Genomic DNA, 215,160 nt, shown 5'->3' on the forward strand with positions numbered 1-215,160 from the left:
CAGAAGTTACTCATGTCAGGCTGCAAAAATTAGGGGGCGGGGCAAAAGCCCGTTACAAAGTAAACCGGCGGACCTGATCGTTTAACCGCTCTGTCAGGCTCACCAGATTATTGACGCTTTCCGCCATTTTATGAAAAGAAGACAGCTGCTCAAGCGCGGAGGCAGAAATCTCTTCGCTTCCCGCAGCCGTTTCCTGAACGACAGCGCTGATGCTTTCGGCATGATGCAGCACTTGCTCACCAAGCTGTTTCGATTCGATGATCCGTCCGTCCAATTGAGTAAGCTCCGCTTTAATATGGGCGGCTTTTTGTTCAATATGGACGAATGATTCTGACGTTTTCTCCATCAGCTCCTGCTGTCTGTCCGCTAAAGCGACGCCGGTCGTGACAGCTCCGGTAATAGATGTGATGCCGTCTTCAATTTGCTTTACCATATCGAAAATCTGCGCGGTCGCTTTGGCTGATCCGTCTGCGAGCTTCCGTATCTCCTCGGCAACGACGGCAAATCCTTTTCCGGCCTCGCCTGCTCTGGCCGCCTCGATTGCGGCGTTTAATGACAGCAGATTGGTCTGGCCCGCAATGTCAGAAACGGTCTGCGCCATCATACTGATGCCTGCCGCATGCTCTATGAAGAGATCGGCGGCTTCGGAAATCTCTTTTGATGTCTCATTGCTTTTATCAATGGCTTGCTTGGTCTCGGCTAAAGCACCGCGCCCCGCAGCCACCGCCGCAATCGTCTCTTCGCTGCTTCTCGTCGTTTGTTTTGAACGTTCGGCGTTCGCCTTTGAATGTTCATCCATTTGTTCAATGAATTGCACCGCATGCTGCAGATCTTCTGAAATGGTTTGGGAGCCTTGCGCCATTTCTTCCGTCGACACGGACACCTGCTCGGTCATGTCCTTCAGCGTCTGGTTTTCCTTCGTCAAACCTTCCGCGAAAGTCTCGACTTCACGGCCGACCTCTCCGATCGCCTGAATTAAGGTGCGGAGCTGTTCAGCCATCATTCCGAATGAGTCATTCAGCTCTTTCAGTTCGTCCTTCCCTTTATAATCAAGCATTTCAACAGCAAGGTTCCCTCCTGCAATACGACGGGCATTTTCAGCCATGCGGCGGATCGGCCCTGCAATTCTCTTCGTCAGCCTGATGGAAGATATGACGGTGACGGCAAGTATCACGATGGTCAGCACGGCTGCGCTGTAAACGATAAACTGAATCTGGTCAGCCGTCTGCTTCTGCATGTCTTCATAGTGATCCCGGCTTTTCAGATTCAGCATATAAATATCATTCAGAAGACCGTTGATGCGGGCCGCCGTCCTTGTCGCTTCAGCCGGGCTTTTCGAATCAAGAGCAGCGTCCGCCTCCGCCTGCCATGATTCGTATTTTTTGGCGAGTTTGTCATAAGCGGCTTTGTCTGCACCGTCCGTCATCGTTTTTTTGAGCGCCGCCAGTTTCTCTGAGCTGCTTTTCATATAGCTTCGCACATCTTCTTTCTGGGCGTCTGCGAGCGTATAGGAATAGCCGGTGATGCTTTCTTTTAACGTATTAAGGTCAGCTTTTGCTTCCTGGACGTTTAACAGCGCGTCCACTTCATCTTCATTTGAAGCCTGAATCTTCATCATGTTTACAATGGTAAAGCCGATGACGGCGGCGAAGCAAACCATCGTAACGGCTGCGTTAACGAGCAGCCTTGTCCGTAATGTCACTTCAGATCGCCTCCTTTTTCAATCAGGCTGTTTTTCATATCCGTGATCTTTTTCGCCAGCCCGCCTGCGTTTTTGACAACTCTGATCTTAGCTAAGTCCATGCCGTTTTCCTTCAGTCCGTAAACGATCTCACCGCTTTTAATCTCCTTGTTGTCTTTTAAATCTTTCGCCAATTCATAGATGACATGGTCGACGTTTTTCACTAAAGAAGAGATAACCGCGTGCTCGGCGGTGTAATATTGATCGCTGTCAACACCGATGGCGTATACTTTTTGCGCCTCCGCTTCTTTCAGTGCGCCGACACCCGTGAAGCCGGCCGCCGTAAACAGGACATCGGCTTTTTTTCGGATCATGTTTTGGGCGATGCCCTTCCCGAGCTTATCATCATCAAACGTACCGCTGATGTCCGACAGTACGCGGATATTCGGTTTGACTGATTCCGCGCCTTTCAGATAGCCTTTTTTAAACCGTTTAATGACGTCGGCATCTGAACCGCCGATAAATCCGATTGTGCCGGTTTTGCTCGTCATGGCCGCCAGCGCTCCGGCTAAGAAGCTTCCTTCATCCTCTTTAAACGTGACGGAGGTGACATTACCCAGGTCTGATACGGAATCAATCAGCACAAACCGCTGCTTCGGATATTTTTTGGCGACCTTTTCTAAATCCGCCTGCATGCTGTAACCGAGCCCCACCACAAGATCATTGCCTTCACGGACAAGCTGGGTCAGTCCTTTTTCGTATGTACCGGTGTCTTTTATCTCCCGGTAATCAAATGTGATGCCGAGCTCGTCTCTCGCTTTCATCAAACCTTGAAAGCCTGAATCATTAAATGATTGGTCGCCGAGGCCGTTGTCTGTCAGCATGATGCCGATTGTTTTCGTTTTTTCGGCCGCCGTTTCCTCAGATTTGCCGGCACATCCCGCCGTGCTGAGCGCAATCAGCAGTACAGCCGCAAATATCGCCATTTTTCTCATTGAAACTCTCCTTTTGTTTTTTTCTATAGTTATATATCGGTTCGGATGTCAGAATATTTTATTTCAATAAAATATGTATGTTCGGCAGGATGTTAAACAAATGAGGGTATAGGAGCTTTTGAGAAAATAAAAAACATCGGTTTTGGTTCACCGATGTTTTTGCAGAAAATTTATTGTTTTTCGTATGTCCAGCCGTCTTCCTGATAGACCTTGCCGTTTTTCATCAGATGCCCGAGCGCCCGCTTAAAGGCGGCTTTGCTTAAATGAAACCGTTCGCGGATATCGTCAGGATGGCTTTTGTCTCCGTAAGGCATCGCGCCGTTTCTTGATCTCAGATAGGTCAGAATCTCTTCCGCGTCAACCGAAAGCGCATCCTGCTTTCTCGGCAGCAGTGACATGTTGACGGAGCCGTCTTCCTTCACCTCGATGACACGCCCTGTCACGCGGCTGCCGAGTCTCGGCTCTTCTTTTCTTTCTGAAGGGTGAATAAACGCGCGGATGCCTTCATCGGTAATCAGAAAAGAGCCTGATGCAATCAGTCTGTACACCGTGCCCGTCAGGTCTTTATTCATGACGTCTTCCCCTGCATCCGTAAATAATTCACTGATGATATCTTCAGGCGCCGGCTTGGCAAACATGCGCCCGCGGCTTGTCACCTTCAGCATGCAATACAGTCTGTCTCCTTTTTGCGGCCAGACGGATTTGTACGGAGGCAGGTGCTCCGTTGCGACGAGCGCGTCTTTTGACAGACCGACGTCGACGAATACGCCCATATCTTCCACAGCGTCCGTCACTTCCACCCATCCGTAGTCATAAAAGCTGATGAGCGGCTTTTTCATCGTCGCCGCGAGTCTTTCCTGATGATCGACGTAAATAAATACGTCCACTTCATCTCTGTCTTCGATATCCTCTGTGATTTCACTGTTATGTAAAAGAACCGTATCCTCGCCGTCGGTTAAAAAATAACCGAAATCGGTTTGGTGATCTATACTAAGCGTGAGCTGCTGCCCTGGTCTCATGTTATCGTCCTTCCTGATTCGCCCGTATGAGGCTGATGTTTTTCTCATTTTTTCCAATATGCATAAATTCATGCTTTATGCTGTTGGACATTTCTCTTTATTCTACTATAATCAACTCATAAGTGAAATGTTATAGGAGGTTTTCTCATGGCAAAAGAAAGTTCTTTTGATATTGTATCCAAAGTTGAATTTCCAGAAGTGCAGAATGCGATTCAGATGACGCTGAAAGAAATCGGCACGCGCTATGACTTTAAAGGATCGAAAAGCGATGTAACTTTAGAAAAGGAAGAGCTTGTCCTGATTTCTGATGACGAGTTTAAACTGAATCAGCTCAAAGATGTGCTGAGCGGCAAGCTGATCAAACGGGACGTGCCGACGAAAAACATTGAATACGGCAAAATCGAAAATGCATCGGGGGGCACGGTGCGCCAGCGCGCGAAGCTTGTACAGGGCATTGATAAAGACAACGCCAAAAAAATCAACGCGGTGATTAAAAACTCCGGCTTGAAGGTCAAGTCGCAGATTCAGGACGACCAAGTGCGCGTCACCGGAAAAAATAAAGATGATCTGCAGCAGATTATTGCAGCCGTCCGCGGAGCAGACCTGCCGATTGACGTTCAATTTATTAATTTTAGATAAATTATGTGATTCCTATTGATTATTGTCTCTATTTTCGGTAAATTTGGAGAAAGGGATTTTCACAGTTAAGTTTTGGAAACCCATGACAATTACATGAACGTTCTTATCAAGAGAAGCCGAGGGACTGGCCCGACGACGCTTCAGCAACCGGTGTAGTGGTTTACCCAAACCATGACCAAGGTGCTAAATCCAGCAAGCTAAAAACAGCTTGGAAGATAAGAAGAGAGACAAATGATTACAAAGTCTTCTTCTTAAGAAGACTTTTTTTATTTCTCTTTTTTCCTTGCTGAATGTGACGAAGGAGGCAAACAATGGGACTATTACAAGACTTAAAAGAACGGATTTTAATCGGAGACGGCGCGATGGGCACTCTCCTCTATTCCTACGGCATTGACAGATGTTTTGAGGAACTGAACGTATCAAAGCCCGAAGAAATCAAGCGGATACATAAGGCTTACGTGGAAGCCGGGGCAGACATCATCCAGACAAATACGTACGGCGCGAATTTTATTAAGCTCTCAAGATACGGACTTGAGGATGAAACGAAAAAAATCAATCAGGAGGCGGTCAGAATCGCGCGCGCTTCCTCAGACGGCGCTTATGTATTGGGAACGATGGGCGGCATCCGCACCTTTAACAAAAACGCCTACAGCCTGGAGGAGATTAAACGCAGCTTTCGGGAGCAGCTTTATTTATTGCTGCACGAAGAGCCGGACGGTCTGCTTCTGGAAACATACTATGATTTAGAAGAGGCGCGTGAAGTGCTGAAGATCGCGAGAAAAGAAACGGAACTTCCGATTATGCTGAACGTATCCATGCACGAACAGGGCGTGCTGCAGGACGGAACGCCGCTTCGGGAAGCCCTCAGGTCAATTGCCGATCTCGGCGCTGACATAGCGGGAATCAATTGCCGGCTCGGCCCGTACCACATGATTGAAGCGCTCACCGAAGTGCCGATTTTCCGTGACGCTTATTTATCGGTCTATCCGAACAGCAGCCTTCCGTCTTTAGAAGAAGGCCGGCTTGTTTATGATACGGACGATGCCTATTTCCGGGAGAGCGCCGTACAGTTCCGCACTCAGGGCGCGCGCATTATCGGCGGCTGCTGCGGTACGACGCCAAACCATATCAGAGCCATGGCTGAAGCGGTTCGCGGCCTTTCCCCCGTCACTGAGAAAGAAGTGAAAATCAGACGGGAAGAAGAAGTCATCTCAGTCAGCAACGAACGGACCGAGCCGGGTTTAAACGAAATCGCCGCTCAGAAACGGTCAATTATCGTAGAGCTTGATCCGCCGAAAAAATTGAATTTTGACGAATTTCTGCAAGCGGCGGCTGAATTAAAAGAAACCGGCATAGAAGCGCTGACGCTCGCCGACAATTCATTGGCGACACCGCGGATCAGCAATGCCGCCTGCGGTTCATTGCTGAAAGAGCGCCTTGATATCCGTTCTCTCGTTCACATTACATGCAGAGACCGCAATATAATAGGCCTCCAGTCACATTTAATGGGGCTGGATACGCTCGGGCTCACCGACATTTTAGCCATCACGGGTGATCCTTCAAAAATCGGCGACTTTCCGGGGGCTACCTCCGTCTATGATTTAACGTCCTTTGACTTGATCAGGCTGATTAAACAATTCAACGAGGGCATTTCTTTATCAGGGAAACCGCTCGGCAAGAAAACGAACTTTTCCGTAGCCGGAGCATTTAATCCGAATGTCCGCCACCTTGATAAAGCAGTAAAACGGCTGGAGAAAAAAATCGAGTGCGGAGCTGACTACTTCGTGTCCCAGCCTGTCTACTCGGAGCAGCAGCTCATTGACATTCATCATGAAACAAAGCATCTCAAAACACCGGTGTATATCGGTATCATGCCGTTAACGAGCAGCCGCAACGCAGAGTTCATCCATCATGAAATCCCGGGCATTAAGCTGTCAGACAGCATCCGCGAAAAAATGGCGCTCGCCGGCGAAGACAAGCGAAAGCAGAAAGCTGAAGGCCTCGCCATCGCCAAGTCGCTTCTCGACACGGCGTGCGAACTGTTTAACGGAATTTATTTAATCACCCCGTTTCTCCGTTCTGATTTGACGTCAGAGCTTGCAGCTTATATTAAGCAAAAGGATGAAAAGCGGGCTGATGTATATTTGCATTGACGCGGAAGAGGCCGCCTGATATGACAGGCGGCTTTTTCATGGTACGATACAGAAAAAGAATCAAGCAAAGGAGGATTTTTTCATGGTTGAAGTAAAACCCATCACCGCAGAAGACACGTACGCGATCAGACACAGCGTGCTGCGCCCCCATCAGACGATTGAGGATTGTAAATATGATCAGGACAGCGTCAAAGGAGCCTTTCATCTCGGAGGTTTTTACGACGGGACATTGATCAGCATCGCTTCTTTCTACCCGCAGAACCAGCAGGCGTTACAGGCAGCGCCCGCCTACCAGCTGCGCGGCATGGCGACGCTTGAGGAATACCGGACGCAAAAAGCGGGAAGCACGTTAATCGCCTATGCAGAACGAAAACTGGCAGATATGGGGGCGGCGCTTGTCTGGTGCAACGCCAGATGTCACGTAAAGGGATATTACGAAAAGCTCGGCTGGAAAAGCACGGGCAGCCCCTTTGACATACCCGGCATCGGCCCGCATGTGATCATGTATAAAGAACTCGCCTGAAACAGACAAATGCCCTTGGGGACATGTCTCTAAGGGCATTACCTTGAATGTCACGTCTGCTTTTATATGCGACACTATTGACGCCCTACCTCTTTTTTAATACCCTTTGTACATTATGCAACAGCTAGGATGGCAGGCAGAAAACGATATCTGTCAATTGCCGTTTTCAGCTATTAATTCAGAAAAGGAAGTATGAGATGAATACGATCCAAAAACCGAAAATCCCGAAAGAATTGCCGGTGCTTTCTTTCACAGAAGCGCTTCAGGACGACCTCATAAAAGAAGTCGTCATAGAAAACGCCGTCGTAAACAGCAAACTGGACGGCCTGCGCGCCGAAAAAGTCATTTTCAGAAACACCGTTTTTACGGATGTCTCTTTCAGACATATGGAATGTACGGATGTCCTGTTTGACAAATGTGATGTCTCAAACGCTGATTTCAGCGGAAGCATCATCCATAGAACGGCGTTTCAGCATTCAAAACTTCTCGGCTTGAATCTGGCGGATTCCGCCATGCGTCATGTACGGTTTGAAGACTGCCTCGCAAATTACAGCTCCTTCAGCTATTCCAATATGAAGCATGTCCGGTTTGACACGTGCGCTCTTACAGAAAGTGAGTGGAATGATGCCGTTCTTGAATACACAGATCTTGACGTCTGTGATTTGAACGGCGCAAACTTCATCGGCACGTCTCTTTTTAATATGGATATCAGCACGTGCACATTTGATCATCTGCACGTCTCACTTGAGAAGCTGAAAGGATGCCGCATCTCTCCGTCTCATGCCATTACATTCGCAGAAGCACTCGGAGCCATTGTGACGTGATCTTTTATTAAACGAAACGGCGGGCGATGTCCGCTATCGTTTGAATGCCTTTTTCCAAGTCCGGTAAGGATGCGTATGAATAGGAAAGACGCAGGCTTTGCCGGTCTTCGGGAAGATAGAGAGCTCCCGGATTGATCAGCACGCCGGCCTCCAAGGCACGGGTGAAAAGCGTCTGAACGGCGATTGCTTGATGAAAAGTGACCCAAATATAAAAGCCCCCCTCCGGCACACGCCACTCCGCAATATCTCCCGCGTATCTTTCAAGAGAACGCAATGCCGCATCTCTTCTGATTTTAAGTTCCTTTCTGAGACGCAAAAGGCGCGCTTCATAGCGGCCGCTTGACAGCCATTGACATGCCGCCCATTGAGATAAAGCACTGGAGCCGTAATCCGTCTGCATTTTAATATCGGCGAGCCTGTCTGCAACCGGCTCAGGGGCGACGACCCATCCGATGCGCAGACCCGGGCTTACGGTTTTTGACAGCGTGCCGATATACAGCACATTCCCCTCACCGTCCATGGATTTTAACGGAGGCGGCGGTTCTTTATCGATCCATAAATCACCGTATGCGTCATCTTCAATGACAGGCAACAGGTGATTTCTTGCGAGGACGATGAGTTCCTTCCTCCGCTTGAGTGACATCACCGTTCCCGTCGGATTATGGAATGACGGAATGGTGTACAGCAGCCCTGCTTCGTATTGCCGCCGGTAAGCGGGAAGATGATCCGTTTTGATTCCGCTCCCATCCATCGGCACTCCCTTAAGCCTGACGCCCGCTGATTGAAACACACGCAGGGAATGGAGATACGACGGGTTTTCAGTCAGCATGACGGAGTTTGGTTTTAGCAGCCCGATTGAAATGAGCTGAAGCGCCTGCAGCGCGCCTGAGACGATTACGATGGATGCCGGGGACGCGTGAATCCCCTTTGTTTTCAAATGTTCCGCGACGCTTTGCCGAAGCTGCAGGCTGCCCTTCGGTTCTTCATAGCCGAGCGCAAAAATGTTAGTTCCCGCTTCACGGAACAGTTCGGCCATCTCCTGCTCAGGCAGCAGCTCTTGACTCAGTTCACCCGTCCCCAGCCTGATCAGATCCGGACGCGGCTCGTTTTGATTAATGGCCTGAATCAAGGATGAATTCGGCTGATGACTCCCCGATGTAACGTATGTGCTCCAATCAAGGGGCTTAGCCGCTGCCATGATGCTCCACGTATTGTTGACGACCTTTGTGCCTCCCCCTCTTTTTCCTTCCAGAAGACCTTGGGCGATTAACTCATCAACTGTTGCCGTCACTGTGCTTCGGTTGACCTGAAGCTCCTCGGCGAGCTTTCTTTGTGAGGGAATTTTCGTGCCGATGGTCCATTCGCCATGAAGTATTTTTTCTTTTATATGCTGTTCGATCTGGAGATAAAGCGGTATGTGCGACTCCCGATCCGGACGCCAGCTGTTCATACGTCATCCCTCCTTCTTTATTTATTATACATTTGGCTGGTTCAAGTACCAGCCAAATGGCCGGAGACATCAGCACACAGTGCGGCTACAATGAGATTTAGTTGACGATTGGAGGGTTTTACGAAATGAATGCCATTCTTCACGGAGTGATGCTCGCTTTCGGCCTTATTTTGCCATTGGGCGCGCAAAACGTGTTTATTTTTCAGCAGGGAGCCTGGCAAAAACATGTGTGGCAGGCATTTCCCGCAGTGATTGCCGCCGCGGTATGCGATACGATTCTCATCAGCGCGGCCGTCGCAGGCGTGTCAATGATTATTGCAGAGATTCCCGTTTTTCAGACCGTCATGCTTATAGGCGGCTTTTTGTTTCTCAGTTTTTTAGGCTGGCAGACTTGGAGAAGCAAACCGCAGGCCGAACAGGCGAGAAAAACGGTTTTCACGGCAAAAAAACAGGCGGTCACGGCCGTCATGGTATCCCTTTTGAACCCGCATGCGATTTTGGATACCGTCAGTGTCATCGGCACAAGCTCCGCCGCCTATCCGGGAATTGATAAATGGCTGTTTGCCGGTGCTTGTATCGCGGTTTCCTGGGTATGGTTCGCCGGACTGGCATTCGCGGGACGGCTCGTTCAAACGGCGGATACAGGAGGCCGGCTCCTCGGCATCCTGAATAAATGCTCGGCATTGGTGATGTGGGGTGCTGCTTTTTATTTTGCGGCGCTTTTGTTTCGATAAAAGGAATTCGGCCAGGCCATGTTGAATGTACCGGAAGAAGAGGGGGAATTGGAATGTCAGACATTTTAAAGCTGTATCACTACCACAGATGGGCAAATGAGCAAGTTATTCAGCATCTGAAGACGCTGCCCGCGGTCAGCTTACAGCAGAAACTGAAAAGTGTTTTTCCGACTGTGAACGCCGTGCTTGTGCATATATACCGGGCTGATTACATTTGGCTTCACGTGCTTTACGGAGAAACTTTCGAACAAATCGTCTCGCAGTTTGATCAATTTGAAAAGCTTGACGGAGATTTTGAGGCGATTGAACATAGAATGACTGAACTGGACAAAGAATTCAGCGAATTTTTAAAAGAAATGGAGAACCCGGAAGGTCCGATCTCTATTTCTCATCCGCGCCTGGGGACGCTTCAGACGACATATGCCGATGTGATCCGGCATGTTGTGAATCACGGCACATACCATCGCGGCAATATCACCGCGATGCTTCACCAAATGGGCTATAAAGGCGTGCCGACTGACTACATTTTTTTCTCATACGAATCATAAAAAAGCAAAGGCCTCCCGGGCCTTTGCTTTTTTACTTCGAATCTATCATAATCCGATATAGCCGGAGACGCCCGCTTTTTCGGCCACATCGTAAATTGTCATTTTCATGCTTACCGATCCCTCTTTTGTTCTCTGGTTTTAGGTCAGTCCGTTTTCCGGCTTACGAATTTGCGGTATTCAAGCGGCGAAATGCCTTCAATCTGTTTAAACAGTTTGGAAAAATAGGTTGGGTCCTCCATACCGATGGCGTCCGCTATCACCCCCATTTTGTCATTGGTTGCGGACAAAAGACGTTTCGCCTCCGTCATTCTGACTTTGTTCGTATACTGGCCGGGCGTGACGCCGAGCACCTGCTGCATACAGCGGGTCACGTAGTCTTGGTTGTAATGAAGAGCCGATGAAAGCGCTTTGATGGTTGTTTTCTCCTTGTAGTGCTCCTGCAGGTACCGGGCGGCCTCCCATGCGACTCTTTCCTTTGCGGACGGGATTTGGAACGCTTCCTTCTGAAGATGGAGCAGCAGCTCTTCAAACAGAATCTGCTTTCTGAGCGGCAGGTCGGAATTCTCGGCGCTGTCATCTGTCAGCACACTGAATTGCCCGGCCATAAACTGCGGGCGTCTCACCTTCCCTTTTTGCGGCAGGGACAGGCGGTAGCGGGACGGCTCTTCAAAGCTCCCTTTTTTTCGCCTCAGCTCCGACCAATTGTTCCCGGTTGTTTCCGCCATCTCATAATCCGCTCCCTCAAAATGAAGCCACGAATAGGATGTCGTTTCTTCACTGCCTTTTGTCCCGTAATGTTCAAGCCCGGGAGAAAGCAGAATATATTCTCCGGCTTCAACGGAAAAGGCGTTTTCGTCTTCTGTAATGTAGAGGACGCCTTCTTTCACATACAGCAGATCAAACACCGGGAAGACCCGTCTCACATGGGTTTCGCCTTTTTTGAATACTCCTTCTCCCGCAGCGATAAAGACCGGGAACGGAGGAACTGTGAACTCGAGAAAGGACATATTTTCGGCCCTCCTTTTTAAGTCGGATTTTTGCAAGAAGTTTCGTTTCTCTCCCTTTTTATTATAAGAAAATGGAGGTACACTTTTAAACGTTGATTTTGTCAGGAAAGGGGTTAAAAGAAATGAAACAAGCGATTTTAAAACGGGCTGCGTTCAAACAATCCTCTGATCACAAACTCTCATTATACGCGCTGACTTGGCCGATATTTATTGAGGTTTCATTATATATGTTTATGGGAAACGCCGACACTCTTATGCTTAGCCAATACTCTGACAACAGTGTGGCGGCCGTGGGTGTCAGCAATCAGATTTTAAATTTAATTATCGTGATGTTCAGCTTTATCGCAACGGGTACGACAATTGTGATTTCACAGTTTTTAGGATCTAAACAGAAAAAAGAGGCGCAGGAAGTGGCTTATGTATCAATAGGAGCGAACTTTGTCATCAGTCTCGCCATCAGCGCCGCCATATTTTTTGCGGCCGTTCCGCTGCTTCATGTGATGGGTCTTTCCAATGAATTGATGCCGGATGCCAAAGTCTTTTTGCAGGTGGTCGGCGGGCTGTCCTTCATTCAGGCTTTGATTATGACGTTCAGCGCCATTTTAAAAAGCTACGGTCATACGAAGGATACGATGTTCGTTACGATCGGGATGAATATTTTAAATATTGCCGGAAACTTTCTTGTCATTTTCGGGCCGCTCGGCCTTCCGGTGTTAGGCGTCGCCGGTGTTGCGATGTCAACGTCCTTCGCGCGGATCATCGGGCTGATCGCGATGATTGTGATCGTCAAAAAACGCATCGGACTCGGTCTGACATGGCAAAAGATTTTTCACGTCCATAAAGAGCACTTGCGGAAACTCCTGAAAATCGGGATTCCGTCTGCCGGCGAACAGCTGTCTTACAACATTTCGCAAATGGTTGTCACTTATTTTATCGCCATTATGGGCGCTCAGGCGCTTACAACAAAGGTTTATACACAAAACATCACCATGTTTATCCTGCTGTTCGGAACGGCGATCAGCCAGGGCACACAGATTTTGATCGGCAGATATATCGGCGCCAAACGGTTTGACGACGCTTATGACCGCTGCATGAAAAGTCTGTACTGGGCGCTTGGCATTGCCGCTTTGACATCCGTGATCATGACTTTGTTTTCAAAGCAGCTGATCGGAATTTTCACAAGCAGCCCTGACATTATTGCGACGGCGAGCATGCTGATCGCCATGACGATCATTCTTGAGCCCGGCCGTTCATTCAATGTCATTATCATCAACTCGCTGCGGGCTGCCGGAGATGCAAAATTCCCCGTCTACATGGCGATGATTTCCATGTGGGGTATCGGACTGCCTCTCGCTTATCTGTTCGGCATCCATTTCGGATTAGGGCTTATGGGCATCTGGATTTCATTTATCGCGGATGAATGGGTCAGAGGCATCCTTATGTACAGAAGATGGCGGTCGCGGATTTGGATTCAAAAAGGGATTGCATAAACGCCCGAAGCTTCGTTATGAAGCCGGGCGTTTTTTTATGCTTGTGAAAGCTGTTGTCTCATGTCACCTAGCTCTGACCGGTAATGTGCCAGCAAACCGGTAACGGCGGGCCTTGAGTATAACGGAAACAGCTCCAGCTCTTCAGACGCCTCCTCGAAATACGCCTCGGCCTCGAATGCGATGTACTCCCATACATTCATAAAAGCTTTGTTGACGGTATGGCTCTCCAGCTCTTCTTCCGTATAGCCGAATTGCTTCATCACCTGGCGCGGGAGACGCTTTTTCGCCCGCTCGTCCGTATGGACCTCCAGAAGCACCCGGGTCAGCTGAATGGCAGCTCCTAATGAAACGGCTGCATGGCGGAGTTTCTCTTGGTTCCGGCGCGCACAAACCGGCAGCAGCAGCAGGCCGAGGGCTCCGCCTGTTTGGCCCGCATACATCAGCAGGTCATCAAACTCTTGATACGTTACTTTTTCTCTGTCAGAGATTTGGCCGGCGATAAACTCACGTAACGGCTCTTCTTCAAGCGCAAATTGCTGCCGCACATCGGTGAGCGCCTCCCACAAAAAGCCGTCGGCGCGGGACCCGTTCAGAAAGTCTTGTGCCGCCTGTTCAAATCCTCCAAGTTCCTGCACATCAAGCCGGTCAGCTTCGTGAAACAAAGCAAGCACCGCCCATGCGGCCCGCCTGTTTTTTGGCGGCAGGGATGAGAAAGTCCGTTTATATAAAGGAAAGTGCGCCTCGGCAAGCTGGGCGCATGTTTCGTATTCGGTCATGGTATCACTCCTCTGTTTTTTAGTGTACCATATGTTTCACAATAAAAAGACCGATATCCTTCAGCGGAAACCGGTCGCGGCACTGTTATTCTTCTATATCGATACGGTACGCCTCAAACCATGTATGGATCTGGGCAAGATGGGCGATCAGCTGCGGGCCTTTCATCAGCTGGCCGAACCACGGAACCTGAAAAGATGAACCTTCTGTCTCCAGCAGCATTTCCAGCTTCTTTCTGTCAAGCAGGGTGTGAAGCACGGAATCTTTCTGTTGTAAAATCGTTTTCAGCCATTCTGTGACCCCCTGCGTGTATTTCGGGTGATGCGTTTTCGGATAAGGGCTTTTTTTGCGGTACAAAATATCTTCAGGAAGCAGTCCTTCAAGCGCTTTCCGCAAGATGCCTTTTTCCCGGCTGCCATGCATTTTCATTTCCCAAGGAATATTCCAAACGTATTCCACAAGTCTGTGGTCGGCGAACGGCACCCGTACTTCAAGACTTGCGCCCATGCTCATTCGGTCTTTGCGGTCGAGCAGATTTGTCATAAACCAAAGCATATTTAAGTAAAACAGCTGCCGTCTCGCTTTATCTGTTCCCGTCTCACCGTCTAACAGCGGCGTTTCCGCAATGGTTTCTTCATATCTCGCATTCACGTATTCTCTAAGATTCAGCCGTTTTTGCCACTTTTCATCCAAGAGCGTGATCCTCTCCTCAGTCGACCTCATCCAAGGAAATCCGTCTTCTTCTGCCGCGGTGTGAAACCACGGATATCCGCCGAAAATTTCGTCCGCGCATTCTCCGGAAAGGCTCACGACAAAATCTTTTTTAATTTCCCGGCAGAACCATAATAGCGAGGAATCAACATCAGCCATGCCCGGCAGGTCTCTGACGAGAACGGATTCCTCCAGATGTTCAACCAGCTGATCCTGCGTAATCACGCACTTATGATGCTGTGTGCCGAAAGCATTTGTCATTTTATCGATCCACGGGCCGTCATCATTCGGCTGAAAGGCGCTCGCTTTAAAAAATTTGCTGTTCTCCTCATAATCAATTGAATAAGTATGAAGGGGATCTCTGCCTTGTTTCTCAAAATGAGCGGCGGCTATCGCGGTTATCGCGCTCGAATCAAGCCCCCCTGATAAAAACGTGCAAACCGGCACGTCAGATACGAGCTGGCGTGTCACTGCATCCTGAAATAAGTACCGAATGTGAGCCGCGGTTTCATCCAAGCTGTCTGTATGCTTTTCGCTCTTTACATTCCAATAACGCCATATGGACAAACCGTCCTTTGAGAAAGTGAACGCATGGGCGGGACGCACCTCGTGAATTCCTTTAAACACCCCGCAGCCCGGAGTTCTGGACGGCCCGAGTCCGAATACTTCCGCAAGTCCGCCGCTGTCTGTGCGGGCTTTCACATCAGGATGAGCAAGGATGGCTTTCAATTCCGACCCAAACAGAAAGGAAGAGCCGTGTTCTTTATAAAAAAACGGTTTGACGCCGAGCCGGTCTCTTGCCCCGAACAGCCGCTTGCGCTTTTCATCCCAGATGGCAAAAGCGAAAATACCGTTCAAGCGGTCCACGCACTCCTCCCGCCACTCAATATAGCTGTGCAGCAGCACTTCTGTATCAGAGGTCCTCTCAAAACGGTGGCCCCTCGCCTGAAGCTCCTTCCGCAATTCCTCCGTGTTATACAGCTCGCCATTATAAATGATGGTGTACGTTTCCTCTTGATGCGTGCAGGCCATCGGCTGGCGGCCGCCTTCAATGTCAACGACCGAAAGTCTTTTATGTCCGAATAAAACATGGGGCTCTCCCCAGACGTTTGAATCATCAGGTCCTCGTTTTGAAAGAGTGTCTATCATATTGTTCATAATATGTTTCTCTTGGACGAGCTGCTTTTGAAAATCGACCCAACCCGCAATTCCACACATGTGATATCAGCTCCAATCCCGTTTCTGTCGGTATCAAATTCGTTTCTATCAGCACTTTACCCAGTTTATGCAAAGAAACGCAGATAGTTGATTTGTCCCACTAAGAGTTGTATGAGACAAGCCCGATTTGGAAAGAACGGAAGAGAAGAAACAAACAAAGGAGACCGGCACGGTTATGAAACGAAAACAGCTTTTCTCAGAAAAAAACAAATGGGGTCGCGGCACCCTGATGATAGAGGACGGCATCTGCCTCGTCGAAAACGATGAAGGCGATATCCTGCTGGCAGACAGTCTAGGAAACGCAGACGTATTGATGAAACGCGGCGGCAGATGGCAGCCGGCACGGATTTGCGGCGGTGCGGCCGAAATCGGCGCAGACACCATCCCCCTGCTCGGCGGGGAAGAAATCCGTTATGAAAAGGCGGTCAAACGGCCGCTGTTAACCTTGCTCGATTCGCTGGACGATGAAACGTTTCTGCTGTTTCTCAGCCATCTTCACGGGTTCGGCCTGTCTGTATATGATTGCGTATTTTCCTACGATCAGGCGCTGTTTTCCGGTGAAGGCGTTTCGTTTTATCACTTCTCGGCGGATGAAGCACAATGCGCCCTGCAGCATCACCGCGGCAGCTCGGGCAAACACGACAGATTTGAATGGACGGCATCTGACGGGCGGCGCTCCATTATGTATTCAGCGGCAAGACAAGACGGCACCGCGTAACAAACAGGCGGCACCTTTTAAATAGGTGCCGCCTGATGTATTTAGCTTTGCATTTCACGCTGATTGACGCCCGGCGTTTGCTTTTACCCTTCACAGCCGTAGCTTTTGCGGTAACAAGAGTGATTGACGCTTTTGGCATCCTGCAAATCTCCTTCGCCTCATCAACATCCCCCTGTCACGGCATTTCTCATTCAGCGGCACAGTTGCGCAGAATGTATGCGCAACTAAAAAAACCCGGATACATCCGGGTTTTTCAAGCGATTGATTAAAATACGTGAAAGCCGATCGGCAAGTGAAGGCCGAGCAGCACTGTCAGGACGAGCACGATAATAAAACCGATCCACAGTCCGCCGGTTGATTTGCCTTTTTTCTTGCGGATGACGAGCATTTCCATCAGTCCGATGGTAATGATGCCGAGCAGCATTTTTCCGGCGTACTCTCCGTTCCAATTCGCAAAACGGACAAAAAGCTCAGCTCCGGTCAGAATAATAATAATGTAGAATAAGCGCAGAATCATATGCGTAATTTTTGCGCCCTTCGCTTTTCCGGAACCGTACAGCCCGTAGCTGACAAATACCAGGATAAGCGCAACGACCCATGAAGTAATATGCCAATGTGTCATTATGTTCAATTCCCCCTATCAGATCAATCTGCCTCACTTATGGTACCACAACAAGCCGATCGGAGCATTATCAATCGTGCGAAAGACACACAATTATCCGATTTGGTTCGACAGCGTGCCGATCGGTTCAATTGTAATGTCAATGCGGTCCCCCGGCTTTAAAAATTTCGGCGGCTTAAACCCTTTTCCGACACCGGACGGCGTCCCCGTCGCTATAATGTCACCGGCTTCAAGCGTCATTCCTTTTGACAGCGTTTCGATTAAGTCAGCTATCGGAAAAATCATGTCACCCGTTGATCCTGATTGGCGCAGTTCTCCGTTCACCCGCGTTTCAACTTTCAGGTTTTGCGGATCACTGACGGCCGACTTATGTACAATGACCGGGCCCATCGGGCATGTCGTATCGAGGCTTTTGCCGATAAAAAACTGTTTATGTTTCTTCTGCAGATCGCGCGCTGTTATATCATTTACAATTGTATAGCCGAATATATGATCAAGCGCATGTTCTTTGGAGATGTGCGATCCGCTTTTTGATATGATTACCGCAAGCTCCCCTTCATAATCAAGCTGGTCCGTTACGTCCAAGTGGCTGTCCACTGTTTCTCCGTGTCCTGTAACGGCAGCGGGGGCTTTCGTAAAAACCATGGGATGCTCCGGTATATCCGCCTCACTCCCCATTTCAACAGCATGATCACGATAATTTTTCCCGATGCAGATCACGTTCTTTGAAGGTCTCGGAATAGGCGCGCAAAGCTTTACGTCAGACAGCGCATACATAAATGAACCCGACTCATCATTCGGTTTTTTCGCCCATTCCGCAAGCTGTCCGGCATGCGCGACAAACTTATCTCCTTTTTGAATGCACTCGATCAGCGAACCCGGAATCGTCTCAAGTTCAAACAATTTTTTTTCAGCCTTTTGCAGATCTAAGATTTTGTCATCATCAATGATCAGACCGACAAATGTTCGGCTGTTCAGTTCCCCTGTCGCAAATTTCATGTTAATCCCCCATCATTTTTAAATCTGGCATTCCTTTATGTATTCTTCCTCCGGACGGGAAATTCCTCTTTTAAACAGGCTGAAAATAAGTGTAAAAGAGTATCAAAAATTGTCACTTTTTTAGTCATATTGACGAAATAAAACCTTCTTGGCCAAAATGGGTTATACTATTGTCATCCTATGTTTTCCAAAATAATCGAGAATTGGAGATCACACGATGAACAAAATTGAAGAAAAAAGATTAACTTTATTCGAGACAGCGCAAAAATTCGGAATCAATGCAACGGAGACCATCAGGTGCAGCCAGGAGCTGGACAGCCTTTTAAACGGGTGCCGGGGCGGGCTCATCCAACAAACGAAAGACAGCGGGCTGAACCCGGCCGCACAGATTGAGCACGGCCGCACCGCAGGAAAAAAAGAGGCTTTCTCATAAACGTGATATGTATATAAATCTGTATCATTTATGTATAAGACCCGGCATGCGTAAAGCGCCGGTGTTTTTACGTTTAAAGTTTTTTCCGCTCACAAAAATGTGCATTTGTCATAAGCTATTTTAGGCAGGCAGCCCAGATAAGCTCCTGGAGTGTAGTCATGAAAATCTTCACGAAAAGGATGTGCTCGTATGCCCGCAATTGTCGGAGCGTTTAAAATTAATGCCGTCGGTACGAGCGGAGTCGTTCATATAGGCGACTGCATCACCATTTCTCCAAAAGCAGAGGTTAAGACATTTGCCGGAGCGGGCAGCTTCAATACCGGAGACAATCTCACACTGACGAATTACAGGAATTCAACGAATGTGTACGATAATGATGTAATCGATCAGCCGATGGCAGGAAACGCATAAAGGAGGCGCCGTATGAATTTTTACGTCAATCAGTCGATCCATATCAATTACATGCGTGTAGAATCTGTCAGCAATTCCTCCATACTGCAAATCGGAAGCGCCGGTTCAATTAAATCTCTTTCCAATCTGTACAATACAGGGAGTTATGTTGAGCCGGCGCCGCCTGTCACCGCGGGGCAGCAGACTGTAACAACAGGGGGAGGTCCCGGCACCTCATCATTTGTACCGCTCCAGCCGCCAAGCCGGTAGTTTTAATGAAGGAAACGAGACGCGAGGTGAATGTCATGTATGATCAATCCGTTTCATCCTACCTGCAGAATTTAAATTCTTTCGTCCAGCAGCAGGCGCAGCAGATTCAGGAGCTCGAACGGCAGCTGAAAGAATTCCAAAATGAAATTTCAACGCTGAAGCAGCAGCCTTCTACAAGAATCGATCGGCTCGAGTATAAATTTGATCAGCTGAAAATTGAACGGCTGGAAGGAACGCTGAATATCGGATTGAATCCGACTGATCCGAATGCCGTGCAAAACTTCGAAGTCGGCCAGACATCTCCGCAGGTCGGAATGATGCAGCAGGAACAGGCGGGCCAGCAAATGCAGCAAATCCGCCAAAACGTCGATATGTACCTGAATGAAGAAATCCCCGCGCTTTTAGAACAGCTCGAAACTCAGTATGAGAGCAGGCTGGACGAAACGAACAAATATCATATTATTGAAGATATCAGAAAGCAGATGGACAGCCGGATTCAGTATTATCTGTCCCATGTCCCGAAAGAAGAAAACACGGCGCCCGCGCAATATGCCGAGCAGATTGCCGAACATGTGAAGCGTGATATTGTCAGGGCCGTCGAGCACTTTATTAAGCACATACCTGGTGAAATGAAAGGTGATGATCCGTCATGATTTTTACAGTGATTAACCGGAATATTGAAGTCGGCGACATCCGGTCTACCGGTGTGTCCAGTTCTTCCTTATTATTAATCGGCGACACCGATTCCGTCTATCTGTCCTCCATCTTTGACACGCCTCCGGAATCTCTTATTATCGGGCCTTATGTGCCGCTGGCGCCGGAATAATGTTAAAGCGCATTTCACGCCTCCGGAACGCCAAAATCAATTCAGTCGGGATTGCGAGTGTCTTTCAAGCAGGCGATACGAATGAAATCAATATGCGGATCAAAGTATTGGCCGATCAGCGTACTATTGCCTTATACAGAGATGATGAAGGCTCATTTAACAAAAAAGAATACCAGATCTTTCGGCAGCCGGCCGTCATGCCGTTACCAGAAACGGGAGTCCAAAGCGCATTCTGCCATGAAAACCCTTCAATTCGGGTAAGGAATGTGAAAGTTCAAGGGGTATCGTCAGCGTCCGTGGTTCAAATCGGATCGACGTCGATCGTTCTGGGAGATTCGCGGCTGAAACATATTAGGCAGATTGTCACACCAAGCTCACAATCACAGCAGCCCTGACATATAATGACGGTGAGACTTCTATAAAGGGTGTCGTTTATGCCAGCAATTACCGGACCTATAGCTATCAATTCCATATCGGGCGGAGTCGTAAACTTTGGTGATTCCTTTTACCTTTCTCCAAAAAGCTCTTCTAAATCTGCGCTCGGTTCGGGAGCAGGCAATACCGGAGATTTCCTGTTATTAAACAACGTTGTCAATGCGACAAACTATATAGACCCCGATGTCAGCGATCAAAATGTGGTAGGAAACGCCTAAAAAGCAGCCGCTCTTTCAGAAGAGGGCTGCTTTTGGTTCAGCGTTATTTTCGTTCATTTGCTTTTTTTGTTTTTACAAGCTTTTCCGGCGGCTGTTTTCTGATCCATTTCACAAACCGCGCGAGTTTCGGGTCACGCCGCAGCTCTTCTATTCCCGCGAGCCTTGCCGCAAGCTCCTGATTCGTATAGAGAGCGTGAACCTGTTTATGACAAGGGATGCAGAGCATTGCGGTCGGAAGGAATGTCCCGCCTTCTTCCTTAGGCGTTAAGTGGTGCTCCGTCAGCCGCACATGATGGCGGCCGCATAATTCACATGTGCCCTCGGCAGAATCGGCCATGATTCCTTCTCCTTTCTACATGATCTCCAATGTGACCCGGGTGCCTTTCCCGCCCGGTTCGGACGGATGAACGATTAATTTTTTCGGCAGACGCGCTCTCAGCTCCTGCACATGGCTGATCACTCCGACGGATAAGTTGTCCGATTGCAGCTTTTCGAGCGCTGTGACAACGGTGTCTAAGAGCCCTTGGTCAAGAGTCCCGAATCCTTCATCTAAGAAAAAGAATTGCAGCGGGTATTGCCCCCGCAGCTGAATCTGGGCGGACAAGGCAAGCGCAAGCGACAGCGATGTCAGAAACGTCTCCCCGCCGGAAAGGCTTGATACGGGCCGTTTGACGCCTCCGTTCGCGTCATCACGCATGACGAAACCGCCTTCTGAATCGACTAATATGGCATACCGCTGCCTTGTCAGCGCTCCGAGACGGGCAGAGGCGTCTCGAGCCACACTTTCCAGCTGTTCTTCCGCTAAAAATTCGACGAATGTATTGCCTTTACATACAGACTGGAGCTTATCAAGCCTGTCAATCTGTGTCTGCCAGCTTTTCAGTTCGGCCTCAATCTCTTTAAAGCGCTTATGCTGTTTTTGCATAACCGCGAAAGCTTTTGCCTGTGCTCCTTTTTCCTCCATGGCGGCGCCTGACTCAGCCTCTGCCTGCTTCAGCAGAGAAACGGATGCTGTCCATTCTTCCTCCGATATCCGGCGCTCGGCTAATTTATCAGTAACACGGCTGATATTTGCCGATAGCTGTTTTGAGGTGTCCAGGAACTCATCAATTTCTTTTTTCATTTCCTCTGCACGCCCTTGCGGAAGCAGACTTTTTTTGACTTGGTCCGGCTCGGTAAACCCGGTGTTTTTTGACCTCACGCGCCAGTCGTTTTGCGCTTTCTCAAGGGAGGTCTCAGCATCCCTGAGTGACATGAGACTCCCGGATTCCCGGCCTTTTGCGTCATTCAGTGATTGCTGCGCCTGCTTCAGCGCATCGAATAGGGACTGTTCTTTCGATTTTAACAGCTGTAATTCCTGCCGCACCGCTTCAAGCTTTGCGGAAATTGATGTTTCTTCAGCTGCTGTTCCGAGCTCTTGTTCATATCCGTCAATCACCTGCTGCAGGCGCTCAGACGCATAGTGAAGCTCGAGCCGTTCCCGTTCAAGCCGATGCTTCATCTCCTGCAGGCGTTCTTTCTCCTCTTCATGTTCCTTGAGGAATGCGATGCTTGTTTCAATGCGCTTCTCACATTCTTCTGCCTGCCTGTCCTTCTCATCTATTGAAGCCTGCCAGGCGTCAATCTGGTTTGGCGGAATATCACCGCAGACTTCGTTGTACTGATTCAATCGGCTTTCTGACAGCGATTCAAGCTCTTCTAATGAATGTCTGAGACGGCCGGCTTCTTTTTCCTCGTAGCGGATTCGTTCGGCAAGCTGCTCAGCTTGTTTCACCGTCTGCTGATGCGCGCTGATCAGTCTTGTGACCTTCTCTTTTACCGACAGCATATCCTGTTTCATTTGTTTCCATTCCAAGCGGACGGCGCTGAACGCTTCATCAAGCGGGCGTCCGCTGATGGAGGAAGCGGCTTCCAGCTCCGGAACCCGGACGCTTTGCAGAAACGGACATTCTTCGGTAAAACGCCCCGACTGCTCTTCTAATGCAACCTTGGCTGTCAGCACCTCCTGAGAAAGAGCCGCCGCCTCAGAAAGCAGCGCTTCAACCTGCTGCAACTGTTCCTGTACAGCCGTATCAGGCGAGAATGTTTCATGAGCGGAACGCGGGCGGTCATGCTGCGTCGAGCCGCATACAGGACAAGGCTTTCCTTCGATTAGTTTTTCCGATAATTCTTTTGTTAATGCAGCCGTTCTCGCTTCCTCTGAGCGCCTGCGGAGATCGGCTTGCGTTTTGTCAGCCCGTTCGGCTGCGGCTTTCAGTGAACGTTCCGTTTCACAGACCATATGGTAAACGGTTTGAAGCGTTTGATAAGCGTGCGTAATATCTTCCTCTTCCGTTTTCGCTTTCGCTGTGAGCGACTCGCTTTCTCCGTTCAGCTTCTCCACGTTTTTCAGCTGCGTTGTCAGATTGGCCCGCTCTTTCGTGATTTGTTCCTGTGCCTGCTGAAAGCCCGCCGCCAGCTGTGCTGCGGTCTGGCATTTTTTCCGTTCATCGGCGGTCACTTGAACTGCTTTCAGCTCTTCTTTCAGCTCATTCTGCCTGTTTTGGCCGCGGGTCAGGCGGTCTTTCACTCCGGCCAGCTGTTTCGAGGCGGCTTCGTATTCTTCCTCTTTTTTGCTGTGTTCCGCATTTGTTTTTTCCGCTTCTTTTTTCGCTTCAAGCAGTTTTTGTTCAATGGCTGAAAGTCTTTGATACAGCTCTTCTTCCTTGACAAGCTTCGGCTCCTGTTCGGCCTTATGGGCCCGCCATGCTTCATAGGCTTCATTTTGCCGGGTAAATGAAACGGTTTCCGCCTCTGATTTCCGTTTGGCCAGTTCGTGTTCCCGTTCAGCGTGCTGCTTCCGGCGGACGGCTTCTGTGTAACGGTCTGCGTACGGCTCAAGGGCGAGAGCTGTTTCCGCCTCTTTAAGACGCTCAGTCAAATCCGTGATGTACGGGCGTCTTTCCTCAAGCTTTTTCTCCCGGCGCTCATATTCATCTCTTTCTGTCTGCAGGTTCCAAATTTCCTGGTGATTCTCAAAGCGCTCTTTTGCCCGGACCCGTTTCTTCTCAGCTTCTTCAAGCCGTTCGTTCGCTTCGTGAAACTGCTGTTCAGCCTGCTTCAGCGCATCTTCTCCTGCGTCTCCGAGCCCGGATTGTTCGGCCAGCATTTCATTTTTTTTCGCTGCCGCTTCCTGCGCCCGCCGCCGCAATTTTTTGACAAGCCTGTCCCCGTACTGTTCCAGATTAAACAGGCGCTGGAGCATATGTCTTCTTTCCGCGCCTTTAAGCGACAGAAACTCGGCAAACTTTCCTTGCGGCAGCACGACGGCTCTTGTAAAGTCGTCAATGGTCAGGCCAAGAAGCTCTTCCACCTTTTTGTTCACTTCATTCGCTTTATCGGCCAGCACCGTTTGTTCGTCTTTGATTTCAATCAGGCGGCAGAGGGCGGTTTTTACTTTCGTTTCATCCGTTCTCTTAAAAACGCGCTCGACCTTGTAGGAAACCCGGTGGCCGGATTGAAGCGCGAATGTAAATGAGACGGCGAGCTGATCTTCGGCATGATTCAGGATGCCGTGCGTATTATTTGCGGCGCGCTCCACTTTTCCGTATAAAGCGAGTGTCATGGCATCAAGGATCGACGATTTTCCGCTTCCGGTCGGCCCGAAAATTCCGAACACCCCGGCTCCGGACAGTCCGGCAAAATCAATGGTCTGTTCCTCCCTGAAGCTGTGGAGCCCTTTTATCGTTAACAGAATCGGCTTCATGTCGCATCCTCCTCATCATCTGCTGACGCAAGCTCTAAAAACAGCTTGACCATCTCCTCATCCGGCACGCCGCCGCCCGTTTGTTTTTCATAAAACTTCTTAAATCGATCCTCAATTGATGTGTGTTTCACTTCAATCCGGTCATTGCCGGTCTCTTTTTCTTCAAAAACCGGCCTGATATGGATAAAGCCGGGATGCGCCTTTCTCAGCCGATGAATTTCCTCGAGAGAAAGCTGATCCGTCAAATGGATATCAAGATCGATCCAGGCATTCCGGTCACGTCCTTCATCGAGCCAGCCGTGAACCTCGCTCAGCCCCTGCGCTTTCCATTTGACGAGCGGTTTACCGGAAGACAGGAAAATCTCTTCCCACTTCGCTTCTCCGCCGGGCTTCGCTTCTACCACCGTCACCGATTTGGCATAACCGGCTTCTGAAAAGCTGTATGCCAGCGGAGAGCCTGAATAACGGGCAGCCGTCTTGGCGCGCTTGATCGTTTGCGGTCGGTGGAGATGACCGAGAGCCACGTAAGCCGCATCAGCCGGCAGGCTGTCAGCGGCAACTGTGTAAGCGCCCCCGACTTCAATCGGACGCTCTGAATCGGTCTGATTTCCCCCCGCGACATAAATGTGGCTCGCCGCGATTTTCACGGCATCGTCCCGGCACAGTCCGCACATGTGAGCAAACGCCTCTCTGATTTTGACATCGTAATGATCGCGAAGAAGCTTTTCCTCAAACGTATCAGAAAGCACTTCGTTTAATCTCGCCTCTGACGGATATGCCAGCGCAGCTACGGCTAACAGCTCGTCCGCCGACGGCACTTCAATATGCACGGGTTCTGTCCGCGGATAGCCGATTAAATGAATGCCGCGCTCATTTGTTAACGGAGAAGCCGCCGCCAGCCTGTCGGGATTGTCATGGTTTCCGGCAATGACGACAACCGGGCGCTTTCCGCCGTCAGAAAGCGCGGAAAGACTTTCGTAATACAATTGTTCAGCGAGCGCAGGCGGGTTGACCGTATCAAATACATCCCCCGCCATAATGACCGCATCAATGTTTTCTTCCTTGACAATGGTATTCAGCTCTTCCAGTACTTCGGCCTGCTCGCTCAGCCGGCTTCTGCCTTCCAGCGTTTTGCCGAGGTGCCAGTCAGCTGTATGTAAAATGCGCATACCGCATTCACCTCACTTTTTGATAGAAAAAAAGATCCGCTCCAAAAAGGAGCTTCGGATCTTGTTACAGTGTAAGAACGTGACCTCCATCGAAGAAATAGAGCGCACGCCCTTTCACTTTCGTTTTTGTAATTTGTTCAACCGCTTTTGTATACAATTCAATTTGTGTTTCATACCTTTTTTGCAGAATCGGAGCCGCGCCTTCAAATCCGTTCCGGAATTTCCCCTCTATCCGATCTGTTTTATAGTCCAGCAAATAGAGACCGTCCGCCGTTTCGTAGAGGCAGTCAATAATCCCCTGCACGAGCAGCGGTTCACCGGCCGTTTCGGCATCCTTGTACACCTCGCCGGCCGGAAGCGCCATACTGAACGGCACTTCCCGGTCAATCCGCAGCGCCCTGAGAAGGTCTTTCCCGATTTCAGTTCCGAAAAACTGGACAATTTCTTCTATATCAATAGCTTCCTGCTGTTCTTCTGTCAGCAGCTCTTTTTCGTAAAGCATCCGGACCGTCCGCTCCGCTTCTTCGGCAGTCGGAACGTGCGTCAGCGGTATGTGCTGCATCACCGTATGCATCGCCGTCCCTTTTTCGGCGGCTGTCAGCCCTTTTTTCATCATAAAACCGGGACGCCTGTATAAAAGCGTGTCTCCTGACGGTTTGATGAGAGAGCGGCCGCTGTATTCATCCTCGTATTCTTGCTTTCTCTTCAGCTCAGAAACTGATTGCTTCGTTCTGATAGCCGTCAGCTCTCGGTACGGATATTCCCATTCAAGCAGACGGCGCGCCTGATCATCAAATGAAAACGAATCAGGAATCGGCTCGCCCTGCTGTATTGCTTTTAGACGTTTGCTCTTTTCTTCAGCACGCTCTTTTGGATTCTCTTCCAGCAATTCACTTTGCTGCAGCATCCGGATGTGAAAACGCGACGGGTCGCGCGCGATATCCTCAGATGAGGAAAGTCCCGGCGTCCTGTGCGCCTCCATGTCACGGTGGCGGATGAGCGCCGGCCCGATAAAGTCCAAATAAGATGACGCCTGATAGCGGTCGAATTCAGAAAGAAGCCAATCGGCCCGGTCTGCTTGCGCCTGCCATTTGGCCAGCTGTTTTTCCCGGTTTTTGCAGGAACCGACGAGAAACAGCTTTTCCTTCGCTCTGGTCAGCGCCACATACAATACGCGCAATTCTTCGGATAAGAGCTCTCTGCGCATCTTTTTCTTCATCGCCACAAGCGGAAGAGTCGGATAGCTGATTCTGAGTTCCGGATGAATATACTTCGTGCCGAAACCGAGCTCTTTATCAAGCAGGTATGATTTGTTGAGATCCATCATATTAAAACTTCTGCCGAGTCCGGCGGTGAAAACGACGGGAAATTCAAGTCCTTTGCTGCTGTGGATCGTCATCAGCCGAACGACATCCTCCTGCTCGCTGAGCGCCCGGGCCGTCCCCAGATCATCGCCGCGCTCCTGCATCCGTTCAATGAACCGCAAAAAGCGGAATAACCCGCGGAACGCCGTCGCTTCGTACGAGCGCGCCCGGTCATACAAGACGCGCAGATTGGCCTGGCGCTGCTTTCCGCCGGGCATGCCGCCTGCATAGTCAAAATATCCGGTATCGCGGTATACTTCCCAAATCAGCTCAGACACCGAATGATTCGTCGAAAATGACCGCCACTTTTGCAGACTGTCATAAAAGGTTCTCAGTTTTTGATACAGTTCATCATGCCTGTCAGCGTTCGCTATATATGCTTTCAGCGCTTCATAAAACGGCGCTTTTTTCTTTTCAAGACGTATCAGCGCAAGTTCATTTTCGTCACAGCCGACAATGGGCGAGCGCAGCACGGAAGCAAGCGGAATATCCTGATACGGATTATCAATCACCTTCAAGACTGAAAGCGCCGCAGCCACCTCCACGGCTTCAAAGTAACCCGACGTCAAATTGGCGTACACCGGAATGCCCTGGTTTTTCAGCTCTTCCATTAATTGCGGCGCCCACGGCATGGAGCGCAGCAAAATTACGATATCCCGGTACTGGATATTCCGGTGTGTTTTTGTTTTGCCGTCATATACCTTAAACGGAGATGAGACAAGCTTTCGGATCTCCCCGGCTATCGCTTTCGCTTCCCAGTGCACAGTTTCAAAGTCTTCGGCATCCTCGGAGCTGTCTGCGCCATCAGCGCTGTCAATGAGCAGCAGTTCCGTTTTTGCCGCGTCATTCGGCGGATACGATGCGCCGAGCTTCAATGCCGCCTGTTCATCGTAATCCACTTCGCCGATTTTTCCGCCCATCAGCTGCTTAAACAAGAAATTCGTACTATCCAAAATATCGGAGCGGCTGCGGAAATTTTGGTTCAGGTCAATTTTCTGCCCCGTGCCTGCCCCGCTTTCTGTAAACCTTTTATATTTCCCGAGAAACAGCAGCGGCTCAGCAAGTCTGAAACGGTAGATCGATTGTTTGACGTCGCCTACCATAAACAGATTTCCCGCCTCTTCATTCCCGCTTTTAACAAGCTGCAGGATAGACTCTTGCACAAGATTCGTATCTTGATATTCATCAACCAGAACTTCATGGAACTGGTCTTGATAATAAACGGCCGCTTCGCTCGGCACCCGCCGGCCTTCTTCATCAACCGCAGTTAAAATCGCCAGGCAGTAATGTTCCAAATCTGAGAAATCAATAATTGATTTTTCTTGTTTCGCCGCTTCAAATCGTTTTCCGTACGATATCACGAGCTGAACGAGCGTTTCGATGACAGGCTTCATATCTGCTAAACTCTTTAAGTGATCTTGCGGACTTCTTGTAAAATAATCGGTCTTTACCTTTTCGATCAGTTTCTTCGCGCCGTTTCGCAAATCGGTCGCTTCGTCCAAAAGCGCTTTGTCAAATTCATCACCCTTTACCGCCTTCGCCCGTTTAAAGGAGACTGCGGGAACCCGTTCATACAGCGCATCGAAGTCATGCCGGCAGCTGATCAGCTCTTCTATCTGCTGAAGGTCATCCAGAAAATTATCAGCGCGCGGGGCCGGCCCGCCGGGCGCTTTTGTCAGTTCAAGCGCCTTCTCAAGCTTTTGTTTTGCCCCGAAAAGCGCCATTTCAGCATCTTCTCTCACATATTGGTAAAACGGAAGCTCTTCCATTTTGCTTTCTTCCGTCACATCATACAGGCGGACAAAGCTTTGCAGCCATACTTCCGGGTCAGGATGCGACCGGGAATACTCGTACACCCGTTTGACAAGGTCTTGAAGATCAAGATCATGCCTGTCTGTCGTATATCTGTCCGCAAGCTCAAAAAACGCCTGATTCCCTTTTGCGTATTCATCTTCAAACAGCTCATCAAGAACTTCGTCTCCGAGCAATTCGCCTTCCGTCTGGTCAGCCATCCGAAAACCGGGGTCAAGATCAATCATATAATAATATTTTTTAAGCACTTGCAGACAGAAAGAGTGAAGCGTCGAAATGCTCGCCCGATTCAAGAGAGAGAGCTGCCGTCTGATATGCAGAGATCCCGGATTTTTGGCGAGCTCTTTTTCTAATGCTTCCGCGATCCGATGCTTCATCTCCGCTGCTGAGGCGTTTGTAAAGGTCACCACAAGGAGCCTGTCAACATCAACCGGATCTTCTTCCGCGGTTATCTTTCTGATCATCCGTTCCACGAGCACGGCCGTTTTACCTGATCCGGCTGCGGCAGCGACCAGAATATCGCGGCCGGAAGAAACGATGGCGCTCCATTGGTCATCCGTCCATATGCTGTCTTTCGGTTTAGGAATTTGCATCATCATCCGCCTCCTTCTTCAGCCAATCCAGTATGGTGCCGTCTTTTTCCGCTTTCAGGCTGCGGTATTCATTTTCCTTAAGCGACTCATCAAACTGGCACACCGATTGAAACGCACAGTACGTACAAGGCGTCTTATCTTTCAGCTTATACGGAGTAATGGACACAAGCCCGTCCGTTATCGCTTCGCCCGCCTGTTCAAATGTCCGCCGCACATGGTCTGTCAGCAGATGAAAGTCCCGTTCGCTGACCGCGGCTGAGTCGGATCTTAAAGAACCGTCCTTTTTCAAACCGGCATTGACGATATTTGAACGCCCTTCCTCCAAAGTCGTGTCCATCAGGCTGATCGCCTCCCGGTCACCGAGGAGAAGGCCTTTCATTTTAAATTTCTTAAAAATTTCCTGCTCGATTTCATCAAGCCCCATCGGCAGACTGGCCTGAATCATCGGATCGTGGATATGGAAATACAAAACGCCTGCCGGGGTCGCTTTCATGCCGAGCCAATCTTCGGAATGTGTAATCGATAAGTCAAGATATGTGAGCATTTGCAGAGCGAGCCCGTAATACACCTCAGCCAGATCAAGCCCCCTGTCGCTTGATTTATAATCAACGATTCTCAGCAGCAGGCCTTTTGAACTTTCCGCTTTATCCACGCGGTCGATCCGTCCGACGAGTTCCATCGTACAGCCGTTTTTCAGCGTGAAAGTGAGCGGAGGCAGCGGCCCGCTTCCGCCGAAACCGAGTTCAAGACCGACCGGGACGAAACCGCTCGCCTTCGCATGCTCGCTTAATATGCCAGAAACACGCGTGACGATCTTCTGCAGTTTTTCCTTCACATAAAAGTGTCTGTTTGAGCTGAGCAGAATCTCTTTTTGCAGCTTTGGCGCAAGCCGTTCCACCGCTTCATAGGAGAAATTCCGGCACTGATCTTTCGTCAGATCGCGCCATTCCAGCTTCTGCTCACGAAGCCGGTCTGAAATCAGCTTCAGGCTGGAGTGAAACAGCTGGCCGATATCCGGCGCGTCCAGCTTGAAAAACTGCCGCTCTTTTAATTGAAGCCCGTGAGATGCAAAATGAGAAAACTGGCAGGCATTAAACGCCTCCATCCGGGAGACGCTTCCTTTAATATGCTCGCCGTAAAGCTGGCGCGAAACAGGCCGTTCAAGACGCTTCGCCTCATTGCGGAAAAACAAGCTTGAAAACAGCTTTTTCGCACGCCGGTGATCAGGCTCTTTCATCAGCACATTGTATGCGCTCCACCATACGTCACTGATCTCGTACTCTCTTGTCCACAGCCTGAGCTGACTTGCCGTATATGTCTGAGCCACCTGTTTATTGACGAGATACTGAAGCTGCTCTTCTTCGCTTACCTGCTCGGGATCAGCCGCTGACAGCTTTTCCTGATGATCGGGAAACAGCTCGCCAAGCCGGTTTACAACGATTGACGGCAGGAGCGTTTTTCCTTCCGCATCGGCAATCGGGTATGACACATAAAGACGGTCAGACGGACTCGACAGCGCCATATAGATGAGAAAATGCTCATCAAGCAGCCGCTCACGCCCCGCGGAAGACAGCTCCACTCCGACTGCTTTCAGCCACTCCCGGTCATCATCAGACAGCACGCCGTTTTCATCCGGGCGCGCCGGAAGAACGCCGTCATTGGCCCCGATGACGAATGTGCAGGACGTGCCGTACATTCTTGAGAGATCCATATTCCCTACAAATACTTGGTCAAGCGCAGGCGGAATTAAAGAAAAATGAAGCGATTCCGTTCCCGTTTCAAGCATTTGCTGGAACAGCGCCAAAGATATTTCATCTTCACCCATCATGCCGGCAAACTCCTCGAGAAGCTGGATAACGGCATCCCACGCCTGGCCGTGCTGCTGCGCTTCGATCATGTTTCCGGCCTCTTCGGCCCGCTGCCTTTTCCGGTCCAGCTTCAGGGGAACATCGGTATCTTCCAAAAAGAGATAAAGAGCCTCCGCCATGCTTTGAACCGTTTTCGCTTTTTTCATCCGGTTTTGAAGCCGGACAAGGGGCGCGGCCATCCACTCTTTCGTCTCATTCAGCATGTTCTCCATCTCTATTTCCTGATCCGTCTGCGCGAAATCCTCATCGAGCGATACGAAGCGCCTGTATACAAACCGCTCGCCGCTCGTCCAGCGCTCCCCTTTAATGCCGTAGGCGATACAGTAATTTTCAAGCTGATCAACCTGCTCCCGTATTTTCTGCTCCGGCTGATCAAGCGGGAATAACAGTTCGGTTTTCGCACAGCGGAACACCGCTTCATATCTCCAGTTCCCCTTCACGACATCCAGGCTTGAACGGATGAATTCAATAAGCGGGTGATGCTGCATAGAAGCTTTTCCGTCAATAAAATAAGGAAGCCCGTAATCGGCAAACACTTCCTTCAGCAAATCTTTATAATCTTCCGGCTGACGGATGAGAATCGCCATATCTTTGTACCGGTATCCTCCGTCCCGGACAAGTGATTGAATTTCCCGGGCAATACCTTCAAGCTCAGCTCTTCTGTTTTGCGCCTGCATGACGGTAAAAGCTTCCTGTCCGCCGGTATACGCCGCGGCGGGACGCACATCGTACTGCGACTCTATACAGGCAAGCTCCGGCGCATGCTGATGCCGCTTCGTGCCATGCAGTTCCTTGCAGGAAATATCGGCATTCAATTCCTTTGCCGTCTGATAAAGCTTATAGTATGTGCTTCCCGTCATTCTGAACAGATCGAGCTCATCCGGTGCCTGTTCCGCCGAAGGGCTGTCCGCCGTCAGCGAGAATGTGACATGTTCAGCATGCATGATCAGCTGCTCCAGCACCCTTAATTCCTGCGGCGTAAATTGATAGAATCCGTCGACGTAAACACGGGCGCCTTTTACAACGTCCGCCAAAGGAATCTGCTGAGCGAGCAGCGTCAAATAATCCTCTGAATGCAAATAGTGTCCGGCGAGGCTTCTTTCCATCTGCTGATATAAAATGCCTAAATCATGAAGTTTTTCAGACAGCATCCGCTCTCCGCGATATTCTGACGCCGTTCCGCTTTCCGCCATGCGTCGGACGTCTTCAGGCTCTATACAGTACCGCTTAAACTCTGTCAGCATCCGTTCCACCTGCTCAGTGAACCCGGTTTTGTCACTCGCTTTTTGATACACTTTAAACTCGTGCTTATGTTCTTCAATCAATTTCCTTAAAAGCATCTGCACACCCGTCGTCGTCACAAACGGGCGGTTCATGCCCCCGGTATGCTGAAGCACGCGCCACGCCAAACGCGAAAAACTGAACACTTGAGCGCGTATCATGCCGCCGATATCCGGCGTTTTAGCAAGCTCATATTCCATTAAAAACGTCATTTGATCCGGGACTAGAAAAATGATCGGTTTCCCGAACGGCTCCCGGCGCAGTTCATCTTGAATGCTGTCGATAATCAGCCTCGTTTTCCCACTCCCCGATCTGCCTACTAAAAACTCAACACCCAATTAGAAGACCCCTCTCTTTTTATCTTTCTACATTTTATCGAAAGTTGACGAAAATGACCAATCTCATCTGCTGGTAAAAACGGGATGACTGTTTTAAAAAATATCGTTTTTGACCAAAATAAAGAAAAAAAGGACTAATGATGATGTCAGAATATCCCGAAGTAATTGTACGGACGGCTCTGTCGTTCAGCATTCTGTTTATCGGCGCCCGGATACTCGGTAAACAAACCATTTCACAGATGACGCTTTTTGATTTCATTGCGGCCATCTCGCTCGGCGCTATCACGGCAAATCTGTCGTTTAATACAAAGCTGCCGATTCATTATCATGTCATTGCCTACATTATTTTCGTGGCAATCATTTACCTTGTCGCATATCTTTCTATGAAAAACAGGGCTCTTAGGGGTTTCTTTGCAGGCAAACCGACCATTATCATTCAAAACGGTAAAATACTTGAGCATAATATGAAAACGATGCGTTATACCATCGACTACTTGAACCAGCAGCTGCGTGTAAATGACGTATTTGACATTTCTCAGGTTCAGACTGCCATCATTGAAACAAACGGCAGCATGTCAGTGGAGGTCAAACCGGAATTTGCGCCCGTTACAAGAAAGGATCTCGGCATCTTTGCCGGACATGAAAAGAACTTTGCCGTTGAGCTGGTTATGGACGGCCGGCTGGTGATGAAGAATCTGGAAGAAAACCACGTATCGGAAAAATGGCTGAGAGAAGAATTGGACAAGAGAAACCTCAAACCGGAAGACGTCGTATACGCTGTGCGCGGAAGCAACGGCCGGCTTTTTGTCGACACATACGACGACCATATTACATCGCCGCTAGATCAAGAATAAACATGACATCCGCACATGTCACGGGCTGCCGCCGTATAATACCCTATAAACATCCGGGGGTGAGTCCAATGCACGAGAATTTTTTTCATTATACAGCCATCTGCAGTGACGATTCTGTGCTTATCAAGGATCTGGTAAAATCCATAAACGGTGAATACAGCGCTGTGATTTGCTACTCAATATTAGCCGAAAAAGCGCCGACCGCAGAAATCAGAAGACGAATCGAACATATCAGAGAGGAAGAAGTGCGCCACCTGCACGCTTTCTCTTCACTGTATACGTCAATTACCGGAAAACAGTTGACGCCGAAACAGACGGAGCATTGTCCGCACACATACAGAGAAGGACTGAGGGCGGCGTTTTATGATGAGCAGAAAACGAATGATTTTTATTTGCAGGCATCCGATAGAGCGGTGCATCCGGAAGCGAAGCGGTTATTTGCCCGCACGGCATTTGACGAACAGCGTCATGCCGTCTGGTTTTTATACGATATGGCCCACTCTCCTTCCCACCATACAGGGGGAACGGTATCAAACGCGCCGAACACAAGCTACACCGAGGTGAATACCGGCAAATAACGGTTCAGGCAGATCACGCTCCCCCGCCGGGAGTCTTCAGACCGCTGACAAACCCCGTTCTTTCAACATGAGAGAATGGGGTTTACTTTTGAGCCGTTTTATACTCCCTCTAAACAATGGATACCTTCTTCATTGTATAATCAGCAAAAACCCTTTATAATAAAATAAACCAACTGGTCGGTTTTAAACGAACCGAGCCCCGCTTTGCCGGGACAACGATATGAATGAGGCGGAAAGGATCTGTGTGAAGTGACAAATACAAAAGGCGGTGCCGGAAAGAGCGAAAAGACGAAGAACAGGCTCGTATCCGCTTCGCGTGACTTATTTGCAAAAAAAGGATATTCAGAAACATCGATTCGGGATATTTTAGAGGCGGCCGAAATCAGTAAAGGCAATCTATATCACCATTTTAAAGGAAAAGAGTTTCTGTTTCTTCATATCATGGAAGAGGATCACCGCGTGATGATCGAGACGTGGAGGGAAATGGAAGCTGATCTGAAAGATGCTGCCGAAAAACTGGCGGGCTTTGCGGAGCTGCTCAGCCGGATGAGCATCAATTACCCGCTTATGAGAGCAAGTGAAGAGTTTTATGCGAGTGCGTTTACGTCAGAGGAGGTCGTAAAGCGGCTCAACAAAATTGATATTGAATATGACGATGTGATGAGAGAGATCTTAGAAGAGGGAAATCAAGACGGCAGCTGGTCCATTCATCATGTCGAATCAAAAGTAAAAATCCTGCTATCCGTCTTCTACGGTTTAGATGTGTTATATAAAAACGATACCATTCAGCAAAGAATCGAATTGCAAAAAGAAGCCATCTCCGTGTTTATTCACGGGTCGATCAGCGCTGATAAACAGAATGACAGCTGACAAAGGAGAAACAACATGCAAAAACCGATCAGAGAACAAAAGGCTGTACTCATCATCTTATTAAGCAACATATTTATTGCGTTTTTAGGCATCGGATTGATCATTCCCGTTATGCCGCTGTTTATGAATGTGATGCACTTGACGGGCAGCACAATGGGATACCTTGTCGCTGCCTTCGCCGTTGCGCAGTTAATTGCATCCCCCATTGCGGGGAGATGGGTTGACCGCTTCGGCAGAAAAATCATGATTCTCGCCGGACTGTTTTTGTTCGCATTATCCGAACTGACCTTCGGATTGGGCACACATGTCTCCATTTTATATTTCGCAAGGGTGCTGGGGGGCATCAGTGCCGCTTTTATCATGCCCGCTGTTACAGCGTATGTCGCAGATATTACGACGGTGCAGGAAAGATCGAAGGCGATGGGCTATGTATCTGCCGCCATCAGCACAGGGTTTATCATCGGGCCCGGCATAGGAGGATTTATTGCCGATCACGGCGTTCGTATGCCGTTTTTCTTTGCGGCGGGAATTGCATTTATCGCAGTGATTTCCTCTGTCTTTATGCTGAAAGAGCCGTTAACTAAAGAAGAACGCGCAAAGCAGATGGAAAGCGTCAAAGAATCAACTTTCTTAAAAGATTTGAAAAAGTCGATTCATCCAAACTACTTGATCGCCTTTATCATCGTTTTTGTTTTGGCATTCGGGCTGTCGGCGTACGAAACGGTATTCAGCTTATTTACAAACCATAAATTCGGCTTCACGCCAAAGGATATCGCCATTATTATTACGTTCAGCTCCATTGTGGCGGTCCTCATTCAAGTACTCGCGTTCGGAAGACTTGTCAACTTCCTCGGGGAGAAAAAAGTCATTCAGCTTTGTCTGATCATCGGCGCCGTGCTGGCTTTCGTTTCTACGGTGATGTCAGGATTTTTGCCCGTGCTCGCTGTCACCTGCATCATTTTCCTTGCGTTTGATTTACTGCGCCCGGCACTGACTACTTATTTATCGAAAATCGCAGGAAATCAGCAGGGGTTTGTTGCCGGTATGAACTCAACATACACGAGTTTGGGCACCATTTTCGGCCCGGCTCTGGGCGGTATTTTATTTGATATGAATATTCACTTCCCGTTTCTGTTCGCAGGTGTGGTTTTATTTCTCGGTCTGGGATTGACCTTTGTGTGGAAAGGAAAAGCGGGCGAGGTTTCGGAGTAGGGTGCACTCACCCATCTCCGGAGCTTTTTTTGCGTTTGCGATAAGAAAAATGAATGGATTATGAGAAATAATTCATTATTTATTTATCTCAAAATCTATACTATAGTAATAGTAAGGTTAACGAGCTTAACAATTTAATATGAATGTTTCAGGAAGAAGGGTTTTCATTGAAGAAAGACAAACATCTCCTTACGGATATCTGGTTTATTCTCATCAGTGCGGCAGGGGGGTTTCTTCTTTCGCTTACAGGGATGTCGATCGCCTGGATGCTCGGAACGCTGGCCGCCGGCTGCATCCTCTCCATGACGAGGCCCCGCTGGCTGTTCATGGCGCCTGACAGAAGAGGGATTCACCGCAGATGGCTTGCGGCGGGACAAATGATCCTCGGCATCGAACTCGGCCAGAAACTGAACCTGTCCGTTCTGTCGGTTTTACGGGAGCATTGGCTTCCGGTAGGCTTCATGCTGATTTTCTCTATCGTGATGGCGCTTGTTTCCGGATATGTGCTCTTTCGGTTCAGCCGGACGGACATGATGACAAGCTTTGTAGGCACGGCGCCGGGCGGTTTATCCGCCATGCCGGGTATCGCCCAGGAAGTCGGCGCAAACACCGCGATTGTAAGCCTTATTCAGCTGACGCGTGTCCTTTTGGTCGTCATGACAATACCGTTTCTCGTCATTTTCTTATTTACCAAACAAAACGGTGCGGCTCAGACATCAGCCGGAGCCGTTTCGGCAGGAGCTTCACATCCGGGCCTTACTCCCGTCTTGTTAACGGCCGGATTTATTTTGGCTGCCTGGCTTGCAAGCAAAGGCGCAAAACGGCTGAAATTTCCGGCCCCTTGGCTGCTCGGCAGCATGATCGGCGTTGCTGCTGCGGAAATCGGCGTGTCCGCCTTGGCGGGCAAAGACATGCTGGCCTGGTGGCCGCCGGAAGCGAACCAGCTGTCACAAATTTTTCTCGGCGCCACAATCGGATCAAAAATGTACAAAAGCATGTTCACCGGTGTGGCGAGAGTGCTGACCGTCGGATTTATTTCTTCCGTCGGATTAATCGCCGCCATGATTCTGAGCGCGATTGCGGTTTCTAAATTAACGGGCATCTCCATGATTACATCTGTTCTCGCCTTTTCTCCCGGCGGGATCGCCGAGATGGCGGCGACTTCGATCACCCTGCACGAAGACTCGACTTTCGTCGTCGCGGTTCAGGTCATCCGGATCGTTCTCGTCATCGCCATGCTTCCGCCCTTCTATCGGCTGCTGCACCACCTTTCTCAGCTGAAACGGGCACACGGCGAGAGAGGCCGGGCAGAAAGAGGAACATGATCCGAATAAAAAAACACGCATCCATATGCGTGTTTTTTATTTGAACAGCTCTCCGCCGCCATTTACAGATCGCCAGTTTGCTGAAAGATCACGGAACAGCCGTTCAGCAAATAACAGTTCTTCATCTGTATAGCGGTCTAAAAACGCCAAGAGCCGCTTTTTTATCAATTCATGATATTCATGATGAAGGGAATGCAGCTCTTTCCCGGCAGGAGTCAGCCGGAAATAGACTTCTTTTTTATTGTCGCTCAGCCGGGTCCTGCGCAGAAAGCCGGCTTCCAAAAACTTCGCGCAGCTTCTCGACACGGTCGGCTTTGTCGTCTTCATTTTTTCCGCTATTGACGTGACATTGATCGGTTCATGATCTCCGATACACGACAAAATGTGAATTTCCGTCAAGGTCAACTGTAATTTTTTTCCGTTTTCTTCACGGAGTTCGTCCATCCGTCCGGCCAACGACGCCCTGATGTCCTCCTGACACCTCTCCTGCTCGTGAAAAATATCTGTCAGCCCTTCAAGAATCATGTGTTTTGCATGGTCTGGCTGTCTTCTGTCCAACTGCTGAATCACCCTTCCGTATTGATTGTTTCTTTTACTATAACGTTTTGTTACACAAGAAACAATCACACAGGCGCATAAAAGGGTATCAGATGAATCCCCATCTCTCCAAACCGGCCAGAACAGCTTCTTCCGCTTCACGTCCCAAGCCGCCGGCTGCCCATGCCGCGTGGCCGTCCGGCCGGATTAAAACGGTGTGGACGTCATCCCAATCGGCACGTGTTTCAGCAAGCTCCGCCCTGACAGCTGCCACGCTGTCCGTATCAATACCGGCAGGAATGCTCCCTCTTAATGACAAAAGCACAAAGGCGCCCTTATGAAGAAAATCATACAGCCGGGCCGGCCGCCCGTCATGAAGGGTCAATTCGATATCCGGCAGGCGTTTTCCGTTCAGGATATGCGGCGGCAGCTCCGCATCCGGTTCATAATGCAGATCAAGTGCGGATACTTTTCCCGCCAATAAACGGTTGGACTCCTGAAAATCCAGCAAAGCGGTCATCGTTTCTCTTAATGCCATCCCCGACTCGGTAAAATCCATGAGCTTTATCTGGGTTTTTATATTGTGCAATACTTCTTTTCCTGTGCTGTGCCTTTCCTGATGATAGCTGTCCAGAAGATGAGGCGCCGCTTTCCCCTTCATTTGCGCCGCCAGCTTCCAGCCGAGGTTGAAGGCATCCTGAAGCCCCGTGTTCAGCCCTTGGCCGCCTGCGGGAAAATGAATGTGCGCCGCATCACCGGCCACAAAAACCCGGCCTGATCGGTATTGTTCGGCCTGACGCTCGGCATTGCCGAACCGCGACATCCATACCGGATCACTCAATCCGAAATCAGTGCCGCATATCCGCCGCAGGTCTTCTTTCAGCTCATTTTCGGTGACCGGCTCTTCCTTCCGCTTTTGCGGAGCGTGCGGAGAAACGATGAGGACGCGGAAAAGTCCGTCCGTAAGAGGGACAATCACAACCGATCCCTCCAGGCGGCACGTTGAAAAAAAGGAAGATTCGGGCGGATGTTTCAAAGCGGCATCACAGAGCGTTCCTGTTAAGTCGGCATCAGTGCCCGAAAAAGCGATGCCCGCCTGTTTCCTGACAATGCTCCCCGCTCCGTCTGTACCCGCGGCATATAAGCTGTGAAGAGTGCGGATACCGCTTTCGTCCCGGAACACCGTCTCCACTCCGTCATCCGTCTGGGTGACAGCCACCGCTTCCGCCCCGCGGATGATGTCTGCGCCAAGACTTGATGCATACTCCTCCAAAATCCGCTCCGTTTCTGCCTGAGGCAGCATTAACGAATAATTCTGCTTCGTATCCAGCCGAGAAAAATCCAGCCGTGTATCCAGCATGGAAAAATGGCCGGAAGACACCTTCGTCCCTTTTTCCAAAAAGCGTTCCAATATGCCTCTCATGGCAAAAAGCTCAAGTGTGCGCGGATGCATGATAAGCGCTTTGGAATATGGCACCGTCTTTTTCAATCGTTCAATGACAGTCGTTTTCACTCCGGCCAGCGCCAGTTCTGATGCAAGCATAAGCCCGACCGGACCTCCCCCGATAATGGCAGCCTGTGTTTTCATCTCATCAGCCCTCTTTCATATTTTTTGTTACACGGGTAACAAAATCACCAAAAAATAAAACGCCTCCTTTTTGTTTCGCGCGTAACAATTTTCATTATAGTCTTTCCTCTGCTTTTTTACAATCATTTCCGAAAAAAAAGACGCCGTTTACTTGGCGTCTGATTCACTGATGACTCCGACAATGTCTTTATCCTTAATCGGACCGAAATGACGGCTGTCGAGGCTGTATATGCGGTTGTCGCCAATAACAAAGTATTGTCCCTTCGGTATGCTTTTGCGCCCGGTCGTTTCCTTCAGCGTATAATCACCGGTCACATGGCTCCCGGCGGACAATGATGACTTTAACGGTTTTAAAAACGGTTCTGCCACCCGTTTTCCATTCACATACAGCTGATCCTCTCTGTATGCGATTGACTCGCCGGGGAGCCCGATGACACGTTTGATCAGCACTTTGCGGTGCGGGCCTTTAAACAGGACAATATCGAAACGGCGGATCGTTTTGTAACGATGGGAAAACTTGTTGACCATCAGCTCATTTCCTTGTTTAAAGGTCGGATTCATGCTGATTCCTTCGACTTTATAATCAATAAAAATGGCATTCTTTAGTTGTATGGCCAAAACAACGATAAGCACGCCGGCTATAAACCAAAATCGTTTTTTCAAGATTCCTGTCTCCCTCCGTCTTTCTCATGCTGACTGATTCTCGTCTGTAAACGCCGTTCGATATGCTTTCCGGCATACCACAGCACCGCGATCACCGTAATGGCGCCCGCCATCCTGAAAGGCTGTGTCATGAGCGCGTGTAGATCATATCCGATAAAGCTGATCATAAAAATCATGACCATTTTCCCCATAGCGGCTGCTGAAATAAACTGCAGCGCCCCCACCCGTGACAGACCGGCAACGATATGAACCGCAGCGGACGGCGTAAAGGGGAAGCAAAGCAAAATAAACAGCGGACCGAAACCGTGCCGCTCAACCCAGAGCATCATCCGCCTTATGGTCTGATGCCTGCGGATGAAACCGAAAGCTCTTTTCTGTCCGAAACGGCGGACGGCATAAAACATCAGCATCGATCCTGCCGCAGACCCGAGCCATGACAGAAAAAAACCTTCCCACAAACCAAATGCATTCGTATTCGCCACCACAAATACAACGAGCGGCAAAAACGGAAGAAACGCTTCAATAAAAGGCAGTGCAACCGCAGCCGCCGGGCCGAAAGCTCTATAGCTTTGGAACCATTCCGTCAGCTGTTCCTCAGTCAAATATGATAAAAATTGCTCCAACGTTTATACTCCTTAACGAGTTTGTCTATCCTTATTCTACACATTATCTCCAAAAAACGAAAATGTTTACGAGATTTTCCGACTTGAAATATCGTGTAAGCGAGTATAAAATAAGAACAAACGTTCTCTTTTTTTAAGAAAGAAGGAGTATTTATGCCTGACATCCGGAGCGGCACCCGCGATCTCATCGAAAAAGGGCTGTTTCTGCCCATGGCGGCTGCCATCCTGAACCGGGACCTCGAAGCGCTTGATTCGTGCCCGTTCAAATTAAAACAACCCTATAAACAGCTTATCAGCTGCTCTTTAAAATTAGCACAAAAGGATTTGAGTGATGTTCGAAAAGAGTTAAGAAAGCGTAAAATTAAAATATACGAAGCGGAAAGAGACGAAGCATTTACGCTTTATATATGCACCATTAACGGCTATGAAGAAAAACACCGTTATTTCAACCCGAGAATACGGGAACAGGTAACCGCCTTATTAGAATATTACCTGTCTCTTGCGACCATTTAAAAAGCAGCCGGGACTGCTTTTCCTTTTCAACTGATAAATTTCAGACTATTCACACTATACATTCAACATGATTTTCTTTATAATCGGGACACGCTGTTTTCAATGAAAAGGAGGAATGTTATGAAACTGATTCATGTTCTCGCCGCCCTGCCCTTTTTCGGAATTCTCGCCGGCATTCCATTTGCCAACCGGGTGACGCCTTATGTTTTCGGAATGCCTTTCATTCTCGCGTATGTCGTCATCTGGGCGGTGCTGACTTCCGTTCTGATGGCCGCCGTTTACAAATTGGACAAAGAAAATAAGGCGGGTGAGGCGGAATGAACGCAGCATTTCCCGTAATGGCCGCCGTGCTCCTGTTTTGTGTATATCTCGGAATCCGGGCCCGAAAAGGAAAACATATGGACCTTGAACAATGGACGGTGGGCGGACGCGGCTTCGGCACGATGTTTGTCTTTTTATTAATGGCGGGAGAAATATACACGACCTTTACATTCCTCGGCGGAAGCGGATGGGCTTACGGAAAAGGAGGCCCCGCCTTTTATATTATCGCGTACGGCTGCCTTGCCTACATTTTGTCATATTGGCTTCTGCCAGCCGTGTGGACTTACGCCAAACAACACAAACTGATGTCGCAATCAGATTTTTTCATTTCAAAATACAACAGCCCGCTCCTCGGCATTCTCGTATCGCTCGTCGGCATCGCATCCCTCATCCCCTATCTCGTCCTGCAGCTGAAAGGGCTCGGATTAATTGTTTCAGCAACGTCATACGGACAGATTCCGCCCTCAGCCGCTGTCTGGATCGGCGCTGTCTCCATCACGATTTATGTGATGATATCAGGAATCCACGGTTCAGCGTGGATATCAGTCGTTAAAGATATCATGATTTTAGGCATCGTCCTGTATTTAGGCATTTATCTGCCCATTCATTACTATGGCGGATTTACGGAGATGTTCAAACAAATTGACGCCGCAAAACCCGGTTTTCTCACGCTGCCGGAAACCGGACAGAGCGTTTCCTGGTTCAGCTCAACGGTTTTGCTGACCGCCCTCGGCTTTTATATGTGGCCCCATACATTTGCCGCTTCCTATTCGGCGGAGCATCCGCGGGTGTTTCGGAAAAACGCAATCATCATGCCTCTTTATCAGCTCGTCCTGCTGTTTGTCATCTTTACCGGATTTGCGGCGATTCTGCAGGTGCCCGGTTTAAAAGGGACGGACACGGATCTCGCCTTATTAAAGCTGTCTGTGAAAACCTTTGATCCCTGGTTTGTCGGACTGATCGGATCGGCGGGCATTCTGACGGCGCTTGTACCCGGTTCAATGATATTAATGGCCTCAAGCACGCTGTTCGCCAAAAATGTGTACAAAGCCATTCTGCCCGGCACGACTGACGAAAAAGTCTCACGGCTCGCGAAATACGCCGTACCCGTCATCGCGCTGATATCCGTATATTTTACGCTGAAAGGCGGAAATACCATCGTCACCTTGCTTTTAATGGGCTACAGCCTTGTCACCCAGCTTTTCCCCGCCCTCTTATTCAGCCTGCCGAAGCGGCGTTTCATCACAAGCCACGGCGCTTTTGCCGGCATAACGGCCGGGGTCGGAACGGTGGCCTTCATTACGCTGACCGAATCAACCATCGGAACCCTCTTTCCGTTTCTTCCGCAGATCGTTAAGGATATGAATACAGGCATCATCGCACTGGTTCTGAACATTGCCGTCATGTTTGCAGTCAGCGCCGCAGTCAGAAAAAAACAAATCAGCGCAGCCGAAAAGGCGGCTTAAATGGTAAGATAGCGGTAAGATACACGAAAGGGGAAAAACGCATGATCATGACAACGACCGAAACCGTCGCCGGAAAACAGATTACGGAAGTGAAAGGCTTGGTGACAAGCAGTATCGTCCAGTCCAGACACATCGGCAAAGACTTGCTTGCAGGCTTAAAATCTGTCGTCGGCGGCGAATTGAAAAGCTATACTGAAATGCTGGAAGACTCCAAAAAAGCGGTGAAAGAGCGGCTGATCAGAGAGGCGGAGCAGCTCGGAGCAAACGCCATCGTCGGCCTGCGGTTCGAACTGACCGCAGGACAGAACACATCCGAATTAATCGGATACGGAACCGCCGTCACCGCCGAATCCATTTAAAAAACAAGCCTCTTTAAAGAGGCTTGTTTTTTTATTTCTCACATGCGATATAGTCTTTATCTCGGTCAAGTCTTTTATTTGCATTGTAAAGCGCTTTTGATACATACGGCTTGTACTTTGTTCTGCCGCCCTTGTTTTTCACTTTCGACGATTTGGCCACGCCGCCCTTATACACCTTATTCAGCGCCTTGCAGTTTTGATACGTTTTCACCTTTGTTTTCGCTTCTGCCGTCTGCCCCGCTCCGTATGAACATCCGAACACCAGACCGAAAGACAAAAGCACAACTGCCGTCTTTTTCATCTCTATCCTATCCCCTCTCCTGAGTTATGCGGTATTGCTGAACATATCATAGTTCAAATAATCTCCATTTACAAGAGAAATAGGAAAATAGTTTCAATTTACGTCCGACTGTATATCTTTTATGGAATTTTTCCCAAAACCTTTTATAATATGAATTGATAGCGCTATCTGACTATGATGATAGGAGGAGAAATGATGATGAAAAAAGGGCTTTTTGCGGGTGTGCTCACTACAGCCGTTCTATTCGGCACATGTACGGCGGAAATTCCGGGGTTGATCAGTCCCAATACGGCGGAAGCGGCGTCTCAGCTCAGCAAAGGAATCGGCGGAAGGGCCTACCTGAACAGCACGGGTTCTGTACTCGTCACGAAAATTCAGCTTCCAAGCTCAATTCAGGTGTCAAATGGGACAGCCTATATTTACTCAGGATTTACCGGAGGCACAGAGGCTGATATCGGACTTCAGTACAGTGACACCTATCATGTATGGAAACCGATCATGAAAGTCGGTTCAAAGGGACAAGGCCAGGTCAAGTATCTGGAAGGAGAAAGCCAATTCACCTATACGAAAGGCTTCCGGCCCGGCAGCACCGTACAGCTGACCATCTACAAAAATCTGAACGGCAATACCCGCGCCACATACTGGGGCACGAATAATGACGGATACACCGGCCGCATCATCTCAGAACTCGCCCAAACAAATGTAGGCTCTGTCTCAAAATGGAAAGCGCTCGCCACCGTCGCGGTCACATCAGAGGATCAGCGCCCTTACATCAAATCAAACTTCTCAACAGCCTTTACGAACATCACGATTGACAATAAAGCAGTCACACCTGTGATTGATACACAGGATTTTGCCAAATTGACAGTGTCAGGCAGCAGCGTCAGCATGTCTGTCGTCAAATAAAGAATGTTGAACGCACGATTTCTGTCATCGTGCGTTTCGTGAGGGTCTGCCGGATACGCAAATCCCTTATTTTTCGGATTACGTTTAATAAACAAACTCTGTTACATTCAAAATGTCGATTTCTATATAACAATTAGAGGAACCTCATTTGTTGAGGTTCCCCGTTATTCTCCAACTCACGCACCAGTTAACTTCACATACTGTCAGCCGGCTCAGGGCTGTCCAATTTTAGTTAGAATATAGCTTTAACAGGTCTTGTGCTGGAAAACGATCTGCATCGTTTGCCTCAACAAAATATGCCAACTGCCATTTTTGTGTTTCGATAGCTTGTTTGCTAGTGGGATTTTCCCATTCAGGGTAAACTCTAATTGCCATTTTTCCTTTTGTAGCGGCTGTTTTAAGGATATTTTGCTTTACAAGAACTTCTTTTGGAAAAACGAATTGTCCAAAGTGGTTATTACTGGAAAAAGTATTGATAACCAATAAATCAGCAGCTTTTTCATATGAAAAGGCTTGGTTTTTACCATCTCCATCTTTTTCCCAAAAAGCAACAAACTGTCCTATCTTGTTAGGCGTTATTTTTGCGACTCTGAATCGAACTGATTTTGAATGCAGTTGAAACATACCGGCCCCATACTCTGAGTTTTGAGCTTCTTCTTGAATATCATGTATCGTTAAGTGATTTGGTTCATAAAAAATTTTATTTACATGTGTTAACGCCTTATAAAATTCATTCACTGCTTCGTACTCCTTATTTTTTATAGTACGTCATCCATTGCTTCTTGATTAAAATGGGCTGAGCATGTGTTTCCAATAAAAAAACAGCCCTCCTCAGGGTTGTTTTTTTAACATTTCTTTCATTATTTCCGCCAAAATGCTGAGCAGTCCGCTTTATCCTGAATATTGAATTGAATCATGCGTTCAAGCAGCTCATAATGCACCGGTTCAGTCCATTGAATTCTGAACAAACGGGAAGTAGCGCTGTAGCCGGCACAGGCAATGTCCTCGGCAAAATGCGCAATTCCAGCTTCTTCGGGGGAAACACTTACATGATGCTTTGCCGCCGCAAAGCCGATAATAAAGGTGCCGTGATCGGTAAACATTGGCGTGTTCCACTTGATCTGCGCTTCTAAGTTCGGAAATTGGTCAGCCGTCCACGAGAGGATTTCCTCCATTCGCAGACGATGATCAGGGCTGTCGATACTTGATAAATAGTCTTTGAAAACGTCCATGTCTTCCTCCTTCAACATCACGTCCGCTAGCGCCAAAACCCCGGATTTTCAGCTTTTTCCTTGATGTTAAATTCGATGATCTTCTTAAGCAGATCATAGTGCACCGGATCAGTCCATCGAATTCTGAACAGGCGCGAAGAAGCGCTGTACCCGGCTTGAGCGATGTCATCGGCAAAATGCTCCATCGTCTCTTTTTCAGGTAAAATGCTCAAATGATTTTTTGCCGCGGCAAACATAATGATATAGGTGCCGTGATCGGTAAATGTCGGTTTGTTCCACTTGATCTGCGCTTCTAAGTTCGGAAATTGGCCAGCCGTCCACGACAAAATTTCCTCTGCTTTGAGACGGTGATCCGGGTTGTCGATTCCTGATACATATTTTGCAAACACATCCATGCCCATCTCTCCTAAAATGAAATATCATTACTCTTTACATCATCATAGCCAACAGACGGACACGATACAACTCTGCCCGGGCATGTAAATCAAAAAAAGCCCTCCCCAAAAGGAGAGGACCCGTCCCTTCACATCACAGCTTTCTCTAATATCTCTCCCCCAGCTCCCGCAAAATAAAGTCGTAGATCATTCTTGTCCTCTTCCTTCGGGGCAAGGATTTCCTCAAGAAAATAGCTCCAATCTGTTTAAGAAAGTCTAAAGGAAAATTAAGAAAGGTATGCTACATTCTTGATTGATCGGCTTTCACAAATTCAACATTTCTAATCTCCTTCTTGCATGATCCATTTCGAAAAAAAGGATGCTTTTTCATTTAATGAAATCATCAACAATTCTAGCGAATCAGAGTATTTATGAATGAAGTGTTTCCCAATTCAATTCTCTCTGTTTATTCATTTCAATCAAATCTTTTTCAAAGCACTGTTCTCTCATTAGTTCTTGTTTATAAATTCCTTCTGCCAAATAATATTATAAACAATTATTCTTCTTATACCATTAATAGTTTAATTTTGGTAACATTTTAACAATCCTAATAAACTCCTATCAATCTGATTTTTATCGTTACAGTCTTGCTGCTATTACAATAATTTCAATTTCTTATAGATTCATCATTTTTTAAAATAACCCGTTCTTTAAATAGTGGATTTGAACCAGGAATAAATTTAATTGTTATATTATCACCACAATCCATAAACTTATATTTCTCCTTAATTTTTTCTATTTCGAAAATTCTCAATGATTTATATGTTAATTCAATCTTTTCAATAGGAATAATCGCACCAAACAATTCTATGCGGGGATTAACTCCGCTTCTCTCTAAATAAAAAGGTATGCCGTCCTCATCACATTTATCAAAAAAAGAAATAAGACTCTCAACTGATTCTTTTTGAATTCCACTCAATTCAAGCTTGTCTAGTTTTTTTTCAACAAATGTATTATTCATAATACTTTCTAACAACTCAATTCCTTCAAATTCATCTTTTGAAATAGTATCGGGGAGTTCAAATGTAAGTTTGAAAAAATCCTCCAATCGACTGAGCCTTTTTATAATTTCTAATTCAAAATCAAGCTTATCATCTTTAGGTTTATTTATGTAATTCTCTGCAACCATAAAGTCCTTCCCACTGACCAGCTCTTTAAATGCTAATGGATGTTTATTTTCGGAAATAACATCCAAAAAATTCAATAAAATTTTATGTGCACTAACATTTTTTTCATAATCTTGTCTTGTTTTCATATTGAGTATAATTTCAGCAGAAACAATTGAGAATGAATTTCCATCTGTACTCATCACGAGAGGAATTAACATACTTACCTGTAACTTGGAATCTTCTTGAACATCGTTATTAATAATCATGTAACCTTTCTTTCTGTTAAATTCGTTAATACTCATCTCAAGATAGTCTATAATAATATCAGATGAAGGGTTTTTGATATATAAATTTAATTTTAAGATCGGCGGCTCTCCTATAGGTGCAATAAACCACTCATTTCCCTTAATAAACTCATTTAAGTGTGGTGTGTGCACTGGTTCACTACCAATTATTGCTTGCAGAGATAATAAGTTTATTTTAACTTTTTTTCTTTTAAAAAAAGCATTTTCAATAAGCTCGTTTAGATCAGTAAATCCATTAATTTCGTTATCATCAACTGTAAAATTGGTTTTATATGATAAGGGATAATCATAAGCGGCTTGCTTGTTTATAGGAGAATGCTTAACTAAGGTTCTATCACCAACATCAATAATTTCGTATTTATAAAATGGGGAAAAAGGGTGACTACTCTCTAGTTGTTTTCTATAATACTGTAAAAGTTTTATGGCCTCATCTTGTTTTCCTTGAGACATAAATTCATTAATCTTATCTTTTGTAGAGACTTTCACTATTGTTACTTCAGAATCCGCAATTGATAAGTTTTGATAACCTGATTGAATGACATTTTTATTTCCTTTAATTTTGTTTTTCATAACTTAATCCTTCTTTTCATTGATTATAGAGTTATTTCTTTTGCCAGACTGAATAACGTTATTGTTTCCTTTAATTTTATTAACAGTCGTTTTTTTTGCATTTAATTTAAAACGAAACAGGGCAGCTCCCGCAAATAAACTTATAACAGCAGCAATAATTGTAGCTATAGCTTGCGAATCAATATTCATGCTAACACCTCTTAATTACAAGAATTTTTTCTTTAATATTATCATTAAATGAAAATTTTGTAATCTTAGACGAATCATAAGCCCTCCCCAAAAGGAGAGGACCCGTCCCTTCACATCACAGCTTTCTCTAATATCTCTCCCCCAGCTCCCGCAAAATAAAGTCGTAGATCATTCTTGTCCGCTCTTCTTTCGGATACAGCATGAATTCCTGCCGCTTCGGGACATGACTGCCCATCCTGTCCTGAAAAGTGGTTCTGAGATAGGCGGTTCTGTAAACCTGATTTTCAAAAGAATGATAGGATACTTCCAGTTCCATCGTTTTGCCGTTTGAGAACGTGACCGCTGTGTCATCAAATGCCGTCGGTTGAAAATCTTTAACGTGCACATGAGATATCCAGCCGCATTGAGGCCTTGCAGAAGAAAGTGTAGGGAATAAAAAGATGTGATTTGAAGGGTCCACCATAATCGGCGGCTTGTGAGAAATTTTAATCGCTTCATATGTTCCCGCTTTTCTCCCGGCATAGCTGGAGCCAAAGTAGCGGCAGCTTCTGTCGATGATGTGAATCGGCTTCATGCTGACATACAGAATGCAGTCTTTTTCAATGACCTTCGACCCCATTTTACCGTCTATTTCCTCAGGCAAAACAGCGATGGTTGAACGATTTACTTCGTAGCTTTCTAAGGGTGCGTGTGTTTTCTGGCACATAATGTGCAGCCTCCAATCCTTTTCTTGAAAATTTATACTAATAATCTATCATCTGTCATTGGAAAACGACAGGTTTTTTTTGAATATAGCTAAAAATCACCTTTTAAAGATGTAATTTAGTCTTAAATTACTATTTAAATATTGTTTTTCTTTTTCGTTTCACCTCATTTATACGATGATCATTTTCGTTTTTTCGTCAATTTGCAGGATATGTCGATATATTTCCAAGTATTAGTTGTCTAAAGATTATAAAAATTAATTGATTTTTCCGGCCGTTATCCATATACTATAAAAAAGGCATTGGGGGGATTCTTTATGAAAGAGAAAAAGTCGTACACTGAGCTCATGAAGTCCCGCAACACGCAAAAAGCAAACGAATTCGATGTGACAATGGCCGATATTTACATTCAAATGGTGCTTGATGAATCCTTGTATAAACGCCGGCTCGCCATGCTGACCATGCAGATTAATAAGGCGCTTGATGATAAAAATAAAGAAGCGTTCCTCACGCTTTCAAAAGAATATGCCGCACTCAAACAGAGTGAATAAGCCAATCCATATGGATTGGCTTTTTTAGATTATCCGTTTACGATGGTGCCGCCGTTCACATGAATCGTCTGGCCCGTGACATATGAGGAATCATCGCTTGCTAAGTACAAATAGCTCGGAGCCACTTCAACAGGCTCTCCCGGGCGTTGCATCGGCACGTCTGAGCCGAAGACTTCCACTTCCTTCGCCGAGAAGCTCGCCGGGATCAGCGGCGTCCAGATCGGCCCCGGCGCCACTGCGTTTACCCTGATGCCCTGAGTGACAAGAGATTGGGAAAGAGATCTTGTAAACGTGACGATCGCCCCTTTTGTCGCTGAATAGTCAATCAATGTTTTGTGGCCTTTATAGGCGGTAATAGAGGCCGTATTAATGATTGAACTTCCTTTTTTCAGGTGGGGGAGCGCGGCTTTCGTTAAGTAAAACATTGAAAAAATATTCGTCTGAAACGTTCTGATGAGCTGGTGGCTCGTGATTTTCTCAATCCCCGGCTGCACGTGCTGCTCACCTGCGTTGTTGACCAGGATGTCAATGGAAGGAAAGGCTTGGCCCGCCTGGCGGATGACATCGTTGCAAAAGGCTTCGTCGCCGACATCCCCTGCAATCAGCATACACTTCGCCCCCTCTTTTTCTACATATTGCTTCGTCTCTTCGGCATCCTGATGCTCATCAAAGTAAACGATGACCACATTAGCGCCTTCCTTCGCGAATAAAACGGATACGGCGCGGCCGATCCCGCTGTCTCCGCCCGTGATGATCGCCGTTTTCCCTTCAAGTTTTTTCGCCGCTTTCGGTTTGTCAAAAACGGGGCGCGGGTCCATTACATATTCAAAGCCCGGCTGCCGGTTTTGATGCTGCGGCGGCAAGGTTTTCTTCTTCTGGTTAGCCATTTTGATCACTCCTTTACATTAATTACTATATTATGAGTAATTTGAGCATCTTATACGAATTTCATGTATGAACAGAGTCTTATTGGAAAAATTAAGAATATACAACAGAGGAGGTAAATCTGAATTGACTACTTTTTCAAACGACGAACCGGCTTCCTATTGGAAAGCAACAGCTGACATTCCTTCCTTTCCCGCCCTCACTGAAGATACGGAATGCGATATTGCGGTTATCGGCGGAGGAATTACGGGCCTGACAACGGCATACGAACTGACGAAAAGAGGTTTCCGTGTCGCTGTCATTGAAGCAGACCGGATTTTAAACGGGACGACCGCGGGAACGACCGCAAAAATCACCGCCCAGCATGATTTCATCTATGCCGATCTTATTCAGCAGATCGGCCTGACCAGCGCAAGGCTGTATTTCGAAGCCCATCTCCGCGCCATGGAAGACATGAAGCAGATCATCAGAGACCTTTCGATTGACTGCAGACTGATTGAACAAGACGCATATCTTTACACGAATACAGAATCAGGCGTCAAAAAAATGCGCAGTGAGCAGGAAGCTTATACCAAGCTCGGTATTGAACACGAGCTTGTGAAAGAACTTCCCGTCCCCGTTGATTGCAGGCTCGGCCTCGCCATGAAGAATCAGGCGCAATTCCATCCCCTTTTATATGGCGCGGCGCTCGTGAAAGAGATCGTCAAAAACGGGGCGCGGATTTTTGAACAGACGGCTGCGATCGACATAAAAAAAGAACCGCAGCCGGAAGTGGTCACGAAAAACAGACACGGCATCAAGTGCAGCTATATTGTCTGCTCTTCCCACTTTCCTTTTTATGATGGAGGCGGGCTTTACGCCGCCAGAATGTATGCCAGCAGATCCTACGTACTCGCGGTAAAACCGAAACAAGCGTATCCGGACGGGATGTATCTCAGCATAGACAAGCCGTCCAGATCACTGCGATACACCGATTTGAACGGTGAAAAACTGGTGCTTGTCGGCGGCGAAAGCCACAAAACAGGCCAGGGAAAAGAAATGTCCGAGCATTACGAAGCGCTGAAACAATTTGCGGAAGACACAATCGGAGTTGAAAGCATCCCATATCATTGGTCTGCACAAGACCTTGTCACCATTGACAAAATTCCGTTCATCGGTCCCATCTCAGGAGATGAAGAACATATTTTGGCGGCGACCGGTTTTAAAAAATGGGGCATGACAAGCTCAGCGCTCGCCGCGAAGCTTTTTGCTGATCATATTCAAAACAAAAAGAACCCGTTTTCCGGCCTGTTTATTCCGTCACGCTTCCACGCAGATCCGGGACTGAAAAAACTGATTTCCTATAATGCCGACGTGGCCAAACACCTTATCTCGGGCAAACTTGAGAGGCCGGACGCTTCACCTGAGACTCTTCGGCCCGGGGAGGGAAAAATCGTAACGGTAAACGGCAAACGGGCCGGCGCCTATAAAGATGAAAAAGGCTGTCTGCATCTTGTCGATACGACATGCACCCATTTGGGCTGTGAGGTCGAATGGAATGACGGCGAACGGACGTGGGACTGTCCTTGTCACGGATCCCGGTTCACACCCGACGGCGGGGTTGCCGAAGGTCCCGCCATCAAGCCGCTGAAGCGCCTCAGCCAAGATTAACTAAACCATTCTGTACGAATGGTTTTATTTTTTTTGCATTAAAATATTTTTATCAGATTCCTTCATTCAAGTTCCTTCCATACCGATAAAAAGAAAAAGAGAATATCTGGGGGAACTTATATTGTTATTTAAAAAAGACCGCAAAAAAGAAACAGCTTATTTTTCGGAAGCCGATGGAAAAAAACGCATCGCGCTTTCAAATCAATATGCAGATGTCCAAAAACAGCTGAAAATGGTCAGGCTCGGAAACGAAGAACTTCATGTGCTTGAAGAGCTGCAGCCGTTAATTAAAGAACATATCTCAACAATCGTCGATTCCTTTTACCGAAACCTGGACCACGAAAAATCATTAATGACGATCATTAACGACCACAGCACGGTCGAGCGCCTGAAAAAAACATTACGGCGTCATATCCATGAGATGTTTGCCGGCACGATTGATGATGAATTCATTGAAAAAAGACAGCGCATCGCTTCCATCCACTTGCGGATCGGCCTTGAACCGAAATGGTATATGGGAGCGTTTCAGGATCTGCTTCTGTCGATGATGAACATATATGAAGCAACCATTCCGGATTTGCATGAGCTTTTAAAAGCGATCAAAGCGACGACGAAAATATTGAATCTTGAACAGCAGCTCGTCCTTGAAGCATTCCAGAGCGAATATAACTGCCAGCGTGACGAACAAGAGGAAAAGAAAGCCCGTCTTCATCAAAAAATCCAGGAAACATCCGGATCACTCGCTGATTTGTTTTCAGAAACGAGCAGAGCCGTGCAGGAGCTGGTCGATAAATCCGAGGGCATTTCCGAGGCGTCAAAAGCCGGCACCGTCACTTCCGTACATGTCGAAGAAAAATCAATCGGCGGGAAAAAAGAGCTTGAAAGCCAGCAGCAGCAGATGAATAAAATCGACGCCAGCCTTCTGCAGATTGAAGAAGAAATGGACAAGCTGAATGACATCGCCCAGCAGATCGAAAAAATCTTCGGCATCGTGACGGGGATCGCCGAGCAAACGAATCTCCTGTCACTCAACGCTTCAATAGAATCCGCGAGAGCCGGGGAGCACGGCAAAGGGTTCGCCGTTGTGGCGACGGAGGTAAGAAAGCTTTCAGAGGATACGAAAAAAACCGTTTCCACCGTATCAGAGCTCGTGAACAATACCAATACACAAATCAACATTGTGTCCAAACATATTAAAGATGTAAACGGACTTGTAAGTGAAACGAAAGAAAAAATGGCGCAGATCAACCGTCTGTTTGATGACATCGTCCAAAGCATGAAAACGAGCAAAGACCAGACAGGCAAAATCGACGTTGATTTGCAGGCCTTTCTCGGCGGCCTTCAAGAAGTCAGCCGCGCGGTTTCCCACGTTGCATCATCCGTTGATTCACTTGTTATCCTTACAGAAGAATAAAGATAAACCGACCGGCCTTTTTCATAAAGGGCCGGTCTTTTTAATGTTAACTTAAAATATAATAGAGTTGACATATATAAAGACTCGCTTTATTGTATAAACATATTTTGATAAGCTGGAGGAATACATAATGAAATTGACAGAAATGATGCATATTGCCGTGTTTACCGCCATTATGGGACTTTTGGGGGTGCTCCCGCCGCTTTTCTTATCCTTTACGCCGGTTCCGATTACGCTCCAGACGATCGGTGTGCTCTTATCGGGAAGCATCCTAAAACCGAAAGCGGCGTTTTTAAGCCAATTGCTGTTTTTGCTGATTGTGGCATGCGGAGCGCCTCTCCTTTCAGGCGGCAGAGGCGGGTTCGGGGTTTTTTTCGGGCCGAGCGCCGGATATCTCATCGCATATCCGCTGGCGGCATTACTGCTGAGCCTCAGCATCCAAGGCCTTCGCTCAGCTGCTGTCCCCCATTTGTTTATCAGACAGTTCTTGTTCGGCGTGCTGTTTTTGTATGTCATCGGCATTCCCGTTCAGGCTTTTATGATGCACATTGATATCTTGACTGCCGTAAAGCTCAGCCTCATCTATGTGCCCGGAGATCTGCTTAAAGCGGCCGCAGCCTCATTCGCAGCCGTAAGAATCAGAAAAACTCTTCAAGCAAGCCGGCTTTTGCCGACGAAAGGAAGCTGATTTTAGTCATCATGATTACATCATCATATTCAGATACAGCCGGACAAGCGCCGGAACAGATCGCAATTCAGACAGAAACAGAACAGATCACCTATCAAACTTGGAACAGGCTAGTTAACCAAACCGCAAACTGGCTTGGCAGCCTTTCAGGTAAGCCGGAAAACATTGCAATATTACTGCCGAACGGCATCCCTTTTTTACAACTTTTCGCAGGGGCGGCGCATGCCGGCTGCACGGCGGTTCCGTTAGATCCCCGCTCGGCAGCGGCGGAACTCGCGGACCAGCTGAACATCAGCAAAACCGGCCTCGTCATCTGTGACCGCCGGCTGAGCGGCAGACTGGACGGCGTCAAAACGCCTGTCATCCTGTGGGATGAATGCAGGCCTTTGATCGAGGCGGAAAAAACGGAAGGCGCTTTTATCAAAAACGCCGGCCTGCCCTTTTATACCGGATTCACCTCGGGATCGACCGGTAAGCCGAAAGCCTTCACCCGCTCTCACCGTTCGTGGCTGGAGAGCTTTTCTTGTACGAAACGTGAATTCGGCATTTCCCCTGATGACAAAGTGCTGGTACCGGGCACGCTTCGCTCGTCACACTTTTTATACGGCGCCGTCAGCACTTTGTTTATCGGCGGAACCGTCATCCTTCAAAGAAAATTCAACCCGGCCGGAATGAAAGACCGGCTCAGACAAGCTGACGTTCTATATACCGTTCCGACAATGACGGACGCCCTGCTCTCACTAGAGTCGTTTCCGGATACACCGCTCAAGGTGATTTCTTCCGGTGCAGACTGGCCCGCTTCATCTAAACAAGCGCTGTCAGAGCGCTATCCCCATTTGCGGTTGTACGATTTTTACGGAACGTCTGAGCTGAGTTTCGTGGCGTTCTTATCGCCTGAAGACAGCGCCCGAAAGCCTGACGCGGCGGGCCGCCCGTTTGAAAAAGTTACAATCGAAATCCGCCGGCCCGGCGGAGAACGCTGCATGCCGGGCGAAACGGGGAAGATTTTTGTGAACAGCCCGATGAAATTTTCCGGATACATCAACGGCGCAAAACCTGATGATTCCGGCTGGATGACGGTTGATGACATGGGATATATTGATCGTGAAGGCTATCTTTATATCGAAGGACGTGAAAACGGGATGATCGTATCAGGCGGCCTGAATGTATTCCCGGAAGAGATAGAACGTGTGCTCAACCGCTGTCCGGGCGTCAGAAAAGCGGCCGTCATCGGCATTCCTGATGATTATTGGGGCAGCATCGCCGTTGCGGTGATCGACGGAGATGCAAATGTAAAGGAACTGAAGAAACAGTGCCGCGAGCAGCTGGCGGCATATAAAATCCCGAAGAAATGGCTGTTTTCAGAAATACCGGAAACAGCCGGCGGAAAGATCGCCCGTGCCGCCGTACAAAAGCAGGCAAAGGACATGATGGAATGGAAGCTGTAATTACGGATGCGAAACGGACAATTTTCGCCCGGGAAAACGGCCTGTTAAAAGACTGTCTCCCAGAAGATTTGGCAGCTCCGCTGATCCGCCATTTGAGCCGGAACATGCCCGAAGACATTGATGAAGTCCTGATCGGAAACGCGACGGGCCGCGGCGGGAATCTCGCCCGGCTGTCAGCCTTGGCCGCCGGACTTCCTTTGAGCGTGTCCGGTACGACCATCGACAGGCAGTGCGGCTCCGGACTGGACGCCGTGAGGGTCGCGTGCCACTTTGTTAAAGCCGGTGCGGGGAGCACATACATCGCGGGAGGAGCGGAGAGCAGCAGCCGTTCCCCTTTCTCATCCCGGGCGCGCTTTTCTCCTGAACACATCGGCGATCCTGATATGGGCATAGCAGCAGAGTATACGGCACAGGCTTACGGCGTAACGAGAAAGATGCAGGACGAATATGCCCTTCTCAGCTATGAACGGAGCGTCAAAGCGCACGAAGACGGCTTGTACCGCCCGGAAATTCTTCCCTGTCACGGATTCGCCGCTGACGAAAACATGCTGAAAAAGCGGAACATGGAGCCTCTCATCTCCCGTGCCAAGCCCGTCTTTCAGTCCGGAGGCTCTGTCACCGCCGCCAACAGCTGCGGAATTTCTGACGGGGCGGCGGCAGTTTGTGTGATGGAAGAACAAAAAGCGCGGTCTCTCGGTTTAAAGCCGGGATTGCGTTTTATCGGAAGCGCGGTAAGCGGCGTCCATCCGCATTATCCGTCAGCAGCTCCGGTGTATGCCGTCAAAAAACTTTTGAAGGAACGGGACCTGTCACCGGATGATATTGATATATACGAAATCAACGAGGCGTTTGCCGTCAAAATATGCGTTTTTTCACAGCAGCTTCGAGTGCCGTATTCTAAAATAAATGTCCGGGGCGGCGCTCTGGCCGTCGGGCATCCGTACGGGGCTTCCGGGGCGGCGCTTGTCACCCGGCTTTTTTATGAAGCAAAAAGACGCCCGGATGCCCGCTACGCAGCAGCAGCGATCGGCAGCGGAGGCGGAGTCGGACTGGCGCTTCTCTTTGAAGTGTTAACGTAACGGCAGTATAATAGATGATATCGATAAAAAATGATCGGAGTGGAGACTTTATGACTGCCGTTTGTTTAGTAAGACATGGAGAGACTGATTGGAATGCCCAAAAGAAGCTTCAAGGCAAATCGGATATTCCGTTAAATGCGACGGGAGAGCGTCAGGCGAAAGAAACAGGAGAGTACTTAAAGGGGTCCGAATGGGATGTCATCGTCTCAAGCCCGATGAAACGGGCCAGAAAAACAGCTGACATTATTAACGGATTTTTGAATCTTCCCATTGTCGTCATGGAAGATTTCAGAGAACGGAGCTACGGTGATGCGGAAGGAATGTCTTTACCGGAACGGTCGAAGCGCTACCCGGATAAAAACTACCCGAACATGGAGACAGCAGAAGAGCTGACAGACAGAATGCTTGCCGGTTTAGTGAAAGTTCAGGAGCGGTTTCCTGAGCAAAAAGTTCTGATCGTCGCTCACGGCGCAGCCATTCATGCCCTCTTGTCCGCCATTTCAGACGGTGATACCGGCATCCAAAACGCTAAGCTTGTCAATGCGTGCCTGAGCAATATCGAACGAATTGAAAATAAATGGCGCGTCAAAGATTACAATGTAAGCAGCCACCTATCAGAATCATAACAAAAAGGCCCGAATTCAGTTTTGGGCCTTTTTGGCGAGCATTTTTTTCTGAAGATCATGTAATATGGCGTCCGCACCGTCAATGCTCCGGCGCTCCGTCCATACCGCCCTGTCCGCGCGGTAAACGTGTCCGTTTTTTACAGCTGTCAGCTGTTTCCAGAAGTGATTTTTTTCGAGTTCTTTCTCACCGTCCAACAGCACGATGTAATCAGGATCGATATGCAAAAGCTGCCCGGGCGTCATTTTGATAGAGTCTGATTTCCCACCGGAATCCGTCTGGACCGCATAGGTAAACCCTGCGAGCGTCAAAAGCCGGGACGTAAAAAACTGATCATCCTTTACGGAAATGCTGTCATTTGCAGCGTCAATTAATAAAATCGTGCCGCCTTCTGCATCCAGCTTTCTTTTGATGTCATTCAGCTTTTCTTCCTGAGCCGACAATTGTTTCTCTATGATGCCATCTTTACCGACCGCCTTTTCAATAGTAAGGGCAGCATCAACCGCATCCTGATAATCCGCAGCTTCATTTTTTAAAGCGATTGTCGGAGCGATCTTTGTCAGTTTTCGGTATATCCCCATGTGAAGGCTTGAGTCTGCAATGATGAGATCGGGCTTTAACGAAGTGATCTTTTTCAAATCAGGGTGTGACGGTGGTCCGACAGACGGACTGCCGTCGTTTCGCTCTGTCCGATTATCCGCCGCAGCCACAGGCTTTATGCCGAGATCATGGAGGGTATCAATAAAGCCCTCATTCAATACGGCGATGCGCTGCGGGTGCGCGGCCACATGCGCCGTCCCCAGATCGTGCCTGACGGCGGTTTCATGTCCCTGTTCTGAGCATGCCGTTATGAAGAGAACGGATAAGATCATCAGCATACTGAAAATTTGTTTCATCTGTTCCCCCTCTTTCGTTTTTCCGCAATTATATCATTGACAATATAAGTATCAATGATATTCATTATCATTATTTTTATAAAATGGTTTCACAGCTTTTCTCCGTCAAGAAAGCCGAAGACTGATTCATGCCGGCCGCTTTATTTCATTCCGCTTTCGTTTCCATCAGACTTCTGCATTCAACAAAAGGTGACATTTATCCTGTTTTTGCCGCAGCTTCCAAAAATGGAATCAAACCGTTCGACCCAGCAAACAAGAGAGCGATTGCGGCTGTGTACAAATACTCATGTCCTTCCATCGGTTTTTTCCATTAAAATTTAAATATTTCGGGTTCCTATTAAACGAAAGAGAGATGATATACCTAAATAGAAATAAAACAAATTGAAAAAAATTGGGTCTACTAAAATATTATTCCATGCTATACAATTAATCCACAGAATAATCTGTCTATTGGTTGTTCTGCAAATGAAAAAAAGGAGAGGATAAAGAGTGAGAGGCAAAAAGGTATGGATCAGTTTGCTGTTTGCTTTAGCGTTAATCTTTACGATGGCGTTCGGCAGCACGTCTCCTGCCCAGGCGGCAGGGAAATCAAACGGGGAAAAGAAATACATTGTCGGATTTAAACAGACAATGAGCACGATGAGCGCCGCTAAGAAAAAAGATGTCATTTCTGAAAAAGGCGGGAAAGTGCAAAAGCAATTCAAATATGTAGACGCAGCTTCAGCTACATTAAATGAAAAAGCTGTAAAAGAGCTGAAAAAAGACCCAAGCGTCGCTTACGTTGAAGAAGATCACGTTGCAAAAGCGTACGCGCAGTCCGTGCCTTACGGCGTATCACAAATTAAAGCCCCTGCTCTGCACTCTCAAGGCTTCACCGGATCAAATGTGAAAGTAGCGGTTATCGACAGCGGTATCGATTCTTCTCATCCTGATTTAAAAGTAGCAGGCGGAGCCAGCATGGTTCCTTCTGAAACAAATCCTTTCCAAGACTACAACTCTCACGGAACTCACGTTGCCGGTACAGTTGCGGCTCTTAATAACTCAGTCGGTGTATTAGGCGTTGCGCCAAGCGCATCTCTTTACGCTGTAAAAGTTCTCGGCGCTGACGGTTCCGGCCAGTACAGCTGGATCATTAACGGAATTGAGTGGGCGATCGCAAACAATATGGACGTTATTAACATGAGCCTCGGCGGACCTTCTGGTTCTGCAGCGTTAAAAGCGGCAGTTGACAAAGCCGTTGCTTCCGGCGTCGTAGTCGTTGCGGCAGCCGGTAACGAAGGCACTTCCGGCGGCTCAAGCACAGTGGGCTACCCTGGTAAATACCCTTCTGTCATTGCGGTAGGCGCTGTTAACAGCAGCAACCAAAGAGCATCTTTCTCAAGCGTAGGTTCTGAGCTTGATGTCATGGCACCAGGCGTCTCTATCCAAAGCACGCTTCCTGGAAACAAATACGGCGCGTACAATGGTACGTCAATGGCATCTCCGCACGTTGCCGGAGCGGCTGCTTTGATTCTTTCTAAGCACCCGAACTGGACAAACACTCAAGTCCGCAGCAGTTTAGAAAACACCACTACAAAACTTGGTGATGCTTTCTACTACGGAAAAGGGCTGATCAACGTACAGGCGGCAGCTCAGTAAAACATAAAAAAACCGGCGTCGGCCATGGCCCCGCCGGTTTTTTTATTATTTTTCTTCCTCCGCATGTTCAATCCGCTCCATGATCGACGGGTGGCTCCCTCTGAAAATTTTGACGAGAAACGGCGGGTTGACCCGGCTCAGTCCCGTATCGGCCAAGTCCTGAAACGTCTCAATCGCCGCTTCCCGGTTTCCGGTCAGCTCAATGCCGTAGCGGTCGGCGGCGTTTTCCTGATACCGGGAGACGGCATTCGTAATCGGATCAGAAGCAAAACTGAGAACGGATATGAGCAGCAATAACAGCGGGAGGGCGGCCAGATCTTCAGGCCCCTTTATATGAAGCATTCGGCCGAAGAATTTGGACAGCCGCTTATAAAGCTTGTCAATGATATAGAACCCGGCTAATGACAGCAGGAGATACCCGGCCAGTCCGATGTACACGTGCTTCATCACATAGTGCCCCATCTCATGCCCCATAATGAACAAAATTTCCCGATCCTTCAGTTTGTTAAGCGTCGTATCCCACAAAACGATCCGCTTATTCGAACCGATTCCCGTCACATACGCATTCAGCGCATTCGTTTTCTCCGACATATTTACTTCATAAACATGGCTGGCCGGAATGTCGGCTTTGTCGGCAAGCGACAAGATTTTGCTTTCCAGCTCCTTGTCTTTCAGCGGATAGAAATCATTGTATAAAGGATCAATCACGACCGGCTGCAGAAAAAACAAAAACAGGGTAAACGGCACAGTAAGACACCAAGCGTAAAACCACCATTTTTTTGTATGCTTTGTGATCAGCCAGTAAAACACAAGCACACACACGGCAAACAGCGGAAAACTGATCCAGAAATCAATGACATGGTCTCTTATCCAGCTTGCTGTTGTCTGCGTCGAAATATGATACGCAAGCGAAACCCGATATCCGATCCACTCAAGCGGAAGCGAAGCCGCCGTAACGATGAGTGAAATCACAAATACGAAGCTTCCGATTTGCAGCACCCGAAAGCGCACCGCTGCTTCCAGCCAATGCTTTATTTTTTTGGCAAGCCCCGTAATGAGCAGCAGAAAAAATAAAAACCAATCTAACGGCGCACCGATGAAAAATAAAAAATCCTTTACATTTGAAAAGTTTTCAGCGGCTTCCAGGCGGCCCGGGTCCATAAACGAGGACGGATCGGCTTTCGTTCCCTTTACGGCCTCCGGGACGGCGGAGTCGCCTGTCATAAAGAAATACCAATAGAAAAAAAGGCCGTACAGCACATAGGCAAGTCCCGCTGCCGCTATCCATTTGCGCATGGAAGTCTCCCTCCTTAGCCTTATGACTTACTCCTATTGTAAGCATAAATGCAAATAAATAGAACCAAGCCTCCGAAACGGATGTTAATCTTTTCACAACAGAAAAGAATGGAACAACAGGAAGCGGGAAAGACTAAAAGACGGAGTGATGAATATGAAAAAAATAATCGCGTTTATTGTAGTAATCGCCCTTTTGGTTATTGCTTTCTTCTATGTATACAGCCGGACCGGCGATGTGTTTCCATCAAGCAACGCAGATCTGATTATTCTGTCTGAGCACGGAAAAAAAGAGATCAAAATTAAAGACAGGCAGAATGTAAAAGATATGCTCGATATCTTGAACCAAGGAAAACAAGTCAAACTGACCAAAAGCGTATCTCCCGATTACGACGGAACGGTCAAATACCATGAAGACCGTTTCGATTCATTCAGCATGTGGCTCGAAGGCGGCAATTATATGCTGTACAAGTATAAAAACACGTATTACAAACTGACCCGGCATGATACGAAGCTTGTGCAAAGCATCATTAAGGAAGAATCGCAGAGCTGACCGGATCAGCATGTAAAAGCGAAGCCCCCGGCTTCGCTTTTCGTCCGTCATTTCGGAAGCATGTCCCGGACCGCCCGCCTCAGCAGCTTCCCGGTCGCGTTCTTCGGAATCTCATCAAGAAAAACCACTTCCGCCGGCCGTTTATATTTTGCCAAATGTGTTTCACAGTAATCAAAAACCGCCTGCTCTGTCAGCTCACCGTCCCCCGGCACTATATTAGCATGCACCGCTTCCCCCGTTTTGGCGTCAGGAACGCCGATGACCACGGCTTCTTTAATGCCCTCATGGCTGTAGAGCACTTCTTCTACTTCGCGCGGATAGACGTTGTATCCGCCGACGAGAATCATATCTTTTTTTCTGTCGACGATATAAAAATAACCGTCTTCATCGCGCTTCGCCAAATCACCCGTGTACAGCCAGCCGTCTTTCAGCGCGTGCTCCGTCTCCTCGGGCATCTTGTAATAGCCTTTCATCACATTCGGCCCTTTCACGATCAATTCTCCCACTTGATGGTCGGGCAATTCGCGTCCGAGCGTATCGACGACTTTATTTTCGACATGTAAAATATTCGTCCCGATCGAGCCGGGCTTTCTCCCCCGGTCAAACGGATTAAAACAAGTAACCGGAGACGCTTCAGAAAGTCCGTACCCCTCCAGAATGGTGACGTCAAAGGTTTGTTCAAACGTCTGCAACAGAGCGACCGGCATAGAGGCCCCGCCTGAAATGCACAGTCTGACGGACGCAAAATCCTCCGCCTTGCCGTGCTCGTATTGATACAGATAGTTATACATCGTCGGAACGCCGGCAAAAATGGTTGCCTGACGGCTTTTAATCAGTTTAAACACAGAAGCCGGGCTGAATTGCGGCTCGATTAAGACACACGCTCCGCTCATCAGAGGCGCATTCATACAAACGGTTAAACAAAAAACGTGAAACATCGGCAATGCCGCCACAATTTTGTCTTTCTCATTCATTCCTAAGTATCCGGCGACATCATTTGCATTGGAGAAAAGATTCTGATGGGTGAGCATGGCGCCTTTCGGTTTTCCGGTCGTCCCTGAGGTGTATAAAATGACGGCAGTATCATCTTTGGACAATATCGGATAAGTTCTGCTGCGCTCCGCCGGGCAGAGCATTTTTGCAAACGTTGTCATTTTTAAGCGCAATTGAGGGTCTTCTGTCGATGGAGCGTTCTCTGCTGTCTGGCTGATAATGATATGCTCCAGCAGCGGCAGCGAGCCGTGCAGGCTTTCAAATACGGGAATTAAAAGGTCGATGCCGGCGATCGCTTTGACATCGCCGTTTTTCAGCATGTATGCGATTTCTGAAGGTGTATATGCCGGATTTACAGGTATGACGACAATTCCCGCTTTTAACGCACCGAAAAACGCAATAACAAAATCAGGCGTATTTCCGAGCAGCAGCGCGAGATGATCCCCTTTTTTCAGTCCCCTGTCCTCCAAGCCGTTTGCAAATGCTTTGATTTTACCTGCCAGCTCCTCATACGTCATGTACTGATCTTGAAACAGACAAGCTGGTTTTTCCGGTTTCTGCGATGCCGTTTCTTCCAATTTGGAAACCAGATTCATTTTCCCACCCCTTTAAAAATTGTAATGAATGAATAGTCATTCATTTATCCGGAATAAACGTTCACTTTTATTATAGAAAAATATAGAAAAACACTCAAGGGCAAAAAGCCCCGAGTGCCGTAAAACCGGAAACTATAATTGTTTCAGCGCTTCACTGACCGGCGTGCTGCCCGCTGTCAGATCGAATGCTTTTTCATACGTATTCGGTTCATCAAGGGATGCGATAACGGTCTTGGCGACATCGTCTCTTGAAATGGAGCCTCTTTCTAAATCGGCTGCGGCTTTGATATTTCCCGTGCCGGGATCATTTAATAACCCGCCCGGCCGGATAATCGTATACGTCAGACCGCTCGCTTCAAGAATTTTATCCGCATAATGCTTTGCGGCGTAATACGGCTTCAGCGCTTCATTCCAATTGCCGCGGTTATGAGCCTGAAGGGCGCTTACCATAATGAACCGCTTGATGCCGGCTATCTTTGCCGCTTCTATCGCTTTCGCGGCTCCGTCAAGATCAATCAAAAGCGTCTTATCGTATCCGGTGCTTCCTCCTGATCCGGCGGTAAACACAATCGCGTCACAGCCTTCAGCGGCTTTCGCGATGTCTTCCGGGCTTCCTTCCAAATCTGCAAGAACGGCTTCTGTTCCCGCGGCTTGAAGCGCTTCTTTCTGCTCTTGTTTCCGGACCATCGCCCGCAGCGTATGCGTGCCGTCTTTTTGAAACATCCCGGTCAGACGCTGTCCGATCTGTCCGTTTGCTCCGATGAGAAATACCTTCATCATGATCCCTCCCCATTCATTATGGTTCTATCATTTCACAAAAACGGGCGCTGATTCAAATCATGCGTTCGGCAAATGTTCTAATAAATCAGCTCGAGGAAATCTTCCAGCTCTATTTTGCCGAAATACTGTTTCAGATCGATTCCGGCCAGCGCCTCCCTGATAGCGGTTCGGTCATACTGTTTTCCGATCAGCGCCTGTTCGACTTCACTCACATCTTTCGCACCGAAGAAATCACCGAAAATTTTGCAGTCCTGAATGATTCCTTTTTTCACTTCAAGACGCAGATCAATCGATCCGACCGGATAACGTTTCGAATGCTGAAGGTTAAATGCGGGCGACCTGCCGAAATTCCAGTCCCAGTTTTGATAGCGCTCTTCGGAAATCTTCCGGATCGCTTTCCAGTCTTCATCGGTCAGTTTATATTCCGGCACTTCGGAAAGATCATTTGTATTAAAAATATGGTGAAGCAGGTGCTTTTTGAATTCATCCGCCGTCATTTTGTCATCAAGAAACTCGCTGATGTTGGCGACACGGCTTCTGATCGACTTAATGCCTTTTGATTCGATTTTGTCTTTTTTCACTTTCAAGGCTGACACAACATGATCAATGGCGGAATCCAGCATTAATGTTCCGTGGCTGAAAATACGCCCTTTCGTCGAAAATTGAGCGTTGCCGGAAATTTTTCTGCCGTCCGCGACGATGTCGTTTCGGCCGCTTAATTCAGCTTCCACACCGAGCTGGCGCAGCGCCTGAATAACGGGTTCGGTGAATTTTTTAAAATTGTGAAAGCTGTCGCCGTCATCCTTCGTGATAAAACTGAAATTCAGATTCCCGAGGTCATGGTAAACCGCGCCGCCTCCTGACAGCCTGCGGACGACGATGATTCCGTTATCTTCTACGTATTTCGTATTGATTTCTTCTATTGTGTTTTGGTTCTTCCCAATGATAATCGACGGCTGATTGACATAAAACAGCAGGTATGTCTGTTCAGGGTCGAGATGCTTCACGCAATATTCCTCGATCGCGAGGTTGATCCTCGGGTCGGTTATGTTTTGGTTGTCGATAAATAACATGGTGCTCCTCCTTTATTTCTCCCACTTCAATCCGGAAGCGGCGATTGTCACTTCGCCCCCGAACACGGATACCGCTTCTTCTTTCAGCTTCCGGTGCTCGCCGAAATGAGGCAGATGCGTGAGAATCAGCTCCCCCGCTCCGGCCTCCTTCGCGATACGTCCGGCTTCCAAACTGTTCATATGGCCGGCTGACGTGCCGTCCTGGTCTGCGTAAAAATTGCACTCGCAGATCAGCAGATCGGCATTTTCCGCAAACGGGATAAACGCGTCCTGGTAGCTTGAATCAGCCGTATACACAACAGAAGCTGAACCGTCAGTAATCCGCATCGCATAACAAGTGACCGGATGCACTGTTTTCAGAAAGGTAATGGTGAACGGACCTAGAGAAAGCGGGCGGTCCGGCTGATAGGCCACTCCCTTTGTATGCGTTTTATATGTAAGGCGCTCAAACTGTTCTATATCAGCATCATGCCCGTAAATCGGCAGTGCATGCGTCCCTTTTCCGAGAAAGGAGCCGACCTGTTTGGCAAATTGAAGCGGCCCGATATCAGCGATATGATCATGGTGATAATGGGACAAAATGACGGCATCAAGCTCTTCTGCCGGAACATAGGCAAACAGCTTTGATAATACGGCGCTTCCGCAATCGACGAGCAGAGAATAACCGCCGGACTGAAACAGATAGCCTGAAGTTGCTTCGTTTGCGGCCGGAAACCCGCCGCAGCATCCAATAACTGTAACTTTCATATAATCCTCCGAATGTTTATGATAAAAAGATCCTTTCCTCCAATATACCTATTTTTCGTACAAATTGCATGTTTTAAACATTGTGTCAAAACAGCCGTTGATTTTCCAAAACTGTTATAATACAATGTAGAGACAAAACAATGAAAGAGGGATGGGTATGTTGGAAAAGATGTCGGATTTTTTCAGAAATTTACCCGGTAAGAAATGCGAAGAATGCGGAAATGAGATTGTTGAGCAGTATGAGTGTCACATTAATCTGTGCAATGACTGCTTGAAAATTAAGGATATGTGACAATAGGGCGCCGCACAATTCTAAGTTGTGCGGCGCCCGTTTTTTCGGCCGTCATCATACTTTCTGAATAGGGCGTTATTCACCATTATTAGCAATTATCTGTACGTTTTAAAAGATTCAGTATTTTCAATCTATATTTTTCTATAGACGGATTGTTTTCTTTTCTATTATAATTTGTTCTAATAGCTATCTTTTTAGATACTTATTGCACTTTTTTCTTCGGGAGGTAATCTATGAAAAAATTACGCTTTGGACTAGCGACGCAAATTTTCGTCGGACTCATACTAGGGGTTGTAGTCGGTGTCATCTGGTACGGCAATCCCGCCATTCCAACATATTTACAGCCTATCGGCGATTTGTTTTTACGCTTAATCAAAATGATAGTGATTCCAATTGTCGTCTCCAGCTTAATCATCGGCGTTGCCGGCGCGGGAAGCGGAAAACAAGTCGGAAAATTAGGCTTCAAAACGATTTTGTATTTTGAGATCATTACCACTTTTGCCATTATTCTCGGGCTGGCTTTGGCGAATCTGTTTCATCCGGGAACAGGCGTTAATATACATGAAGCTCAAAAGACAGATATCAGTCAATATGTTGAAACAGAAAAAGAACAAAATAACAAATCTATCGCAGACACATTCCTGCATATCGTACCGACAAACTTCTTCCAATCATTAGCCGAAGGAGATCTGCTTGCCATCATCTGCTTTACCGTGCTGTTTGCACTCGGCATCTCGGCAATCGGTGAAAAAGGAAAGCCTGTCTTGGCCTTCTTTGAAGGTGTTTCTCATGCGATGTTCCATGTTGTAAACCTCGTCATGAAAGTTGCGCCGTTTGGTGTTTTTGCGTTGATTGGTGTTACCGTTTCCAAATTTGGGCTCAGTTCCCTGCTTTCACTCGGTAAACTGGTCGGTTTAGTATATGTAGCTTTGGCTTTCTTTCTCATTGTTGTATTCGGAATCGTCGGAAAGCTTGCCGGAGTAAACATTTTCAAATTCCTCGCCTATATGAAGGATGAAATTTTATTGGCGTTCAGTACGTCAAGCTCCGAAACCGTACTCCCCCGCGTTATGGAAAAAATGGAGAAAATCGGCTGTCCGAAAGGTATTGTTTCCTTTGTTGTGCCGATCGGATATACCTTTAACTTAGACGGATCTGTGCTGTACCAATCAATCGCCGCTTTATTCCTCGCTCAGGTATACCACATTGACTTGTCCATTTGGCAGCAGATTACCCTTGTGCTTGTCTTGATGGTCACTTCCAAAGGAATGGCTGCCGTGCCCGGGACTTCTTTCGTCGTCCTGCTTGCGACATTAGGCGCATTCAACATTCCTGCAGAAGGCCTTGCATTCATCGCCGGTGTTGACCGGATTATGGACATGGCCCGTACGGTCGTCAATCTGACCGGAAACGCGCTGGCATCCGTTGTGATGTCAAAATGGGAAGGCCAGTATGATCCCGTTAAAGGCGCGAAGGTCATGAGCCTCGCCAAAACAGAACAAAACACAACCATCTCAGGTTAAAATGAAAACCCTGCACGGAATGATTTCCGCGCAGGGTTTTTTATGCCATCGGCGATAAAACGTACCGGTGCAAAAGCTTCGCCGTATTAAGAAGCGATAATTCATGCGTGCGTTCAAAAGCGTGTGAAGCGTCAATTCCCGGGCCGATCAGCCCATGGACGATGTCATGGCCCGAACGGATGGCTGCTGAGGCATCAGAACCGTAATACGGATAAATATCAAGCTGATAATCAATGCCATAGCGCTCCGCAAGCCCGGCCAGATGTTTTCTGAGCTGATAATGGTACGGGCCGCTCGCATCCTTCACGCAAATGGAGACGGTATATTCATCCGTAGACTGGCCGTCGCCGATCGCCCCCATATCAACAGCCAAGTATTCGACGGTCTCAGGAGGAATGTTGGAATTGCCTCCGTAGCCGATTTCTTCATTATTAGAAATCAGAAAATGCGTCGTATACGGAAGTTCGATTTTCTCTTCCGTGATGCAGCGGATTAAATTCAAGAGCAGAGCCACGCTCGCTTTGTCATCAAGATGCCGGGACTTAATAAAGCCGCTCGGCGTAATCTGCACGCGCGGGTCAAATGAGATGAAATCGCCGACCCTGATGCCGAGATCGGACGTCTCTTCCTTCGTCCGGACAGGCTCATCAAGACGGACTTCCATATTCTCCTGATTCCGCTCTGCCTTGCCGGCGTCCTTGTAGACGTGCACTGAAGTCTGATGCATTAAGATGGTGCCTGTATAGGTTTTGCCGGAAGAAGTTTGGATCTCGCAATATTCCCCTTCAATCGAGTGATATCGGAAGCCGCCGATCAAGTCAATCTTCAGCCGGCCGTCCGCCTTTATCTCCTTTACCATCGCGCCGAGCGTATCGACATGCGCCGTCAGCAATCTGTGTTTCTTGTCATCACGGCCGGGAATTGTGACAAAAAGACCGCCTTTGCGGTTTCTGTAAGAGGAGACGCCCCATTCTTTTAAAAGACTTTCTGTATAGGCGATAACCTCGTATGTATTGCCCGTCGGACTCGGAATCGACACCAATTCTTTAATCAGTTCCATCGTATGTTTCATATTTGCCACAGGTCATTCCTCCTATCAATTTTATTCTTCTTAAAATATACTCTTTTGATCCACAACCCGTCCAATCTTTTCCTTCTCTTTTTTCATAGAATGAAGGGAGCATGAGCATAGGAGGGAAATGTATGATCAGCCGTAAACCGCACAAGCGGAAAAGATTTCATAATGATTGGTTTGAGGATTGGTTTGAGGATGATTGGTCTGGTGCAGCCTTCTGGGGCTGTAAAAAAGAAGAAGATCACTGTAAAAAGAAAAAAGAAGACCCTTGTAAAAAGAAGAAAGACAAAAAGAAGAAAGAAAAAAAGAAGCATCATCATTCATGCCGCCGCTGCTGCCGTCATTGGTAATCGTTCACACAAGCCCGTTTTACAAATAGATATCTCATGCTCCCCAAACAGCGGATGCTGCTTGGGTTTTTTTATTAAAATTAGTACCAAGTAATAATATCAGGTGTTATAATCTGATATAAAGGAGTGATTTTTTCATGTCAAAATCTAAAATTACAGCAATCGGTACATATGCTCCGGCACGCCGATTAACAAACGCGGATTTGGAGCGCATCGTCGATACATCTGATGAATGGATCGTCCAGCGCACCGGTATGAAGGAAAGACGCATTGCCGGCGAACATGAATTCACATCGGATCTGTGTGTGGAAGCGGTGAAAAACCTTGCAGAACGATACAGCGGAACTCTTGATGATGTCGATATGATCCTTGTCGCCACAACGACGGCGGACTATGCGTTTCCAAGCACCGCGGCACGCGTGCAGGCTTACTTCGGCTGGCCGCACACGGGGGCGCTTGATATTAACGCTACATGCGCCGGACTCACTTACGGCCTTCAGCTCGCAGACGCATTAATTACCGCCGGTTCCCATCAAAAAGTGATTGTCATTGCCGGTGAAACATTATCAAAGGTAACGGATTATACTGACCGGACGACCTGCGTTCTTTTCGGAGACGCTGCAGGCGCCCTATTGGTGGAACGCGATGAATCAGCGCCGGGCTTTTTGGCAGCCGTGCAAGGAACAGCGGGAGGCAGCGCGGACGTGCTGTATCGCACGGGACTGAGCGCAGAATTAAACGGCGAGCCGCTTAAAGGCGGAGGAAACATGGTGCAAAACGGGCGCGAAGTATATAAATGGGCGGCCAGAACCGTGCCTGAGGAATGCAATGCCCTTTTAGAAAAAGCCGGCTTTTCAAAAGACGATCTGGATTGGTTCGTTCCTCACAGCGCCAACATGCGGATGATCGAATCCATCTGCGAAAAACTGCCCTTCCCACTTGAACGGACGTTGACAAGCGTTGAATATTACGGCAACACTTCATCGGTTTCTATTATTCTCGCATTGGATGAAGCTGTGAAAGCAAAAAAACTGTCGGAAGGCCAGACGCTGGTATTATTCGGGTTCGGCGGCGGATTGACGTATACCGGACTGTTGGTAAGATGGGGATTTTAATAATACGACGATCGAAATCTAAAAAAAGAGGCCCTGAGCATCTGCTCAGAGCCTCTTTTTCTTATGCTGTTATTTCTTCTTCCGTTTTGTGTTCTTTTTTGCTTTGCACCGTAAAATACACGATGGTCAGCGCGATCATGACAACGGCGATGCCCAACAGAATGGATGCCTGCTGCCACATGTAGCCGTAGTCGCCATTTGAAATGACGGCACGGAACCCGTTGATGCTGTAAGTCATCGGCAGTGCCCCGTGAATCACTTGATAGAATCCCGGCAGGAGTTCAAGCGGGAAGGTTCCTCCGCTTGCCCCGAGCTGGAGCACCAGAATGATGACAGCGATAAAGCGTCCCGGATTCCCCATCGTTGTCGCCAATAATTGAATCATGGACAGGAACGCGATGCTGGTAATCATCGTAAAGAGATAGAATCTCCACGTGCTTTCCACATCAAGCCCGATTCCTTTTAACAGAACCGTGGCGACAATAACGGATTGAATCAGTCCGACAAGCAGAATAACACTGAATTTGCTGAGGAACCATTCAAAACCGTTTCTCGGACGCCCTGAAGCTTCACTCAGAGGGAATACGACCGTCAGCATCAATCCGCCGACATACAAGCCCATAGAGAGAATATAAGGCGTCAGTCCGGTACCGTAGTTAGGCACGGAATGAATCGCGTTATCGTCCGTTTTTACCGGATCGGCAAACATGCTGTACGTTTTGTCATCTGTCTTAATGTCCCCGGTTTGATCGGCCGCATCTTTCAGCTGGCTGGACAATTGTCCGGTGCCGTCTAAAAGCTTGCTTAAACCGGTGCCGAGAGACGCTTGCCCCTGCTCAATTTTGGACGAACCGTCATGGATTTTGTTTTGCGCGTCCAGCAGTTTCGTTAAGCCGCCTGATACTTGGCCGCTCCCTGACACTAACGCTTCTGATCCTGATTTGAGCTGTCCGAACTTGCTGTTGTATTCGCCGATGCCGGCTGTCAGTTTGTTTTGGCTTTCAAAAACGGTCTGCGCTCCGCTGTATAATTTATCAGTTCCCGCTGTCAGCTGGTTAATCGCGTCTTGTACCGCCGCTGCGCCGTTATACAGTTTCGATGTGGACTGAGGCAGTGCTTTCAGCTGATCAGCCTTCGCTTTTACATCTTTGAGCGCGCTTTTTATGACTGACATATCCGGAAGCTGAATATCTCCGCCGGACGGAAGCTGGCTGACGATATTGTCTAAATCCGGAAGGTCGGCCTTCGGAAGCTTCTCATTCAGAAGCTGAACAAGTTTCGCTTTTTGCTCATCCGTTAAGAAATCACTGTCCTTAATTACCTTTTTGACCGCGTCATCCCGGGCATCCAGGCTGTTTTTCAGATCAGAAAGCTTCTTCTTAAACTGCTGCAGATCCTTTTCAGTCTGTTCGAGCTGCCCAACCGCGTTTTCAATGTCTGACAGGTTGACTGAATTGATCGCATCTTCAAATGCCGCCGCTTTTTGCGACACTTCCTGCGCCTTGCTGTTTAACGCACTTAATCCATTCGTTAAATCCGGAAGCTTTTGCTGGAGCTGCTTTTGTGCGTCAAGGCTTGTTTTCAGCCCGCTGGCCACTTGGCCTCCTCCTGAAGCAATCTGTCCTGATTTATCTTGAATTTCGGCGCTTGCGCTCTGAAGTTTTGCGATAGAGCTGTCAAGCGTTTGAATTCCGCTTGTCACTTTCGCCGCGCCGTCTGCAAGCTGCTGTGTTTTATCGCCGATGGTGGCGGTGCTTTCAGTAAGCTTCGCTAAATTTTCCTTCAGCTTGGCGCTGCCGTCTTTCGCGTTTTTCGTGCCGTCGTCTATTTTCTTGGCTCCGCTGCTGGCTTTGCCGAGCCCTTTGGCAATATCTTTAAAGTTATCAAAAATGACTTTTGCGTATTGCTCTGTCACTTCTTTCGACACGGAGGCTTTCAGTTTGTCGATCGCCTTTTCCCCGATTGTCGCGCCGACATAGTTTGATCCGGCATTCGTATGATATTTCAGATCCAGCTTCTTCGGATTTTTATCCATTACCGTGCTGGCGTTTTTAGAAAAATCTTCAGGAATCTCGACCAATAAATAATATTTAGCATTTAATAAGTCCTTTAACGATTGATCAAGATCGCTTGAAAAATGCCAATCAAAATTATCATTTTTCTTTAACTCTTTCACAAGATCGTCACCGATCTGAAGATGTTTCCCTTCGTAGTCCGCCCCTTTATCCTGGTTGACAACGACAACCGGCAGCTGATCCACCGTGCCGTACGGGTCCCAGTACGCCTTCAAAAACACTCCGCTGTAGATCAGCGGAACGAATAATATGGCAATGATGGGGATTAACAGTTTCTTGTTCGTTACAATGTCTTTCCACTGGCTTTTTATTGTATTCAACCCTGTTGCCTCCTTCCGCAAACTGACTCATTTGACAAAACGGTCACGGCACCTAAAAAGTGAAGGATCATCTATTATTTAGATAATCCTTGACCAACATACATTTCCAGCAATTCAGCGATCGTCTCTTTTTCAAGAGGCGGATGGTTTTTTTCCCAGTCAAATATCAGCGCGATGTAGAGCTTGAGCATCACAAAAGCGGTCAGTTCCGGATCACACGGTTTAATGCTTCCGTTTTCAATGGCTGTTTCTATCTTTTCTTTAATGTATGACAGAATGGCCCGCTCCATTTTCGCAATGACATCCTGAACGGCTATTGTACCAATCTCGGCGTTCTCCTGAAAAATTTTAATAGTCAGCTGGTGTGTTTTTCTGAATTCCAAAATCGCGACAAGCGCCCGGTGGACATTTTCGTGAAATGAAAGCTCCGGTTTCATCGCTTCGTCTGCGTGTTCCTTCATTTCTCTTAAAATAGTGGTGAAAATATCATCAAACAGTTCTTCTTTGTTTTTGAAAAACGTGTAGATGGTTCCCTTCCCCACATTTGCAAGCTTTGCCACCAGATCCATTGTCGTTGCTTTGTAGCCGAATTGTGTAAAAGACTTCGTTGCCGCTTCCAGAATGAGCTTTTTCCGATCGACGGACATGTTTCCCACCTCGTTAAATTGACCGTTTGAACGTTTTAGTCATTTTGTACATAAGATAACTTATCACAGTCGCAAAGAAGATTCAAATGTTTTCTCTCTTTATTGGTGTTCCCTTTACAGAACGGGAACATGCAAAAAAACCTCCGTTTTACGATAACGGAGGCTGGTACGTTTCAAATAAATAAGCCAGTGAATCGTATACGGCGGCTTTTCCCTGGTCGATACAGTCGGGGATGCCCACCCCTTCGAAAGACGCGCCCGTCGCGTATACGCCCGGATAGGAAGCTTTCAGCGCATCTCTGAACTCTTTGATGCGCTCCTTATGGCCGACATGGTATTGCGGCATGCTTTCGTTCCAGCGGGTCACACAGGTCATTTCCGGTTCACCATTTATTTTCATTACTTTTTTCAAATCTTCCATTACGATTTTAATGATCTCGTTATCTGAAAGATCTACGATGGATTCATCTCCGGCCTTTCCGACGTACGCCCTGAGAAGCGTTTTGCCCTCCGGCGCCGCGTGCGGCCATTTTTTATTCGTCCATGTGCAGGCCGTGATGGAGAAGTCGCTGTTTCTTGAGATAACGAATCCCGTACCTTCATGCTCCATCTTGACGGCTCCCTCAGGAAAACCTAAAGCGACGTTGGCAACGGACGTAGAATGCATGTCTTTAAGACATGAAACCGCCGGCAGATCAGAAAGCATTTTCGCCGCGGCTTTATGCGGGGCTGTTACTATGCATCCTTCCGCATAGAGCACTTTGCCGTTATCAAGCGTCACAGAATATCCTTTCTCCTCGCGGCCGATATGGGTGACTTTCGTTCCTTTCATCACCTTTGTCAGCGTAAGCTGCTTTTCCAGCTCCTCCACCAACGTTTGAAGCCCTGTCGTCAGCGTTAAAAACTGGCCCTGCTTTTTGGCTGTCAGCTGCTGTCCCGAAGGCTGCGGACGCGATTTTTTCATGCCGAGAATCAGGCTTCTGTGCTTCTGCTCAGTCTGATAGAATTGCGGAAACGTGGACATGAGGCTCAGCTTATCAATATCTCCGGCATAAATCCCTGATAATAGCGGTTCTATTAAATTCTCAACGACTTCGTCACCGACGCGTCTGCGGAAAAATTCACCCAGAGACTGATCTTCCTTCGGTTTGCTCGCAGGCAGGACAAAGTCAAGCGCCGCCCGCGCCTTTCCGGGAACAGAAAATAAACCGGTGGAGATGAACGGAGCGATTTTGGTCGGAATGCCCATAACCGCGCCCTTCGGCATCGGATGGAGCGTCTCGTTGACGAGCACGTAAGACTGGCCGGTCGCATTGTTGACGAGCAGATGCTCAAGCCCCAAATCCTTGACGAGCTGCGGCGCGCTTTTTTTCCTTTCCAAAAAAGAATCCGGCCCCCGCTCAATGATGTAGCCGTCTTTATGCTGCGTCTGAATTTTGCCGCCCGCTCTCGGGCCCGCTTCAATCAGGGTGACCTCAAGCGGCAGCTGTTTTTCCTTGATTTCTTTTTCCATGTAGAAGGCGGCGGCTAATCCCGTTATGCCGCCGCCGATGATGACCAGATGTTTTTTATCGCCACTCATTTTTATCGCCTTCTTTACCGTTTAATTCTACTTGTCCAGCTCTTTCAGCACGACCGCTGCAAGCGCGTCGATAAATTCAGGCTGTGCGTTCGGCATAGCCGGACGATAGTAGCTTGCGCCGACTTCTTCGGTCACAGCTTTGCATTCATAATCATTATCGTAAAGCACCTCTAAATGATCGGCAACGAAGCCTGCGGGCACGTATACAAATGCTTTATAAGGATGCTTTTGGTACAGCTCGCGCGTGAGATCCTGCACATCCGGCCCGAGCCACGGATCAGGGGTGTTCCCTTCGCTTTGCCAGCCGACTGCGTAATCGGTAATTCCGGCGCCTTCGGCAATCAGTTTTGCGGATTCCTCCAGCTGGTCAGGATACGGATCGCCGTATTCTTTAATTTTTTCAGGAAGGCTGTGCGCTGAGACGATCAGCATCGCGTCATCCCGTTCTTCTTTCGGCATTGATTCATATGTTTTCTTCACCTGGCCGACCCAATAATCAACGAATTTCGGTTCATCATACCAGCTTTCAACAGACTTGATGGTCAAGCCGCCGAGCTTCTCCGCTTCTTCTTTCGCGCGTTTGTTGTATGACTGGACGCTGAATGTTGAAAAATGAGGGGCGAGCACAAGGCTGACAGCTTCTGTAATGCCGTCTTTATGCATGTCCGCCACCGCGTCTTCAATAAACGGTTCAATATGTTTTAATCCGATGTACACTTTGAATGTTACGTCATCCTGGATTTCATTTAAACGCTGTGCGAGCTTCTCCGCCTGCTCCTGCGTAATTTTTGCAAGCGGCGAAATGCCTCCGATCGCTTCATATCTGTCTTTTAAATCTTGAAGCATATGAGGCTCCGGCTTTCTTCCGCGTCTGATATGCGTATAATAACGTTCTATGTCCTCTTCTTTGTAAGGCGTTCCGTAAGCCATGACAAGAAGTCCCATTTTCTTTTTGCTGCTCATTTTGTTACACACCTCTTTTGATGGTCTGTCCACCTTGATTTTGACAGGAAAATCTACTTATAACCAACGATCTGCTCAGGAAGATTGTTCCGTTTTTTTGGCCGCGGAGTATTCATGTACAAACGCCGTCAGCTTTTTCAGCGTTTCCGGATTGACATCTGGGAATACGCCGTGCCCTAAATTGAAAATAAACCCGTCCGTTTTCATGCCTTGATCAAGTATCGCTTTCGCTTTTTTCTCGATGACTTCCCAAGGCGCAAGAAGAAGCGACGGATCAAGATTGCCCTGAACCGTTTTTGTAATGCCTTGTTTTCTGGCGTCATCTATGCCGAGTCTCCAGTCAAGACCGACGACATCAAGAGGAAGGTCATGCCAATCCCCGGCCAGATGGCTTGCGCCTACGCCGAACATGATCAGCGGAACTTGTTCTGCTGAAAGCTCCCGGAAAATTCTGTCCATCACCGGTTTTATAAACTGCCGGTAATCTTCGCGGTTCAGCGCGCCGACCCATGAATCAAAAATCTGAATGGCTTTTGCGCCGGCGTTAATCTGCGCTTTCGCATAAACGATAATCATGTCCGCGAGCTTGTCCATCAGCATTTGCCACGCTTGCGGCATACTGTGCATAAACGCTTTTGTTTTGTTGTAATTTTTAGAAGGCCCGCCTTCAATCATATAACTGGCCAGCGTAAAAGGCGCTCCCGAAAAACCGATGAGCGGAACATTCAGCTGTTCGTTTACGAGTAATCGGATCGTTTCCAGCACGTAAGGAACATCCTGTTCGGGATTCAGTTCGCCGAGCTTTTCAATATCCGCAGCAGAGCGCACCGGCTGATCGATCACCGGGCCGATTCCGTTTTTTATTTCAACATCCACTCCGATATAAGGAAGCGGCGTCATAATGTCTTTATATAAAATGGCAGCGTCCACTCCGTACTGCTCGACCGGGAGCCTCGTCACATACGCGCACAGCTCGGGCTGATGCGTAATTTCGACTAAGCCGTACTTTTCCTTCAGCTTGCGGTATTCCGGCTGAGACCTCCCCGCCTGTCTCATGTACCAGACAGGGACGTGATTTGTCTTTTCTCCCCGTGCCGCTTTTAAAAACGTATCATTAAACGCTTCTCGTTTACTCATCTGAATTTCCACCTTTCCTCCTGCAACCATACGTTCGTGTTCTTCGCCCATTACACTATACCTTGTTTTTTCAAAAGCGTATAGAATTGAGGCTTAATGTTCAAAAAATCGCCGAATTCATGATTAAGAAGAAAAAAGCTTCGGCTGAACGTATTCCGTTCCCTCTCCTTCTTGATCCGTCTGTGAATTATATGGAACGACTTTGTATGAAGCCCCTGAAAACAGATTGGCGTACGGTATGTCAAAGCTGCCTTTTCCTTTCACCGAATCCAGAAGTTTGTCTTTTCCGTCTTTCTTCTCATATATTCGGTAAACAACCCGATCATCCTTTTGAATATCCCATTTTAATTGAACCGTAATCAGTCCCATCGCCTTAAATGTATAACGGGCCGACAGGGACTTTACCGCCTCCAGCTCAATCGGGCTGCCAAGTTCCTTCACATTTTCAGGCTTTTTGAATGTCCGGTCGTTTTCACCCGCTTTTGTAACGATATCTTTAAAGAGTCTGACCGGGTATTGGCTTCCGCCTTTCAGGTAATGGGTTTTATCCGTTTTGTCATAGCCCATCCAGACGGCTCCCGTCAGTCCGGGAGTGTATCCCGCAAACCAGGCGTCCTTTGTCGCGCCGGGGACGCCGGGAAATGTGGTCGTGCCGGTTTTCCCCGCCAGGTCACCTTGATAGCTGCCTTGTGAAGCGGTTCCTTCTTTTACGACCTGCTGAAGCATTCTCGTCATATTCCATGCCGTCTGTCCGCTGAAAACGCGCGTTTTGCCGTTTTTAGGCCCGGATAACGTTTCTCCGTCTTCGTCCGTGATGTTCTCTATAAAAATTGGCTTCGTATACATTCCGTTTGCCGCAAAGGTATGATAAGCTCCGGCAAGCTGAAGCGGGGTGACGCCTTCTGACAGACCGCCAAGCGCAATCGCGAGTCCGTTGTCAGAAATGTTCATGCCGTTTTTCTCAAGATACGATTTTCCCGTATCTACGCCGATCTGCTTCAATGTCCAGACAGCGGGCGCATTTATGCTGTAAGTGATCGCATCCTGCATCGTCACTTCCCCCTTGTACTGTCCGTCATAATTTTTCGGTTCATACCCGTCGTAGGACGTCAGTTTGTCTTGGAGAAGCGAATACGGTTTGAACTTGTCTTCCTGCATGGCGGGCCCGTATACGGCAATCGGCTTAAACGTTGAGCCCGGCTGCCGCTTCGCCGTAACCCTGTTGTATCCTTTTGTCACGTAGTCGCGTCCGCCGACCGCCGCGCGCACGCCTCCGGTTTTATTATCAATAAAGACGGCGCTTCCCTCTGCCGCCTGATCCGTCCCCGGAAAATAGCCGCTTTCCTTCATGAGGGTGTATGCCGTTTTCTGCAGCTTGGAATCAAGTGACGTCCGGATCGTATAACCGCCTTGAAGCAGCTGTTCACCTGACATCGAATAACGGTCTTCCGCCTCCTTGATGACAAGATCAATATAACTGTCAAACCAAGGCGTTTCTGATGTTTTCTTGACATGAAGCCCCAATGTCCGGCCCTGGGCTCTGACGGCTTCCTTGGCGCTGATATAGCCTTGGTCGTTCATCATTGCAAGAATCGTATCGCGGCGTTCTTTATTTTTATCCGGATGCTGAATCGGCGAATAAAGAGATGGCGCCTTCGGAATCGCTGCCAGAACGGCTCCTTCCGCAACGGTTAAATCTTTTACTTCTTTATTAAAGTAGTAGTGGGACGCGGCTTGAATGCCGTAAACGCCATGGCCGAAATAAAGCTGGTTCAGGTACATTTCAAGCAGCTTGTCCTTGCTGTAATCACGCTCAAGATTGATGGCGATAATGACTTCCTTCGTCTTGCGCAAAAATGTTTTATCATGAGTCAGAAAAATGTTTTTCGCCAGCTGCTGGGTGATCGTGCTGCCGCCCTCCACCTTGCCGCCTGCTAAAACATCCCGGAACACCGCCCGGCCGACAGACTTCACATCAATGCCGTGATGTTCGTAAAACCGTTTATCTTCAACGGCGATAAAGGCATCTCTCACATCTTCCGGAACCTGCTGAATGGATACCGGCTCGCGATTTTCCGTATAGAGGCTCGCGATTTCATCACCGTTTTGATCGACGATTTTTGAAGATGCGTGCAGTATTAATTTCTTTTCATCGATGACATAATGGCCGAGAAATATAATGATAATGTATCCGATTAACGCGAGAAAAGCGGTTGCCGCCGCAATTACAGCCGGAATAAAGAATCTTTTTTTCTTTTTCAGCATAAGTCACCTCGCCTTTCTTAACTTGTAGTATGGGAAATATTGTTTCGAATTATGTCAGAATGAGTCGCCAATAGAAACTTATACCACTCTTTTGATATACTAGCAAGCAGGAGGTGGCTGATATGAAGGTTTATATTACATACGGGACAGCCGATTTTTTAAAGACGATTGCAAAGAAACACCCGAGTGAGAATATGGTGCTGATGCAAGGGGGGGATAATGCGGTTTTAATTCATGAAACAAATGGAGAAACCGTTTTTCAGGCGCCCCATTCCTATGAAAGCATCGACAGCGTCGGGGAAATCAAAAATCCGGGCTACGCCGTCCTCAACAACATCGCCGTTACCCAGGAAGGCCGTCCGCTGTTTGAAAACCGGTTTAAAAACCGCGCCGGCAAAGTGGAAAATGAACCCGGTTTTGAAGCCATCCGCGTATTAAGACCGCTCGAAGGCGATACGTATGTCATTTTGACCCTGTGGGAAGAGGAAAAAGCCTTTCAGGGCTGGCAGCAGTCAAACTCTTATCAGGAAGCTCATAAAAAACGCGGAACATCTGCAGGCATCGACACGACGTCTATTTTCTCCCGCCCGTCTTATGTAACCGCTTATTACGCAATAGACTGAAAACCGCCGGAGATTCTCCGGCTTTTTTGATGTCCCGATTTTACGCATCCTTCTTTGCACCTTCCGCCCGCCTATGAATAATCTGTAGCAATCCTATTTATAAACGGAGTGGTTCAATTGGGGATCGGCGTCTACTCGGTACATCTGCTTTATGTTGCTTTTATCGCGGCCATTATCGTTTTTATGCTCCTCAGGAAAGATACAACCTTTATTTCACTCGCCGGCATTTTTGTGATTGCGCTATGGACGACGCATTCATTCTCCGCTTCGGTCAGCAGTCTGTTTCACAGCTTCACGTATGCAGCCGGAGAATTGCTGCCGACGATTTTTATCATTTGTTTTATCGTGGCGATGAGCGGCCTTTTGACCGAAACCGGTATTAATGAAGCGATGATTTCTCCGTTTGCAAAGCTGATGAAAGGGCCGGCTGTCGCGTATTGGGTTATCGGCTGTCTGATGTTTGCCATCTCTCTTTTTTTCTGGCCGTCCCCAGGGGTGGCGCTGATCGGCGCTGTGCTGCTTCCCGCAGCGATCCGGGCGGGCCTTTCTCCGATCGCTGCGGCTATGGCGATGAACCTGTTCGGCCACGGATTCGCTTTATCGGGGGATTACGTCATTCAGGCGGCCCCGAAATTAACGGCCGATGCCGCGGGCATTCCCGTGAGCGATGTCATGCAGGCAAGTATTCCGCTCGTTTTGATCATGGGGTTAACGACGACAATCACCGCTTTCTTCCTCATCATGCGGGATCGAAAAAAAACGAAGGCCCCCCTCTCCTTGGACAGCTCCGGTTCTTTGGACACAAGTATGTATCTGCCGAAAAAACTCAGGGTGGTCCTGGCGGTTTTCATTCCGCTTGTTTTTCTCGCCGATATTATCTGTATGATCGTATACCGTTTGCAAGGAAACGATGCGACGGCACTCGTCGGAGGAACCGCGATCGGCATTCTCCTGATCATTCATTTCATTGTATATAAAGAGCGGCATTTAGAAAAGATCACCGAGTATTTTATCGGCGGTTTTCAATTCGGCTTTAAAGTATTCGGCCCCGTCATTCCGATCGCGGCCTTCTTTTATCTCGGTGACGCGGGGTTTAAAAGTATTTTGAACACCCCGCTGCCGAAAGGATCTGCGGGGATCGTCAATGACCTCGGATTGGCCCTGTCCCATTCTTTTCCGATGTCCGGAGAATTCGCCGGCATCGCCCTGACCGCAGTCGGTGCCATTACCGGGCTCGACGGGTCAGGGTTTTCCGGTATATCTCTTGCAGGCTCGATGGCAAAGCTGTTTTCCGCCGCGCTTCATACGGACCCGGCCGTTTTAACGGCGCTGGGCCAGATTTCAGCGATCTGGGTCGGGGGCGGAACATTGGTCCCTTGGGCACTGATCCCCGCTGCGGCTATTTGTAAAGTTGACCCGTTTGAGCTTGCCAGAAAAAACTTTATCCCGGTTGCGGCCGGGCTAGTCGTCACAACGATCGCCGCCATCATCATTCTCCCGTAGCAAAAGGATTGAAATCTTCTGACATTTTCTATACAATCATGGGAAAAGCAGACGAGGGGGCATCGCTTTTGACGTTAACGACACTTCAAAAAAGCTTAAACGCTCAGCTTGACGGGCTGTATGAGGAAATGGTTGAAATCAGGCGTCACCTTCACATGAATCCCGAGCCATCGTTTAAGGAGAAAAAAACACCGGCGTTCATCGCCTCATTTTATGAAAAGCTCGGCGTTCCCATCCGGACGAATGTCGGGGGCAACGGTGTCACAGCCTATATTGAAGGGAGTGAACCGGGACCGGTCGTGGCACTCAGAGCTGATTTTGACGCTTTGCCGATACAGGATGAAAAAGATGTGCCCTATGCTTCACAAATTCCCGGCGTCATGCACGCCTGCGGGCACGACGGCCATACGGCGGCTTTGCTAGCGGTCGGAAAAGTGCTGTACCGCAACCGGGAAAAACTGAAAGGGTCATTTGTGATGATCCATCAGCACGCCGAGGAATTATCTCCCGGCGGAGCAAAAGCAATGATTGAGGATGGCTGCCTCGAGCATGTCGATGCCATTTTCGGCACTCACCTTTGGGCGACTGAACCCGTCGGGACGGTCTTATGCCGCCCGGGCGCAGTGATGGCCGCCGCTGACGGCTTTACGATTAAAGTCATCGGGAAAGGCGGCCACGGCGCGATTCCTCACGATACGAAGGACGCCGTTTTAATCGGCTCACAAATCGTCACGGCTCTTCAGCATATCGTCAGCCGGCGGGTAAATCCGGTGCAGCCGGCCGTCATCTCAGCCGGCTCGTTCACCGCTGAAAATCCGTTTAATGCGATTGCCGATCAGGCAGTCATATCAGGCACCGTCCGCTCGTTTGACGAAAGTGTGCGCAGCCTGCTCGAAGCAGAAATAGAAGCCGTCGTAAAAGGAATCTGTTCCATGCACTCCGCTTCCTATGAATATCGTTTCAAGCGCGGTTATCCCGCCGTCGTTAATCATCCTGAGGAAGCGGCGCACGCGGCGGCAGCCGCAGCGGAAACAGACGGCGTCACGAAGGTCATTGAAGGAGAGCCGCAGATGGCCGGAGAGGATTTTTCCTATTATCTGCAGCATACAAAAGGCGCATTTTTCTTTACGGGCGCCGCTTTAGAAAATGCGGAAACCATTTATCCCCATCACCACCCGAAATTTGATTTTAATGAAAAAGCGATGCTGACGGCCGCCAAGGTGCTTATCGGCGCCGCGGTAAGCTACCCCCGATAGGGCATAAAAAACAGCCGGTACATTACGTACCGGCTGCTGTGATTCTTAAATGAAAAACGTGCCTTGCCGTCTCACCGAGCTGTGACAGCAGTTTATAATTGGCCGCTCCGCCCACGGCGGCTCCGACGACCGGCAAAAGCTGAAACAATTTCACTACGTCCAGATAATCGCGGTATTCCTGCTGAAAAACTCTCCAATCGACATCATGCTTTTTCGAATCCCATTGTTCAATCATTGAGTATATGCGTTTCCGCTGTTCACCGCTTGAGAAAGCCAGCTGAAAAATAAACAGCAAAAACAATCGCTCATCCCTGTCTTTCACATCATAGCCGTAAATGGAGGCAAGATCGAACAGACATTTCATTTTAATGGATAACAGCAAAGGGAAATCAGCCATCCCTAAAAAAATTCCGCCGGCCCCCGTACCGATACCTTCGGCTGCCGCGACCTTTTGGTACGATGCGACGGTTTGTCTGGCGAGGGCATCTTTTTCAGCAAGCGTCATACCGTTTGTATCCCGCTTGCTTTTCACCAGATTTGAACCCGCCATTGTTGCTTCGGTCATTTTTTTAATGCTTTCTGTGATGACGGCATGAATTTTATCGGGAATCCGCTCATTTATTTTCGCCTGCATTCCTTTAGAAAAACGTTCAAGCATAGAATCTTTGCGCAAAAAACGCGCTTTCCATTGCAGTGCTTCCTGTATCAGCTGCTGATCGTCGGTCATCTGTGTCTCCTTCTTTCATTGAGGTTTCAAAAACCCGATTGATTACAGCTTGCCGTACTTTTTCAATCTTCCGCCCATATACGAAGGCATGATCACAAAAATCAGAACGGCTGAAGCAACGGCCGCATACAGCGCCCCGCTGACTCCCGCGGCATAGGCTGACGCTGCACAGAACAGCAGCGCCTGCACGGTTAATGCCGATTTCATCAGCGAAAAGAAACTTTGCAGCTTCGCTTTCTGATTGACCGGGTAAAGCTCCTGCAGAGAAAGATGATGAAAATGCCCGAACAGCGGGAGAAGCTGTATTCCCGTAATAAAGACGGTAAATACGGTTAACGCCGCCGTTATCCACGGATTGGCGGAAACGAGCATAATAATCAGGATAAAAATAATCGTGAGCCTGACCTGAATGCCGAGATAATCATTTGAACGCAGAAAAGCCCGCGCATACATATAGGAGAACGTTTTCCGCTGTTCGAACGGAATCATTCTGAGCAAAAAGTCGAGATACGCCCGGCGTTTTGCCTGTTTTTTCAGGTGAGGCACATCGGTAAACAGATTGGCGATTCTGTAAAACCGCTGCTTCCTTCTTAATTCATATTCAATATGGGCTTCCCATTTTAATGATTTATGTTTTGCGGCCGATGTGAAATACACATAAAGGCCGGCCATCACAATGTAGACGGCGGCAGCGTACACATAAAACGACTGTAAGACGAAGTATAAAAGCAGCATATTGCAGATAAAGCGTATGACCGCATCCATCATTTTCATGCTTCTGTCATTCATAAACGTCATCCGCCACTCCATGGCCTGATTCCACGCTTTTACTGCCAGCATCTGAATAAATACGGCGGCATACGACGCAAGCGACGCCCCCGGACTTACAGCGAAAAACAGAGGCATGCATACAAGCGACAGAGCAATAAGCGGAAACAGCTGTGACAGATAGCTGTACTTAAATGAATGCTTAAAGTATGTCCCCATTTTCGGTTCAAGCGGCAGCAGAAACACGAGGTCCGCTTCCTTTAGCAGCGTCCGGACGTATGAACCGGTCAGCACAAATGAAAAGAGCACCGCCATCACCCAAAATGACGGAAAATGAACGGGAATGTCTTTGACCCACTTGCTGTACCAGCTCGCCGCGCCGGCAATAAAAAAGATCAGCACAATGACGAGATGATCATTGAGCATATATTTCATATACATTCTGGTTTCCTTTATATGCTCTTCAAGCCGGGACTGCCAAATCGTAGACATATTATTCATGGCCGGCGTCTTCCTTCGTCAGTTCAATATACAAGTCATCAAGAGCTGCGTCTTCCATGCCGAACTGCTCTCTCAGTTCTTCCAGTGTGCCGCTTGCCCGCACTTCGCCGTTATGTAAAATAATGAAAGCGTCACAGTAGCGCTCTGCCGTAGCCAGGATATGCGTTGACATCAGCACGCTTGATCCGGCTTTTTTCGCGGCGTCCATCCGCTCCAGCAATGCATTGATCGCAAGCGGGTCAAGGCCGAGAAACGGCTCGTCAATGATATAAAGCGAAGGCTCCGCGAGAAACGCGCACATGATCATGACTTTCTGCTTCATCCCTTTGGAAAAGTGAGCGGGAAACCATTTCAGCCTTTTTTCCATTCTGAATTCTTTCAGAAGCGGAGGAAGCCTTTTTTCAAGCGTTTCTTTGGAAAGGCCGTACGCCATGGCCGTCAGCTCCAGATGCTCTTTGAGCGTCAGTTCTTCATACAGCACCGGCGTTTCGGGGATGTACGTAAATTGCGAGCGGTAGCTTTCCTTATCCTCCGAAAACGTCTTGCCGTTCAGCTCGATCGAGCCTTTATGCGGATCCATTAATCCGATAATATGCCGGATCGTCGTGCTTTTGCCCGCGCCGTTTAATCCGATGAGTCCGACAATCTGGTTCGGCTCAAGGGTGAATGAAACATTTTTTAAGACCGGGTTTCTCGTATAACCGCCGGTTAAGTCTTTTACCGATAGCAGAGACATAATTTCTCCCCTTCTGATTCGTTTTTCTTCATAGTACCAAAAATAAAGTCTGATTTGAAACGATTCCCTTTTTTTCTCACGTGAAAAGTGTGCATAGTTATCGTTTTGGCGGACATCATAATGTATGTAGAAGGAAACAGCTTTAATCAACTGAAAATGAGGTGTTTATAAAAGACGTCTTAGAACAGTTGGATGAAAATCAACATGTCCTGTGCTTACAATTTCTTCACACACTGCTTTGATGATGTTCTTCATTCATGATGAAATAATCAAATGAGGTGTTTGTCCCAGGAATGATTAAGCAGACCCATAAGTCTTCATTTTAAAAACAAATGAGGTGCTTACAAAAGGCATATTCAATTTTCTATGATAAAGCTCGTACTTCTGCATCAGGGTGAACGCGCAGCCGTTCATCCTGTTTTTTGTTTTGGCCGTTTTTGTGGTACGATGAGAATATACATATATTTCTTTTCAGGGAGGAAACCCATCTATGCACAAAGCGGACGATTGTATTTTCTGCAAAATCATTGCCGGTGACATTCCGTCTTCAAAAGTATACGAAAATGAACACGTCGTGGCGTTTCTTGATATCAGCCAGGTCACAAAAGGCCATACGCTCGTGATTCCGAAAACACATATCGAAAACGTGTACGAGTTTACGCCTGAGCTTTCTAAAGAATATTTTGAAGCGGTGCCGAAAATCGCACGCGCCATCCGCGATGAATTCGAGCCGATCGGGCTGAATATTCTCAATAACAACGGTGAAAAAGCGGGCCAATCGGTGTTCCATTTTCACATGCATATCATTCCGCGTTACGGAAAAGGCGACGGTTTCGGGGCTGTCTGGAAGACCCACGCCGAAGACTATACGTCTGACGATCTTCAGGAGATCGCTTCAACCGTCAGAAAACGGCTTGCCTCATCTTAAAGATGAGGTTTTTTTGCGTCCGGAAACACAAAAAACATAAATTATATTTTTTTATATCAAAAAAATCAAAAAATTGTGATAGGATAATTGTATTATTTCTTACACTAAAGCGGAAAACAGGGAGAGATCGTAAACATGGAACGTACAACGAATTTCAATGCAGGACCCGCAGCCCTTCCACTGGATGTGCTGCAAAAAGCACAAAAAGAATTTGTCAACTTCAATGATACCGGCATGTCCGTCATGGAGCTGTCCCACCGGAGCACGGAATATGATGCGGTGCACCAAAAAGCAAAAAGCCTTCTGAAAGAACTGATGGATATTCCCGACGATTACGATATTTTATTTCTTCAAGGCGGCGCAAGCCTTCAATTCTCCATGCTGCCGATGAACTTTTTAACGCCGGAGCAAACGGCGCACTTCATCGTAACGGGCGCATGGTCTGAAAAAGCACTCGCCGAGGCGAAACTGTTCGGAAACACATCCGTCACGGCAACAAGCGCAGATTCAAACCACAACCACATACCGGAAGCGGACCTCTCAGGAATCAAAGACGGCGCCTATCTGCATATTACGTCAAACAACACGATTTTCGGAACGCAGTGGAAAGAGTTCCCGAATTCACCGATCCCGCTCGTAGCCGACATGTCAAGCGACATCCTGAGCAGAAAAATTGATGTCAAAACGTTTGATGTCATCTATGGCGGAGCCCAGAAAAACCTCGGGCCGTCCGGCGTCACGGTCGTCATCATGAAAAAATCATGGCTTGAAAACGAAAACGCCAACGTCCCTAAAATGTTGAAATACTCCACTCACACAAAAGCCGATTCACTGTATAATACGCCGCCTACATTTGCGATTTATATGCTGAGCCTCGTCCTTGAATGGCTGGCTGAAAACGGCGGTGTCGAAGCGGCTGAACGGCGCAATCAGGAAAAGGCCGACGTCCTGTACGGCACAATCGACACAAGCGGCGGGTTTTACGCGGGGCATGCCGCAAAAGACAGCCGTTCTCACATGAACGTCACGTTCACCCTCCGCGACAACAGTCTCACGAAAAAATTCGTTGAAGAAGCGAAAGCGGCTAAAATGACCGGACTCGGAGGCCACCGCTCAGTCGGAGGCTGCAGGGCGTCTATCTACAACGCCGTCAGCCTGGCTGATTGTGAAAAACTGGCTCAGTTTATGAGAAAGTTCCAGCAGGAAAACGAATAAATTTCTTCTAACATAACGGTTCCTTTGATATACTGTTTGCATATCAATTTTTCCGGCCATCGCAATAAATGACGAGCATATTATTGGATGGCGAAAAAGCTTAGCAGAGGAGAGCTTAGTATGAAAACAAAAGAATTAGTCATTATGGCCCTGTTTGCGGCAATCGGAGCGGTGCTTCATTCCATTATGCCGCCGGTATTATTCGGAATGAAACCCGATATGATGCTTGTGATGATGTTTATGGGTATTCTGTTATTCCCCCGTGTGCAGAACGTGCTGATGATCGGGATTGTAACGGGAATCATTTCCGCACTCACGACATCTTTTCCGGGCGGACAGCTTCCGAATATCATTGAAAAACCGGTAACGGCGTTTCTGTTTCTCGCGCTGGCGCTTTTGGTGAAAAAGAGCGTGAAAACAGCGGCCGCCGCCGTCATTACGATAGCCGGCACCTTCATCTCCGGTTTGCTCTTTTTGGCGCTGGCCCTTCTGATTGTCGGCCTGCCGGGCGGATTCACCGCATTGGTGCTCGCGGTCGTCCTTCCGGCGGCTGCGCTGAATACGATTGCCATTATCATTATGCATCCGATTGTGCAGACGATCTTAAAACGGTCCAATATGATTGAAACGGTGAAATAACCGCATACCGAAACCTCTTCCGGCCGGAAGAGGTTTTTTAATGTGTTTCAGCATGTTTTATACGAGAAGTTTTGTGAAAAAGATAAGGAACAATGCGAGGGCGGTTCCTGCTGAGCAGACAATGGCCTTTTGGCGGACGACCCGCTTCGGCGGATAAGAAGCGGCCTGGCCGAGCAGTTTCAGGTAATAAACGGCGCCCGCCGCAAAGACAAGAGCCATACAAGATAAAACAATCATAAAGACAGACAACCTTCTCCCTCCTTTTCCCTTAAAAAATATGCTAAAATAAAGCAAGCTATGTATAGAAGTTTATTCTTCTGAACAAAAATGATAAAAGTTATGAGAAAAAAAACGGGGTGATTTCAAATGGCTGACGGACGTTCCCTTTTAACAGGCCTTTTCGTAGGCGGATTGATCGGAGGCGCAGCGGTGTTACTCTCGGCTCCTTCATCCGGAAAAGAGCTGCGGGGCAAAATCAAAGCGAATTGCAATTCAATTGAGGACACAATCAAACGGTTAAAAAAAGACGGAATGGCGCTTAAGGACCAGCTTGTCCAAACGGCGAAAGAAAGCGCAGAAGTCATTAAAGACGTAGGCGGAGAGCTTCAGACCAGCATTAAAAGGTGGCAGGAGGAAATCAAACCGCACCAGCAGGATCTCCAAAAGGAAATCGCTGATATTGAAGAGAAAATCAGACAGCTGGAGAAAACCTTACAAAACTAATATCCTATACAACCAAAAAAAAGTGCGGACATATTGCGTTCCGCACTTTTTTTTGCGGTTTAAAGCCTTTCCCAGCAACGGATGAAGAATTTATTATAAAATTCTTAAATTTTCATCTTTATTAATCTTTATTTTATTGGCATAATAGAGGAAAAGAAAATGTGAAGCAGGTGATCTGTATTGAATCGTGTTGAACCGCCTTACGATCTAAAAGAAGCTTTAATCTATACCCAAAAAATGGCGCAGCTGTCCAAAGCGCTGTGGAAATCTATCGAGAAAGACTGGCAGAATTGGCTGAAGCCGTACGACCTTAATATTAATGAGCATCATATATTATGGATTGCCTATCAGCTTAAAGGAGCTTCTATTTCAGAAATCGCCAAATTCGGCGTTATGCACGTATCAACTGCATTTAACTTTTCAAAAAAGCTTGAAGAACGGGGATATCTGAAATTTTCCAAGCGTCTGAATGATAAACGGAACACGTACATTCAGTTAACAGAAGAAGGGGAAAATGTATTTGAAAGCCTGCTTGAGGAGTTTGATCCGTCGAGAAACGCTGTGTTTAAAGGCTCACAGCCGATCTACCACTTATTCGGGAAGTTTCCTGAGGTTGAAGAATTAACCTGTGTCATCCGCCACATTTACGGCGAAGATTTTATGGAGATATTCGAGAAATCATTGACAAACATAAACAATGATTTTGATAGTGAAGACGGAAGGCTGAAGAAAAAAACGGACGAATCGGCTGTCCATGAAACGGCTGAAGAGCTGGAACCGATCAACAGTTAATCAAAGTGCTTCATAATCTCAATAAATTCTTCCATCAGCGCTGTATAAAGCCCCTGCTCATAAAGAGCAAAAATCGTTTCATGAACATCTAATTTTTCGTTCAGCTGTCCCGCAAAAAGCGCAAGGAGCTTGTCAAACGTCACAAAGCCTTGCGCTTTTTGCGACTCCAGCTCGTCCTCCAATTCGCGGCAGATCCGCCCGACCTCTTCTCCTTCTTCTTCGGTCAGCCCTTTTTCAATCATCATCGCATAAAAAGGGTACTTATCCATATCCACCGTTTTCACCAGCAATTGTATGTAATATTCTAAACGCCCGATACGCTGATCCATTGAATCCATCCGTTTCACTTCTTTCTATCTTTAATCTTATTTTAGCTGATAATGAATGGAGAAGAAAGGTTAAACCGTACATTTCCATGTTTCACCGAGCTCTTCTGTTCTTCTCTTTCCAGGTTTATTTTTTTCTTTAAAAAAGGATTGATTTTTTCTCCTGAAGAGAGTAAATTATTTTGAGATTGTATTCCATCTTTGTACGGAAGGATGACTCTGATGAATTGCTGGAAAACCATTAATCTGATCAAAGATTATGGTGCGGTTCGTTTATTATTGACTGCTGTAGGTTTTATGATCCTGTTTTTTATATGCAACTTCTTGGCATTCGGGCTGCTGCGTCCGAATATCAGTTTAAGTGACGGGCACGTGTTTGCTTTTTGTGTTCTGCTCGTTGTTACTTTATTTGTACATAAAGTCATACATGTCCTGCCGATGATCTGTAAAAAAAGAAAAAAGGAAATGAAAATGTACTTCTTACGGATGCCGACATGGAAAGGCATACCGAAAACGACGATGCTGATTTCAACGATCAGCCCGTTTTTATTCATTACGCCGTTATTGTTTTATGCCGGACTGGCATTTCCGAGACACGCTCATTACTTTTATATGATTTCGAGCATTCATGCGGGGTATTGCCTGCCTGATCTTCTGTTTGCCCTGCATCTGGTCAAAGCGCCCAAATCATGTCTGATTGACCAGGAATCCGACGGTTTTGATATTTTAGTAAAAAAAGTGCCGGAGTCTTGATGTCCCGCTGATTTTTCAGGTTACATTCTATCTTTTTTAATAAATATTTGGTAATGTAATATGGGAGCAGTTCAGAGAGAGGGGGAATCTCCCATCATTTTATTCTATTTTATCGTGGCTGCCCTGTTTATTCTTTATTTCATAAACAGGCTCACAAATACATTATGCCTTGTCAGAGAGATTCCTGAAGACCGGCAGGATAAGGTATTCCGTTTTATTAATGTATCTATTTTAATTTTACTGATCTCTTCATTCGTCGAGATCTCCTTTACTGTGTAAACAGGCAAAAAAATATGGCTGACGGAGGTCTGACTCCCGACAGCCATATTTTTTTCTTAATAAAGCCAAGAAGCGCCGATGATGATCAATAAGATGAACAGAACAACCAATAATGCAAAACCGCCTGCAAATACTTCACCCATCTCCAAAAGCACCTCCTACAAAACGTTTTATTTTTCCAATTACATCATATGCAATTTACTTCTGAAACGATTAGGCGCCCGGGTAAGAAAACGGACCGCTTTTGGAAAAAGCGATCCGTTTCGCTTAACAAATGTAAGCTGCACCTACGATGATAAGCAATATGAACAGTACTACGAGCAGTGCGAAACCGTTTGAATATCCTCCGCCCATGGTTCATTACCTCCTTTTCATGATCAATATATTTGTATGTATCAGGAAAAAGTTTGACTAGACGAATGCCCTTTATTTAAAATCTTTTTACAGAAAGCCACAATATGTTATGATACGCATATGCAATTTAATTTGGATGATTAGGAGTGTTTAATGGAATGAAGAAAATCGCGATAGCAGCTATTACGGCAACGAGCGTCCTGGCTCTCAGCGCTTGCAGCAGCGGCGACAACGACGTGATTGCCAAGACGGATGCCGGAAATGTAACAAAAGGCGAGCTCTACACGAACATGAAAAAAACCGCGGGCGCAAGTGTGCTGACACAGCTCGTACAAGAAAAAGTATTAGCAAAAAAATACAAAGTATCGGATAAAGAAATCGATACCAAGCTGAAAGAGTACAAAACGCAGCTCGGCGATCAGTACAGCGCCCTTAAACAGCAGTACGGCGAAGATTACCTGAAAGATCAGGTGAAGTATGAACTGCTTGCGCAAAAAGCGGCGAAAGACAACATCAAAGTGACTGACTCCGACACGAAAGAATATTACGACGGCTTGAAAGGTAAAATCCGCGCGAGCCACATCCTTGTCGCTGACAAAAAGACAGCTGACGAAGTGGAGAAAAAGCTGAAAAAAGGCGAGAAGTTTGAAACGCTTGCGAAAGAATATTCAACTGACAGCTCAAAAGACAACGGCGGCGACCTTGGCTGGTTCGATAAAAAGTCAATGGATGAAACATTCAGCAAAGCTGCATTCGGCCTGAAAGTCGGACAAGTCAGCGATCCGGTCAAAACAAAATTCGGTTATCATATCATCAAAAAGACAGAAGAACGCGGCAAATATGATGACATGAAAAAAGAACTGAAAGAAGAAGTTCTTAAGCAGAAATTAAACGACAACTCAGCTGTACAGGCGGCAATTCAAAAAGTCATGAAAAAAGCTGACGTAAAAGTGGAAGACAAAGACTTAAAAGACACGTTTAACACTTCAACTTCTTCTGAATCTAAATAAAAAAACTGTGCGGGCTCTCGGCGAGCCGCACAGTTTTTTTATGCGATGGAATGATTGGAGTTTTCTTCCGCATCCCCGTTTTCACTTGCGGGCGCCGCCATACGGCGCTCGCGTTCCTGTTCCATCCGTTCAATATACACCCTTCCTTCTTTTTCAATAAACGACTGGTCAAGCTTTTCCTCTTCTTTAGCTGTTGTGAAAAGCTTATAAGCGCTGAAAATAATTCCGATAATGCAAAGGTATACCCACCAAGGAAAAAATAGCACGTCGGTTTCCTCCCTTTTTCGCCCAGAGTCTTTATTCTAAGCTATGCTTGATAAAGACAAGTTATGAGAGCTGAACGTAAAAAAGACCGATCATAGAGAATCGGTCTTTTTTATCTTATTGATGGAACGTCGGTTTGTAGAAAGAACGGTTTTCAAGCGCAAATACACGCTCTGTGTATTCGCCCGGCTTCACCCGTTCCAGCGCTCTGTCCATCATGATCATTTTTGCATCCAGATTGTCAATGTAGTGAAGAATTTCCGCTTCTTTCACCATCGGCGGTTTCGGGCTTCCCCATTCCGCTTTTCCGTGATGGCTTAAAATCAAATGCTTCAGAATCAGCACTTCTTCAGCGTCAATCTGAAGCTCTTCGGCTGCTTTTGAAAGCTCTGTCACCATGATCGAAATGTGTCCGAGCAGATTCCCTTCCACGGTGTACGTCGTGGAGACGGGGCCTGAAAGCTCTTTTACTTTGCCGAGATCATGCAGAATGACTCCGGCATACAGTAAATCCCGGTCAAGAGACGGATACAGATCGGCTATCGCTTTTGCCAGGTTCAGCATGGACACTACATGATACGCAAGCCCTGAAACGAACTCATGGTGGTTTTTAGCCGCCGCCGGATAATCCATAAACTCAGCCGCATATTTTTTGACCAGATGTCTCGTGATCCGCTGGATGTTTGGATTTTTCATTTCAAAAATGTATTGAGTGACGGTTTCCATCATTTCATTTTTCGGAATCGGCGCCGTTTCCAGAAAATCATCAATGCTGACATTTTCGTTCTCGCCGGCCGGCCGGATGTTTCTCAGCTTAAGCTGGTTTCGTCCGCGATAGTGATGGACATCTCCGATCACCTTCACGATCGTCTGCGCCGCGTACGTTACTTCATCAGTCGGCTTGGCATCCCACAGCTTCGCTTCGATATCTCCCGATTGGTCCTGCAGCATTAACGTCAGGAATGGTTTTCCGTTGCTTGCGATTCCCTTAGTCGAAGATTTAATCAGAAAGTATTGATCGACCTGCTCGCCGACCTCGTGCAGCATAATACCTTTTGCCATTCTATTAAAAGCTCCCTCCATATCTTACATAATACCAGTATAGCACATACCTCTTTTTTGAAAATAAACTCTTTTATGACAGGAGGCGCATGACTTGTCCGCTGTGAAAAGACCGGCTGACATGCTCATGGCAGGTGAAATAAAGTATCTGCCGCCCGCCTTCTGAAAGCTGATTCAGCACATCAAACAGCCGCTGCAGCCGCTGCCTGTCAAAATGGACAAAACTGTCATCAAGTAAAAACGGCAGTGATACCGCAGATTCCCTCTCTGACGCAAGGGCAAAACGAATCGCCGCATAAAGCTGCTCGCATGCCGCCTGTGACAGTTCGCCTGCAGAAAACACCGTTCCGTCTTTCCGCATGACCATAATGGAATCATCAGCCTCGGAAAAATACAATTTGTGATAGCGTCCGTCCGTAAGCGGCCCGTATAATGCACCGGCGGTTTCTAACAGACGGGGAAGCGTCACTTTTTTATGCCGCTCCATTTTTCCCCTGATAATGTGTCTGACCGTCTGTAATGCGGCCCACTCTTTAGCGGTTTTTTTCACGCGCTCCTTCTGCATTTCTGTCTGCTGTTTTAAATCGGATACAAGCCCCGAGGACTCCAGCTGCTCTTGCTTCACCGTTAATAAAGCGGTTTGCTCACGGAGCTGGGCGCTTTTTTCCTCAAGCGTTTTTTTCTCTGTTTCCTTCTGAACGACTGTATGTTCAAGTTCGGACACTGTGCGGCTCATGTACGGCTCCAGCTGTTTTCCGCCTATGCCGGACAAGTGCGTTTTGATTTCGCGCAGCTGCCGCTCTGTTTCCCGGCGGCTTTCAGTCAGCCTGGCGAGTTCACAAAAGTGTTCGCGGTTTTTTGCGCCTGCCGCCATGAAAAGCTGTTTGACCTGCTGTTCGTAGTAATGAACTTCTTCGTTTAATTCACGCATTTGCTCTTGTGCATGCAGCAGATCCGTTTCGAGCGCCTGCTTTCGTTTTGCTTCCTCACGGGCCCGTTCCGCCTGCGCCAGCAAAACGTGCAGTCTTTCTTTTACGGACAGCTCCCTTCCGTCTGAAGGACTCAGCTTTTTGACCCGGTCCTCAAATGCTCTTTGCAGCTTTTGCAGCCTGCCCGCTTCAATGGTCAGCTCATGCTTGTTAAGGATTTCTTTTTTGACATCTTTCATCACATGATATGCGTCAAGAAGATGGGAAGGACTTCCTGAAAACCCCAGTTCCTTCATAAAAAGTTCCGCCTGTTTTTCAGACGGCGCCATTTCGGCCTCCCATTCTTCATATTGGCGGATGACTCTTTCATATGCCGCTTCTTTCTGTTCAAGCACGGCTTGATCCGCAATCAGCTGCTGCCGGTGCCGGCCGTCACGCCAAAGCTCTTCCTGCAGAAGATCAGCCGCTTCTTTAGAGATCGCCGGCTTCTTTTTCTTGTGTCCGGCCCCTCCTCTTTCTGACGGCAGCGGTTTTTGCATGCCGGACAGCATATACAGCAGCAGAGCACCGGTAAAAAGGGCGGCGGGCAGCCATTCCTTTAACATAGCGAAAATCGCAATGAACAGAATGCCCGCACCGAGAAAGAGCTTTTTTTGTTTGGCGCGCTGTTTTTCCAGATGCTGAACATGTGCCTGCCATTCGTTTCCTTCTGTATCAGCCGTTTGCTTATATGATTGTAAAGCGGCTTCTTTTTCTTTCTTGACAGCGGGGTCCAAAATGTTTTCCGCCGTCACGGCATGTTTTCGTTCGGCTTCTTCCAGCTCCAGCCGCGCTTGTTCGAAAATCGCATCAAGCTGTGTCTTTCTTTCTCTAGCCTGTCCGGCGCTCTGCACGGCTTCCTGCAGCCGCCATTCATATTCATAATCGGTGTTCAGTGAAAGAATGCCGTCTTCCTCATGTCTTCCGAGCTGCTGCAATCCTGACGAAACGCGGGCAGATGTCTGCCGGATCTGTGATTGGATGGCTGCAAGCTGTTCGCCGCGCGATTCATACATATGCTGCTCGCCGGAAAGCTCCTGCAGCTGCCGCTCTTTTTGCAGCAAGTCCTCATTTGGAGCGAGCAGATCAGCCTGCCGCCTGAGTTCAGCCGCTTTTGCCCGAAGCCCCTCAAGACGGGCCGCTTTCGGATGGAGATGCGATTCGTATTTTTCAAGCTGATGCATTCCGTCCTTCGGGAATTGCTTCAATGCTTCCGGATAAGAAGAAAGTTCGCTTTCCAAGGCTGTTTTTTTGTCTGCGAGCGGCTTTGCTTCTATCGCCGATTTTACTGTTTTGATTTCTTCAGTTATGTCTTTCAATCGTGCTTCGGCATCCTGCAAACGGCCGCCGGCGCTTTTTTTCTCTTCCAGAAGGCTGTGATAGCCCGCTTCCGCAGCTTCCGCCTGTTTCAGCTGGGCGCTGAGCCGCTTTAATGTATCCAACTCCTGATTTAAGCGGGGGTTCCGCCCGTTCGGCTTATACATCCTGTCAAGTTCTTTTGCCAGCCGCCCGTCAAGCTTTGCCGCCGCTTCCGACCCGAATAAGCTCGAATACAGGAGAAACTCGCCGATTTTGTCCCGGTTAAAAGCTTGAATCTCCTGCAGTCCGAATACATCGAACGAATAGATCGCTTCGTACAGCGCCCGGTCTGTATCGGAGAGAAGCTGTTTGAGCCATTCTCCGTCCTTGATTTCGCCTGAAGCCGTATACACTCTGACTTTTTCGGCAGCGCCTTTTGTCCGTTCGATTTTGACAGCGCCGTGATCGCCATGCTTCAATTCCACAGTGCCGCCGTAAACCCCGCCGTTTTTCGGTTCGTATTTTTTTGATTTCGGAAAACCGAACAGCACGCTTTTGATAAAGGACATCAATGTCGTTTTGCCCGCTTCATTTAACCCGTAGATCACTTGCACGGGAGAATCTGACAGCTGAAAACTTCGGTCGGAAAATTTTCCGTATTGGTAAATATGCATCGCCGTTATTTTCATCGCTGAAGCTCCTTCATCTGGCGTCTTAAAACGGCTTGAGCCTGCCGCTTAATATCCAGTATCTCTTCATCTGTAAATGAAGCCATCTGACGCCGGTATACGGGATGACGCTCAAGGGCATCAAATACACCGCTCATATCCGCGCATTGTTCTATGTCCTGAAGGAGCCCTTTAAAAAACGGATCGAGCGGCACGGTTTCTGTTTCATCCGTCCGATCCTCAAGCGCAAGCGGCCAGACGAAACATTCCTCTTCGGCCTCTTCCTCCTGTAAAGCGGAAAGAAGCTCCTCCGCGATGCCTGCGGGCGCCTCCGTCCAAAAGCGGGGCGCTGCGCCGCGAAGCACCAGCCTGACACATGCCGGGCGGCCCGCCGCGCGCAAGCCGGAGAATGTATCTGATGCGGCTTTCAGAAGTGAAGTCATATGTTCAGCTCCGGAGATATCAAGATCAATTTCCTCCCATAACACATCATGCGCTTCTTTGAATTCCCAAGACATCTCACCGTTTGCCGCCCGGACGAGATAATATCCCTTAGGCCCGGTTTCTTTTAAATGCCGGGCTTGAATATTCCCGGGGTAAATGGCGGCGGGATGCTGGGCGGACAGAACCTGCCGTTTATGAATGTGTCCGAGCGCCCAGTAATCCATGCCGCTTTTTTCAAGGTCTTCTTTCGTAAACGGGCAGTACGGGTCATGCCCTTCCGCTCCTGATAACATGCCGTGGAGCATGCCGATATGATAAGGCGCGCCGGTCATTTTCCGGTAACGGGCCGCCTGATTGACCGTTACGCTTCTTTCCTGATAGCTGCATCCGTATATGCTTGCCGCAAGCTCTCCGTTTTTAAAGAAAGATTTTTCCTCCGGTGTATCCGAGGTGAATGTATGTACATTTTCCGGCCATTCAATCGGCGTCCACTTACCGCCCAAATGATCATGGTTGCCGAATATGACGAACACTTGGATATCCGCTTCCTGTAATCTCGTAAACTGTTTTCTCAAAAACAGCTGGGCTTTTAAACTTCTGTTGGCTTCGTCAAACAGATCCCCCGAAAGCAGCACGAAATCTGCCTGCTCCCGGAGTGCCCCGTCCGTCAGTCGGCGGACGCTGTGAAATGTGCTTTCTTTAATACGCGCATATACCGGTTCAGGCAGATTCGAAATGCCGTAAAACGGGCTGTCCAGATGCAGGTCAGCGGCATGAATAAACGTCAGATCAGCCATCTCGCCCTCCCCTTTCTGCAAATTGAATTACCCTTATTTTAGCACCGTTTTTATACGAATGCACGTTCTGTAAAATAAAAAAACAGCCCGGCTGTTCCGGGCTGTTTCACTTATTTTTTGGAGATGCGCAGCGCTTGTTTGATCGCTTTGAATCCGCTGGCGTTTCCGTAAATCAAAACGCCGCCTTTGTAAATTTTCGCGCCGACCGCCGCAAAGATCACGATAGTGAGCAGTGTCAGGGCGATTCCGGCCGCAGCCTGCCAAAACGGGATATCGAGCATCCCGACGCGTAAAAACATAATCATCGGCGTGAAAAACGGAATGTAAGATGTAACGGTAATAAAACCGGCGTCAGGATTGCCGATGCCGAACATGGCGATCATAAAACCTGCCACGACTAAAAAAACCATCGGCTGAATCGTCTGCTGTACGTCCTCTATCCGGCTGACAACACTGCCGAGAAACGCGGCAAGCGTCGCGTAAAGAAAATAGCCGAGCAAATAGAAAATGACAGCATAGACTATCGTCGAGACGGGAACATCCGTAAAATTGAGAAATGCACTGATCGGCGACGACGCATCATTTTGAGGGTTCAGCTTCAGTGAGAGATAACCCGCTGCAATCAGCACCGCAAACTGTGTGATCCCCACGAGCGCGATACCGAACAGTTTGGCAAACATCTGCTGAATCGGCGGCATGCTTGAAATTAAAATTTCCATGACGCGGGACGATTTTTCCGTCGCCACTTCCATCGCAATCATGCTTGCGTACATGATAACTGAGAAGTAGATAACAAACAGCATGATGTATACAAGCCCCATTACCTGACCGAGCTCTTCCTCGGATTTCGCCCCTTTTTCCAGCGCGTCTTTGCTGACTTCCGGCGGAGTGTAGAGGCTGCTGACTTTTTCTGCCGAAATGCCGAGCTTGGCGGTTTCGACAGCGGTTTTTGTCTGGGTTAAAGCCTGCTTGAGCAGTTTATACGCTGATTCATCAGAAATGGTCAGCGCTTTGTATGCTCCTGTTATCGTTCCTTTTTGATCTTGTCTGATGATAAACAGTCCGTCCCATTCACCGTCTTTGACACGCTTTACGGCATCTTTTTCGGACTCCTTCGTCTCCATTGCCTGCAGATCATTGTCTGTATCGGCCGCTTTAAGCTGTTTTGCAAACGCCGGGTACAGCCCGCCCGTTTCATCAATCACCGCGATTTGCTGCTTGCCGTCATCCGATTGAAACACGGATATAATCGATTGCAGGTTGGTCACCGCTAATACTAATAAAACGGTAATGGCGGTCGAAATAATGAATGACTTTGTCGCGATTTTGTTTTTATATGTATGAAACAGCATAATCCAAAATTTATTCATATACGGCCCCCACCTTTTCTATAAAAATATCATGCAGTGACGGCTCTTCCAATTCGAACTTCCGTATAAAACCTTTCCCTTGCAGCGCCCGGAAAATATCCTGAGAAACCGGTTCATTCGCGACCTGCAGTCTGATTCCGTCATTTGTTTCCTTCCATTTCACGACGCCTTCATGCGTTTTTAAAAAGCTGAGGTCATCATCTGAATGAACGGTGACATTTTTTTTGCCGAAAGACCGCTTAATGTCTTTCAGATTGCCTTGAACGACGGGTTTTCCCTTCTGGAGAATGCACAAATTCTCACAAAGTTCTTCCACATGCTCCATTCGGTGGCTTGAAAAAACGATGGAAACGCCGCTGTTTTTCAAAGAAATAACCGCTTCTTTCAGCAGCTCGACATTCACCGGATCAAGACCGCTGAAAGGTTCATCGAGAATCATCAGTTCAGGCTTATGCAGGACGGCCGAAATGAATTGGATTTTCTGCTGGTTTCCTTTCGACAGCTCTTCGACTTTCTTATTCTTGTAATCTGTAATGCCGAACCGCTCGAGCCATGTCATGAGCTCTTTTTCCGCCTCTTTTTTGCCCATTCCTTTTAATCTCGCCAAATAGACAAGCTGGTCACTCACCTTCACTTTCGGATACAGCCCCCGCTCTTCCGGGAGATAGCCGATTTTTTCACTGATGGAATAATTGACCGGCTGCCCTTTCCAGGTGATATGCCCGTCAGTCAGGCTTAAAAGACCTAAAATCATCCGAAAGGTCGTCGTTTTTCCCGCGCCGTTTGCGCCGAGCAGCCCGAACATTTCCCTTTCAGGTATTTGCAGGTTCAAATTGTCAACAGCGGTAAAGCTGCCGAATGTTTTCGTTACGTTTTCAATTGTAAGCACGAATCCAACTCCTTCCTTGACCCATTATATACTAATAATGGGTAAAAATTAATGGAGGATTTTAAATTCTTTATCAGAATATCATTCTATAAAGGGGGTGACATGATGGGACAATATGTATTGACCGCATTCCATGCGTCGGGAGAAACGCTGCTGAATGAACGGATCGAAGCGGATAATGAGGCGGAGGCGAAGGCCGCCGGAGAGGCTTTATTGAAGGAAAAAAAGCTTGAGAACAGTACTCATCGCTTGGTAAATGAAGCCGGAAAGCTGATTTTATTCCACAGATAACAGAAGCTTTCCGGCTTCTGTATTTTACCGGTTAAATTGCGGCGTCCGTTTTTCTAAAAAGGCGCGGATGCCCTCTTTATGATCATCCGTTTTTCTCATATTTTCCTGTGCCTTTCGTTCAAGAGACAAAACATCTTTTAACCGGCTGATATGGAGGCTCTGATAAATAGCCTTCGTTTCAATCATCGCTGACAGCGGCGCATGCAGCAATCGGTCGATATACGGTTGTGCCCCCTCCGCAGGGCCGCCGCTGAACAGCCCGTCGGCAAGCTTGAGCCGCACCGCTTTTTCAGCCGGTAATTTTTCACCGCTCCAAATCAGTTTTTTCGCTTCGATCTCACCGACGCGTCTCATTAATAAATAATGGCCTCCTCCATCGGGAACCAATCCGATGCCGATGAAATTCATCGCGAGGCGGGCGTTTTCTTCAGCGAGCACCACATCGGCGCACAGCGCGAAACTCAGCCCGAGCCCCGCCGCGGCTCCGTGGATGGCGGCTATCACAATTTTTTTCATATCATAGAGCGTCAGCGTAATGGATTCGATCATTTTCATGAGCCGTTCATATTCTCCTGAATCATGATCCGACGTCATCATCTGAATATCACCGCCCGCGGAAAATCCCCGGCCTTCCCCCCGTAAAAGCACGATAAGCGCCTCACTGTCGGCTGCCATCACGCATGCGTTTTCCAATTCCCGGAGCATTTGTTCATTCAGCGCGTTGTAACTGTCAGGCCGGTTCAGCACAATCTCCGCAATCTTTCCCTTTTCTTCATAGCGAATATACTGCATGTTTACATCCTCCTTGAATCCGCTTACATATTTTGTTCAAATGATATATTCCTTCCGCCGAAGCGAAATTCCTTTATTTTTCAAGGTCAATAGATACCGAAAAATGCATATCATTTGAAACTGAACATACATTTTTATATAGTGAAATTGATATACAAAACAAAAGGGGGGGAAAAACGCCGATAATGAAATATGTGATACTCAGCTTGTTACTGAGCTTTTTTATGGTGCTGTTCCCCCCTTCGGATGTCGCTCTTCCTTCCCAATTGGTGACAGAAACAGACAGCCATGTACAAATTTCGGTTTACCCGCAGGAAACGGATTCGGCAAAGACGCCGGTTCACACCAAAACCGCTCCGCAAGGCCTGTCAAAAGGATACGGTGCGTTATCCCGGATGATCTCCCTGTTATCTGTCAAACCTCTTGATCAATTCATTGATTCCACAATGGAAAGGACATGCGCCATTCCGATACAATACCAGTCAAATTACCTCCGGCATCAGACCATTTCTCATTGCCAATCTGTATTTACGGTGTAAAAACAGTATATTCCGGAGGGATTTTTTATGAATATTAAAGAAAACGATCTGCCCGGTATCGGGAAAAAATTCGAAATCGAAACGAGAAATCATGAAAAAATGACGATCATCATTCATGATGACGGCAGGCGGGAAATTTACAGATTTGATGACCGCGACCCTGATGAGCTTCTGGCAAGCATTTCACTTGATGATGCGGAAGCAAGACAGATTGCCGCGATTATCGGCGGGATGGTGTACAAACCGCAGGCGCTTGAATCGATTGAAATGGCGTTCAACGATCTGATTATCGAATGGTTTAAAGTTGAAAAAGGGGCAAAAGCGGCAGGGCGGACGCTCGGCGAACTGGATGTGCGTCAGAACTATGACGTGACGGTCATCGCCATCATTAAGCATAACCAGAAAAAGCTTTTAAACCCGGGCGCTGATTCGCTCCTTGAAGCAAACGATACACTCGTCCTCTCAGGTGAAAGAAAGCATCTGAAAAAGCTGATCCAAGACTTCCTCTCCAGAGACGGAGTGTGATCTGTTTATGGACCATCTCGTATTTGAAGTCGGTACGGCGTTAGTTCTTGTAGCCATTGCGAGTGTCATCGCCAATAAAATTAAATTCTCGATCATCCCCTTCCTGATCATTTTAGGAATGCTTGTCGGGCCGCACGCACCCCAAGCGGGCATCATTGACCTGACGTTTATCGAAAGCCGGGAAGTGATTGAATTTTTCGGACGGATGGGCGTCCTGTTCCTCCTCTTTTACCTCGGGCTTGAATTCTCGGTCGGAAAATTAGTCAAATCCGGACGTTCAATCGCCGCCGGCGGAACGATTTATATTCTGATTAATTTCAGTTTAGGGCTGATATACGGCTTTATCACGGGCTTTTCCTTTTTGGAAGTGCTTGTATTGGCGGGCGTCATCACGATATCATCAAGCGCCATTGTCGCAAAGGTGCTTGTTGACTTAAAGCGCACGGCCAATCCGGAAACGGAGCTGATTCTCGGCATCATTATGTTTGAGGATATCTTTCTGGCGGTTTACTTATCGGTCGTTTCCGGGCTTGTTCTGGGAGACGCGACGTCTGTCGGAGGCGCGCTGATGTCAATCGTGATCGCTTTCGGATATATGCTGCTGTTTTTCATTGCCGCTCGAAAATTGCCGCCTCTGCTGAACAAGCTGCTTGATATCCGTTCAAACGAGGTATTTGTCATCGTCATTTTCGCCGCGCTCTTTTTCATTGCCGGCTTTTCCGAAACGATTCATGTCGCTGAAGCGATCGGCGCGCTCTTGCTCGGACTCGTGTTTTCGGAGACGGCCCATTCTGACAGGATTGAGCATCTTGTCGTGCCGTTCCGTGACTTTTTCGGGGCCATGTTTTTCTTCAGCTTCGGTCTCAGCATTGATCCGTTTTCACTCGGAGATGCGGTATGGCTTGCCCTTGGCGCCGTTCTGCTGACGATTGCCGGAAACTTTATCGCCGGCATGATCGCCGGGCGCCGGGCGGGGCTTTCTCATAAAGCATCGTCTAATATCGGGCTGACCATTGTGTCACGCGGCGAATTCTCCATTATCGTCGCAAATCTCGGCATCGCCGGCGGCCTGTCCGCTTCACTTAAACCTTTCGCCGCCTTATATGTTTTGATACTGGCCATCTTCGGCCCTTTGCTCACGAAAGAATCGAAGCGGATATATCTCCTGTTGAACAGCGTGTTCAAATGGAAGACGCCTGAAAAGAAGCCGCAGAAATCATAAAAAAAACTGACCTCTTCATAAGGGGTCAGTTTTTTTGAGCGGGAAGAAATTGCTGAAAAGCCGTTTTTTTATTAATGGAGAAATGCTCTTTTCCCAGAATGGTATTGATGATTTTTTGGTTTCTGTAAACAGACAGCTTCAAATTCGTAGCGCCCGTTCCGTGAGCATGATCAAGATTCGTTAATGTGAAAAAATGATGCCGCCTGTCGTCCTTAAAGACAAGACGGGAATCGGCCGTCACTTTAAACCGTTTCTCATCCTCCCATTCGATATCGGGGGCAATTGCCGTAAACCATTCCGGAATATGAGGTTTAAAACCGGTCGCCAATATCACTTTTTCTGAATCGGCCGTAAAGGTTTCATCCATCTGCCATTGATGAAAGCTCAGTACGCAGCGCCCGTTTTGCTTTTCAATTTTTTCAAGCTCCGCCATCGGCTGAATATACACGTCAGGCGAACCTCCGCTGATCGATCTGTGATACAGGGCATCGTAAATGGCGGCAAGTGTGTCAGAATCAATGCCGTGGCGCAGTCCGTCCAGCTCAGGGAGCGTGTTCAGCCGTTCTTTAAAAGGCAGGCGGTTAAAATATTCCACATAATCAGGTGTAAACATTTCCTGCCCGAGCTTGGCGGTTTCTAATTCTCGGAATCCGGCGGAGCGTGTCACCCATTGCAGCCGGCTGCGGCGGTATTTTTCATCGTGCAATAAGTCAGAAAAGATCTCCGCGGCGCTCTGTCCGGAGCCGACCACTGTAATTGATTCGGCGCCGGCGAGCTCGTCTTTCCGAAACAAATATTCCGTGCTGACCATCGTGTCCTGACGCGCTTCGGCAGCAATCTCTGCGGGAATAAGCGGTTCAGACCCCGTCCCCATGACGAAATGCTTCGTTTGATAGACACTGATGCTTCCGTCCTCAATGTTCTTGACGCTGACGTCATAATGTCCGCCGGCATTTTTCACGCCGATTACCTCTGAGCCGAAACGGCATGATTTGATTTCTGAAGCCGTCCAGCTCAAATAGTCGTTAAATTCCCGTCTCGGAATATCAAATTCATTAAACGTATAAAACCGGTACAGCCGGTCATGTTCATGGAGAAAGTTTAAAAACGTGTAGCGGCTTTTCGGATCGGCGAGCGTGACCAGGTCCGCCAGAAACGCCACCTGTAAATCCGTTCCTTTAATTAACAGGCCCGGATGCCACGCAAATTCTTTCTTTTTATCGAAAAAAAGAGCGTCTGTTCCGGGTATATCCTCTAACAATGCGGCAAGCCCTAAATTAAACGGCCCGATTCCCGCTCCTATGACATCATACATATTATGCACCTCTTGCGAATAACAGTCTGATGGTCTTTTCCCGTTTTTACAGACGGTTAAACATAAAAAAACGGCACGCTGATTCCGTGCCGTTTTTGATATTATAATGCAGATTTGACGAACATCTCATCTAAGTATTTGATTTTCTCTTCTGTATAATGCTCGAATCGGTCATTATATGATTTCGGGTCTTTCGGATTGGCGAAGTGCGTGATTTTTCCGGTTTCCGGATGAATGAATTTGCTTGCCGCGCCGCAGCCGATACCGATAATCGTCTGCACTTCTTCCATAATCATAATGTTGTAGATGCTTTCCTGGCCAGGGAAGGAGTAGCCGACATTTTCAAGGTTTCCGAGAATGTTTTTCTGCCGGTACAAGTAGTACGGCGTATAGCCGTGCTCTTTTGTCCAGCGGACGGCGTCATCCATCATGCGGGACACTTCCTGTCTGTCGGCAACTTTATACTTATGCTTGTTTCTCGTCATTTCTGACGCCCGTTTAAAAGAAAGCGTATGAACGGTCAAAGATTCAGGCATCAGCTTTTCCGTTTCCTCAAGACTGTGCCTGAACTCAGCCGTCCCTTCTCCCGGCAGGCCGATGATCAGGTCCATGTTGATGTTGTTCATGCCGTGTTTGCGGGAAAGATGGTATTTTTCGATGGTTTCTTCAACTGTATGATGTCTGCCGATGGCCTTAAGCGTTTCGTTTTCATAAGATTGCGGGTTGATGCTGATTCTGTCAATCTTATACTTATTTAAAACGGCCAGCTTCTCCTCCGTAATCGTGTCGGGACGGCCCGCTTCAACGGTAATCTCCCTGATATCCGCGACATCCGGGAAAGAGCGGACCATTTCTTCATATAAAAGATCCATTTCCTCAGCGGTAATGCTTGTCGGCGTGCCGCCGCCGAAATAAATGGTCGTCACTTTGATATCATGCCGCTTCAGCCATTCTCCGATTTTCTGCATTTCATAGTGAAGCCCCCATAAAAAGGAGCCGACTCTTCCCGCCTGTCCTTGAATGGCATAAGCCGGAAACGTGCAGTAGGCGCATTTCGTCGGGCAGAACGGGATGCCGATATATATGCTGACTTCATCTTTGACCCGGTACAGATCGGGAACCGCAGCGAGCTGGCGGTCGACGATCTCCTGCATCAGATTGATTTTTTCATCATGGATCAGATAATCTTTTTTCAGATCGGCGTGCGCCTCTTCTTTTGTCAGGCCGCTCTGCAGCTTTTTATGAAGAAGTTTAGTAGGCCTGATGCCGGTTAAGATTCCCCATTTTTGTGTCATGCCCGTATGCGATTGAAGAAGATTTAAGTAGACGTACGACAGCGTGTTTTTCACCTGTTTAAATACTTCTTTTTCGCTCCATCCGGCAAGAAGCGGTTTCGTATGATGTTCCTTTTCGCCGGTTCCTTTGATTTCTCCGGATACCGACACGCTGTCTGCATCTTGAGAAATGGCAAGTGAGATGACGAGATCAGAGGGTTCCTCCGTTTCGCCGTACGCAAGAACACACTCTTCAAAAAATAAATTCGCGATGTTTTGCAGCGGACGATGCAGCCTGTCATCCGTGATGCCGTCTATTTTTATTTGCAATGTGATCACCTTATTTTTCAGATTCAAAACTTTCTTTAGTGTACAGAAAGAACAGGCTAAAATCAATCCGCGAAAAAGCCGCAGACCGGCGTTTCGCGTCTGCGGCTCTTGATTACGGCCGTTTCATATGGAACTTATCGAGAAAGCCTTTGCGGTGCTGCATGCGGAAATATTCCTTAATCATATAGGCGACTCCCTGTTCATCATTTGACCTTGTCACCCAATCCGCTTTTCTTTTTAATTCATTTGAGGCATTCCCCATCGCGACGCCGAGACCGGCCAGCTCGATCATCGGCAGATCATCTTCCTGATGGCCGATAGCCACAACCTCTTCCATTGAAAGCCCGAGATCAGCGGCGACCATCGAAAGTCCGCTTTCTTTTGAAACCCCTTTAGGCACGATGTTCAGTTTTTCTCCGTTGACGCGGATCACATCGACGGCCGGGAATGCTTTCATTATCGTATCCGTTATATCAGCCTGCAGGCCAACTTCGGCATGCACTTCAATGACGGGCGCTGAAACCGGCTCATCAAGGAGCAGGTCACTTAATGATTCGACAAACTGCACCGGATAAAAAATCGGGTCAGACGGATGAATCATTGTTTTCCCGACCAGATTGGAGTTCACTTTCTTCTTGTTTCCGATCGAATATTTTTCGTGAAGAAGCCGGATATTGCATGGATAGCTTTCCAGCACCTGAACGATATTAAACGTATGATCTTCTGATATTTTCTTTTCAAAAAACGGCTCATCTATTTTTTCAGAAATGTATGCGCCGCTGTGGGTAATCAATTTCGCATTCAGCTTTAATATTTTCGCCACTTTTTGAGCGGAGCGAAAATGGCGGTTTGTGACCAGTGTGACGTAAATTCCTTTTTTCTTGACGTATTCGATGGCATCCTTTGTCGTCTGATGAAGTTTGCCGTTGGAGCGAAGAAGCGCTCCGTCTATATTTAACGCCAGCATTTGTTTTGACACAGAGAAGTCCCCCTCCTTGATGACTGTACTTGTCATTAGGATATGACCCTGTCTCTTTGTTTAGAACAACCTTTTCTCCGCAGCAAAAAAGCCTGCCTCAAGCAGACTTTGAACTGTCGTTTTGTTGGGATACGATCGATTTGCTGCCTTCTCCCCAATGTGTATTTCTATTTACGAAATATATCAGGAACCCCTTATTTGACCGTTGATGCGCTCGTTTCACTTACTCTCTGTTGCTACCCCTTAACATACCAGGCAGTATAGGCGACCGTATCCTTAGATCATCTGTAAGTGTAGGCGCTTTCAGAGTTATTATCTCAATTATATTGTTAAAAAACAAGGGTTTTTTTAACTAAAAAAATCAGAGGAAATATCTATGCTGAATGTATGATAAAGTTGCAAGGGAACATACATTCTCATATAATAAAAGAAAAAAAGCGGTGACTGTCATGTCTCTATTAAAAGATATTTATAACGAAGAATTTGCAGAAGCACTTCTGAACAGAATCAAATCGGCGTATCCGGCTTTTGAGCGGGACAAGTGCCGGGCGCTGATGTTTCAGGAAGATTGGCCCGGACTGACGTTAAAACAGCGGATGCGCCGGATCACAGACTCTTTATATGAAACACTGCCGAAGGATTACATACGGGCGCTTGACGTCTTATATGAGACAGCTCCCCACTTCTCAGGGCTCGCCGGGATTATTTTTCCCGATTATGTCCAACAGTACGGAACGGATCACTGGGACGAATCAATGAAGGCGCTTCAGTATTTCACTCGTTTTTCCACTTCCGAATTTGCGGTCCGCCCGTATATCAGGCTTGACCGGGAGCGGATGTTCAAAGAGTTCCTTTCCTGGACGGAGCATCCGGACGAACATGTCAGAAGGCTTGCCAGCGAAGGCTCAAGACCGCGCCTGCCATGGGGAATCTCCATTCCGGCTCTTCTTGAAGATCCTTCTCCGATTCTCCCTGTTCTGGACCGCTTGATGCAGGATGACTCGTTATATGTCAGAAAAAGCGTGGCGAATAACCTGAATGACATCTCCAAAACACACCCGGATGTTCTGGCACAGATCGCAGCCGAGCGGTTCGGAAGCTGTCCGCATACGGACTGGATTTTGAAGCACGCCTGCAGGACACTGTTAAAAAGAGGAGACAAACAGGCGCTTGCGATTTTCGGGTTTGAAGACGCCTCCCGGATTTCATTGGAACGTTTTATATTGAATTCGGAAACGGCCGCCATCGGAACAAGCATACATTTTTCTTTTCAGATCCGCTCATCCGCCCGGCAAAAAGTCAGGGTTGAATACGCGATTGATTTTGTAAAGAAAAGGGGGCACCGCAGCCGCAAGGTGTTTAAGATGTCGGAGTCCGCCATGGATAACGGAGACGTAAAAGCCTTCAGCAAACACCATTCCCTTAAAGATTTAACCACCCGCAAGCATTATCGGGGAATTCACACTCTGTCTGTCATCATTAACGGAACGGTAAAAGGTTCGCTTGATTTTTCTGTTGAATAAAAAAACCCCTCCATTTCATAGATGGAGGGGTGTGGAGCTTATTCCGGGCTGCCGTAAAGCTCTTCAAGAGGTTTCATAATGATTTTGTTTAACTCGCCGATCAGCATGCTCATGCGCTGTTCCGCTTCCATCAGCTGTGAAATCAATTCATGCTGCTGTACGAGAGCAACCGTTTTTTGTGCCTGCTCTACCTCTTCCTGAGTGATTTCTTCACCTGACATCTGTTTCTGCTGCAGCTGCAGCTGTACATTGCGGAAGTTATCAAACATGCGTTTTGCGGATTCATCTGCGTTTACTTGATCATAAAGCCCTCTCAGACGGCTGTATTCATCACTGTTTCGCAAAGCTTTTTCAAGATCATATGCTGCATCATAAAAATGAACTGCCATAGTAACCGCTCCTTTCTTCCTTTCGGACATACCACTCCACTATAACAGACTGCGGAGCGACTTTCATCATCGGCGTATGTTTTCCTTAGAAAAGAATGACAAACAAAGCCTGAATTGCTCCGATTATCCCGCCGAGCAGACCGCCTAAATACGTTATCATCTTAAATTCTCTCTTGGAAATCGACAGCACCATTTCCTCCAGCCGTTCAACGGGAAACTGATCAACCTGCTCTTTGACCACTTCCTCAAGACGCAGCCGTTTCAGCACATCCTCCAAATGAGCGGCAATACTGCCGAGTGCCGCATCAAGCAGCTTCGGCGCGTACGTTCCCGTAATCTCCCCTTCATAACGGGAGATGATGTCACCGAGCCGGCATTGGAAAAAGGGCGCGGTTTGAAGTGCGGCCAAAGCCCGCTTTTTCATGCTGAACAGCAGATCTTTCGCATTCCACTTTTCATCGGCCTCATAAAGTGTATAAGATTTGAGCTTGCCCCATTCTTGAGAAAGCAGATCAGCCAGAAGCTTTTTCGTTTCCTCATTGCGCAAAAACTTTAACAGCTCAGGCAGCACACGGTCTGCCAAGCTTGAATTGCCGAGGAACATCTGCACCATGCTGCCGAGCATCCCCCGGGAATTCAAAAAGTCGTCAATCATATTTCCGAGCCTGTCTTTCCCTTCTTCGCTCTCAAAATAATCAATGCTCCGCTTCAGAATATAATCTGCGGCCATCGGGACTTTTTCATCCAGCTTTTCCTGAAGCTCATCAGGAAGCCAGTCTTTTATGGCGCGGTGCTCATATTTCCGGTACAGTTCCGAAAGCTTTTCATCGGTAAAACGGTCAATCCAGGCATCCGTCTTTTCCTGCGGATTCCGGATGCCCGCGGCGGCCAAAGCTTCGTGCACCGTCATCTCGGAAGCGGCCATTTTTTGCGTGAATTGTTCGGCGAAAAGAAGCGCCTGGTTTTTAACGGTATCTGATAAAAGCCGCTTTTTTATTCCTTCCGGGGTTAAAAGGTGGTTCGTCACCATGAGCCCCATTTGTTTTGCCAATTCATCCCGTCTTTTCGGGATCAGCCCCGGCGTAAACGGAACCCGTTTTCCGAACAGGTAATACGGCCGGTACGGACGAAATAACATCTGAATGGCAAGATGATTCGTCACCGCGCCGATCGCGGCTCCGATCACAATCATAAATAGAAACGTTCCTGCTATGCCCATTCCTTTTCTTCTGCCTCCATCTTATGTTCTATTTTCTTGATGATATATCTATTCGTATTATAGAGGCTGGCGGGCATGCGGGCAAATGAAGAACCTGAATTGTTGTTTGTGAGGAATAAGGCAAGATGCTGTTTCGTACTCTTTACAGTAGATCATCTTTTATAACGCGCTTAGCATATTTATTGGATGGAAGGGCCGTTCCATCAGCGGCTTTTTGAATAAAGGGGGAGTAATAATATGACAACACTCGGTTTTATGTCTGTATCCCGCCGGCACGAGGAAGATTACGCCGGGGAATTGGCTGAAAGAGCGCCTCAATATAATGTGCGCTTAGCCCGCTTTACACCGTTTGATATATTTCCGGATTCTTTGCGCGTGAAAGCGCTCGTCTATCACCCGCAAAGCGGAAAGTGGAACGAAACGGAAATCGATATTCCCGAATATATTTACGACCGCTGTTTTTACGGAAAATCCGCTGAAGCGCAAAAAGCCAAACCGATCGTCGAATGGCTGAAAAAATATCCGAAAACGGAATTTATCGGCCGGGGGCTTCCTGATAAATGGACGGTCACGGATGCGCTCCAAAAGCATCATCTGATCAGTCCCTATATTCCTGAAACGGCCGAAGTCAGCCGCTATGAACAGGTGCAATCATACTTAGCCAAGGAAAAAGCATGTATACTTAAGCCCGCTTTCGGCGCGGGAGGCAGAGGCATCATCCTGCTTGAAACAGGCAAAAAATCAATTACGGCCACTTACTATATCGGAAAAAACAAACAAACAAAATCATTTTCCAATCACGTGTCTTTTAAGTCTTGGTGCAAAAAAGTGCTGCAGCACCGCTATTTGCTTCAATCCTACTTAAATATCCAGGATAAAGAGCGGCATCCGTGCGACATCCGCATTTTCATGCGCAAAACGGAGTCAGGCGTTTGGGAAACGGTCGGAAAAGCGGTCAGAAGGGGTTATCAGAACGGTCTTTTATCTCATTTGCCCGGAGGATCCGAACCGATTAAGTTTGACACATGGTTTGAGGAAATTCCGAGAAAGCAGCAGGCCGTTTTATTGGATGATGTCTTTTCGATCACCCAATCCGTCCCTTATTTCCTTGATGAACGGTTCGGGCCGCTGTTTGAGCTGGGGCTCGATATTTGTTATGCCAAAGACGGACGCATCTGGCTTTTGGATGTCAACTCAAAGCCGGGACGGAAAGCTATTTTAAGCGTGGCTCCGGAGGCGAAAGAGGATTTGTATACGAGTCCGCTGAGACGCTTCCGCGAACTTCAGTCACAGGAAAGCCGGAAAGGAGTATTACCGCGTGAATCATAAAGGGATGATTGTCGGCATCGATAAAAAAAGCAAAAATACGCTGTTTCTCCCCTCCTCCATGAAACGGGAAGGGCTTTTATCCGCTGCCTTCGGGACCAAGGTTGTCAAATGCCGTGTAGCCTTTTCTCAATCACTTGAAAAAAGCGCGCTCCTTTCTGAAGATTTGTTTGAGGAGCTGTTGATACCGCATAAAAGCCGGGCTGACTTTCTCATACACGGCCAGACGGTGCACATCGGACCGCTGATCGGCGTTTTCACAGCCGGGTTCACATCATCGCCGTCCCGCCCGTTAAGAGACCGTACAGCCTTCTTTTCCAAGATGCTCTCTCTTCATGAACAGGCGAACGGATATTGTTTCGTTTTCGGGGCCCATCAGATCAACTGGGAAGAAGGCACCGTCCAAGCGCTGATTTATAAAGAAAACAGCTGGAAACGGACGGCCGTCCCGCTTCCGAATGTCGTATATGACAGGCTCCCGAGCCGAAAAACGGAAGAAGTTCCGCTTTTACAGCAGACAAAACAAAGGCTGATGAATGACTATCAGATTCCGTGGTTTAATCCGCAATTCTTTAATAAATGGGACATTCATAAGCTTCTGGAAAAAAACAGTCTCACCGCTTCACTTCTGCCAAAATCTGTCCTGCACCCGAATGCAGAAGCGTTAGAAACGTTATGCAGCACGTTTGACACCGTCTATATCAAACCTGCAGACGGCGCACTCGGCACGGGGATTTACAAGGTGGAAAAAACAGATGCCGGCTTATCTGTCAAACACACGAATGAGGAAAAAACGGTGGTGACGGCAGAGTATTCAGATGCGGCATCCTTCATGACATCATTTAAAGAAAACAATGACCCGTCCGCATTTTTAATTCAGCAAGGCATTGACCTGATCCGGCTGGATGGGCGCCCCGTCGATTTCAGGGTGCACACGAATAAAAACGCCGAGGGGAAATGGACAGTGACGGCCATTGCGGCAAAAATTTCCGGTGAAAACAGCATCACGACGCATCTCGCAACCGGCGGAGAAGTCAGGACGTTAGCTGAATTATACGGCGATCCGAGAGAGAGAGTCGGCATGATGCGGAAACTTTCAAAAGCCGCCTTGGCGGTCAGCCGCGTGTTAAATGAGCACATTGAAGGTTTTATCGGCGAAATCGGTTTTGACCTCGGCGTCGATCATTCAGGGAAAGTTTGGATGTTTGAAGCCAATTCCCGCCCCGGGCGCAGCATTTTTTCCCATCCGAAGCTGAGATCGGTCGATTACCTGACAAAACGGAGAAATTTTGAATACGCGTCGTATTTATCAGAACGGTCCATCACCGCCCCGGAAAAACTTTGGCGGTGAGGCTGTCTTTTTTTAGGTTTACCCGGGACAGGCATTGAACGATGAGCTACAATGAACAAGATCAACATTTCCCATAAGGAGCGTGAACGTCATGATTTCGCACTTCAGCTGGAAACCGTTATTCAAAAAAGAGAAACTGCCCGGATGGCGGATTTCATTTTACTGGCAGGGTACGCATTACGAAGGGATTTACCACAAGTCAGGAGACATTGAATGGGGACACACACATCCGGGAAAAGAAGAGCCGGCTCTCGTAAAAGAGCTGCATGAATTAATGCTTTATCACATATATGACTGAAAGCTAAAAGCTCAGCCGCACCAGGCTGGGCTTTTCTTTTTCCTTCCGCTATTTACCACACCGTTTTCCGAATGAGATGCCGTTTGATTCACCATAATACGTAGTACAAAGCGGCAAACAGCATTGGGTGAAGCCGAGCTGGCAATGGTTTTCGTTCCGAAAATCATCGGCTGGTGCAATTCCAGCAAACCCAACCATACTACTTTATAAAGGAGATCATACAAATGGCAAACAACAACTCTTCAAACCAACTAGTAGTACCCGGCGCTGCTCAAGCAATCGACCAAATGAAATACGAAATTGCTTCTGAGTTCGGCGTAAACCTTGGCGGAGAAACAACTTCTCGTGCAAACGGTTCTGTCGGAGGAGAAATCACTAAACGTTTAGTATCTTTCGCACAGCAGAACATGGGCGGCCAAGGCGTACAATAACTCAATAAATGGCTTACAGAAGGCGCGGGATACCGCGTCTTCTTTTATGCCGTCACCCTTTTTTCCTATTCCACATACCCTAGGAAAAAAGGAGGGAAAACATGTCATTCATTGCCTCAGTCAATTGGGAGCTGATTCAGTTCGTAAGTGTTTCTTTGGTCAATGAATATGTTGCCCACCATTTCCCGTTTATTCACAGGTATTCTTTTCCCCGCTGCTTTGAATGATATAATGAGCGGCGAGGAGGTTTTTTACATGAACATCGCTTTACTCGGAGCAACGGGAAGAGTCGGACAGGCTTTTATAAAAGAAGCGCAGAAACATGGACACATGGAGATATTCGCTCTTGTCAGATCAGCCGGAACAGTCCTTCCCATTCCTGAAAAACAAATCATAACAGGGAATGCGAGGCGGCGGGAAGATGTAAGCCGATTGATTTCCAAAGCGGACACAGTCGTGAGCTGTCTCGGCACGGACGGTGACGATACCCTTTCAACCGCTATGACCCATATAATAGACAGCATGAAACGGCATCATGTTCAGCGTCTGATTACGATCGGCACCGCGGGTATCCTTCAATCACGGCTTATGCCTGATCAATACCGTTTTGAATCGGCAGAATCAAAACGAAAATCAACAAGAGCCGCAAAGGAACACGCCCGCGTATACGAAATGCTGCTGGCAGAGGATCTTGACTGGACGATCATCTGTCCCACCTACCTTCCTGACGGAGATGCTGCCGGAGTTTACCGGTTCGAACAGGATCGCCTTCCTGAAGACGGCGCTGAAATCACCGTCGGAGACACGGCGCACTTTCTGTACCGTGAGCTGATCAGCCCGCAGTTTGTCAGAAAACGGGTGGGACTGGCTTACTGAATGAAAAAAAGGGCGAATCTTTGATTCACCCTTTCCGATTACACCGCGGACTTCGCCGTTCCTTTCTGCAATTCATACATTTGGTGGTACTGCCCCTTTTGCGCCATTAATTCGTCATGGCTTCCCTTTTCAATAATGCGGCCCTTTTCCAGCACGAGAATCTGGTCTGCGTGTCTGATCGTGGAAAGCCGATGGGCGATAATAAATGTCGTGCGTCCTTCTTGAACGACTTGCAGCGCTTTTTGAATGACTGCTTCTGTTTCGGTGTCAATGTGCGCCGTCGCCTCATCCAAAATTAAAATGGCCGGATCGAACACAAGCGCTCTTGCAAAAGAAATCAGCTGACGCTGGCCTGAGGACAGTGTGCCGCCTTTTTCGGTAACGGGCTCTCTGATGCCCTTCGGCAGGGATTGCAGAAGACTTGCGGCGCCGACTTGGCGAAGCGCTTCTTCCGCCTGCTCCAAAGAAATACGCTGATCATCGAGTGTCACATTGGAGCCGATCGTGCCCGAGAAAAGATACGGGTCTTGCAGCACAATGCCCATATGCGACCTCAGCTCCTGCCTCGACATGCCGTATATGCTCTGACCATCCAGCAGAATATCCCCTTTTTGAGCATCATAAAAACGGAACAGAAGATTCAGGATGGAGCTTTTGCCGGACCCCGTATGGCCGACGAGGGCGACCGTCTCCCCTTTTTCAGCTGTAAAGCTGATCTGTTTCAGCACCTCGTCTCCCTTTCGATACCCAAAAGAAACATCGCGGAATTCCACTGTCCCTTCCGCCTTTCTGTCTGCGGGAGCGCCTTCTTCTTCCGTTTCCTCCTTCTGTAAAAGCTCGAATACTCTGGCGGCAGAGACACGGGCCAATTCAAGCTTCGAAAATTGGTTGACAATCCCCGTAACCGGCTGGAACAAACGGTTTAAATAATCAACAAATGCATATAAAACACCGATCGAAACAATTCCGGCCGCACTCAGACTCGCGCCTCCGAAATACCAGATCAGCCCGACAAACGCCAGATTGCGCAACACATTGACAAGACTGTGGGACATGAGGGAATTTAAGGACAGCATTTTGTTCTTATAGCGAAAATGAGCTTCATTCAATTCTTCAAATTCCTTCATCGTTTCCTTCTCGCGGCGGAACGCCTGAATAATCGGCATTCCTTGAATGGACTCGTTCATTTTCGCATTGATGTCACTGTTAATGGAACGGATTTTTTGGTTGAAGACGGATGCGTATTTGCGGTACACAACCGACCAGATCATTAAAATCGGAATAATCAGCAGGCAAACGGCGGCCAGCCTGACGTCAAGCATAAACAGCGCCGTAAAAATGCCGAGCATATAAACGCCGCTTGTGATAAATGTCGACAGCACCGTTACATATAAATCCCTGACCGCTTCTGTGTCATTCGTAATGCGGGCCACGACTTTTCCGGCAGGCAGATTATCAAAGTAGCGGATCGGCATTTTCTGAATGTGTGAAAATACATCCTGCCTCATGCGCTGTATGATCCGGTTCGCTCCCATCTGCAGCAGATAATGCTGGCCGTAATGAAAACATACGGAAAACATGAGCAGTCCCGCGTAAATGGCGGTCAGCGTCAGCAATCCTTTTATTTCGGGACGGTAAAATTGAAAAATCTCCTGTCTTGATAACGTAATGGCGGGATATGACCTGCTTTCTTTACCGTTTGATATTGTCAGCCGGCCGTCAGACACCGAACGGTTTCCGTCAAAACTGACGGGACGGTCAACAAAATAGTAGCCCGCACCGACTTGATAAATGTGCGCCTCTCCGGTTTTGTCCGCCCCCGGTTTGAGCCGGTCCTCCCTGACATAATCATGCCCCCGGAACCTGACGGCGCCCGGATCGTCCGCAGAGGCTTTAACCCATGTTTTTTCAATGCCGAGAATGTGGTCGTCAATCATTTTTTTTCCGATAAACGGGCCGGTCAGCTCAGTGCCGACCGCAATAATGAGCAGGACGACCGCCCATATCAGCAGCTTCTTATATTGAAGCGCGTAATTCCATAATCTTCTCCCGGTCTTCATGCGCCCGTCCCCCCTTCTTCAAGAGAGGACAGCTGCTGCCTCTCATATTGTTTTCGATACCAGCCGTTCTGCGCCAACAGCTCCCGGTGCGTGCCTCTTTCAGACACCCGGCCTTCATCCATGACGAGAATGAGATCTGCGTGTTCAACTGCCGAGAGCCGATGGGTGGTGATAATCGTTGTTTTATGCCGCCGTTTTTTACGGATGCTGTCAATGATGGCGGCTTCCGTTTTCGCGTCTACGGCAGAAAGCGAATCATCTAATATGAGAATGTCAGGATCGGTCAAAAGCGCTCTCGCAATTGAGATGCGCTGCTTTTGTCCGCCAGAGAGCGCTACGCCCTTCTCGCCGACCAGCGTCTCAAGCCCGTCGGAAAGCATACCGATATCGTTTTCAAAATGCGCGTCTTTCAGCGCGCTGCCGATTTCCTCTTCGTTTGCATCCTGCCGTCCGTAAAGCAGATTCTCCTTTACAGTCTTTGAAAATAAAATATGATCCTGCGGCACATAGCCGATCCACCCGCGGAGCTCCTCAAGCGGAATCCCCTGAATCGGAACACCTGTAAACGTGATTGCTCCCGCGCCGGGCGGATATTCACGCAACAGTTGCTTAATGATCGTCGTCTTTCCGCTTCCCGTCTTCCCGACGATGCCGAGTGTCTGCCCTTTTTCTACGGAAAAAGATACATCAGAAACCGCCGGTCCCGCTCCGCTCGGATACGTGAAAGTCACTTGTTCAAAAACAAGACGCCCGGGCTCCTTGATGCCGGCGGGGTGCTTGGGCCCGATCACGTCTGGCTCATAGGAAAGCGTCTCATTGACACGATCCAAGGAGGCATTTCCGCGCTGCATAATATTGATTAATTCTCCGATCGCAAACATCGGCCAGATCATCATTCCGAGGTACACGTTAAACGATACCAGCTCTCCCAGCGTCAGCCGGTTTTGAAAAACGAGATAAGCGCCGTAGCCGAGACCGATGAGATAGCTGAGGCCGACGAGAAGTTTCACAGTCGGTTCAAAAAGTGAATCGATAAACGCCACCTTCATGTTTTTCTCATATACATCCGCCGTCATATCACCGAACCGGCTGACATCATTTTTTTCCTGCACGAAAGCCCGGATGACCCGGACGCCGGATACCGACTCCAGCACCTTGTCATTTAATGATCCGAAAGCATCCTGCGCTTCCGTAAACCGCTCATGGATCTTTTTTCCGTACAGGCTGACCGCAGCCGCCATTATCGGCAGCGGAATAATCGCGGCAAATGTCAGCTTCCAGCTGATGAGAAGCCCCATTGTCAAAAATATCGTCAGCATATACATCGTTGAATCAACGAGCGTTAAGACCCCGAAGCCCGTCGTCATACTGACGGCCTGCAAGTCATTTGTCCCCCGCGCCATTAAATCGCCCGTTCTGTATTTCTCGTAAAACGGCGGTGACATTTGAAGAAGCCTTCCCATCAGCTTTGAACGGAGAATCTTCTCCATGACATTCGCCCCGCCGAAAAGCTGATACATCCAAAAATAAGACAGTAAATAGACGGCTGCCGTTAATGCGAGAAATACACATATGTAAAACAGCATCCCGCTTTTTGTAAACACGCCCGCCTTCATATCGTCTATCGCGTTACCGAGAAGTTTAGGCGGAAACATTTCAATGACATTCACAATCAATAACAGAACAATCGCTGTCGTATAGCGCAGCCAATAGGCTTTAAAAAACCACGCGAGCTTTTTTAATACAGTAAACAAATACTGTCATCCCCTTTCATCAATCAGCCGCCCTCAAGCTTTTCCGGATTGTTTTTCATTGTTTTCGCTAATACCGCCACATGCATCACACCTGTCTTTCTTTCATTTTTTTGTATAAAAAAAGACATGAAGCCTCAGCTCCATGCCTCTTATTATTATAAATAAGGTACAGACCCGCCGTTTATGCGCGACTGCCCCGTTTTTAAGCAAATGTTCAGAAAACGGAAGCTGTATGGGAGTCACGCCGGTATTCAGCTGAAGATGAGTTGACAAGCTTTAGTTTTGACATGATCCATACCTCCTTTTTCCCTATATTGTTCCTTCATCATATAAACAAATCCTTTTTTTGTCAATGCAGGTTTTACATTTCTGCCATTCGGGTATTGTAAAACAAACCTTTTTTACTGAAAGGATGAGGCCGATGTTTCACGCGGACCGGTTGATAGCAGCTTTTGACGGAAGTGATGATAGTAAAAAAGCGCTCCAAAAAGCCATAGACCTTTCAAAAACATTTCACGCGGATTTAACGGTCGTACATTCCCACAATGCAAAAGATACCCGGACGATTGTTGATCCCCCGAGGCCGGGAGCCGGGGCAACGTATATCGGCGGCGGGATTGCAAGCGTTCCTGACCCGCTCCAGGCGGAAAGAATCTCCCCTGATCCGATGATTTATGAAGACCGTACGGAAGAAATCGTTGCGGAAGCGAGAATGCTGATGAACGACAGCCAGATTGACGGGGATATCGACATTTTAGAAGGTGATCCCGCTGATGCCATTATCGAGCATGCCGACCGTATATCGGCGGATTTGATCGTCATGGGGAGCCGGGACCAGAACAGGCTGAAAAAACTTTTATTCGGAAGCGTCAGTGAAAAACTGTCATCGAAATCCGATATTCCCGTGCTGATCGTAAAATAATTCTTTCTGTAAAGCAGCTTAATCAAAAGCTGCTTTTTTTACAGCTCCCGGCTGTTTCTTCTTTTTTTCGGCATCACAAAAAAACTCGCCATGATCAAAAAATCGATGCACAATACGACAGACCAGCCCTTTAACAGCTTGCTGAGCGCTTCGGTGCGGGAAGCGTCCTGAATGAGAAATACCGTTCCGGCTAAAAGAACGCCGCCGATGACAAATGCTAATACATGTCTTCCCCATCCTTTTGCATAATGTTTGGCATAATCCAGCCCGTACCGTTTGACCGGTTTTGCCCCTTCCTTGACCACATAATAGCGGAACCGCTCATCCGCCCATTGAATCATGCTTTTCCCGAAGGCGACAGACACTCCGATATAAATGGCCGCCACCGCATGCGCCATAGTCGCCGCCGCCCCTCTGTATAAATCAGCTGCGGCCGCCAGAAACAGTACGGCATCCAATAAAGGAATGAGAGCGAAAAAAAACATTCCGAGCTTTTGCCGCCTGAATATATAGCGCGCCGCCAATCCGAAGATGACAGCCGCCCAAAAAGCAGCCTCACAAATGACAATCAACCAAGCAATCGCGTTCAATCCGGTTCCCCCTTATCGTTTTCTAAAATGCATTGTATCACTGCTTTTTATTTAATACAACTGTATTGCAAAATTGCAAGAAAAAATATTTCCTGTTACACTGGAACCATGCCTAAAATAATCGATCATGAAAAAAGAAGAAAACAAATAGCCGAAGCCACTTGGCGGACGATTTTGGAGCGGGGAATGGAAGGAGCGACAGTGAGAAACATCGCCCAGGAAGCGGGTCTTTCTTTAGGCGCGCTGAGGCACTATTTCACCACCCAGGATGAGCTTTTAGGGTATGCGATGACACTCGTAAAAGAAAAAGCGGCCGCCAGAATTAACGAAGTTGCCATGAAAGATCTGCCGCCGAAAGAAAAAGCGGTGCGTCTGATGCTTGAAATCATCCCGACAGATGAAGAAACGATGGCTGAAATGGAGGTATGGTTCGCTTTCACAGCTTATGCCAGACATAAGGGAGAAGAGTTTCAACCCCAGCAGGACGGGATCTTGGCATATATCCGCGGTCTGATTGACTGGCTGGATGAAAATAAGCTTCTGAAACCGAATCTTGATAAAGAGATCGAAGCGGAGAAAATGTACGCCATCGCCGACGGATTGGCGCTGCATGCCATGCTTGAACCTGAGCGTCTTTCAAAAGAGAAGATCTCCCGTGTGCTCGTTCAGCATATCGAATCTCTTTTTATCTGACTGAAGTAAAAAGGCCGGATGTGTTCCGGCCTTTTTTCAGCTTATGACTGAACGCCGAGCTCTTGCTGAATGTGCGACTGAAAAGCCTCCTGAATCGTTTTGGCTACAGGTCCCGGCGCTCCGCTTCCGACCGGTTTCCCGTCAAGGGTTACGATCGGGATTAATTCAGCCGTCGTTGACGAGATGAAAATTTCATCCGCATCCCTGAGTTCGTCTTCGGTAAGAGCCTTCTCCCGCACCTCAATCCCGTTTTCTTTCATCAGCTCTAACAGTTTCATCCGCGTAATGCCGTTTAAAATCAGCTCATTTGCAGGATGCGTCCGGACAGTGCCGTTTATGACGGCGTATACATTGGAAGAGGTTCCTTCCGTGACCGCTCCGTCCCTTATCAGCACCGCTTCATAAGCGCCTGCTTCATAGGCTTTTTGTTTAATCATCACATTATACAGTAAATTCAGACTCTTAATGTCACACCTCAGCCAGCGTTTGTCTTCCGCCGTTATGGCCTGCGCTCCGGCTTTTTGTTCATTTTCCGGTTTTTTCACTGAAAAGGTGTATGCCGTCGTCTGCGGTTCCAATCCTTCGTCATACTGGTGCTTCCGCGGCGCCTTCCCTCTCGTCGTCTGTATATAGACCCCGCCGTCAATGAGTTTGTTTTCCTGTACAAGCTTTTGCAGATCCCATTCTATGTCCTCTGCGGAGAACGGCAGGGTGATGCCGATTTCTGCGGCGCTTCTGAAAAGACGGACGATATGCTCACGCAGACCGAATAAGGCACCGTTATACACTCTGATGACCTCATACACACCGTCACCGAATTGATATCCGCGGTCCTCAATATCAACTGCCGCTTCTTCACGATCAATCAACTGGCCGTTTACTAATGTCTTCATGTAAACCCTCCTCATCGTTATCTGCCGTGATGTGCATTCTCAGCTGTTATTGTCAACTATTCTATCATACTGAACGAGCCGGCTGCGGAGTTTATTTTTTTCTTAAAATCTTATTATTCGACATCTTTTCTATGTCTTTTCCAGTTTTGTTCCTGTATACTTGATTCGACATACATATGCTGTTAACTTATGGCACTTCGCAAGCCTCCGCTGTTATCGGCATTATGCAGAAACTTATGCTACTGGAGAGATTGTTATGCGCAACACAAAAGAAGGTGCTTCCCCTTCTCTGTTTTCATTGGCTTTTAAACTTACGAGTTTAGCAGTTTTGTGCGGACTGCTTCTGGTAATCGTCATAATGGGATATTCCGCTTCCGCCGCAAAAAACAAACAGGTCACCGTGACCGCAAACGGGCAGCTTCGGGATGAAGCAGAAAGCCTGCGGCTGAAAAATGATTCTCCCGACATCTTAATGAAACATTTGCAGAGAGAGCGTGACCCAGGGAAAAAAACGGTATATTTAACCTTCGACGACGGGCCGTCTCCATATACTGAACAGCTGTTGAATGTATTGAAGGCAAATGGCGCAAAGGCCACTTTTTTTATGCTTGAACCGCGGATGAAAGCCTATAAGCATTCCGTGCAAAGAGCGAAGCAGGAAGGAATCGCGCTCGGCCTGCACGGCGTGACGCACGATAATCACCTGTTTTATCAAACACCGACATCACCGCTGAACGAAATGCAGCAGGGACGCGATACACTCGAGGCAATCACCGGGGTAAAAACGGATCTTGTCCGCACGCCTTACGGCAGTAAACCGTCATTGACGGATGCCCAGATTAAGAATCTCGAAAAAGGCGGATTCGTGTACTGGGACTGGACGATAGACAGTGAAGACTGGAAGTACAAAAACGCACGGTACGTGCCGGAAGTATTGAATCAGCTCGCATATTTGGAAAGCGTCCATACGAGCAGACCGCATGTCATTTTAATGCACGATCTGCCTGCGACGGTGCACGCTTTGCCGAGCCTGATCCAAAAACTGAAAGCCCAGGGCTACTCCTTTGATGTTTTGACGGATCAAATGATTCCCGTCCATGAATAAGAAAAGCCGGATCTGTATATGATCCGGCTTTTTTTATGTCGCGGCGCTGATCCGTTTTGCAAATTCACCGATCTTCTCATGGATGACAAGATCAAATAAATGGTCGCAATATGTCGGCTCAAGGTTAATGATCACCTGCTTCAAACCGGGAATCCGGCCCGCATCCTCAGGGACAAACCTTGCCGGCGCCACTTCAAGCGAAGTGCCGATCACAAGAAGAAGATCAGCTTTATCAAGCTTTTCATAAAGGGTTTCAAAATGCTGAACGAGATCGCCGAACAGCACGACATCCGTTTTTAATACGGTGCCGCATACCGCATGATCACCGATTTCCTCCGTACATTCCGGCACTTCGTCCTTCAGCAGATGAGAAAGCCCGTAGCGCGCTCCGCAGCGGGGGCATGCGGCGGTCTGAATTGAACCGTGAAGCTCATAGACACTGCTGCTTCCCGCTTTCTTATGCAGCCCGTCAATATTCTGTGTGAAAATGTCTACCTGCTTTCCCCGCTTTTCAAGATCCGCCAAATACGTATGGCCGGCATTCGGCTCATAGCTTCCGCTCATTTTCATCTGAAAGAGCTGTTTGAATTTGGGCCAGAATTCACGCGGACGGCGTTCAAAGGATTCCCTGCTCATCGCTTCCATTCTGGAGGTGTCTTCGGTCCATATACCGCCCGCCGAACGAAAATCAGGAATGCCGGATTCCGTGCTCATTCCCGCTCCCGTCAGCACCACGATACGTTCCGCCTGATTGATCAATGTCATAAACGCTTCCACTCTTCCACCGCCTTTTCTTTTTATCATATCATGAAAAAAGAACGGCGCCTGTTATGCCCGTTCTTTTTCTCCGGAATGATCCTTCACATGAACCGGATCATCGTGGCTTTTCTGTTTTACGAATACATTCTGGCCCGGATAGGCGAATTCCACGCCTTCCTCAGCAAAAATATCAATAATCCGGCGGTTGATATCCTGCCGCACATCCAGGCTTTCCGCCCAGACGATGGTCTTTGTGTAAAAGTTGAAAAACAGATTATAATAGCTGTCCGCAAACACGTCAAAGTTAACCATAATCGTATCATCATGCACGCCTTCATGTTCACGAAGCATTTCTCTGAGCCTTGTGATGCACCGCTCTAAACGATCAATCGGCGTCGCATAAGAAACACGAACGGAAAACGTGACCTGGCGCTTCGTCATCCTCGTCCAGTTTGTGATGGCTTCCATGGACAGCGTTGAATTGGGTACGGTAACAAGCGCCCCCTGCGCCGTGCGGAACCTTGTGCTTCGGAATGTGATATCTTCAACGCCCCCCGTTACAGATGACGTCTCGACCCAGTCGCCGATCGTAAACGGCTTTTCCGTAATGATGATAATGCCGCCGAAAAAATTGCTGATCGTATCTTTAGCCGCAAGCGCGAAGGCCAATCCGCCAAGTCCGAGTCCGGCCACGAACCCGTTTACATCATAATTGAATTCCTGCGCGATCACACTGACGCTGAGCGCGAGAATGACAAAGCGCAGCACCTTGGATAAAAACGGCGCCAAAATGTCATCCATATCAAGCTCAAAGCGCTGATTGACTTTATGAAATAAAAACGAAGACGCCGATGTCAGATTGCAAAGCCCCCAGGCGATCAGCGCAACGATCAGAGAGCGGTACAATTTTTTGACAATGTCCATCTGCCCGTCTAAGAACGGCGAATACTCAATCGCCAAAAATAGACCCAGCGCCACGAAAAACCATCTGGCCGGCTTGTCAAACGCTACGGCAATCTGTTTGAATATGTCGGTTTTCGGCTTGTTCGCCAATTTGTAAATGAGCTGAAAAAAGTATTTGACAAACAGTTTTCTCAAAACGAGAAAAGCCGCTAAAATTCCGATGCTGATACTGATCTGCAAAATATGGTCAAGAGTAAAAAAGCTCTGAAATTGTGTCATCATGGCATATGCTCCTTTGTCTTGTCGAAAATCTATTATACTAAAACATTCGGACATCAGCTTCTTTTAATGTCTTTAGGCAGCCTGAAAAACCCCGGCATCAGAGCACAGCCGGGGTTTTTCACACATTCGTTCATCTTTCAGCCAGATACAACAGGGTCAGGCACTATTTCTTCTTTGATTGTGTCTGTTTCAGGAGAGTCGCTTTTTGGATTTCAGCATCGGTTTCGGCCTTAATTCTTTCTTCCACTTTCAATCTCCCTTTTCCCATGATCTCGCCTCCTTTTTGCCATTATAAATCATCACTGCGGATTGTAAACCGAAAAAAGCACTATCTTTATTCCAAAAAAATACTGTTTCGCACATTCACCAGTTTGAATCGCTGTGCATATACGAATCTGATATAATAACAGAAATGCCCATGAGGGGAGCTGACAAGCTTGTATACCATCGCTCATCGCGGCGCATCCGGTTACGCGCCCGAAAATACATTTGCGGCATTTGATATCGCTGCCGAAATGAACGCTGATTTCATTGAGCTTGACGTCCAGCTCACAAAAGACGGCCAGATTGTCGTCATCCATGATGACAAAGTCGACCGGACGACGGACGGCTCCGGTTTTGTAAAAGATTTTACGCTGAAGAAGCTGCAGTCTCTGGATGCCGGCAGCTGGTATGGGGCTGAGTTTAAAGGGGAGCGGATTCCCCTGCTCGAAGAGGTTCTGAAGCGTTATCATTCTGAAATCGGATTTTTAATTGAACTGAAGGGGCACGTTTCTCAAGTCGGTCTTGAAAAAGCAGTCGGCCAGCTGTTAAGCAGGTTTTCCTTTTCCATCCGCCCTATCGTTCAATCATTCAGCCTCAAGTCAATTCAGACCTTTCACGACATGTATCCGTCCGTTCCGACTGCAATAATTGCAAGACCCAGCTTCGGGATGTTTTCCAAAAGCCAGCTGGCCGCCTACAAATCAGCCGTAAATTATGTCAATATTAAATATACCCGCCTGAATCGGTTCTTGATTTCCACCGCTCACAGACACGGCCTGAAAGTATTTGCCTGGACGGTCAGAAATCAAAAGACGGCCGAAAAACTGCAAATGATGGCAGTTGACGGCATTGTAACTGATTTTCCGGATTTTATTTCTAAGGATGGCTGATATGAAACAATACATCGCAATTTTTATCGGAGGCGCGCTTGGCGCATTGCTCCGCTTTGAAATGAGCGCGCACATTCACAGCGGTTCTTTCCCGGCGGCCACTTTCCTCGAAAATACGGCGGGAAGCCTTTTACTCGGTCTTATTACGGGTTATTTCATCATTCGGGCCAAACGCCCTCTTTTGACCGCCTTTTTAGGAACCGGTTTTTGCGGAGGCTTCACGACGATGTCAACCTTCGCAAAAGAAACCAGTTTTCTGCTGCAATCGTCTCCCGCAGCGGCTTTTTGTTATTTTGCCGCGACATTAGTCTCTGGCATTACCCTTGCATGTGCCGGCATTTTCTGGGGACGGCGGATTGCCCTTCACGCAGCGGGAAGGGGGCATGATACGCCATGACGATTGTCCTGATGCTTATCGCAGCGGGTATCGGAGCGGTATTACGGTCTCTGCTGGGTAAAACAATTTCAGAAAGAACAAAAGGTTTTCCGATGCCGCTTGGAATGGCTGCGGTCAACCTGCTCGGCTCCTTCGGCCTCGGCATGTTCACCGGCCTGGGTCTGGATAATCCTTCTGCCGGCATCATCATCGCGACGGGCTTTTTCGGTGCGTTTACGACCTTTTCCACGTTCAGTATTGAAGCCGTGCAGCTGATGATGAACAACCGCATAAAGGAAAGCCTGCTCTACATCGCTGTTTCAGCAGCCGGAAGCCTTTTGGCGTTCTGGTGCGGCTTTGTTATGATATCCATTTAAAAAAACCTTGAGCTTATTTTTCGCTCAAGGTTGCGTTATGAAGCATGACCGTTTCAGGCACGGGCAGCTGGCGGTTTATTGTTCCCTGACCGCCCGGGCGGCCCTGTTCTTCTTTGAGTTCAAGCTGTTTAATAAACCGGCCGTCCATTTCTAATATGAGGGCAGTGTATCCCCCGATTTGTATCGACTCACCCGCACAGATGTCAATATTCCGTTTCAGCACAAGACCGCCGATCGTGTCGACTTCCTCTTCAATCCCTGCGCCGAGAAGATGATTCACCTGATCAATCCGAACCTTTCCGTCCAGCACATAATGGCGTTCGGACAGCTTTTGAATCTGCGGCTGTTCGTCCTCATCAAATTCGTCTCTGATATCGCCGACGATTTCTTCAAGGATGTCTTCGGTCGTCACAAGACCGGACGTTCCGCCGTATTCATCAGACAATATCGCCAAATGAATCCGTTCTCTCTGCATTTTTATCAGCAGGTCGTGTATCGGGATCGTCTCGATGACTTCAATCACCGGGCGGACGTAAGACGTGATGGATACTTCCGCTTTTTCATCTTCTGTCATAAACAGCAGATCTGAAAAGAGATGCTTCGTATTGATCATGCCGATGACACTGTCTTTGTCCCCGTCCGTTACGGGCCAGCGCGTATATTTGTCTTTCAGCATCATCTCAAGCATTTCCGGCACGTCCATATCAGTGGAAACAGCCGCGATTTCTTTTCTCGGGATCATGATTTCCTTGGCGATCCGATTATCAAAATCAAAAATTTTATTCACAAATGTATATTCAGACGGATTGATTTCTCCGTTTTTTAAACTTTCTGACAGCAGGATCCGCAGCTCTTCTTCAGAGTGGGAGCCTTCATGCTCAGATGCCGGCTTTAATCCGGCCAAACCGGTCAGAATTCTCGCGGAGCCGTTCAGCACCCAAATAAACGGGAACATGAACACGTAAAATAACCGAAGCGGTCCGGCAATCCATAACGTCAGCTTTTCCGCTTTTTGAATCGCAACCGTTTTAGGCGCAAGCTCACCGACGACGACATGCAGAAACGTAATCAGCCCGTACGCCGCAGCAAAAGCAATCACATGCTCAGCAGAATCCGGCAGCCCCATGCCCTGAAACAAAGGATGAAGCATCCGTTCAAATGCAGGCTCTCCCAGTACGCCGAGCCCGATGGATGTGAGTGTAATGCCAAGCTGCGAGGCGGATAAATACTCATCAAGATCCGTAATGATACGCTTTGCGAGCACCGCCCGTCTGTTCCCTTCTGAAATGAGCTGATCGATTCTGGATCTTCTCACTCTGACGATCGCAAATTCACTCGCCACGAAAAATGCCGTTAACGCAATGAGCACACCGATTAAAATCAAACTGTCAATATCGTCCATTTCACCTTATCCCGAATTGAAGGATAAGGACGTCACCTCCTGATTTCATCGTTTTTTCTTAAGCGAGAGGAACGAAATGGATGATTGACTACACAGAGGGCCCCATCCTGCCACCTCCTAAGTCAAAGCATGATTGTCATTTGTATAGTTTATTGTATCACAACTCCATTCTTTCATCATTTTCAGATTTTTATCATATAAAAAACAGCCTTCAAAAAGAAGGCTGCCGTTATCTGCTTCGGAAATGATTTTCTAAACAAAGCGCCGTATTAATCCCCCCGAATCCCATGCTTAAGCTTAACGCATGGTGTACGGTATGGGCGCTCGGCCCGTCGGTCACCCACTGAAATGAATCGTCAATCGGCTCCGTTAAGTTTCGGATCGGATGAAGCTTGTTTTCCCGCATTTGCAAGAGAGCAGCAATGATTTCCACCGTTCCGGCCGCACTCAGACCGTGTCCGGTAATCGATTTTGTCGCATTAATCCGCGCGTGCGACAGGCCGCTTTCAGAAAGCGCCCGGCATTCAGTCTTATCACCGATCGGCGAACCGGTGCCGTGCGGGTTGATGTAATCGATCTCTTTTGCTGAAAGACCGGCCCGCTCCAGCGCCTGGCGGATCACCGTCATTTCGCCCTCTGCTGAAGGATTCGGGTTGCGGTTCGCATCGGAAGCCATTCCCCAGCCCTTTAAGCCAGCCCACGATCGTGCGCCCCTCTCTTCGGCACATTCAGCGCGTTCCAGCACAATCGCCCCGCACGCCTCTCCGAATATAAACCCGTCCGTATGCCGGTCAAACGGGCGGCAGGCGGCTTCAGGCCGTTCAGCGTATGTATCAGTGCCCATCGCTCCCAAAGAACGGAGAGCATGACACTCCATGTACGACAGATCGGCCAGCGCCCCGATCACGATGCACCGGTCAAACAGGCCGCCTTTGATTCCTTGAGCAGCCTGAATAACCGCCGCCTGGCCGCTTGCCGACGCGCCGCCGACCGTAAAGGCCGGCCCTTTTATCCCGAATTGCTCCGTACAAAGCCCCGACAAATCACTATCCATAAAAGAAAGCCCGTATGTCGGATTTACAAATTGCGGCGTTTCACCGTTTTTCTCAAAGGCCTGCAGCAATTCGCGCTGCGTCATATTCGAGCCGCCGATGATCAGACCGGTGCGGCTGTGATCAGCGCCGTCTAATTGAGCGTCATGCCACGCTTCATATAAAGCGATAAGCGCCGTCTTTCCTGATAATGCGGCCCTTCGGTACAAGCGCTTCGACAGCGCGTCCGGCGGCGTTAATTCGCTAAGCTCCGCGCCGATAAACGAACTGCCTTTCTGCCGGCCGGGCCGTTTCATCACATCAAAGGCGTGCCGCCCCTCCATAAGCGCATCGAGAAACGCCTCCTTGCCTTGTCCGACCGCGGTTAAGACTCCGATTCCTGTAATGCTGATGTCTGACGTGCCATTATTACTCCTCGACATTTGTCCGTTCTCCCATCTTTATGTATTGGAAGCTATGAAGAAAAATCTTGATACAGTGCTTTGAAAATATCGCGCGACTGTCTGATCTGTTCTGAAGGCACGCTGAAAGATAATCGGAAATAGCCGCTTTTTCCAAATCCGCTGCCGGGTACGATCAATAGTTTGTATTTCTGTGCGGCATGCATGCAGAATGCCACCTCGTCTTCAATCGGTGATTTCGGAAAGACGAAAAAGCCTCCTTTCGGCATTTCAAATTCGAAGCCGGCTTCTGTGAGGATGTCCACCATAAGGTCTCTCCGCTTTCTGTAAGGTTCAGCGTCAATCGAAAGATCATCCATTTTCGCCACGGCGCGCTGCATCATGACCGGAGCGTTCACAAAGCCGAGCGTCCGGTTGCAGAAAACGAACGCATCCGTCAGAAGATCGCCCTCAGGCATTTGGGCGTCTGCCGCGATATACCCGAGCCTTTCCCCCGCAATGCCGAGATCTTTACTGAACGAACTGACTAAAATCACGCGGTGATACGCCTGAAACGGATTCGCCTGCTCTTCTCCGTAGATCAGCTGGCTGTACGGTTCATCAAATAAAATAAATATGCTTTGGCCGTTCCGCTCTTCGGCTTCTTTTAATAAGGCGCCCAATTCGTTAAGGTTTTTCTGGCTGAGCACAGTCCCCGTCGGATTATGCGGCGTATTAACGATCAGTCCTTTCGTACGGGGGGTGATCGCACCTTTAACCGCTTCAATATCAATCTCAAATGAGTCAGTCAGCGGGCAGATGACGGGTCTGCCGCGGTAATTTTCAACATACGCTTTATATTCCGCAAAATAAGGCGCAAGAAGGATGACTTCTTCCTCGGGGTTTAAAATGCTTTTCAGCGCGACATTCAGCGCCCCGCCGGCTCCGACCGTCATGACTGTATGCCTGGCGGAAATTTCTGTCTGAAACCGCTCTGACATAAAGCGCGCAACCTTTTCTCTCGCCTCCGGAAGCCCCTGGTTTTGTATGTATCCGTGCCGCCCTGTTTCAGCCGCTTCGCAAAGCGCCTTTTTAAATGTTTCAGGCGGCTCCGCAACCGGATTTCCTATTGAAAAGTCAAACACCTTATCGGCGCCGAACTCTTTTTTCAGCCGAGCGCCTTCATCAAATAGTTTGCGTATCCATGAACCTTTCTCCAGATTCTGTGTCACTTCCCGTGATAAACCGGCCACTGTCATCTGTCCCTTCTGTCTTTTTCTTCCGTTTCTATTTACAATGATTATGAAAGATTTACATGGCGCAGTCAACGCTTTTTCAGACAGCCCGCCGCGCCGTTTCAGGAGAAAGACGGAAAACAATAAACTTGTGCAAACTCCCCTTCATATATTAAACTATTCTCATAACTATAACGTGATGGTTGGGGAGGGATTTAGATGGGGCTGAGACTTATCGCATCAGTGAATTAGCAGAGCTTGCCGGTGTAACGAAACGCACGGTGGATTACTACACAAACCTCGGGCTTTTAAAGCCTGACAGGTCTTGTTCGAACTATCGTTACTACGATACACTTGCACTTAATCGGTTAAAGTTTATAGTCGCTTGTAAAAAGCAGCGATTGGCCCTGTCTGATATAAAAGATCGACTGGAGAACCAGTTTCCCTCTTCAGCCCTGCCTGACGATATTGGAAATCTGGCATCGGAAATTGATCACATGAATCAAAACATCTCCGTGATCTTGAATCGGTTTGAAAAGCTTGAACCAGAGGAGCGCGCCCAGCTGAAAAAAAGGCTGGCTCCTGAAAAGCTTGCAGTGCTTCAATCATTTATGCTGCTGTTAAGTTAAACCATTATCTTACTAACAGGAGGTGTTACCTTCATCTTCCCAAAAGGAGTGAAGGTTCTAATTGGACATTGTGAATTTGATTTTAGTCGCGGTTTTAATCGCGCTGACGGCATTTTTCGTAGCATCTGAGTTTGCGATAATCAGAATCAGAGGCTCACGGGTTGACCAGCTTATAGCAGAAGGAAATAAAGCCGCAATCGGTGTCAAAAAAGTGACCACGCATTTAGATGAGTATTTATCGGCGTGCCAGCTCGGCATAACATTGACTTCCATCGGTCTTGGTGTCTTAGGCGAATCAACGATTGAACGCTTGCTTCATCCGCTTTTCACAAAGATAAACGTACCAAGCTCATTATCGCATATTATTTCATTTATTCTCGCCTATGCGATCATTACATTCTTACACGTGGTCGTGGGAGAGTTGGCGCCGAAAACAGTCGCCATCCAGAAAGCGGAAGCCGTTTCAATGCTGTTTTCGAAACCGCTCATTTGGTTTTACCGCATCATGTTCCCGTTTATCTGGCTTCTGAACAACTCCGCCCGTCTTTTAACGAAGGCGTTCGGTCTTGAGACGGTGTCTGAAAATGAGCTTGCCCACTCTGAAGAAGAGCTGCGCATCATTTTATCGGAAAGCTATAAAAGCGGTGAAATCAACCAGTCTGAATTTAAATACGTGAACAAAATCTTTGAATTTGACGACAGACTTGCAAAAGAAATCATGATTCCGCGTACGGAAATCGTCAGTCTGCCGCATGATATCAAAATTTCTGAAATGATGGATATCATTCAGATTGAAAAATATACCCGGTACCCTGTCGAAGAGGGTGACAAAGATAATATTATCGGCGTTATTAACATTAAAGAAGTGCTGACCGCCTGCATCAGCGGCGAAGTATCAGTCGACTCGCCGATTACCGATTTTGTCAATCCGATCATCCATGTGATTGAGTCGGCACCGATTCACGATCTGCTTGTAAAAATGCAGAAGGAACGGGTTCATATGGCGATTCTGTCGGATGAATACGGCGGAACCGCGGGGCTTGTCACCGTTGAAGACATTATTGAAGAAATCGTCGGGGAAATTCGTGATGAATTTGATATCGATGAAATCAACGAAATCCGCAAACTCGGCGACGGCCATTACATGCTTGACGGCAAGGTCCTGATTGATCAAGTGAACGAACTCCTCGGCATCCATTTGGAAAATGACGAGGTCGACACCATCGGCGGCTGGTTCCTTACCCAGAAATACGATGTCGAACAATACGACTCGATTATCGAAGAAGGCTGTGAATTTATCATTAATGAAATTGACGGCCACCACGTCGCATATATCGAAGTGAAAAAACTGGCGTTTGATGAACTGCTGGAAACCGCCGAACAAAAAGAAGCATAACAAAAAAGCTTGCGCGTCTGATACAGACGGCAAGCTTTTTTTCATTTACAATTGTTCAAGTTTTTTCTCAAGCTCTTTAATTCTGGCATTCAGCTCTTCTGTCATGGCCGCAAGCCTCTCCTTCGGCGCAAGATCGGAAAAGTCCTCCAAAAAAATCGGCTCGCCGATGATAAGCCGCATTTTTCCCTTTTTAAACAGCGCTTTTCCCGTAGACGGCCCTTTATATGCGGCCGGAACGAGCGGCGCTTTTCCCATTTGGGCGATGGTCACGGCCCCTCTTTTCAGCGGGACGTCTTCTGATGTTCTCGTACCGCTCGGAAAAATCCCGACAATCTTTCCTTCCTTCAGAAGCTTAATCGGCGTTTTAATGCTGCTCGGGCCCGGATTTTCACGGTCAACCGGGAACGCGTGAATCTTCTTCAAAAAACGTCCGATCCACTTTTTCTGAAACAGCTCTTTTTTCGCCATATAATGAATCTGATGGGGCAATATCCCGACACCGAGCGTGAGGACGTCCACCCAGCCCGCATGCGTGCACGCGATAACGAATCCTTTATCAGACGGAAGATTCTCTTTATTGTACACTTTCACTCCTCCGCGCAGGGATAGAATGCATTTGATGGCATTTGCACAAAACTTATACATAACGCACTTCCTTTGTTGTAATGATCAAAAGTGTTCTCTCTCTCTATTATAACAATATTTTTTATTACCTGGTACTAATAATTATATTTTTCCTCCGCCGATCTCTATCTTTTATGACGGATTTTGGGTACTATAGAGAAATGGTGTTTGATGAGGTGAAAATGAATTTAAGCCGTTTGCATGGAACGTGCAACTTTAAACCTTTCTTATGCGTGTATAACATAGAGGGGAGAAAAGGCAGTGACGATCGATGAAATTTACCAAATGTATATGAATGATGTTTACCGGTTCCTGCTCTCCATGACAAAAGACAAGCATCTCGCTGAAGATTTGCTGCAGGAAACCTTTATGAGGGCATACATACACATTCACTCCTACGACCACAGCAAAGTAAAGCCATGGCTTTTTCAAGTGGCGAGAAATGCGTTTATAGATTATGTCAGAAAACATAAAAAGGAAGTGACCATTTCCGATGACTTAATTGGGAGCCTTTTCCAGACGGCTGTTCAAAGCCCGGCTCATCAGATTGAAATCAAGGAAGTGCTGACAGGGTATATGTCCGAACTTCCCGACAATTATCGGGAGGCCTTAACACTGTATTATTTAAAAGAACTGAATTACAAAGAAGCATCCCATATTATGAATATTTCAGAGGCTAATTTTAAAAGTGTTTTATTTCGTGCCAGACAGCGGCTGAAAGCACTTTATAATAGAGGTGTTAATGATGAATGAAGAATTTAAAAAGCGTTTTTACCAATACAAAAATGGAGAAATGAGCGACCGGGAAATGGCCGCCTTTGAAGAAGAGCTGGAAAAGCTGGAAGTCTATCAGGAGTTGATTGAAAGCGAAATGCAGGACGACCGGGAATGGGACGTCGGCATCAGCCCGGAAAAACAGAAGGCCATTTTATCATACGGAAAACGCAAATCGTATTTGCGGATTTCAGTTCTCGCCGTCATCTCCACTTTGATGATTTTGCCGCTTTGCACATTAGGAAGCTACCTCTATTACGGTCTGGGAGGAAAAGAAAGCACCGGCAATCAATTAATGGAGACCGCGGCAGTGACGGTGGCGACTACAATGCCGAACGTCCTCGTCGATACCTCCGGACTGAAAAGCCAGGTGAAGCTGTTTGGAATGAATACGGAATTTCCGCTGCAAAAGCAGATCGGCACAAAAACGAAATCCGTCGGCGGAGAACGGATTGAAATGTTTTTAGATACGGTCAAATCGCCTGCCGTTAACTACTATGATCTAGACGCGGCACAGGCAAAGCATTATTTCGCCCATCCTTCCGGCTTAAAGGAACCCACGATTGAAAAAGCCGGACAGACATTAAAAAAATTGCCTGAAGGAAGCGTGGCGGAGGTCTATCTTTCTTATGACAGGGCCTATCCTTCTTCTCAAGTATATTCGACTTTTAAAAAATACGATGTGAAGTTTTTATGGAACGCGGTCGAAACAGAGAAAAATCTGAAAGACAGTCCTTATGCCGAGCCGTTAGGATTTCCCGGGAAAGATTCCAAGATGGTGTCCTCTTTCGAAACGCAAGGACAGACAGACCGTGAACAATTTATCAATGCCCTTGAATTTATGTCCCGCCATAAAAAATGGGCGCATGCAATATCGAAACGCAAAGACATGAATCTTGGCAGCCGAATCGACTATGTTGAACATCACGGAATGAACGTATACGGCTCTGTCGTGACGGGGCCGACAAAAGAAATCGAACGTCTGCTGAAAAACAAAACAGTAAAAGCAGCAAACATCGGTGAGGTGGAATTATGGAATTGGTAAGAATTTTTAAAGAGCATAATGTTTTCGGCTGGATATCAGTCGGTACCGCGATTTTGTCGCTGCTGCTTTTGAACGTGGCAATCATCAGCAATGTGACTTTCTATTCTTATCAGATGCTGCCGTTTGCGATGGCCGCCGTGCCGTTCGGCATCATTGAGCTGTTTATTAAAAAAGGACGGACGGGCCCGGGACTGCTCGGTGTCATTCTCAATCTGTTCGTCATTGTCTGTGTATATACGATCGTTGCGGTTGATACGAATCTGCAATTCGGTTTTTAAACATAAAAACAGGCCCTTTTACGGGGGCCTGTTTTTTTAAAATGAAAGAACGCCGATTAAATGGAGCAATACGACGATGATAGCCAGCGGCACGAGATATTTCAGAAGGAAATACCACACCTGAAAGAAACGATAGCCGATGGCGGAACCGCTTTTCATCTCGGCAAACAGCTCCTGCTTCGGTATTTTCAGCGGGACGAAGATTGATATTAATAAAGCGCCGAGCGGAATCAGCACATTGCTGACGGTGAAATCCGCAAGATCAAAAAACGTTTTTCCGAACAAATGAACATCACCGAGAACACCGTATGATAAACAGGACGGAATTCCGACTAAGAAAATGAGCAGACCGCTTGTCCACGACAGCTTCTTTCTTTTCGTTTCATCACCTTTCCCCACAGTCGCCACGATAATTTCCACCATCGAAAAGGCCGAAGTCAGCGCGGCGAAGAAAAAGACCGCCAAAAAGCTGATAAAAAACAGCGAGCCGAACGGCAGCCGGTCAAAAACAGCCGGCAGCACGGTAAACAGCAGTGTAGGCCCTTCATCCGGTTTAAAGCCGAACGAAAAAACCGCCGGGAAAATGGCCAGTCCCGCAAACAGCGTAACGAGCACATTCATCATAACAATGGAACCCGCCGAACCCGGAAGATTTTGGGTTTTCGGCAGATACGAACTGTATGTCACCATGACCGAAACACCGAGCGTTAATGTAAAAAACGCCTGTCCTAAAGCATATAGGATGGATTCCGGCGTCAAATCTTCAAAGTGCGGAACCAATAAAAATCTAATCCCCTCAACGGCATGATCGAGCGTGACTGATCGCAGCACAAGCAATAGAAACAGCACGAATAAAATCGGCATCAGCACCGCACTGACACGTTCAATCCCTTTCTGCACGCCTTTTGCGACGACCGCCACCGTCATGATCATAAATACAAGCTGCGCAATGAGAGTCTGGATCGGATTTTCAATGACCGTCCCGAACACCGTGCCGTACTGCTCCTGAGTGAGCCCGGATAAAGAACCGGTAACGGCTTTTAACACATAAAGCAAAATCCACCCGCCGACAACACTGTAAAAAGACAAAACTAAAAAACAGGCCGCCACACCCACATAACCCGTAAGGTGCCATACCGACTTCGGCGCGGCTTGTTTGTAGGCATCAATCGCATTTGTCTGGCTCCGTCTTCCGAAAATAAATTCACCGAGCAAAAGCGGATAGCCTAAAAGCACGGTAAAGAGGACGAATACAAGAAAAAAAGCGCCTCCCCCGTTCGTACCCGCTACGTAAGGGAACTTCCAAATGGCTCCCAGGCCGATCGCCGAACCGGCAGCGGCCATAATAAATCCTATTTTTGAGGCCCATTGAACCCTTTTTTGGTCAGACACGACTTTCCACTTCCCTTCCGCCCTATATTATCCCTTATTCACTGCGATAACTTAAGCCCATTTCAATATGTTTCATTATTCCGAAAAATAAAAAGGAGCGGCGGGTGCCGCTCCTTACAAATCCCCGTTTAATTTCGAATGCTTTCTCGAATATAAGAAATAAATCACCAGACCGATGATCAGCCAGATAAAGAAACGGAATATGGTGGTTGCGCCGAGGTTAATAATCAAAAACACGCAGAACAGAATGGACAATACCGGAATAAAGGGAACCCCCGGACATTTAAAAGCCCTTGGCAGATCAGGCTGTTTCTTTCTCAATACGATAACCGCCACGGAAATCAGGACAAATGCGGCAAGCGTGCCGATGTTCACCAGCTTCGCCAGTTCATCAAGCGGGACGAGCGAGCCGAGTAATGCCGACAGGATGCCGAACACCCACGTCACCACGTGCGGCGTTTTATGCTTCGGATGGACTTTTGAAAGCGCCCCCGGCACCAAACCGTCACGGGACATGGCAAACATCACCCTCGTCTGGCCGTACAGCATGACGAGCATCACCGTTGTCATCCCCAACACTGCGCCGATATCAATAATCCCGGCCACCCAATTCTGTCCGGCCATCTGCAGGACGAGAGACACGGGATGGTCAACGCCTTCAAAGCGGGCAAACGGAACGACGCCCGTCATAATCGCCGATACGGTCACATACAGCACGGTGCAGACGATTAATGAAAAGATAATTCCTTTCGGCAGATCCTTCGCCGGATTTTTCGTTTCTTCAGCGGCGGAAGAGACGGCGTCAAAACCGATAAAAGAGAAGAAAACGAGCGCCGCGGCACTGAAAACACCGCCGAATCCCATCGGTATAAACGGCTGCCAGTTGTGAGGTTTGACATATACGGCCGCAACGGCGATAAACAATAGAACAACCAGAACCTTCAAAATGACCATAATATTATTGACCCGCTTCGATTCTTTAATGCCTAAATAGAGAAGGAATGTAATCGCAAGCACGATAACAAATGCGGGGAGATTAAAGAATGTGACCGTGCCTTTAATGGATCCCGGCGCGGCCGTTAATGCGGTCGGAAGATGAATGCCGAAGCCCGCCAAGAATGATTGAAAATAGCCGGACCAGCCGACCGAAACCGCGCTGACGGCGAGCATATATTCCAAGATTAAATCCCATCCGATGATAAACGCGAGAAGTTCACCCAGTGTCGCATAAGTAAACGTGTAGACGGAACCCGAAACCGGGACGCTTGAAGCAAATTCGGCATATGACAAAGCCGCAAATAAACACGCAAGAGCGGCGATGACAAATGAAACAGTCAGCCCCGGCCCCGCCGTGACAGCGCCTGTTCCGGTTAATACAAAAATCCCCGTTCCGATGATGGCCCCTATCCCCAGAAGGGTCAAATCAAAGGCCCCTAACTCTCTTTTCAGCGACTTTTCCCCGCTCGTTGCGGCAAGCAGGTCCTGAATGCTTTTCTTTCTGAATACGCTCCCCTTCATCTGCTTCACTCCTTGTAAACCAATATATGTTAGAATATTCAGATAACAATAGCAATAATGACTAAATTCTTATTTTTCGCATGAAATGTTTCAGCACATCATTCCTTTCTCCTATGTCATATTATAGCGAAAAATATAAAAATGAAAATAACTTTTTTGAAAATTCTATATATTATTTTTAGTTTTCATAAAACAGAACTCAGCGGATTCCCCACTGTGAAATATTAACATTAGTGATTCAGCTGGAGACTTCCATTTTTTGAAAATCGTATTCATATGTACGTTCAAATAAAAATCCCGCCCTTTTTAAAAGCGCGGGATAAGACTTGCGTATTATGTTGAAATAAATCTGCCGCCATTTACGTGAATGGTTTGCCCCGTCATATAGGAAGATTCATCTGAAGCCAGAAGCACGTAAGCTCCGGCGTGTTCCGCAGGCTGTCCCGGTCTTCCCATCGGAGTGTCCAGACCATGCTTTTCCACCTTTTCTTCAGTAAACGTTGCCGGAATCAGGGCGGTCCAGATCGGGCCAGGGGCCACTGCATTTACTCTGATCCCCTGATCGGCCAATGACATCGCCATTGAACGCGTAAAGGAAACGATGCCGCCTTTCGTGCATGAATAGTCGATCAATGATGTGTCTCCCTGATAAGCGGTAATAGACGTTGTATTAATGATGGCGCTCCCTCTTTGCAGGTGGGGCAGCACGGCTTTTGTCATATGAAACATAGAAAACATGTTTGTACGGAATGTCTTCTCCAGCTGTTCAGCTGTAATATCAAGAATCCCGTTTTGCGGATGCTGCTCAGCCGCATTATTAACGAGAATATCTATTTTTCCGTAGTGATCTAAGACTTGCCGGACCGCCTTCTGACAATGCGCCTCATCACCGACGTCTCCCGGAATTAACAGGCATTCGGCCTGGTATTCTTCCGCACGCTTTTTCGTTCTCTCGGCATCGGCATGTTCGTCTAGGTACAGGATGGCAAGATCCGCCCCTTCCTTCGCGTAAGCAATCGCAGCCGCTGCGCCGATGCCGCTGTCTCCGCCCGTGATGACGGCGACTTTTCCTTTTAATCTGCCCGATCCTTTTACATCCGGGTCCTCCAAGAGCGGTTTCGGCTCCATGTCTGACTCAATGCCGGGCTGGCGCTTTTGCACCTGCGGCTTTTGTCCTTCCGTCTGTCTGTCCATCGGATTCATATTCTCACACTCCTGCAATTGGTATTACTGAGACGATACCACGCAGCGCGGGGAGTTAAACGGACAAATATGCCGGTGATTAAAGCTGCTGAGCCGTTTCGGGAAAAGCGCCGGTGTATTTCGCAGACGGCCTGTAAATCATGTTGTCAGCGGACTGTTCAAGCACGTGTGCGCACCAGCCTGCCATTCTGCTTGCTGAAAAGGTCGGCGTAAATAAATCATTGTCGACATCAATGGCCTGCATCACAGCCGCTGCGTAAAACTCCACATTCGTATACAGCTTCCGTCCGGGCTTATATTGCTCTAACAGGCGGATGGCTTCCTTCTCCACATAAAGCGCCAAGTCAAGCGACGGATCATTTCCCGCCACTTCTTCAGCCTTTATGCGCAGCGCTTCCGCCCGCGGGTCTTTTGTTTTGTACACCCTATGTCCGAAGCCCATCAGGCGTTCTCCCCTCATAAGCTTCGCTGCCAAATATGCTTCTGCATTTTCTTTTTCCCCGATGTCTTCAAGCATTTTCGTGACGCCTGAAGGCGCGCCTCCGTGCAGCGGCCCTTTCATCGTACCCAGTGCGGCAGTGACGGCAGACACTAAGTCCGATTCAGTCGAAACGGTGACTCTCGCTGAAAAAGTCGATGCATTCATCCCGTGCTCCATCGCCAGAATCATATACGTTTCAAGCGCTTTCTTTTGGGCTGCGGACGGCTGCCTGCCTGTCAGCATATACAAATAGTTTTCAACGTGTCCGTATCGCACCTCAGGTGACAACGCTTCCTGCCCTTGTTTACGGCGGTATCTGTACGCAATAATCGTCGGTGTGACGGCAATCAGTTTAACCGCTTCTTCCGGCTTGGGCGGATATGTAAATGAATCTGTGCCCAAACCTGAAACAGCCGTTCTCAGCACCGCCATGTCGTCCATTTCATCCGGAAGCGTTTCCAGTAAGTCGATCAAATGTTTCGGAAGCCCGCGCTCGGCTGCAAGTTCTTCCTGAAACGCAAGCAATTGCCGCTCATCAGGAAGCGCCCCGTTCAAAATGAGATACGCCGCTTCTTCAAAACTGGATTGCAGCGCGATATCCTTCGCATCATAGCCGCGATATATTAAATGCCCCTTTTCTCCGTCAATATGGCTGATAGCCGTTTCTGCACAAGTAATCCCTTTCAATCCACGATAAATCAATTTCATTCCCCCTTATCCTCTTTCTGTTATTATAGTAAATATAATATTTAAAAAATAATGAATATTTTTAAGGGAATTAATTAAAACTTTTAATCAGAGGAGTGCATCTATGGATTTTAAATGGCTTCACACCTTCGTCACCGCGGCAAAATATGAGAACTTCAGAAAAACGGCGGAAACGCTTTTTTTATCTCAGCCGACCGTCACCGTTCATATAAAATTATTAGAGAAAGAAATCAGCTGCAAGCTGTTTCAGCGGAGTGGCCGGAAAATACAATTGACGGAGGAAGGAAAAGCATACGTGCCGTTTGCCATGAGGCTTTTGGAAGACTATGAAAACAGCATGGCGGAGCTGCACAGGGTGCGCCAGGGCTACTCGCACACGCTGACACTCGCTGTTTCGCCGCTTATCGCCGACACCGTTCTCCCGTCTGTCATGAAGCGTTATACAGAGGACAATAAAGAAACCGAAATGACGGTCACCATTTTCGAATCGGAAGAAATCGCCTCTCAAATCAGAAACGGCTCAGCCGATATCGGACTGAGCTGCTTAAAGGTGCAATCATCTTCCCTCACTTGCCGCCCCCTGTACAATGACCCCGTTGTCCTCGTCGCGCCGCCCGGCCGAAAACCCGGGACAGGGAAGGCGGATGAAGTGAAAGACCTGTTCGGACAATATCTGCTTTTGACCCATAACCATCCTGACTATTGGGATGATTTGCTCCGCCAGGTCAGAATACAGTTCCCTTTCGTCAGGACAATGAAGGTGACACAGACGCATATTACGAAACGATTTATTAAAGAGGGGCTGGGCGTCTCATTTCTGCCGCTGTCAGCGGTACGGTCCGAACTCGCCGCAGGCAGCATGATTGAAATTCCGTGCGAATTCGCCCAGATGCCGAGCGCGGGCGCGTACGCCATCGCCCTCTATGAAAATGAAAAAAAGAAAACCTTTTTAGATTTTTTATCACATTTTCATTTTTAGGTGAAACAAATGGAGCTCTGTCCCGTCTAAATAAAAAACCCGTTCTGATGAACGGGTTTCTATCGCTGCTAGAATCTTTTCGCGCCAAGGTAGCGAGGTTTCCAGTAGCTGTTATTCAGATCACTTGTTGTGACGCCGTCAGAACCGGCATGGATGAACTTGTTGTTTCCGATGTACACACCCATGTGTGAAGGGCCGGCCTGATATGTTGTAAAAAAGACGAAGTCTCCTCTTGACGGGCTGGACACGCTCTTCATTGAGCTCCAGTATCCCGCAGTGCTCGTTCTGCCGACACTCGTCTGTTTGTTTAACAGGTACCAGATAAATCCGCTGCAGTCAAAGCCGGAAGTCGTTGTTCCGCCCCATACATACGGCGTGCCGATTAAAGATTGCGCATCAGAAATCAGCTTGTTTACATTCAGGCTCGTCTGTGCAGCATTATGGCTGGATGAAGGCTGCTTTGATGACGAAGATCCTGAAGACGTTGAACCGGAAGTTGATCCCTTTACTTTAAGAACTTGTCCGATGCGGATCAGGTCCGTTTTTAAACCGTTTAAACTTTTTAATTGGTTTACCGTCATTTTATATTTATTCGCAATTTTCCAAAGGCTGTCGCCTTTTACGACTTTATATGTAGACGATGATGACTTGTTGCTTGAGCTTGAACCTGAGGATGATTTACCGTTAATCGAAAGCGTCTGACCGATGTAAATGATATCCGATTTTAATTTGTTCTCAGATTTAATGGAATTAATTGACGTTCCATACCGATTTGAAAGTCCCCATAATGTATCGCCTTTTTTTACCTTAATCGTTTGCGCAGATGCCGCGCCCGCAAACAAAGTCGTCCCCAAAACCACTGCCGTTGTTGCTGTAACAAGTTGCTTTTTCATATTTTCCTCCCTGAATGATTCTATCTATTTTATGTGTCTCTTTTTTAAAGTTTTTATCTGTTTCCTATTATAAGGTTCAATTTCCACTAGAAATAGACTTGACTTCCCGTGACAAATTTCTTACTAATTCGTTTTAGAAAAAAGTTTTTAAGGGTATTAAATATTTCAATTTGATTTCAAACGTGACGAAAAACAAGTCAATTTGTCATGTTTTTTTCCTGTGATCCTCGTATTTTGGAAAAACAAAGCAGTTCATTTTCCAAATAACCCCTTGTTAAAAAAATCCTCGTCTTTTTCAAAAAAGTGAATGGTTTTCACTCTTTCTTGAAAACATAACATTACACCGGAATTTACATTTCTAACAATGTTTCACCTGAAATTTACAGGAGGAACAGGCGCTCTTTACAAACACCCCCTACCATTAGACATGCAGACACGATTAAAGGAGGACGAGTGAGAATGAGTCTATTTAAACAGGTTCGATCAAAACTTCTGCCGGCGGCAGCCGTATCCGTGCTGACAGCCGGTCTGATTGCGGGCGCGGGGCTTCAGCACTCCGAACAGGCTGCGGCAAAAAAACAGCCTGACAAAAACGAAATCAGAAACGTCATCTTCATGGTCGGCGACGGAATGGGCGCTCCCTATATGAACGCCTACCGTTCGGTCATTAACAAAGGAAAGCCTGCAGACGGCATGAAACTGACGGCATTCGATCCCAATCTCACCGGTATGATGATGACTTATCCTGACGATCCTGATTCCAATATTACCGATTCCGCGGCGGCAGGCACGGCAATGGCCACGGGCGTGAAAACGTATAACGCGGCGATCGGAGTCGATAAAAAAGGAAAGCGGGTAAAATCCGTCCTCGAAGAAGCGAAACAAAGAGGGAAATCCACCGGACTTGTCGCAACTTCGGAGATTGCGCACGCCACCCCTGCGGCATTCGGAGCCCATAACAAATCCCGAAAGAACATGGATGACATCGCAAGCAGCTACTTTGATGACCGCATCAACGGAAAACAGAAAGTCGATGTGCTCCTTGGAGGCGGCAAGTCAAACTTTATCCGTAAAGACCGCAATGTAACAAAGGATTTCAAAAAAGCGGGATACAGCTACGTGACATCAAAACAGGAGCTCAAAAAGGATCGTAATAAGAAAATTCTCGGCCTGTTTGCCGATGGCGGACTCGACAAAGCAATCGACCGCTCAAACGCCGTCCCTTCATTAGAAGACATGACAACGGCGGCGATCGACAGGCTGAACAAGAATAAAAAAGGGTTTTTCTTAATGGTCGAAGGCAGCCAAATTGACTGGGCGGGACATGACAATGACATAGTCGGCGCAATGAGCGAAATGAAGGATTTTGAAAAAGCGTATAAAGCAGCGATCGCATTTGCCAAAAAGGACAAACATACGCTTGTCGTTGCCACGGCTGACCATACCACCGGGGGATTGACGATCGGTGCGAATGACGATAAAAACTGGCATGTTGAACCGATTCTTGCCGCCAAAAAAACCCCGGCATTTATGGCTGACCAAATCAAAGCGGGCAAATCCGTATCTTCCGTGCTTGCGCGTTATACAGACCTGAAATGGTCAAAAGCGGAAATCAAACAGATCGAAACGGCCGCAAAACAGGATGCTGACAAGGGGGCATACAAAGCGATTATTAAGCTCTTTAATGCGAAAACCAACAGCGGCTGGACAACCGGCGATCATACGGGCGAAGAAGTTCCCGTTTACGCATACGGTCCGGGAAGAGAGTCATTTACGGGGCTTTTAAACAACACGGATCAGGCCAAAAAGATCTTTCACATCCTGAAACACGGAAAATAAAAAAGGATGCGGGGGTTTCCCCGCATCCTTTCTTCTTTTACAGATATCTCCGGTGCACTCCTTTGCCGTCATACGAAAACATCACTTCTCTGTCTTCAAGAACAGATTCGATGTGCACGCTCCTGCCCCATAGCTGGTACAGATACGGCAGCACTTTCTCCAAATATTTCAGATCAAGCTCAATTCCCTCATACCAATGTTTAATATAAAGCTCATTATTCTTCAGGTAATCCCCGTCATTGACGGTCAGATAAGGAAATCCCCCGTTGACCCGCATGTTCACGAGCTGGTCGCGCACGGCCTTCCATTCTTTGTCGATCACTTTATAGTCCCTGCCCTGCTTTTGGAATAAATACAAATCCTCACGCATCACGAGATCTTTCGTCAAATAATTGCGGATAAATGATATATCCGATTCAATTTCCCTGACCTCAAACATTTTCTCGCGTCCGGAACCGGGCTTTACTCCTGTTTTTTTCATTTCATCTGTCGGGTTGTCATAACGCTCTTCGATGTCTTCAAAAATTTTCAGCCCTAAATAATACGGGTTGATTCCCGTTTTTGACGGCTGAACGACGCCTGCGTTCAGCTTCGCAAATTCGATGGCTTCATCTGAAGTCAGGTCAAGCTCGCGGATAATCCGCTGATGCCAATAGGATGCCCAGCCTTCGTTCATGATTTTCGTTTCCAGCTGAGGCCAGAAATACAGCATTTCTTCTCTCATCATGGTTAAAATGTCACGCTGCCACGGTTCAAGCTCCCGCGAATGTTCCTCGATAAACAGCAGAATATCTTTTTCCGGCCGGGGCGGAAACGGTTTTTTCCCTTTTTTCTTTTTCACCTGCTTCGGCTTATCCATTCCCCATAAATCATCGTAAGGCGATGGCGCGGTTTCTTCTTCGTCCTCCTCTTCGTCATCGACGCTCCACAGCAGCTTCGGCCTGACGAGCGACGGATCGATATGCTCCTGAATCGCCAGAATGGCATCTAAAAAGGACTCCACCTCTTTGATCCCGTGAATTCTTTCATAATGCTTAATCCGCTCCGCCGCAGCCGCCATACTCTCAACCATGTCCCGGTTCGTATTTTGAAAGCGGCAGTTATGTTTGAAAAAATCACAATGGGCAAGAACATGGGCTACAATTAATTTATTTTGGATCAGCGAATTGCTGTCCAGCAAAAAAGCGTAGCAAGGGTTGGAATTAATGACAAGTTCATAAATTTTGCTCAAACCGAGATCATAATGGAGTTTCATCTTGTGAAATTGTTTGCCGAAACTCCAGTGGCTGAATCTCGTCGGCATGCCGTACGCGCCGAATGTATAAATAATTTCAGCCGGGCAAATTTCATATCTCATCGGGTAGAAATCAAGGCCGAAACCCTTCGCAATGTCGGTTATTTCCTCAATTGCCCGCTGTAAACCTTTTGTCTCCTCCGCGTTCAACCGAATCCCCCCTACTTGGACTTATTTATAATGTATGACCCCTCCTCTCAAAAGATGAAATAACAGACCGGTTTCCGGCTGAAAACTTTCGGCACATCCGCCCCGTTTGCTTTATATGTAAATGGGTAAAACACACACCATACCCCAAAAAGAAAAGGAGCGATTCTACTTGAATACAGCAGACATGCTTACGACGTATCTCAGCAAACTCCCGAATCTGATCATCGCACTGCTCGTCCTGCTTATCGGCTGGGGCATTGCCAAAATCATTGAAAAAGCCGTATACAAAGGCCTGCAAAAAACAAAAATCGACGACAGGCTGTTCGCCGAAAAAAAGCCGGCGCGCTATTCCTCAGAAAAAGTCATCAGTAAAGTCATTTATTTTATCGCATTAATCATCGTTTTTATTCTATTCTTTAACATTCTGCATCTGACAACCGTGGCTTCGCCTTTTGTCAGCATGCTGTCAGCGATAACGGCGGCTGTGCCGAGCATTTTAAAAGCCGGCCTGATTCTGCTGTTGGGCTGGGCGGCCGCTTCGCTTTTCAGCTATCTCGTCAAAAAAGCGGGCATGAAACTCGCTGAAAACGGCCGGCTCAGAAAATGGACAATGGTGTCTGAAGAAGCGGAGATGAGCAGATCCGTTACGGCCGCTTCACGAATCGTTTTTTACTTCGTCTTGCTCTTGTTCCTGCCCGGCGTCTTGGCCGCTCTCCAGATCAGCGGAGTATCAGGGCCGTTTACAAATATGATCCAAAGCGTTTTGTCCTTTATACCGAAATTATTCGCCGCGGCGCTGATTGTTTTAATTGGCTGGCTTGTTGCCCGTCTCGTCCGTGATATCGTCACAAACTTTCTGGCGAGTATCGGCACGGAAAGGCTCGCCGCACGTATGGGGCTTTCTATTTATCTGAAGGATACAAGCCTGTCGGCAATCATCGGAACGATTGTCTACGTGCTGATTTTCATTCCGGTGATCATTTCTGCGCTTGACCGGCTTGATGTGGCGGGTATTTCTGAACCGGCGTCAGCCATGCTGCACACGGTCTTCACAATGCTCCCTAATATCATCATCGGTATCGTGCTGATCATCGCCGGCATCTGGATCGGAAAATGGGTCAACAGCATTGTATCCGGGCTCTTGCACCGGGCCGGTTTCGACTCTCTTCTCGGTAAAATGGGCTTTGAACAGACGGGTACCCCGAAGCTGACGCTTTCTCAGACGGTCGGCATGATTGTTCAGATCATCATCGTCCTGCTCTTTACGGCAGAGGCGCTGCAGCTTGTCCATCTCGAATTTCTCGTTGTTATCGCAACAGGTATTATCGCTTACCTGCCTAATGTTCTGGCCGCTGTATTTATTCTCGGAATCGGGCTTTTGGCCGGACAGCTCGTCAGCAGGCTGCTTGCCGGCATGCTGAGCGGAAAGGAATTCAGATTCCTGGCGCCGCTTGCGAAATATACCATTATCACTCTTTCAATCTTTATGGCGCTGGATCAGCTCGGTGTCGCCGACACGATCGTAAATGCCGCGTTTATTCTGATTCTGGGCGGTTTCGCGCTTGCCTTCGGACTTTCATTCGGTCTTGGCGGAAAAGAATTCGCCTCCCGTTATCTCGCAAAATTGGATCGCAAAATTGAAAAACATCAATCGGCTGACGATCGGAAGCCGCCGATGTCTTAACGAAAAAAACGTGCGCTCAGAAGGAGCGCACGTTTTTTTTTGAGTTAAGGGGGCAAATTCCTTTTTTTTCATTTTAGATTCATATATGATAGACTGTAACAGAAGCAAAATCTCTTTTTTCGAGGTCATTCTATGAAATTAACGAACTATACCGATTATTCTTTACGCGTTTTGATTTTTTTGGCTTCCAGACATTCCGACGAACTTTCCAACATAAAAGAAATCGCAGATACTTATTCCATCTCTAAAAACCACCTCATGAAAGTCATTTACCGCCTCGGCCAGCTCGGGTATGTCGAAACGATCCGGGGCCGGGGAGGCGGAATCCGATTAGGAATGACACCGGAAGACATAAACATTGGAGAAGTCGTTCGAAATACAGAAGACGACTTTAACATCGTAGAATGCTTTGACTCCCAAAAAAATCTCTGTATCATATCTCCCGCCTGCAACTTAAAGAACCTTCTGAATGAAGCCCTGCAAGCTTACCTGGCCGTTTTAGACAAATATACGTTAAGGGATCTGGTCAAAAACAAAGAGGAGATTATGAGACTGCTCAGAAGCTGAAGGAATGCCCGCATTCCTTCTTTTTTTATGCCGGCATAAGAAAAAAGGACTATTTCTATTAATATGATAAACGATTGCAGACAAGTGCCGATATAAAGATTATCATTACTGATATCCTCACCTTGCGGCTGCAACGAATGGGGATAGTAAAATCATCGCAGGAAAAGGGAGATTCATTATGAAAAAAAAGGTAGCGGTCGGTTTGACTGCATCTGCGATCGTCGGGTCTGCGTTAGCTGTAACACCGGCAGAAGCACAAACGATTAAGGTTAAAAGCGGAGATTCATTATGGAAGCTTGCCCAAAACTACAATACAAGCGTGGATGCCATTACATCAGCGAATCATCTAAAATCCACCGTTATTTCTATCGGGCAGACGCTCAACATTCCTAACGGCAAATCAGATTCCGGCAGCAAAAAGCCATCTTCAAAGAACAGCGGCACGACTAAAAGCGTTTATACAGTGAAAAGCGGCGACTCGCTGTGGCTGATCGCATCTGATTTTAAAATGTCCGTACAGGAACTGAAAAAGTTGAACGGTCTGACAAGCGACTTAATCCGCGCCGGACAGAAGCTGCAAGTGACGGGGAAAGTTTCCTCAAGCACCGATCAGAAAAAAACCGCTCCTGGCAGCAGCTCAAACAGCAGCAAAAAGCAGTCATCATCTTCCGGGACGTATAAAGTCAAACTCGGCGATTCACTATGGAAGATCGCAAACAGCGTCAATATGACCATTGCGGAACTCAAAGTATTAAACAACTTAAAAACGGATACGATCTACGTAAACCAAGTCCTGAAAACAAAAGGAACGTCTTCTTCGGGAAACACGCCGTCAAAAGACAATTCAAACCAAAATAAAAACCAGACGCAAACGTCCTCCTATACAGTAAAAAGCGGAGACTCACTCTGGAAAATCGCAAACGCATACAACATGACGGTTCAGCAAATCAGAAGCATCAACAAACTGACGTCAGACATGCTTCGGGTCGGACAAGTGCTTAAGCTGACCAAAACGTCATCTTCCGGCTCTTCGTCTTCACCGTCAACTCCGAACCAGTCCGGAGATACAGGGAAAACCACTACATATACCGTGAAAAGCGGGGATTCTTTATGGGTGATTGCCCAAAAGTTCAATGTGACCGCCCAGCAGATCCGCGAGAAAAACAATCTGAAAACAGATGTTCTTCAAATCGGACAAAAGCTGACGATTACCGGGCAGCAGACAAACACAACACCGAATCAGTCCGGCAACACAGGCGGCACAGGTTCAACAAGCGCGAAGATTAATGTAATGATCGATGCCGCAAAAGCTCAGCTGGGCGTACCGTATGTATGGGGCGGGACGACGCCGAGAGGCTTTGACTGCAGCGGTTTCATTTATTACGTTCTCAATAAGGTCACTTCTGTATCCAGACTTTCAGCCGCAGGCTACTGGAATACGATGACATCAGTCAGCCAGCCGGCGGTCGGTGACTTTGTCTTTTTCTCAACTTATAAAGCCGGACCTTCCCACGTCGGTATTTATCTCGGGAACGGCCAGTTTATTAATGCCAACGATTCGGGTGTCGTTATTTCCAGCATGAACAATTCCTATTGGAAACAGCGTTACCTCGGCGCAAAACGTTTCTTCTGATATCTGACAAGCTGTACGGCCTCAATTAGGCTGTGCAGCTTTTTTTACAGTCTGAAAATATTAATGCTGATCACATGTTTTGTCACGGGATGGAAATACACTTCAGCACGGGATGAAAACGTTTCTTTTGTTGTTTGCACCGTTACGCGAAACACATCTTTCGTCTGTTCCCGGTTCACTTTTGTACGGCCCATGTACGAATAATCGGTAAGCTCGGCCCCCTTGTATTCACGTTCAAGCTGGTTCCATGCGAGCTGCTCCCATTTTTCAACTGATGGATCAAGGTGTTCTGTATGCCCTTTTTCAGCGATCGAGGCAATGAGAATGCCGCAAAACAAGAGGGCAAGCGCAAATGGAAGGGATTTCATCTTTATGTTCTCCTGAGTCGTTTTTTGTCAATCTTAGCGTGTCCAAAGAAGAGACGGATATGCGGTTTTATTTTATGTCTCCCTCATATTGCTATGCCGCTGTGATAAGGACACCAACTTTTCCCCCGTTGCATCGGTCTTCGACGGCATAAACTAACGGAGAACTTCTCATTGAAAGGAGAAGCGTTAGATGGATCATGCCGATTATGACAAAGCCTTGTATTACACACACCGGTCTCAATGGGACAATTTGTTAATATTGATGGTTCGTACAAAAGATGATTTATTATCAAAGCGTATTGAGCACTTTCTGCACGCGTATCATTTCGAATATGATCATGCGGTGCTTGAAAAAGAGCTGTATTCCCTTCTCGGGTATATTGATCATGCGACAGAGCTCGCTTATGAAGATCAATTAGCCATGCTGACATAAAACAATCCCGGCGTCAGACGCCGGGATTTCTTATGTTTGTGAACATATTCAGCTCTTCGATCATCTCTTTCAGGCTGACAGCCATATCCTCAGATACGGTCCGGCGCTCCATGTCGATGTGAATCGGGTCTAAGACCAGCTGTTTCGGGATGACATTTGCATAGACGCCCCGCATGACCGTCCGCATATTCGCCAGCGCGTTCATGCCTCCTTTTCCTCCGCCCGCCGCGGCCATGATTGCCACCGGTTTGTATGCCCATTGATCGCTGCTTAAAAAATCGATGGCGTTTTTTAAAGCGCCGCTCATGCCGCTGTGATACTCGGGAGATAATAAGACGACGGCCGCCGACTTTTTCACCTGCCGCCTTAACTCTTGCACTGAAGGCAGCTCGTTCTGTTCTTCTTCACCGTTATAAAGCGGCAGTTCACTTTCGCTCAAATCAATAAAATCGGTATGAAACCGATCTCTTATATAAGAAGCGGCAATTCTAGTCCGCCCGTTTTTTCTCGGTGTTCCGCTGATCACTAATATGCTCATCATTTTACCGCCTTTCCAAAAACATTATATTTTACCGCATACAATGCCGCCTGCGTCCGATCGGAAAGATTCAGCTTTGACAGCAGGTTGGACACGTGGGTCTTCACTGTTTTTTCTGGAATAAACAGTGCCGCCGCAATTTCCTTATTGCTTTTCCCTTTGGCTATTTCTTGAAGAACATCTTTTTCACGAGGGGTCAGCTGATCATATTTTTCCTTATCCTGATCATCCTGAACCATATGGGTCAGCACGTGAGGCACAATATCCGCCGACAGCCGGTAACGTCCGGAATACACTTCCCGAAGCGTTTTTACTAAATCATCGGGCTGGGCGTCTTTCAGCTGATACGCTTTTGCGCCGGCTTTAAGGGCGGGAATGACATGCTCCTGATCAGAATAGCTCGTCAAAACGACGATACTGATGTCCGGAAATCGTTCCGCCGCAATTTTTGCCGCTTCTATGCCGTCCATATCAGGCATTGATAAATCCATCAGAATGATGTCCGGCTCCGTCTTTTCAGCTTGCTGAAGCGCTTCAGCACCGGTGGACGCCTCACCGACAACTTCAATGTCTTCCTGAGTGGCGAAGAAATAGCGCAGTCCTTTGCGGACAACGTGATGATCATCAGCAATCACAATTTTCATCAATCAGACCTCCTGTCCCGAAACGGAAGCCGAACGGAGACAATCGTTCCGGCGCCAAGCTCGGATTGCAGTGTAAAGCGGCCGCCGATTGCTTCAGCCCGCGCTTTCATGCCGGCCACGCCGAGCGATGGGAGCACAGCATGCGCATCAGCGCTGAAGCCCGCTCCACGGTCGCTAATATGAAGCTCAGCGCAATCCGGCTTTTTAACGGCGGAAATGATAACCCGGTCCGTTCCCGCATGCTTTTTACAGTTATTCAAGGCTTCCTGGGCGATCCGCCAAAGCGCGTGTTCCTGTTCATCTGTAAGCTCCAGCTCATCCTCCATTTCACAAACGGCTTCCAGGCCGATAAGAGCGGCATAGCTTTTGATCGACGCATACAGCCCTTTCGTCAAACTTTCCGGCTTCAGCTGCCAAATAAGCGCCCTCATTTCTGTTAGCGCATCATGAGACAGCTCTTGAATAAACGTAATCATCTGCCGGAGCCGATCATCATCTGTAAAGCTCTTTGCGGCTTTTGCCGTTAAGCTGACAGAAAACAGCATTTGATTGACGGAATCATGCAGCTCTTGCGCAAGTCTGCTTCGTTCCATCAACAGGGCGTTCTTCTGCTCAAATTCGGCCAGTTTCATCCGCTGAATCGCCGTTCCGATTTGAAATGCAACCGCTTCAAGAAGATGCAGTTCTTCTTCGTTGAAAAATGTCTTTTCGCTTGCGGCGACGTTTAATAAACCGAACTTCCGGCCGCCGTCCTCAAGCGGTACGGTCGCATGATGGGTAATGCCCTCTGTATCGCGGCAGTTCGTCGTCTGTTCCGCGAATTCAATCCGTTTACAATTCATTATGTTTACGGCCTTTGTCAATCCGCCATTGCTGAATTTGGTCAGACAATAGCATTCCCCGCTGCACATGAGTGCATTTTCCCGCTGACCGAGAGCCGGCGGTAAATAAGCGGATGCGGCGAGCGTATAAGATCCGTCCGGCTCAATCAGAAAAATCCACCCTGTCTGCAGCCCGGTCAGGCTGAGCAGTTCGCGAAGCACTTTATCAAGCGCTTCCTTTAGATCGTGGCTTTGGTTTAAGGTTTCCGCAATCGCTTTTAACGTTTCTACCGTCGTTTTCGTCAATTTCCCTCACTCCGGCCAATCAGAATTATCCATATTATATCAATTCTTTTCTGTATATTCCTTTGTTTTCAGCATGAATTTTCCTCATACTTTCGGATGAGGCGTATAAAAAAACCGCCGGATGTCGCTTCCGGCGGTTTGTTGTTTATTTCGTTTTTTCCACTATGCCATCTACCGTTTTCATGACGGCTTCAGATAATGCGGCAAGACGCTGTTCGCTGTCTTGTAAAGAAGTTCCCTTCACGGCGAAATAGAACTTCACTTTCGGCTCCGTTCCTGATGGACGAAGGCAGAACCAAGAGCCGTCTTCAAGGAAATATTTCAGGACATTTGACTTCGGCAGATCAATATCTTCTTCATGATGATCGGCAAATACAGTCCGTTTTCCCGTTGAATAGTCTTCAGCCTGCGTGATTTGTTTTCCGGCCATCTGCTTCGGCGGATCGTTTCGGAAGGAAGTCAGGATAGCGGAAATCTGCTCTGCTCCCTGTTTTCCTTTTAACGTCAATGACTTCAAGCCTTCACGGTAATAACCGTATTCTTTAAAAATGGACAGCAGCGCGTCATAAAGCGACATGCCCTGCTTTTTATAAAAGGCGCATACCTCGACGGCTAACAGCGCAGCCTGTATCGCGTCTTTGTCACGCGCGAAATCGCCGATTAAGTAGCCGTAGCTTTCTTCATACCCGAACTGGAACGTGTATTGGCCTGATTTTTCATATTCTTTGATTTTTTCACCGATAAATTTGAAGCCTGTCAGCGTGTCAACCGTATCTAATCCGAACGATGAAGCGACGGCGCGGCCCAATTCGCTCGTGACAATCGTTTTCATGACGACACCGTTTTCAGGAAGGGCGCCCTGTTTTTTCTTCTCGGAAAGCAGGTAATGCAATAAAAGCGCGCCTGTCTGGTTTCCCGTCAGCACTGTGTACTTGCCTTCGCTGTTTTTTACGGCAATGCCGAGACGGTCGGCATCCGGGTCCGTAGCGACGAGAATATCAGCGTTTTGTTCTTCTCCGAGTTTAATGGCATATTCGAATGCCGCGTGCTCTTCCGGATTCGGCGATTTGACGGTTGAAAAATCCGGGTCCGGCAGCTCTTGCTCCTTTACGACGGTGACGTTTTTGTAACCGAGTGCTTCAAGACCGCGGCGCACCGGTTTATTTGCCGTGCCGTGCAGCGGAGTGAACACGACGCTGACATCCACTTCAGCCGAAAGCTCGGGATGTACGGAGATGGAAGTCAGTTCTTCAGTATACGGTTTATCAATTTCTTCACCGATTATTTTAATCAAACCTTTTTCTTTCAGCGACTGTTCATCTTCAACTTGAATCGTTAATTCATTTTCTATGGCATTCACTTCCGCAATGACGATGTCCGCTTCTTTCGGCGGCAGCTGTGCGCCGTCATCGCCATACACTTTATATCCGTTATATTCAGGCGGGTTATGGCTGGCCGTCACGACGATACCGGCATAAGCGTTCAGCTTTCTCACCGCAAAAGACAGCTCAGGCGTCGGGCGGAGCTCATCAAATACGTATGTTTGAATGCCTTGGGAAGCAAGGGTTTTTGCAGCTTCCATCGCAAACTCAGGAGATTTATGACGGGAGTCGTATGCGATCGCAACCCCTCTTTTTTTCGCGTCTTCCCCCTGTTTCGCGATATACGCCGCAAGTCCGGCGGATGCTTTGCGGACCGTGTAAATATTCATCCTGTTCGTACCCGGCCCGATTTCTCCTCTCATGCCTCCTGTTCCGAACTCAAGATTTTTGTAGAAAAAATCTTCCAGCAGCTGCTCGTTTCCTTCTGCGTCCGCCAATAATTTTTTCAATTCTGAATCTAATTGTTCGGCCTGATTCCAGCGTTCGTAACTCTTACTCCAACTCATGTTCGTCCTCCTATAATTTCAGCTTATGACCATATTTTAATATGAAGCGGCTGCCCGTGTCACTTGATAACTTAACCAAATGCTTTATGTAAAAAGATAAAAGAAGGGCTCATGCCTTTTCGGCACAGCCCTCCGGTTATTATTGTTCGAGCGGAACAACCGCGTCGTGCAGCAGCGTATTTAACCACTCAGTGTGTTTTTCTTTCGTTTCGTCATTCCATTGGAATCGGTCGCTCATGTAATCAATCACGGCTGTTTTATACGTTTGCACCCATTTGATGTCGAAGAACAGTCTTCCCGTTCTGCGGACGAAGAAATCGGCAGGTGTCGCAGCCATTTCTTCTTCGATGCTGTAAGCCGCTTCCGCCAGAATGTGAACCGGAATCTGGCGTTTTTCCGCTTCGTCTTTCAGACCTTCAATCCGGCTGAATACATTTTCAACGTTAGAGCCGTATCTGATGGCTAACTGCTTAGCGGTTTCCTGTGATAAACCGATTTTCAAGCCGTCTTTTGTCTTTGCTTCCACAAATGACTCGAAGTTTTTAGAGCCGCCGACATGTCCGCCGGAAATCGGCATCGTCTTCGTCTTGCAGCCGCCGAAGTCCTGGCCGCCCTCTTCTTTCAAGCGGTCGCGGACAAGATCGACAATGTGCTCAGCCATTTTACGGTAGCCCGTCAGTTTTCCTCCGGCGATCGTAATCAGGCCTGATTGAGATGTCCAGATTTCATCTTTACGGGAGATCTCAGACGGGTCTTTCCCTTCTTCGTGAATAAGCGGTCTGAGGCCGGCCCAGCTTGATTCAATATCGTCCGCCGTAATGTTCAGTTCCGGGAACATATAATTGATGGAGCTGACGACATAATCGCGGTCCTGCACCGTCATGCGCGGGTGCTCAAGTTTTTGTTTGTAAACCGTATCGGTCGTACCCACGTATGTTTTTCCTTCACGCGGAATGGCGAACACCATCCGGCCGTCCGGCGTATCAAAGTACACCGCCTGTTTAAGCGGGAATACGGATTGGTCGAATACGAGATGGACCCCTTTTGTGTGCTGAAGATGTTTTCCGCTTTTGCTGTGGTCTTTTTCTCTCAGCTCGTCGACCCACGGACCTGTCGCATTGACGATTTTTTTGGCGTAAACTTTGTATTCCTTGCCTGACAGCAGATCTTCAATTAAAACGCCGACAACTTTTCCTTTTTCATAAAGCAGTTCTTTCACTTTAGAATAGTTGACAGGCTCCGCACCGAATTTAACGGCTTCTTTCATGACTTCAATCGTCAGTCTCGCATCGTCCGTCCGGTATTCTACATAATAGCCTCCGCCTTTTAAGCCGTCTTTTTTGACGAGCGGCTCTTTTTGCAGCGTTTCTTTAGCAGACAGCATGCTTCTGCGCTCTGATTTTTTTACTCCCGCTAAATAGTCATACACACGCAGGCCGATGGAAGTAGAGAATGAACCGAACGTGCCGCCTTTATGAAACGGCAGCAGCATCCATTCCGGCGTCGTGACGTGCGGGCCGTTTTCGTACACGATGGCACGTTCCTTACCGACTTCTGCAACCATTTTGACTTCAAATTGCTTCAGATAACGCAAACCGCCGTGGACAAGTTTTGTGGATCGGCTTGATGTGCCGGCCGCGAAATCCTGCATTTCGCTCAAAGCGACTTTCATTCCCCTTGAAGCAGCGTCAAGCGCCGTGCCGGCACCCGTAATACCTCCCCCTATAATAAACAGATCGTATGTTTTTTTAGTCATGTCTTCCAGCATATGATCCCGTTCCAAACTTGAAAATTGGTGATTCATCATTACGTTTCCTCCTTGTTGTCACGGTATAGAAAAAGAGACCACAACAGCCAAAGCGCAGTTATCACTTTGGTGCTGTGGTCTCTCCTCATCTCAGGACCGTTCCTATTAACTTGTTTTCAGTATACCACATTTTTATCTTATTTAAAAGCCATAGCTGCATTTACTGCTTTTTTCCATCCGCCGTACAATTCATCGCGTTTTTCATCTTCCATTTCCGGTTTGAATTGCTTATCAAGGTTCCATTGATCAGCGATTTCAGTGCTGTCCTTCCAGTAGCCGACAGCGATTCCGGCCAAATACGCGGCACCGAGCGCCGTCGTTTCATTAATTTCCGGACGTTCGACCGGCACATCAAGCAAGTCGCTTTGGAACTGCATGAGGAAGTTATTTTTTACCGCTCCGCCGTCTACACGCAATGTTTTTAAAGAGATGCCTGAATCAGCCTCCATGGCATCAAGCACATCTTTCGCCTGATAAGCGAGAGATTCAAGCGTAGCCCGGATAAAATGCTCCTTCGTCGTTCCGCGTGTCAGGCCGAAAACTGAGCCGCGCACGTCACTGTCCCAGTACGGTGTGCCTAATCCGACGAAAGCGGGCACGACATAAACACCGTCAGCGGAATCCACACGCTCTGCGTATGTCTCGCTTTCTTTTGAATCTTGGAACATCCGCATGCCGTCTCTCAGCCATTGGATAGCAGAACCTGCGACAAAGATGCTTCCTTCCAGTGCATACTCGACTTTTCCGTCTAATCCCCAGGCGATTGTCGTCAGAAGGCCGTGATCAGAAGTGATGGCTTTTTCTCCGGTATTCATCAGCATAAAGCAGCCTGTGCCGTATGTGTTTTTCCCCATGCCTTCTTCAAAGCACGCCTGACCGAACAGCGCAGACTGCTGGTCTCCGGCCGCTCCCGCAATCGGAATGTTTTTACCGAAGAAATGATAATCAACCGTTTTCGCGTACACATGAGAAGACGGTTTCACTTCCGGCAGCATTGATTTCGGCACGCCTAAAATATCAAGCAGCTCGTCATCCCATTTTAATTCATGTATATTAAACATCAGCGTTCTTGAAGCGTTGGAATAATCCGTTACGTGCGCCGCCCCTCCGGACATTTTCCAGATGAGCCATGAATCAATCGTTCCGAACAGAAGACTTCCGTTTTCCGCTTTTTCCCGCGCGCCTTCTACATTGTCAAGAATCCATTTGACTTTCGTTCCTGAGAAATAAGGGTCGATCAAAAGTCCCGTTTTTTCTCTGAATGTATCATTATATCCTTTTTCACGAAGCTCTTCGCAAATGCCGGATGTTTGTCTCGATTGCCATACAATCGCATTGTATACCGGCTTTCCGGTATCTTTATCCCATACGACCGTCGTTTCCCTTTGGTTCGTGATGCCGATGCCGGCAATTTGATCAGCGCTGATTCCGGACTCGGAGATCACAGTCGCGATAACGGCGAGCACCGATCCCCAAATTTCGTTCGCATTGTGCTCCACCCAGCCCGGCTGAGGGAAATGCTGTGTGAATTCCTTTTGAGCGGAATGCACGATTTTTCCTTCTTTATTAAAAAGAATCGCTCTTGAACTTGTTGTGCCTTGGTCAATTGATAAAATATAGGTCTCCATGATGCCGCTCTCCTTTTTAAATATATTCAGAATTTGATAATGTTTTCTGTGATTGAGATTTCTTGGTATAAATATAGAGTATGAAAAGCACTACAACCATTATAACGCTTACAAACCAAAAGCTAGGTGTCACATTTCCTTTAAACGCGGCATTGTAAAATACGCCGCCGAACGCACCGCCCATGATCGGACCGATTACGGGAATCCAGGCATATTTCCAATTTGACGGCCCTTTTTTCGGAATCGGCAGAAAGGCGTGAGCGATTCTCGGCCCCAAATCCCGCGCAGGGTTGATCGCATATCCGGTCGTCCCTCCAAGAGAAATCCCGATGGCAACGATGAGGAATCCGACAATCAGCGGGTTCAGCCCTTTTGTAAATTCATTCGCTCCGATTGCCAAAATGCCGAGCACAAGCACAAACGTACCAATGACTTCACTTATCATATTCCCAAATGTATGAGGAATACTCGGGCCGGTCGAGAAAACGCCCAGTTTAGCGGCCGGATCATCCGTCGCCTTCCAATGCGGCAGATAATGAAGGTACACAACAACCGCACCGATCATTGCTCCGATCATCTGTCCCGCAATATAAACAGGAACCTCTTTCCAAGGAAAGCTGCCTTCAAGCGCAAGGCCTATCGTTAAAGCCGGATTCAAGTGGGCGCCGCTGATGCTGCCGACGGCATATGCCGCCATGGCTACTCCCAATCCCCAGCCGAATACAATAACAATCCATCCGGATTGGTATGAAAGCGATTTCTTTAAATTGACTCCCGCACAAACGCCGCCGCCGAAAATAACAAGCAGCATTGTACCGATTACTTCTCCCCAAAATGCTGTCATCATCATTCCTCCTAAATGACATAATAGCAGGTTTGACAGAGTTATAGAGAATAAAAAACCCACAACAAACCGCTTTACGCTTTATTGCTTCCGTAAAGAGCTGTTGTGGGTCTCCGGGTCTCCATCACATAGTATTAACCTAGGTCTATTGTAACAATGGGTGTAAGCGGTGTCAATCTTTTTTTGTCATAGAATGTTCATATTTAGCCCATAGGTCGGTGTCTGAAGTCGTCACGGCCGTGGCTCCTGCCTGCAAGGCGTTTTCAACGTCCTGCTCCGTGCGGATGAAGCCGCCGGCAAAAATCGGAATCCCCGTCATTTCTTTAATTTCTCTGATTAAAGTCGGAACGATGCCCGGGAGAACCTCGATAAAGTCAGGCTTATGCTTCCCGACGAATTCCATGCTTTTCTCCATGGCGCTCGTATCTAAGAGAAACAGACGCTGGATCGCGTATATTTTCTTTTGTTTCGCTTTGACGATGACTGATGATCTCGTCGAAATGATGCCCGCGGGCCGGATATCCTGGCAAATGAACTCCGCACCGTATTCATCATGCTTAATGCCGTGGATTAGATCGACGTGAACCATCAGAAGTTTTCCGTGTTTTTTCGCTTCATTCACGACACCTTTTAATTGACCGAGGTGGATATCTAAAATGACGCCGTATAAGAACGGACTTTCTAAAAATGCATCGAATTGCTTCATGTTCCGGATTGCCGGTAGAATCTGCTGGTTGTGAAAACTCATGTTTTACTCCTTTACATTAAAAATCAATGCTCAGCACGCTTTCCTTGACGGTCGAAATGATGAAAGAGAGCTCCTCGTCCGACAGGCAAAAAGGCGGAGACAGCTGAATGACATTATTATATCCCGCTACAGTATCGCCATTTTTCCCGACAAGCAGGCCTTTTTCTCTGCACACGGTGATGACGTGCTGCACAAGGGCGGCATCAGCGGGTTCCTTCGTGATTTTGTCCTTGACGAGCTCAATGCCGGCAAGAAGGCCCTTGCCCCGTACATCTCCGACCGCCGGATGTTCTCTGAGCGGCTCAAGCTCACGGAGCAGCCTTTCTCCAAGCTCCCGGGAGCGGGCGATCAGATTTTCGTCCTCCATCAATTGCAGGTTTTTCAAAGCCAGGGCGCAGGCTGCCGGATTGCCTCCGAATGTATTCACGTGCCGGAAGCGGCCGTACGGCTCACCGCCCGAATACGCCTCAAAAATCTCCCGTTTTACTGCCGTTGCCGACAGCGGCAGATAAGCGCTCGTAATGCCTTTTGCCATTGTGACGATGTCCGGTGAAACGCCGTAATGCTGAAATCCGAACGGCTCTCCCGTGCGGCCGAAACCGCAAATGACTTCATCACTGATCAGAAGCGCGCCGTGGCGGCGGCAAATGTCCTCTACCTTTGCCATATACCCGTCCGGGGGCATCAGTATCCCTCCGCCTGTAATAATCGGTTCCATAATAACGCCGGCAATCGTTTCGCTTAACTCCCACGTCATGATCCGGTCGATTTCATGCGCGCTTTCCAATGTGACGGCATCGCCGGGATTCCGATAAAGATCAGGCGGCGCCGCGTGCAAAAAACCTTGTGAGAGCGGCTCATATTTATACTTTCTCTGCGCCTGGCCGGTAGCGGCGAGCGCCCCCATCGTATTGCCGTGATAGCCTCTGTACCGGGAGATGAATTTGAAGCGGCTGTGATCGCCGTTTTCAATGTGGTATTGGCGGGCAATTTTGAACGCGGTTTCATTTGCTTCCGATCCGCTGTTGGAAAAGAAGATTACATAATCGCCGCCGAGCCATTCATTCAGTTTTTCCGCAAGCTCAATCGCGGGTTGATGGCTTTGGGTCAGCGGATAATAAGGAAGCTCCTTCAATTGACTGTAAGCCGCATCGGCAAGTTCCTTTCTCCCGTATCCGATATTGACGCACCACAGGCCTGACATGCCGTCCAAATACCGTCTGCCGTCAATGTCCGTAACCCAGGCGCCTTCCCCTTTTTGGACGATTATGCTGTCATCCGGCTCCGCCCCTTTCATCGCGTGCCAAATCAGCTCTTTATCCTTTTGTTTGAGTGACTGATTTTTTTGTACATGTTCCACACCGCTCATCTCCCTTTCAATATCATTGCACTGTATCGAAAGCTGCCCGGCTTCTGACGCCGATTCTCTTGGTGAAGTTTTCCTCTTAATAAGAATATAAAGGCGCGGCATGGGCGAGTCAATAAAGCGGCGGCAATTAAAAAAACGCTTTCTCCCAGAAAGCGAAAGGGCTACAAGAGCATATCCCGAAACCGGGGCCGGTGCAAGTGTTTTTATAAAAAAACCCGCCCCTTAAGCGGAGCGGGCGTTTTTTTTATTTCAGATGCGTAATCCGGTAAATATCTTTGCGCCGGTCTTTCAGCTGGCGCACGGTTCCGTTTTCACGCTGCCTTCTTAATATTTCAAGGTCCACGTCCCCGATCACGACCATTTCGATATTCGGATTCGTTTCACCGACGATTCCGTCTCTGGCAAATTCAAAATCAGACGGAGCAAAAATGGCTGACTGCGCGTATTGAATATCCATATTTTCTGTTTGCGGCAGGTTTCCGACCGTACCTGAGATGACGGTGTAAATTTGGTTTTCAACCGCTCGCGCCTGAGAGCAGTACCTTACGCGCAAGTAGCCTTGGCGGTCTTCAGTGCAGAACGGCGTAAAGATAATTTTCGCCCCTTGATCCGCGGCAATTCTCGCAAGCTCCGGAAATTCAATATCGTAACAGATCTGAATGGCGATCTTTCCGCAGTCCGTATCAAATACGCGCACCCTGTCTCCGGCGCTGATGCCCCACCATTTCCGCTCATTCGGCGTAATGTGAAGCTTATATTGTTTTTCAATCGTGCCGTCACGTCTGAATAAGTAGGCGATGTTATAAATTTTCCCCTCTTCTTCAACGAAGTGGGAGCCGCCGATGATGTTGACATTATATTTCACCGCGAGATCTGTAAAGAGGCTGATATAGTCCTCGGTATATTCGGTAATCCTCTGAATGGCCAGACTCGGAGAACGCTCCTCGAGGAAAGACATGAGCTGCGTCGTGAAAATCTCCGGGAACACCGCGAAATCAGATCTCGCATCGGAAGCCACATCGACATAATATTCAACCTGATTGGCAAATTCCTCGAAGGAGTAAATCTTTTTCATTTCATATTGAATGACGCAGATGCGCACCGGAAATGCCGATTTGTAATAGCGCTTCGATTGCGGCAGGTAATCGACATTGTTCCATTGCATTAATGTCGCATATTTAATGGACGCGGTGTCATCCGGGAGATAATTCGGATTGATCCGCATGAGCGTAAATCCGTTCATCAGCTGGAAAGAAAGCACCGGATCATAAATCTGATGGCGCGTCACCTGTTCGACATAAGCTCTCGCCGTCATTTCTTCCGCATACTTATGATAATTCGGAATCCGCCCGCCGATAATGATGCTTTTCAGATTCAATCGTCTCGCCAAGTCTTTTCTCGCCTCATACAGCCGGTGTCCGATCTTCATCCGTCTGTATTCCGGGTGAACCATTACCTCAATCCCGTACAGATTCAATCCGTCCGGGTTGTGGTTCGTGATATAACCGTCGTCTGTAATGTCCTGCCACGTGTGGCGGTCATCATATTCATCGAAATTGATGATCAGGCTTGAGCATGAACCGATAATTTCCCCTTCATACTCGGCGCAAAACTGACCTTCCGGAAAGTGCGCGAGATGGCTGATTAAATGCTCAGGCTCCCACGGCTCCATCCCCGGAAAACAATCCTTTTGCAGTTCAATAATTTTGTTAATATCTTTCTCTTCCATATTCCGTATGACCATTTTCTTTTCAAAACGGGTCAGATCAAGTTTCTCAGACAATGCTGCTTCCCCCTGCCGGTTCGTTTTGATCGTTCAATCGCTGTAAGAGTAATTCAAGTTCCATTTCCGCCATCGATTCCAGTCTGTGATCGTATTCTTCAAATAACAGGGCGCTTGTTACCTTATTCGGCACGATGACACATTTCATGCCGGCCCGTTTGGCTGCGATAGAGCCGTTGACCGAATCCTCAAAGGCCAGACATTCAGATGGTTCAACGCCTAAATGTTCCGCAGCTTTCAGATAGAGCTCCGGATTCGGCTTCACTTCTTCTACGTCGTCAGCCGTCTGAATCACTTCAAATTCATCAAACAGGCCTAATTCCTTCAGATGGCCCGATACCCATTTGAAATCTGAGCTGGACGCGAGCCCCACCTTCAATCCTAATTCTTTTGCCGCGGCTAAATAAGCTTCCACCCCGGGGCGCGCCGTTTCCGTCTTCATCCGCTGTTCGAAGCGCCCGCGCCTGATCGCCGTCAGTTCATCATGATCGAGCTTTCTTCCCAGCTGCTCCTCTAAATATGCGAACGGCTTAAACCCCGCGGCCGTTCCGATCACCTTTCCCCAGACGGATAAAGGCAATGTTGAACCGTGTTCTTCAAACATTTCCTGCAGCACTTCATATTCATGGGTTTCTGTATCTAAAATTAACCCGTCAAAATCAAAGATTAATGCTTTTATCAATGGTTACAGCTCCTTTAGTTAAACGTACTGACCTATGTATACACTATACCGTGAATTTCTTTCGCGTTCAAAATGTAACATTCTGACGGAAAGAAGAGCCTGCATAAGTGCAAGCTCTCTTCATCCGTTACTGTGTGTTTTGACTGGAAATATTGGAAAGAGCCGCTCCCGCAGACTCATTTGAACGCTGATCAACCGCTAAGTCTCCAAGCGCAACGATCCCGACCAGATGATTTTGATCGACAATGGGAAGGCGGCGGATTTGGTGTTGGGCCATCAGATGTGACGCCTCTTCAAGACTCATTTCCGGGTTTCCGGATACAACTGCAGAAGACATCACGTGTGAAACAGGTGTTTGGCCGTCGCGGCCTTGAGCCGTTGTTCTCAATGCGATATCACGGTCTGTCAGCATTCCTTTTAATTCCCCTCCGTCAACGACGGGAATTGCTCCGACATTATGCTGGTGCATCAGCGCAGCCGCTTCCTGAATCGTTTGATTGGGAGAAACGGTAGCCACGTGGGTAGTCATTGATTGTTTGATTGAACTCATTGTAAAGCACCCCTTTCGATATTTATTATGCTCGGGGATTTGTCTCATTATAAAGGGAGTTAGAGGAAAGAAATTGTGGTATCATGTCAAGGAAGCAAAAAAGAGCCTGTCAAAAGGCTCTTTATACCCGTCAGATCAGCCTTCTGTGACTGCAGGCTTCTGATCCGGCCCCTGTCTCGAAATCATCATAGGTAAAGGGAAAATTCATTCCGCATTCATTCAGCAAAGCGCAATTTTTATCAAACAGCGCCCGCTCTTTGACATCATATACCGGGTGCGGCTTTGACAGCATGATATGTACCGTTTGCAGACAAGCCATAATTTGAAACGCTTCTTTTAAAGTTCCTTGGTAACGTTGGTTTTGTAATGATAATACGCCCCTTTTTTTAAAGCGCTGAATTTCCAGTTCGGAGAAATAAAGAGGAAAGACATTTTGAAACAATTCAGAGGAAAGCTCTTGTATCGCGCTTTCTTGTCCGTCAGTCGCTGCGTTCACAATTCTCACATCAATCACCTTTCTTGCCATGTGAATATCCTTAATCTTTATCAAGAATAGCATAGAAAAAAACGCGAAAGCTAAGGTAAGTGTTTCCTATTGAAACAGCCGCTTTCCGCTTGAAAAGGAGCTTTATGATATGAAACAAAATGACCGCGGTCTGGAACTCCTGATTACGGAAAAGCACGCCGGACAATGGCTGTTTTCAGTCCTGAAATCTGAATTCCAGGCGTCAAAACCCGTAATTACGGAATGGATGAACCAAGAAAGCATTCAGGTGAATCGAACATCCCCGAAAAACAACATCATACTGAAAACCGGAGATCGCTTATTCATTGATCTTCAGGAAAAAACGGGTTCTTCGGTGACTCCGGAATACGGAGAGCCGGACATTTTATTTGAGGACAATCATATGCTGATTGCAAATAAGCCGGCGGGAATGCCGACTCATCCAAATGAAGAGGGTCAGACCGGCACCCTCAGCAACCTGATCGCTTACCATTTTCAAATCAACGGCGAGCAGGCGAAAGTGCGCCACGTTCACCGTCTTGACCGTGACACGTCAGGCGCGGTCGTTTTCGCGAAACACCGCCTGGCCCATGCAATCCTTGACCGTCAGCTCGAAACCAAAACATTAAAACGCACCTATATCGCCGCGGCGGAAGGAAAAGTCACGCCTAAAAAAGGCACGGTTGACTCGCCGATCGGCCGCGACAGGTCACATTCGGTCAGACGGCGCGTCTCACCCGGCGGACAAGCTGCCGTCACCCATTACAAAGTGAAAGGCTATCATCCCGGTGCGCAGCTTACATTGGCAGAGCTTGAACTGGAAACCGGGAGAACACATCAAATCAGGGTGCATATGGCAAGCATCGGCCATCCGTTGGCGGGCGATGACCTGTACGGCGGAAGCAGGACGCTGTTTCACAGGCAGGCGCTTCACGCAAAAAAAGTCAGTGTCGTCCATCCGATCTCAGGAGAAGAAATCGTTGCCGAGGCGCCGATGCCGGCTGATCTGGCTCATTTTACCGAAACGTATTTTTCTTAAACCGGGTCGGCATATATAATATATCGTTTCGGCGCATTTCCAATGTAAGAAAATGGATAGCAAGTGGTCAGGATCAGTTCCTCCCGCTTGTGCTGAAGGGTGATGACAGATGTATCATCCCGGCTGACGATTTTTGTACGGCTGATTTTATAAGAAAACGTGCCGTAAGACAAAATCACGTTCAGTCTGTCTCCTTTTTTCAATTCGCCGGTCCGGCGGAACACCGTGTCCCTGTGGCCGGATAACACAATTTGGCCGTGATCGCCCGGATAATAGCTGTCCTTATAATGTCCGACGCCTTTTGCTAAATCATCTGCGTCAGTCCCTTCCACGATCGGGAGCTCAGCGTCGATTTCAGGGATTTCTAAAATGCCGCTTGCCTCACCCGTTTCGGGGTGAAATTCTTTTTTGCGCTGTGTCAGCACAGCGCTTTTTGTTTCGTTCTTTTCCAAGACAGGTTCTGTTGCTTTTTTTGCTTCTTCAAGCGAATGGTTCGTTTTCATATGTGAATCAATGATCTTCCAGCTTCCGTAACATGTGATGATGATACCGACGATGATGACGAGAAGCGGAATATGTTTCAGTTTGTTCATCGTGTGCGGGTTCCCCTTTTCTTTCTGAAAAGCCAATATACGCCGGCACCCGTGATCACCAGGCCGGCCAATGCCGTCTGATGGCTGCCCGCTGAAGTATCAGGCAATGGGCGGCCTTTTTGTGTGCCGCTTTCAGTCTGATTTGTGCTTTGTTCCGAATTTGCGGCAGACGCCGGACGGGATTCGGGAATTGACTGCACTGTATCAGATGCTGTTTCTTTTACGACAGGACGTTCAGGTTTTTTGGTTTGATCAGGCTGTTCTGCTGCATCCGGTTTTTTAGCGGGTTTATCCGCTTGCGGTTTTTCTCCTTTATCAGGCCTGGTGCCGCCCGGTGTTTCCCCGCTTCCCGGCTGATTGCCGGTGTCATCAGGTGTTTCGGCGGCTGATGCCGTGCGGATGCGGCCGTCGGTTTGATAAGAAATCGGTGCGGAAAAGCTTTTGACATAGTCTACTGTCGCTTCCAAATCCTCAGGCCCCGTCACCGGATTCTTGCCGAGTTTCCCGATCGGACCGTATTTTGCCCCCGCTGCCGTCGCCATAAATTGATTGACTGTTACTGTATATCCTTTTTCGGGCTGTATGTCTGTCCCGTCCGCCATTTTCATTTCAACCGCTTGTCCGGTTTCCGGGTTCCATGTATAGGAAAATCCGCTGATGCTGTAATCCGGACCGTACACCGGAGAAATTTGCGCGTTAATGATCTCCCGCAAATCTTTTCCTTTGATTTCAAGCTTCGTCAGCACATTGCCGAACGGCTGTACATTATAAAGGTCTCCCCATGTGATCGGCCCTTTTTTTAAGCCGTCCCGGATGCCTCCCCCATTCATAAGCGCAAAATCGGATTTCATCTTCGCTTTCATACCGTCGGCAATCAGATTTCCGAGCGCCGTGTCGCCGTCATTTGAATACCCGCCCTTTATATCATGGGCCGCTTCCCCGACCGCTTCGCTGATAATCGGTTTCACTTTCTCTTCATATTTGCTTAATATGCCTGCCGCAGCCGGGTCAGGCTTGATTTTACTTTGATCGATATATTGGATTTCCGCTGATTTTTTCACGATATCCTTCGACTCTTTATCAAGTTCAAGATCGGCGATTCCGATTGCTTTTCCGTATTCAAATGCCTGCACGATCAGCTTGCCGTCGATTTCTCCGTTTACGACTTTATGATTGTGCGCGGCGAAAATCACATCAATCTCTGAGTCTGTTCCGCTTGCAAGCTTTGCGGATTCTCCCGTGATTGCTGAGCCATTTTGTTCAGCAGACATATGGGCGAGCACGGCGATTGCTTTAATTCCTTTTTTCTTCAGGTCAGCGGCGGCGTCATTGACGGCCTTTACCTCATCCGTAAACGTAATATCTTTAATTCCGTCCGGGATGACCATGCCTGCCGCCGATCTGGTTACAACCCCGATAAATGCGACCGGAATTCCGGAAACGTATTTAATTTCATACGGCGGCAGAAAGGACTCCCCTGACTTCAGTTTACAGTTGGCGCAGACGAGCGGGAAATTTTGGCCGTCATAACCGCTTGTCCCCTTACCGTCCGGATGATCTCCTCCATTGATGATCCGTTTAAGCTCATTCGTTCCTTCATCGAATTCGTGATTGCCGACAGTTCCGACATCAAAACCGATGTCTTCCATCAATTCTACTGTCGGTTCATCCTGAAAAAGGGCTGACACGGGAGAGCTGCCCCCGATCATATCGCCCGCATGCACGACAAAGGCGTGTTCTTTCTCGGCTTTCGCCTTTTTAATGTACGCTGCGGCGTAGTCCATCCGCCCGAACGTGCCATCCGGTTTACCGTCTCCGTTAAGGTCAAGCTCATATTGCTGATCAATTTTTCCGTGCAGATCATTCATGCTGATGATTCTGAGCGGGACACGGCCGGAGTCTTCTGTCTGCTGTTCTTTATACGCTTTATCCATTCCAGCTTCATTCAGTGATCCTGCTTGTCCGATTGCTTCCGCATCTTTCACGCTGAACATCAAAAAACAAACCGTCAGCAAACAGCACGTAAGACGCATACCCCTTTTTTTCTTCATTTATTTCCCCCCTGTCTTCTAAGAAATACGTTAGCTTATTTTCTTTAAAATCACATCACTTTTTTGTAAAGATTGTCTTCACTGGCGCAAAATAGTAAATAATCCCCACGTAACGAAACAGGACTTGATGTATAACGGATCGGCTTTTTTCACATCTTAATGATGATTTGACATGAAGGAGGAAAACAACCAGTGGAACAGCAGCAGAATCAGCAGCAGCCAGTAAATCAGGGGATTCCGGGTTCACCGCAAGTGAATCACGGAGGACATGAGCTTTTCGATATGCATGAAGTGCTGGCCGGAACAGTCGGCGTTTTGGATCAATTTATGATGCTCAGACAGTTTATACAGGATCAGCAGCTGGCCGACATCCTTGACCGCCAGTATCAATTCATTCTCGGACTCTATAATCTGACGGCAGAATGCTTTAAGACCGGCCAAAAGCCTTCTCAGGAAACGTCGACATATATGATGAAGGAACAGAACCAGGCCGTCTACGGTATAAAACCGACTCAGCCGAAAAAACCGAATCAATCATTAAATGATGTCAAAGATCTCGGGATCAGCGGCCATATGCTCGGCCTGATTAAAGCGCAAGCTTCTCTCTTGACGATGAGCTCGCTTGAAATGACCAATCCCGTCACTAGAAGAGTGCTCTCCGCCCAAATTCAGCAATATGTCGAAATGGCGTTTGAAATCTTCTTATACCAAAACAAACACGGTTATTATCAGGTTCCTCAGCTCAATGCACAAGATATGCAGACCATGCTGAATTCATTTGCACCGGCCCAGGGACAGCCGCAAATGCCTCCGATTAAAGGACAAATGGGACAGCAGCAGCAAAACCTCCATTGATTAAAAAACGGCGTTGGAAACCTGACTCTCCAATGCCGTTTTCTTTTTTTCATATGCTTTTATGAAATCATGTTCAAATTGTTTCAGGCTTTCTTTCGTAGCTGCTTCAAAGCCTTTTTCAAAATCCTGTGTTTCGGCGGTTTTGTTGATAATGGTTAAGATAATGCCTTCTCCGAATGTTTCGGTTAAGTCCTTTATCATATAGAAGCTTTGCAAATAGACATCCGTTTCATATTCCATACGCGATTTCTGCCATTTTCGGTCGGTCGTTAATTGATCAAACGGCACGACGGAAAATGCAATCGGATCAATGACTACATCATAATGCGCGACCCACTCGCTCAGCCCCTCATGAAACCAAAGCGGAAATACAGACGTATCCGTCCCCAATTGCCGCGTTTTTTGATGAAACGCGTAGTGTGTATATTCATGTATAATCAATTGCTTATACATGAAAACGGCCAGCTCATCTTTTTTCAAAAGCTGTTTTTTCTCTTCAGGCAAAAGCCCCATCATCTGCTCCTGTTCTGAATAAAAACCGACTACATTTTTCAATCCTGAATATTGCTCCATTTCAGCTTCATCCGAAAAGAAAATGAGTTCAAGCGGCGCTGCACCTTTATAGCCGACAATGATTTGATTGATACGCTTTGCGTGGTCCAGCGTAAGCTTGGTCAGATCCAAGAGCGGCTTTTCATCCGCCGTATAGTAAATCGCTGTATGTTTGTAAATTTCTTTATTCATGTGTTCAGTCACTTGTTCCTTCGTCGGAACAGAGCGGCTGTTTTGGCCTGACAGGACGTACATCATACTTACTGAAACGGCTGAACTGACAGCCAATATGACAAGGACTCCGCACAGGATCAGAGTGAATGCCGCCCGTTTCCCCATGCCGTCACGCAAACAAGCTCCCCTCCCCGATCCTTTCATTTTCATCTCATTCTTTACTTTATGCTCAGGAGCGCTGGGTCGTGACGGCAGATAAAATAAAAAAGCCGCAGCAAATGCGGCTTTTCCATTCATTTATTTATTGGGGTTTGGGAATACACGCTGCACCATTTGGCCGAACTCATCAAACAGACCGGATACAGGATGTCCGTTTTGGATTCGTTTTCCGTAGCCTTGCATACGTTCAACGAAGTCCGGGTTCGCTGATACATATACAGTCCGGACATGTTTATCGGCTGATTTCACCTTATCGGTAATCTTATTTTTTAAATGGTTGGCGATGGCGCCTTTTTGTCCGTTTGTCAGAACAACGGCTACATAAGCGCTGTTTCCGGCAACGATCACAGTCGCATTTTTAACCTCTTTTAAATCAGTCACCTTGTCGGCGGCTTTATCAGCCACTCTCAGGTTACGATTGTCATTGTGATCGGTATTTTGGTTATGACGGTTCACTGTATTCATATTTGTCGCACCGTCGTTAGGCGTGTTGCGGTAATTTACATTCTGGGTGCGGTTGTCATTTCGTTTTCCTTCTCCTTGGTTCCCCATACTGCACCCTGCGGTAATCAGCATCGGCAGAAGAAGGGCAGAGATAACTGCTTGCTTTTTTATCATGTGAATTCCTCCTTTCTCACTTTACGTATAGGTTTTTCTATTCGGCGGGATTTATGCACGCCGTTTGCATTCTGAGCGGTTTGGATAAATATCAGAAGGAAAGGGAAAGGTAAGCGTAATCAATTGAATGAGGAGGGATTTAACTTGTTCAGAAAAAAAAGCGGCGTCAGCCCGTCAGCGCTGCTGATCGGATCATCGATTCTGATTGCAGCTTTATCACCCGAAATCCGCCGGAAAATCTCCGGAATGGTTTCAGGCAGAATGCAGCATAAAGATGGCACACACTCCATGCAGCCTGCTGACCTGATTCAACAGGCGTTCGGCGGGGAATCCGGCGGACAGCAGCATGAGCAGACTTCCCGCAATCACTCCGGCTCATCCCATACGGACAGACAGGCAGACCGCACAAAAGAAACTTCGCCGAAGCCTCACTATACCGAGCCGATTCACTTCGAAGAAAGCGCGGTTAATGTTTTAAATGACAGCACCGTGATGAATATGCTGGAAGAAATTGAACCCGGAAATCATTAGAAACGAAAAAATCCTTCATTCGTTCAACGATGAAGGATTTTTTCGTTTTAGCGCTCTATCTCATATTTTTCTATAAGAGAATGAACCATTGATCTGCTTTTTTGTTAAGCTTCTTCAGCTTCAATAACGATTGAGGAATCATTGTACACCGCGGTATCGGTTTCCTTCGTCATTTTACTTGTTAACAGCCCTGCGGTCATACTGCCACTGACATTTAAGGCGGTGCGCCCCATGTCAATTAACGGCTCAATTGAAATGAGCAGTCCGGCAAGCGCGACAGGCATGTTCAAAGCGGATAGGACGAGCAGAGCCGCAAATGTCGCGCCGCCTCCCACGCCTGCTACACCAAATGAACTGATTGCCACGATGGCGATGACGGAAATGATAAATCCCGGTTCAAACGGGTTTTGTCCTACTGTCGGCGCAATCATCATCGCGAGCATCGCCGGATAAATACCGGCACAGCCGTTTTGACCGATTGATAAGCCGAATGAACCGGCGAAGTTCGCAATGCCTTCCGGTACGCCCATGCTTTTTTGTGTTTTAATATTGAGCGGCAAAGCCCCTGCGCTTGAACGGGACGTAAACGCAAACACCATAACCGGAAATGCTTTTTTCACGTATGTGATCGGATTTAAACCGCTGAACGTGATCAGCAGCAAGTGAATGATAAACATGGCGATAAGCGCGGCGTATGAAGCGATCACAAACATCCCCAGTTTCGCAATGCTGTCGATGTCGCTTGTCGCGATCGTTTTGGTCATAATCGCCAATACCCCGTAAGGCGTCAGTCTTAAAATTAATGTCACGACGCGCATAATAATCGCGTAAACCGCATCGACAATTCCGCTGAATGTCGCTGCGTGCTCCGGCTGCTTCCGTTTCACGCCCAGAAAAGCGATGCCGAGGAAAGCGGCGAAAATAACGACTCCGATGGTGGAAGTCGGTCTGGCTCCCGTGAAATCAAGAAACGGATTCCCCGGCAGAAGCTCAACGATTTGCTGAGGCAGCGTTTTGGCCGTCATATCCTCAGATTTTTGCTGCAGCTCCTGACCCCTTGATAACTCAGTGCTCCCCTGGTCGATATGAACGGCTTTCAGATCAAAGGAAAGCGCCGAAACAATTCCGACTGCCGCGGCAATTGCTGTCGTAGCGATCAAAATTCCGATGATCAGACCGCTGATTTTCCCGATGTTATGGGTCAGTTTAAGCTTCGTAAATGCGCCGAGAATAGAAATAAAGACTAGCGGCATGACGATCATCTGAAGCAACTTGACATAACCGCCGCCGACGATATTAAACCAATCGGCCGTTTGTGTCACGACATGTGAGGCCGGCCCGTAAATCAATTGCAGCGCAAAACCGAATACAATGCCTAATCCGAGCGCGGTAAAGACACGTTTAGAAAAGGAAACGTGTTTTTTTTGCATAACAAACAGACCTGCTATAAACAAAAACAAAATAAAAACATGTAAGATTACAAATAAATTCTCCAAAACAGGTAAACACTCCCTTGCTCATTATCCTTAAACACTATATTACATCAATTCCGATCGGTCAAGTAAGAATTGACAATATATGTATTTTTAATGATTTTTCTCTTTTCTTTCCATCCTTTCTTTAGTAACTTATATAAGGGTGATTGTTATGCTGAAGGAACTGTTTCTTAATTTGACGATTTTAATCACATTTAATTATCTCTTCACCGTTCTTTTTAAAGAGTCGCTTTCACATAAAGAAGACCGTCCGATGTTTCAATTACTGAAGGGGGCGGTTTGCGGGCTTTTAGGGGTTTTTCTGATTGCTTTCGGCTTTTCTTACTCCGATTCCATCATTGATCTCAGAAATATCCCCATTATCATCGCCGCTCTTTACGGGGGCTGGGTGTCTACAGCAGCTGCCTTTATCATTATCGTGGCAGGCCGTATCCTGATCAATTTCAATGCCAGCGCCATTTATTCTATCGCCGCAGTCGGCATGATTGCGATACTTTCTGTGGCAGTATTCAGAGGAAAAAAGCCGAATCACAAAAATGCGTTCGTTATGCTGCTCTTTTCAAATGTTATTATCACCCTGACGCTGCTGTTACTTATGCCTGAACAGCCTGCCGGGGCCCTCGTTTATTTTTGGCTCATTTCTACCTTGGGCGGAATGCTGTCGCTGTATATCATTAAACACGAAGCCGATGCCCGCCTTTTGTTCAAGCAATACAAGTTTCAAGCGAATTATGATTTTCTGACGGGGATTTTTAATAAGAGAAAATTCGAGGAAGTCTCGCGCGTTCTGTACGATCGGGCGTCTCAATCCCCCTCGTCTCAGCTCGCGCTTATTTATTTGGATATTGATCACTTTAAGCAGATCAATGATCAATACGGCCATTATGAAGGGGACCAAGTGCTGAAGGAACTGGGGGCGCGCCTGAGGCTCTTACTCAGCAGTTCTGATCCGTCAGCCCGCATCGGCGGGGAAGAATTTGCCGTGCTTATGCCCAATTGCACGTATACAAAAGGGCTTCACCTCGCAGAAGAAATCAGGCACACGATTGACGCGAACCCGATTCTGCTGACGAGCGGAGATACAATTCCCGTGACCGTTTCCCTCGGCATCGCGCATTATCCGACAAATACATCGGACCCTCAGACATTGCCCCTGATCGCGGACCGGATGCTGTACAAAGCGAAAACATCAGGGCGCAATCAAGTGTGCAGCACTGAAAAAAAAGAATGATCGCCCGAAGAGGAAATCATTCTTTCTTTTCAGTGAGAAAGCCGCCCCTCAGGAAAACAGGAATCAGGCTGCCCTCATATTCTTTTTCAATAAACGCCGCGGTATCATCTGATTGATACAAAGACAGGAGTTTTTGCATCCGTTCATCATCTTTATCCTCAGCCCTGAGGCGATCAGATGAATATACGCTTCCTTCATTTGCGCCGATCGGATCAGCGCGTCCTTCTCCGCATGAAATCCTGCTCTTTTCGCCTCGCTTTGACTGAGAACTGCTGCGTCAGCATGTTCCGCCGCCTGATAGGCGTTCTTTTTTGTTTCCGTTTTTAAGGTCAGATGCTTCGGGTTGTCCTTGATCATATCAGTTGAACCCGTACCGGTGAATCCCTTTTTCAATGTCATCAGTCCGGCCTCCTGCATGAGAAAAAGCGCCCTGCCGAAGGCCGCCGCTTCACCAGGCACGGCAATGACCGCTCCGTCCGGTATATCCTTCAGCCGTTTATGTTGCTTGGAATACACCCCCAGCGATGCCGCATACGTCGTTCCTAAAGGAGCCAGCTTCTTTTTCACATGAGGCGGCAAAGATTGAAAATAAGAAACGGATTGAAACGCATTGGCGTCGAGATCCCCGCCGGCAAGCGCCAAATCGGCCTCGGCATAATCCGAAAACGTTACCAAAGAGAGCTGCAATCCTTCCTCACCGGCTTTTTTCGCGACAAACTCCCAGATCGATTGATCAGGATTCATTGATTCCGATAGTAATTGTCCGGTTCCCGTCAGGATAATGACATGAAGTAAGTGACATGATCAAAATGAAAAGAAACAGACTGTTTATAAGCCGCAGGTTCAAGTTGACCTACTCCCTATCTATTTTTATGTACAGAGGCTGCACCATGGTATTCGGGCTCATGATTACATACAATACCGATTAAAAAAAGGGTTGTCAATTGCTTCCTTAAGAGGCTGCAAAGCGGTTTTTATCAGCTGAAAATGGGCTGTTCTAGTCTCAAATCTGATTTCCGTATCCGAGCGTTCCCCTCTTAAAACATGTTATTTCGAAAAAAGTTACATTTAGCAGTTGTTTTTTCTTCGAATTACTGGTAGAGTAAAGGTAATTATTTTTGTTCGAACTATCTTTAAGAAGAAAGTTTTGTAAGAGTTTTCGTCTTGGAAGTTTGTTTTAGAGCAAGAATAGTGAATTTAAGCGTTATGTCGCTTTAGGAGGAAATTTCATGTTAGAAGGTAAAGTAAAATGGTTCAACTCTGAAAAAGGATTCGGATTCATCGAAGTAGAAGGTCAAGACGATGTATTCGTTCACTTCTCTGCTATTCAAGGCGAAGGCTTCAAAACTTTAGAAGAAGGCCAATCTGTTTCTTTCGAAATCGTTGAAGGAAACCGCGGACCACAAGCTGCTAACGTAACAAAAGCATAAATTGTTTAAAAACCCTGCCGGTGTACGCCGGCAGGGTTTTTTTCATCTAAAACGAAAAGCTGTTTTGCAAAGGCAAAACAGCTTTTTTATATCAGGTGGCAATATCGCGTTTTAAGAAGACGCCGAATGCGAGCGCCAGAAAAATAACGAAGTAAATCACAAGCATCACAACCGAAAATGTCATCGTCATCCCCTCTACTAAAGGAGTCCCGTTCATATATTGCGACAAATCCGTATTGGCGAATAAAATATATTTGGTCCATTCAAATTTCGTGGCAAGAAATACAGTCGCCGTGTTTCCCATAACCAATAGAAAAATAGAAAATCCGACCGCTAATGAGCTGTTCCGGAATACCGCAGACAGCATAAACGCCATCGTCGCAAGCATAAAAGCGGAGACAGATTCATAGACATATGTTTTAGCGAGGAAGGCGATGATATTTTGCTCAAAAACATGGCCGTCTTTGTATACGAGATGAACATCAGCTGCAGTATCTCCCCCTGTACCGAAAAAGACCAATCCCAACAGAGCGGAGCCGGCAAATAAAATCACAAGCATCAGCAGTCCGAACAGCAGCACCGTCATATATTTAGAAAGCAAAATCTGAAAACGGCTGAGCGGACGGATAGCCAGCAGCTTGATCGTCCCCCAGTTGAACTCATTCGCCACGATGCCTGCGGCAATGATAATCGTAAACAGCCCGGTCAAAACAGTCATCATCGAAGAATCAGTTACGTATGACCACACTGTGTACCCTGTATCCTCAGGGATGTTATGATCCATACGGTATTGATTTATCGCGACATTCTGTTTCAGGTTATCAATGAGCGTCTGGTTTCCGGTTTCCTTCATCTGCTGTTTCATTTCTTTGTTTTCGGCCTGGAGCTCCTGTTTCCAATTCGGATTGGCTTCGCTCGAGGTGAAATGGTTTGACAGAAGCGCAAAACCGATCATCGAAACGCCTAAAATTACAATCATAGCCCACGTGCCGACGCGGCTGAAAATTTTTATCCATTCATTATAGATCAGCTTAAACATATTGAACCTCCTCTTTCGTCCCGCCGGTAATCTCCAAGAAACGGTCTTCCAAAGATTTTGTCATGATTTTCACTTCATATAAGCGGATGTTTTCACGGACGAGCAGTGAAATCACATCAGGCACTTCCTGTTTTGACAGCTTGATCTCAATGCCGTTTGTCTTCTTCACACAGTCAAACTGACTCAGAACGGCAAGAGCCTCTTCTCTTTGTTCAATATGGAAGAAGTATGTATCTTTATCCTCTTTTCCTTCATCCCTTACTTTTTGAATATCGACAAGCTCCCCTTTTTGCAGAATGCCGATTCGGTCGCACATTAACTCCATTTCTGACAGCAGATGGCTTGAGACGATGACAGCCATTCCTTTTTCACGTGTCAGCTTTTTCAGATGGTCCCTGATTTCCCTGATGCCCGCGGGATCAAGGCCGTTTGTCGGTTCATCCAGAATCAGCACCTTAGGATTATGCAGCAGGCTTTGGGCGAGGCCGAGACGCTGTCTCATTCCGAGAGAGTAGGTTTTTACTTTGTCATGTATTCTGTCCTGCAACCCGACGAGCTCGATGACCTCATCTATTTTTTCTTTCGTAACGCCTTTTACCATCCTTGCGTACTGCTGTAAATTTTTATAACCGCTCAGGAATTTGTACAGCTCCGGGTTTTCCACGATGGCTCCGACGTGCCTGACCGCTTTTGCATAGTTTTTCGTAATGGATTCCCCGCAGATTACGATGTCTCCCTGAGACAGTTTCATTAATCCGACCATCATTCTGATCGTAGTGGTTTTCCCCGCTCCGTTCGGCCCTAGAAACCCAAACACTTCGCCCGCCCGGACGGAGAAGCTCAGATCATGAATAATCGTTCGTCCTTTTATCGTTTTCTTTACCTGTTGCAGTTCTAATACCGTTTCCAATTAGAATCCCCCTTCTATTTCGTGCGCCTGCATGACGCTTCTGTACCATTGCAGCACGGACATTCCTTCCTGTTCCCGAATTTCTTCGACCTCGCGCCGTTCAGCGATTTTCCCTTTTATGAAAACCATCACTTCGTCTAACAGCGTCTCAATCTCGCCGATCTCATGCGTGGCGATGACGACGATCTGGCTGTCAAAATCAATATAAGATACGAGACTGTTGACAATCGACTCCCTGACCGCCGGATCAAGACCTGAAAACGGCTCATCCAGCAGAATGACGGATGCTTTTCTCGACAGGGCCAAAACGATTTTCAGCCTGCCCCGGCTGCCTTTGGACAGCTCTTTTATCTTCTGCTTCGCTGAAAGATTCATTTCCGTTAATAGGTTATGTGCTTTTTCCAGCTGAAAATCCGGGAATTGCGAATGATAAAATGTGAGCATATCACCGACGGTCGTCCGGGCGAAAAACATATCATGTTCGGTTAAATAAGCCGTACGAAACAGCATGTTCCTGCTTACTGCGCAATCTCCGATCCGGACGGCGCCCGAGGTCGGGAACGCAAGCCCGGCAAGCATTTTAAGCGTTGTTGATTTACCGCTTCCGTTCGGCCCTAAAATTCCGTAGATTTTACCCGGAGACAATGAAAATGATACATCGCTGACCGCGAGCCTGCGGCCGTATTTTTTTGTTACGCCTTCAAAATCAAGATTCATCGTTTCCTTCCTCCGCATATTGTTTGATCCCGTCGATCATTTCCTCAGGAGATAACCCCAGCTCCGCCATTTCCTGAATAAAGCGTTTGAAAACGTCTTTAGTCAGCCTGTCTTTCAGCTCCGCTTTCAGATCGGACCTTTCCGCTATAAAGGTTCCCTGTCCTCTTCTCGTCTCCACGATCCCCAGCCTTTCCATTTCACTGTACGTTCTTTGTATCGTATTCGGATTCACTTTCATCTGTACGGCCATCTCCCTTACGGACGGCAGTTTGTCCCCCGGTGAAAGCTCACTTCGGATCAGCCGGTAATATACACGATCGGCAATCTGCAGATAAATCGGCTTGGATGACTGAAATTCATTCTCCATCATTACACCTCAACCTTTCGATTCAGCAGCATAGAGGCCAGCGCGAGACAGAGCGCCGCAAGCACGATCACTGCCAGGAAGCTGAAAAGCGAGATGTGGACGGCCTTCAGCTCCACCGTCCAGCCGGTCAATTTTGTATAGTGAAAATCAAAATCCGCATACACTTTTACCGGCCATAAATCATGTTGAGATGAAGTGAAAGGCGTAATGATTTTATCGTCAATATAGGTCCAGACAAACGCAAGCACGATGCAGATCACCCAACGGAGGACGGGAACATGTTTTAATGAGTGAAAAACAGTCCAAAAGACGGCCACGATCACAGATAAATACGCTGAACTGATCAGCAGGTAAGCATTCAGTCCGGTTAATGTGCCGGCCAGGGGAATGGTGTGTTCCAGCGCTCCTTTTGCAGAAAGCATCCGGTACATCCAAATGCCGTAACCGGTCAGCGCCAGCTGCCCGATCAACTGATACAGCAGTGAGGCCGTCAGCTTGGAAGCCAGCAGATAAAATCCTCCATTCGGATTGTAAAGCCACAGCTGATTTTTTCCTTCTTTATGAAGGTGATAGTACATAAAAAGCGGCGCTACAAGAAATTGAAAAAACCCCATTGCCGTAAAAAAGCCGAAAATGACGAGCGGTTCTTTCTGACGGGCAGCGATGACATGGGCTGCAAACGCCCAGCAAATCATGCCGCAAAGCCACACCGCAAGCCAAATCCATGAAACTTTCGCATCTTTTTTCAGCAAACCTAAAAACGATGTCATTCTTTCTCTCTCCATTCGGATCAAGTGTATGAGTAACATAGTACACTAGATCATCACGTATTACAATATCTTCAATAAAAAAAGACAAATCCGCTCTTACGCAGATTTGCCTTTTCAATTACTTCTTTTTATTTTTTAAGGAGAGCAGCGCATCACGATAGCTGCTATCCTGCATTTTGCCGCCGCTATCAGGATCGTTTGGTTCCTGATCCGTCTCAGAAGTCTTAAACTTCTGAAGCGCCTGACGGTACACATCATCGCCCATTGTATTCTTTTTCTCACGGGGAGATTCAGATTTTACAACGACGGGAGCATGCTCGGCTGAGCGCTCCTCGGCCGGATCATGCTTTTCCGGCTGTTCGGCTGTAGTGCCGATCGCTTCTCTCTTTTCTTCTTTGACATCCTGTCCTGCAGAAGTGCTGCGGACATTGAATGTGATAAGAAGTGCAATCACAATGACAGCAGCAATAACCGCTATAATAATGGCCATATAACCCTCTCCTTACTGTCGTCCGGCAGTTAGATTACCTGTGACTTGGCTGACACGTCTGCCAAGCGCACGGCCTAATTGAAGGCCTTCTTCCGTCATCAGCACATCGCTGTCAACCGGGCATGTGACGCCCGCACCGTAGTAAGAGCCGTACAGCGCGTTTTCAGGAACGTTGCCGGGAAGTCCGACAACAATCATGCCTTGGTGAAACATAGGAGTGATCAGATTGTGCATTGTCATTTCTAATCCGCCATGTGTTGTCGCCGTCGTACAGAATACGGCGCCGACTTTATCAATCAGCTCGCCTTCAGCCCACAGATAGCCGAGTCTGTCAATCCACGCTTTTAAGCCTGAACTGATGGTGCCAAAGTGTCCCGGGCATCCCCAGATAATGGCATCCATGTCTTTCAGCTTGCGGATGTCTGCTTGATCGACATGATCGATCAGGACTTCAGCCTCAGCGTTTTCTCGTGCTCCTTCGGCAATGGCTTCAGCAAGGTGTTTTGTATGTTCGCCTTCACTATCGTACACTACGTAAATTTTCATTCAGGAAACCTCCCATTCAGATGATTAAGATTCCTTCACTTCTTTAGGGGCCGGAAGCAATGACAGCTCCTCTTTTTTCTTCGCCCGCTGTTTGTCTTTCCGTACGTCACGCAAGAACAGGCTCAGGACTACGCCGATAACCGCAAAGATCGTCGCCCACATAAACGCGTCATTAATCCCCATAACGTTGGAATTAAGTGAAGCTGTTTTGTAGAGATAAGAATAAACGGTTTGTTTCGCCGCATCAAGCGACATGTTCATGTTGACCATTAAATTCGAAACCGCGCTTTGGAACGACTGCATGAAGCTTGGATCAGCCGTGCTCGTTTTATCCGCAATCTGCGAATAGTGCATTGTCGTACGGTTCGTATAAATCGTTGTGATCAAACTTGTTCCGATTGAACCGCTGATCTGGCGGAGCGTGTTGCTCATCGCCGTGCCGTGGCTGTTCAACCGTGCCGGAAGCTGGTTCATTCCGGCTGTCATAACAGGCATCATTAACAGTGACATACCGAATGCGCGGATGGCATAGACAAGCATAATGTGCGTGTAAGGTGTGTCAATTGTCAATTTTGTGTACTGGAATGTCGTTGCGACCGTGATGATCAGCCCGATAATCGCAAGCGGTCTTGGACCGATTTTGTCAAACAGAATACCGGATATCGGCGACATGATCAGCATGACAATCGCGCCCGGCAATAGCAAGAGGCCCGATTGCAGCGCCGTAAAGCCGACTAAGTTCTGCAGGTAAATCGGAAGCAGGAACATTCCTGTGTAAAGCGCAACGGTAATAATGATGTTAATCACACTGGAAAGTGAGAAAATATCATATTTAAATACCCGGAAGTCGAGCATCGGTTTTTCAGAGCGCAATTGCTGAATGACAAACGCGGCAATCGCGATGACACCGACAATGACGGTAGACAGCACGATCGGATCTCCCCAGCCGTCGCTGCCCGCTTCACTGACTCCGTAAAGCAATGAGGCAAATCCGACAATGGATAGAATCGCACCCAAGCTGTCGAGTTTGATTTTTTGCGGTTCCACCAAGTTCTTAAAGAGGAAGAACGCTATGATTATAACGATTGCCCCGATCGGAACAAGGCCGTAGAACATAATGCGCCATGTGTAATGCTCGATGATCCAGCCGGAAAGAGTCGGTCCGACCGCCGGAGCAAACATCATCGCAAGACCGAAAATCCCCATTCCTTTCCCCCTGCTTTCAGGCGGGAAGATAAGCAGAATGGTTGTCATGACCAGCGGCTGCAGGATACCGCCGCCGACCGCCTGAATTAACCGGCCGATCAGCATGGTTGAGAAGTTAGGCGCGATTCCGCAGACTAACGTTCCCGCTGTAAAACAGAACATGGCTACGAGAAAGAGGCTTCTCTGTCCGAACCGGGTAATTAAGAACGCAGATAACGGAATCAAAACACCGTTGACCAGCATGTATCCGGTCGTAAGCCACTGAATCGTCGTCGCACTCACACCGAACTCGGTCATTAAGTGCGGCATCGCCACGTTAAGAAGCGTTTGGTTCAAGATCGCCAGGAATAACCCGGCCATAAGCACAATAAGCAATGTTTTAGGACTTTTTACTTGATTATCTGATTTAGCCACCTAAGACAACCTCCCTTCATGGTTTGATGACTGATCTGTATTATTCAGAGATTTTTACAGATGCGTTCATACCAGGAAGCACCTTGTCAGATGGGTTGCTGAGTGAAATTTTAACAGGAACTTTTTGCGTTACTTTTGTGTAGTTGCCGCTTGAGTTTGAAGAAGGCAGCATATCAAATGTTGAATTTGTCGCATAACCGATTTCTTCTACTGTTCCGTCAAATGTTGTATTAGGGTCGCCGTCAACAATTACGTCTACTTTGTTTCCTACTTCAATGTCTCTAATGTCTGTTTCTTTAATGTTTGCAGTGATGTAAAGGTGTTTCATGTCAATTTCCTGGGCAATTGTCGTACCGGCTTGCACCATTTGGCCGTTTTTCACTTCGTTTTTCACGATTGTTCCATCCATGATGGCTTTTACGTCAGCATTTTGCTGTCCTTTGATTTTTGCAACAACGTCGTTTTTGCTTACTTCTTTCCCCTCATCAAGGTTCCAGTCAGTTACTTTACCCGCAGCAGGAGCTGTGATAGCAGCCATGTCGCCGGCAACTTTTGCTTCATCGGTTTTTACATAGTGTGTGCTTTGATAATAGTAGTAAGCACCTCCGCCTATAATTGCAAGAACAACAATCAAACCGATAATGTTGGTCAGAATTAAACGTCCTCTGTTCATTTTGTTTTCTCCTTTCGTTTCTTCCTCTATCATTTTGTGGAATGATGATAAAAATATGTGGGGATTTTTTTATTTTCCGTTTTTCACTGCACAGCCGTTTGCAAGCTTCGTTAAACTTTCCGCAAGCTTGCGCAGGTACTGCAGTTCAGCGGTATTGAGCTGCCGGTATAAGACCGCCGCTTTTTCGGCATATTGAACAGCAGCTTTCTTTAGAAGTTCTTCCCCCTCTTCGGTTAACTGAATCATAACAACACGCCGGTCGTCGTGATAGTCGCTCCGAACCATTAGGCGGCGCTTATACAGAATATCGGTCATTCTCGTGACAGACGCCGGTTTCAGATCAAGCGACAAAGCCAGCCTTGAAAGCTGCGTGCTTTTGCTCTTATGTATTTTGAACATCAGCAGATACTGCAGCACTGTAATATCAAAAGGTTCAAGAACTGTCTCCAGAATCATTTTCTGCTTTTTGTAAATCGATCTGGAAGTATCAAACAGTTGTTCAAAACTGAGCAAAGCGAGCTCTGATTCAATCACCGTATTTTCACCTCATTCCCTTAATAATAGTTCACAAGATAAAATATTAATAAATGAAAGAAGGTTTGTAAAGAGAAAAGTTTCATTTTTTAAGGATTTTTTTTATGCCGTTTTTTCTCTTTATTTTTAATTTAAAAAAGCCGGGTGAAGAACCGCGGCCGCACGATTCTTCACTCGGCTTTATATTTCATACGATGCTTTGCTTACACCGGATTCCTCATTTTTAAAAAAGCTTTTCAGCGCTTGAAATACGTCTGATTTCTGTTTCAGGATGTAGTATTTAAATTTATCATCTTTGACATTTTTATAGGCGGACATGAGGGTGGAATGCCTGTTATATTGATTGACCTCACCGTAACAGAACAGATTCGATTTTTTCATGATGTCATTGACGAGCTTTACGCACCGGGCGTTATCCGAAGTCAGGTTATCTCCGTCTGAAAAATGAAACGGATAGATGTTGTAGCGGGCGGGGTCATATTTTTCATCAATCAATTCAAGAGACTTCCGGTAAACGGAGGAACAGATGGTGCCCCCGCTCTCGCCTTTCGAGAAAAAATCTTCTTCGGACACAACCTTCGCTTCCGTATGGTGGGCGATAAATTCGATATCAACCGTTTCATACTTTGTCCGTAAAAATCGTGTCATCCAAAAAAAGAAGCTCCTCGCCATATACTTTTCCCATACGCCCATCGAACCGCTTGTATCCATCATCGCTAAAACGACAGCTTTCGATTCCGGCTTCGTCACATCATTCCATGTTTTGTATTTCAGATCTTCCGGATAAATAGGGTAAAACGACGGCTTGCCTGTCATGGCGTTTCGTTTATAGGCCGACAGCATCGTCCTTTTCTTATCGATATTCCCTGTCAGCCCGGTTTTCCGGATATCATTGAACTCGATATCGGTATGGACGATATTGTCCCTTTCCTTTTGCTGCAGATTCGGCAGTTCTAATTCCTGAAACAGCGCTTCTTCCAGATCCATCAATGAAACTTCCGCTTCATAATAATCCTCGCCTGCCTGATCGCCGGCTCCCTGGCCTTTTCCAGCTCCCTGCTTTTTATCTGCGCCGTCTCTTGCGACGACATCGCCGACTTCGCTGTCGCCGTCGCCTTGGCCGACATGTTTATTTTTATCATAGTTATAACGGATTTTATATTCATCAAGCGAACGAATCGGGATTTTCACGACATCTTTTCCGTTGGACATAATAATGCTTTCCTCAGTAACAAGATCCGGAAGGTTGTTTTTTATCGCTTCCTGTACTTTCTTTTGGTGGCGCTGCTGGTCGTCAAAGCCTTTGCGATGGAGGGACCAGTCTTCCTCTGAAATCAAAAAATTTCCGCTGTCATTACGGGACATGAATTCCCCTCCTTAACCGTTATGGTCGTTTTACATGTGTATTCCGGCTTGGTCCTGTTTATGAAACAAGTCCGGCGAAAAGATTTATTTTTATCTTATGCCGGCCGGACTCTCCAATTGACAAACAATTGCGAAAAACAGACAAAAGAACCCGTCCTTTTACAGACGGGCCTCACAATGAAATCAAACATCAGCGGTTTAACAAGCTTCCGACATACTTCAGCAGTTCATTAGCGCTAGTCGAATTATAGCCGTGTTCATCTATTAACCTTGCCACTACCTCATTGACCTTTTTAAGCTGCTGCTCATCCGGCGTTTTGGTTGAGGTCGTAATTTTCACCACATCTTTTAAGTCTGCGAACAGCTTTTTCTGAATCGCCTCGCGGAGTCTTTCGTGCGAATTATAGTCAAAGCGTTTTCCTTTTCTTGCATAGGCGGATATGCGGATTAAGATTTCTTCGCGGAACGCTTTTTTCGCGTTTTCTGAAATGCCGATCTGCTCTTCAATGGATCTCATCAGTTTTTCGTCAGGATTCATTTCTTCACCCGTCAGCGGGTCGCGGAGCTTATTTTTATTGCAGTACGCTTCCACATTATCTAAATAATTGTCCATGAGAGTTTTAGCGGATTCTTCATATGAATAGACGAACGCCTTCTGCACTTCTTTTTTAGCGATGTCATCGTACTCTTTCCTGGCGGCGGAAATAAAATTCATATACCGCTCTTTGTCCTCGGCGGAGATCGACGGATGCTGGTCAAGTCCTTCTTTTAAGGAACGCAGCACGTCAAGCGAATTGATCGATTCCATATTTTTTCTGATAATTGTTGAGGAAATGCGGTTGATGACATAGCGCGGGTCAATTCCGCTCATTCCTTCATCATGGAATTCCTTCTTCATATCCTCAAGATCAACGGAATTGTAACCTTCAACGCTTTCTCCGTCATAAAGCCTCATTTTTTTGACGAGATCAATATCAGAGCGGTTCGGTTCCTTCAGCCGGGTCAAAATAGAAAACATCGCGGCCACTTTTAATGTATGGGGGGCGATGTGTACGTCAGAAACATCACTTTCAGAAATCATTTTTTCATAAATCCGTTCTTCCTCTGACACCTTTAAATTATAAGGAACAGGCATCACGATGATCCTGGAGTGAAGGGCTTCATTTTTCTTATTGGCAATAAACGAGCGGTACTCCGTTTCGTTCGTATGCGCAACAACCAATTCGTCGGCTGAGATGAGCGCAAACCGTCCGGCTTTGAAATTCCCTTCCTGCGTGAGTGACAGAAGGTGCCACAGAAATTTTTCATCGCATTTCAGCATTTCCTGAAACTCCATCATTCCGCGGTTCGCTTTATTTAATTCACCGTCAAACCGATAAGCGCGCGGATCTGATTCTGAGCCGTATTCGGCAATTGTTGAAAAATCAATACTCCCCGTCAAGTCGGCGATATCCTGTGATTTCGGGTCAGACGGGCTGAAGGTTCCGATTCCGGTACGTTTATCCTCCGAGAAGAATATACGTTCAACCTTTACATCCTCAATTCTGCCGCCGTATTCTTCTTCAAGCCGCATGACATTAAGCGGAGAAAGGCTGCCCTCAATTCTGATGCCGTATTCTCTGTAGAAGTCGTCGCGCAGATGATGGGGAATGAGATGGAGAGGATCTTCATGCATCGGGCAGCCTTTAATGGCGTAAACAGCGCCGTTGTCTGTCAATGAGTAGGCTTCAAGCCCTTTTTTCAGCATGGTGACAAGAGTTGACTTTCCGCCGCTGACGGGTCCCATCAATAGTAAAATCCGTTTTCTTACATCGAGCCGCTTGGCAGCCGGGTGAAAGTATTCCTCCACGAGCCGTTCCAGAGATTCCTCAAGGCCGAACAGCTCCCGCGAGAAAAAGCTGTATGTCTTTTTACCGTCATCCTCCTCGATTCCGCTGTCTTTTATCATATTAAAAACGCGAGAATGAGCAGACTGCGCGACCAATGGATTTTCTTTTATGATCTCCAAATAATCAGCGAACGTCCCTTCCCATTTGAGACGCTGCTCTTCCTCTCTGTACTTTTCAATTTTCTTTAATATATCCATAAGAACCTCCTCTATCATGGTTAATGCACTAGAAATAAGGTACTTTGTTACAATCTATGCGGTGACGTGATAATACATGCTTTTCGTTTCTTAAAAATAAAGACGTTACAAGGCCGTCATTGACAAGGGTCCGGTGCACCGTTCATAATGAAAGAAATACAGTTTCATCCAGACTCGGACATCAAATGGAAAAGCAAAGAGGAGGAGAAATGATGAAAACGATCATTTTACTTGGGGTCATTCTCACTTTTTTAGTATCCATTTTTACGGCGGGTTACGACAGCAAACCTGAAAACAAATAACGGCAAAAGGGTGCTCTTCATAAAGAGCACCCTTTCCTGTACAACATAACAATGTTTCATATTTGAATATGTTCTTGGACAGTTGATTTTTCATGAGATTTGCAGCTTGTTTGATACTCGATTTTTCCGATTTTGCAGCCCGGGCCGATTTCCACATGCTTTCCTCTGACGATGTCCGCTTCCGTGTATTCGAGGTAAATTGCGTCTCCTTCGATCAATTCAGCAGAAAGCGTGCCGGCTTTCCGTTTAAGAAAACCGGGTTTCCGTCTGACGGTGATCGATGTGCCGCCGATTTCTTTCACGCGGCTTCGGTCATAACGCAAATGGATGTTTACGTCCCCCGCGTTTAACAATCCCGCCACATTGATACCTCCTGTTACATGAAGCAGCTCCGTCTGGCAATCACCGCTGACGGTGAGACTGCCTTTTATATGACACCGCTCTCCCGCGGCCCCGCCGCCAATTTCAGCAAGTCCTTTCAGCCTCATCGTGGCGAAACGCATGGAGCCGCCGACTTTCAATGTGCCCATCACATTTGCTGAACGTGCTGATAAATCTCCTGCAACTTCATGCTCTCCGAAAATTTTCAGCCTGTTGATCTCGGCATCTCCGAGAAAAAGTCCCGTACCGAATATCCGGCAGCGTTCGCTTTGAAGTCCTTCGCCGACAGTTCCTTCCCCTTTAATGCTTACATTTTGGTAGGAGCCGCCGGAGGCGTGTCCGGCTCCGTACATTTTTAAATGACTCAATTTTTTTGTCGTTTCCATCGCAGTTCCTCCTATCGTTTCACGACTTTGTTAACCAAAGCGGAAGGATCACATGTAAAATCGCCGCTGTATTCCACAGTCCCAATGGTGCAGCCTGCGCCGATCCGCACATGATTTCCGCGGACTGTCTTCGCGTTCGTGTCCGCCAATTCAATGATGTCACCTTCAATCAGCTCCGCTGTCAGCACCGGGGCCGGCATCAGCTTAAAACGCGTAAGCACGCTCTTTCTGCTCATCACTTTCAAATGGCGGCAGCCGATCTCTTTCACATGGCTTTCTCCCGCCGTCAGCTTAATACTGACTTCATCGGCATTCAGCAGGCCGCCGATCTTGCATTTGCCTTCCGAACGGAACGTCTCTGTCTCGCAATCGCCTTCAATCCCGGCTTTCCCGGATATGAAAATATCATCAGCTTTCACACCGCCGCCGAAAGATGAAAATCCCGCGACGTTCAGCCGCTCCGTTTTGACATCACCTTTAATGACACCCGTTCCATTGATACGGATGGATTCAGCTTCGGCACTGCCGGAAATTTTCCCCGACCCGCTGATCGTCAGCGTTTGCGTCTTGACATGTCCGTCTGTTTTTCCGCTGCCGTTAAACAAAAAGCTCGCGCACTCCACATCACCTGACACCGTGCCGCTTCCGTTGATCTCCACTGTATGAAAACGGCCTCCTTTTGAACTTCCTGAACCGTTGATGATTAATTTATCTGTTACTTCCATTGATGGTCCTCCTGCATCCATTTCGTTTTTAATTCTTCCGATGCCGCAGCAAGCGCCACCCGTTCAACCACTTTGACAGTCGGTTCAAATAAAATATGTTCCGCGTCTGCAATGAAGCACGTCGTTACGCCAAGCTTTCGGAGCATGACAAGCTCCGTATTCGCTTTCAGTTCGGAAGCCTCATACGTTTTCAGCACCCCTGCCGCCAATTTTCCTTCCTCAAGGCTGATATTGCCCGATTGCAAAAGCCCTTCAAGCACATATAAAGACAGCAGCGCGCGGGACGTGAATGTCACGCCGTCTTCGCCATAAACTTGCAGCGCGGCTTTTGAAATCAGTCCCTTTTGAAGCAGCTCCGCAGACGTTATATTGACATCAGTCATTTGCGGAGACAGCATTTCCCTCATTTCATCCAAAGACAGATTTTCTTTCATTTTCTGTATTTTTGAGATGCGTTTTAATATTTCCGCTCTCGGAAAAAATGTTTCCTGGCCTGTAAATGTTGATTTTCGGATAAACCATTCTTCAGGAATTAAATTTTTCCGTTTCCAGCGGTACAGCTGCCCGTATGAGATTGATGTTTCTTCCAGCAATTCTTTTTTAGAAATCAGTTGTTCCTCCATGAATCCAGCTCCTTCGATGAAAGTATTGTAACATAACACTGTTACGTTGTTAAGCCTGAAATATAAAAATGCTGTGAACCGCTGCTGTCCGTCTTTTTTATTCAATAAAAAAACGCCCGGATGCGGGCGTTTTTTTCACGTCAAATCTCTGTAATTTTGCTGGCGCAGCGCTTCATATACAAGAATCGCGGCCGTGTTGGACAGGTTTAATGATCTCACATGCTCGGTCATCGGCAGACGCAGGCAGCGGTCCATATTGTTTTCGATCAATTCTTTCGGAAGTCCGCTCGTTTCTCTGCCGAATACGAAGAAAAAGTCTTCCTCCGTATTTGAGTAATCAAATGATGTGTGCGGCTTTTGGCCGAATTTTGTAATGAAGAAAAACTTTCCGTTCTCATATGCCTCAAATAACTCTTCCAATGAATCATGATATACGACGTTGACGAACTCCCAATAATCGAGTCCGGCGCGCTTCAGCATTTTATCATCGGTCGAGAATCCGAGCGGGCGGATCAAATGAAGCGTTGTGTCTGTTGCCGCACAAGTACGTGCGATATTTCCCGTATTGGCCGGGATTTCGGGTTGATATAAAACGACATGTAATGCCACGATGTTCACCTCTGTTTTTTATTCCGCCCACCATTATATCATTAATTACTCTTTTGTCGTATCATCCGTAATATGAAAAAACGCATATCTGATGGAAGGAGTATACGCCGTTGAATCCTCATATGACCAATATCTCATCCTGCTGTCATACGTTTGGGCATTGACAAGCGGCATATTGCTTTTATCTTTCGCGACCACGATCGCCGTATGATTAAAACGGCCGTCCCCTTCAAAATCATAGCAAATGATATCTCCGGGCATCAGTTCTTCGGCTCTTGATACTTGCACCGCGCGAAGCCCTGCCTTGGATTGGGCCAGATACATCTTCATCGAATGCGCGACCGTCCAGCTGTAGCTCCACGAGCTTGCCTTCATCCACCAGCCTGAGCCTCTGTTCGGATGCCCCCGCATCGGTGCTTTTCCGGCATGTAAACATTGGGAAATAAAATTGGTGCAGTTGTCGCTGAAATTTTTATAAGCGGGATTTCGTTTATTCCAAAACTTCTCCGCGTACTGCACGGCAGCCAGACGGTCGTATTGAAACGCCCGCCCGAAATCTTCCCGTTCACTCCGCTCATATTCAATTACGCTGTTTCCGTCAGAAAATCCCGCCGGTTTTTTCTTTACTTCCCGGTCTTTAATCAAAAGCTGATCATAGAGAAATGCAGTCCGTTCCTCAATCTGCTCTTCTAAGTAAAGGTGTCCGTCATGCTCCTTGCACAAATATTCGAAATGAATCGTGTACATGACGCATAACGTGCCGTCGTCCTCAAGGCTGCTTTTGACAATGAAGGCTTTTGCCTTCGCTTTCACGATGTCAACTTTCCGTTTTTCAAACAGCTCTTTTTTTCTCGTCAGGACCTCAAGATCGCCGGGCTGCCCATTGTGCCTCATCTCGGTTCCGTTGATTAAATAATGAAGCCGGGCCTCCGCTAAATCTTCAATAATATGCTTCAAGCGCTCCACCCACCATACTGTTTTATAAAGAAAAAACACTTGAACTCACGCCAAGTGCTTTTTCTCTATACATATGTCAGGACCGGCCGGTTTTAGTCTTATCAGAAACCGATAACAGCTCCAGTCCCTTTTCAATTTCCCGTATAGCTTCCTCATCCTGCTCCTTTTGAAGCGCTTTTTCTAATTCCCCCGCATAATCAGGATCACCGATTTTCCCGATGGCCCAGGCGGCCGTCCCCCTGATAACGGGGCGCGGATCTTGGTGCATCAAGGCCGTTAATTCCGGAAGAGACGAGGCATCTTTAAAATGAGCCAAAGCTAAAATCGCATTCCGCTGTATCGGCTTCTTGCCGCGCCATGATCCCGATACATGTCCGAATTTTTCTTTGAATTCGCGGTTGCTTATGGTCAAAAGCGGCTTTAACAGCGGCTTTGCGATTTCCGGATCAGGCTCCATCTGCGGATGAAGATGAAAATCTTTCCCCTTATTAATCGGACAGACCGTCTGGCACGTGTCACAGCCATACAGACGGTTTCCGATTTTCGTGCGGAACTCATCCGGCAGAAATCCCTTTGTCTGGGTCAGGAACGAAATACAGCGCTGGGCGTTAAGCTGTCCGGGATTGACGAGCGCGCCGGTCGGACACGCGTCTAAACATTTTGTGCACGTACCGCACATATCTTCAATCGGCACATCCGGTTCAAAGGGCAGATTGGTGATCATTTCAGCCAGATAGACGTAAGAGCCGTATTCAGGCGTGGTGATCATGCAGTTTTTGGCGCTGAAGCCGATTCCCGCCCGTTCAGCCACGGCCCTGTCGGACAATTCCCCTGTATCCACCATTGACTTTGTGCGGATATCCTCATGTTTGCTTTGGAGAAAATTCTCCAGCAGATCAAGCTTTTCCCTCAGCACGTCATGATAATCCTTCCCCCAGGAAGCTCTGCAAAAAATGCCGCGCCGCCCGTCCCTCGTGCTCCTCGGCGCATCTTTCATTTTGGAAGGATAAGCAAGGGCGATGGCGACGATTGATTTGGCTTTCGGGAGAAGCAAAGACGGTGTAACCCGTTTTTCAATATCCGGCTCTTCAAACCCGGATAAATAGCCGAGTGATTCCTGAAGAATCAGCCGGTCCCGCAGACTGTCGAACGTATCAGCCGTCGTAAACCCGATTTTGTCGACTCCTATGCTTTTGGCGTATTCGATTAATTCCTCTTTCAGTTTATGAATATTCATTTTTTGCACAGCCTCCTTTCTTTGTGATCAGGCTCCCGCACAGGTATAATAGAGTTTTATCATCCCGAAATGGAGTGAACACACTTGAACATCAGTTTAGATCCACTTATTGCTGAACGGGTGCCGGGGATCAAAGCGGCAGCCGTCTTATATGAACAGATCGAAGTCGGGCCTGCTCCGCAAATGCTGAAAGGCCGCCTCCGTTTATTTCAAGAATCTCTTTACTTTGATTATGCTGACGGCGGTATAGAAGAGCAGCCTTTTGTAAAAGAGTGGGCGCGTATAATGGAACAGCTCAGTCCCGCCTTTTCAGGACAAAAAACGCCGATGGAGCTTATGCTCGGCGATATTTCCCGGGAACGATTCATTGAAAGTGTGAATTCAGCCCATGATACCATACTTTTTTTCTCCTTGAAATATTCATTGCCTATCATGACGTATGACGCCGCAGAAATAGATGAACCGATTTCAATTAAAATCGGAGAAAAAGAAAGCGTACTGTCTTTCTCCGGCCCGGACGGCGTTTTCGGCGACTTCACCGGACATATCAATACACGCCCTGTCACGCCCGGCACAAGGAAAATGCTGCAGCTGATCTTTTTCCCGCCTTCATTTCATGCCGACGCGGCGGATGAGCTGCTATCATCCTTAACAAAAATGTTTGAACAAATTCACGGAGGCACGCATACCGTCTCTTGGCTTTCATAAAAAGACACGCCTTCGTGTCTTTTTTCACATAAAAAAACGCAATACTTCGTTTATCAGAGAAACGAAACACTGCGTTAATAACGTATGTATGGAGCGGGTGATGAGAATCGAACTCACGACATCAGCTTGGAAGGCTGAGGTTTTACCACTAAACTACACCCGCATCAAAATTAATTTTTGTCAGTACCGATTTGATGTTTCTAATATTACATGTTTATTTTTTTTTCGTCAAGGGAATGTTAAAAAATTTGTCGAAAAAAATTCTTTTTTTGTCCACATGTTAAGTTGGGTTTACATTTTGTTAAGAGTCTCATACAATATAAAAAAGAAGAAAACTTGAGGTACGCCTGATGATGAAAAATAAAGTAAAAGAGCTGAGAGCCAGATTCGGCTATTCTCAGGAAACGCTCGGAAAAGAAGCCGGAGCCACCAGACAGACGATTGCAGCGATTGAAAAAGGAGATTATGTGCCTTCACTTTTATTGGCGCTTAACATCTGCCGGGCTTTCTCCCTGCCGATGGAGGAAGTTTTCTGGCTGGAGGAGGAGAAAAAATGAGTTTGAAAAGAAAAGCGTGTTTTCACCTTGCACTCTACGGATTGGCCTGCTGGACGCTTATTTCCTTTATGGAAGCGGCGCCGCGGATCGCTCAGTTTTTCCAAACGGAGGGGAGCGGTTCATTTGAGCTGAATATCACTCCGTTTCTGCTGTTTACCGTTTGTGCCGCATTATATATCTATACTGAAAAGAAAAAACGGAACGGCAAAAAGCACAGGCTTGTGCCCGATGAATTTGAGGAACAGGATGAAAGAGAACGAATGATGACGGCTAAAGCTTGCCGTTCCTCGTATATCGCCGTTTACTTCTCATTGCCGGCCGCAGCCGTTCTGCTTTTGTTTTATCCGCTGATTCAGCCGCATCTACCCTTTTTTCCGATTCTTTTGATTTTCATTCTGATGATGATTCAGCATTTGGCTTATGCTTTCACTTTTCATAAGCACGGCAAAAACTCCGGTTCATGACAGATCCGGAGTTTTTTACATTACCAGCTCGCTTTTTTCACCCCGGGAATCCGGCCTTTATGGGCCAGCTCCCTGAATGCGATTCTGGACAGTTTAAATTTTCTCATATATCCGCGGGGCCGCCCCGTCACCGTACAGCGGTTATGAAGCCTGCCCGGAGCAGAATCACGCGGCAGTTTGCTCAGCGCTTCCCAGTCTCCTTTTGCCTTTAATTCTCTTCGGATGTCCGCATATTGTTCAACAAGCTTCTGCCGCTTGAGCTCTTTGATCACTTTTGATTTTTTTGCCATTTCAGCACTCCTAACAAATCGTAATAATTACGTTTTGTATCATATCATCCATATGAGCATCGTGCAAGCTAAGCGCTTAAAAAGGCGGGTGAATACCCGCCTTCACTGCCGGCATTTCCCCGGAAATGAAACCGCAGAAAGCGCTCGCCGTCAATTATCCGCCTTGCGACGTCATCAGACTGTCGCTTTATTTTCTCTTGCAAAATGGTCGTTGCCCATTGCTTCACCCAGTCTGCGCTCAAACTTTTTAGTCCGTTCATTCTGAAACGGCAGAAGCGGAAACACGAGTTCAGCCAGATAATAAGCTTCTTCCAGATGCGGGTAGCCTGAAAAGATAAACGACTCAATGCCGAGTGCCTGATACTCTAAAATTCGAGCAGCGACAGTCTGCGGATCACCGACAAGCGCCGTGCCCGCTCCGCCTCTGACCAGTCCGATGCCGGCCCAGAGATTCGGGCTGATCTCAAGCTTCGAGCGGTCACCGTTATGGAGATCGGCCATCCGTTTTTGTCCCGAAGAATCAGCGCGCCGGAGCGCAGCCTGCGCTTTCGCAATCGTCTCTTCGTCTAAATGGCTGATTAATCGTTCAGCCGCTTCCCATGCCTCTTCCTCAGTCTCCCGGACAATCACGTGAAGTCTGATGCCAAAACGCATCGTCCTTCCTTCCTTGGCAGCCTGTTTTTTAACGGTTTCAATCTTTTCTTTTACCTGCTCCGGCGGCTCTCCCCATGTTAAATAGACATCTGTATGTTTCGCCGCAGCCTCAATTCCCGCCTGTGATGAACCGCCGAAATATAATGGCGGATGCGGAGACTGCTTTGGCGGAAACAGCAGATTGCTGTTTTCCACTTTGATATGGTCCCCTTCATATGTCACCGTTTCGCCCCGCATGAGTCCGCGCCAGACGGTTAAAAATTCTTCAGTCGCCTTATAACGTTCATCGTGGCTGATAAACATACCGTCTCCCGCCAGTTCATAAGGATCTCCGCCCGCTACGACATTTACGAGCAAACGGCCGTCTGACAGCCGATCCATTGTCGACGCCATTCTCGCGGCGACAGACGGCTGCATCAGTCCCGGACGGACCGCCACTAAAAATTTCAAGTCACTCGTTTCCCCCGCTAAAGCGGCAGCCGTCAGCCACGGGTCTTCACATGATCTCCCGGTCGGCAGCAGCACCCCCGTATACCCGAGTCTGTCCGCCGCCTGTGCCACTTGCTTAAAATAAAGATGATCCGCCGTTCTCCCTCCCGTTTGCGTCCCTAAATACCGGCCGTCACCATGCGTCGGAATAAACCAAAGAATCTCCATATGAATCTCTCCTTTTTTAATAGGTTACCCTTCATAACTGTTCCGCCATTTTAATAGTTTCCGTTCGAGCATTCTGACCAATGCATCTGTCAGCTTGCCGACAGCCGCAAAAATGATAATGCCGACAAACACCTTATTTGTCTGTGAAAATTGTCTGGCATCCATAATCATATAACCGACGCCCTCGCTCGATCCCATCAGTTCCGCCACCACGAGACCGAGCCACGCAATGCCTAGAGAGAGCCTGATGCCGAGCAGGATATTCGGCAGAGATGCCGGAAGAATTAATTTCGTCATCTGCTGATACCAGTTAAATTCCAGCACCCGCGCGACGTCAAACAGCTTCGCGTCCACACTGCGGATTCCGAGAAACGTATTAATGTACACGGGGAAAAAAGCCCCCAATGCGATCAGCAGAATTTTTGATGTCTCATCAAACCCGAACCACAAAATAAACAGAGGAGTCACGGCCAAGTGCGGAACCGTTCTGAGCATTTGAAGAGACGGATCTAGATATGCTTCCGTCCGCTTTGAGAAACCGACCAGCAGCCCGAAAACAAGTCCGAGGCCCGCGCCAAGCAGAAATCCGGCAGCCGCCCTGTATAAACTGATCTCTAAATGACCCCACAGTTCACCTGAAAGAAGAAGTTCCTGAAACGTCTGCAAGATGACGACAGGTGACGGGAGCACCGTTGTCGAGACGATGCCCAGACTTGCGATAACCTGCCATACTGCGATGACCGCAGCCGGGAGTACAACCCCTTTCATCCATTGGTATGAATACTTCCGGGAAGTTGCCAGAGCTTTCTTTTCTGATTGGCTTATTGCGCCGGCAGCCGTTGATGCTTCTGCTTTCATTACTTGCCATCCCCCGTTTCAAGCGCTTTTTTAATAAATGAATTGTCGACAACGTCTTTTACATGAATTTTCTTATGAATCGCTTTTGTTTGATATTGAAAATCAGCGGTTTCCTGCTGGGCTTTGACAATATCATCATTGATCGGTTCATTGAGAGGCTCAGTATTGTTAAGCACGTTTCTGACGACTTTCGGATCAAGATGTTTGATTTTCGCATATAAAGAGACAGCTTCATCTTTGTGTTCCTTTTGCCATGTAACTGCTTTATTGAACACTTTCAGAAATCGGACAACCTCATCCGGGTGTTCTTTGGAAAATCCCGTTCTGACTAACGTGAAACCGGGAGAATATAAATCTGTGCTTTCTCCGTTCGCCAATATTTCCGCCCCGTGCTGCAGCGTTTCAATCGACAAATACGGCTCCCAAATGGACCATGCGTCAACTGATTTGTTTTCAAAAGCGGAAACCGCCTCATCAGGCTGAAGCTGGATGATGGTGACGTCATCGGCGGAAAGCCCCGCTTTATCTAAAGCTTTATAGAGAAAATCAAAGCCGCTGCTGCCTTTGGCTACAGCGATTTTTTTACCTTTCAATTCTTTCAGGCTCTGAATCCCGCTGCCCTTGTTTACGAGAATGCCATTTGCCTTTAACCCGTCCTGAGACAGCCCGATCTCTTTAAAATCAATTCCAGCCGCCTGACCGGAAATGACCGGTGAATTGCCGACCTGGGAAAAATCAAGCTTATCGGCGGCAAGACCTTCAAACTGCGGAGGACCGCTTTGGAATTCGACCCATTTTACTTTTATTCCGTCTTTTTTGAAGGCCTCTTCAAACCAGCCTTTTTCCTTGGCAATGAGAAGCGGGCTTAAACTCTGCTGGATGCCGATCCGGATTTCTTTCACCGTTTTCCCGCTCCCTCCTGTCCCGTCTGCACTGCATCCGGCTGACATCATGACTGCTGCGGCTAAAAGAATGATGATTTTTTTCACTTCGCTTCGTCCCTTCTATATCCCGGACCCATCCGCAAACCGGAGGTCTTCCGTTTTCTCAAACTCAGAAAGCACCTTCTGCCGGACGGCCTGAAAATCCGCTGAGGTCCGATTGCGCGGATGCGGAAGCTGAATCGGCATCAGGCTGTGCAGCCGGCCGGGCTTTGCCCTGAGGATCGCCAGCTTATCGCCTAAATAGACGGATTCATCAATATCATGCGTGACCAGAATCATCGTCGTTTTTTTCTCGCTCCATATATCAAGCAGCACATCCTGCAAATGTTTTCTCGTAAAAGCGTCAAGCGCCCCGAACGGTTCATCTAAAAGCAGCACCTCCGGCTCGCGCAAAAGGGCTCTGGCGATGGCAACCCGCTGCGACATGCCGCCGGATAATTCGCGCGGATAAGCGTTCTCCGCTCCCTGCAGCCTGACAACCTCAATCAGATCATCCACTTTTTTCCGAACGGCCGGGTCGTTCATATTGAGATCGGCAGCGATGTTTTGTTTTACCGTCAGCCAGGGAAACAGCCGGTGCTCCTGAAAGATAAATCCCTGCCGGATGCCCGGTCCCGATACATTGCGGCCGTTTATTGTGACAGAGCCTTTATAATCGGTATCAAGACCGGCAATCAATTTTAAAAGCGTGCTTTTGCCGCATCCGCTCGGCCCGATGACAGTCAAAAATTCTCCCGATGCAATTGACAGCTCAATATCATTCAGCACCGGCGTTTTCCGGCCTTCATGCTCAAAAGCTTTTTCTTGTATGCTGATGGTTACAGCCATCTGTCTTCCCCTCTCTTTCTGCCGCGTGCGATCGAAAAACAAAAAGGCCCCCATCTCCGATTGCTTGCAGAGATGGGAGCCTTCGGCGGTCCGATCGGCAACCCGTTTGTTTTTAAATTTGAATATCATGTTAATTCAAATTATTCCGACTTGTCAACTGTTTTTTATAAGGATTAAAATACGCCCTCCGGCATAACCCTGCCAGAGAGCGCATCGGCTGTATCACGTATTTACTTCCTTTTCTTGGCGGGCGATTTTCAATAATGTCCGCGCGTTGTTGCCGAAAATGTTCTCTATATCTTCTTCCCGCATATTGATTTCCCGGCAGGTCCTCACCTGCTCCTGAAGATATCTGTATACATATCCTCTCGGAAATCCGTTCGAATCCGTCCCGAAGATGATCCGTTCAGCACCGATTAATTCAGTTGTCTTCCGAAACAGAATTTCCAAATCAAGCGGGTACGGCATCCACCTCATCCACTGATTTGAGCCGGACGTGTCAATATACACATTCGGGCAGCTCCAGCACAGCTGCAGCAGTTCCTGATAATATCCGGCGCCGAAATGCGGAATGATGAACGGGATATCAGCATACTCTCTCGCGACGCGATAGATGGAGAGCGGGTTGATGTTGCGATGGCTGACAATGCCCCCCGCTCTTCCTAAAAGCCCGAAGTGAATTAATACAGGCAGCCTTTTGTCAGCCAGATACGTCCACAGCTTTTTCAGCGACGGATCATGAAAATCGATGTCTGTCAGCGGCCCGAACAGTTTATATCCTTTCAGACCGAGCTCTTCTACCGCTCTTTTCAGCTCTTCATACGCATCCTCCCGCTCCAAAGGATGATATGCAAATCCGGTAAATCTCGCGGGATTGGCTTGAATAAACGCCGCCATCCGGTCATTGCTCTCTGCTGTTAAAAAATTCAGCACGTCAATGCCGTACTTATCTAATTCATTCTCCCATCTTGTCATCAAAGCGATTTCGCCGTCATCGCCCTCAACATCATGCGGATCAGGAAAATCCCAAGTCAGATTCATTCTATCTGACCGCTCCCGGTTATAATCGGAAAATGTCTTATCGTTTTTGCCGAAATAAAGGCTGTACGGCAGATGACCGTGAATATCGACAGGTTTAAAATGCTGCCGGAAAAGCATACAATCGCCGCCTCCCTTACCGCCTGACAATAAAAAAAGGCCCTTATCCAGTGAAGAATAAGAGCCTCTTGTGTCCAAGTCAGCGGTTTCTATTTTTTCTCATCTTAAACCCATTATTCCCGTCAGTCAAGTAGGCTTTCAAATCCAAACCCTTTTTTCGATAATAAAAATAATTATTTTATAATCATTATAAAATAATATTGACTTTTTAATGATAGGTGATATTATATTTTTATAAATCTAAAGAGGTGATCACATGAGTTCAAATAAATTGACAACCAGCTGGGGCGCTCCTGTCGGAGATAACCAAAACTCAATGACGGCCGGCGATCGCGGTCCTGCTTTAATACAAGACGTCCATCTGCTTGAGAAATTGGCGCACTTTAACAGAGAACGCGTTCCCGAGCGTGTCGTTCACGCAAAAGGCGCGGGCGCACACGGTTATTTTGAAGTCACAAATGACGTTACAAAATATACGAAAGCCGCATTTCTGTCAGAAGTCGGTAAACGCACGCCGCTCTTCATCCGTTTCTCAACCGTTGCGGGCGAACTGGGCTCTAGTGACACAGTGCGCGACCCGCGCGGATTTGCCGTTAAGTTTTATACAGAAGAAGGAAACTACGACATCGTCGGAAACAATACACCCGTGTTCTTCATCCGCGATGCCATCAAGTTCCCTGACTTTATCCATACACAAAAAAGAGATCCGAGAACACATCTGAAAAACCCGACGGCCGTTTGGGATTTCTGGTCTCTGTCACCGGAATCCCTGCACCAGGTAACCATTCTGATGTCAGACCGGGGCATTCCGGCGACTCTTCGCCATATGCACGGATTCGGAAGCCATACATTTAAATGGACAAATGATAAAGGCGAAGGCGTCTGGATCAAATATCACTTTAAAACAGAGCAAGGCGTGAAAAACCTTGATGTTAATACAGCCGCAAAAATCGCGGGCGAAAATCCCGATTACCATACGGAAGATTTGTTCAATGCGATTGAAAACGGCGATTTCCCCGCATGGAAATTATATGTTCAAATCATGCCGTTAGAAGACGCAAACACATATCGCTTTGATCCGTTTGACGTCACAAAAGTATGGTCTCAAAAAGACTATCCGCTCATTGAAGTCGGCCGCATGGTTCTGAACCGCAATCCGGAAAATTACTTTGCGGAAGTAGAACAGGCGACGTTCTCTCCCGGCACATTAGTCCCCGGCGTCGACGTCTCACCTGACAAAATGCTTCAAGGCCGGTTGTTCGCATACCATGACGCGCATCGCTACCGTGTCGGCGCGAACCATCAGGCGCTGCCGATCAACCGTTCCCGCAATGAAGTGAAAAACTATCAGCGTGACGGACAAATGCGTTTTGATGATAACGGCGGCCGCTCCGTCTATTACGAGCCTAACAGCTTCGGCGGCCCGAAAGAGTCACCTGAAGATAAACAGGCGGCATATCCTGTATCAGGTTTCGCTGACAGTGTAAGCTATAATCATCATGATCATTACACACAAGCCGGCGACCTGTACCGCCTGATGAGCGAAGAAGAGCGCGCGCGCCTTGTCGCCAATATCGTCAGTGCGATGAAACCTGTGGAAAAAGAAGAAATTAAGCTGCGCCAGATCGGCCACTTCTACAAAGCTGATCCTGAATACGGCAGACGCGTTGCCGAAGGACTCGGACTGCCATCACCAAAATAACATCAAAAAACCTGCCGGTCTGCCCGGCAGGTTTTTCCTGTTTATTATCAATAAAACCGTTTTTTTCTCAATTATATGAAGTGGCATGCCGCAAAATGATGAAGCCCTTTTTCTGACAGCGCCGGACTTTTCTCAGCACATATCTTCTTGGCTGCCGGGCATCTCGTTCGGAATTTACAGCCTGAAGGCGGATCAGAGGGGCTCGGTATATCACCCTTTAAAATTATCCGCTCCCTTTTCGCTCCGGGATCAGGAACAGGCACGGCTGATAACAGCGCTTTCGTATAAGGATGAATCGGCCGTGAAAAGAGCTCCTCCTTTGACGCGTATTCCACAATCGTCCCTAAATACATAATGGCGACCTTCGTACATAAGTGCTCCACCACGCTTAAATCATGAGAAATGAACAAATATGACAGCCCGTGCTGTTTTTGAAGGCTGCTGAACAAATTGATCATCTGCGCCTGGATGGAGACATCTAACGCCGCCACGGGTTCATCCATAATGATAAATTGCGGCTTGAGCGCCATCGCTCTTGCAATCACGATCCGCTGCCGCTGCCCTCCGGAAAATTCATGCGGATAACGGTCGATAAAGTTTGCGGAAAGTCCGCAGGCTTCAAGAACTTCCGCCGCTTTATCACGCGCGTTCCGCTTCACCGCCAATTGATGCTCGATCATCGCTTCACCGATGGCTTCTCCGATCCGACGCCGGGGATTTAAAGAACTGAACGGATCTTGAAAGATGAGCTGCGCTTCTGATCTGAAAGTTTTGAGCTCGCGCCGGCTCATCCGAAACACATCACGCCCCTGAAAAAACACCTCTCCCTCTGTTTTTTCATGAAGCCTCAAAATGGTCTTGCCGATTGATGACTTTCCGCTGCCCGATTCTCCCGCTAAGCCGAACACTTCTCCCTTTCCTATCGTAAAACTGACACCGTCGACCGCTTTTACGGGATTTTTGCGGGTCTTTCTCATCCCCCCATGCTCCTCGTAATATTTTTTCAGCCTCTTGACCTCCAGCAACACATCACTCATCTGCTTTCTCCTCTCTGTAAAGCCAGCACGCCGCCTGATGCCCCTTCCCGAATTCAGTAAAATGCGGGCTCGATTTCCGGCATATTTCCGTGCTGTGTTCACATCGCTCCGCAAAATAACAAGACGATCCCGATAGGTCCGCAAGCTCGGGGACCTGCCCCGGAATGGTGTACAGCATCTCCCTTCTTTGACCGATAACCGGCTTGGCCGCGAGCAGTCCTTTCGTATACGGATGCTTCGGATCAGAAAACAGCTTTGCAACCGGTCCTTCCTCCACAATTTTCCCCGCATACATAACAATCACATAATCAGCCATTTCAGCAACCACGCCAAGGTCATGAGTAATGAATAAAATAGACGTGCGGAATTGCTTTTTCATATCCCGCAATAAATCCAATATCTGCGCCTGAATGGTTACGTCAAGCGCTGTCGTCGGCTCGTCGGCAATGATCAGTTTCGGTTCGCAGCTTAGCGCGACAGCCGTCATGATGCGCTGCAGCATGCCGCCGCTCAGTTCATGAGGATATTGGTGCATAACCTGCTCGGCATGCGGGATCTCCACTAACGTGATCAGTTCAACGGCCCTCCGCCATGCTTCTTTCTTACTCAGCAATAAATGTTCGCGAATCGGTTCGGCCAGCTGCTCACCGATTGTAAACACCGGATTCAAAGATGTCATCGGTTCCTGAAATATCATCCCGATTTCGCTGCCGCGGATTTTCTGCATGTCTTTTGGTTTCAATTCCAACAGGTTCCGTCCGGAAAAATGCACCGCTCCCCGTTCGATTCTCCCCGTCTCGGGAATAAGCTGCATAATGGACAATGACGCCATGCTTTTCCCGTAGCCAGACTCCCCTACAATACAAACCGTTTCCTCCTCATGTATCGTAAAGCTGACATCGTCCACGGCCTTTACCGCCCCCTCCTCTGTATAAAAAGCCGTTTCCAAATGCATCACTTCTAAAAGCGGTTTTTTCATTTCATTTTCACCTGCCGTTTTACCTTAGGATCAAAAGCGTCTCTTAAACCGTCTCCAAGCAGATGAATCGCCACAACGGTCAGAAAAATGGCCGTTCCCGGCGGAATCCACAGCCACGGACGGAGTGTAAAATCCATAAAATGATTCGCAGCTTCCATCATGTTTCCCCAAGAAGGTGTCGGCGGAGCAACGCCAAGCCCGAGAAAACTCAGCGCCGATTCACTCAGCATCGCTCCCGCCACATGCAAAGTCGCCGCTACCAGTAATAACGGCAATGTATTGGGAAGCAAATGATAGAGGATTTTCCGTTTATCACTAAGCCCCAAAACTTCCGCGGCCATCATAAACGGCTGCTCCTTCAGCGACAAAATCTGTCCGCGTACAAGCCGCGCCAGACCGGGCCATCCGATCAGGCTTAACATCATCATAATCAGGTACATTCTGTATTCAGAAGGCACTTTCCACTCCGACATCACCGCAGCCAAAATCAAAAGCAGCGGCAGTCCCGGGATGGACATGAGCATATCAGCAATGCGCATAATGATCATATCAGCGGCTCCCCGATAAAATCCGGCCGCAGCCCCGAGTAAAGAACCGATGACAAGCGACAGCACCATTGAAGCAAGCCCCACGGTCAGAGAAATCTGCCCCGCCAGCATCAGCCTCGTCAGCACATCTCTCCCGTACTGGTCAGTTCCCAGCCAATGATGGATTCCCGGCTGCTGATTGGCATTTGAAATATCCGTCCGATCTGTTATGTACGGAGAAAAAGACGGCCCGATAAAGCACAATAAAAACATAAAACATAAGAAAAGAAGACTGATGACCGTCAGCTTATGCTGCAGCAGGCGGCGGTACGTCTGCTTCCAAAGAGAAGGCGGCGCCCCTTTTTGTTTTTTCATTCCGAACACCCCCTATTTCAGCCTGACCCGCGGATCAACCGCGGCATAAGCGATATCCGCCAAGAAGTTCCCCACAATCGTTAAACAAGACAAAAACAAGGTAAACGCCATCAAAACCGGATAATCACGATAATGCACAGATTCCAGCTGAATACGTCCGACACCCGGCCACCCGAAAATCTGTTCAATAATGATGGCTCCGGAAAACAGTCCCGGCAGTTCAAAAGCAAGCAGGGTGATGGCCGGAATGAGCGCGTTTTTCAACGCATGTTTCCAGATGACGGTGCGCTCTTTCAATCCCTTCGCTCTCGCCGTTCTGATATAATCCTGTCTGATCACGTCCAGCATGCCGGAGCGGAAATACCTTGTCAGCGAGCCGATACCGAGCATAGATAAAATCACGACCGGAAGAATCATATGTCTGGCGGCTTCAAGCACGTACGAAAAACCTGTACTCGTGCTTCCGGTATCAATCATCCCGCCGACGGGCAATATTTTCAAATCCACCCCAAACCACTTAATAAACAGAAGGCTGATAAAAAAAGACGGGAACGCCATGGAAGCAAAAACAAGAAACGTCACGATCCCGTCAAACCATGAGTATTTCCTGACAGCGGATATGACACCCGTTATCATCGCGGCTGACCATGTGACAAGCAACGCCAAAAATGCGACAAAAAACGAATTCCAGACATATTTCCGAAGCAGTGACAGGACGTTCTCCTGATATTTCAAAGAAAACCCAAAATCTCCGCTGAGCACATTTCCGAGCCATGTCACATAGCGCTGCCAAATCGGCTGATCCAGCCCGTAAAGCGCTTTTAACTCCTGCGCTCTTTCAGGAGTCAGGTTTACATTGGAATCAATATAGTCGCCCGGCAGCATGGCGAATAAGAAAAAAATAATAAAGGACGTACCAAATAAGATCACAAGCATTTGAATGAATCGTTCTGCGGCATACCGTTTCATAAAAAGCCTCTCCTTTCCGCTGAAAGGGCAAAATCCCCGGGATGCACCGGGTATTTTGCCCAACCGTTCTATTGAATTGAGACATTTGAGAGACTTGAACTGATTCCAGAATAATTGTCAGGCACAAGCCCTTTTATTTTTCCGCTGACCGCCCTTGCGCTCTGACGGTAATGAATCAGAATGTAAGGCGGGTTTTCCCCGAGCTCCCGGTACAGCTGGTGATAAATCTCTTTTCTTTTGCTGATATCAAGCGTGCCGGCTCCTTTCTCTATCAGCCGGTCCGCTTTCGGATTGGAATACCCCGTTACATTATTGGGATGGCCGGAAGCCAGCTTTTCCACCGTGTCATTCGGATCAAGAATCTGCGAGGTGGAAACGGCGGCAAGGTCATATTGTTTGTCATTTATTTTCGCTACTTCTGTATTAAAATCCATCACTTCCGGTTTTAATGAGATTCCGATGTCCGCGTAATTTTCTTTCGCGATCGGGATGAAATCATCATCCGCTTTAGACGTGTAATAGCTGATTTCAAGCTTTTTGCCGTTTTTTTCACGTACACCGTCTTTGCCCGTTTTCCAGCCTGCTTCATCGAGAAGCTTTTTGGCTTTTTCAGGGTTAAACGCGTACCGATTGACATCTTTGTCATCATAAGCCCACGAAACCGGAGACACCGGCACATTCGCGACTTCTCCGTAGCGTTTAAAGCGGACATCGACGATTTTTTGACGGTCAAGTCCATAAATAAGCGCCTGGGACACTTCCTTATCTTGAAAAGGCGGACGCTTGTGATTGACGTACACAAGCCCGTAATCATTCACGACAGATACGCTTATATTGGCAAAACCGAGACTTTTTAAATGCTGAACCGTATCATCATCAGGTGAAAAAGAAGCGTAATCAAGGTCACCCGTTTCAAACAGCTGAAGGGAAGTTGACGGATCGATAATTTTATAAATCAGCTTTTCCGTTTTCGGTTTTCCTGCATAATAGTGTTCATTAGCCTGATAGCGTATTTCCTGTCCCGGAAGGTATTCTGTAAATTGATAAGGTCCCGCTCCGAGCGGTTTGGCATAAAGCTCTTTTAAATAGTCCAGTTTGCCGAATTGATAATTCTTTCCGTAGTAGGCTTCTGACAGCATCTGCCCGCCTAAAAGAAGCAGCGACTTCGCACTGACTTTCTCAGTCGTGATTTGAATGGTTCTGTCATCAAGGACGCGAATGCCCTCTATCGTCTTTGCCTTTCCTTCTTTGTAAGCCTTACCGCCTTTAATATAAGCCGTGGTGATATCTTCATAGCCCGCATATGCAGGATCATGCAGCAGTGTTAAAGTGAATGCGGCATCCTTTGCGGTCAGCGGTGAACCGTCGCTGAAAACGAGATTTTTTCTTAAACGGAACGTGTATGTAAGCTGATCTTTGGAAATTTTCCAGCTTTCCGCAAGAGCCGGGGCAGGCTTCCCCGTTTTATCCAATTTGACTAACGGTTCAAAAATAGGATCTGTCGCATTTCCGTCCCAGCCGTTTTCGTAAAAGTACGGCAGAAACACACCGCCCGGCGCGGAAATCCCAGCAACAAAAGTGTCAGTTCTGGCTTTCGATTTAGCGGGAATCGCCGCCGGATGAGAAGCTTTAAATTCCTTTGTCTTGACATGGGCAATACGTGTTTCTTCCTTTTTATCCGCCGCAGATGACGGTTCTTCTCCGGCACTCCCGAACGCGCACCCTGATAACATGCTGGATACCGACAGCGCGAGTACCGTTGTTTTTATCCTCCATTTTCTCTCCTTCATCTTTATCGAACCCCCGCATGCTTTTCATCTATCTTTATATAAATCTGCTCCATCTGTTCCTCATTTCTCATAATCTCCCGTTTGTTTTTCTCTACAAGCAGTTCGAAATTCAATGTGTGTTTTCTGTACTTTTTTCGTTTTTTGCTCTTTTTGCGCACATGTGATACCTTTTTTAACGCCACTTTTCATCCCTCCGCTCTTCATTTCATTCATGACTTTCACGCAAAAAAGGCCCTTATCTGTTTAAAAGATAAGAGCCTTCGGTGATCCGATCAGCCATCGTTTGGAAATATGTAATGATTATGTTAATTCATACAATCCCTACCTGTCAACTACAATTTAAAATATCGTTTCCTTCCGGGGGTTTTCCTCATACACTCTCTCATTTTTCCGCATATGCTAGAAAACATAGCAGATTACAAGTGGAAGTGAGTGAGAATGTGGAAAAGACAACATTGACCGGCCGCATCGTCAAAAAAGATGACCCGGACTATAATGCTGCGAGAACCAATATCAATTTAAGCCTGCAAAGATATCCAGACATCATTGTGTTTTGTCAAAACAAACATGACGCCCTCAATGCGGTGAGATGGGCGCGTGAGAACAATGTGCCTTTCCGTATCAGAGGCGGAAGACACAGCTACGAAAATTTTTCCCTGTTAAATGACGGACTAGTCATTGATCTCAGTGAAATGAAGAAAATAAGAGTAAATGAGGATAAGCGGCTGGTCTCGATTGAAGCGGGAGCCGAATTGGGGGAAGTCTACCGGACACTTTGGCGGTACGGATTGACCCTTCCTGCGGGAACCATTGCGAATGTGGGAATCACGGGGCTGACGCTCGGGGGAGGAATCGGATATTTAACAAGGACAGCCGGACTTACTTGCGATCGTCTCCTCCAGCTCGAAATGATCATAGCGGACGAAAAAGCGGGTGCTGACTTGATCACAGTCAACCGTTCAAAGCACTCTGATCTATTTTGGGCGTCTCAGGGAGGAGGGGGAGGCAACTTCGGCATTGTCACATCCATGATGTTTAAAGCCGTACCGATCTCGTGCGTGTCTGTTTTTTCTGTCACTTGGGGCTGGGATGATTTTGAGGAAGTATTTAACACATGGCAGCGCTGGGCTCCATTTATAGACAACCGGCTTACCTCATCAATTCAGTTTTGGCCTAAGGAAGTAAACCGCATAGAAGCGCTCGGTCAATTTATCGGGACAAAAGATGAGCTGAAAGAACTGCTGGCTCCGTTAATGAAAGCGGGAAAACCGACAAGCGGCATGGTCAAGACAGTGCCATTTATTAAAGCGGCAGCCTTTTTTAACAGCCCGGGAGGCAATCAGCCGCAAAAGATGAAGCGGTCAGGATCCTTTATTGAAAAACCATTATCAACACGCGCAATATCCACTTTAAAGCGCTATTTAGAGCACGCTCCGAACGAAAACGCCAGTGTCTGGCAGCAATCTCTCGGCGGGGCGGCCGGACGGATCGCTCCGGACCAAACGGCATTCTACTATCGCAACGCAATCATTGCCCAAGAATATATTACAACTTGGACATCTGCTGAAGAAGAAAGACAAAATGTCCGCTGGATCGAAGGACTGAGAACGTCCCTATCAAGAGAAACGATGGGAGATTACGTGAATTGGCCTGATAGAGAAATCAGAAACTGGCTGCAAACGTATTACGGAGAAAATTTTCACCGCCTCCGTCAAGTCAAAACGAAATACGATCCGGAAAATATATTCCGCTTTGAACAGAGCATTCCGCCGCTTCGCCGTTCACCGTTTTTCTAAAAAAGATGAAGATGGGCAAACTCCATCTTCATCTTTTCTTTTATTGATATAAACGGCTTCCCTTCTCTGCAAACTCTTTTGCTTTTTCTTTCAGCCCTTCGTTGACGGCCTCGTCTTCAGTAAGTCCGTTTTCCTTCGCATAATCACGAATATCCTGAGAAATTCTCATACTGCAGAACTTCGGACCGCACATCGAACAGAAGTGAGCCGTTTTTGCGCCTTCAGCCGGCAGCGTTTCATCATGATATTCCATTGCTCTTTCAGGATCAAGCGACAAATGAAATTGATCACGCCACCGGAATTCAAACCGCGCCTTAGACAGAGCATCGTCACGGATCTGTGCACCCGGATGCCCTTTAGCAAGGTCTGCGGCATGTGCCGCGATTTTGTACGTAATGACGCCTTCTCTTACATCATCACGATTCGGCAGCCCCAAATGCTCCTTCGGCGTGACATAGCAAAGCATCGCCGTCCCGTACCAGCCGATCATCGCCGCGCCGATTGCTGAAGTAATGTGGTCATAACCCGGAGCGATATCCGTCGTTAATGGCCCGAGCGTGTAAAAAGGCGCCTCTTTACAAATTTCCAGCTGCTTGTCCATGTTTTCCTTAATTTTATGCATCGGCACATGACCCGGTCCTTCGATCATCACTTGCACATCGTGCTTCCACGCAATCTCCGTCAATTCTCCGAGAGTCTCCAATTCCGCAAACTGCGCTTCATCATTGGCATCCGCAATCGAACCGGGGCGAAGCCCGTCACCAAGAGAAAAAGCGATATCATAGGCTTTCATGATTTCACAAATTTCTTCAAAATGCGTGTACAGAAAGCTTTCCTGATGATGAGCCAGGCACCATTGCGCCATAATCGCCCCGCCGCGGGATACGATTCCCGTCGTGCGTTTGGCCGTTAACGGGACGTAACGAAGCAATACGCCGGCATGTATGGTAAAATAATCCACGCCCTGCTCCGCCTGCTCAATCAATGTGTCACGATAAATGTCCCACGTTAAATCCTCGGCAATGCCATTAACTTTTTCAAGCGCCTGATAAATCGGCACCGTCCCCACAGGCACGGGGCAGTTGCGGATAATCCATTCACGCGTCGTATGAATGTCTTTTCCCGTGGATAAGTCCATCATCGTATCGGCGCCCCAGCGAATCGCCCACGTCATTTTTTCGACTTCTTCTTCGATAGAAGATGTAACAGCCGAGTTGCCGATATTGGCATTAATTTTCACATGAAAATTCCGGCCGATAATCATCGGCTCGCTTTCCGGGTGGTTGACGTTAGAAGGAATAATCGCCCGTCCGCTCGCCACCTCTTCCCTGACAAATTCGGGAGACACATGCTCACGTATTGCGATAAACTCCATTTCCGGCGTAATGATGCCTTTTCTCGCATAATGCAATTGTGTTACATTTTTCCCCGGCTTGGCCCGAAGCGGTTTCCGCTGTAGGCCGGGGTATTCGGCGGCACGGCCCTCTTTTTTATAGCCGTTGTCTTCAGGTCTCACGGTCCGGCCGTTATATTCTTCTACATCTCCGCGCCCGGTAATCCACTTTGTGCGGAGCGCCCCCAGCCCTTCATGAATATCAATCTGTACATCCGGGTCTGTATACGGCCCGCTCGTATCATAAACACGGACCGGCGCATTCTCCTCTTCCCCGAATGCCCCTGTAGTCGCACTCAGGCTGATTTCCCGCATCGGCACTCGTATATCGGGCGAAGAACCTTCTGTATAAACCTTTTTACTGCCGGAAAAACTCGACATAATGGAAATGTTCGCTTGCTGTACTGATTGATTTTGCATACAAATCTCTCCTTTATCATTTGAATAACAGAACCAAGCTCAGCACCAGCACAAAAAAACCGGGTTCAAAGAAGAACCCGGTTTTTGCAGTCAGAAAGAAACTATTATTGTTTTCATCAACAATAATAAAACGTTTACTTCCCCACGCTGGTACGAACCAGATCAGGTCCAAAGGGTTAAGAAGCCGCCGCTTCTCTCTCAGCCCGCTCAGACGGGCACCCCCAGTAACTATTGATTTCGCTCTCATCGTAACATAAGTTGTGTACAAAAAAAAGCATATTATCAAAATTCAGATAACGGTACGGTCATAAGCTCTGTTTCCCGAACGCCTTTTTCGGTATTAAAAACCCGATAACCCTTTGCGGTTTCCCGGGAAGAGACAGCCCGGAACAGCTGACCGTCTTTATAATGAAGCGCAGCGCCGTCATCAGCGGCATAACCCTCTCTGAGTTTCATTTCTGAAATCAGACGGTGATACACCGGCCGGCGCTCCGCTTCTCCGTCATAGTGCGGACAAAAGCTTCCCGGCAAAAATCCTAAAGCTCTTAACTCTCTCAAATCTCCAGCCGAATCCGTCAATCCTTCTTCATACCAGCAAATCGCCCCGGCGCTGAGACCCGCCAACATGATGCCGTTTTCCCAAGCCTCACGAAGAATAAGGTCAATCCCCCACTCTTTCCATAAGACAAGCATATTGCGCGTATTTCCGCCGCCGACATATATAATATCTTTCTTCATGAGAAAGGATCTGAGATCAGAACCCGGCGGTTTAAACAGCGACAAGTGATCCGGCTCACACCGCAGCTTTTGAAAGGCCTGATAAAACCTGCCGATATAATTCTCCGAATCTCCGCTTGCCGTCGGCAAAAAACAAATTTTCGGCTCTGACCGCGCCGACTGCTCTAAAATATACTGATCCAGCACAAGATGATCCGGCTCCATGGAAAAGCCCCCGCCGCCCATTGCAATAATCTGCTTCAATGTCATCACCTCTTTTTTCCTCTAGTATAACAGCTCATAAAAAGGCGTTATCCCAATTTCGGATACCGCCTTTAAAAAGTATTTGTTATCTGAAAAATGAAAACGCACCGTATAACACAACGGAGATCCCCGCGGCGATAAGCGCTGGAACAAGCTTCGAACGGGCATACTTCACAACATCGATCCCCAACACCGTACAGGTTGTCACCGTATTATCACTGAGAGGAGAAGCAAACGCTCCAAATGTTCCGCTCGCAAACACGGCCCCGATCGCTAATAATAAACTGGTATGTGACTGAACCGCCAGCGTTACGCCGAGCGGCATTAATAGCCCCCAAGTCCCCCAGGATGACCCGATAAAATAGGATATAACAGCCCCCAGTATAAAAAGAGACGGCGCAATAAACATATGAGGGATCCATGACGTTAAATGAGAAGTAACATATTTCGAGAATCCAAGGTCTTCAGATACTGCTGTTACGGCCCAAATCAGCGATAACATAATAATAACGTTGACCAATTCGTTTCCGCCCTTAATAAAATGGGTAACAAGCTCGCCTGCATGAAAACGCTGAAACATAAAAAGAGCAAATGCTGCAATAACCGCTGCCAATAATGCGGTTAACATGACGCCAAGCATATCGCTTTTGATAAAAGCATTCAAAAACCCTTGTGCTTTTGAATGGCCGTCCCACCAACTGAGAAAGAGTGTTAATAGCAAAAACAGCCCGATCGGAATGATTAAATTCCACGGCCGAATCGGTGTTTCCTTAATATAAGCACGGTGCGCCGAATCCAGCTCCTCCTGCTGGTCAGCATGCTCATCACTTTTGAACATTCCCGTATGTTCACCGTGAATATCTGAGATCGTCCCTGTTTCCATGTTGAATGAACCTGAGCCTTTTGAAAGCAACACACCGCTGTTCCGCGGAATCGGTTCCGTATTTTTGTTATGTTTGCGAGCAGAAGTTTGTCCGCTCTTTTCTGTTTTTTCTAAGCTTTCGTCCGCTTTTTGTTTCTTAAAAAAGCAGTAATAAATTCCGACTACTATAATCACAATGGAGAAAAAATTGAAGGGAATACTTTTCACATACACCGTGTAAGCCGGCTGATCTATTCCTGACGTTTTAAGGGCCTGTCCGATAATGGAAACCATGTAGCCGACAAATGCCGTTGCTATCGGAATCAAGGCAATGACAGGGTTTGCCGTAAACTCAATGGCATACGCAATTTTCTGTTTCGACAGGTCCAGACGCTTGCTTAAAGCTTTCATGATCGGTGCAATTGTGACGATGCGAAAGTCCGGTTCACTGAACGTGCCAAATGTCGACAGCCATGCAAGCAGCATCGCACCTTTTTTGGTTTTAACTTTTTTACTGATCAAATGGACGAATCCTTTTATCCCGCCGGTCAGCTTTATAATCCCTACAAGGCCGGCAAATGAATATAGAAACACAATGATTCTAATATTATTGGTGACGACAATGTTGCTGATTACATATTGAACCATATGCTCAATCCCGCCAAGCAAGCTGGGATGCAAAAGATAGCTTCCGACCAGCAAACCGACAAACAGGCCGGACTGCACTTGCTTTGTAATGATTGAAATGGGAATGACCAGAATAAATGGGATAAGACAAGCCCAAGTCCCTTCCATAAAAAACACCTCTTTCAAAGAACTTCTTGTTAGTATCTTTGAAAAAAGCGGATTTATACAATCAGCAGGTATCATGTTTTCACAAGCCTTGGAGGATATTTTCACACAACAAAAAAGGCTTCTACATATTGTAGAAGCCTTTGTATACCGGTGGCCGGGGTCGAACCGGCACTCCAGAAGGAACACGATTTTGAGTCGTGCGCGTCTGCCAATTCCGCCACACCGGCATGTAATGCGTCGTGTTCAACCGACGTATATAAATATAACATGTATTTCATAAAACGTCAACGGTTTTAGCAAAGTTTTTTAAATGGTAATGCAGTATATACGATACAAGCAAGAAACTTATATTGATAGTCATTATGGTTTTATTATATAAAAAAAGTGATCTGCAATATGCAAATCACTCTCATATATGTTTTATAATGTGAAAACTGATGACCAATTTAACATAGTTCGTTCAAAGTTAAATTGGTGCCGAGGGCCGGACTTGAACCGGCACGGTAGTCACCTACCGCAGGATTTTAAGTCCTGTGTGTCTGCCAATTCCACCACCCCGGCAATAGAAAGGCGACACCCGGATTCGAACCGGGGATAAAGGTTTTGCAGACCTCTGCCTTACCACTTGGCTATGCCGCCGTAATTTGGAGCGGAAGACGGGATTCGAACCCGCGACCCCCACCTTGGCAAGGTGATGTTCTACCACTGAACTACTTCCGCAACATGTAAAGGAACTTAATACATCTTATGCTGTTGTTTTTTAAAAAATGCAACTGGGCTAGCTGGATTCGAACCAACGCATGACGGAGTCAAAGTCCGTTGCCTTACCGCTTGGCTATAGCCCAATGATAAAATGGGGCGATTGATGGGAATCGAACCCACGAGTGCCAGAGCCACAATCTGGTGCGTTAACCACTTCGCCACAACCGCCATAATCTGAAGATGAATAAATAAAATAGTGGCAGGGGCAGTAGGAATCGAACCCACACCGGAGGTTTTGGAGACCTCTGTTCTACCGTTAAACTATGCCCCTATTTAAAATGGTGGAGGGGGGCAGATTCGAACTGCCGAACCCTGAGGGAGCGGATTTACAGTCCGCCGCGTTTAGCCACTTCGCTACCCCTCCATCATTTAGAGTGCCGGCCAGAGGACTTGAACCCCCAACCTACTGATTACAAGTCAGTTGCTCTACCAATTGAGCTAGACCGGCAAATGGTGGCTCGGGACGGAATCGAACCGCCGACACACGGATTTTCAGTCCGTTGCTCTACCAACTGAGCTACCGAGCCTTTTTATAAATGGCGGTCCGGACGGGACTCGAACCCGCGACCTCCTGCGTGACAGGCAGGCATTCTAACCAACTGAACTACCGGACCATTTTTTTGGTTGCGGGGGCAGGATTTGAACCTGCGACCTTCGGGTTATGAGCCCGACGAGCTACCGAACTGCTCCACCCCGCGATGATAATGGTGGAGGATGACGGGCTCGAACCGCCGACCCTCTGCTTGTAAGGCAGATGCTCTCCCAGCTGAGCTAATCCTCCATCATATAAGTGACCCGTACGGGATTCGAACCCGTGTTACCGCCGTGAAAGGGCGGTGTCTTAACCGCTTGACCAACGGGCCCTGGTATTTTTTCGTTTGTTATGTATTGATAATTAGTGGCGGAGAGCAAGGGATTCGAACCCTTGAGACGGGGTTACCGCCTACACGATTTCCAATCGTGCTCCTTCGGCCACTCGGACAGCTCTCCATAAATGGCTCCGCAGGTAGGATTCGAACCTACGACCGATCGGTTAACAGCCGATAGCTCTACCACTGAGCTACTGCGGAATGAAGTCTGCCTGGCGATGTCCTACTCTCACAGGGGGAAACCCCCGACTACCATCGGCGCTGAAGAGCTTAACTTCCGTGTTCGGCATGGGAACGGGTGTGACCTCTTCGCCATCATCACCAGACGTTTTAGTGACATGTATTATTATACTATGTATTTCAGAAAAAGCAAGAGTTTTTCAAAAAAA

At 47.6% G+C, this 215,160-nt stretch carries 215 protein-coding genes, 17 tRNA genes, 1 rRNA gene, 2 pseudogenes and 2 riboswitches; of the genes and pseudogenes, 89 read left to right on the forward strand and 146 right to left on the reverse strand.

The features are described 5' to 3' along the window. Positions 1–52: 52 nt before the first annotated feature. From NQS30_RS09375 to NQS30_RS09385, 3 genes are all read right to left on the reverse strand, one after another. Positions 53–1,702, reverse strand: coding sequence for a methyl-accepting chemotaxis protein (locus NQS30_RS09375; RefSeq protein WP_122503824.1), 1,650 nt, complete (start codon positions 1,700–1,702; stop codon positions 53–55). Continuing rightward, positions 1,699–2,676: a BMP family lipoprotein gene (locus NQS30_RS09380; RefSeq protein WP_218791560.1), complete on the reverse strand. Its 978-nt coding sequence runs from the start codon at positions 2,674–2,676 to the stop codon at positions 1,699–1,701. Before NQS30_RS09380 ends, NQS30_RS09375 begins: the two co-directional genes overlap by 4 nt. A gap of 170 nt (positions 2,677–2,846) precedes the next feature. After that, positions 2,847–3,743 carry a CvfB family protein gene (locus NQS30_RS09385; protein WP_172615145.1) on the reverse strand — a complete coding sequence of 299 codons (897 nt, stop codon included), beginning with the start codon at positions 3,741–3,743 and terminating at the stop codon, positions 2,847–2,849. Between the two features lie 99 nt (positions 3,744–3,842). On the opposite strand from NQS30_RS09385, the gene NQS30_RS09390 reads away from it, so the two are divergent. The 4 genes from NQS30_RS09390 (at position 3,843) to NQS30_RS09405 (ending at position 7,834) form a co-directional block, all read left to right on the forward strand. Continuing rightward, the gene (locus tag NQS30_RS09390) at positions 3,843–4,334 is read left to right on the forward strand and encodes a YajQ family cyclic di-GMP-binding protein (RefSeq protein ID WP_012117263.1); all 492 of its coding nucleotides are present in this window, start codon (positions 3,843–3,845) and stop codon (positions 4,332–4,334) included. Positions 4,335–4,434: 100 nt separating this feature from the next. Beyond that, a riboswitch (SAM riboswitch) is annotated at positions 4,435–4,556 on the forward strand. A gap of 89 nt (positions 4,557–4,645) precedes the next feature. Beyond that, positions 4,646–6,487, forward strand: a complete 1,842-nt coding sequence (locus NQS30_RS09395) for a bifunctional homocysteine S-methyltransferase/methylenetetrahydrofolate reductase (RefSeq protein WP_218791559.1) — start codon at positions 4,646–4,648, stop codon at positions 6,485–6,487. A gap of 82 nt (positions 6,488–6,569) precedes the next feature. Next, positions 6,570–7,010, forward strand: a complete 441-nt coding sequence (locus tag NQS30_RS09400) for a GNAT family N-acetyltransferase (protein ID WP_007409151.1) — start codon at positions 6,570–6,572, stop codon at positions 7,008–7,010. Positions 7,011–7,207: 197 nt separating this feature from the next. Beyond that, positions 7,208–7,834, forward strand: a complete 627-nt coding sequence (locus NQS30_RS09405) for a pentapeptide repeat-containing protein (protein WP_094031635.1) — start codon at positions 7,208–7,210, stop codon at positions 7,832–7,834. 7 nt (positions 7,835–7,841) lie between these two features. On the opposite strand, the gene pdxR is transcribed toward NQS30_RS09405, so the two are convergent. Beyond that, positions 7,842–9,284: a MocR-like pyridoxine biosynthesis transcription factor PdxR gene (pdxR, locus tag NQS30_RS09410; RefSeq protein WP_218791558.1), complete on the reverse strand. Its 1,443-nt coding sequence runs from the start codon at positions 9,282–9,284 to the stop codon at positions 7,842–7,844. Between the two features lie 125 nt (positions 9,285–9,409). Between pdxR and NQS30_RS09415 the strand changes: the two genes are divergently transcribed. Next, positions 9,410–10,018 carry a LysE/ArgO family amino acid transporter gene (locus NQS30_RS09415; RefSeq protein WP_025284538.1) on the forward strand — a complete coding sequence of 203 codons (609 nt, stop codon included), beginning with the start codon at positions 9,410–9,412 and terminating at the stop codon, positions 10,016–10,018. A 53-nt stretch (positions 10,019–10,071) separates the two neighbouring features. After that, entirely contained in the window at positions 10,072–10,566 is a 495-nt protein-coding gene (locus NQS30_RS09420) for a DinB family protein (RefSeq protein WP_015239546.1), read from the forward strand. Positions 10,567–10,709: 143 nt separating this feature from the next. Here the strand turns inward: NQS30_RS09420 and NQS30_RS09425 are convergent, their stop codons facing one another. After that, the gene (locus NQS30_RS09425) at positions 10,710–11,573 is read right to left on the reverse strand and encodes an AraC family transcriptional regulator (RefSeq protein WP_072588969.1); all 864 of its coding nucleotides are present in this window, start codon (positions 11,571–11,573) and stop codon (positions 10,710–10,712) included. Positions 11,574–11,695: 122 nt separating this feature from the next. Here NQS30_RS09425 and NQS30_RS09430 point away from each other — a divergent pair, with 122 nt between their 5' ends. Further along, complete coding sequence (locus tag NQS30_RS09430; protein WP_003155121.1) at positions 11,696–13,063, forward strand: MATE family efflux transporter; 1,368 nt, start codon at positions 11,696–11,698, stop codon at positions 13,061–13,063. Positions 13,064–13,098: 35 nt separating this feature from the next. Here the strand turns inward: NQS30_RS09430 and NQS30_RS09435 are convergent, their stop codons facing one another. Further along, entirely contained in the window at positions 13,099–13,839 is a 741-nt protein-coding gene (locus NQS30_RS09435) for a squalene/phytoene synthase family protein (RefSeq protein WP_015239544.1), read from the reverse strand. A gap of 85 nt (positions 13,840–13,924) precedes the next feature. Continuing rightward, positions 13,925–15,766, reverse strand: a complete 1,842-nt coding sequence (asnB, locus tag NQS30_RS09440) for an asparagine synthase (glutamine-hydrolyzing) (RefSeq protein WP_012117256.1) — start codon at positions 15,764–15,766, stop codon at positions 13,925–13,927. Positions 15,767–15,893: 127 nt separating this feature from the next. Here asnB and NQS30_RS09445 point away from each other — a divergent pair, with 127 nt between their 5' ends. Together NQS30_RS09445 and NQS30_RS09450 are read left to right on the forward strand one after the other, a co-directional pair. After that, the gene (locus tag NQS30_RS09445; RefSeq protein WP_371136939.1) at positions 15,894–16,484 is read left to right on the forward strand and encodes a DUF2777 family protein; all 591 of its coding nucleotides are present in this window, start codon (positions 15,894–15,896) and stop codon (positions 16,482–16,484) included. A gap of 35 nt (positions 16,485–16,519) precedes the next feature. Then, a complete protein-coding gene (locus NQS30_RS09450) occupies positions 16,520–16,753 on the forward strand; it encodes a hypothetical protein (protein WP_218791557.1) in 234 nt (77 codons plus the stop codon). On the opposite strand, the gene NQS30_RS09455 is transcribed toward NQS30_RS09450, so the two are convergent. Further along, complete coding sequence (locus tag NQS30_RS09455) at positions 16,750–17,106, reverse strand: YisL family protein (protein ID WP_007409161.1); 357 nt, start codon at positions 17,104–17,106, stop codon at positions 16,750–16,752. The genes NQS30_RS09450 and NQS30_RS09455 overlap by 4 nt on opposite strands. 93 nt (positions 17,107–17,199) lie before the next feature. Beyond that, complete coding sequence (locus NQS30_RS09460; protein WP_218791556.1) at positions 17,200–18,105, reverse strand: fumarylacetoacetate hydrolase family protein; 906 nt, start codon at positions 18,103–18,105, stop codon at positions 17,200–17,202. 217 nt (positions 18,106–18,322) lie between these two features. Here NQS30_RS09460 and NQS30_RS09465 point away from each other — a divergent pair, with 217 nt between their 5' ends. The 7 genes from NQS30_RS09465 (at position 18,323) to NQS30_RS09495 (ending at position 20,677) form a co-directional block, all read left to right on the forward strand. Further along, on the forward strand, positions 18,323–18,538 hold the full coding sequence (locus NQS30_RS09465; RefSeq protein WP_007409163.1) for an aspartyl-phosphate phosphatase Spo0E family protein: 216 nt from the start codon (positions 18,323–18,325) through the stop codon (positions 18,536–18,538). A 189-nt stretch (positions 18,539–18,727) separates the two neighbouring features. After that, positions 18,728–18,949 (forward strand): spore germination protein, encoded by a 222-nt coding sequence (locus NQS30_RS09470; RefSeq protein ID WP_003155135.1) that lies wholly within the window; start codon positions 18,728–18,730, stop codon positions 18,947–18,949. A 12-nt stretch (positions 18,950–18,961) separates the two neighbouring features. Then, positions 18,962–19,198, forward strand: a complete 237-nt coding sequence (locus tag NQS30_RS09475; RefSeq protein ID WP_007409164.1) for a spore germination protein GerPB — start codon at positions 18,962–18,964, stop codon at positions 19,196–19,198. Positions 19,199–19,233: 35 nt separating this feature from the next. Next, positions 19,234–19,851, forward strand: coding sequence for a spore germination protein GerPC (gerPC, locus tag NQS30_RS09480; RefSeq protein WP_003155139.1), 618 nt, complete (start codon positions 19,234–19,236; stop codon positions 19,849–19,851). Further along, positions 19,848–20,024, forward strand: coding sequence for a hypothetical protein (locus NQS30_RS09485; RefSeq protein WP_003155141.1), 177 nt, complete (start codon positions 19,848–19,850; stop codon positions 20,022–20,024). The genes gerPC and NQS30_RS09485 overlap by 4 nt, the downstream gene beginning before the upstream one ends. Then, positions 20,024–20,419, forward strand: coding sequence for a spore germination protein GerPE (locus tag NQS30_RS09490; RefSeq protein WP_007610514.1), 396 nt, complete (start codon positions 20,024–20,026; stop codon positions 20,417–20,419). Before NQS30_RS09485 ends, NQS30_RS09490 begins: the two co-directional genes overlap by 1 nt. A 39-nt stretch (positions 20,420–20,458) precedes the next feature. Beyond that, complete coding sequence (locus NQS30_RS09495) at positions 20,459–20,677, forward strand: spore germination protein (protein WP_003155143.1); 219 nt, start codon at positions 20,459–20,461, stop codon at positions 20,675–20,677. A 43-nt stretch (positions 20,678–20,720) separates the two neighbouring features. Here the strand turns inward: NQS30_RS09495 and NQS30_RS09500 are convergent, their stop codons facing one another. From NQS30_RS09500 to addB, 5 genes are all read right to left on the reverse strand, one after another. Continuing rightward, positions 20,721–21,014, reverse strand: a complete 294-nt coding sequence (locus NQS30_RS09500; protein ID WP_003155144.1) for a hypothetical protein — start codon at positions 21,012–21,014, stop codon at positions 20,721–20,723. 15 nt (positions 21,015–21,029) lie between these two features. Beyond that, positions 21,030–24,422, reverse strand: a complete 3,393-nt coding sequence (gene sbcC / locus NQS30_RS09505; RefSeq protein WP_218791555.1) for an exonuclease subunit SbcC — start codon at positions 24,420–24,422, stop codon at positions 21,030–21,032. Beyond that, positions 24,419–25,591 (reverse strand): exonuclease subunit SbcD, encoded by a 1,173-nt coding sequence (gene sbcD, locus NQS30_RS09510; protein WP_032866159.1) that lies wholly within the window; start codon positions 25,589–25,591, stop codon positions 24,419–24,421. The genes sbcC and sbcD overlap by 4 nt, the downstream gene beginning before the upstream one ends. A 64-nt stretch (positions 25,592–25,655) precedes the next feature. After that, positions 25,656–29,360: a helicase-exonuclease AddAB subunit AddA gene (addA, locus tag NQS30_RS09515; RefSeq protein ID WP_136396774.1), complete on the reverse strand. Its 3,705-nt coding sequence runs from the start codon at positions 29,358–29,360 to the stop codon at positions 25,656–25,658. Continuing rightward, on the reverse strand, positions 29,347–32,847 hold the full coding sequence (addB, locus tag NQS30_RS09520) for a helicase-exonuclease AddAB subunit AddB (protein WP_015239537.1): 3,501 nt from the start codon (positions 32,845–32,847) through the stop codon (positions 29,347–29,349). The genes addA and addB overlap by 14 nt, the downstream gene beginning before the upstream one ends. A gap of 140 nt (positions 32,848–32,987) precedes the next feature. Between addB and NQS30_RS09525 the strand changes: the two genes are divergently transcribed. From NQS30_RS09525 to NQS30_RS09545, 5 genes are all read left to right on the forward strand, one after another. Next, positions 32,988–33,701 (forward strand): DUF421 domain-containing protein, encoded by a 714-nt coding sequence (locus NQS30_RS09525; RefSeq protein ID WP_079978834.1) that lies wholly within the window; start codon positions 32,988–32,990, stop codon positions 33,699–33,701. Between the two features lie 68 nt (positions 33,702–33,769). Continuing rightward, entirely contained in the window at positions 33,770–34,279 is a 510-nt protein-coding gene (locus NQS30_RS09530; protein ID WP_007409173.1) for a ferritin-like domain-containing protein, read from the forward strand. A gap of 249 nt (positions 34,280–34,528) precedes the next feature. Then, on the forward strand, positions 34,529–35,149 hold the full coding sequence (locus NQS30_RS09535) for a TetR/AcrR family transcriptional regulator (protein WP_012117247.1): 621 nt from the start codon (positions 34,529–34,531) through the stop codon (positions 35,147–35,149). A 15-nt stretch (positions 35,150–35,164) separates the two neighbouring features. Beyond that, entirely contained in the window at positions 35,165–36,361 is a 1,197-nt protein-coding gene (locus NQS30_RS09540) for an MFS transporter (RefSeq protein ID WP_012117246.1), read from the forward strand. Between the two features lie 167 nt (positions 36,362–36,528). Further along, positions 36,529–37,686: an AbrB family transcriptional regulator gene (locus NQS30_RS09545; protein WP_052827240.1), complete on the forward strand. Its 1,158-nt coding sequence runs from the start codon at positions 36,529–36,531 to the stop codon at positions 37,684–37,686. 36 nt (positions 37,687–37,722) lie between these two features. Here the strand turns inward: NQS30_RS09545 and NQS30_RS09550 are convergent, their stop codons facing one another. The 4 genes from NQS30_RS09550 to NQS30_RS09565 all read right to left on the reverse strand — a co-directional run bounded on the left by NQS30_RS09550 (position 37,723) and on the right by NQS30_RS09565 (position 41,097). After that, on the reverse strand, positions 37,723–38,244 hold the full coding sequence (locus tag NQS30_RS09550; protein WP_012117244.1) for a MarR family transcriptional regulator: 522 nt from the start codon (positions 38,242–38,244) through the stop codon (positions 37,723–37,725). A gap of 88 nt (positions 38,245–38,332) precedes the next feature. Further along, a complete protein-coding gene (locus NQS30_RS09555; protein ID WP_015239533.1) occupies positions 38,333–39,811 on the reverse strand; it encodes a monooxygenase in 1,479 nt (492 codons plus the stop codon). A 147-nt stretch (positions 39,812–39,958) separates the two neighbouring features. Beyond that, positions 39,959–40,474 carry a signal peptidase I gene (gene lepB / locus NQS30_RS09560; RefSeq protein WP_003155158.1) on the reverse strand — a complete coding sequence of 172 codons (516 nt, stop codon included), beginning with the start codon at positions 40,472–40,474 and terminating at the stop codon, positions 39,959–39,961. After that, a complete protein-coding gene (locus tag NQS30_RS09565) occupies positions 40,471–41,097 on the reverse strand; it encodes a TVP38/TMEM64 family protein (RefSeq protein ID WP_015239532.1) in 627 nt (208 codons plus the stop codon). The genes lepB and NQS30_RS09565 overlap by 4 nt, the downstream gene beginning before the upstream one ends. A gap of 153 nt (positions 41,098–41,250) precedes the next feature. Here NQS30_RS09565 and NQS30_RS09570 point away from each other — a divergent pair, with 153 nt between their 5' ends. The 4 genes from NQS30_RS09570 to NQS30_RS09585 all read left to right on the forward strand — a co-directional run bounded on the left by NQS30_RS09570 (position 41,251) and on the right by NQS30_RS09585 (position 43,756). Continuing rightward, positions 41,251–41,610, forward strand: coding sequence for a YhjD family protein (locus NQS30_RS09570; RefSeq protein ID WP_012117241.1), 360 nt, complete (start codon positions 41,251–41,253; stop codon positions 41,608–41,610). Positions 41,611–41,730: 120 nt separating this feature from the next. Continuing rightward, positions 41,731–41,931 (forward strand): DUF3311 domain-containing protein, encoded by a 201-nt coding sequence (locus NQS30_RS09575; RefSeq protein ID WP_007409181.1) that lies wholly within the window; start codon positions 41,731–41,733, stop codon positions 41,929–41,931. Next, the gene (locus NQS30_RS09580) at positions 41,928–43,397 is read left to right on the forward strand and encodes a sodium:solute symporter family protein (protein WP_015239531.1); all 1,470 of its coding nucleotides are present in this window, start codon (positions 41,928–41,930) and stop codon (positions 43,395–43,397) included. The genes NQS30_RS09575 and NQS30_RS09580 overlap by 4 nt, the downstream gene beginning before the upstream one ends. 41 nt (positions 43,398–43,438) lie before the next feature. After that, complete coding sequence (locus tag NQS30_RS09585; RefSeq protein ID WP_003155166.1) at positions 43,439–43,756, forward strand: YbjQ family protein; 318 nt, start codon at positions 43,439–43,441, stop codon at positions 43,754–43,756. 31 nt (positions 43,757–43,787) lie between these two features. Here NQS30_RS09585 and NQS30_RS09590 read toward each other — a convergent pair whose 3' ends face one another. Further along, entirely contained in the window at positions 43,788–44,057 is a 270-nt protein-coding gene (locus NQS30_RS09590; RefSeq protein WP_218791554.1) for an excalibur calcium-binding domain-containing protein, read from the reverse strand. Positions 44,058–44,252: 195 nt separating this feature from the next. Between NQS30_RS09590 and NQS30_RS09595 the strand changes: the two genes are divergently transcribed. After that, positions 44,253–44,963: a YrpD family protein gene (locus tag NQS30_RS09595; protein ID WP_015239530.1), complete on the forward strand. Its 711-nt coding sequence runs from the start codon at positions 44,253–44,255 to the stop codon at positions 44,961–44,963. 228 nt (positions 44,964–45,191) lie between these two features. Here the strand turns inward: NQS30_RS09595 and NQS30_RS09600 are convergent, their stop codons facing one another. The 6 genes from NQS30_RS09600 to NQS30_RS09625 all read right to left on the reverse strand — a co-directional run bounded on the left by NQS30_RS09600 (position 45,192) and on the right by NQS30_RS09625 (position 49,508). Continuing rightward, positions 45,192–45,701: a MepB family protein gene (locus NQS30_RS09600; protein ID WP_015239529.1), complete on the reverse strand. Its 510-nt coding sequence runs from the start codon at positions 45,699–45,701 to the stop codon at positions 45,192–45,194. Between the two features lie 122 nt (positions 45,702–45,823). Next, positions 45,824–46,195 carry an iron chaperone gene (locus NQS30_RS09605; RefSeq protein ID WP_015239528.1) on the reverse strand — a complete coding sequence of 124 codons (372 nt, stop codon included), beginning with the start codon at positions 46,193–46,195 and terminating at the stop codon, positions 45,824–45,826. Between the two features lie 26 nt (positions 46,196–46,221). Beyond that, a complete protein-coding gene (locus tag NQS30_RS09610; protein ID WP_012117235.1) occupies positions 46,222–46,590 on the reverse strand; it encodes an iron chaperone in 369 nt (122 codons plus the stop codon). Between the two features lie 646 nt (positions 46,591–47,236). Next, complete coding sequence (locus NQS30_RS09615) at positions 47,237–48,613, reverse strand: hypothetical protein (RefSeq protein WP_072588962.1); 1,377 nt, start codon at positions 48,611–48,613, stop codon at positions 47,237–47,239. 3 nt (positions 48,614–48,616) lie between these two features. Further along, positions 48,617–48,802, reverse strand: coding sequence for a hypothetical protein (locus NQS30_RS09620; protein WP_072588961.1), 186 nt, complete (start codon positions 48,800–48,802; stop codon positions 48,617–48,619). A 127-nt stretch (positions 48,803–48,929) separates the two neighbouring features. Further along, a complete protein-coding gene (locus NQS30_RS09625; protein ID WP_012117234.1) occupies positions 48,930–49,508 on the reverse strand; it encodes a competence protein ComK in 579 nt (192 codons plus the stop codon). A 315-nt stretch (positions 49,509–49,823) separates the two neighbouring features. Between NQS30_RS09625 and NQS30_RS09630 the strand changes: the two genes are divergently transcribed. Next, positions 49,824–50,057: an IDEAL domain-containing protein gene (locus NQS30_RS09630; RefSeq protein ID WP_007409189.1), complete on the forward strand. Its 234-nt coding sequence runs from the start codon at positions 49,824–49,826 to the stop codon at positions 50,055–50,057. Positions 50,058–50,086: 29 nt separating this feature from the next. On the opposite strand, the gene NQS30_RS09635 is transcribed toward NQS30_RS09630, so the two are convergent. Beyond that, positions 50,087–50,944: an SDR family oxidoreductase gene (locus NQS30_RS09635; protein ID WP_032871127.1), complete on the reverse strand. Its 858-nt coding sequence runs from the start codon at positions 50,942–50,944 to the stop codon at positions 50,087–50,089. Between the two features lie 124 nt (positions 50,945–51,068). Here NQS30_RS09635 and NQS30_RS09640 point away from each other — a divergent pair, with 124 nt between their 5' ends. The 7 genes and pseudogenes from NQS30_RS09640 to NQS30_RS09665 all read left to right on the forward strand — a co-directional run bounded on the left by NQS30_RS09640 (position 51,069) and on the right by NQS30_RS09665 (position 57,847). Continuing rightward, positions 51,069–52,592: an FAD-dependent oxidoreductase gene (locus NQS30_RS09640; RefSeq protein ID WP_032866166.1), complete on the forward strand. Its 1,524-nt coding sequence runs from the start codon at positions 51,069–51,071 to the stop codon at positions 52,590–52,592. 232 nt (positions 52,593–52,824) lie between these two features. Further along, a pseudogene (locus tag NQS30_RS21415) lies at positions 52,825–53,199 on the forward strand (protoglobin domain-containing protein); the annotation flags it as partial. Positions 53,200–53,208: 9 nt separating this feature from the next. Further along, positions 53,209–54,006 carry a methyl-accepting chemotaxis protein gene (locus tag NQS30_RS21420; RefSeq protein WP_371265894.1) on the forward strand — a complete coding sequence of 266 codons (798 nt, stop codon included), beginning with the start codon at positions 53,209–53,211 and terminating at the stop codon, positions 54,004–54,006. Positions 54,007–54,136: 130 nt separating this feature from the next. Further along, on the forward strand, positions 54,137–54,694 hold the full coding sequence (locus NQS30_RS09650) for a biotin transporter BioY (RefSeq protein WP_020955598.1): 558 nt from the start codon (positions 54,137–54,139) through the stop codon (positions 54,692–54,694). 11 nt (positions 54,695–54,705) lie between these two features. Then, on the forward strand, positions 54,706–56,142 hold the full coding sequence (locus NQS30_RS09655; RefSeq protein ID WP_047935553.1) for an acyl-CoA synthetase: 1,437 nt from the start codon (positions 54,706–54,708) through the stop codon (positions 56,140–56,142). Further along, a complete protein-coding gene (locus tag NQS30_RS09660) occupies positions 56,130–57,221 on the forward strand; it encodes an acetyl-CoA C-acyltransferase (protein WP_032871120.1) in 1,092 nt (363 codons plus the stop codon). The genes NQS30_RS09655 and NQS30_RS09660 overlap by 13 nt, the downstream gene beginning before the upstream one ends. A 50-nt stretch (positions 57,222–57,271) precedes the next feature. Further along, positions 57,272–57,847, forward strand: a complete 576-nt coding sequence (locus tag NQS30_RS09665) for a histidine phosphatase family protein (protein ID WP_007409196.1) — start codon at positions 57,272–57,274, stop codon at positions 57,845–57,847. Positions 57,848–57,862: 15 nt separating this feature from the next. Here NQS30_RS09665 and NQS30_RS09670 read toward each other — a convergent pair whose 3' ends face one another. Beyond that, complete coding sequence (locus tag NQS30_RS09670) at positions 57,863–58,741, reverse strand: ABC transporter substrate-binding protein (protein ID WP_163113806.1); 879 nt, start codon at positions 58,739–58,741, stop codon at positions 57,863–57,865. 489 nt (positions 58,742–59,230) lie between these two features. Here NQS30_RS09670 and NQS30_RS09675 point away from each other — a divergent pair, with 489 nt between their 5' ends. After that, positions 59,231–60,379 carry a S8 family peptidase gene (locus NQS30_RS09675; protein ID WP_007409199.1) on the forward strand — a complete coding sequence of 383 codons (1,149 nt, stop codon included), beginning with the start codon at positions 59,231–59,233 and terminating at the stop codon, positions 60,377–60,379. A gap of 45 nt (positions 60,380–60,424) precedes the next feature. Here the strand turns inward: NQS30_RS09675 and NQS30_RS09680 are convergent, their stop codons facing one another. After that, positions 60,425–61,675, reverse strand: coding sequence for a M48 family metallopeptidase (locus NQS30_RS09680; protein WP_012117226.1), 1,251 nt, complete (start codon positions 61,673–61,675; stop codon positions 60,425–60,427). Between the two features lie 154 nt (positions 61,676–61,829). Between NQS30_RS09680 and NQS30_RS09685 the strand changes: the two genes are divergently transcribed. Beyond that, positions 61,830–62,225: a YhfM domain-containing protein gene (locus NQS30_RS09685; RefSeq protein WP_012117225.1), complete on the forward strand. Its 396-nt coding sequence runs from the start codon at positions 61,830–61,832 to the stop codon at positions 62,223–62,225. Positions 62,226–62,272: 47 nt separating this feature from the next. On the opposite strand, the gene NQS30_RS09690 is transcribed toward NQS30_RS09685, so the two are convergent. From NQS30_RS09690 to NQS30_RS09705, 4 genes are all read right to left on the reverse strand, one after another. Beyond that, the gene (locus NQS30_RS09690; RefSeq protein WP_218791553.1) at positions 62,273–63,814 is read right to left on the reverse strand and encodes a fatty acid--CoA ligase family protein; all 1,542 of its coding nucleotides are present in this window, start codon (positions 63,812–63,814) and stop codon (positions 62,273–62,275) included. 132 nt (positions 63,815–63,946) lie between these two features. Next, positions 63,947–64,591, reverse strand: a complete 645-nt coding sequence (locus tag NQS30_RS09695) for an SDR family oxidoreductase (RefSeq protein ID WP_032866171.1) — start codon at positions 64,589–64,591, stop codon at positions 63,947–63,949. Positions 64,592–64,671: 80 nt separating this feature from the next. Next, positions 64,672–65,667 carry a lipoate--protein ligase gene (gene lplA, locus NQS30_RS09700; protein ID WP_032866172.1) on the reverse strand — a complete coding sequence of 332 codons (996 nt, stop codon included), beginning with the start codon at positions 65,665–65,667 and terminating at the stop codon, positions 64,672–64,674. A gap of 12 nt (positions 65,668–65,679) precedes the next feature. Beyond that, the gene (locus tag NQS30_RS09705) at positions 65,680–66,414 is read right to left on the reverse strand and encodes an MBL fold metallo-hydrolase (RefSeq protein WP_032866173.1); all 735 of its coding nucleotides are present in this window, start codon (positions 66,412–66,414) and stop codon (positions 65,680–65,682) included. Positions 66,415–66,583: 169 nt separating this feature from the next. On the opposite strand from NQS30_RS09705, the gene yhfH reads away from it, so the two are divergent. Together yhfH and NQS30_RS09715 are read left to right on the forward strand one after the other, a co-directional pair. Continuing rightward, the gene (gene yhfH / locus NQS30_RS09710; protein ID WP_370465857.1) at positions 66,584–66,706 is read left to right on the forward strand and encodes a protein YhfH; all 123 of its coding nucleotides are present in this window, start codon (positions 66,584–66,586) and stop codon (positions 66,704–66,706) included. A gap of 233 nt (positions 66,707–66,939) precedes the next feature. Further along, complete coding sequence (locus NQS30_RS09715; RefSeq protein WP_003155211.1) at positions 66,940–68,229, forward strand: glutamate/proton symporter GltT; 1,290 nt, start codon at positions 66,940–66,942, stop codon at positions 68,227–68,229. Positions 68,230–68,269: 40 nt separating this feature from the next. On the opposite strand, the gene NQS30_RS09720 is transcribed toward NQS30_RS09715, so the two are convergent. Further along, complete coding sequence (locus NQS30_RS09720) at positions 68,270–69,301, reverse strand: M42 family metallopeptidase (RefSeq protein WP_179960599.1); 1,032 nt, start codon at positions 69,299–69,301, stop codon at positions 68,270–68,272. Between the two features lie 131 nt (positions 69,302–69,432). On the opposite strand from NQS30_RS09720, the gene NQS30_RS09725 reads away from it, so the two are divergent. Both NQS30_RS09725 and fabHB read left to right on the forward strand, forming a co-directional pair. Beyond that, positions 69,433–69,654: a hypothetical protein gene (locus NQS30_RS09725; RefSeq protein WP_069007021.1), complete on the forward strand. Its 222-nt coding sequence runs from the start codon at positions 69,433–69,435 to the stop codon at positions 69,652–69,654. A gap of 137 nt (positions 69,655–69,791) precedes the next feature. After that, positions 69,792–70,769, forward strand: coding sequence for a beta-ketoacyl-ACP synthase III FabHB (gene fabHB, locus NQS30_RS09730; RefSeq protein WP_003155217.1), 978 nt, complete (start codon positions 69,792–69,794; stop codon positions 70,767–70,769). 61 nt (positions 70,770–70,830) lie between these two features. On the opposite strand, the gene NQS30_RS09735 is transcribed toward fabHB, so the two are convergent. The 6 genes from NQS30_RS09735 to NQS30_RS09760 all read right to left on the reverse strand — a co-directional run bounded on the left by NQS30_RS09735 (position 70,831) and on the right by NQS30_RS09760 (position 79,758). Beyond that, positions 70,831–73,164, reverse strand: coding sequence for a YhgE/Pip domain-containing protein (locus tag NQS30_RS09735; protein WP_007409209.1), 2,334 nt, complete (start codon positions 73,162–73,164; stop codon positions 70,831–70,833). Positions 73,165–73,238: 74 nt separating this feature from the next. Next, a complete protein-coding gene (locus NQS30_RS09740) occupies positions 73,239–73,811 on the reverse strand; it encodes a TetR/AcrR family transcriptional regulator (protein ID WP_003155219.1) in 573 nt (190 codons plus the stop codon). Positions 73,812–73,959: 148 nt separating this feature from the next. After that, a complete protein-coding gene (hemY, locus tag NQS30_RS09745) occupies positions 73,960–75,393 on the reverse strand; it encodes a protoporphyrinogen oxidase (RefSeq protein WP_012117218.1) in 1,434 nt (477 codons plus the stop codon). A 27-nt stretch (positions 75,394–75,420) separates the two neighbouring features. Next, entirely contained in the window at positions 75,421–76,356 is a 936-nt protein-coding gene (hemH, locus tag NQS30_RS09750; protein WP_003155221.1) for a ferrochelatase, read from the reverse strand. Between the two features lie 75 nt (positions 76,357–76,431). Then, positions 76,432–77,493, reverse strand: a complete 1,062-nt coding sequence (hemE, locus tag NQS30_RS09755) for a uroporphyrinogen decarboxylase (RefSeq protein ID WP_015239515.1) — start codon at positions 77,491–77,493, stop codon at positions 76,432–76,434. A 123-nt stretch (positions 77,494–77,616) separates the two neighbouring features. Further along, the gene (locus tag NQS30_RS09760) at positions 77,617–79,758 is read right to left on the reverse strand and encodes a transglycosylase domain-containing protein (protein WP_015239514.1); all 2,142 of its coding nucleotides are present in this window, start codon (positions 79,756–79,758) and stop codon (positions 77,617–77,619) included. A gap of 122 nt (positions 79,759–79,880) precedes the next feature. On the opposite strand from NQS30_RS09760, the gene hmoB reads away from it, so the two are divergent. The 3 genes from hmoB to NQS30_RS09775 all read left to right on the forward strand — a co-directional run bounded on the left by hmoB (position 79,881) and on the right by NQS30_RS09775 (position 83,140). Next, positions 79,881–80,381 (forward strand): heme-degrading oxygenase HmoB, encoded by a 501-nt coding sequence (gene hmoB / locus NQS30_RS09765; RefSeq protein ID WP_059367301.1) that lies wholly within the window; start codon positions 79,881–79,883, stop codon positions 80,379–80,381. Between the two features lie 117 nt (positions 80,382–80,498). After that, positions 80,499–81,884: a hypothetical protein gene (locus NQS30_RS09770; RefSeq protein ID WP_163113810.1), complete on the forward strand. Its 1,386-nt coding sequence runs from the start codon at positions 80,499–80,501 to the stop codon at positions 81,882–81,884. Positions 81,885–81,952: 68 nt separating this feature from the next. Next, positions 81,953–83,140: a M20 family metallopeptidase gene (locus NQS30_RS09775; RefSeq protein WP_025284507.1), complete on the forward strand. Its 1,188-nt coding sequence runs from the start codon at positions 81,953–81,955 to the stop codon at positions 83,138–83,140. Between the two features lie 22 nt (positions 83,141–83,162). On the opposite strand, the gene NQS30_RS09780 is transcribed toward NQS30_RS09775, so the two are convergent. Genes NQS30_RS09780 through NQS30_RS09790 form a run of 3 tightly spaced genes read right to left on the reverse strand, consistent with a single transcriptional unit; the run spans position 83,163 to position 85,872 of the window. Then, entirely contained in the window at positions 83,163–83,867 is a 705-nt protein-coding gene (locus tag NQS30_RS09780) for an EcsC family protein (protein WP_014417334.1), read from the reverse strand. Positions 83,868–83,909: 42 nt separating this feature from the next. Continuing rightward, positions 83,910–85,136: an ABC transporter permease gene (locus NQS30_RS09785; protein WP_007409219.1), complete on the reverse strand. Its 1,227-nt coding sequence runs from the start codon at positions 85,134–85,136 to the stop codon at positions 83,910–83,912. Beyond that, positions 85,129–85,872: an ABC transporter ATP-binding protein gene (locus NQS30_RS09790; protein WP_025284506.1), complete on the reverse strand. Its 744-nt coding sequence runs from the start codon at positions 85,870–85,872 to the stop codon at positions 85,129–85,131. The genes NQS30_RS09785 and NQS30_RS09790 overlap by 8 nt, the downstream gene beginning before the upstream one ends. A 490-nt stretch (positions 85,873–86,362) precedes the next feature. Between NQS30_RS09790 and NQS30_RS09795 the strand changes: the two genes are divergently transcribed. From NQS30_RS09795 to NQS30_RS09805, 3 genes are all read left to right on the forward strand, one after another. Continuing rightward, on the forward strand, positions 86,363–86,800 hold the full coding sequence (locus NQS30_RS09795; RefSeq protein ID WP_032866181.1) for an HIT family protein: 438 nt from the start codon (positions 86,363–86,365) through the stop codon (positions 86,798–86,800). 135 nt (positions 86,801–86,935) lie between these two features. Further along, positions 86,936–88,015 carry a 3-phosphoserine/phosphohydroxythreonine transaminase gene (gene serC / locus NQS30_RS09800; protein WP_218791552.1) on the forward strand — a complete coding sequence of 360 codons (1,080 nt, stop codon included), beginning with the start codon at positions 86,936–86,938 and terminating at the stop codon, positions 88,013–88,015. Between the two features lie 120 nt (positions 88,016–88,135). Beyond that, complete coding sequence (locus tag NQS30_RS09805) at positions 88,136–88,654, forward strand: tryptophan transporter (RefSeq protein ID WP_012117208.1); 519 nt, start codon at positions 88,136–88,138, stop codon at positions 88,652–88,654. A 57-nt stretch (positions 88,655–88,711) separates the two neighbouring features. Here NQS30_RS09805 and yhzF read toward each other — a convergent pair whose 3' ends face one another. Further along, positions 88,712–88,903 (reverse strand): membrane protein YhzF, encoded by a 192-nt coding sequence (gene yhzF / locus NQS30_RS09810; RefSeq protein WP_007409223.1) that lies wholly within the window; start codon positions 88,901–88,903, stop codon positions 88,712–88,714. Positions 88,904–89,020: 117 nt separating this feature from the next. Between yhzF and NQS30_RS09815 the strand changes: the two genes are divergently transcribed. Together NQS30_RS09815 and NQS30_RS09820 are read left to right on the forward strand one after the other, a co-directional pair. Next, the gene (locus tag NQS30_RS09815; RefSeq protein WP_007409224.1) at positions 89,021–89,377 is read left to right on the forward strand and encodes a YtxH domain-containing protein; all 357 of its coding nucleotides are present in this window, start codon (positions 89,021–89,023) and stop codon (positions 89,375–89,377) included. Between the two features lie 180 nt (positions 89,378–89,557). Then, entirely contained in the window at positions 89,558–90,169 is a 612-nt protein-coding gene (locus tag NQS30_RS09820; RefSeq protein WP_003155240.1) for an HTH-type transcriptional regulator Hpr, read from the forward strand. Here NQS30_RS09820 and NQS30_RS09825 read toward each other — a convergent pair. After that, complete coding sequence (locus NQS30_RS09825; RefSeq protein WP_003155243.1) at positions 90,166–90,507, reverse strand: YhaI family protein; 342 nt, start codon at positions 90,505–90,507, stop codon at positions 90,166–90,168. The genes NQS30_RS09820 and NQS30_RS09825 overlap by 4 nt on opposite strands. A gap of 210 nt (positions 90,508–90,717) precedes the next feature. Here NQS30_RS09825 and NQS30_RS09830 point away from each other — a divergent pair, with 210 nt between their 5' ends. Both NQS30_RS09830 and NQS30_RS09835 read left to right on the forward strand, forming a co-directional pair. Then, positions 90,718–91,248: a DUF3267 domain-containing protein gene (locus NQS30_RS09830; RefSeq protein WP_007409225.1), complete on the forward strand. Its 531-nt coding sequence runs from the start codon at positions 90,718–90,720 to the stop codon at positions 91,246–91,248. A gap of 60 nt (positions 91,249–91,308) precedes the next feature. Next, complete coding sequence (locus NQS30_RS09835) at positions 91,309–91,527, forward strand: hypothetical protein (protein ID WP_003155245.1); 219 nt, start codon at positions 91,309–91,311, stop codon at positions 91,525–91,527. A gap of 56 nt (positions 91,528–91,583) precedes the next feature. Here NQS30_RS09835 and yhzE2 read toward each other — a convergent pair whose 3' ends face one another. Both yhzE2 and yhzE1 read right to left on the reverse strand, forming a co-directional pair. Next, positions 91,584–91,670 (reverse strand): sporulation protein YhzE2, encoded by an 87-nt coding sequence (gene yhzE2 / locus NQS30_RS09840; RefSeq protein ID WP_003155248.1) that lies wholly within the window; start codon positions 91,668–91,670, stop codon positions 91,584–91,586. Positions 91,671–91,794: 124 nt separating this feature from the next. Continuing rightward, complete coding sequence (gene yhzE1, locus NQS30_RS09845) at positions 91,795–91,881, reverse strand: sporulation protein YhzE1 (RefSeq protein WP_017417375.1); 87 nt, start codon at positions 91,879–91,881, stop codon at positions 91,795–91,797. 158 nt (positions 91,882–92,039) lie between these two features. On the opposite strand from yhzE1, the gene NQS30_RS09850 reads away from it, so the two are divergent. Continuing rightward, positions 92,040–92,891 carry a peptidylprolyl isomerase gene (locus tag NQS30_RS09850; protein WP_015239508.1) on the forward strand — a complete coding sequence of 284 codons (852 nt, stop codon included), beginning with the start codon at positions 92,040–92,042 and terminating at the stop codon, positions 92,889–92,891. 38 nt (positions 92,892–92,929) lie between these two features. On the opposite strand, the gene NQS30_RS09855 is transcribed toward NQS30_RS09850, so the two are convergent. The 6 genes from NQS30_RS09855 to NQS30_RS09880 form a co-directional block, all read right to left on the reverse strand. Then, on the reverse strand, positions 92,930–93,157 hold the full coding sequence (locus NQS30_RS09855; protein WP_012117207.1) for a sporulation YhaL family protein: 228 nt from the start codon (positions 93,155–93,157) through the stop codon (positions 92,930–92,932). A gap of 115 nt (positions 93,158–93,272) precedes the next feature. Then, the gene (gene yhaM / locus NQS30_RS09860) at positions 93,273–94,217 is read right to left on the reverse strand and encodes a 3'-5' exoribonuclease YhaM (protein WP_003155251.1); all 945 of its coding nucleotides are present in this window, start codon (positions 94,215–94,217) and stop codon (positions 93,273–93,275) included. Between the two features lie 73 nt (positions 94,218–94,290). After that, a complete protein-coding gene (locus tag NQS30_RS09865) occupies positions 94,291–97,173 on the reverse strand; it encodes an ATP-binding protein (RefSeq protein WP_218791551.1) in 2,883 nt (960 codons plus the stop codon). Next, complete coding sequence (locus NQS30_RS09870) at positions 97,170–98,393, reverse strand: metallophosphoesterase family protein (RefSeq protein ID WP_218791550.1); 1,224 nt, start codon at positions 98,391–98,393, stop codon at positions 97,170–97,172. The genes NQS30_RS09865 and NQS30_RS09870 overlap by 4 nt, the downstream gene beginning before the upstream one ends. A gap of 110 nt (positions 98,394–98,503) precedes the next feature. Beyond that, on the reverse strand, positions 98,504–99,763 hold the full coding sequence (locus NQS30_RS09875) for an ABC transporter permease (protein ID WP_015239503.1): 1,260 nt from the start codon (positions 99,761–99,763) through the stop codon (positions 98,504–98,506). Next, positions 99,756–100,652, reverse strand: coding sequence for an ABC transporter ATP-binding protein (locus tag NQS30_RS09880; protein ID WP_218791549.1), 897 nt, complete (start codon positions 100,650–100,652; stop codon positions 99,756–99,758). Before NQS30_RS09880 ends, NQS30_RS09875 begins: the two co-directional genes overlap by 8 nt. Before the next feature lie 105 nt (positions 100,653–100,757). On the opposite strand from NQS30_RS09880, the gene NQS30_RS09885 reads away from it, so the two are divergent. After that, complete coding sequence (locus tag NQS30_RS09885) at positions 100,758–100,943, forward strand: YhzD family protein (RefSeq protein ID WP_015239502.1); 186 nt, start codon at positions 100,758–100,760, stop codon at positions 100,941–100,943. Positions 100,944–100,967: 24 nt separating this feature from the next. Here the strand turns inward: NQS30_RS09885 and NQS30_RS09890 are convergent, their stop codons facing one another. After that, positions 100,968–101,735 (reverse strand): enoyl-CoA hydratase, encoded by a 768-nt coding sequence (locus NQS30_RS09890; RefSeq protein ID WP_007409232.1) that lies wholly within the window; start codon positions 101,733–101,735, stop codon positions 100,968–100,970. Between the two features lie 185 nt (positions 101,736–101,920). Between NQS30_RS09890 and NQS30_RS09895 the strand changes: the two genes are divergently transcribed. The 3 genes from NQS30_RS09895 to NQS30_RS09905 are packed head-to-tail and all read left to right on the forward strand — an operon-like array spanning position 101,921 to position 104,021. Continuing rightward, positions 101,921–102,274 (forward strand): hypothetical protein, encoded by a 354-nt coding sequence (locus NQS30_RS09895; protein ID WP_012117201.1) that lies wholly within the window; start codon positions 101,921–101,923, stop codon positions 102,272–102,274. A gap of 27 nt (positions 102,275–102,301) precedes the next feature. Next, positions 102,302–102,799, forward strand: a complete 498-nt coding sequence (locus NQS30_RS09900; RefSeq protein ID WP_012117200.1) for a cation:proton antiporter regulatory subunit — start codon at positions 102,302–102,304, stop codon at positions 102,797–102,799. Positions 102,800–102,806: 7 nt separating this feature from the next. Further along, positions 102,807–104,021, forward strand: coding sequence for a cation:proton antiporter (locus NQS30_RS09905; protein WP_003155266.1), 1,215 nt, complete (start codon positions 102,807–102,809; stop codon positions 104,019–104,021). Between the two features lie 25 nt (positions 104,022–104,046). On the opposite strand, the gene NQS30_RS09910 is transcribed toward NQS30_RS09905, so the two are convergent. From NQS30_RS09910 to NQS30_RS09920, 3 genes are all read right to left on the reverse strand, one after another. Further along, positions 104,047–105,336, reverse strand: a complete 1,290-nt coding sequence (locus NQS30_RS09910) for a lysine N(6)-hydroxylase/L-ornithine N(5)-oxygenase family protein (RefSeq protein WP_047935543.1) — start codon at positions 105,334–105,336, stop codon at positions 104,047–104,049. A 101-nt stretch (positions 105,337–105,437) separates the two neighbouring features. Further along, a complete protein-coding gene (locus NQS30_RS09915) occupies positions 105,438–106,940 on the reverse strand; it encodes a coproporphyrinogen III oxidase (protein ID WP_015239499.1) in 1,503 nt (500 codons plus the stop codon). Positions 106,941–107,052: 112 nt separating this feature from the next. Further along, positions 107,053–107,919, reverse strand: a complete 867-nt coding sequence (locus NQS30_RS09920; protein ID WP_218791548.1) for a Cof-type HAD-IIB family hydrolase — start codon at positions 107,917–107,919, stop codon at positions 107,053–107,055. A gap of 383 nt (positions 107,920–108,302) precedes the next feature. Here NQS30_RS09920 and NQS30_RS09925 point away from each other — a divergent pair, with 383 nt between their 5' ends. Then, a complete protein-coding gene (locus NQS30_RS09925) occupies positions 108,303–109,442 on the forward strand; it encodes a DNA alkylation repair protein (RefSeq protein WP_218791547.1) in 1,140 nt (379 codons plus the stop codon). 38 nt (positions 109,443–109,480) lie between these two features. Here the strand turns inward: NQS30_RS09925 and NQS30_RS09930 are convergent, their stop codons facing one another. Continuing rightward, complete coding sequence (locus tag NQS30_RS09930; RefSeq protein WP_014720937.1) at positions 109,481–109,831, reverse strand: YlbF/YmcA family competence regulator; 351 nt, start codon at positions 109,829–109,831, stop codon at positions 109,481–109,483. 85 nt (positions 109,832–109,916) lie between these two features. Next, the gene (locus tag NQS30_RS09935) at positions 109,917–111,050 is read right to left on the reverse strand and encodes a DUF445 domain-containing protein (RefSeq protein ID WP_218791546.1); all 1,134 of its coding nucleotides are present in this window, start codon (positions 111,048–111,050) and stop codon (positions 109,917–109,919) included. Positions 111,051–111,287: 237 nt separating this feature from the next. Here NQS30_RS09935 and NQS30_RS09940 point away from each other — a divergent pair, with 237 nt between their 5' ends. From NQS30_RS09940 to NQS30_RS09965, 6 genes are all read left to right on the forward strand, one after another. Then, entirely contained in the window at positions 111,288–112,379 is a 1,092-nt protein-coding gene (locus tag NQS30_RS09940; protein WP_138092015.1) for a YheC/YheD family endospore coat-associated protein, read from the forward strand. Then, the gene (locus NQS30_RS09945) at positions 112,369–113,727 is read left to right on the forward strand and encodes a YheC/YheD family endospore coat-associated protein (protein WP_015239497.1); all 1,359 of its coding nucleotides are present in this window, start codon (positions 112,369–112,371) and stop codon (positions 113,725–113,727) included. Before NQS30_RS09940 ends, NQS30_RS09945 begins: the two co-directional genes overlap by 11 nt. A gap of 82 nt (positions 113,728–113,809) precedes the next feature. Further along, positions 113,810–114,025 (forward strand): YheE family protein, encoded by a 216-nt coding sequence (locus NQS30_RS09950; protein ID WP_012117190.1) that lies wholly within the window; start codon positions 113,810–113,812, stop codon positions 114,023–114,025. Positions 114,026–114,249: 224 nt separating this feature from the next. Then, positions 114,250–114,456 carry an alpha/beta-type small acid-soluble spore protein gene (locus NQS30_RS09955; RefSeq protein WP_007610368.1) on the forward strand — a complete coding sequence of 69 codons (207 nt, stop codon included), beginning with the start codon at positions 114,250–114,252 and terminating at the stop codon, positions 114,454–114,456. 101 nt (positions 114,457–114,557) lie between these two features. After that, a complete protein-coding gene (locus NQS30_RS09960) occupies positions 114,558–114,683 on the forward strand; it encodes a hypothetical protein (RefSeq protein ID WP_007409245.1) in 126 nt (41 codons plus the stop codon). Between the two features lie 28 nt (positions 114,684–114,711). Beyond that, entirely contained in the window at positions 114,712–115,332 is a 621-nt protein-coding gene (locus NQS30_RS09965; protein ID WP_076423810.1) for an NAD(P)-dependent oxidoreductase, read from the forward strand. A 38-nt stretch (positions 115,333–115,370) separates the two neighbouring features. Here NQS30_RS09965 and bmrD read toward each other — a convergent pair whose 3' ends face one another. Further along, complete coding sequence (gene bmrD / locus NQS30_RS09970) at positions 115,371–117,392, reverse strand: multidrug resistance ABC transporter ATP-binding protein/permease BmrD (RefSeq protein WP_218791545.1); 2,022 nt, start codon at positions 117,390–117,392, stop codon at positions 115,371–115,373. Beyond that, a complete protein-coding gene (gene bmrC / locus NQS30_RS09975) occupies positions 117,389–119,146 on the reverse strand; it encodes a multidrug ABC transporter ATP-binding protein BmrC (protein WP_025284492.1) in 1,758 nt (585 codons plus the stop codon). Before bmrC ends, bmrD begins: the two co-directional genes overlap by 4 nt. A 421-nt stretch (positions 119,147–119,567) precedes the next feature. On the opposite strand from bmrC, the gene NQS30_RS09980 reads away from it, so the two are divergent. Then, positions 119,568–120,068, forward strand: coding sequence for a universal stress protein (locus tag NQS30_RS09980; RefSeq protein ID WP_007409250.1), 501 nt, complete (start codon positions 119,568–119,570; stop codon positions 120,066–120,068). 38 nt (positions 120,069–120,106) lie between these two features. Here NQS30_RS09980 and NQS30_RS09985 read toward each other — a convergent pair whose 3' ends face one another. Then, the gene (locus tag NQS30_RS09985) at positions 120,107–120,658 is read right to left on the reverse strand and encodes a hypothetical protein (RefSeq protein ID WP_007409251.1); all 552 of its coding nucleotides are present in this window, start codon (positions 120,656–120,658) and stop codon (positions 120,107–120,109) included. Positions 120,659–120,766: 108 nt separating this feature from the next. Between NQS30_RS09985 and NQS30_RS09990 the strand changes: the two genes are divergently transcribed. Continuing rightward, entirely contained in the window at positions 120,767–121,351 is a 585-nt protein-coding gene (locus tag NQS30_RS09990; protein WP_012117186.1) for a TetR/AcrR family transcriptional regulator, read from the forward strand. Between the two features lie 41 nt (positions 121,352–121,392). Here NQS30_RS09990 and dat read toward each other — a convergent pair whose 3' ends face one another. Then, positions 121,393–122,244, reverse strand: a complete 852-nt coding sequence (dat, locus tag NQS30_RS09995) for a D-amino-acid transaminase (RefSeq protein ID WP_014417308.1) — start codon at positions 122,242–122,244, stop codon at positions 121,393–121,395. Between the two features lie 256 nt (positions 122,245–122,500). Between dat and NQS30_RS10000 the strand changes: the two genes are divergently transcribed. Beyond that, positions 122,501–123,349 carry a polysaccharide deacetylase family protein gene (locus NQS30_RS10000; RefSeq protein WP_015239490.1) on the forward strand — a complete coding sequence of 283 codons (849 nt, stop codon included), beginning with the start codon at positions 122,501–122,503 and terminating at the stop codon, positions 123,347–123,349. A gap of 33 nt (positions 123,350–123,382) precedes the next feature. On the opposite strand, the gene NQS30_RS10005 is transcribed toward NQS30_RS10000, so the two are convergent. The 3 genes from NQS30_RS10005 to NQS30_RS10015 all read right to left on the reverse strand — a co-directional run bounded on the left by NQS30_RS10005 (position 123,383) and on the right by NQS30_RS10015 (position 125,561). Beyond that, positions 123,383–124,114 (reverse strand): NAD-dependent protein deacylase, encoded by a 732-nt coding sequence (locus tag NQS30_RS10005; RefSeq protein ID WP_371136941.1) that lies wholly within the window; start codon positions 124,112–124,114, stop codon positions 123,383–123,385. A 63-nt stretch (positions 124,115–124,177) separates the two neighbouring features. Further along, positions 124,178–125,293 carry a mechanosensitive ion channel family protein gene (locus NQS30_RS10010; protein WP_007409256.1) on the reverse strand — a complete coding sequence of 372 codons (1,116 nt, stop codon included), beginning with the start codon at positions 125,291–125,293 and terminating at the stop codon, positions 124,178–124,180. A gap of 163 nt (positions 125,294–125,456) precedes the next feature. Further along, positions 125,457–125,561: a YhdX family protein gene (locus tag NQS30_RS10015; RefSeq protein ID WP_003155299.1), complete on the reverse strand. Its 105-nt coding sequence runs from the start codon at positions 125,559–125,561 to the stop codon at positions 125,457–125,459. A 169-nt stretch (positions 125,562–125,730) separates the two neighbouring features. Between NQS30_RS10015 and NQS30_RS10020 the strand changes: the two genes are divergently transcribed. The 3 genes from NQS30_RS10020 to crcB are packed head-to-tail and all read left to right on the forward strand — an operon-like array spanning position 125,731 to position 127,200. Further along, positions 125,731–126,447, forward strand: coding sequence for a glycerophosphodiester phosphodiesterase (locus NQS30_RS10020; RefSeq protein ID WP_015417128.1), 717 nt, complete (start codon positions 125,731–125,733; stop codon positions 126,445–126,447). Between the two features lies 1 nt (position 126,448). Continuing rightward, the gene (locus NQS30_RS10025; RefSeq protein WP_218791543.1) at positions 126,449–126,844 is read left to right on the forward strand and encodes a fluoride efflux transporter FluC; all 396 of its coding nucleotides are present in this window, start codon (positions 126,449–126,451) and stop codon (positions 126,842–126,844) included. Continuing rightward, entirely contained in the window at positions 126,841–127,200 is a 360-nt protein-coding gene (crcB, locus tag NQS30_RS10030; RefSeq protein ID WP_012117180.1) for a fluoride efflux transporter CrcB, read from the forward strand. The genes NQS30_RS10025 and crcB overlap by 4 nt, the downstream gene beginning before the upstream one ends. Before the next feature lie 13 nt (positions 127,201–127,213). Here the strand turns inward: crcB and NQS30_RS10035 are convergent, their stop codons facing one another. From NQS30_RS10035 to NQS30_RS10045, 3 genes are all read right to left on the reverse strand, one after another. Beyond that, the gene (locus tag NQS30_RS10035; RefSeq protein WP_043021351.1) at positions 127,214–128,602 is read right to left on the reverse strand and encodes a hemolysin family protein; all 1,389 of its coding nucleotides are present in this window, start codon (positions 128,600–128,602) and stop codon (positions 127,214–127,216) included. A gap of 229 nt (positions 128,603–128,831) precedes the next feature. Further along, positions 128,832–130,076, reverse strand: a complete 1,245-nt coding sequence (locus tag NQS30_RS10040) for a beta-ketoacyl synthase N-terminal-like domain-containing protein (RefSeq protein WP_043021352.1) — start codon at positions 130,074–130,076, stop codon at positions 128,832–128,834. A 32-nt stretch (positions 130,077–130,108) separates the two neighbouring features. Beyond that, positions 130,109–131,293, reverse strand: a complete 1,185-nt coding sequence (locus NQS30_RS10045; protein ID WP_218791542.1) for a pyridoxal phosphate-dependent aminotransferase — start codon at positions 131,291–131,293, stop codon at positions 130,109–130,111. A gap of 179 nt (positions 131,294–131,472) precedes the next feature. Here NQS30_RS10045 and NQS30_RS10050 point away from each other — a divergent pair, with 179 nt between their 5' ends. Continuing rightward, positions 131,473–131,898 carry a Cu(I)-responsive transcriptional regulator gene (locus tag NQS30_RS10050; RefSeq protein WP_007409263.1) on the forward strand — a complete coding sequence of 142 codons (426 nt, stop codon included), beginning with the start codon at positions 131,473–131,475 and terminating at the stop codon, positions 131,896–131,898. A 61-nt stretch (positions 131,899–131,959) separates the two neighbouring features. Then, positions 131,960–133,294, forward strand: coding sequence for a hemolysin family protein (locus NQS30_RS10055; protein ID WP_007409264.1), 1,335 nt, complete (start codon positions 131,960–131,962; stop codon positions 133,292–133,294). 45 nt (positions 133,295–133,339) lie between these two features. On the opposite strand, the gene NQS30_RS10060 is transcribed toward NQS30_RS10055, so the two are convergent. Next, positions 133,340–133,939 carry a lysophospholipid acyltransferase family protein gene (locus NQS30_RS10060; RefSeq protein WP_007409265.1) on the reverse strand — a complete coding sequence of 200 codons (600 nt, stop codon included), beginning with the start codon at positions 133,937–133,939 and terminating at the stop codon, positions 133,340–133,342. A 240-nt stretch (positions 133,940–134,179) separates the two neighbouring features. Here NQS30_RS10060 and sigM point away from each other — a divergent pair, with 240 nt between their 5' ends. Genes sigM through NQS30_RS10075 form a run of 3 tightly spaced genes read left to right on the forward strand, consistent with a single transcriptional unit; the run spans position 134,180 to position 136,015 of the window. After that, positions 134,180–134,671 (forward strand): RNA polymerase sigma factor SigM, encoded by a 492-nt coding sequence (gene sigM, locus NQS30_RS10065; RefSeq protein WP_003155312.1) that lies wholly within the window; start codon positions 134,180–134,182, stop codon positions 134,669–134,671. Further along, positions 134,661–135,737, forward strand: coding sequence for an anti-sigma factor (locus NQS30_RS10070; protein WP_218791541.1), 1,077 nt, complete (start codon positions 134,661–134,663; stop codon positions 135,735–135,737). The genes sigM and NQS30_RS10070 overlap by 11 nt, the downstream gene beginning before the upstream one ends. Continuing rightward, complete coding sequence (locus NQS30_RS10075; RefSeq protein ID WP_003155315.1) at positions 135,725–136,015, forward strand: anti-sigma-M factor; 291 nt, start codon at positions 135,725–135,727, stop codon at positions 136,013–136,015. Before NQS30_RS10070 ends, NQS30_RS10075 begins: the two co-directional genes overlap by 13 nt. 36 nt (positions 136,016–136,051) lie before the next feature. On the opposite strand, the gene NQS30_RS10080 is transcribed toward NQS30_RS10075, so the two are convergent. The 4 genes from NQS30_RS10080 to NQS30_RS10095 form a co-directional block, all read right to left on the reverse strand. Then, positions 136,052–137,407, reverse strand: a complete 1,356-nt coding sequence (locus NQS30_RS10080) for a sodium-dependent transporter (protein WP_012117177.1) — start codon at positions 137,405–137,407, stop codon at positions 136,052–136,054. A 114-nt stretch (positions 137,408–137,521) separates the two neighbouring features. Then, a complete protein-coding gene (gene bcaP / locus NQS30_RS10085; RefSeq protein WP_063095808.1) occupies positions 137,522–138,925 on the reverse strand; it encodes a branched-chain amino acid transporter BcaP in 1,404 nt (467 codons plus the stop codon). Positions 138,926–139,258: 333 nt separating this feature from the next. Beyond that, positions 139,259–140,128, reverse strand: a complete 870-nt coding sequence (locus tag NQS30_RS10090) for an SDR family oxidoreductase (protein WP_007409269.1) — start codon at positions 140,126–140,128, stop codon at positions 139,259–139,261. 79 nt (positions 140,129–140,207) lie between these two features. Beyond that, positions 140,208–141,311, reverse strand: coding sequence for a citrate synthase/methylcitrate synthase (locus NQS30_RS10095; protein ID WP_218791540.1), 1,104 nt, complete (start codon positions 141,309–141,311; stop codon positions 140,208–140,210). A 109-nt stretch (positions 141,312–141,420) separates the two neighbouring features. Between NQS30_RS10095 and NQS30_RS10100 the strand changes: the two genes are divergently transcribed. Continuing rightward, positions 141,421–142,296, forward strand: coding sequence for a transcriptional regulator CitR (locus NQS30_RS10100; protein ID WP_015239479.1), 876 nt, complete (start codon positions 141,421–141,423; stop codon positions 142,294–142,296). Positions 142,297–142,364: 68 nt separating this feature from the next. On the opposite strand, the gene NQS30_RS10105 is transcribed toward NQS30_RS10100, so the two are convergent. Then, on the reverse strand, positions 142,365–143,189 hold the full coding sequence (locus tag NQS30_RS10105; RefSeq protein WP_015239478.1) for a C40 family peptidase: 825 nt from the start codon (positions 143,187–143,189) through the stop codon (positions 142,365–142,367). 459 nt (positions 143,190–143,648) lie between these two features. Between NQS30_RS10105 and NQS30_RS10110 the strand changes: the two genes are divergently transcribed. Then, positions 143,649–145,028, forward strand: a complete 1,380-nt coding sequence (locus tag NQS30_RS10110; RefSeq protein ID WP_015239477.1) for an alkaline phosphatase PhoA — start codon at positions 143,649–143,651, stop codon at positions 145,026–145,028. A 37-nt stretch (positions 145,029–145,065) separates the two neighbouring features. Here NQS30_RS10110 and NQS30_RS10115 read toward each other — a convergent pair whose 3' ends face one another. Further along, entirely contained in the window at positions 145,066–146,472 is a 1,407-nt protein-coding gene (locus tag NQS30_RS10115) for a SpoVR family protein (protein WP_015239476.1), read from the reverse strand. 169 nt (positions 146,473–146,641) lie between these two features. Here NQS30_RS10115 and NQS30_RS10120 point away from each other — a divergent pair, with 169 nt between their 5' ends. From NQS30_RS10120 to lytF, 3 genes are all read left to right on the forward strand, one after another. Then, complete coding sequence (locus tag NQS30_RS10120) at positions 146,642–148,156, forward strand: mechanosensitive ion channel (protein ID WP_015239475.1); 1,515 nt, start codon at positions 146,642–146,644, stop codon at positions 148,154–148,156. Between the two features lie 132 nt (positions 148,157–148,288). Further along, the gene (gene nsrR, locus NQS30_RS10125) at positions 148,289–148,723 is read left to right on the forward strand and encodes a nitric oxide-sensing transcriptional repressor NsrR (RefSeq protein ID WP_007409277.1); all 435 of its coding nucleotides are present in this window, start codon (positions 148,289–148,291) and stop codon (positions 148,721–148,723) included. Between the two features lie 178 nt (positions 148,724–148,901). Next, entirely contained in the window at positions 148,902–150,356 is a 1,455-nt protein-coding gene (gene lytF, locus NQS30_RS10130) for a peptidoglycan endopeptidase LytF (RefSeq protein ID WP_015239474.1), read from the forward strand. Positions 150,357–150,400: 44 nt separating this feature from the next. Here lytF and NQS30_RS10135 read toward each other — a convergent pair whose 3' ends face one another. After that, positions 150,401–150,724, reverse strand: coding sequence for a DUF3889 domain-containing protein (locus NQS30_RS10135; RefSeq protein WP_007610300.1), 324 nt, complete (start codon positions 150,722–150,724; stop codon positions 150,401–150,403). Positions 150,725–150,914: 190 nt separating this feature from the next. On the opposite strand from NQS30_RS10135, the gene NQS30_RS10140 reads away from it, so the two are divergent. Continuing rightward, positions 150,915–151,157: a YhdB family protein gene (locus tag NQS30_RS10140; RefSeq protein ID WP_003155335.1), complete on the forward strand. Its 243-nt coding sequence runs from the start codon at positions 150,915–150,917 to the stop codon at positions 151,155–151,157. Positions 151,158–151,170: 13 nt separating this feature from the next. Here the strand turns inward: NQS30_RS10140 and NQS30_RS10145 are convergent, their stop codons facing one another. From NQS30_RS10145 to NQS30_RS10205, 13 genes are all read right to left on the reverse strand, one after another. Further along, a complete protein-coding gene (locus NQS30_RS10145) occupies positions 151,171–151,695 on the reverse strand; it encodes an NADPH-dependent FMN reductase (RefSeq protein ID WP_015239473.1) in 525 nt (174 codons plus the stop codon). After that, positions 151,695–152,339: a response regulator gene (locus NQS30_RS10150; RefSeq protein WP_015239472.1), complete on the reverse strand. Its 645-nt coding sequence runs from the start codon at positions 152,337–152,339 to the stop codon at positions 151,695–151,697. Before NQS30_RS10150 ends, NQS30_RS10145 begins: the two co-directional genes overlap by 1 nt. Beyond that, the gene (locus NQS30_RS10155) at positions 152,339–153,466 is read right to left on the reverse strand and encodes a GAF domain-containing sensor histidine kinase (RefSeq protein ID WP_015239471.1); all 1,128 of its coding nucleotides are present in this window, start codon (positions 153,464–153,466) and stop codon (positions 152,339–152,341) included. The genes NQS30_RS10150 and NQS30_RS10155 overlap by 1 nt, the downstream gene beginning before the upstream one ends. A 145-nt stretch (positions 153,467–153,611) precedes the next feature. Next, positions 153,612–155,354 (reverse strand): phospho-sugar mutase, encoded by a 1,743-nt coding sequence (locus tag NQS30_RS10160; RefSeq protein WP_012117166.1) that lies wholly within the window; start codon positions 155,352–155,354, stop codon positions 153,612–153,614. Positions 155,355–155,493: 139 nt separating this feature from the next. Continuing rightward, complete coding sequence (glpD, locus tag NQS30_RS10165) at positions 155,494–157,161, reverse strand: glycerol-3-phosphate dehydrogenase (RefSeq protein ID WP_003155341.1); 1,668 nt, start codon at positions 157,159–157,161, stop codon at positions 155,494–155,496. 137 nt (positions 157,162–157,298) lie between these two features. Next, positions 157,299–158,789 carry a glycerol kinase GlpK gene (glpK, locus tag NQS30_RS10170; protein WP_007409284.1) on the reverse strand — a complete coding sequence of 497 codons (1,491 nt, stop codon included), beginning with the start codon at positions 158,787–158,789 and terminating at the stop codon, positions 157,299–157,301. A gap of 16 nt (positions 158,790–158,805) precedes the next feature. Then, the gene (locus tag NQS30_RS10175) at positions 158,806–159,633 is read right to left on the reverse strand and encodes an MIP/aquaporin family protein (protein WP_015239469.1); all 828 of its coding nucleotides are present in this window, start codon (positions 159,631–159,633) and stop codon (positions 158,806–158,808) included. A gap of 172 nt (positions 159,634–159,805) precedes the next feature. Continuing rightward, the gene (locus tag NQS30_RS10180; RefSeq protein WP_007409286.1) at positions 159,806–160,381 is read right to left on the reverse strand and encodes a glycerol-3-phosphate responsive antiterminator; all 576 of its coding nucleotides are present in this window, start codon (positions 160,379–160,381) and stop codon (positions 159,806–159,808) included. 16 nt (positions 160,382–160,397) lie between these two features. After that, entirely contained in the window at positions 160,398–161,750 is a 1,353-nt protein-coding gene (locus NQS30_RS10185; RefSeq protein ID WP_095352277.1) for an aspartate aminotransferase family protein, read from the reverse strand. A gap of 244 nt (positions 161,751–161,994) precedes the next feature. Beyond that, positions 161,995–163,533 (reverse strand): bifunctional GNAT family N-acetyltransferase/carbon-nitrogen hydrolase family protein, encoded by a 1,539-nt coding sequence (locus tag NQS30_RS10190; protein ID WP_007408451.1) that lies wholly within the window; start codon positions 163,531–163,533, stop codon positions 161,995–161,997. Further along, complete coding sequence (locus NQS30_RS10195; protein ID WP_003155347.1) at positions 163,526–164,215, reverse strand: HAD family hydrolase; 690 nt, start codon at positions 164,213–164,215, stop codon at positions 163,526–163,528. Before NQS30_RS10195 ends, NQS30_RS10190 begins: the two co-directional genes overlap by 8 nt. A gap of 127 nt (positions 164,216–164,342) precedes the next feature. Next, positions 164,343–164,765, reverse strand: a complete 423-nt coding sequence (locus NQS30_RS10200) for a CBS domain-containing protein (protein ID WP_007408449.1) — start codon at positions 164,763–164,765, stop codon at positions 164,343–164,345. 130 nt (positions 164,766–164,895) lie between these two features. Beyond that, positions 164,896–165,291 (reverse strand): DUF5365 family protein, encoded by a 396-nt coding sequence (locus tag NQS30_RS10205; RefSeq protein ID WP_015239467.1) that lies wholly within the window; start codon positions 165,289–165,291, stop codon positions 164,896–164,898. A 109-nt stretch (positions 165,292–165,400) separates the two neighbouring features. On the opposite strand from NQS30_RS10205, the gene NQS30_RS10210 reads away from it, so the two are divergent. Beyond that, positions 165,401–166,309 (forward strand): RluA family pseudouridine synthase, encoded by a 909-nt coding sequence (locus NQS30_RS10210; RefSeq protein ID WP_007408447.1) that lies wholly within the window; start codon positions 165,401–165,403, stop codon positions 166,307–166,309. Here the strand turns inward: NQS30_RS10210 and NQS30_RS10215 are convergent. Then, the gene (locus NQS30_RS10215) at positions 166,306–166,902 is read right to left on the reverse strand and encodes a class D sortase (RefSeq protein WP_012117161.1); all 597 of its coding nucleotides are present in this window, start codon (positions 166,900–166,902) and stop codon (positions 166,306–166,308) included. The genes NQS30_RS10210 and NQS30_RS10215 overlap by 4 nt on opposite strands. After that, a complete protein-coding gene (locus tag NQS30_RS10220; protein ID WP_069006980.1) occupies positions 166,899–168,953 on the reverse strand; it encodes a 5'-nucleotidase C-terminal domain-containing protein in 2,055 nt (684 codons plus the stop codon). Before NQS30_RS10220 ends, NQS30_RS10215 begins: the two co-directional genes overlap by 4 nt. Before the next feature lie 192 nt (positions 168,954–169,145). On the opposite strand from NQS30_RS10220, the gene NQS30_RS10225 reads away from it, so the two are divergent. Then, positions 169,146–169,808: a spore coat protein gene (locus tag NQS30_RS10225; RefSeq protein ID WP_015239464.1), complete on the forward strand. Its 663-nt coding sequence runs from the start codon at positions 169,146–169,148 to the stop codon at positions 169,806–169,808. Here NQS30_RS10225 and NQS30_RS10230 read toward each other — a convergent pair whose 3' ends face one another. Both NQS30_RS10230 and NQS30_RS10235 read right to left on the reverse strand, forming a co-directional pair. Continuing rightward, positions 169,809–170,711: a hypothetical protein gene (locus NQS30_RS10230; protein ID WP_014417278.1), complete on the reverse strand. Its 903-nt coding sequence runs from the start codon at positions 170,709–170,711 to the stop codon at positions 169,809–169,811. 120 nt (positions 170,712–170,831) lie between these two features. Next, complete coding sequence (locus tag NQS30_RS10235) at positions 170,832–171,371, reverse strand: YhcN/YlaJ family sporulation lipoprotein (protein WP_003155362.1); 540 nt, start codon at positions 171,369–171,371, stop codon at positions 170,832–170,834. Between the two features lie 144 nt (positions 171,372–171,515). Between NQS30_RS10235 and NQS30_RS10240 the strand changes: the two genes are divergently transcribed. Continuing rightward, the gene (locus NQS30_RS10240; protein ID WP_218791539.1) at positions 171,516–171,902 is read left to right on the forward strand and encodes a hypothetical protein; all 387 of its coding nucleotides are present in this window, start codon (positions 171,516–171,518) and stop codon (positions 171,900–171,902) included. A 104-nt stretch (positions 171,903–172,006) separates the two neighbouring features. Here NQS30_RS10240 and NQS30_RS10245 read toward each other — a convergent pair whose 3' ends face one another. Continuing rightward, positions 172,007–173,398, reverse strand: coding sequence for an L-cystine transporter (locus tag NQS30_RS10245; RefSeq protein ID WP_218791538.1), 1,392 nt, complete (start codon positions 173,396–173,398; stop codon positions 172,007–172,009). 151 nt (positions 173,399–173,549) lie between these two features. Between NQS30_RS10245 and NQS30_RS10250 the strand changes: the two genes are divergently transcribed. Beyond that, positions 173,550–174,629, forward strand: a complete 1,080-nt coding sequence (locus NQS30_RS10250; protein ID WP_025284473.1) for a GGDEF domain-containing protein — start codon at positions 173,550–173,552, stop codon at positions 174,627–174,629. Between the two features lie 16 nt (positions 174,630–174,645). Here NQS30_RS10250 and NQS30_RS10255 read toward each other — a convergent pair. Continuing rightward, a pseudogene (locus tag NQS30_RS10255) lies at positions 174,646–175,476 on the reverse strand (MetQ/NlpA family ABC transporter substrate-binding protein). A gap of 382 nt (positions 175,477–175,858) precedes the next feature. Here NQS30_RS10255 and cspB point away from each other — a divergent pair. Then, positions 175,859–176,059 (forward strand): cold shock-like protein CspB, encoded by a 201-nt coding sequence (gene cspB / locus NQS30_RS10260; protein ID WP_003155376.1) that lies wholly within the window; start codon positions 175,859–175,861, stop codon positions 176,057–176,059. A gap of 91 nt (positions 176,060–176,150) precedes the next feature. Here cspB and NQS30_RS10265 read toward each other — a convergent pair whose 3' ends face one another. The 18 genes from NQS30_RS10265 to queG form a co-directional block, all read right to left on the reverse strand. Continuing rightward, on the reverse strand, positions 176,151–177,098 hold the full coding sequence (locus NQS30_RS10265) for an ABC transporter permease (RefSeq protein WP_218791537.1): 948 nt from the start codon (positions 177,096–177,098) through the stop codon (positions 176,151–176,153). Next, on the reverse strand, positions 177,091–178,008 hold the full coding sequence (locus tag NQS30_RS10270; RefSeq protein ID WP_012117151.1) for an ABC transporter ATP-binding protein: 918 nt from the start codon (positions 178,006–178,008) through the stop codon (positions 177,091–177,093). The genes NQS30_RS10265 and NQS30_RS10270 overlap by 8 nt, the downstream gene beginning before the upstream one ends. Further along, positions 178,009–178,725 (reverse strand): ABC transporter ATP-binding protein, encoded by a 717-nt coding sequence (locus NQS30_RS10275; RefSeq protein WP_015239456.1) that lies wholly within the window; start codon positions 178,723–178,725, stop codon positions 178,009–178,011. Continuing rightward, positions 178,715–179,092: a GntR family transcriptional regulator gene (locus tag NQS30_RS10280; protein WP_007408436.1), complete on the reverse strand. Its 378-nt coding sequence runs from the start codon at positions 179,090–179,092 to the stop codon at positions 178,715–178,717. Before NQS30_RS10280 ends, NQS30_RS10275 begins: the two co-directional genes overlap by 11 nt. A 2-nt stretch (positions 179,093–179,094) precedes the next feature. After that, entirely contained in the window at positions 179,095–179,862 is a 768-nt protein-coding gene (locus NQS30_RS10285) for a hypothetical protein (protein WP_012117148.1), read from the reverse strand. A gap of 118 nt (positions 179,863–179,980) precedes the next feature. Beyond that, complete coding sequence (locus NQS30_RS10290) at positions 179,981–180,352, reverse strand: hypothetical protein (RefSeq protein WP_003155385.1); 372 nt, start codon at positions 180,350–180,352, stop codon at positions 179,981–179,983. 12 nt (positions 180,353–180,364) lie between these two features. Next, positions 180,365–180,898, reverse strand: a complete 534-nt coding sequence (locus tag NQS30_RS10295; protein ID WP_003155386.1) for an NAD(P)H-dependent oxidoreductase — start codon at positions 180,896–180,898, stop codon at positions 180,365–180,367. Positions 180,899–180,922: 24 nt separating this feature from the next. After that, positions 180,923–182,518, reverse strand: coding sequence for an MFS transporter (locus tag NQS30_RS10300; RefSeq protein WP_012117147.1), 1,596 nt, complete (start codon positions 182,516–182,518; stop codon positions 180,923–180,925). Between the two features lie 40 nt (positions 182,519–182,558). Next, positions 182,559–183,224 carry an HlyD family secretion protein gene (locus tag NQS30_RS10305; protein ID WP_007610259.1) on the reverse strand — a complete coding sequence of 222 codons (666 nt, stop codon included), beginning with the start codon at positions 183,222–183,224 and terminating at the stop codon, positions 182,559–182,561. Between the two features lie 36 nt (positions 183,225–183,260). Further along, the gene (locus NQS30_RS10310; protein WP_003155389.1) at positions 183,261–183,725 is read right to left on the reverse strand and encodes a MarR family transcriptional regulator; all 465 of its coding nucleotides are present in this window, start codon (positions 183,723–183,725) and stop codon (positions 183,261–183,263) included. Between the two features lie 180 nt (positions 183,726–183,905). Continuing rightward, complete coding sequence (yhbH, locus tag NQS30_RS10315) at positions 183,906–185,090, reverse strand: sporulation protein YhbH (protein ID WP_012117146.1); 1,185 nt, start codon at positions 185,088–185,090, stop codon at positions 183,906–183,908. A gap of 190 nt (positions 185,091–185,280) precedes the next feature. Next, complete coding sequence (gene prkA, locus NQS30_RS10320; RefSeq protein ID WP_003155391.1) at positions 185,281–187,176, reverse strand: serine/threonine protein kinase PrkA; 1,896 nt, start codon at positions 187,174–187,176, stop codon at positions 185,281–185,283. A gap of 358 nt (positions 187,177–187,534) precedes the next feature. Then, complete coding sequence (locus NQS30_RS10325; RefSeq protein ID WP_015239455.1) at positions 187,535–188,245, reverse strand: hypothetical protein; 711 nt, start codon at positions 188,243–188,245, stop codon at positions 187,535–187,537. 11 nt (positions 188,246–188,256) lie between these two features. Next, the gene (locus NQS30_RS10330; protein ID WP_012117144.1) at positions 188,257–188,970 is read right to left on the reverse strand and encodes a polymer-forming cytoskeletal protein; all 714 of its coding nucleotides are present in this window, start codon (positions 188,968–188,970) and stop codon (positions 188,257–188,259) included. Beyond that, positions 188,961–189,593 (reverse strand): YhbD family protein, encoded by a 633-nt coding sequence (locus NQS30_RS10335; RefSeq protein ID WP_015417094.1) that lies wholly within the window; start codon positions 189,591–189,593, stop codon positions 188,961–188,963. Before NQS30_RS10335 ends, NQS30_RS10330 begins: the two co-directional genes overlap by 10 nt. Positions 189,594–189,728: 135 nt before the next feature. Further along, positions 189,729–190,211, reverse strand: coding sequence for a tRNA (uridine(34)/cytosine(34)/5-carboxymethylaminomethyluridine(34)-2'-O)-methyltransferase TrmL (gene trmL / locus NQS30_RS10340; protein WP_007610253.1), 483 nt, complete (start codon positions 190,209–190,211; stop codon positions 189,729–189,731). Between the two features lie 36 nt (positions 190,212–190,247). Beyond that, positions 190,248–191,159, reverse strand: a complete 912-nt coding sequence (locus tag NQS30_RS10345) for an amidase domain-containing protein (RefSeq protein ID WP_069007311.1) — start codon at positions 191,157–191,159, stop codon at positions 190,248–190,250. A gap of 76 nt (positions 191,160–191,235) precedes the next feature. Then, positions 191,236–192,396, reverse strand: coding sequence for a tRNA epoxyqueuosine(34) reductase QueG (gene queG, locus NQS30_RS10350; protein ID WP_015239452.1), 1,161 nt, complete (start codon positions 192,394–192,396; stop codon positions 191,236–191,238). An 84-nt stretch (positions 192,397–192,480) separates the two neighbouring features. Here queG and NQS30_RS10355 point away from each other — a divergent pair, with 84 nt between their 5' ends. Then, positions 192,481–193,104: a hypothetical protein gene (locus NQS30_RS10355; protein WP_069007312.1), complete on the forward strand. Its 624-nt coding sequence runs from the start codon at positions 192,481–192,483 to the stop codon at positions 193,102–193,104. Between the two features lie 89 nt (positions 193,105–193,193). Here the strand turns inward: NQS30_RS10355 and NQS30_RS10360 are convergent. After that, a tRNA-Gly gene (locus tag NQS30_RS10360) sits at positions 193,194–193,267 on the reverse strand. A 190-nt stretch (positions 193,268–193,457) separates the two neighbouring features. Here NQS30_RS10360 and NQS30_RS10365 point away from each other — a divergent pair. Continuing rightward, positions 193,458–193,661 carry a helix-turn-helix transcriptional regulator gene (locus NQS30_RS10365; protein WP_003155407.1) on the forward strand — a complete coding sequence of 68 codons (204 nt, stop codon included), beginning with the start codon at positions 193,458–193,460 and terminating at the stop codon, positions 193,659–193,661. Then, the gene (locus tag NQS30_RS10370) at positions 193,658–194,125 is read left to right on the forward strand and encodes a hypothetical protein (protein WP_025284464.1); all 468 of its coding nucleotides are present in this window, start codon (positions 193,658–193,660) and stop codon (positions 194,123–194,125) included. Before NQS30_RS10365 ends, NQS30_RS10370 begins: the two co-directional genes overlap by 4 nt. 20 nt (positions 194,126–194,145) lie before the next feature. On the opposite strand, the gene rpsN is transcribed toward NQS30_RS10370, so the two are convergent. The 6 genes from rpsN to NQS30_RS10400 form a co-directional block, all read right to left on the reverse strand. Continuing rightward, entirely contained in the window at positions 194,146–194,415 is a 270-nt protein-coding gene (gene rpsN / locus NQS30_RS10375) for a 30S ribosomal protein S14 (protein WP_025284463.1), read from the reverse strand. A 174-nt stretch (positions 194,416–194,589) separates the two neighbouring features. After that, a complete protein-coding gene (gene ssuD, locus NQS30_RS10380; protein ID WP_069007313.1) occupies positions 194,590–195,726 on the reverse strand; it encodes an FMNH2-dependent alkanesulfonate monooxygenase in 1,137 nt (378 codons plus the stop codon). Positions 195,727–195,750: 24 nt separating this feature from the next. After that, on the reverse strand, positions 195,751–196,584 hold the full coding sequence (locus NQS30_RS10385) for an ABC transporter permease (protein ID WP_052827200.1): 834 nt from the start codon (positions 196,582–196,584) through the stop codon (positions 195,751–195,753). Then, entirely contained in the window at positions 196,584–197,573 is a 990-nt protein-coding gene (locus NQS30_RS10390) for an aliphatic sulfonate ABC transporter substrate-binding protein (RefSeq protein WP_015239446.1), read from the reverse strand. Before NQS30_RS10390 ends, NQS30_RS10385 begins: the two co-directional genes overlap by 1 nt. 15 nt (positions 197,574–197,588) lie before the next feature. Further along, entirely contained in the window at positions 197,589–198,356 is a 768-nt protein-coding gene (locus NQS30_RS10395; RefSeq protein ID WP_015239445.1) for an ABC transporter ATP-binding protein, read from the reverse strand. Between the two features lie 222 nt (positions 198,357–198,578). Next, positions 198,579–199,514, reverse strand: coding sequence for an amidohydrolase family protein (locus tag NQS30_RS10400; protein WP_072588926.1), 936 nt, complete (start codon positions 199,512–199,514; stop codon positions 198,579–198,581). A gap of 256 nt (positions 199,515–199,770) precedes the next feature. Between NQS30_RS10400 and katA the strand changes: the two genes are divergently transcribed. Beyond that, positions 199,771–201,216, forward strand: a complete 1,446-nt coding sequence (gene katA / locus NQS30_RS10405) for a catalase KatA (RefSeq protein WP_003155420.1) — start codon at positions 199,771–199,773, stop codon at positions 201,214–201,216. Between the two features lie 71 nt (positions 201,217–201,287). On the opposite strand, the gene NQS30_RS10410 is transcribed toward katA, so the two are convergent. The 6 genes from NQS30_RS10410 to NQS30_RS10435 form a co-directional block, all read right to left on the reverse strand. Then, positions 201,288–202,253, reverse strand: a complete 966-nt coding sequence (locus NQS30_RS10410) for an ABC transporter ATP-binding protein (RefSeq protein ID WP_218791536.1) — start codon at positions 202,251–202,253, stop codon at positions 201,288–201,290. Continuing rightward, positions 202,246–203,232 carry an ABC transporter ATP-binding protein gene (locus tag NQS30_RS10415; RefSeq protein WP_218791535.1) on the reverse strand — a complete coding sequence of 329 codons (987 nt, stop codon included), beginning with the start codon at positions 203,230–203,232 and terminating at the stop codon, positions 202,246–202,248. Before NQS30_RS10415 ends, NQS30_RS10410 begins: the two co-directional genes overlap by 8 nt. Then, positions 203,229–204,134, reverse strand: a complete 906-nt coding sequence (gene opp4C, locus NQS30_RS10420) for an oligopeptide ABC transporter permease (RefSeq protein ID WP_033574444.1) — start codon at positions 204,132–204,134, stop codon at positions 203,229–203,231. The genes NQS30_RS10415 and opp4C overlap by 4 nt, the downstream gene beginning before the upstream one ends. A 12-nt stretch (positions 204,135–204,146) precedes the next feature. Continuing rightward, a complete protein-coding gene (locus tag NQS30_RS10425; protein ID WP_007408412.1) occupies positions 204,147–205,103 on the reverse strand; it encodes an ABC transporter permease in 957 nt (318 codons plus the stop codon). A gap of 68 nt (positions 205,104–205,171) precedes the next feature. Then, the gene (locus NQS30_RS10430; RefSeq protein WP_218791534.1) at positions 205,172–206,893 is read right to left on the reverse strand and encodes an ABC transporter substrate-binding protein; all 1,722 of its coding nucleotides are present in this window, start codon (positions 206,891–206,893) and stop codon (positions 205,172–205,174) included. A 2-nt stretch (positions 206,894–206,895) separates the two neighbouring features. After that, on the reverse strand, positions 206,896–207,075 hold the full coding sequence (locus tag NQS30_RS10435) for an FbpB family small basic protein (RefSeq protein ID WP_003155431.1): 180 nt from the start codon (positions 207,073–207,075) through the stop codon (positions 206,896–206,898). A gap of 258 nt (positions 207,076–207,333) precedes the next feature. On the opposite strand from NQS30_RS10435, the gene NQS30_RS10440 reads away from it, so the two are divergent. Further along, positions 207,334–208,689: an FAD-binding oxidoreductase gene (locus tag NQS30_RS10440; protein WP_218791533.1), complete on the forward strand. Its 1,356-nt coding sequence runs from the start codon at positions 207,334–207,336 to the stop codon at positions 208,687–208,689. A 40-nt stretch (positions 208,690–208,729) separates the two neighbouring features. Here the strand turns inward: NQS30_RS10440 and thiC are convergent, their stop codons facing one another. The 20 genes from thiC to rrf all read right to left on the reverse strand — a co-directional run bounded on the left by thiC (position 208,730) and on the right by rrf (position 215,097). Then, entirely contained in the window at positions 208,730–210,502 is a 1,773-nt protein-coding gene (gene thiC, locus NQS30_RS10445; RefSeq protein WP_015239438.1) for a phosphomethylpyrimidine synthase ThiC, read from the reverse strand. 122 nt (positions 210,503–210,624) lie between these two features. Further along, positions 210,625–210,735: riboswitch (TPP riboswitch) on the reverse strand. A gap of 49 nt (positions 210,736–210,784) precedes the next feature. Continuing rightward, positions 210,785–211,483, reverse strand: a complete 699-nt coding sequence (locus NQS30_RS10450) for a Type 1 glutamine amidotransferase-like domain-containing protein (protein WP_041482004.1) — start codon at positions 211,481–211,483, stop codon at positions 210,785–210,787. Between the two features lie 85 nt (positions 211,484–211,568). Further along, positions 211,569–213,140 (reverse strand): Na+/H+ antiporter NhaC family protein, encoded by a 1,572-nt coding sequence (locus NQS30_RS10455; RefSeq protein WP_015239436.1) that lies wholly within the window; start codon positions 213,138–213,140, stop codon positions 211,569–211,571. A gap of 145 nt (positions 213,141–213,285) precedes the next feature. After that, positions 213,286–213,367: transfer RNA gene (locus tag NQS30_RS10460), tRNA-Leu, on the reverse strand. 245 nt (positions 213,368–213,612) lie between these two features. Further along, positions 213,613–213,701: transfer RNA gene (locus NQS30_RS10465), tRNA-Leu, on the reverse strand. A gap of 7 nt (positions 213,702–213,708) precedes the next feature. After that, positions 213,709–213,779, reverse strand: a tRNA-Cys gene (locus tag NQS30_RS10470). 6 nt (positions 213,780–213,785) lie between these two features. After that, positions 213,786–213,860 (reverse strand) — tRNA-Gly (locus tag NQS30_RS10475). Between the two features lie 53 nt (positions 213,861–213,913). Next, a tRNA-Gln gene (locus NQS30_RS10480) sits at positions 213,914–213,985 on the reverse strand. Between the two features lie 9 nt (positions 213,986–213,994). Further along, positions 213,995–214,070: transfer RNA gene (locus NQS30_RS10485), tRNA-His, on the reverse strand. 29 nt (positions 214,071–214,099) lie between these two features. Continuing rightward, positions 214,100–214,173 (reverse strand) — tRNA-Trp (locus tag NQS30_RS10490). An 8-nt stretch (positions 214,174–214,181) separates the two neighbouring features. Further along, positions 214,182–214,266, reverse strand: a tRNA-Tyr gene (locus NQS30_RS10495). Between the two features lie 11 nt (positions 214,267–214,277). Continuing rightward, a tRNA-Thr gene (locus NQS30_RS10500) sits at positions 214,278–214,350 on the reverse strand. A 3-nt stretch (positions 214,351–214,353) separates the two neighbouring features. After that, positions 214,354–214,429: transfer RNA gene (locus tag NQS30_RS10505), tRNA-Phe, on the reverse strand. Between the two features lie 10 nt (positions 214,430–214,439). Beyond that, positions 214,440–214,516: transfer RNA gene (locus tag NQS30_RS10510), tRNA-Asp, on the reverse strand. A 7-nt stretch (positions 214,517–214,523) separates the two neighbouring features. Next, positions 214,524–214,600 (reverse strand) — tRNA-Met (locus NQS30_RS10515). Positions 214,601–214,607: 7 nt separating this feature from the next. Beyond that, positions 214,608–214,683, reverse strand: a tRNA-Val gene (locus NQS30_RS10520). A 10-nt stretch (positions 214,684–214,693) separates the two neighbouring features. Continuing rightward, a tRNA-Glu gene (locus NQS30_RS10525) sits at positions 214,694–214,765 on the reverse strand. A 36-nt stretch (positions 214,766–214,801) separates the two neighbouring features. Further along, positions 214,802–214,892 (reverse strand) — tRNA-Ser (locus NQS30_RS10530). A gap of 5 nt (positions 214,893–214,897) precedes the next feature. After that, positions 214,898–214,972: transfer RNA gene (locus NQS30_RS10535), tRNA-Asn, on the reverse strand. A gap of 9 nt (positions 214,973–214,981) precedes the next feature. Beyond that, positions 214,982–215,097: ribosomal RNA gene (rrf, locus tag NQS30_RS10540) — 5S ribosomal RNA — on the reverse strand. Between the last annotated feature and the right edge of the window lie 63 nt (positions 215,098–215,160).

The sequence above is a fragment of the Bacillus sp. B1(2022) genome, from assembly GCF_040259625.1.
Classification (GTDB): domain Bacteria; phylum Bacillota; class Bacilli; order Bacillales; family Bacillaceae; genus Bacillus; species Bacillus velezensis.

Bases quoted from the DNA above. Each gene is read 5' to 3' on its own strand.
- NQS30_RS10210 (WP_007408447.1), top strand. From the start codon at position 165,401: ATGAAACAAAATGACCGCGGTCTGGAACTCCTGATTACGGAAAAGCAC.
- NQS30_RS09910 (WP_047935543.1), bottom strand. From the start codon at position 105,336: ATGTATGATGTCATAGGAGCGGGAATCGGGCCGTTTAATTTAGGGCTT.
- NQS30_RS09830 (WP_007409225.1), top strand. From the start codon at position 90,718: ATGAATTGCTGGAAAACCATTAATCTGATCAAAGATTATGGTGCGGTT.
- NQS30_RS09435 (WP_015239544.1), bottom strand. From the start codon at position 13,839: ATGACCGAATACGAAACATGCGCCCAGCTTGCCGAGGCGCACTTTCCT.
- NQS30_RS09760 (WP_015239514.1), bottom strand. From the start codon at position 79,758: ATGCTGAAAAAGAAAAAAAGATTCTTTATTCCGGCTGTAATTGCGGCG.
- NQS30_RS10275 (WP_015239456.1), bottom strand. From the start codon at position 178,725: ATGAATCTTGATTTTGAAGGCGTAACAAAAAAATACGGCCGCAGGCTC.
- NQS30_RS10010 (WP_007409256.1), bottom strand. From the start codon at position 125,293: ATGATGACACAATTTCAGAGCTTTTTTACTCTTGACCATATTTTGCAG.
- cspB (WP_003155376.1), top strand. From the start codon at position 175,859: ATGTTAGAAGGTAAAGTAAAATGGTTCAACTCTGAAAAAGGATTCGGA.
- NQS30_RS10335 (WP_015417094.1), bottom strand. From the start codon at position 189,593: ATGGAGGAACAACTGATTTCTAAAAAAGAATTGCTGGAAGAAACATCA.
- hemE (WP_015239515.1), bottom strand. From the start codon at position 77,493: ATGAGTAAACGAGAAGCGTTTAATGATACGTTTTTAAAAGCGGCACGG.
- NQS30_RS09630 (WP_007409189.1), top strand. From the start codon at position 49,824: ATGAAAGAGAAAAAGTCGTACACTGAGCTCATGAAGTCCCGCAACACG.
- NQS30_RS09705 (WP_032866173.1), bottom strand. From the start codon at position 66,414: ATGAAAGTTACAGTTATTGGATGCTGCGGCGGGTTTCCGGCCGCAAAC.
- NQS30_RS09955 (WP_007610368.1), top strand. From the start codon at position 114,250: ATGGCAAACAACAACTCTTCAAACCAACTAGTAGTACCCGGCGCTGCT.
- NQS30_RS09865 (WP_218791551.1), bottom strand. From the start codon at position 97,173: ATGAAAATAACGGCGATGCATATTTACCAATACGGAAAATTTTCCGAC.
- NQS30_RS10200 (WP_007408449.1), bottom strand. From the start codon at position 164,765: ATGAGTTCAATCAAACAATCAATGACTACCCACGTGGCTACCGTTTCT.
- addA (WP_136396774.1), bottom strand. From the start codon at position 29,360: ATGCAAATTCCTAAACCGAAAGACAGCATATGGACGGATGACCAATGG.
- NQS30_RS10410 (WP_218791536.1), bottom strand. From the start codon at position 202,253: ATGAGTGATGTGTTGCTGGAGGTCAAGAGGCTGAAAAAATATTACGAG.
- NQS30_RS10205 (WP_015239467.1), bottom strand. From the start codon at position 165,291: ATGGCAAGAAAGGTGATTGATGTGAGAATTGTGAACGCAGCGACTGAC.
- NQS30_RS10290 (WP_003155385.1), bottom strand. From the start codon at position 180,352: ATGGCCATTATTATAGCGGTTATTGCTGCTGTCATTGTGATTGCACTT.
- bmrD (WP_218791545.1), bottom strand. From the start codon at position 117,392: ATGAAGACCGGGAGAAGATTATGGAATTACGCGCTTCAATATAAGAAG.
- rpsN (WP_025284463.1), bottom strand. From the start codon at position 194,415: ATGGCAAAAAAATCAAAAGTGATCAAAGAGCTCAAGCGGCAGAAGCTT.
- NQS30_RS10265 (WP_218791537.1), bottom strand. From the start codon at position 177,098: ATGTTTAAGCTGATCTATAATGAATGGATAAAAATTTTCAGCCGCGTC.
- NQS30_RS09875 (WP_015239503.1), bottom strand. From the start codon at position 99,763: ATGAATAAATTTTGGATTATGCTGTTTCATACATATAAAAACAAAATC.
- NQS30_RS09785 (WP_007409219.1), bottom strand. From the start codon at position 85,136: ATGAATAATATGTCTACGATTTGGCAGTCCCGGCTTGAAGAGCATATA.
- NQS30_RS09595 (WP_015239530.1), top strand. From the start codon at position 44,253: ATGATGAAAAAAGGGCTTTTTGCGGGTGTGCTCACTACAGCCGTTCTA.
- sbcC (WP_218791555.1), bottom strand. From the start codon at position 24,422: ATGAAGCCGATTCTGTTAACGATAAAAGGGCTCCACAGCTTCAGGGAG.
- NQS30_RS09540 (WP_012117246.1), top strand. From the start codon at position 35,165: ATGCAAAAACCGATCAGAGAACAAAAGGCTGTACTCATCATCTTATTA.
- dat (WP_014417308.1), bottom strand. From the start codon at position 122,244: ATGAAGACATTAGTAAACGGCCAGTTGATTGATCGTGAAGAAGCGGCA.
- NQS30_RS09380 (WP_218791560.1), bottom strand. From the start codon at position 2,676: ATGAGAAAAATGGCGATATTTGCGGCTGTACTGCTGATTGCGCTCAGC.
- NQS30_RS09990 (WP_012117186.1), top strand. From the start codon at position 120,767: ATGCCTAAAATAATCGATCATGAAAAAAGAAGAAAACAAATAGCCGAA.
- NQS30_RS09870 (WP_218791550.1), bottom strand. From the start codon at position 98,393: ATGGCTGATCTGACGTTTATTCATGCCGCTGACCTGCATCTGGACAGC.
- glpK (WP_007409284.1), bottom strand. From the start codon at position 158,789: ATGGAGACCTATATTTTATCAATTGACCAAGGCACAACAAGTTCAAGA.
- NQS30_RS09780 (WP_014417334.1), bottom strand. From the start codon at position 83,867: ATGACCGACGATCAGCAGCTGATACAGGAAGCACTGCAATGGAAAGCG.
- NQS30_RS09570 (WP_012117241.1), top strand. From the start codon at position 41,251: ATGCCTGACATCCGGAGCGGCACCCGCGATCTCATCGAAAAAGGGCTG.
- NQS30_RS09420 (WP_015239546.1), top strand. From the start codon at position 10,072: ATGTCAGACATTTTAAAGCTGTATCACTACCACAGATGGGCAAATGAG.
- NQS30_RS10140 (WP_003155335.1), top strand. From the start codon at position 150,915: ATGGATCATGCCGATTATGACAAAGCCTTGTATTACACACACCGGTCT.
- NQS30_RS10035 (WP_043021351.1), bottom strand. From the start codon at position 128,602: ATGGACGATATTGACAGTTTGATTTTAATCGGTGTGCTCATTGCGTTA.
- crcB (WP_012117180.1), top strand. From the start codon at position 126,841: ATGACGATTGTCCTGATGCTTATCGCAGCGGGTATCGGAGCGGTATTA.
- NQS30_RS10220 (WP_069006980.1), bottom strand. From the start codon at position 168,953: ATGAAGAAAAAAAGGGGTATGCGTCTTACGTGCTGTTTGCTGACGGTT.
- NQS30_RS09425 (WP_072588969.1), bottom strand. From the start codon at position 11,573: ATGTCCTTTCTCGAGTTCACAGTTCCTCCGTTCCCGGTCTTTATCGCT.
- yhaM (WP_003155251.1), bottom strand. From the start codon at position 94,217: ATGGCAAAAGGTATTATGCTGCACGAGGTCGGCGAGCAGGTCGATCAA.
- pdxR (WP_218791558.1), bottom strand. From the start codon at position 9,284: ATGAACAGCTGGCGTCCGGATCGGGAGTCGCACATACCGCTTTATCTC.
- NQS30_RS09930 (WP_014720937.1), bottom strand. From the start codon at position 109,831: ATGGCAGTTCATTTTTATGATGCAGCATATGATCTTGAAAAAGCTTTG.
- sbcD (WP_032866159.1), bottom strand. From the start codon at position 25,591: ATGCGCATTTTACATACAGCTGACTGGCACCTCGGCAAAACGCTGGAA.
- NQS30_RS09525 (WP_079978834.1), top strand. From the start codon at position 32,988: ATGATGTCAGAATATCCCGAAGTAATTGTACGGACGGCTCTGTCGTTC.
- yhzE1 (WP_017417375.1), bottom strand. From the start codon at position 91,881: ATGGGCGGAGGATATTCAAACGGTTTCGCACTGCTCGTAGTACTGTTC.
- NQS30_RS09980 (WP_007409250.1), top strand. From the start codon at position 119,568: ATGTTTCACGCGGACCGGTTGATAGCAGCTTTTGACGGAAGTGATGAT.
- NQS30_RS10215 (WP_012117161.1), bottom strand. From the start codon at position 166,902: ATGAACAAACTGAAACATATTCCGCTTCTCGTCATCATCGTCGGTATC.
- NQS30_RS10075 (WP_003155315.1), top strand. From the start codon at position 135,725: ATGGAATTGGTAAGAATTTTTAAAGAGCATAATGTTTTCGGCTGGATA.
- thiC (WP_015239438.1), bottom strand. From the start codon at position 210,502: ATGCAAAATCAATCAGTACAGCAAGCGAACATTTCCATTATGTCGAGT.
- NQS30_RS09795 (WP_032866181.1), top strand. From the start codon at position 86,363: ATGCACAAAGCGGACGATTGTATTTTCTGCAAAATCATTGCCGGTGAC.
- NQS30_RS09965 (WP_076423810.1), top strand. From the start codon at position 114,712: ATGAACATCGCTTTACTCGGAGCAACGGGAAGAGTCGGACAGGCTTTT.
- NQS30_RS09695 (WP_032866171.1), bottom strand. From the start codon at position 64,591: ATGAAGGTATTTCTCATCGGAGCAAACGGACAGATCGGACAGCGTCTG.
- NQS30_RS10430 (WP_218791534.1), bottom strand. From the start codon at position 206,893: ATGAAGGAGAGAAAATGGAGGATAAAAACAACGGTACTCGCGCTGTCG.
- NQS30_RS10455 (WP_015239436.1), bottom strand. From the start codon at position 213,140: ATGGAAGGGACTTGGGCTTGTCTTATCCCATTTATTCTGGTCATTCCC.
- NQS30_RS10180 (WP_007409286.1), bottom strand. From the start codon at position 160,381: ATGAGTTTTCACAACCAGCAGATTCTACCGGCAATCCGGAACATGAAG.
- NQS30_RS09405 (WP_094031635.1), top strand. From the start codon at position 7,208: ATGAATACGATCCAAAAACCGAAAATCCCGAAAGAATTGCCGGTGCTT.
- NQS30_RS10425 (WP_007408412.1), bottom strand. From the start codon at position 205,103: ATGAAACGGTATGCCGCAGAACGATTCATTCAAATGCTTGTGATCTTA.
- NQS30_RS09815 (WP_007409224.1), top strand. From the start codon at position 89,021: ATGGCTGACGGACGTTCCCTTTTAACAGGCCTTTTCGTAGGCGGATTG.
- NQS30_RS10250 (WP_025284473.1), top strand. From the start codon at position 173,550: ATGCTGAAGGAACTGTTTCTTAATTTGACGATTTTAATCACATTTAAT.
- NQS30_RS10040 (WP_043021352.1), bottom strand. From the start codon at position 130,076: ATGTCGAGGAGTAATAATGGCACGTCAGACATCAGCATTACAGGAATC.
- NQS30_RS09395 (WP_218791559.1), top strand. From the start codon at position 4,646: ATGGGACTATTACAAGACTTAAAAGAACGGATTTTAATCGGAGACGGC.
- NQS30_RS10025 (WP_218791543.1), top strand. From the start codon at position 126,449: ATGAAACAATACATCGCAATTTTTATCGGAGGCGCGCTTGGCGCATTG.
- NQS30_RS09400 (WP_007409151.1), top strand. From the start codon at position 6,570: ATGGTTGAAGTAAAACCCATCACCGCAGAAGACACGTACGCGATCAGA.
- NQS30_RS10005 (WP_371136941.1), bottom strand. From the start codon at position 124,114: ATGACATTGATCAATCAGGCGGAACGTATCGTGGTGCTGACGGGAGCG.
- hmoB (WP_059367301.1), top strand. From the start codon at position 79,881: ATGAAGGTTTATATTACATACGGGACAGCCGATTTTTTAAAGACGATT.
- NQS30_RS09625 (WP_012117234.1), bottom strand. From the start codon at position 49,508: ATGTGCCAGAAAACACACGCACCCTTAGAAAGCTACGAAGTAAATCGT.
- yhbH (WP_012117146.1), bottom strand. From the start codon at position 185,090: ATGTCCCGTAATGACAGCGGAAATTTTTTGATTTCAGAGGAAGACTGG.
- NQS30_RS10060 (WP_007409265.1), bottom strand. From the start codon at position 133,939: ATGTATAAGTTTTGTGCAAATGCCATCAAATGCATTCTATCCCTGCGC.
- fabHB (WP_003155217.1), top strand. From the start codon at position 69,792: ATGTCAAAATCTAAAATTACAGCAATCGGTACATATGCTCCGGCACGC.
- asnB (WP_012117256.1), bottom strand. From the start codon at position 15,766: ATGTGTGGAATTGCGGGTTGGGTCGATTTTCAAAAGCAGCTCGTCCAA.
- NQS30_RS10135 (WP_007610300.1), bottom strand. From the start codon at position 150,724: ATGAAATCCCTTCCATTTGCGCTTGCCCTCTTGTTTTGCGGCATTCTC.
- NQS30_RS09670 (WP_163113806.1), bottom strand. From the start codon at position 58,741: ATGAAACAAATTTTCAGTATGCTGATGATCTTATCCGTTCTCTTCATA.
- hemY (WP_012117218.1), bottom strand. From the start codon at position 75,393: ATGAGTGGCGATAAAAAACATCTGGTCATCATCGGCGGCGGCATAACG.
- NQS30_RS09940 (WP_138092015.1), top strand. From the start codon at position 111,288: ATGACAACACTCGGTTTTATGTCTGTATCCCGCCGGCACGAGGAAGAT.
- NQS30_RS10160 (WP_012117166.1), bottom strand. From the start codon at position 155,354: ATGAGTTGGAGTAAGAGTTACGAACGCTGGAATCAGGCCGAACAATTA.
- NQS30_RS10365 (WP_003155407.1), top strand. From the start codon at position 193,458: ATGAAAAATAAAGTAAAAGAGCTGAGAGCCAGATTCGGCTATTCTCAG.
- prkA (WP_003155391.1), bottom strand. From the start codon at position 187,176: ATGGATATATTAAAGAAAATTGAAAAGTACAGAGAGGAAGAGCAGCGT.
- hemH (WP_003155221.1), bottom strand. From the start codon at position 76,356: ATGAGCAGCAAAAAGAAAATGGGACTTCTTGTCATGGCTTACGGAACG.
- NQS30_RS09490 (WP_007610514.1), top strand. From the start codon at position 20,024: ATGTTAAAGCGCATTTCACGCCTCCGGAACGCCAAAATCAATTCAGTC.
- NQS30_RS09460 (WP_218791556.1), bottom strand. From the start codon at position 18,105: ATGAAATTTGCGACAGGGGAACTGAACAGCCGAACATTTGTCGGTCTG.
- NQS30_RS09960 (WP_007409245.1), top strand. From the start codon at position 114,558: ATGTCATTCATTGCCTCAGTCAATTGGGAGCTGATTCAGTTCGTAAGT.
- queG (WP_015239452.1), bottom strand. From the start codon at position 192,396: ATGAATATTCATAAACTGAAAGAGGAATTAATCGAATACGCCAAAAGC.
- NQS30_RS10175 (WP_015239469.1), bottom strand. From the start codon at position 159,633: ATGACAGCATTTTGGGGAGAAGTAATCGGTACAATGCTGCTTGTTATT.
- NQS30_RS10395 (WP_015239445.1), bottom strand. From the start codon at position 198,356: ATGGCTGTAACCATCAGCATACAAGAAAAAGCTTTTGAGCATGAAGGC.
- NQS30_RS09470 (WP_003155135.1), top strand. From the start codon at position 18,728: ATGCCCGCAATTGTCGGAGCGTTTAAAATTAATGCCGTCGGTACGAGC.
- NQS30_RS09885 (WP_015239502.1), top strand. From the start codon at position 100,758: ATGGGACAATATGTATTGACCGCATTCCATGCGTCGGGAGAAACGCTG.
- NQS30_RS09475 (WP_007409164.1), top strand. From the start codon at position 18,962: ATGAATTTTTACGTCAATCAGTCGATCCATATCAATTACATGCGTGTA.
- NQS30_RS09655 (WP_047935553.1), top strand. From the start codon at position 54,706: ATGATTACATCATCATATTCAGATACAGCCGGACAAGCGCCGGAACAG.
- NQS30_RS09905 (WP_003155266.1), top strand. From the start codon at position 102,807: ATGGACCATCTCGTATTTGAAGTCGGTACGGCGTTAGTTCTTGTAGCC.
- NQS30_RS09660 (WP_032871120.1), top strand. From the start codon at position 56,130: ATGGAAGCTGTAATTACGGATGCGAAACGGACAATTTTCGCCCGGGAA.
- NQS30_RS09580 (WP_015239531.1), top strand. From the start codon at position 41,928: ATGAACGCAGCATTTCCCGTAATGGCCGCCGTGCTCCTGTTTTGTGTA.
- opp4C (WP_033574444.1), bottom strand. From the start codon at position 204,134: ATGAAAAAACAAAAAGGGGCGCCGCCTTCTCTTTGGAAGCAGACGTAC.
- NQS30_RS09390 (WP_012117263.1), top strand. From the start codon at position 3,843: ATGGCAAAAGAAAGTTCTTTTGATATTGTATCCAAAGTTGAATTTCCA.
- NQS30_RS10110 (WP_015239477.1), top strand. From the start codon at position 143,649: ATGAGTCTATTTAAACAGGTTCGATCAAAACTTCTGCCGGCGGCAGCC.
- NQS30_RS09450 (WP_218791557.1), top strand. From the start codon at position 16,520: ATGTATTTAGCTTTGCATTTCACGCTGATTGACGCCCGGCGTTTGCTT.
- NQS30_RS10285 (WP_012117148.1), bottom strand. From the start codon at position 179,862: ATGACATCGTTTTTAGGTTTGCTGAAAAAAGATGCGAAAGTTTCATGG.
- NQS30_RS09925 (WP_218791547.1), top strand. From the start codon at position 108,303: ATGTATGATAAAGTTGCAAGGGAACATACATTCTCATATAATAAAAGA.
- lplA (WP_032866172.1), bottom strand. From the start codon at position 65,667: ATGTTATTTATCGACAACCAAAACATAACCGACCCGAGGATCAACCTC.
- NQS30_RS09835 (WP_003155245.1), top strand. From the start codon at position 91,309: ATGGGAGCAGTTCAGAGAGAGGGGGAATCTCCCATCATTTTATTCTAT.
- NQS30_RS10100 (WP_015239479.1), top strand. From the start codon at position 141,421: ATGGATTTTAAATGGCTTCACACCTTCGTCACCGCGGCAAAATATGAG.
- NQS30_RS10295 (WP_003155386.1), bottom strand. From the start codon at position 180,898: ATGAAAATTTACGTAGTGTACGATAGTGAAGGCGAACATACAAAACAC.
- NQS30_RS09385 (WP_172615145.1), bottom strand. From the start codon at position 3,743: ATGAGAAAAACATCAGCCTCATACGGGCGAATCAGGAAGGACGATAAC.
- NQS30_RS10400 (WP_072588926.1), bottom strand. From the start codon at position 199,514: ATGCTTTTCCGGCAGCATTTTAAACCTGTCGATATTCACGGTCATCTG.
- NQS30_RS09690 (WP_218791553.1), bottom strand. From the start codon at position 63,814: ATGAATCTGGTTTCCAAATTGGAAGAAACGGCATCGCAGAAACCGGAA.
- glpD (WP_003155341.1), bottom strand. From the start codon at position 157,161: ATGATGAATCACCAATTTTCAAGTTTGGAACGGGATCATATGCTGGAA.
- NQS30_RS09650 (WP_020955598.1), top strand. From the start codon at position 54,137: ATGAAATTGACAGAAATGATGCATATTGCCGTGTTTACCGCCATTATG.
- NQS30_RS09805 (WP_012117208.1), top strand. From the start codon at position 88,136: ATGAAAACAAAAGAATTAGTCATTATGGCCCTGTTTGCGGCAATCGGA.
- NQS30_RS09615 (WP_072588962.1), bottom strand. From the start codon at position 48,613: ATGAAAAACAAAATTAAAGGAAATAAAAATGTCATTCAATCAGGTTAT.
- NQS30_RS09685 (WP_012117225.1), top strand. From the start codon at position 61,830: ATGAAAAAAATAATCGCGTTTATTGTAGTAATCGCCCTTTTGGTTATT.
- NQS30_RS10150 (WP_015239472.1), bottom strand. From the start codon at position 152,339: ATGAAAATTGTGATTGCTGATGATCATCACGTTGTCCGCAAAGGACTG.
- NQS30_RS10385 (WP_052827200.1), bottom strand. From the start codon at position 196,584: ATGAAAGCAGAAGCATCAACGGCTGCCGGCGCAATAAGCCAATCAGAA.
- NQS30_RS10280 (WP_007408436.1), bottom strand. From the start codon at position 179,092: ATGGAGAATGAATTTCAGTCATCCAAGCCGATTTATCTGCAGATTGCC.
- NQS30_RS09715 (WP_003155211.1), top strand. From the start codon at position 66,940: ATGAAAAAATTACGCTTTGGACTAGCGACGCAAATTTTCGTCGGACTC.
- NQS30_RS09665 (WP_007409196.1), top strand. From the start codon at position 57,272: ATGACTGCCGTTTGTTTAGTAAGACATGGAGAGACTGATTGGAATGCC.
- NQS30_RS09585 (WP_003155166.1), top strand. From the start codon at position 43,439: ATGATCATGACAACGACCGAAACCGTCGCCGGAAAACAGATTACGGAA.
- NQS30_RS09890 (WP_007409232.1), bottom strand. From the start codon at position 101,735: ATGCAGTATATTCGCTATGAAGAAAAGGGAAAGATTGCGGAGATTGTG.
- NQS30_RS10330 (WP_012117144.1), bottom strand. From the start codon at position 188,970: ATGGAAGTAACAGATAAATTAATCATCAACGGTTCAGGAAGTTCAAAA.
- nsrR (WP_007409277.1), top strand. From the start codon at position 148,289: ATGAAATTAACGAACTATACCGATTATTCTTTACGCGTTTTGATTTTT.
- NQS30_RS10145 (WP_015239473.1), bottom strand. From the start codon at position 151,695: ATGAGCATATTAGTGATCAGCGGAACACCGAGAAAAAACGGGCGGACT.
- NQS30_RS09495 (WP_003155143.1), top strand. From the start codon at position 20,459: ATGCCAGCAATTACCGGACCTATAGCTATCAATTCCATATCGGGCGGA.
- NQS30_RS09740 (WP_003155219.1), bottom strand. From the start codon at position 73,811: ATGTCCGTCGATCGGAAAAAGCTCATTCTGGAAGCGGCAACGAAGTCT.
- NQS30_RS09895 (WP_012117201.1), top strand. From the start codon at position 101,921: ATGAAATATGTGATACTCAGCTTGTTACTGAGCTTTTTTATGGTGCTG.
- NQS30_RS09455 (WP_007409161.1), bottom strand. From the start codon at position 17,106: ATGACACATTGGCATATTACTTCATGGGTCGTTGCGCTTATCCTGGTA.
- NQS30_RS09790 (WP_025284506.1), bottom strand. From the start codon at position 85,872: ATGTCTCTGCTATCGGTAAAAGACTTAACCGGCGGTTATACGAGAAAC.
- NQS30_RS10000 (WP_015239490.1), top strand. From the start codon at position 122,501: ATGCGCAACACAAAAGAAGGTGCTTCCCCTTCTCTGTTTTCATTGGCT.
- NQS30_RS09590 (WP_218791554.1), bottom strand. From the start codon at position 44,057: ATGAAAAAGACGGCAGTTGTGCTTTTGTCTTTCGGTCTGGTGTTCGGA.
- NQS30_RS10325 (WP_015239455.1), bottom strand. From the start codon at position 188,245: ATGGAAACGACAAAAAAATTGAGTCATTTAAAAATGTACGGAGCCGGA.
- NQS30_RS09900 (WP_012117200.1), top strand. From the start codon at position 102,302: ATGAATATTAAAGAAAACGATCTGCCCGGTATCGGGAAAAAATTCGAA.
- NQS30_RS09720 (WP_179960599.1), bottom strand. From the start codon at position 69,301: ATGAAACATACGATGGAACTGATTAAAGAATTGGTGTCGATTCCGAGT.
- yhzE2 (WP_003155248.1), bottom strand. From the start codon at position 91,670: ATGGGTGAAGTATTTGCAGGCGGTTTTGCATTATTGGTTGTTCTGTTC.
- NQS30_RS10070 (WP_218791541.1), top strand. From the start codon at position 134,661: ATGATGAATGAAGAATTTAAAAAGCGTTTTTACCAATACAAAAATGGA.
- NQS30_RS09635 (WP_032871127.1), bottom strand. From the start codon at position 50,944: ATGGCTAACCAGAAGAAGAAAACCTTGCCGCCGCAGCATCAAAACCGG.
- NQS30_RS09465 (WP_007409163.1), top strand. From the start codon at position 18,323: ATGAACAAAATTGAAGAAAAAAGATTAACTTTATTCGAGACAGCGCAA.
- NQS30_RS10370 (WP_025284464.1), top strand. From the start codon at position 193,658: ATGAGTTTGAAAAGAAAAGCGTGTTTTCACCTTGCACTCTACGGATTG.
- NQS30_RS09415 (WP_025284538.1), top strand. From the start codon at position 9,410: ATGAATGCCATTCTTCACGGAGTGATGCTCGCTTTCGGCCTTATTTTG.
- NQS30_RS09575 (WP_007409181.1), top strand. From the start codon at position 41,731: ATGAAACTGATTCATGTTCTCGCCGCCCTGCCCTTTTTCGGAATTCTC.
- NQS30_RS09620 (WP_072588961.1), bottom strand. From the start codon at position 48,802: ATGAATATTGATTCGCAAGCTATAGCTACAATTATTGCTGCTGTTATA.
- NQS30_RS09935 (WP_218791546.1), bottom strand. From the start codon at position 111,050: ATGGGCATAGCAGGAACGTTTCTATTTATGATTGTGATCGGAGCCGCG.
- NQS30_RS09725 (WP_069007021.1), top strand. From the start codon at position 69,433: ATGATCAGCCGTAAACCGCACAAGCGGAAAAGATTTCATAATGATTGG.
- katA (WP_003155420.1), top strand. From the start codon at position 199,771: ATGAGTTCAAATAAATTGACAACCAGCTGGGGCGCTCCTGTCGGAGAT.
- NQS30_RS10185 (WP_095352277.1), bottom strand. From the start codon at position 161,750: ATGAGCGGTGTGGAACATGTACAAAAAAATCAGTCACTCAAACAAAAG.
- NQS30_RS09500 (WP_003155144.1), bottom strand. From the start codon at position 21,014: ATGGCCGATTCTGCCGAGGGCACATGTGAATTATGCGGCCGCCATCAT.
- NQS30_RS09430 (WP_003155121.1), top strand. From the start codon at position 11,696: ATGAAACAAGCGATTTTAAAACGGGCTGCGTTCAAACAATCCTCTGAT.
- serC (WP_218791552.1), top strand. From the start codon at position 86,936: ATGGAACGTACAACGAATTTCAATGCAGGACCCGCAGCCCTTCCACTG.
- gerPC (WP_003155139.1), top strand. From the start codon at position 19,234: ATGTATGATCAATCCGTTTCATCCTACCTGCAGAATTTAAATTCTTTC.
- NQS30_RS10415 (WP_218791535.1), bottom strand. From the start codon at position 203,232: ATGAAAAAACCGCTTTTAGAAGTGATGCATTTGGAAACGGCTTTTTAT.
- NQS30_RS09485 (WP_003155141.1), top strand. From the start codon at position 19,848: ATGATTTTTACAGTGATTAACCGGAATATTGAAGTCGGCGACATCCGG.
- NQS30_RS10305 (WP_007610259.1), bottom strand. From the start codon at position 183,224: ATGATAGAGGAAGAAACGAAAGGAGAAAACAAAATGAACAGAGGACGT.
- NQS30_RS09605 (WP_015239528.1), bottom strand. From the start codon at position 46,195: ATGGACGTTTTCAAAGACTATTTATCAAGTATCGACAGCCCTGATCAT.
- lytF (WP_015239474.1), top strand. From the start codon at position 148,902: ATGAAAAAAAAGGTAGCGGTCGGTTTGACTGCATCTGCGATCGTCGGG.
- NQS30_RS09530 (WP_007409173.1), top strand. From the start codon at position 33,770: ATGCACGAGAATTTTTTTCATTATACAGCCATCTGCAGTGACGATTCT.
- NQS30_RS10015 (WP_003155299.1), bottom strand. From the start codon at position 125,561: ATGGGAAAAGGGAGATTGAAAGTGGAAGAAAGAATTAAGGCCGAAACC.
- NQS30_RS09610 (WP_012117235.1), bottom strand. From the start codon at position 46,590: ATGGATGTGTTTGCAAAATATGTATCAGGAATCGACAACCCGGATCAC.
- yhfH (WP_370465857.1), top strand. From the start codon at position 66,584: ATGTCGGATTTTTTCAGAAATTTACCCGGTAAGAAATGCGAAGAATGC.
- NQS30_RS10105 (WP_015239478.1), bottom strand. From the start codon at position 143,189: ATGAAAAAGCAACTTGTTACAGCAACAACGGCAGTGGTTTTGGGGACG.
- NQS30_RS09850 (WP_015239508.1), top strand. From the start codon at position 92,040: ATGAAGAAAATCGCGATAGCAGCTATTACGGCAACGAGCGTCCTGGCT.
- NQS30_RS10090 (WP_007409269.1), bottom strand. From the start codon at position 140,128: ATGAATCCGATGGACAGACAGACGGAAGGACAAAAGCCGCAGGTGCAA.
- NQS30_RS09680 (WP_012117226.1), bottom strand. From the start codon at position 61,675: ATGCGCAAATGGATAGCGGCAGCGGGACTTGCCTATGTGCTGTACGGC.
- ssuD (WP_069007313.1), bottom strand. From the start codon at position 195,726: ATGGAGATTCTTTGGTTTATTCCGACGCATGGTGACGGCCGGTATTTA.
- bcaP (WP_063095808.1), bottom strand. From the start codon at position 138,925: ATGAAGGGGAGCGTATTCAGAAAGAAAAGCATTCAGGACCTGCTTGCC.
- NQS30_RS09555 (WP_015239533.1), bottom strand. From the start codon at position 39,811: ATGAAAACACAGGCTGCCATTATCGGGGGAGGTCCGGTCGGGCTTATG.
- NQS30_RS10235 (WP_003155362.1), bottom strand. From the start codon at position 171,371: ATGATAAAAAAGCAAGCAGTTATCTCTGCCCTTCTTCTGCCGATGCTG.
- NQS30_RS10045 (WP_218791542.1), bottom strand. From the start codon at position 131,293: ATGACAGTGGCCGGTTTATCACGGGAAGTGACACAGAATCTGGAGAAA.
- NQS30_RS09825 (WP_003155243.1), bottom strand. From the start codon at position 90,507: ATGGATTCAATGGATCAGCGTATCGGGCGTTTAGAATATTACATACAA.